This is a genomic window from Neorhizobium sp. T6_25 (assembly GCF_002968555.1).
GTDB lineage: Bacteria > Pseudomonadota > Alphaproteobacteria > Rhizobiales > Rhizobiaceae > Neorhizobium.
Genome location: NZ_PVBL01000006.1, coordinates 56832 through 287517, shown reverse-complemented (window position 1 = coordinate 287517; position 230686 = coordinate 56832). Strand labels below are relative to the sequence as shown.

Below are 230686 nucleotides of genomic sequence, written 5' to 3'. Positions count from 1 at the left end.
CGCAGGCCTCCGGTTCGATCAGGCTCATGGCGGTGCGCTTCAGGCCAAGTGCGACCGCCCGGTCGCGCGAGGCGCTGATCGCCACCGGCTCGTTGCCGGTGCCGCGGGCAAGCGCTTCCCTGGGTGCCTCGACCAGCGAGGCGGAAGCCTTGTCGCGGAAGGCCGTTGGCCAGGGGAAGGGCGTCGTGGGGTCGGCCGTATCCACATGGGTCAGCCGCACCCTGAAGCTCGCGGCCAACTGGCCGGAATGGCTGTTGTAAAGCATCAGCACCGCAAACGCCGTCGTCTCGCTGATCTCGAGGAAACCGCCGGTCATATGCAGCGACGTTCCCGCATGCGCCTCGCGATGGAAACGGATGTGATGCTCGTTATAGGCGATCGTCGTCGCCGACGTTGGCGAGAAGAGGCCGGGCAGACCGTTGAAGCCGAACAGCACCGCGAGGCCCTCGTTGGCGCGAGCGACGTAATACTGCGTATTCCAGTGAGCGTTTTCGTCCACTTCCCATTGGCGCACGCTGCCGCGCCAGATCTCGATCATCGGGGCTTCGGGCATGTCACCTTGCTGTGCACTCACGCCGGCTCCTCCTCCAGAACGATACGTCCCTTGACCGCACCTTTGGACAACCGGTTCATCGCGTCGTTGATCGATGATTTCGGGATGGCCTCATAGGGAATGGCATCGAGTTTTCCGCTTTTGGCGAGTTCCACCAGGTCGCGCAATTCCTGCAGCGAGCCGGTAATGCTGCCGATCAGGCTCAGGCCCCCTTGCGCCATGCGCATGGTGGGGATGGTGAGCTGGCCGCCGAACATGCCGACCATGATAATGCGGCCGCCGCGCGCCAGCGCCGGGAAGCAAAAGGCGGCCGTCTGACTATTGTTGACGAAATCGATGATGGTGCGCACCGGCAGGCCGACCGCATCGGCGATCCTCTTCGTCACGTCGTCGCCGGTCGAAAGCACGGTTTTGTGGGCGCCGGCATCGGTTGCGATCTTCAGCTTTTCTTCGGAAACATCGACCACGACGATGTTCTCATGCCCTAGCGCCTTGAGGATGACGATGCCGCTGAGGCCGAGCCCGCCCGCGCCGACCACGACGATCGCCTCGTCTGGGCGAACCGGCATGACCTTGCGGATGGCGGAATAGGCGGTGAGGCCGGAACAGGCATAGGTGGCGGCAAGTGCGGGGTCGAGATCTCCGGTATCGATCAGGTAACGGCTGTGCGGCGCCACCACATGGCTGCCGAAACCGCCGGGCCGGCGCATGCCGAGCGGCCGGCCCTGCATGCAGAGGTTCTCCTGGCCGGCACGGCAGGTTTCGCACTCGCCGCAACCGAGCCAGGGATAAACAAGCCTTATGTCGCCGACCTTCACATCCGTTGCGTCGGGGCCAATGGCGGTGACGGTGCCGAGGATTTCGTGACCGAGGGTGAGCGGGTATTTCATGCCGATGCTGTCGATCGACACTTGTCTGTCGCCCATGTCGAAAATGCCCTTCCAGAGGGTCAGGTCGGAATGGCAAAGCCCGCAATGAGATACCGAAACGAGGACTTCCGAGCCCACCGGCTGCGGGTTCGCCTCCTCGACCTGCCGGAGCACTTCCGATGCTTCGAATACCTGCCATGACCGCATGATCTAGCTCCTCCCAGATGTACGGAACGTATCAGGCTGCCTGTTATGTGGCAATTGGGAAATGGGTGGTCGGTTGCTGGACGACAGCGGTTAGCCCGAGAACCGCTACTCCGCCTTCTCTTGCCCCTCGATCGCCGCCTCAGCTCCGGCAATCGCCTTGTCGAGCAGTTCCAGAAACGCTTGCCGCTCCTCGACGGACAAAAACCGCAGCAGGTCGGCCTCGTGCAGCGGCAGCGAGGTTTCCACCAGCGCGGCCGCTTCGAGCCCTGCTCGGGTGAGCCGCAGTTCATAGACACGGCCGTCATCGGCGGCGCGGTCGCGTTCGACGAGTTTGTGTTTGATGAGGGGACTAAGCGTCTGGATCAGCGTCGGCGGTTCGATACGCAACCGCCTGGCGAGCGCGATCTGGCTGAGGCCGGGATAACGGCGGATCAGGAGCAGCACGCCGCCCTGGACCGGGGTGACCGCAAGCGAGCGGGCGCGGAACCAGTTCTGCCAATGGCTGCCGAACAGCGACTGCAGGCGGCGGATGCGGATGCCGACGACGCCGTCGAGAAGGACGGCGTGCCCGCCCCTCTCTGCCGGTGCATCCGGCTCCAAACTCATGTCTTGTCCCAGTTGCCGTAGACCTTCACGTCCATCGAACCGATGCCTTCGAACGTGCCATGCAGCACGTCGCCGGGAGCGATCGGAGCGACGCCTTCCGGCGTGCCGGTCATGATGATGTCGCCCGGATAAAGCGTGTAGGCCTTGCTGGCGAATTCGATCAGCTTCTGGACGTTGAAGATCAGCATGTTGGTGTTCGATTTCTGTCGGCTCTCGCCACCGATCGTCAGTTCGAAATCGAGATTGTTCGGGTTGGGTATCTCGTCTGCGGTGACCACATAAGGTCCGAGCACGCTGAACGTGTCGAGCGACTTGCGGTAGCTGCGTTCTTCGGGGCCGCGAATGGTGATGTCGTAACAGATTGCGTAACCGGCAACGTAATCCAGCGCATCGGCTTCCGACACGCGAAAACCTTTTTTGCCGATGATGACGGCAAGCTCGATCTCGTGGTCGGTTCGGCGGTCGGCCCAATCGACCACGACGCCTTCGGACGGGCCGACCAGCGAACTCACCGCCTTCAGGAATACGCCGGCCTCGGCGATCGGCTTGATCTTCATGCCGTGATGCAGTTGGTCGCTGTCCAGCACTTCGTCGAGATGGAGCCGGTAGTTGACCGGGGCGCCGACGATCTTGCCGGGATTGGCGATCGGGCTGAGAAGCGCGACCGCGGACAGCGGCTTCGAAGGCGCGGTCTTGGCCATCTCCTCCATGACGGAGCGCAGCTCGGCGAAATGGGCCATGAACTGGTCGCCATGGGGGAAGGGATAACGGTAGTTCGGCAGGCGATCGAGGACGCTCGTGACATCCTTCACCTGATCGCCGACGACCACGCCGAGACGATTATCGTCGTAGCGACAAAAACGCATGATTTTTCTCCCTGATCTCGTTCGCTCAGACGCGGGTGCGGTCTTCGCGGAAATAGCCGAGCTTCTCCTGCGCCACGCGGTCGGAGAAGCAGAACACGACAACGTCGTCGCTGGCCTTGAACGAGCGCCATGACCAGCCGGGCACGACGATCACGTCCTTGGGGCCGAAATCGAAGGTTTTGGCCCCAATGGTGATCGAGCCGGTGCCTTCGGCAATGCACATGACGATGTGATCCGTGGAGCGGATCTTCGCCGTTTCCATGCCCTTCGGGACATGGCTGAGCCATGCGGACATGGTCGGCATCGTCCAGCCGCCGTCGATCGGGTTCGAGTATCGCAGCGTCGTGCCGATATGGGCGTCGATTTCTTCGCCACGCGAGGCGCGGTAGAGAGCTTCGCGGCTGCGCTCATAGGGATAGTTGAAGATCGGCGTCGTCTGGCCATAGGGGCTCGTGCCGCCGATCGGCAGCATCCCGGAACCGAAACGGGCGAGCGAGTCGCCTTCCGGCCGAAGCAGTTCCTGTTCAGTGTCGTCGGAATCCTCGCGGAACACCGCTTCGAAAAAGGCGATCATCGGCACGTCGAGACCGTCCAGCCAGGCGGCCGGGTCCGAACCGTCATTGCCGTGATCGTGCCAAGCCCAGACGGGCGTGATGACGAAATCGCCAAACGCCATGCGGGTGCGCTCGCCGCCGACGGTCGTATAGGCGCCCGAACCTTCCAGCATGAAGCGCAGCGCCGACGGCGTGTGGCGGTGAGCCGGCGCCACTTCGCCCGGCATGATGATCTGGATGCCGGCATAAAGCGTCGAGGTGGCGCGCGACTGGGCCGGGAAGGCGGGGTTTTCGAGGATCAGCACCCGGCGCTCGGCTTCTTCGGCGGTCAGCAGGCTGCCGGATTCGAGGATCAGCGGGCGGATGTCGTCGTAACGCCAGCGATGCGCCTGCGCCTTGGAAGCCGGCTCCGGCGGCAGCATGCCCTTCATCACTTCCCAAAGGGGGGCCATGTTGTGCGGCTTCAGCCGTTCATAAAATTCTTCCCGTTTGGCAACGGTGGCGGCGTCGATCTCGTGCATGAAATCCTCCTCCTCGGCTCCTCCAGTCGAAGATCGTAAGGTATACTAATTAATGTGGTGAGGTCAATTGTATTGGAGGAGGAGGCCGCGGGCTGTACCTGATCTCCCCCTTGTGGGCCTTGTGGCGGAGATCAGCCTAGCGCACTGCTGTTCTTCGCCCGCGTCGGTTTCGGCGGCACGGGCGGCTTGACGTCGTCCTCGCCCTTCGCCCCGCGGCCGGGTGCGCCGAGCCGTTCGGAAAGCCGGTGGGCGGCCGCCATCAGGGCGTCGATCGTCGGTTTCTTGCGGGGGCCGGCGAGCTGTTTGTCGGAGCCGAGCACGGTCATGGTCGCGACGATCCGGCCGCTATAGTCGAAGACCGGTGCGGCGATGGCGGCAAAGCTCGAATTGATGCTGTTGACCGTCATCGCATAACCCTGATGGCGCACGGTCTCGATGATCTTCTGGATTTCCTTGGTCGTGGTGACGCGCGGCAAGAGCGAGGCGGTGTCGTCCGACGCACCCCGCTTGGCTGCAGCGATCTCGTCGTGCCGCACCGCCATGGTCTCGCTTTCGTTGAGATAGGTGAGGAAGACCTGGCCGGTAGCCGAGGTCAGGAGCGGCAGCACGTAGCCGAGGCGCACGGCAAGCGATCCCTGCCGCTCGCCGTCGACCTTGGAAACGATGCCCGGGCCGCGATCGCCCCAGAGCGAAAGATAGGTGGCGAAACCGGCCGTACGCTGCAGCGCCGCCAGTTCTTCACGGGCGAATTCCACCACGTCGAGCTGGCGGATCGCCGACAGGCCGAGCTGGATTGCGAAGCGGCCGAGCCCGTAATGCCCGGTGACCGGATCTTGGAAGGCGACGCCTTCCTTGACGAAGCTGACGAGGTAGAGATGCGCCTTGCTGGGCGGCATGCCGGCGGCGGCCGCGATATCGCGCAGCGGCAGCGGGCCGTTCGCCGCCTCCATGGCGCGGATGACCTGGAACCCGACCTCGATCGATTGAATGCGGCGCTGGGTCCATTCCTCCGGCGCCTTGGTCTTGTCTGACGGCATCCTCAATCCCCTGTGTTCCCAGTTGATTATATTTATATCTGCAGCAGGTCGAGCCCGCTTTAAGCGTAGTTTTCCACAGCGCGGAAGGCTGCGACCAGATCCTCGGCATCGAGCACCCGTTCCTGGTTGACCAGGAACGGGCTTTTCGCGCAGGCCGCGGCAAGATTTTCGATCGCCGCATCCCCGACATCCGGCAGGCCAAGCGCCGAAAGCCGGCGCGGCATACCGATCTCGTCGTAAAAGCCGAACAGCGTTGTCAGCTCTTCGTCGGCGCGGCCCTCTGCAACGGCCTGCACCAGCGTTCCATAGGCGGCATGTTCGCCATGCAGCGAGTGTCTTCGCACCGGCTCGATCGCCCCAAGCTCGGTCGCCACCGCGTGGGCGATGGAAAGACCGGTATTTTCAAAGGCGACGGCGCTGAGCCAGAGGATCGCCTCGATGACGGCTTCGAAATCCGGCGTCACCTCGCCGGTTCCGGCCACCCGCATGGCACCCGGACCGTGCTCGAGCAGCATCCGGTAACAAACATCGCCGAGCATGACACCCGTCTTCAGCGGCCGGGTGCCCTGTTTGGAAAGGCCGGTGCCCTTCCAGGCGCCTTCCGTCTCGAACTTTGCCGTCAGCGCATCGCCGATGCCACCGCGCAGCAGCCGGGCAGGGGCCCTGGCGATGATCACGGTGTCGACGATCACGAAGGCCGGGTTCTGGTCCATCTGCTCGACGGCGATCATCCTGTGATGGTCGTCATAGATGACGATGCCGCGGGTCGAGGGCCCATCGGTGGAAGCGACCGTCGGTACGCTGACGAAGGGCAGGCCGGTGCGGCGCGAGACGCCCTTGGCGACATCGAGCGTGCGACCGCCACCGATGCCGACCACCACCTCGCCGCCCTTTGTCCGCACCAGTTCGGCCAGACGGTCCATTTCCCGATGGGTCACGTCCGCATCGAAGGGGATGATGGTAGGCGTGATATCCTGGCGGGCAAGCGTCTCGGTCAGATCCGCCTCGATATGGGGAAGCACCACGGCGTCGCAGATCGCCACGACCGAACGGCCAAGCGTCGCCGCCTTTTCGCCAAGCAGGTTTAGGGACCCCGGACCCTGGATATAAAAAGCCGGCGCCCGGAATATACGTGTCATGCCTCCCCCGGAATGCTGTAACGCCGAATGCTATACAACATTATCAAAGGAAATGGGAGCTTCGCAGTATTCCGGTGGCTCGCGACTCAAACGAGATCGGCGAGATAGGTGTTTTCCGCCCGCGACTGCGCGTAGGCCGCCGGATCGACCTCGGCGATGATCAGGGCCTCGCCCTTGGCGGGTGCCTCGGCGATCAGCTTGCCGTCCGGTGCCGCAATCCGCGAAAGGCCGGCATAGGTGAACAGATCGTCGGAGCCGCAATGGTTGATATAGGCGACAAAAACCTGGTTCTCGAAGGCGCGGACCTGGATCATGTGCTCGGCGATGAACTGACCGGACCAGCCGATCGGCAGCGCCGTCGGCACGACGACGAGATCGGCGCCGCCCTTTGCCAGTTGCCGGACGTTTTCGGGAAACTCGACATCGTAGCAGATCAGGAAACCGAGCCTGAGGCCGCAGAGCGTCACCAGAACCTGGCGGCGGTCCTCTTGGGCGAACCACTTGCGCTCATAGGGGCCATAGAGGTTGCATTTGCGGTAAACGGCCGTCTGGCCCTTGCCGTCGGTGAAGAAAGCGCTGTTGAAGGTGTTTTCGAAGGTCTTTTCGGCAAAGCCCGCGACAATCGCCAAACCGTGTTTCGCCGCGATCTCCGACAGCCGGCCGGTCACCAGGCCGTGTGCGGGCGTGGCGAGATCGGGAAATTTCTCCGCCGCCCCATAACCGGTCAGCGCCAGTTCCGGAGTGATCAGCAGTGCGACGCCCTTTGCGGCCGCCTCTTCGGCAGCGGTCTCGATCCTGGCGAGGTTCGCCTCGATGTCGCCGACGACGGGCTGCATCTGGAAACCGGCGATCTTCATGGGCTTGTTCCTTTAGCGTTCGTCCGACATGGCGCCGAGCAATTTGGGCAGGTCGCCGAACCGTGCCACTAGACCGAAGACGACTGCGGCGATCACCAGGAACAGCACCGTCACGGCGGCCATGGTCGGCGTATAGCCGTAGCGCAGCGCATTGAAGATCTTGATCGGCAGGGTTTCCATGGTGAAACCGACAGTCATGTAGGCGACGATATATTCGTTCAGCGACAGAACGAAGGCGAAGGCGTAACCGGAGACGAGATAGGGCAGGATCAACGGCAGCACGACGGTGCGGAAAATCTTGCGGTCGTCGGCGCCCATGGTGGCGGCCGCTTCCACCAGCGAACGGTCGATGGCCGAAAAGCCGAGCGACAGCGTGACCAGCGGCAGGGTGACGAAGAAGATGCCGTGGCTGATCACCGCCGTCCAGGCCTGGCCGTAGAAGCCGGTGGTCGCCCAGAAGGTGAGCAGCCCGAGCGCGGTAATGACCGGCGGCAGGGTGAAGGGCGCGACGCCCAGAAGCTGGAAGATGTTGGCCCAGGGGGCAATCCGACGCCACAGGAACCAGGCAAGCGGCAGGGCGATCAGCAGGGCCAGAAGCGCGGAGGAGGCAGCCAGGGTCAGTGAGGCGACCAGCGCATTGCGCCATTCGGGATTGGTGAAGATCTGGCCGTACCAGGAGAGCGAAAAGCCCTGCGGAGGAAAGGCGAGCGTCTGGCGGGCATTGATCGAGACGCCGGCGACGACGATCAGCGGCAGGGCCAGGAACAGGCCGACGACGAAGAAGAAAAGGCGGGGGAGAGCGGTCATTTCGCTTGCCTCTGCTGTCCGGCGTAAAGCGCGAGGCCGACCAGCGCCAGCGACACGAGCACGAGGAAAACGGCCATGGCGGCGGCAAACGGCATGTTCGACTGGTAGATCGCCTGGTCGGTGATCAACACCGACAGCGTCCAGTGCTGCGGCCTTCCGAGAAGCTGCGGCAGCAGATAGGAGCCGAGCGCGAAGATGAAGACCATGATCAGCGTCGCCAGAATGGTGTTGCGCAGCGCCGGTACGACAACGGTGAAGAAGGCCTTGACCGGCGAGGCGCCAAGCGTGCGCGCCGCTTCCGTGAGCGTCGGGTCGAGGCGCACCAGCGCCGGATAGAGGACCAGGACCGTATAGGGGAAGGCCTGGTAGGTCATGGCGGTCATAACCGCTCCGAAACTCGGGGTCAGTGCCTGGGCCTGGGCCATCAAACCTAGCCAGACAAAAAGGTTGGTGATGCCGGCGGTGCGCGAAAACAGCGTCGACCAGGCAAAGCCGATCATCACTTCCGACAGCGACAGGATGGAGAGCAGCGCCACCAGCCAGACGATCTGGATTCTTCGAGGCGAGCGGGAGAGGAGATAGGTGAAGGGAATGCCGATCACGACGCAGGCCGCCGCGACGGCGATCGCCAGGAACAGCGAAAAACCGAGGACCTTGCCGAAGAACAGGCTGAGGAAGCGGGCGTAGTTGTCGAATACGAAGGCGGGCGTATAGAAACCGCCTTGTTCACGCTGAAAGACGGACACCGCGATCATCGTGGCGAACGGCACCACGAAGAAGACGATCAGCATGCCCGCCGGGAAAAAGAGCGGCCCGTAATCGGCAAGACGCTGCGGCGGTTCGCGTCTCATCGGGCGAGCACCACGCTGGTGGCCGGATCGAGCCTTATACCGACGCTCTGGCCGACCGAGACGTCCGGCCGGTTGCGCGGCGAAGACACCGCGATCACCTGGGTGCCGCTCGCTTCCACGAAGGTTTCGATGGCGCCGCCGAGATCGCGGATGAAGGTGACGGTGCCGGCAATCGCGCCATGGCCGGGCGCGGTGAGCTGCACGTCTTCCGGCCGCACCGACAGCAAGCCTTTTGCCGCGCCAGTGGGGAGCGCGATGCCCTCGACCACCTCGCCGAGCACACTGGCGCGGCCGGCGCTGTCGGCTTCCACGGGCAGGAGGTTGGTCTGGCCGATGAAATCGGCGACGAAACTGTCGGCCGGGCGGCGGTAGATATCGACCGGGGCGGCCGCCTGGCGGATCTCGCCGCCGTTCATGACGACGACCGTATCGGCCATGGTCATCGCCTCGCGCTGGTCATGGGTGACGACGATAGTGGTGATGCCGAGACGCTGCTGCAGCTGGCGCAGTTCCACCTGCATTGCCTCGCGCAGCTTCGCATCGAGCGCCGACAGCGGTTCGTCGAGCAGGAAAAGCTTTGGCGAGATGGCGAGCGCCCTGGCGATCGCCACGCGCTGCCTTTGGCCGCCGGAGAGTTTTGCCACTGAACGATCGGCAAAGCCCGGCAGATGGATCATCGCCAGCAGTTCGTCGACGCGTTTCTTCTGCACGTCCTTGGGCGTACCGCGGATGCGCAGCGAATAGGCGATGTTCTCGCCGACCGTCAGGTGCGGAAACAGCGCCAGCGACTGGAAGACCATGCCGAGGTCGCGCTTGTGGGTGGGTACTGCCGTGATATCGGCGCCGCCGAGCTCGATCGAGCCGCCGGTCGGAAGATCGAGGCCGGCGATCATTCGCATCAGCGTGGTCTTGCCGCAGCCGGACGGCCCGAGCAGGCAGACAAACGTCCCGTCCGGTACCGACAGGCTCACGTCGCTGACGGCCGTGAAGTTGCCGAACTGCTTCGTCACATGGTTGAGATTCAATCCGGACATTCGGTCTCCGTCCATCTTGGCAGGGCTAGTGCCCTCATCCGGCTGCCGCCCCCGCTCGCGGGGAGAAGGAATATGCCGCACCGTCTCGGCTATCGCAAACGTGAGCGTTGGGCAGGTCCCCTCTCCCCGCAGGCGGGGAGAGGGCTAGGGTGACGGGCGGTCTACGCGAGGCTGTGATCAACCTGCGATCATCTCCGTCCACTTCTGGTTCAGGAAGTCGGACTTGGTCTGGTAGAGATCGTAACGCGGGATGATCGGCTCGATATCGGAGGAGACCGAGGCGAATTCGGCGGCGGTGAGGTCGAGCAGGTCGCGCTTGACGGTCGGCGAGGTGCCGACTTTGCGCGATAGCGTCGCCTGGATGGCCGGCTGGCACATGTAGTTGATGAACGTATGGGCTTCCTCGGTCTTCTTGGAGGCGCGCGACAGCGCCCAGCAGCCGGAATCCTGAATGCCGCCTTCCTTGGGGAAGGTCGAGCGGACGGGGCTCCCTTGCGAGGCGGCAAGCCCTGTGACGTCGTGGTAATACTGGCCCATCGGAATTTCGCCCGACTTCAGTGCCTGTTCGAACTGCGCTTCGTCGCGATACCAGAGGCGGACATTCGGCTTCACTTCGGAGAGCTTTTCGAGTGCCTTGAGGATGCCCTCGTCGGTATCGAGCGCCTTGGTGCCGCCCATGAAGGTCTTTGCCGTCACTTCGAGCAGGAAGGAGTTGGAGACGAGCGCCAGGAGGCCAAGCTTGTCGGCATTCGCCTTGTCCCACAGGGCTGCCCAGGAGGTCGGGGCCTCCTTGTAGGTCTGCGTATTGGTCACCAGCGTGATGTACCAGGAAACGGCGCCGATGCCGGCGATCTTGCCGTCGGGATATTTGTTGACGAAGTGATCGATGAGGTTCTTGGAATTCGGCAGCTTGGCGGCGTCGAGCGGCGCCCAGAGCTTGGTCGTCTGGCCCTTCAGCATGGCGACCTGCGACATCATCGAGACGTCAGCCGGAGCAGCACCCGCCTTGGCGGCCTGTTCGAGTTGAACCAGCCAGGCTTCGCCGGTCGGTTCGGCGACGGATTCGATGGCGATGCCGGTCGCCTTGGTGAAGTCCGGAAAGATGTTCTTGTCGAACGAATCCTTGAAGAAGCCGCCATAGACGCCGACCTTCAGCGACTTGTCCTGGGCGCGCAGCACCGAAGGCATGGCCAGCATGGAGGCGCCGGCGAGACCGGCACCGAGCACGCCGCGCCGACTGATCTTCGCCTTGAGCCCGAGTTTGGCGTTCGGAATGTCACGCATGATGTTCTCCTTTGTTTTTAGGCCTGCCGGTGCTTCGCCGGCCGGCGAGTTCCCTTATTATCTGTAGTTTATGTCAGGCGGGGCCCTTCACGGAAGGGCTGAAGACCATGAGGCTCAGAATTTCGAACAATATCTGGGCGCCCGCATGGGCCGTGTTGTTGGTCGCGTCATATTGCGGCGCCACTTCGACCACGTCGCCGCCGACGATGTTGATGCCCTTGAGGCCGCGGATCAGTTCAAGCACTTCGCGGGTGGTGAGCCCGCCGATCTCCGGCGTGCCGGTGCCGGGCGCAAAGCTCGGGTCGAGACTGTCGATATCGAAGGAGACATAGGTCGGGCCGTCGCCGACGATCTTTTTCGCCTTCTCGATGATCGCCGGAAGCCCCATGCCGGTCACTTCCTCTGCGTGGATGACGGTCATGCCGGACTCGTAGGAGAACTCCCACAGATATTCGGCAGCGCCGCGGATGCCGATCTGGATCGTCCGGGTCGGATCGAGCACGCCGTCGAGCACCGCGTTGCGGAAGGGGCCGCCGTGGTGGAACTTGGTCTCGTCGAAAAAGCCGCTCGTATCGCAATGGGCGTCGATATGGATCATGCCAACCGGCGCCTTTTTTCCGACCGCTTTCAGGATCGGATGGGTGATCGAATGGTCGCCGCCGACCGAGAGCGGCAGCACGCCGGCATCGACGATCTGACCGACGCGCTTTTCGATGTCGTCATGGCTCATTTCCAGCCGGTAGCGGCTGCGGAAGGCCACGTCGCCGATATCCGCGACATTCAGTTCGTAGATCGGCGCGCATTCCATCACATGGTTGTAGGGTCCCACACGCTCGATCGTGCGCAGTGCCCTCGGTCCGAAGCGCGAGCCCGGCCGGTTGGTGACGCCGAGATCCATGGGCATGCCGACCATCGCCACCTGCAGGTCGCCGAAATCCGGATTCTCCGCATCGAGCGGCCTGTAGGGCGCATCGAGAAGCGTGGGAATGCCCGCATAGGGCGCGACGCGGGTGCCGGCCTTGTCGAAGATCTTCTCGCCGACCTTTTTGAATTTCGGGTCAAAAATCTCGCCACCCCGGCTATCGAGGTATTTTGCGCGCAATGCGTCGAGCTTCTTCGCGTCGAATGTCATGATCGCCTCGCCTGTCTGCAAGGCCGCTTGTGGGCAGCCTAATTTTTGTTCCACTAGGCTTGCCGCCCTTGTTTTCATCATTATCCGTCAGGTGCGGGTGGAAAAGCAATTGAGATTGTTCTAGCAGTGACTGTGAGAAAAACTAACGCTTAAGATCAATTCGAGGATCAGTCCGGGATCAAGATGAGCAACCGCCTGCCGCCCCTCAATCCGCTGCGCGCCTTCGAGGCCACGGCCCGCCGCGGCTCAGTTTCTGCAGCGGCCCGGGAGCTCAACGTCACCCACGGCGCGGTCAGCCACCAAATCAAGGCGCTGGAGAGCTCGCTGCAGGTCTCGCTGTTCGAACGCGGCGCAAAGCGACTTAAGCTCACCTCGGAGGGCGCACTGTTGTTGCCGGCGGTCAGCCAGGCGTTCGGCGAGATCGCCGCCGCGACCGCGCAGATGAAGCGGCCGGCGACATCAGGCGAACTGTCGATCACCTGTGTTCCGGCGCTGCTGTCCTTCTGGATCGTGCCGCGCCTCAATTCCTTCACCGAGCAGTTTCCGGGCGTCAGGTTGAAGCTTGCCGCCTCCAACGATCCGGCCGTGCTGCATTCCTCGGATGTAGACGTCGCCGTCCTTTATGGCGACGGCAACTGGCCGGATGCCTGGACGCGGCTGTGGAGCAACCTGCAGCTTTTCCCGGTCGCCAGCCCGACCCTGCTCAACAGCCGGCCGCTGCGTTCAATGCGCGATCTCGAAGATCATGTCCTGCTGCATGGCGACGCGGACGGGCGCGAGTGGAACACCTGGCTTTCCGCCGCCGACGCCGTCGACCTGCCGCGCCGGCAGCAATATTTCATGGGCGACGCGCGGTTTTCGACAGAGGCCGCGCTGCACGGCCAGGGGATCGCGCTCGGCGACACGATCACCGCCAGCAAGCTGATCGCCCGCGGCGAGCTGGTCGTGCCTTTCGACCTGAGCGTTCCAGCCAACGATGCCTTCTACGTCGCCTGCCGGCCGGCCATGCGTTCGACGCCGATCGTGCGGGTCTTCATCGACTGGCTGTTCGCCTCGCTGGAGGCAGATCAGCTCGCCGAACCGCATACCTCGGCCCGTATCCTGTTGCGCGGCCGCCGCGCCTGATATCTATCCTGTATCCATTGTCGGGGCGACCAGGAGAGCGGAGGTTTACCTCGCCGGCGAACCCGGCTAAGCGGGGTTTGAAAACTTGCCGCTGCTGCTCATCTATTGATTTCATAGAGTGTCCGATGCTTCGTCGCTTCTTTGCCTATTACCGGCCATACCGCGGCCTTTTCATCCTGGATTTCGGCTGCGCGATCATTTCGGGCGTGCTGGAACTCGGCTTCCCGATGGCCGTGAAGCTGTTCGTCGACCGGCTTCTCCTCAGCCACGAATGGCTGCTGATCCTGCTCGCATCGGCGGCGCTGCTGGTGATCTATGCAATCAATACCGGTCTGATGGCGATCGTTACCTATTGGGGCCATATGCTCGGCATCAATATCGAGACGGACATGCGCCGGGCCGCCTTCAACCATCTCCAAAAGCTCTCGTTCAGCTATTTCGACAATCAGAAGACCGGTCATATCGTCGGGCGCCTTACCAAGGACCTGGAGGAGATCGGCGAAGTCGCCCATCACGGACCGGAAGACCTGTTCATCGCCATCATGACGTTTGCCGGGGCTCTTGCGCTGATGTTCTCGGTCAACCCGCAACTGGCGATGATCACCGCCGTCGTCGTGCCGCTGACCGCCTGGGTGACGAGCCATTTCGGCGGCCGAATGACCGATAATTTCCGCCGTCTCTTCGGTCGCGTCGGTGATTTCAATGCCCGCATCGAGGAAAATGTCGGCGGCATCCGGGTGGTCCAGGCTTTCGCCAACGAACAACATGAGCGCGCGCTGTTCGAACAGGACAACCAGAACTACCGGCGCGTCAAGCTCGATGCCTACAAGCTGATGGCGGCAAGCAGCTCGCTCAGCTACATGAGCATGCGGCTGACCCAGATGGTGGTGATGATCGCCGGTGCCTATTTCGTGCTGTCGGGCGAGCTGACCGCCGGCGGCTTCATCGGTTTCCTGCTGCTGGTCGGCGTGTTCTTCCGCCCGGTCGAGAAGATCAATTCCGTGATCGAGACCTATCCGAAAGGCATTGCCGGCTTCCGCCGCTTCACCGAGCTGATCGATACCGAGCCGGATATCGCCGATGCTCCCGATGCGGTCGACGTCGATCACCTCAAGGGCGAAATCGCCTATCAGAACGTCTCCTTCGGTTACAGCCCGGACAAGCCGGTGCTCGAGAACGTCAACCTCTCGATCCGCGCCGGCGAAACGATCGCCTTCGTCGGTCCCTCGGGCGCCGGCAAGACCACGATCTGCTCGCTGCTGCCGCGCTTCTACGAGATCGGCGCCGGCAGCATCACCATCGACGGCATCGATATCCGCGCCATGACCAAGGTGTCGCTGCGCCAGCAGATCGGCATCGTCCAGCAGGACGTCTTCCTGTTCGGCGGGTCGATCCGTGAGAACATAGCCTATGGCCGCCTCGGCGCCAGCGAGGTGGATATTGTCGAGGCGGCGCGCCAAGCTCGGCTCGAAGAAATGCTCGCCGGCCTGCCCCAGGGGCTCGACACGGTGATCGGCGAGCGCGGCGTTAAACTCTCCGGCGGCCAGAAACAGCGAGTCGCGATCGCCCGCATGTTCCTGAAAAACCCGCCGATCCTGATCCTTGACGAGGCGACCTCGGCGCTCGACACGGAGACGGAACGCGCCATCCAGCGCTCGCTTGCCGAACTCTCGCAAGGCCGCACGACGCTGGTCATCGCCCACCGCCTCGCCACCATCCAGGGCGCCGACCGCATCGTCGTCATCGACGGCAATGGCATCCTCGAGCAGGGCACCCACCAGGACCTGATCGCCAAACGCGGTGCCTATACCAGGCTCCACGCGGCACAGGTTGGGTGATGTGATAGTCTCCACCCACTGATTCACCGCCGCCGGACCACATGGAAACCTCGCTTTATCTTCCCGTCAAAACCTTCCTCGAAAGCTTCGGATACGAGGTGAAGGGGGAGGTGAGCGGCTGCGATCTGGTGGGGTTGAGCGAGACGGATCCGCCGGTCGTGGTGATCTGCGAGCTGAAGCTCACCTTCAATCTCGAACTGATCCTGCAGGCGGTCGACCGGGCCGGGGTTTCGGACGAGGTGTGGATCGCTGCGCGGGTTTCCGCCAAGGGCAGGGGACGCGAGGCGGACAAGCGGTATCGCGATCTCTGCCGCCGGCTCGGGATCGGCATGCTTTGCGTTTCGGACCAGGGTGAGGTCAGCGTGCTGGTCAGTTCGGTCTCGCCGATGCCGCGCACCAACCCGAAACGGCGCACGCGGCTGGTCAAGGAACATCGCAAGCGCAAAGGCGATCCGGCCGTCGGCGGCAGCACCAAGGTACCGGTCATGACCGCCTATCGTCAGCAGGCGCTCGCCTGTGCCTCGGCGCTGAGCGGCGGTCCGCTTCGGCCGCGCGACATGAGGCAGGCGGCGCCTACCGCCGGCACGATCCTGCGCGCCAATTATTACGGCTGGTTCGAGCGCATCGACAAGGGCGTCTATGGGCTCACCGAGGTCGGGCGGCAGGCGCTGCAGCGCTGGCCGCAGCCGGCGCCGGGCGAGATCGAGCTTTGATCGCACCAACAGAAAAGCCGCCCGCTTCGAAAGCGGGCGGCTTAGTTGATCTCTCGAGCGCGAGGCTTACGGCTGCGTGCCGGTGCCGCCAGTCGCGCCGCCAGCCGGCGGAGTTGCCGGAGTGGCATTGTTAGCCGGCGGAGCTGCCGGGGTCATCGGAGCCGGTGCGGGTGACGACGTGGAGTTGTCGGTTACCGGCGGGTTGGTCGAAGACGTAGTCTGCGGGTCGGTCGAAGAACCGCCCATCTGCGACCACACGAAAGCGCCGACCAGGATGACCGCGATCACGGCTACCCACGGTACCCACGAAGAGGTGCTACTCCGGACTTCAGTGGCCCGGAGGTCCGGATCACGGGTCTCGAACTTTCTGTCATTGGGATCAAAAGTCATGATTGCTTCCTCCTTCTGCAGCCGGATAATGCCTCGGTCCGCGTTTGGTTCCCGAATTCGTGAACGACGCAAGCAGGTCGTGCCGAATTAACGTGCAAATCTTTTGGCGCCTGCCACGCAGGCAACCACCGCAAGCGTTGCAGCGAACATGCCGACACTGACCTTTTCGCCGAGAAGCGCGGCGGCCAGAACTAGGCCGAAAAAGGGCTGAAGAAGCTGCAACTGGCTTACCCCGGCAATGCCGCCGAGTGCCAGGCCGCGATACCAGAAGATGAATCCGATCAGCATGCTGAACAGCGAGACATAGCCAAGACCGAACCAGGACGTGCTGTCGAGATCGGGCAAGGAGACAGGCATCGCGGCGATCGACAGGGCCAGCATCACAGGCAGGGAAAGTGCCAGCGCCCAGGAGATGACCTGCCATCCGCCGAGTTTGCGCGACAGGCTGGCGCCTTCCGCATAACCGAGCCCGCAGGCGATGATCGCCCCCAGCATCAGCAGATCGCCGACCGAGGAAGCGGCCTCTTCCTGGAACAGCGCGAAGCCGGCGACGATGGCGCTGCCGAGGCAGGAGAACAACCAGAAGACGGCCTTCGGGCGTTCGCCGCCCCTCAGCACCCCGAAGATCGCCGTCGACAACGGCAGCAGGCCGACGAACACGATGGAGTGAGCCGAGGTGATATGTTTCAGTGCCAGCGCCGTCAGCAGCGGAAAACCGATGACGACGCCGAGCGAGACGATGGCGAGCGGCAGGAGATCGGCCGGGGACGGGCGTTTTTCGCGGAAGGCCAACAGCAGGCCTATGGCGAGCAGCCCGGCGATCGTGGCCCGCGCCACGGTCAGGAACAGCGGATCGAAATCCGCAACGGCAATGCGGGTAGCGGGAAGCGACCCGCTGAAGATCAAAACGCCAACGAAACCGCTGATCCAGCCGCTTGTCGTGTTGTTCATCGAAAGTCTCCTCATTCCCAAGCTTGCCCTTGAACGCCTCCCTTGGACGTTAACGCCTCCCTTGGACGTTCATCGCCGGCATTTCTCGGGTATTTTCCCGCTATCGGCCGGAAGCGATGGCGGCACCAGAGACAATGCGATACAATCTCGAGAAACTGTTATGGTTTGTGGAGCAGTACAGTGGATGCAAGGGCGCAACAGAAGGGCGGCGGCCAGCGTATCGGGGCCGTCATGGCTGAGATCCGCAGTCGCATCGCCGGCCGCGGACTGGTGCCCGGGGCACGGCTTCCTTCGGTGCGTGCGTTCGCCAAGGCGATGCATGTCTCCGCCTCGACCGTAGTGGAGGCCTATGAGCGACTGGCCGCGGAAGGGTTGATCCGCTCCCGGCCGGGGTCGGGTTTCTACGTCTCGAGCCCGCTGGCACCGCTGTCGCTCTCCCAGATCGGCCCAAAGCTCGACCGGGCAATCGATCCGTTCTGGGTGTCGCGCCAGGCGCTGGAGGATGGCGACCTGTTGAAGCCCGGCTGCGGTTGGCTGCCGTCCTCCTGGATGCCGGAGGCGGCGATCCGAAGGGCCTTGCGCAGCATGTCGCGCAGCGAGGACCGGGTCCTGTCGGACTACGGCACGCCGCTTGGCTCGCCGCAGCTGCGGCAACTTCTCTCCCGCCGGATGGGGGAGCACGGTATACCAGCGGCTCCGGACCAGATTATCCTCACCGAATCCGGCACTCACGCGATCGACCTTCTCTGCCGTTTTCTGATCGAGCCGGGCGATGCGGTCCTGGTCGACGATCCCTGTTACTTCAATTTCCACGCACTACTGCGTGCGCATCGCGCAAAAGTCGTCGGCGTGCCGATGACACCGGCCGGGCCGGATGTCGAGGCGTTCGGAAAGGCGATCGAGGAGCACAAGCCGCGGCTCTACATCACCAATTCGGCGATCCACAATCCGACCGGCGCGACGCTTTCGCCGGTTGTGGCGCATCGGCTCCTGAAACTGGCCGACCGGGCCGGGCTGACGGTCATCGAGGACGACATCTTCGCCGATCTGGAGCACGAGCCGGCGCCGCGTCTGGCTGCCTTCGACGGTCTCGACCGGGTGGTGCATATCGGCAGCTTTTCGAAGACGCTGTCGGCTTCGGTACGCTGCGGCTTCATCGCCGCCAAGCGGGAATGGATCGAGGGTCTGGTCGACCTGAAGATCGCCACGAGCTTCGCCGCGGGCCGGCTGTCCTCCGAGCTCGTATTGCTGCTGTTGACCGATGGCAGCTACCGGAAACATCTGGAAGAACTGCGCGTCAGGCTGTCCCGGGCAATGGAGGCGACGACGGGGCGTCTTGCAACGCTCGGCATCACGCCCTGGCTGCAGCCGCGCGCCGGCCTGTTTCTCTGGTGCAGGCTTCCGCACGGGATAGAGGCGGCGGATGTGGCGCGCGCCTGCCTTGCCGACAATATCGTGCTGGCGCCCGGCAACGCATTCAGTCTTTCCCAGAGCGCCGGCAGCTTCCTGCGCTTCAACGTGGCGCAGTCGGAGGATGAGAGGATATTCCGCAGCCTCGGACGGGCGCTCGACGCCCTGGGTCAATGACGGCCTGGGTCATATTGGGTTGATTGCTGCCGGCCGGGTTCAGTGGTCAGGTATTCTTGTCCGTGCGCGCAAACTCCGGAATTTGGAAACGCCGCCGGTAGCCGCCGGGTGCCAGGCCCGTGACGCGCTTGAACAGACGGCGAAAGAAGGCGGGCTCTTCATAACCGACCTGCCAGCTGATCTCGTCGATCGAAGCTTCCGTCCCCTCCAGCCGGCGCTTGGCCTCCTCGATCCTCAGGCGCTGCACGTAGGCGATCGGGCTGACGCCTGCTGCGGCCGTGAACCGCCGCTTGAAGGTGCGTTCGGTAAGACCAGCCCGCAGGATCATCTCCTCGAGCGGGTTTGCCACGGAAAAGTGGGTTGCGACCCAATCCTGTGCCGCTTGGATCGCCGTGTCGCCATGGTCCTTGCGGCCTTCGAAGACGATATAAGGGGCGAGCCCGTCCTGATGCCATTGCAGCGCGAAGAAGCGCGCAATCGATCGGGCGGCCGCGGCGCCCATATGGCGCGCGATGAGGTAGAGAACGAGATCATGCCAGGTCATCGAGGCGCCCGAACTGATCAGCTCTTCGCGCCGTCCGGAAACCACCAGCACCCGTTCGGGATGGATCGGCACCTGCGGAAAGGCGGCCGCGAAGGCATTTGCATAACCGAAATGCACGGTCGCATCGGCGCCGTCGAAGAGGCCGGTCTCGGCCAGCAGGAAAATGCCCGAACAGGCCGAACATATCAGCGCGCCGCCCGCATGCATCCGGCTTACCCAGTCGACCAGCTCCGGGTAGCGACCTTTCCGCCAGCCGTCGGGCCTCAGCAGGATCGACGGAACGATGACGATATCGGTTGTCTCAAGCGTGGCGATGCTGCGCTGGACGGTGACCGGCACAAGGCTCGCGAGCGTCAGCGGCCCGGCCTCTATGCCCACGATCTGCACGTCGAACGGGCGGGTTATCGCAACGTCCGGCGGCGGCAGGACGGAAAAGGCGTTCATCACGTCGAAGACGCCGCTCAGCGTCGAGACCACGGCATCGGGAATGGCCACCAGGCTCACATGCAGCGGCTTCAAACTTGTCCCGGTCGTCTTGCGCGGCATAACGGTCCCCCATGATCAAATCCGTACCCCGAGCCTGAGAATGGCGCAAACGGCCCGATTGTGGATTTTCCCGCTCTGCCCGAACCGGGTCGGACCTGCGATCCTTTGCCATCATCAACTTCCGATGAAGGAACAGGAGAGAGCAATATGGACTACGTCAAGACAAACGAGATCGATCCGGCCAAGCTGGACGCGATCGTTTCCCGCGCCATCGGCGATCTATCGGCGGGGTACGGAGGCGTCATGGTCAGTATAGGCCACCGTCTCGGCCTTTATAAGGCGATGGCCGGGGCCGGACCGCTCAGTGCCCACGAGCTGGCGACCCGTACCGGCTGCGCCGAACGTTATATCCGCGAGTGGCTGAATTCGCAGGTTGCCGGCGGTTATGTTCTGTTTCATGCCGTCAGCGACAGTTTCGAACTTACCCCGGAACAGGCGCTGGTGCTTGCCAACGAGGATAGCCCGGTCTTCCTCGCCGCCGCCTGGGGCGTGCCGGCTTCCATGTGGTCGGACGAGGAAAAGGCGCTGGAGGCCTTTCGCAAGGGTTCCGGCATTGCTTGGGGCGACCATGACGGCCGGCTTTATTGCGGCGTCGCCTCGCTCTATCGCAATGCCTACAAGGCAAGCCTGGTCCCGGAATGGCTGCCGGCGCTCGATGGTGTGGTCGACAAGCTGAAGGCCGGCGCCTCGGTGGCGGATGTCGGCTGCGGCCATGGTCACTCCACGGTGCTGATGGCGCAGGCTTTCCCGGCTTCGCGTTTCCGTGGCTTCGATACGCATCGGGTATCCCTCGACGAAGGCCGCAAGATCGCCGCAGAAGCGGGCGTCAGCGGACGGGTCGCGTTCGAGACGGCGCGCGCCGAAAACTATCCCGGCAAAGGCTATGACCTGATCTGCTTCTTCGATTGCCTGCATGACATGGGCGACCCGTTGGCCGCAGCCCGGCATGCGGCGAGAACGCTTGCGCCGGATGGTACGGTGATGCTCGTCGAGCCCTTCGCCAACGACTGCGTCGACGACAACATCTCGCCCGTCGCCCGTATGTATTACGCGGCATCGACGACAATCTGCTGCGCCCATGCGATTTCCGACGGCGGCCACATGGTGCTCGGCGCGCAAGCCGGCGAAGCACGGCTGCGGGAGATTTTCTACAAGGCCGGCTTCACCCGCTTCCGACGGGCGATGGCAACGCCGTTCAACCTCGTCCTCGAGGCGCGGCTGTAATCCGGCCGCATTGACCTAACCTCCAAGGGAGTGCGCGGGGCCGGTTTCACAGGCCCTGCGCGCTTGTTCTTTCGCCGGCCTCGTTGTCGGCGTTCAGTTCTGTGCGATCGTCGTGCGCGGCGAGGCCCAGTTATGCCACTGCTCTTCCGAGCCGTGGAAGACGTTGAGGTCGATCTTGCCGGCGACGCCGTGCGACAAGCCGGAGCCGGAATATTGCCAGAACAGCCACCGGCGGCCCGGATAGACCTTGGAAGGATGCTGGGCGACGGCGCGCAGCCAGAACGGATAGTTGAGCAGTTCGCCCGACAGGTTGTCCTCGTAGAAATCCGGCGCCGTGTAGATGATCGGCCGTTGGCCGTAATAGCGCTCCAGCTTGTCCATGAAGACCTGCATCTTTTCGAGCACCCGGGCGCGGGAGAGTTTCGCCTTGCAACTCGACTCCCCGTTCCATTCGACGTCGATCACCGGCGGCAGCGCGTCCGGATCGCGGGGCACGTTGCGGATGAACCAGTCGGCCTGTTCGCCGGCAGTGCGGCACCAGTAGAAGAAATGGTAGGCGCCGCGCCGGATGCCCGCCTCCTTGGCTCTTCGCCAATTGGTCCTGAACATCGGATCGAGATGGTCGCCGCCATCGGTGGCCTTGATATAGGCGAAGTTGGCGCCCTGGGTGCGAAGCTTCGCCCAGTCGATGTCGCCCTGCCAGCGCGACACGTCGACCCCGTGCACCGGGTAACTTCTCGGCGAAACCCTGCCGAAATTGATCGGCTTGGCATCGCGGAACTGGCGGCTGTAGATCTGCAGGCGCCCCCTGCGGGGCACGGTTTCCAGCGCCGGCTGGTCGGGCACCAGCATGGCGACCGGCCGCTCGGCCGGAAGCGGCATGCCGACCGTCGTTTCCCGCACGAAGGCCTGCGGTGCCGGCATCGCGCCGTTCCAGGTGATATCCTGCTGCTGCGGCAAGGTCTGCTGCTGGGGTGCTTGCGGCGTGCCGATCCGCGCGGTCTTGCCGACACCGACCGACGGGACGGGGGCGGTGGGTAGATCGACCGAGCCTGTTTTTTCTTGGGTTGCGACGCCGGCGACCAGCTCGTCCGGACCGGATGCCGAGGCGCAGCCCGCCAAGGCAAGGCAGGTGACGAGGAGTGCTGGCACAGCCATAAAACGCATTTTGAAACCCATACGCAAGACAACAAAGACGGCCGCCCCCGCCGTCGATAAACCCCGACAGGAATTGCTAACGGAAAATTACCAAAAAATGCTGAATCCAATCTTTACGCGCGGAGATGTTCTGAAATCAGTCGCGGCGCGTGATCGACCGCGCCGGATTTCCCACGACCGTGGCGCCCGGCGGCACGTCCCGCGTGACGACGGAACCCGCCCCGACGATCGCCCCGTCGCCGACCGTGATGCCACCTAAAATGATGGCGCCGCCGCCAATCCAGACGTCGTCGCCAATGCTGATCGGGCGCCCGATCTCAAGACCTTTGGCGCGCAGGGCGGGGTCGCGGTGGTGATCGGCGCAATAGAGCTGGACGCCCGGCCCCAGCATCGAACGGGCACCGATTGTGACGGGTGCGGTGTCGAGGATCGTGCAGCCGGCATTCAGATAGACGCCTTGCCCAAGGACGACGTTGAAGCCGTAGGCGCAGTGAAAGGGCGCTTCCAGAAACGCGTCGGGCGCTGCGCCAAATAGCACCCGCAGGGCAGGCGCCATCGCACCCCGCTCGGCGGGCGACATGGTATTATGCGCATGCACGGCCCTCCGCGCCTTCTCCCGCAGCGCGTCGAGTTCCGGATCGAGGCAGCAATACCACTCCCCGGCCGCCATCTTTTCGCGTTCGCTCGCCATCCCGTCTCGTGACCCTTCGCGCTTCAGCGTTCCGCCTCGGCCTTGACCCGGGCGGCCTCTCGCCGTGCGAGGCTTTCGGGCGGCCACATCCTCTTCGTACTATAATATTCTTCGAAGACGTTAGCGCCTTCCGGCAGGCCCACCCAGCCGACCTTCGAGCGGGTGAATATATGCACGTCCGGCGAGAATTCGGAGCGCCTTTCGAGTGTCTGGACCCGGACGAACAGCATCCATCGGCGCCGGCCGTAATCGCTCCAGACCGCTGTCTGGCATTGCGGGCAGCGGTAGATATCGTGGGGAAGGCCGCTATCGGTCTTCATAGCCACTGCGACCGGCTGGCTCTGCGTGATTTCCACCCGGTCGGCTTCGATCAGCGCATTGATCGCCAAGGCGCCGCCCGTCTGCTGCTGGCAGTCGGTGCAATGGCAGCAATGGATGAACATCGGCCGCCCATGCATGCGATACCGCACTTTGCCGCAGAAGCAGCCGCCCTCGAATATTTCGCTCATCTTCCGTCCGGGCTCCCTCGGTTTACGCATGTCGAATATGAAATATTCCTCAACCCTCCCGCAATGCAAAATGAAGAAGACGAGGCCGGCATGTTCTGCTTTAACTCCGGCAGCAACGATATGAGCAGGATCAGCGCATGACGAAAGAACGGGTTGGCATCGTCGGCCTCGGCCGGATGGGCAGCGCCATGGCCAAGCGCCTTGCGGCGCAAGGATTTGCGGTGGCCGGGTGGACGCGCAGCGGTCTTACGCCCGAGACGGCCACGGCGCTTGGGATCGCCGCCTCAGTCGACCTGGCTGAACTTCTTCATGTTTCGGATATCGTCATCCTGGCACTGCTCGACGATGCAGCGGTGCACGCGATGCTCGGTGAGCTCACCGCCGCCGATCTTACCGGCAAAATGATCGTTGATACCAGCACCGTCAGTCCGGAGACGCTGCGCGCCCACCACGATGCGATGGGCAAGGCGGGTGCGGCGCTTCTCGACGCGCCGATCTCCGGCGGACCGGAAATGCTGCTGGCGGGCACGGTCGGCCTTTATATCGGGGGCGCGGAAAAGGATTTTCAGCGTTTCCTGCCGGTCGCCGAAGTTCTTTCCAACCGTATTCACCACGTCGGCAAGCTGGGCGATGGCGCGTCCGCCAAGCTCGTCAACAACATGATGCTGATGGGGCTGTGGCAAATCATGAAGGAAGCCGTCGAGCTTGGTGGCAAGGCGGGGCTCGGGCGCGACAAGATGATCGAGATCCTGTCAGGCAGCCCGGCCGCGAGCCCGGCCATGCGGTCCCGGCTTCCGGTTATACTGGGCGAGACCGAGGCGGTCGGCTTTCCGGTCTCCGGCGTGCTGAAGGACATGGGGGTGGTTCTCGATCTTGCCCGCGGCCTTGGCGTCGCAACGCCGGCCATTAAGGCGGCACGCGCCAGCTTCGAAAATACAGCGGCGCTTGGGTTTGCCGAGGCCGATCTCGGCACAGTCGTGCGGCTGGCGCTCGAAGGAAAAGGCTGAGCCCCCGGGGAGAGGCTCAGCCCTATTTGCGAGGTCAGAACGTCCGGCCGAGGCGGGCGTCGACCGATTGACTATTGCCGCCGCGCAGGGCGAAGAACAGGAAGATCGCTGCCCACAGAATGGATTTTTCCGCACCGGCGAGACCCTGGTTCTGTGCGATGCCGTGGAAATAGACGGTGACCAGAAGCACGATCATCGCCGCAAAGGAGGCCGGGCGGGTGAAAAGGCCGATGGTAACGAGGATGCCGCCGAAAAATTCCGTGGCGGCGAGCAGCGGCGACCAGAAGACGCCAGGATAGAAGCCGAGGCTTTCCACCATGCCGGCTGCGCCGAACGGGTTGGTGATCTTGCCGAAACCGTGGGTGACCAGCAGCACGCCGGCCGTCACGCGCAGGATCGTCTCGACGATCTCATGGGCGGAGGTGTAAACGGGGGCGAGCGCGGGAATGATCAGGCGGGAGCGGGTGGTGGATTGAAGAGCCATGGGACCTCTTTTTATGAAAACGACGCGACTGTCGTTGGTGTTGCCCAAATTGACGTTCGCGCCCTTTCTGTCGAGATGCGTGCGTTCAAAAACTTGACCATTCCAGTTGACATTATTGTGAGACCGAATTGACTAGGGTAGAAGGCGAAACATGATGGAAAAACCGCGCATCACGATTCTCTATTGCACGCAGTGCAATTGGCTGCTCAGGGCCGGCTGGATGGCCCAGGAGCTGTTGCAGACCTTTGGCGACGCGCTCGGCGAAGTGGCGCTGATCCCGGGCACCGGCGGCAATTTCGAGATTCAGGTGAATGGCGAACTCATCTGGGAACGCAAGCGGGACGGCGGGTTTCCCGCGCCCAAGGAGCTGAAGCAGCGGGTGCGCGACATGATCGACCCGGACCGCGACCTTGGCCATCTGGACCGCAAGGCGAAGGAAGACGGCGAGAGCTGAGGCCGTCCGTGACAGAACCGTGAAGGTTTTTCGGCGACGGGCGCGGAAACTTCAAAAAGCCAGTTGACAGGGGAAGGTCACACCCGTACATGGCTCTCCGTCGCCCAGATGGCGGAATTGGTAGACGCGCCAGCTTCAGGTGCTGGTACCCGAAAGGGTGTGGAGGTTCGAGTCCTCTTCTGGGCACCATTCCATTTTCGAGCATTGATTTTGCTCGGTTTTTTGCCTGTTTGCCCCAGGTTCTCCAACTCAGTTTGGTGTGGGCAAATGTCATCGGTGGTTTGTTCCGATCTCAATGTATGGATGGCCCTGCCGTGAGCTTTTGGGCTCCGGTCAACGCTTGGAAACCCGCGCGGGCTGCATCTTCCTGGACGGCGTCTTGCTGGAACAGTGGCCGCTCGAAAGGCGGATCGGACTCCCCAGCAACCGGGCTATTCATCGACCCTCACTTACGCTCGCGGCCAATTCATCGATCAACGCGATTGCCCGTTCCAGGCAAATTGCAGCGCCTTCGCCGGCGGTGGAGCGCGGCCAGTAGATCCCGAAGTCCATTGCGGCGTGGCCTCCGGGTGCTGTAATCACTGCGTGATGATCATTTCGGCTGCAGATCGCGACGCGGTACCCGCGGTATTCCTTGACGTGTATGGGCATCCGTCGTTTCTCTCGCTTCGATTGGCCTTGATGATCTACTTCTGGCGGATTTTGCTGCCTCAGCGGCGGCTTGGTATGATCCACCGTTTGCTACGGTACTGCCGGCGCACCCACATGCCTTTTGCTGCGCCCCGGCACGGTCCTGTGACCTTTCCCCACGGTCTGCAGGCCCCGAATCCTGCCCGCATGTCGCGCCATCAAAAGACCCGCGCAGGGGTTTCCCTGCGCGGGTATCATCCTAAAGCTAAGGTTGGGACCAGGCATTTAGGATTTCCGAGCCTGCTCAGCCTCGACCAGACCGCAATTTCTCAACTTTCATCTCAGCGACATCAGAGTGCTCAGCAGGCGAGTATCAACCTCGAATTCCGGGCCTGAATGGATCAGAGACCTGTCAATGCCGGCGTCCTTCAGCTGATCATCGCTCAGTGTCCGAAAGCGTGTCCGACATCGATGGTCTCCCGAAAGTTCTTTGCACTGGAGCGATGCTAAGCGATCCGCTGGTGTTGTTGCGTCATCGGAACCAACGATGCGGGCACAGATTTTTGGGCGGCACGGCTATCACGGTGCCGAGAGACGCCAATTTTGCAGTGCGCCCTGCGGGTGAGACCAGATCAGGCTGGTTTTCGGCCGAATGCTGAGAGCGGCGGCGATTTGCCCGCGAGCTCTGATGAAGGAGAACGGCATTGGCATCCTGTCCTATGAACATCCGCTTGACGGGTTTCTAGCGCTTAGCCGATGCCACAGGTCGGAGATCGAGAATGCTGTCGTAGAGCGCCTGCGCCTCGCGGATGCGCCCCTCCGAGCAAACCGAACGCGCGCGCAGTTGCATCAATGCGGCCTTGTGCAGCCGATCCGCAGGCAGGTCCGCGGCCGCCCCATGATCCTCGATCAGGGTGATGACAGTGATATCCTTAAGCGCACACTCGCGGGCAAAGTGCCCCGTCTGCATTTGCGTCTTTGCATCGATCGTCGATGCGAGGTAGGCGCCTGCGAGCAAAAAGCTGCAGAAAAGCGCTCGCGCCCCTTTTTCTCGAATGCCTGGCCGATCAAAGATACTTCGTTTCATCGCTAATCTCCTTGTCCTGGTTGGCGTGACCCGTTCAGCATTGAAATGAGCCACCCCTCGATCGCCGTTCGGGCAGTTGCGGATTTTAGCCAGGTTGCTGGTACCCGCATCATCGGAACCAACGATGCGGGGTGCCAATTCTTACGTCTCGGCCATCAAGGGCCGGCTTGATGGGATGGCCGGTGGACACGTGGTGGTGGCTGAGCGGTTTTCGAGCTGAAGCGTCGCTATCGTCGTTGATGGCGGACAGGCGAATAACGGCCCGCGAACACAAGACGGCGCGAGCGATGCAGTCTGGACGGTTGGAGACGTACGTCCTCGGAATTTAACAAACGGCATGTTGCGAAGCCCGGATCGGTGGCGTCGAGTTGTGCAGCAACTGCAGGAGCTCAGCCTGCCGGGACGTGCTTGTCTTGGAGAAGATATGCTTGAGATGGGTGCGCACGGTCGCCTCTCTGATGCCGAGCAGGTCAGCCGCCTCTTTCCCACCCAATCCCTGGGCTAATGCCAGCAGCACGCGAAGCTCGCTGCCGGTCAGCCGGTGAAGTCTCGCAAAGGCTTCACCGGGCATGAGCGGTGCCTGGACAGGATCCTGCATGAACACGGCACACGATGCTGCAAACTGCCCAACGGTGTTGCGGCGCTGACCGCTCTTGACCGGAAGAAAGGTCGCAACATAACCGGTGCCCTGGGCATCCGGGATGGCCAGGGAGTATGCCGTCATGTCGATATCGACGTCGTCACGTCCGGCCTGTTCAATCGCCCTAGACAGTACTGCACGGGCCGTCTGATCAATAGGATAAAGTCGGTTGTTGACGATGCGAATGGATTTGCCCATTCGCGTCTGACGCTCGGCGGCATCGTTCATATAAACGACGCGGCCATCGCGTGCTGTGAGGTAAACACCTGCGACGAGTGAATCGAGCGTCCGTTCGAGCATCTCTGAATTCAGCGTTTTAATATCGAGCGCGTCAGAGATTGCGAGGGCGCGGCAGACATGCGGTGAGAGAAGCTTGAATAGATCGATATCGCGCTTTTGATAGTGCTCGGCCTCCCCGCTTCGGGAGACGTGCATGGAGGCAATCCGACTCTCGGTCCGCAAAGCAGGGAACCAGATGATATCCCGGATTCCAAAAGGCTTCAGTACGTCGCAAAAGAACCTGGTTTCGAGCAATTCAAAGGGGGCCATCGAGAGTGTGCTGACGTCGCCAATGGTGGACACGATATCCGCCGCTGCCATCGGGCTCTGTGCGTAGTGCGATCTCATTTTCTCCAGGAACTCCGGCCGATATCCGAAAACAAACAGCTGGTCGTTCTGTGTGTGTTTGAGGTCGTGGACACAAATCCCGCCCGCCGAGCTTTCACAGAGATTGGATATACTCCGGCACGCACCCGGCCATTGGTGCGGATCAAGAGCGCAATCGTAGATCGCTCCGATCGTATCCGATAGCGACTGCGCCAAGATCCCATCTAAGGTAACCGCGTTATGAGAGGGGATGGGATTGTATTGCAGCATTATTTATGTAGCCTCTGAAGGGAATTTCGTTAAGAAGAATAGCTCTGGTTGAATACTGTATATCCAAGACGGCGGCGATGACGATTGTGGTGGCGACTGGGTTTAGTCGCCGAGTTTGTCCGCACGTTGCCGATTCTGTCTAAGTTGGCGGGCAATCCACACGGATGGCGAGGGGAGTTAGTGATATGGCAGCCTCTTTCATGAATCCCGCGCTGCTAAGGATGTTTGATGTCGTCCGTGCGAGTGATCCCGACGATCTCAGCGGCACGATGCGCGTGACCGAACGGGTTGTGCGGTCGAGCCGCGTCTACACTTACCAACTGCGGGATCGTGCGCTTTGGCGCATGCGGTTCGACCGGCCGATCTTCACACTCGCTACGCGAGGCGCCGGCTCTCTTCTGGCAAGTTACGCCGATAGCAGTTTTGCGACCGACGTCTCCGTCGATGGTGACGAAGGAGATCTATTTTGTTTCACGACAATGCTCGCAGGCCATATGAGACTGGTACGAGAGGGAAAATCTACGACGGCCAGTAACCATGTCGGACTCGCCTGGAGACCCGATCCGAGCACTCGGCTATTGATTGGCGAGGACAACGCGCGAACGAACGTCTTCTTCAAGGTGACGGATTTGGAGAGTGCTCTCGAACACATGCTCGATGACAACTTGCGCCAGCCACTTGTCTTTGAAACTCATCTCGATTGGAGCACCGGGCTGGCAGCAAGCCTGAAACGTCAGCTTGATTTTGTTATCCAGGAGTTTCAGCAGGAGGACGGCGTGGCAAGCAGCCCGGTCGCGCTTGCATCCGTCACAGACCTGCTTGTCTCGTTGGTCCTTCGCGGCGCCACTCACAACTATACTGATCGGCTGGCTACTGCAGCCGGGAGCGCAGTTCCGGCCTATGTTCGGCGAGCGGAGGACTTCATGCGCGCTCATAGTGCACAGCCTATTCGCATGTCGCATGTCGCCGCGGCGGCTGGATGCAGTTTGCGAACGTTGACCACCGTGTTCCACCATTTCCGTGGTACAACGCCCTTGGGGATGTTGCACTCTATCCGGCTTGATCTGGCGCGTGCTGAGCTCGCGTCCGGTGCATCCGGCGCTTCGGTCAGCACGATCGCCCGCCGATACGGTTTCACCAACACGGCACGGTTCGCCACCTCTTTTCGACGCCGGTTCGGCACGACACCCACCGAAATGGCGCGGCGTGCGTCCATCCGGGGCACGCTTACTCTGCCGATCGCCTAGTGCGGGTTTTCACGTGTGGCGGGACTGTCGGATGCAATTGCCGCAAGACCAGACATTCGCGAACGAACATGCGAAGCGCTGACCAGAGCATCCCTTCGCTTACGTCCTTGATCCTATCGAGCAGGGCGTGAAAGTGAAGTAGTGGGCGAAGTATCCTGACCGGATGCTAACGAATATATGGATTGCGACCCATAGGGGCCGTTGGTTCCAATCCTTTCAATAGCTTCTTTCCAGCGGTTTTTCCAAGCCTTCCACTCCGGTCTCCCTCCGCTGGGTCTCCTGCTTACCCCAGAACCGATGACAGAAATTCGCGCGTCCTCTCCATTCGCGGCGCGCCGAATATCTCTTCAGGTGCACCCTGTTCGCAGATCCGTCCCTTATCGAAAAAGCAGACCCGATCGGACACCTCTCGGGCAAAACGCATCTCATGGGTAACCATCAGCATGGTGAGATCATGTTCATGCGCCAGGGCGCGGATGACCGAAAGCACTTCGCCCACCAGTTGCGGATCAAGCGCAGATGTCGGTTCATCGAAAAGCAGAACCCGTGGGCGCATCGCAAGCGCACGGGCAATAGCTACACGCTGCTGCTGCCCGCCGGAAAGCTGGACCGGATAGTGGTCCTTCTTGTCCGCGAGCCCCACCATCTGCAGCAGGTCCAGCGCACGCGCTTCGGCTTCCGCGCGCGCCATTCCCAATACCCGCACCGGCGCTTCGACAACATTGCGAAGCACCGTCATATGGGGAAAGAGATTGAAGCTCTGGAAGACCATGCCGACATGATTGCGGATCTGGCGCAGGTGTCTTTCCGATGCCTGGAACCGGCCCTTGCCGCCCTGCTCGTGGTAGGACGTGCCAGCAAGCGTCAGCTTGCCTTCCTGGAACGGTTCCAGTGTCATAAGAATGCGCAGGACCGTCGATTTGCCGGAGCCTGACGGTCCGATGAGCGTGACTTTTTCGCCTTTCGCGACGCAGAAATTGAAGTGGTCGAGCACTGTCAGAATCCCGAAGCGTTTGGTGACATCGGAAAATTCGATGATGGGCGGCGGATCGATATTGTCGGTCATCGCAAGGGTATTCCTGCCTTTGGAAGAGCTTTGTGCAAACGGTGGAGGCCTGCTGAGCAGATCAGGGTCAGCAGAAGGAAGATCAGACCGACAAGCGTCAGCGGCACGAGATATTCGAAGGTGCGTTCGCCGATCATGTTGGCAAGCCCCATCATCTCAAGAACGGTGACCACCGAAAGAACCGGGGTTTCCTTGATCATGGCCACGAGATAGTTGCCCATCGCAGGGACTATTCGCGGAACGGCCTGGGGCAGGATGATATCGCGATAGGCCTGCATGCGTGTCATATTGAGCGCGGTTGCCGCTTCCCATTGCCCGTGATGCACCGCTTCGATGCCGCCGCGATAGACCTCCGACGTGTAGGCCGCGTATTGCAGACCAAGCGCCAGTGCACCGGTCAGAAAGGCGGGGAGCACGATACCGAAATCGGGCAGCACGTAGTAGAGGAAGAACAGCTGCACCAAAAGCGGCGTATCGCGCAGGAACTCAACGACAACGGCGGTCGTCCACGAGATCACCTTGACGCGGCTTCGGCGCAAGAGGGCAAACACCAGGCCGAGCACCAGTGCAATCGCGAACCCAGCGGCTGCAGCCTTCAACGTGACGGTCAAACCAATCAGAATGATTGGCAGGATCGAGGCCGTGTAGGTAACCCAGGTTGTCGTGTCCCATTCGTAACCATACATCACGGCGGTAAGATCCTCACGAATGAGCCGAGCGAGAGAAGACATCGCCGCGCCGCACGAAATGCTCGATCACACGCACGGCTGCCATCAGGACGAGCGACATGGCGAAGTAGCATACGAGCGTGATCGAATAGATGCTTGCGCTGTCGAGCGTGATGTTGCGAATGGATTGGGCCGCGAAGGTGAGATCGGCGATCGAGATCAACGACACCAGCGAGGACAGCTTCAGCGTTTCGATGGCGAGGTTTCCGAAGGCCGGCATCATTTCGACGATGGCTTGTGGCAGCGAAATGCGAAAGAGGGTCTGGGCACGGTTGAAATTCAATGCCCGGGCGGCCTCCAGCTGCTGCACGGAGACCGATGCGAGGGCCCCTCGAACGATTTCGGCCCCATAGCCGCCGACATGGGCGGCCAATACCAGAATGCCGGTGGTGATCGGATCGAAGCTCAGACCGACCAGTGGCAGCGCGTAATAGAACCAGAACAGCTGAACGAACAGCGAGGTCCCACGAAATACCTCCGTGTAACAGAGCGCGACGGCCGACAAAATCGGTCCTCCCTCGACGCGCAAGATGCCGAAAACGAAGGCGAGCACCGCGCCGCAGACGATCGCTGCCAAAGTGATCGTCATCGTCACGGTAGCGCCTTGCCAAAGCATCGGCAGGTAGGCTGTCCAGCTCATCTGGCAATCTCTCCGAATGAAAGCGGGTAGCGCCCGGTCCGGGACCGGGCGCTTTTTGTTACTTCCCGGAGCAGAGATCGGCGACTTTCTTCTCCGCTGCTGCCGCAATGCTCTGTTCCGACAGGCCATACTTCATCAGGGTCTTCTTGTAGCCATCCGTCTTTCGGAACGCGATGAGCGCAGTGTTGAACGCGTCGCGCAATTCCTTGTCTTCCGGGCGGAAGGCAAAGCCGCCATAGTTGCGGACGGGTGCGCCCTTGACGATCGGGTCCTTGAACGGCGCAACCTGCTCGACATTGGCCTGTCCCTTGGCGAGTTCGGAAACGGTCAACTCGGTCGCCGCATAGGCATCGACCCGGCTCTGCACGGTGGGGATCGCATCGGCATTCGCCGGAATGAAGACGATCTGTTCGTCCTTGACGCCGACGGCGCGCAGGAAGTCGACATTGTTTGCACCGGAAACCACGGCAACTTTCAAGGATGGGTCTTTTGCAATGTCGCCATAGGTCGTCAGGCGCTTCGGATTGCCCTTCTTGACCAGCAGTCCCTCACCGTAGGACGAGTTGGGCTCGGTAAAGGCGACCTGCTTGCAGCGCTCGGGGGATATGTTCTGCTCTGCGGCGGCAAAATCGAAGCGACGAGCCTTGAGACCTGGAATGAGCGTGCCGAAGGGCGTTACGGTCCAGTTGACCTCCTCAATGCCCATGGACTTTAAAACGGCATTGGCGACGTCGGGGCCGATACCGGCAGAAGTGCCGTCCGGCTGCATATACGAGTAGGGTACCTCGTTGGCCGTCGCGGCACGGATAAATCCCTGTTTTTTGGCTTCTTCGACGGTCAGTGCGGTCGCCGACGTGACGCCGATGCAGAGCGCAAGGGCGGAAAGGCAAATGGTTTTCGAGATGCGCATTCGAATTCTCCTCTGGTTAAGGTTCTTCTGGTCCGTTTTCGGATCTCAGATGGTTGCGTTTATTTGATCTTCTCCGTGATCGTCGCGATGACGGAAAGGCAGTCGCCGGCCTTGATGAGGCCGGGCACGTGGCGAGCCGCCAGAACGCCATTGATGGCAGCGCGGCAGTGGATCGGCGCAACACCGGTCTTTCCAACCGGGTAGATGCTGGCGATGATATCGCCGGTAATGATCGGATCGCCGAGATCGTGCGCGAACGCTACCAGTCCGTCATCTTCAGCGAATGTGAAGCAATCGCTTGACGGCATATCGAGCCAGCGGGTCGGCTGGGTACATGGCGCACCCTCCAGGATACCGACGTGGCGCAGGAGGTTGAGACTGCCCTTTCGTGCGATCTCGATCGTTCTTGCGCTGGCAGTGCCCGCACCGCCGAGCTCGGTGGTGACGAAGACCTTGCCCAGTTCCTCGACCGTCGTATCCAGCATGCCGACCGCATCGATCTCCAGCATCTTCATCGAGTAGGGCGCAGCGAAAGCCGCAACGGCATCAAAACAACGCGCCTCCTGATCCTTGTCAGGCAGCTCGTGTGCTGCTGCATAGGGAAGAAAGTCGAGCGTCTTGCCGCCCGAATGGAAGTCGAGCACGATGTCGGCGAGCGGTACCAGATTGCGTGTGACATAGTCCGCGATCTTTTCCGTCACCGTTCCATCCGGGCGACCCGGAAAACTACGGTTCAGATTTCCGCGATCGATCGGCGACGTGCGGGTTCCGGCGCGAAATGCGGGATAATTGAGCGCCGGCACGATGATGATGCGCCCACTCACCTGCGAGGGATCCAGCGTCCGTGCCAGTTCAAAGAGGGCCGCCGGACCTTCATACTCGTCGCCATGATTGGCACCGGTGAGGAGGGCGGTCGGGCCTTCGCCGTTGGAGATGACACAGACCGGGATCATAACCGAACCCCAGGCGCTGTCGTCACGGCTGTGAGGCAGTCGCAGATGCCCGTGCTGCACGCCCTTCCCGTCGAAATCGACGGTCGGCGTTATCGGCGAGGGGCGGGGCGCACTCGTCAGCATGGCCTCAGCCTTTCACGAACAGCTGGCGCGGCACATTCGACAAGCATTCGACGCCCGTTTCGGTAATCGCGATGCTTTCGGTGATTTCCAGCCCCATGTCTTCGAGCCAGAGACCGGTCATAAAATGGAATGTCATGCCGGGCTTCAACTCCGTGCGGTCGCCTGGGCGCAGGCTCATGGTGCGTTCACCCCAGTCCGGCGGATAGGACAGGCCGATCGGATAGCCAGTCCGGTTGTCCTTGATGATCCCGTATTTTTTCAACACGGCGAAGAAGGCGTTGGCGATGTCCTCGCACGTATTGCCGGGCCTTGCCGCGGCAAGGCCTGCCTCCATGCCTTCGAGTGTCGCCTTTTCAGCGTCGAGAAAGGCCTGCGTCGGCTTGCCCAGGAATACGGTCCGCGACAGTGGGCAATGATAACGCTTATAGGCGCCGGCGATTTCGAAGAACGTCCCTTCGCCCGAACGCATCGGCTTGTCATCCCAGGTCAGGTGCGGCGCGGAAGCGTCTGCGCCCGACGGCAGGAGCGGCACGATCGCCGGATAATCGCCGCCGAATTCCGGCGTACCGCGAATGCCTGCATCATAGATCTCGGCGACGAGATCGCATTTGCGCATGCCGGGTTCGACAACTTCGACAATGCGCTTGTGCATCAGTTCGACGATCGTACCTGCCTTGCGCATATAGTCGAGTTCGGTCGTGCTCTTGACCGCGCGCTGCCAGTTGACGAGGCCAGCAGCATCCTTGAAACGGGCATTTGGGAGATGCTTTTGCAGAGAGGCGAAGGCTGCTGCCGAGAAATAATAATTGTCCATCTCGACGCCTGTCGCGAGGCTGGACCATGCGCGCTCCCCGATGATCTGCGCCAGAAGATCCATCGGGTGGCGTTCGCTCGACTGGACGTAGTGATCCGGGTAGCCGATGATATTGTCATGGTCCAGATAAGCGGTGCGCTTGGCGCCGTTGCAATCCTGCTTGCGGCCATACCAGATCGGCTCGCCGCTCGGCGGTACCAGCACGCATTGATGCACATAGAAGGACCAGCCGTCATAGCCGGTGAGCCAGTGCATGTTGGATGGATCGGTGACGATCAGGAGATCGACGCCCGCCTTTTCCATCGCGTGACGGGTTTTGGAAAGGCGAGCGGCATATTCCTCGCGGGTAAAGTTCAGCGTCACACTCACGCTGCATCTCCCATTTTGATGTCGTTTTCGATCGTCTGGCCGCGTCCGGCATCTGTCGCGCGGGCAAGCGCCAGATTGGCGATGGCTGTGTCCTGCACGCCGGTACCTGTCAGGTCGGCAAAGGTTATTTCGTCCGCACTCGACCGGCCCATTGCCTTGCCGACGATGACGGATCCGAGCTCCGCAAACTGCTGGTCCGGCATCACTGCGCCAGCCTCGATGGCATAGTGTAACTCGCCGAGAATGCGGGTCTGCGATATTCGATCCGGGACGTAGGTCGCGCGAGCAAAGACGGCCGGATCGATCTCGTTCTTGTGGTCTGCGTCCGATCCCATCGCGGTCAGATGCTGACCGGGTTCGAGCCATTCCGCCATCAGGATCGGCCTTTCAGCCGGCGTCGTTGTGACGACGATATCTGCTCCGCGCACGGCCTCGCGCGGATCGGCAATCGCGGCGGTCTCTATTCCGTGGCTGCGCGCGAAATCGACAGCAAGCGTCTGCGCCTTTGCGTGGTCGCGTGCCCAGATGCGCGCCGATTTGATCGGGCGCACAAGCAAGAGAGCCGCGAGTTGCAGCTGTGCCTGAATACCTGCGCCCAGGATCGTCGCGACGCAGGCGTCTTCACGCGACAGATGTCGTGCCGCGACGGCACCCGCCGCTGCGGTGCGCACGTCCGTGAGATAGCCGTTGTCAAGAAGAAGGGCTTCCACCAATCCGGTCTTCGCGCTGAGCAAGATCATCAACCCGTTCAGGCTTGGCAGACCGATCTTGGGGTTGTCGAAAAACCCGGGGCTGACCTTGATGGCGAAGCCGTCAAGGCCTGGCACATGAGCTGTCTTGACGTCCACTTCACCCCGAAATTCCGGGATGTCGAGGCGCAGGATCGGCGGCATCGCAACGGCTTTGGTGGCGAGCGCCGCAAACGCCTGTTCGATGCAATCGACGGCGGAGACGTCGAGCTTGACGATGGCGCGAAGGTCCTTTTCCATCAAAATAGTGATGCGGCTCATAAGGTGGTCCCCTCGACGATTTTCTGGTGCATCTTCGGGTCGATGTTGCCGCCTGAGACGATGACGGCGGTGGGACCGGACAGCTCGGCCTTGTCTGCGAGGATAGCGGCAATGCCGACCGCGCCGGCGCCCTCGACGGTTACGCTCTCGTTGCGCGCCGCATGGCGGATGCCTTCGGCGATCTCGTCCTCGCTGAGAAGGATGATGTCGTCGAGAAGATCGCGGCAGAGCGCAAAGGTGACATGGTTTTGGAGACCGATGCCACCCCCAAGCGAATCCGCCAGCGTTTCCTCTTCGCGGATTGCGATGGGCTTGCCGACGGCAATCGCTGCATGCATGGCGGCCCCGCGCTTCATCGATATGCCGATGACACGGGTCTGTGGTTTCAAGGCCTTAACGGCAACGGCAATGCCACCGGCCAGACCCCCGCCGGAAAGGGGAACAAGCACGGTCGCAAGTTCAGGCAGGCTTTTCACAATCTCGAGGCCGATCGTGCCTTGACCGGCAACGACGTCCGCATGGTCGAAAGGCGGGATCGGCGTGAGGCCGCGGCTCCTGGTCAGGCGATCGACTTCCTCCTGTGCATCGTCTTGCGACAGGCCGACAATGCGGATTTCGGCTCCGAGCAAGCGGATCGCTTCGACCTTGTTGGCCGGAACGAGCGATGACATGCAGATGATGGCGGGAACGCCAAGCTCGCGTGCGGCGTAAGCCACGGCGCGACCATGATTGCCTGTCGAGGCGGTGACGAGACCGCGCTTGCGTGCCGCATCATCCAGCAACAGGATAGCGTTCATAGCGCCGCGCAGCTTGAAGGCGCCGATGGGCTGGCATGTTTCGAGCTTCAGGTGGACGGACTGGCCGGTCTGTTCGGAGAGCGTGCTCGAGCGAACGAGCGGCGTGCGCGCCACCCTGCCGACAATGCGGGCCGCAGCCTGCTCAATGTCCGCCAGCATGACTGGCTGGACGGTTTCTTCGGTCAATCCGGACTGGACGTCGCTCTTCATGATTGTCATGTTGTGAGCGAAGTAAAATCATGTCAATTATTATATTGTAATGATTCAATGATTGTTCGCGAGGTCGCTCTAGCCGATCGAGCCGACATCATAGACCGGCGGCAGTTGCTCAAAGGCCTGCCGCACGGTCGTCAGCGCCTTGGCCAGGCTTGCATGGTTCAGGCGCCCGCCCAAACAGATACGAATGCCGCCACCATGACCCGGTCCGGCAATGAAGGGTTCGGACGGCGTGACGGCGACTTTCTGGTTGGTGAGCGAACGGACCAGACCTTCCTCGGACCAGTGCGGCGGGACCTTGAGCCAGGCGCAGAGCGAGAGCGGATGACTGGAGGCGATATGGTCCCCGAGGATTTCCGTCGCGATGTTTTGGCGTGCCTTTGCTTCGTCACGCTGGATTTCGAGCAGGCGCTGCGCCGTGCCGTTCTCGACCCATCGTGTTGCGATCTCGCCGGTCAGATAGGTGCCGCTCCAGCTCGATACGCGCAGGATTGAGGCGGCGCGAATGGAATAGGCGGGTGGAACAACGAGATAGCCAACGCGCAACCCCGTCAGCACCACCTTGGTGAAGCTCGTGACGAAGAAACCGAGATCAGGCAGCATTTCCGTGATCGAAGGCAGATCCTCTTCGATCAGTGGTCGATAGACCTCATCTTCGATGACGAACACGCCATGACGTGCCGCAATCGCGGCTATCTGACGCCTGCGTTCTGCACCCGCGACGTGACCTGTCGGATTATTGAGGGTTGGAATGAGCACCAATGCCCGGACACCGCCTGCTGCGCACGCGGCTTCCAGTGCATCGGGCAAAATGCCCTCATTGTCGGTAGGTAGGCCCTTGAGGCTGAAGCCAAGTATATTGGAAAGCCCGATGATGCCGTGATCGGTGAGATTTTCGCTTAAGACGACATCGCCGGAGCGGACAATGCAGCTCAGGGCGAGAAAAATGCCGTGGGCGGCGCCGTTGGTGAGGAGAACGCGTTCTACCCCGGCCGCGACGCCGAGCGTGCGTAACCAGATGCGCGCCGTCTCCCGATGACGATCAAGGCCGGCGATCGGGCGGCATGGACGCATGAAGCTTGCATTGTCGCCTTCGGAAAGCTCACGAAGGATCTCGCGAGATGCGGCCTCATGCGCATCGAGATAGACGCCGCGAATAATCGAAAGATCGTGGACTTCGTTGGCACTATGGTCAAGCATCATGCGGCCGGCGCGGTCGGTCACGCGTGTCTTGACGAAGGTGCCGCGACCGATCTCGCCGCTTAGATAGCCGAGCCGCTCAGCCTCCTTGTAAGAGAGGCTGACCGTCTGGACCGAAAGGCCGAGTTCGCGCGCCAGATCGCGATGCGTCGGCATGCGATCCATTGGCTTGAGAACGCCCGCATCAATATCGGCGATGATGCGCTCGGTGAGCGCCGCATGTTTCGTCTCACCCCTTTGCTTGGAAAGATGCGGCCGCCATGCCACCGGCTTGGTCGCCGTAATCGGAACAAGGTTGAGGGGATTGGCTTGACGTCGCATGAAATTGGCTCGTTTTGAGGACGGCTATTTCATGACATTATGCACGCTTCGTCTCAAAGATGAAGCATTATGCAGCCTGGGCCTTGATTGCATCCGGAATAATCGCGATCGCCGCGATTTTGCTCGGTGACAAGCCCGGCCGAGCGAGACGTGTCCCGCCCGGCAGTCATGCTGGTATCAAATCGTCTCGCCAGCCTGGATCAAATCGTCCATGACCGATCGCACAGCCGATTCGGCGATGGCGATGATCTCGTCGACCTCTTCCTTCGTCGTGACGAGGGGCGGCGCAAAACCCAGAATATCGCCATGCGGCATGGCACGGGCAATCAGCCCACGATGGCGCGCGGCCTTCGAGATACGTGCACCGACGGAAAGGCCGGGCGCAAAGCGCGTCTTCTTTTCCCGATCCGCCACAAATTCGATGGCGCCCATCAAGCCGACGCCCCGCACTTCACCGACGATGGGAAGCTGAGCGAACTTTTCCTTCAGCTGTGCTTGGAAATAGGTGCCAACCGTGCGCGCATTTCCCGGCAGATCCTCGTTCTCGACGATGTCGAGAACGGCGTTGGCTGCTGCAGCGCCGATCGGGTGGCCGGAATAGGTGTAGCCATGCGAGAAAGCGCCGACGCGGTCGGCACCGTCTTCCATCACCTTGTAGACCTTTTCGCCGACGATGGCGGCCGACAGCGGGAAGTAGGCCGAGGTGAGGCCCTTGGCGACCGTGATCAGATCAGGTTCGATGCCGTAATGCTGCGACCCGAACATCGAGCCGGTGCGTCCGAAACCGGTGATGACTTCGTCGGCGATGAGCAGGATGTCGTATTTCTTGAGGACCTTTTGCACTTCGTCCCAATAGCCCTGCGGCGGTGGAGTGATGCCGCCGGTGCCAAGTACGGGCTCGGCGATAAAGGCGCCGATGGTGTCGGGGTCTTCGCGCAGGATCAGCGCTTCAAGTTCGTCGGCACGTCGCTTGGAGAATTCGAGTTCCGTTTCGCCTGCGTCGGCGCCCCAATAATGATGCGGCGCGCCGGTGTGAAGAATGCCGGCACGCGGCAGGTCCATGTGGTCGTGGTAAAAACTCATGCCGGTCATCGAGCCGGAGACGACGCTGCAACCATGATAACCCCGTTCGCGGGAGATGATCTTCTTCTTGTTCGGCGTGCCGCGCAGGTTGCTGTAGTACCAGACGAGCTTGGCCTGGGTTTCGTTGGCGTCGGAACCCGACATGCCATAGAAAACCTTGCTCATCCTGCCTGGCGCCATTTTCACTAGGCGGTCGGAGAGGATTGCCAGTTCATCCGTCGTGTGGGCGGCATAGGTATGGTAATAGGCAAGGCGATAGGCCTGGCGGGAGATGGCCTCGGCAACCTCGGTGCGGCCATAGCCGACATTGACGCAGTAAAGACCGGCGAAGCCGTCGATCAGCTGGTTCCCCTGGGCATCCTGAATGCGGATGCCTTTGCCGGTTTCGACGATCGTCGGATCGCCCAATTTGCCGCTGGCGAAATCTTTGATCTGGGTAAAGGGATGCAGGACCGATTTGCGGTCCATCTCGGCGATCTGATCGAGGTTGGTGGTCATGGCAGCGGATCCTTTCATGCAGCGAGATTGCCGAAGCAGACATATTTTGCTTCGAGATATTCCAGGAGGCCGTGGCGCGAGCCTTCGCGACCAAGGCCGGATTGCTTCCAGCCACCAAAGGGTATCGAGGCGCCGGTGAATTTCGGCGTGTTGACGGCGATCATGCCGTATTCTAGCCGGTCGGTAAGGCGCATCGCGCGACCAAGATCATTGGTGTAGACGTAGGCTGCCAGCCCCATTTCGGTGGCATTGGCACGGGCGAGCACGTCCTGCTCGTCATTGAACGGCAGTATTGCGGCGACCGGGCCGAAGGTCTCTTCGCGCGCAATCAGCATGTCATCGGTGACATCGGCAAGTACGGTCGGCGTGACGAAATTTCCGCCAAGCGGGCTGTCCTGTCCGCCGCAGACGAGACGTGCGCCGGCGGCGAGTGCCTGTGCAATCTGCTGGCGGCATTTTTCGGCTACCGAAGGGCGAGTCATCGGCCCGATATCGGTGTGGGGTTCGAGGCCGTGGCCGACTTTAAGCTCCAGCGTCGCCTTGGCGAAGGCGTCGACGAACTGATCGTAGTGCCCACGTTGGACGTAAATCCTGTTGGCGGCGAGGCAATCCTGCCCTGACGTGGCAAATTTTGCGCCGATACAGCCCTTTACGGCGTCGGAAAGCTTAGCGTCGTCGAACAGGATGAAAGGTGCATGGCCGCCAAGTTCCAGCGAGGCCTTCTTCACCGTGGCGGCCGACTGCGTGAGCAGGATGCGCCCGACTTCAGTGGAGCCGGTAAAGGAAAATGCGCGCACATCCGTGTGTTCCAGCAGACGGCGTGCAAGCGGTGCAGCTTCGCCGGTGAGAACCTGGAATACGCCGGCGGGCATCCCGGCCTCCTGCGCGAGCTTTGCCAGAGCAAGCGCCGATAGCGGTGTTTCCGGGGCAGGCTTGACGATCATGGTGCAGCCGGCCGCGAGAGCCGCGCCCGCCTTGCGGGTAATCATGGCGGACGGAAAGTTCCACGGCGTGATCGCAACGGTGACGCCAAGCGGCTGCATCTGTACCGAAAGGCGGCTGCCTGGCAGGTGGCTCGGGATCGTTTCGCCATAGGCACGCTCGCCTTCGGCGGCAAACCACTCGAGAAAATTCGCGGCATAGGCAATCTCGCCAAGTGACTCTGCCAGCGGCTTGCCCTGTTCGGCCGTCATGATGACAGCGAGGTCTTGCGCGTTATCGCGCATCAGCTTGCCCCAGAGGCGAAGGATCTGGCCACGTTCGACGGGAAGCTTGTCACGCCAAGCGAGAAAGGCATTCTTCGCGGCGTCGACGGCAGCATCGGCATCTTCAAGCGAGCAGGCCGCCACATCGACGAGGTGTTCGCCGGTCGCCGGATCGACGACGCCAAGCGTCTCTCCGCGCGCAACCCATGTGCCGCTCAGGAACGCACGGCGCTCGATCAGATCGGGTCGTTGCAGGTTTTTCAGCGCAGCGCTGGCGATACCTTTCATGCGGGGCTCCAAATTAGGTTTACAAAGAGACTAGTCATAGGACATGATCGCCTGGCTGCATTGATTTGATTGTTCGTGCAGGAATTGTGCTCAATTTTGGCTCGTGGCGCAGGATTTCTGCATGACTACTCTCGATAGAGCGGACAGGGCGCTGCTTGAGGCTGTTCAAAAGAACAATCGCCTGACGTCAGAAGAGCTGGCGCAAATTGTCAATCTCTCACCGACGGCTTGTCAGCGACGCCTGAAGCGGCTGCGTGAAGAAGGGGTGATCGAGGCAGATGTGTCGATCGTCTCGCCCAAGGCCGGGGGGCGCGGTATCACCATGATCGTACTTGTCTCGCTAGAGCGCGAACGCGCGGACATCGTTGATCGGTTCAAGGCAGCGATCCGCGCCACTCGGGAAGTTATGATCGGTTACTACGTGACGGGCGATGCCGATTTCATTCTAGTTATTACCGCGAAGGACATGGAGGACTACGAAGCCTTCACACGTCGGTTTTTCTATGAGAACCACGATATTAGAGGTTTCAAAACCATGGTGGTAATGGATCGAGTGAAAGCTGGCTTTGCTTTCCCGATCGAGGAGTGATCACTGTGCGCGCACAGCATTGCTCTGCGACAAGATATTTTCCGTGCCGACGATGTAGTTGAGAACCGCCCGCATGTAGCCGCTCGCCGCTCCATTGATCAAGCCGGCGGCGGCGCAACGAGGGCTCGCTAGATGGCTGTTTAGTCGAGTTTTGCGCAACGTCCAGCGCTTATAACCACCCATTGAATTGAAACCACAATCCCGGCTATCCGAGACTGCGGATCGGAAGTTCGGTTGGTTCAAGAGCCACGATCACGCCCATCTCTCGCTAAAATATTCGGCCTGTGCATATTACTGTAGAGGTAGCCCCAAAACTCACCTCTTTGTGCCCGGATCGCTTTCAGAGATATTGTTATGATGCGCCGCCTCCTCATCACCGCCGCCTTTCTCCTCTCCGCGGAAGCCGCATTTGCCGCCGAAGGCGGATGCGGAACAAGGGCGGCCGCAATCATCGCCCAGGCCTATCCGACTGCCGAGAAGACGTCCGAAACGGAGTTCGTCGCCGACGGGGCAACGATCCTCGTGCCTGATGAGGAGAAGGATTCGGGTGACGGGCGACACCCTGTCACCTGCCGGGTATGGCCATCCTATCCGGAGCGATTGCTGGTTGCCGTTCCGCTCATCACGGAAGTGTCGGAAACATTGACGACGGGCGACCTTGAACTTCTCGTGCTGGATGCCTCAACCCTCAAGGTGCAACAGCGCCTGCGTCTTAAAGAACGGATCGTCGACGACGCGATTGCGATCAAGTCGATCACGTTTGATACGGCGCGATATCAGTTGGCACCCGGACAGATCGCGTTTGGCGTACGGCTGGCCAAGGAAGGAGCGTCACGTGTCAATCCCTTTGAAGAGGTAAGCCTGTCGCTCTACGCAGTCGGCAGTGGTCAGCTGAAGCCGGTGCTGGACGGCATCGTCGTGATCCGCAGCAGCGGCGAGTGGGACGGCAATTGTGCCGGAACCTTCGAGCGCACGACGAGAACTCTTGCGATGGGGAAAATTGGCGGCAACGGCTATGCTGACATCATGGTGACGGAGAAAACCTCCTCGAGCACCGCCGCACTCGACAAGAAGGGAGACTGCGGCGAACGGAGCCGCAACGATGAAACCGCACTAACGCGTCTGGCCTATGACGGCAAACGCTATCCGGTCCCTGAGGCATTGAGGCCGTTTTAAACCTTTCAGGGACCATGCCTCATAAGACTCGACAGCAAGCTGGCTTTAAGCGGTTTGTCGTCTACGGATTGCTACATCCTATTTCAACGATTGAAACAGATGCCTCGCTGCCATAGCCGGGCCAGAGCTTTTGTTTATGATCCGTGACCGACCGGGACAAGAAGCTAAAGCGCCGCCCTGGGCCTTGAGGGAGGAGAAACAATGCGCAAGATACTGACATCGATCGGTATTGCCTTGCTGGCGTTCACGAGTGTGGGCGCGACGAGCAGTGCAAGCTTCGCAGGAGAATGGCCAAGGGACAAGCCAATCACCTTGGTGCACGCCTTCGCGGCCGGCAGCGATTACCTGGCGCGCCTTGTCGCCTCGGCGCTGGAAAAAGGCGTCGGGCAGACAGTGATCGTCGAAAACAAACCGGGCGCCGGCGGCGCCATCGGCACCGGTTATGTCGCGCGTCAAAAGCCGGATGGTTATACGCTGGTAACCGCCTATCCGGGACCTGCGGCAAACTTCACCAACACAATGCCGGGCCTGGCCTACAAGCCTGTCCAGGATTTCGAGCACATCATCCAGTTTTCCGTGAGCGACATGGTGCTGGTGGCCCGCAAGGACTTCCCGGCCAACAATCTCAGCGAGTTGATCGCCTATGTGAAAGACCACCCTTCGCAGGTGAGCGCCGGCAATAACGGCATCGGCTCCTATGGTCATATGATCGAGACCGCGATCATGGACATGGCGGGCATCGACATCAAGCTTGTCAGTTACAAGGGCAGTCCGGCGATCGTGACCGACATGCTGTCGGCGAGCCTGGACCTCTCCGTGGACTATCTCGGCGACGCTTATATCAAGCATATCGAGGCCGGCAGCCTCAAGCCGATCGCGGTCATTTCCGGCAAGCGAGCCAAAATCCTGCCGAACACGCCGACGCTTAAGGAAGCGGGGCTAGATCTCGTCGCGGTGCCGTGGGGAGGCATCATGGCCCCGAAGGGCACGCCCCCGGCAGTGGTCAAGAAGATCAACGAAGTGCTGACGGAATATCTGAAGTCGGAAGACGCGATCCGGAAATTCGCAGTGGCGGGGCATATCGCCACGCCGACCACTCCGGAAGAGTTCCACAAGGTCGTCGTCGACGAAGAGGCGCTATGGCGGAATATCATCGCCAAATACAAGATCCGGAGCGAATAGGGCCGCGCTCTCGCAGAGTGGGCAAGACCTGAGCCACGCTTCCGGCTGGCTACCGGTTCAAGCCCGCTTTCGGCCGCCCTGGATTGCGCTGGCAGTTTACTCAAGCGGACGGGCGGAGAGCAAAACCCGTGGGCCAGTGACTGGCCCTTTGCCGCCTAGGAAAACAGCGTCATCTACGGCGACACCATCGCGGCGCTTTCCCAATGGGGCCTGATTGTGCCTTGCTGCGGCGCATTGGCCGCATGCCCTCGCGCTCTACCCTATGTAACATCTGGAATTGCAATGGATGCACTCGCGGAATTGACTGCCAAGGCCGAAATCCTGTCCCTTGTCACCGGATACTGGAACGAGGTCGATACCAATTGGGGTGAGTGTGCCCACATGATGTTTGCCGAGGACGGCGTCTTCGGGGCAGGCCCATCCGCCTTCCTCGGCCGCGAACAGATCAAGGCCTTCTACGATTGGCGTCGCAGCCGCGGCGATCGGGTCGCCCGTCATCTCATCAACAATCCGATAATTTCGATGGAGAGCCCGGACCTGGCAACGATCAAATACATCATGACCATCTATGCGGTGGATGGCCTGCCCGTCCTGCCGATCGGCGCGCCGAACAGCATTTCGGAGGTTATCGAAGTCGTCGTGCGCGATGGGGCAGGCGGCTGGAAGATCCAGTCGAAGGCCTTCAACCACCTGTTCAAGGGGGAGGAGCCGACGACAACGATGCCGGCGCATCTGCGCGAGACCCTGTTGCCGGAGACCACTCGACAGGATCAAAGCTAGTGTCAGTGCTATACCGATCGAGATGCCGTTGAGGAGGAAGACAGCATGACAATCGAGACGAGAAGGCCCAATCAGCACTCGCTCAGCCGCCGGAATATTACTTTCGCATCTATTTTCGTATGTTTCAGCGTGGCGACCGGCATTTATGCCTATCGCACATTGAAGATCGGCACCGCGGCCGAGATGGGATCAGGGTTCTTCCCTGTCATGCTGTCGATCGTGCTGGCATTGCTTGCCTTGGGCGTTGCCTTTACGCCGCTGTCGGCGAATGCCGCTCCGCTTCGGTTCGCCTCTATCAAATCCTCGGTTCTGGTGATGGGCTCCCCTCTTATCTTCGCAGCGACGGTTCAGACGCTCGGACTGGTCCTGGCGGTTGCTCTGACGATCTTCTTTTCCAGCCTTGCCAGCCGTTTCGCCACCTTGCGGCAGTCTCTGCTGTTATCTGCCGGTTTCACCGTCTTCTGCGTTGCGGTGTTCCATTTTCTCCTGAACCTGCCAATTCCCCTCTGGGGCGACCTGATCACGGGCTAGAAAACGCCATGGATATCTTTGCCAATCTCGCGCTCGGTTTCGGGGCGGTTCTTGAACCTTCCAACCTGATGTTCTGCTTCATCGGCTGCCTGCTCGGCACCGCCGTCGGAGTATTGCCGGGCATCGGACCGCTCGGAACGATCGCCATCCTGCTGCCGGTGACCTTCGGTTTCGAGCCGGAAGCCTCGATGATCATGTTGGCGGGCATCTATTACGGCGCCCAATATGGCGGCTCCACCACCGCGATCCTGATCAACCTGCCTGGCGAAGCGGCCTCCGCGGTCACCGCTATCGACGGTTATCAGATGGCGCGTCAGGGCAGGGCGGGAGCAGCGCTCGCGATTGCCGCGCTCGGCTCCTTTTTTGCCGGCTGTGTCGCAACGCTCGTCATCGCGCTGTTCGCCGTTCCGCTGACGTCACTTGCCCTCAGTTTCGGCCCGTCGGATTATTTTGCTCTGATGGTGCTGGGCATCGTGGCGTCGATCGCGTTGGCGCATGGTTCTGTCTTGAAGGGCCTTGTGATGATCGTGCTGGGTATCTTGCTCGGATGCGTGGGAACGGATGTCTATACCGGCAGCATGCGCCTGACGCTTGGTACACTGGATCTCGCGGACGGCATCCCGATCATCGCCTTCGGCTCTGGGGTCTATGCGATTGCAGAGATCCTTCGCGGTCTTGAGGACGAGAAGGAGCAGGAGCGGGATGTCCTGACCCCGCCTGTGACCGGCCTCATGCCGACTTGGGTGGATATCAAGGAATCGGCCGGGCCGATCGTGCGCGGCACAGGGCTTGGTTCCATCCTCGGCATCCTGCCGGGCGGCGGGGCGATGCTGTCGTCGTTCACATCCTATGCACTGGAAAAGAAGATTTCTCGCCATCCGGAACGCTTTGGTCATGGGGCGATCGCCGGCGTTGCCGGCCCGGAATCGGCCAACAATGCTGGCGCTCAGAGCTCCTTCATCCCCATGCTGACGCTCGGTATCCCCTCGAACGCGATCATGGCGCTGATGATCGGCGCGTTGATGCTGCAAGGAGTGGCGCCAGGCCCCAATCTCGTCAACGAGAAGCCGGTTCTGTTCTGGGGCGTGATCGTCTCGATGTGGATCGGCAATCTGATGCTGGTCATCCTCAACCTGCCGCTTGTCGGGCTGTGGGTAAAGCTGCTGTCGGTGCGCAACCACTATCTGTTCCCGGCAATCATCGGCTTCTCGGCGATTGGCGTCTACAGCGTCGGCAACAATCCGTTCGATCTGGTCGTGATGGCGGTTTTCGGGGTGGTCGGCTACGGTCTTACCAAACTTGATTGCGAGCCTGCGCCGCTGCTGCTCGGCTTTGTTCTCGGGCCGATGCTGGAAGAATATCTGCGGCGTGCAATGCTGCTGGCGGACGGGAATCCGCTGGTGTTTTTCCAACGGCCGCTCACCGCCGGGCTGTTGCTTGTCGCGGCACTGACACTCTTTGCGGTGCTGTTTCCCGCGATCCGCAACCGCCGCAAGGTCGTTTTTGCGGAAGAGGATTGAGAGCTCCTCCATTCGTTGCCGGCCGGATTTTATCATGTGGTGTCGCCGCGAGTTTGTTTCATGCCATGAAATCACCGAGCGGCGGAGGTGAACCCCTCCGCCGTCGGACGTTCTAAATCATCGGATTGGATCAGGCATTCCGGCGTCGGCGGCGCCCATCATCCACTCCGACGGCTACAGGTGAAACTTGCAAGACGCACTGAGTCTCGATTTCTACCGGCTTTACCCATGAGCGCTGCCAAGGTCGGGCGCTATAATCCGCTGCTTGCGTTGAAGGACCTGCATTATCGCCGCTTTGCCATCGGCAGCATCGTCTCCGTCCTTGGCATGTGGATGCAGAAGATCGGCGTTGCCTGGCTCGCCTGGGAGCTCAGCAAATCACCGTTCTGGCTGGGGTTGATTGCCGCCGCCGACATGCTGCCGTCGATTTTTCTCAGCAGTTTCGCCGGTTCGCTCGCCGATGCGCATGACAAGATCAAGGTACTGCGGGCCGCACAATCAGTCGCCATCGTGCAGTCGATGGCGCTTGCAGCTTTGTCCTGGGCGGATCTGGCAAGTGTCGAAGTCTTATTCGGCCTCACCCTGATCCTCGGCATATCCAGCAGCCTGGAGCAGCCGGCGCGGCTTTCGTTGATCCGGGAAATCGTGCCGCCTGATTATCTGCATGCCGCCGTTGCCGTGAATGCGCTGAGTTTCAATCTTGCCCGGTTCGTTGGTCCGATCATCGCCGGCGTACTGATCAGCGAAGTCAACGTGGGCGTCACCTTTGCAGCCAGCGCCCTAGCGATCGCATTATTCTCCTATGCGCTGGCGGTAATCCGGGTCCAGAAGGGGATCGATGGTCCTTCCGGGGCCCCTCAGGCTTCGGGTACGGCGGACGGTTTCCGGTATGTAATGAGCCAAAAAAGCTTGCTGGCAACACTCGGCCTGCTCGGCGCCTCCGGTATCAGCGTCAACGGGATCTTGCAGATGCTGCCGGCGGTCTCCGAAACGCTTTTTGCCAAAGGCATAGACGGTTTCGTCTCGCTGATGGCCGCTTCGGCCCTTGGTTCGGTGGTCTCCGGTATCGTAACCCTGTCGCGGCCGCCCAGTGTGCGCGGCGCGATCCCCATATCCATTGCCGTGCTCTGCGCCACGGGTTCTCTCGGGGCGCTGGCATTGACGCCGAGCTTTCACCTCGCGCTCGTGGCGATCTTCTGCATGTCGATGGCCAATATGTATGTGGGGATTGCCGGGCAGGCGCTGCTTCAACTGGAAAGCGAACCCGGCAAGCTGGGGCGGGTGATGGGGATCTACAGCATGATCATCCGCGGCGGACCGGCGATCGGCAGCTTTCTGATCGGCACCGCCGCCACATTCGTGGGCATGGTCATCCCGATTGTTGCCGTGGCGGTGTTTGCGGCCTGCTACGGCGGCCTCATCGCGCTCGCCTTTCGCCCTCGTCGATCCTGACTGTTCTCATTTCATTGACTGAAATGGAAAAAGACGTCTCTGGCGTTGCCGGTGGGTCGGGACTAGGCTTCATCCGTGCATGGGTTGGGAGACCGATGCGAATGAATTCTGGGAGGAGTTCTGAATGCTGGAAAGCGAGCTCAAGGAGAGACCGGCCAAATCTCCGCAGCTGCCGAAATATAACGATCTTCATTGTAGGGCGAATTCATTGCGGGGCAGTATCGACGAACACAAGGCGTCTTATGCGCCTGTCGAATCCGCGCGCCGGGTTCTCCTGCTTCTGCAGGCGCTCAATGCGCAACGCATCGCAACCATTGGCTCGCTGCATCAGGTAACGGGCCTTTCCAAGTCGACGATCGTCAGGATGCTCGAAACCCTGATCAGCGAAGGTTACGTCGTGCGCGACAATTTCGTCGGGGGTTATAGCGTCACTTCCAAGGTCGTCTCGCTTGCCTCCGGTTTCAGCGGCGCGCCATTGCTGATCGAGGCTGCGCGGTCGCGGTCGGTGGCGCTGACCAACAAGATCAAGTGGCCGGTGAGCCTCGGGACTTTGCGCGATTCCCATATTTTCGTCAGTTTCACGACGGCCCCGATCAGTCCCTGGGCCTACCCGTTTCCCGTTCTGCACCGATTCCTCGACCTGGAACTCACGGCTATGGGGCAGTGTTACCTGGCCTTTTGCGACGACCAGGAGAGGGCGCTGCTTCTCAGCGCGCTGACCCAGCAGCGCCGCGGCCAGGGTCGGCCGTTCGATGCCGCGCGCGTGCTGCGGGATCTCCGGACAACCCGCAAACGCGGCTATGCGCGGGTCGGCGGGCCGCGGCGGGCCTTCGATTTCGTCGCTGTTCCGATCCTTGACGGGCAGCGGTGCTCGGCCTGCATGGGGGTCGGCTTCTACCGGACGGCGGTTCCGCCGGATCGCATCCTGGAAACCGTGGTCCAGCCAATGATCGAGGCCGCCTCCGCCATCCAGGTCGATATGCGCAGCCTGAACAATACCGGCTACTAAGCGACATCACACCGATATCTGCCGACCAATGCTCGTTCAGGGCAGGCGCGGCTATGGCAATTGTGCTTCCAACCCGAGGAGAAACCCATGAAACGTAGGGTCATACTGACGTGTGCCGTGACCGGCGGCAGCGCCTTGTCCAAGAACAGCCAATATGTGCCGATCACACCGGAGCAGATCGCCAACGAGGCCATTGCCGCTGCCAAGGCCGGCGCGGCATCGGTGCATATCCATGTGCGTGATCCGCAGACCGGTGCTCCGTCGATGCAGTTCGAACTTTATGAGGATGTGATGCACCGCCTTCGCCGCTCCGGGGCGGATGTGATCATCAACCTGACCGCCGGTCCGGGCGCCGGTTATGCGCCGACACTGGATGAGACGGCGGTGCCACCTGTCCGTTCGCCCGGTGTTCGCACCGACCATGTCTCGCGTCTGCGTCCCGATATCTGCACGCTGGATGTGGCGACCATGAATTTCGGGGATCGCGCAATCGTCAACACGCCGCCGCATCTGATCGCCATGGCGAAACTCATCCAGGCCGCTGGCGTCAAACCGGAGCTTGAGGTTTTCGACATCGGCCATGTGGGTGTCGCTGTCCGTCTCCTGCAGGAAGGCCATCTCCCGAAACAGCCGTTTTTCCAGTTCTGCCTCGGCATTCCGGGTGGGGCTCCTGCCACGACCGAGGCGATGCTGCTGATGCGCTCGCTCGTTCCGCCGGGTGCTCTCTGGTCGGCATTCGGCATTTCTCGGTTCCAGATGCCAATGGTGGCCCAGTCCGTCATTCTAGGCGGGCATTGCCGCGTCGGACTGGAGGACAATCTGTATTTGGAACACGGCGTTTTGTCGGAAGGCAATATGCCGCTGGTCAAACGGGCAGTCGAGATCATCAGGGCGCTCGGAGCGGAGCCGGCAACGCCGGCCGAAGCCCGCGAAATCCTGTCGCTGGAACAGGCGAGATCGGCAGCCTGATGATGAATGAACTCGATCCGGTTTCCGAAAAGGTCTTCGATCCTGCTGAAGCGGGTTGGAGGAGGCGTCTTTCCAATCCCTTCTGCGAGCTGATCGGGCCATTCTGGCAGAAATATGAGGGCGATCAGTTTTTGCTTGGGCTGCTGTGTACGCCGAATACGCTCAACAATGCCAACGTGATGCATGGAGGCTGCCTGGCGACCTTCTGCGATCAGGCGCTGGGCGGCACGCTTTTCGAGACATTGTCGCGGGCGCAAAGCCCCGATGCACCGCCGGTGCGATCGGTGACCGTTCAGCTCAACGTCCAGTTTCTGGCGGCTGTGCGGCCGTTCGATTTCGTCATCGGCCGCTGCCGCATCACCCGGCAGACACGAACGCTGGTGTTTCTCGACGGTCTTGCGGAGGTGGGCAACGAAGCCGTGGCATCGCTGCAGGCCGTGTTCAAGCTGGTCAAGCCGGCGCCCTGAGCATGTATTTCAGCCGTTGAAACGAACCGACGCCGACCCTCCCCTGCCGCCGCCAAACGCCGCAGAGTGATTAAACAAAGCGGTATCGGGGAGAACAAAATGCCACGGACGGAGTTTACGGCGCGCTTAAAGGCGCGTCAGCAACTGCTTGGCACCTTCGTCAAGACGCCCACCAGCCATGCCTCGGAAATTCTCGGCGGCGCGGGTTTCGACTTCGTCGTCATTGATGAAGAGCATGCGCCGATCGATCGGGTCTCGACCGATCAGATCCTTTTGGGATGCCGCGCGAATGATATCGCCGGCTTGGTGCGGGTGCCGTCCTCGGCTCCGAGCGCCATCCAGTCGGTGCTGGATTGTGGTGCCAGCGGTGTGCTGGTTCCGCATGTGGCTTCCGTCGAAGTCGCCCGCGCGGTGGTGGCCGCCAGCCGGTATCGCGGCGGCATCCGCGGGTTTTCCAATTCGCCAAGGGCCGGCGGTTACGGCACCACCGGCATGTGGGCGCATATCGAGGCGCAGGATCGCGATATCGCGGTTCTGGCAATGATCGAAGACCGCGAGGCGATCGACGTCATCGCGGACATTCTGGCGGTCGAGGGGCTAGATGGGATCTTTATCGGCCGCGGCGACCTGACTGTTTCCCTCCGGGCCAAGTCCGCCGGCGAGCCGCTGGTCATGGATGCAGTCGCCCGCATCATGGCGGCTGCCCGCAATGTCGGCAAACCCGTCTGCGTCATGGTCGGCGCGGTCGATGAGATCGGACCTTTCCGGGCGGACGGGGCGAGTGCGTTCATCGTCTCGTCCGATCAGGCCCTGCTGCGCGCCAGCGCCAACCGGATCCGCGCCGAGTTCAGCGCGGCGGCAAACTGAAACAATACAGGACATCGACATGTACGCAGCAACCGATCCAAGAGCGGCCCTCAACACTGCAGCCGCCCGCGCCAATCCTGTTCCCACGGCCTATAAGGGCGCGGAATATGCCCACTTCTACGATGCTCCTCCGCAGGAAGTGGTGGATGGTAGCCAGACCTATTACGCGCGGGGCCAAAATCTGATCGTCGCACATACGAGAGGCAAGGCGGGGCTGGTGCTTTCGCGGACCAACCAGCTCGATGAATATGTCGTTCTTTTGCCCAATCGAAACACGCCGGTTGAGGTGCGCTGGAATGGTCAGAACATGGCGGTCGATGGATATTGCATCGTGGTCGTGCCGCCGGGCGACAGCGAGGTGCACCTGAAGGGCGATGGCGAGGTGATCCGGCTGATCACCACCCGCGCGGACGATCTCGTCGCCAAATGCTCAAATGCGGGTTCTTATATCGATCCCGATCCGAACGTGCCGCCCTTCCAGGCCTGGCCCGCTCCGGCCGGCGGTCACAAACTGCGCCAATACAGCCTGGATGTTCCCCCTGAACCTGGACGGTTTGGTGTCATCTTCCGCTGCTCGACAATCATGGTGAACTTCCTTCCCGGCAGCGGGCCGCGGGACATCACCAAGATGTCGCCGCACTTCCACGAGGATTTCGAGCAGTATTCGCTCTGCGTCGCCGGTTCCTACATCCACTATTTGCGCTGGCCTTGGATCAGCGATCTCAATATCTGGAGGCCGGACGACGCCGAGTTCTGTGCGGCACCTTCCGTCGCCGTCATCCCGCCGCCGGCCATTCATACTTCCCGATCGATGGACCCGGTGAAGAACGTTCTGGTCGATATTTTCAGCCCGCCACGCGCCGATTTTTCCGCCAAGCCCGGCTGGGTGCTGAATGCCGACGAATATCCCGCACCTGACAACACCACGCGTTGAACCCGACTATCAGCCCTTAGGGAGTGCTCCCAAATGAACGACGCTTCTGCCGCCACCCTCGACCGAAACGCGGAGATCGCTGACCTGCTGGTCGGTGCCGTAGACCTGCATTGCCACAGCGGCCCAGCGGTATTTCCTCGCCTGCTCGACCATTACGAAGCCATGGTGGAAGCATCCGCGGCGGGTTTTTCCGCTCTCGTCTACAAGGACCATTTCTACCCCGGCATGGCGCATGCGAAGCTGCTGGAAACGCTTTATCCGGAGACTGGCGTTCGTCTTTATTCGGGCGTCGCGCTCAACAATGCCAGCGGCGGAATCAATCCGCATGCGGTTGACCACGCCATCAAACTCGGGGGTAAGATCGTCTGGATGCCGACATTCGCGGCTGCAAACCATATCGACAAGAGTGCCAACGAGACGAAGAACTATCCGAAGAGCGTCAATCCGATGCTGCCGCCCATTCCGCTCACGGTGCTGGACGAAAACGGCAAGCTGACGAAGGAAACCAACGAGGTGCTTGATGTCATAGCGGCCGGCGACATCATTCTTTCAAGTGGGCATCTGTCGGTGGATGAGTTGAAAGTGCTTTATCCCGAGGCAAAGCAGCGCGGGGTAAGGAAGATGATGATCAATCATCCCACCTATGTGATCGGCTGCTCGGACGACGATATTGGCGAACTGAGCCGGCTCGGCGTCTATATGGAACATTCCATCTGCATGTTCATCCCTAATGAACGTGGCCCGGCACGGTGGAACGCTCGTGAATTGCGCCGGCTCGTCGATTTGGCCGGCGTGGAGATGACGATATTCGGCTCCGACCTCGGCCTCGTGAAAATGCCGCGTCCGGTCGAAGGGTATCGCGCCATCGTCAAGGACCTGCTCGACCTTGATATGCCCAAGTCCGACATTCGAAAACTCGTAGGTGCCAACGCGGCAAGCCTGCTCTGACCCGATGCGGTCCGTTCGACCGGACCTCATATCACTCATAGCAGATTGATCACGGAAGCCTGCTCAGCTAGCAGGGTTGCCGTTCATCACGGCGATGACCTTCCGATCGAGCCTGTCGTTGACGGGAAGGCTTCGGATGCCCGTCGCACAAGGACTTTTCGACGCGCGGTCGATCCAGACCTGCTGGCCATGGATCCCCATGCCGGTAAGGGAGCCGGTGCCGGTCTCGTACCAGAAGTATCGATAGCTGCCGCCCGGAAAAGCAGGCGCTGCTCGCCCGACGCCCAGATGTCGCGATTGCCGCCCTTCCGGAGTTCATTGACCAGCCGCCTCGGCCGCCGGTTCGGAGCAATTCGCCAAGGCGTGCGGGATCGCGGGCGATCATCGCAAGGCCGCCCAATGATCGGGCATTGTCGACACGGTCTACCGTGTTGAACGCGGAATATACGCCCATCGCTTCCAGATGGTGTCTTCCAGCAGTTCGGCATACCGATGCCCACTGGCGGCCTCGACAACGAGTGCGGCCATGTCGGCATTTGGGGAGCGATAGGCATGGTGGGTTCCGGGATCGTGCCGACGCGCGGCAGCGAACACAGAAGCTCGCGCGGGGTCGGCGTAGGCCCGTCGGGATTCCAGAGCATGGCGCGCCGATAGCGGTGGTTGTCGCCACTCCTGCCAAGATAGGCTTCGCTGAAGTCGACCGCGACGGTCATGGTCAGAAGCTCTCTTATCTCGACTTCGCCATAGGCCGAGCCAAGAGCATCCGGAACATAGGCGGAAATCAGTTCGTCGGGGGAAAGGGAGCCGCGGTCGATGTGGATCCCGGCCAGTAGGCCGGTGACCGATTTGGAGATTGAAAAGATGATATGCGGTCTGTCGGGATCGAGATGATCGGCCTGATGCAGGATCTGTTGCCTCGGGCCCGAAGCCCATCTCGGCGTGGTGGCTACGGACGCAGTCCGCGGAGCCTTGGCCGGCAACAGACGGATTGCTGACCTTGTGGCGAAGCTTGTCGCGACGGGTGAGCTTGACGTGCAGCTGGTAGCGCCAACGCAAGACTCACGACGCGGCGGCGTAGCGGCTGCGGCCGGTCTTTTTCGCCTCATAAAGAGCAAGATCGGCCCGGCGCATCAACGCGTCTGTCGACTTCGCGTCGTGAGGGTACCTGGCCAGACCGATAGAAATTCTGATCTCCAGCATTTGGCCGTCAACGACAATTGGATCGACCATTGCCTTCAGCAGGCTGTCAGCGGCGCTGGCGGGATCGCTTTGTCTTGATGCGTGCTTGAACAGAACGACAAACTCATCTCCACCGACACGCGCAAGCAGATGCCGTTCGTCCAGAACCGAACGGAAGCGTTGCGCCACCGCGTGGAGAAGAGCATCTCCGATCGCATGCCCATGCGTGTCATTAACTTCCTTGAAACGATCGAGATCGATCCACAGTAGCCCAAACTCCTGATTGGACAGCGCCTCTTTTCGCAGCTCAGCATGCAACAACCTTCGATTTGGGAGTCCCGTCAACTCGTCATGGTTCGCGAGGTAGTCCAAGCGATCACGAGCACGTTTATGATCGCCAATGTCGCGAACCTCGACGAGATGTCGCACCGTGCCGCCGGACAGGATCGGTGTTGTGTTGAGCGCTACGTCCACCCGCGCCCCGTTGGCCGTCTTTAGGTGTCCTTCAGTCTCGTAAAGGCGAGGTGCGTGACGATTGGCGCCTGCCGGGAGTTCAAAAAAATCGGCAACGGCACGACCTTCGATACTCGACCCTTCACAGCCCACTAACCGCTCGAATGCCTTGTTTGCCGAGATGACCTCATCATCCTGACAAACAAGGATGCCGATCTTTGCGGCCTCGAGAATGCATCGCATCTGTTGGGCGTCAGCGGTCGCGTCATGAGCACGTCGATCAAACATAACCGTCACCAGGCTGAAGACCACGATCAATGTTGTGACCGCCGCAACGGAGAGCCCGAGGAGAAATTCCGACAGGTTCCCATCCACAACTAGAAGAGACAGGTCTGTCCTGAGAAGGGCGGCACTCATCGCGGTGAAATGCAGTATGCAGATAGCCGCACCGAATAAGGTTCCCCCGGCAAGGCGAGATCCGACCGAAGCACGTCGACGCCCAGCGAATGTCGCCGCGATCACCAGAAAGCTGCCCGCGCACAGCGAAAACGCAACGAGAGGCAAATGCCATTCGAAAGTGCCCGCAAATAGCAAAGCCCTCATGCCGATGAAGTGCATGACGCCAATTGCAGCGCTGAGAAGAAGACCGCCCGCGAGGGTGTTGACAAGGCCAGGCGACAGTAACAGGGGCGTCGCAGTTGCGGCAAAGGCAATTGCAAAAAAGGCCGACATTGCTGTGAGACCTACGTCGTAGCTCACGAACCCAGCAGGTTGAAAACCCAGCATGGCGATGAAGTGCGTCGACCAAATTCCGCCACCCGCCGCGAAGGCAGCCACAAATACCCAAACAATCTTCATACGCCCAGATCGCGCTCTTGCATGGTCGAGGATGGTGAACAGTGCAAAGCCCGAAAAGAGCGCGACAACAATCGCCAGGATAACAAGGGTCGGATTATGATCGGTGCTGATGCAATCGAGTACACGAATGAACATGTGGAACTCCGCTACTGGCTAAAATCGACTTGCTGAGCGGGAGCCATGTCTCACTCGAGATAAGGGCACTCACGATCAGGGATTATGGCTGTGCGGCGCAAACACTGTCGATCCAACGATCGGCGCGGCCCTTAATATTGTTTTAAGTTTATAGAAAGGTTTCTATCCATCTGGACGTAACAGGCTGAAAAAATGGAGACGCTCCTGCTCCCAACAGATCAGTATATTCTGTGGAGAAAGCCGTCCGCTTGCTGGGGTTGAGTTTCGGCGTTGCGTGACGCTTTTCCGTTTGCAGCGACCCAGTTTCACTTTCGTCCAGGGCGCTCCCACAGCTTGATTGATCGACACTGCACGTTGTTGTCCTGCCGCGGGGCAGGGGCGTCGGATTGTGCATAGACTGGGCAGAAAAGCCGGAGTATGGCGGGCGCAGGAGCCTTGTGAGGTGAGAGAAAAAGACCGAAACAGACTTCAATCAAGTCTTGCCTGACCGGAAAATACGGATTCGCAAGACGGGGGTATGGCCGGGTGTGTTTTCCTATCTCGGGGGCCTGATGATCCTGGCGGTGGCGGGGTTCATCGGGGTGTGGCAGGCCCCGGGCGTGGTCAATGACTGGCTGGTGGCGAGCGATCCTGTGGCGGTGCCCGACGCGACGATCACCGATGGGGAATGCCGTGCGCGGCGGGTGGTGTTCGTAGTGTGCTCAGCCCATATTGCCTATGAAATCAAGGGCGAGACCCTGGAACACGATATCGAATTGATGTTCGTGGATTTCAACATCGGCGACTATGAAGTCGACGTGGTGCGTTCGGCATCACAGCCCAACCGAGCGGCGCTGTCGCTGGGGCTGGACATGCTGTGGAACCGCACGCTCGTGGATAGTGCGCTCGTGCTGGGGATCTCGGCAGGGGGGATCGCTCTCTTCGCGGGGGGCGTCAAGAGCGATCGCAGTCGCCGGTTAGCGCGGCGGGAATCGAAGCTGGATCTTCGGGAAGTTAAAGTGGCTCAAATCAGCCCTGTCTTGGGCGGCAAGTATGTTCAGTTCCAATATGGCGTTGACCGCAAGGGCAAGCTGCTACTGGCGCTGTCGCGCTTTGGTGGGAAGGAAGAGCCCTATTGGATCGACGGGCAGCGCGGGATGGCGCTGGCGGCGCTGCCGGAAGGGGCGAGCGTGCCCGTACTGCTCGACGCGGAGCTCAAGCGGCTCGACGCCTCGCCGCCGGAGATTGAGACGATTGCGGCACGGTTGAAACGAATGATGGCCGGGGCTTGAGGAGCCAGTCTTCTGCGTGCGCATCACGTCCGGTTCGAGATGTTGAGCCGATGCCCAAGGGTTTTGACCTCGACCAGGCCCGCTGGGATTACGGGTGAGATGCGTCCTGATTGGCGACGCTCCTGCCCATCGAGACCGACGCGCGAAGAAGCTCGATGAATTCTTCCGCTTTGACACTCATAATTTTCGTCTTTCCATCCGTGTGATGAATCTCGATAATTTCCGACGCAATGCCCTTCTTTGAGCCGATGCTGTGGATCCGAGCAAGGGGTATGCTCCACTCCGCCGGTTTGCCGGTTTTGATCAAGCCCTTCCTCGCGAAATGAACGTCGCTCGATCGGATGGAGAATTCGCCGCCGACCCATTGACCACCATTCCGATGCAGCATCCACGCAGACGCTGGCAGCAGGATCCACCTCCAGAATGGGATTTTGTAGTCGGCCGGCAATGGGGTCAACCATGCCGCGGGGATCGTATATGTCTTTGGTTCGGTCAACGCATCGTCCTCATCCAGGCACTGAGGTTGGCGAATAGCCAATTTAACCAGGGCGGCCAAGTGAAAAGCGAGGGGATCCGGAGGCCCCAGCTCCGGCGCGACTGCCCACCAACCGGGAAGACGGATATCCGCTCGCCTCTGAACGTGAGACGTGCCGGTAGCGCGAGTGGCGAGGGTAGCCCAAAACAGTGCCTTGGTGCAGTGATTACTCGGTGGCTGAGACGAGGCCCACCGCCAAGGAATATAGCGGAACAATCCAGAGCAAGGTGGCAAAAAAACCGGAGAACCAAAACCGCCTTGGTATATCATCGTCCGCCAGTCGCCGCATCCGCCGTGGCGGCGTGCGCGCCTCCGACCTCCTCCATAACAGGCCGGTGAAAAACAACCAGCTTGCAATCCCGCCAATCAATGTCACGGCGCAGAACAACACTATACCGACACCGATCGCCAATGATGCGAGGAGCCCGCTGAATTCGTAGTTCAGGAAAGCGACGACGGCAGCGGCGATCGCCAGTCCGATTGCCAAAAAGGCCCAGTGGCCCCGAGCGGTGACTATCGCTTCTCTGGCTTCAGATGGCACGGCGCGTATCGCAGCCGAAATGTTGGCGTTCAACTCATCCTCCCGATGGCATCACCGTCCGCCGTTTGTGCGGATCAACATTCCAATCTGGATGAGTGGCAAAAGGTTCCGGATGAAGGCCAGGTTTCCGTCGTGGGTCGTATCAACGCCCTATCAAGCGTTTCTACGCAGCCGCAGCCCTGGGCGTTTTGAGGCCGAGAATCCTTACCGCGTTATCATGGAAGATCTTCTGCTTGGTGGTGGCGCTCATCTCGATCTCGTCGAGAAGCTTCAGGCAGACGGCCGGATCCCAGCAGGGATAATCCGTACCGTACATGACGTTGTCGACGCCGAAATAGTCGATCGCGAACTTCTGGCCGGCGGAATGCGGCGAAACCGTATCGGTAAACATCCGGTGCAGGTAATGGCTGACCGGCTTGGCCAGGCCGGCGGTCTTTGAATTCTTGTCCATCCGGCCGGATTGGTATGGCAGCGCGCCGCCCGTATGCGACATGACAATCTTCAAGGCAGGATGGCGGTCCATGATGCCGGAAAGGATAAGCCGCGACGCGGCCGCGCTCACTTCGACCACGCGGCCGAGGCTCAGGTGCAGGGCATCATTATAGCCCTGCATCACATCGGCGAAAACCGCATCGGTCGGATGCAGGAACATCGGCAGGCCGAGTTCCGCAACCCGCTCGTAGAAAGGCTCCAGCCGGATATCGTCGATCATGCCGTCCTTGCCGACACTGCCGGGCAGGTTGACCCCCATCAGGCCAAGCCGGTTGACCGCGTCGTCGAGCACTTCGATCGCAACTCGCGTATCGACCAGGGGAATTGCGGCCGAGGCCCAGACACGGCCGGGATAACGCTTCTGCGCCCAGGCCATTTCCTCGTTCCAGGCAAGAGCTGCGTCGCGGCCTTCCTCGACTGGCAGTTCCGAGAAGTAGATCGACAGCGGGCCGATGGAACAAACCACCGAAATATCGTGGCCGAGACTGTCCATATAGGCGAGCTGGTCGTCGAGATCGAACCACTCCTTCCAGCTCGCCACCGTGCCGCGGCGTCCGTTGGCGCCGTGATAGGTATAGCCGCCACGCGCGTTCACGACAGCCTTCGGGAAACCTTCGCGCTTCAGAAGCGGTTCGAAAATCGAGCGCGGCCACCAATGGAAATGGGAATCGATGATCTTCATCAGACGTGTCCTTAGATGTTTTTCAGCGATTGCTATCGACGCGCCAGGAATCGGTCCTTGTTTCCAGGAAGGACAGAATCTGGGTGAGCAGCACGCCGAGCACCACGACGATGACGATCGACACCATCATCTTGGTGGTCTGCATCAGCTGGCCGTAATAGGTGATCGCGTAACCGAGACCGGCATTGGCGCCGAAGAGTTCGGCAACCACGACACCCGTCAGCGCCCGGCCAACGCCGAGGCGAAGGCCGGCCATCATCACCGGCACGGATCCCGGCAGAGCGACGCGCAGGAAGATATCGAGCGGCCTGGCCCCGAAGGAACGCGCAGCGCGGGCCAGATCACGATCGATATTCTTGATGCCTGACAGCGTGTTGGCATAAATCGGCGTCAGGGCGAAAAGGAAGGCGATCGCAATGATCGTCGGCGTGCCATAGCCGAGCCCGGCGACGAACAGCGGATAGAAGGCGACAGTCGGCGCCGAATATTTGAACCAGATGAACGGTTCCAGCGCCGATTCCACATCCGCAAACCAGCCGGCCAGCATGCCGAGGATAATGCCCACTACGGCAGCAAGGCCAAGCGACCAGACGAAACAATAAAGTGTCGCAGCAACGTTGGTGGCGACCGAACCGTCTTCGAACTGAACCATGAACTCCGCGGCGACCTGGCTCGGCGTCGAGATGAAGAACGGATTGATGAAGCCGGTGTCGACGGCGATCTGCCAGAAAACCACGATGCCGATCATCGACAGGGTGCCGAGCACCAGCGCCTGGCGGCGATAGAAAAGTTCAGCGATCATTTCGACCTCCAGTCGCGGACCCTGTTCTCAACCGATCGGACCATGACGGTCAGCGTGTAGCCGAAAGCGCTGACGATCAGAGCGTAAACAAGCAGGCGGTCGATGCGCATGGCGGAGCCATAAAGATTGAGCTGATAGCCAATGCCTGCCTGCGACACGAAGAGCTCGCCGACGATGACGCCGAGCACGGCGCGGCCGATGGCGAGCCTCAATCCCGTGAGCAGCGCCGGCAGCGAACCGGGTACGAGGACGCGCGTAAAGATATCGAACCTGGTCGCCCCGAACGAACGCGCCATGCGGAGAAACTTCGGGTCCGCCTCGCTCATGCCGGCCATGGTATTGAGAACGATCGGGAAGACAGCGCCCAGGAAAACGACGGCGATCTTCGGCGCCATGTCGATGCCGAGCCAGATCACCATGATCGGCAGCAGCACCAGCGTCGGGGCGATATAGAGCGCCATCAGCGGCGGATCGATCAGGTGACGGGCGATCTTCGACGTGCCGAGCAGCACACCGAGCGGAATGGATACCACGATCGCCAGTGCGAAACCGGCCACGAATTCCGTCAGGCTGATGCGGGCGTGATAGAGGAAATCATCATTCCGGAAGATATCGATTGCTGCGAGGAAAACCTCGGACGGGCGGCTGGTGAAACGGCCATTCACCCAGCCCATGGTCGGGGCGACCTGCCACAGGACCAGAAATGCAAGGACGGCAAGCGTCCCGATTGCCGCCGAGCGCGACGGACGCAGGAAGGAAAGGGACAGCTGCCGGGCCTCCGCCGGTTCGGCGGTCATCTCTGCCGATCTCATGCAACCTCCTGCACCAGCTGCATGCTGGACATGTCTTCGGCCAGATGAGCGCGCAGACGCTTGCGCAATTCGTGAAAGGCGTCGCTGTCGAGGATTGCCTCATTGCGCGGGCGCGGTAGGTCGACCTTGATCACTTCCTTGATATGACCCGGATTGCGACCCATGACGACGATCTTGTCGGCAAGGAATATCGCTTCGTCGATATCGTGAGTGACGAACAAAGCCGTCTTCTTGGCCCGCTCCCAGATGCGCAAAAGTTCGGTGCCCATGATCTCGCGGGTCTGAGCGTCGAGCGCCCCGAACGGCTCATCCATGAGCAGCACTTCGGGGTCGACGGCAAGCGCACGGGCGATATTGACCCGTTGGCGCATACCGCCGGAAAGCTGGTGGGGATGATAGTCCGAGAAACGGCCGAGGCCGACGAGGCGGATCATCTGCATGGCTCGCTCGTTAAGGTCGCCGCCGCTCCAGCGCTGCATTTCGAGCCCGAACTTGACGTTGCCACGGACCGAACGCCAGGGAAGCAGAGAGGCTTCCTGAAACACCACCGCGCGGTCGGGCCCCGGTCCGTCAACCCGCTTGCCGTCGATCTCAATCGACCCACGCGTGAGGCCGACGAGCCCTGCGACCGCCATCAGCAGCGTGCTCTTGCCGCAACCGCTGGAGCCGACAATGGTGACGAATTCGCCCTTTTCGACCGACAGGTCGACACTGTCGACGGCAGAGAACACCTCGTTGCTCTTCGGTTTGCGATAATCGATCCCGAGATCGCGGATTTCAATCTGCGCCACTGCTTTCTCCTCCTGGAGCGGGCCTTCGCCCGCTCTCGTTATATTACCAAACCAAATGGAAGGCTCACTTCGGCTTCCACTCGTTGTAGGTATCGTGGAACGTGCCGATCCAATACTTGTCCACCGGCATAGGCTGCTTATAGGTGCCGTTCATGATGCCGACGTCCCAGAAGGCCTTCATGCCTGCTTCGCTCGCCAGACGGCCGTCTTCGAAGATCTCATCGATGAAGTCGTCATAACCGCGGTTGAGATAGGTCTCCTCCAGGCCGAGCTTGGCGGCCAGGAGCTTGACCGATTCTTCCTTGTGGGCCTTGGACCACCGGACGGCCTTGGCAAAGCCGCGCAGCACGGCCTTGATGGCATTCGGATCGTTCTTGATGAAATCCTCACGCGCATAGAAGCAATGGAACGGGAAATCCGGCGCAATCGACTTCTGCTGCAGGATCAGGTTGAAGCCACGATCGGCCGCCATGAACTTTTCCGGCGTCGCGAAGATATTGACTTCGAGCTGGCCGGCTTCCATCGCAGCAAGACGCGGCACGGAGCCGCCGCCCTGGACGATCTGCACTTCGCTCTTCGGATCGATGCCCTTGGTCTTCAGCGCATAACGCGTCAGGAAGTCGGTCGACGAACCAAAGGTCGAGACACCGAAACGCTTGCCCTTGGCTTCTTCGAGCGTCTTGATCGACGGCACCGAATACCAGTCGAAGACGGCCATGTTGAAGCCGCCATAGAAAATCTTCACGCCCTGGCCGGTTTCGACCCCGACAAGTGCTTCCGAGAACGCGCCAACGCCGATATCCACGGCGCCGGCGACCATGCCGCGCACCAGATCCGTGCCGCCCTTGAAGGCGACGATCTTCACGTTGATACCTTCTTCCTTGAAGAAGCCCTGGGCATCGGCAACATAGATCGGCAACAGGGTCGAGGTATTGAGCGGCAGGCCGATCGTGATGTCCTTCTTCTCGATCGCCTGGGCGCTCGCCGCCTGCCAGGACAGCGCGGCAAGTGCCGCCGCTGTCGCCATAGTTTTCAGAAATTTCAACATTCTCTCCTCCTTGTGATGCCGGCACTCCCTGCGGCATCTGCTTTCGTGAATTCCAGTGTCCCTTCAGGCCGCCTCGCTCCTCGGGAAAGAGGCATCCGTAAACGTCAGCAGCAGGCTGCGGGCCTCCTGAACCGCAGCCGCGCCGGCTTCGGCAAGCGCGGCCTGCAGTCGCTGCAATCGCTGCGCTGTCTTAGCGGGAAGGCTGTCGATCTTGCGGTCGAGCATTACCTGCGCGCCCTCACCGGAAGTCTGCGGCCAAACGGCCTCGCGTGTCTGTCCCTTTGCCGAGACGACAACCCGCGCTGGCCAACCTTCGCCGGCAGGCGTGTCATCGGCCGTGATCGTCACGCGCTTGGCAAAGACCACGACATCCGCATTGAAGGGAAGGGCGCGGTCGACATCCATCAGCCGTGCGGGCTCGAAAGCGGCGATCCCGAGCTGCAGGCCGAGATGGGCGATGGTCGACAAGCGATCTTCGGCAACAAGCGGCCGGCTGACGACGGGGGCCGCGACCAGGGGCAGAAAAACTTCGATACTCTCGATCGTATTGGGATCAACACCCTTCTCCAGCAGATGACGGAAAGCCTGGATCGCGTTGATGCCCTGGCGGGCGGAGACGAATGGCTTCATGCCCATCTGCGCAATCGCCAGCGGATTGACATGGTTAGGCTCCAGGGCAACAGCTGCCGCCGCCTGTCCCTTCATCCAGCTTGGAGAAAGGAGCTCGAGATCCCCCATGATGCCCGCCTTGGCGGCAAGCGCCGCACGAATGCCCTTCAGCGTGGCTTCGCCGATCACCAGCCAGCGCGCCGACGGGATGCCGGAAGGGCGACCATTGCGGCCCGAACTGCCGGCCATGGAAAGCACCAGCGCCTGGGCAATCTGCTCCTCGGCAAGGCCAAGCGCGATCGCCGCACTCGCAGCCGCCACGGCAGGCGCCGCAAACAGACCCGGCCAGGTTTCCGGCAAGGCCGAAACACCGCCGACGGCTTCCGAGAGCGCCACGCCGATGGCATGGCCAGCGGCAACCGCGCTGACATAGGCCCCATAGTCCTGCGCGAAGATCAGCGCCACCGGCACAGCCATGGCACCGGGTGTTGCGCAGGAAGGCACGTGGATCGGGTCCCATTCGGTAAAACGGATAACCGCCGACGCGCCGGCAGCAGAGGAAATAGCGTTGCCCGCGCCGGTCTCGCGATAGAAGGCGAGGAGTGAGGAGCCTTCGGTCGCACCGGCACCGGCCGCCAGACATGCCAGCGCGTCGACGGTATGGAGGTTGACGAGATCGCGGAGTTTCTGATCTCCGCCATCGATCGTCTTAAGAATGGAAACGAGATCGCGTGCGTTCATTGTGCCGCCTCCCGCATCGAATTTTCGTCAAGCCCGACCGGACGCGATGCGACGATCGTCTCGCCATCGAGTGTGAAGGCCGTCGTCAGGATGCCGTAGGGGGCCGGCGCGGCAAGCGGCGTTTGCGCATCGGCTACGACCTTCAGCGGCCGGGTGCCGTGCGGCGCTTCGAGATGCCAGTCGATCAGCTCGGCGCCATCCGGCAGACGGAAAGCCGAAATCGAGCCATTGGCCGGAAAGGCGGGAGAAGTCCGGTCCAGCTCCGCGCTCACAGAGGCAAGGCGCGCGGCGATTTCGGAAACCGCTGAGAAGGTTTCGATCCGGCGAACCCAGACGCCGTTATAGGCAATCGACAGCCGCACCGCGAAAGTGCGGCCGAGTTCTTGCCTGCCGGTGCGGATGAAACGACGATCCTTGGAAAGATCGGCCGCCACGGCAACATAACATTCCTCGGCGCCGGCAAGCCGCACGGCCCGCTCGACCGGACCCGTGAAATCGCCGGCATATCTGCCGTTGATGTCACCCGCCTTGAATGCCGCGCGAGCAATATTGTCGGTGCAACGCACGAGATCGAGCTCGGCGCGATCCGCCTGGCCGCGAACCGCAGTGAAAAGCTCCGTCGCATCGAAGAGTTCGACCGGCAGGACGGACAGGATCTCGTCCACAACGCCACCGGGCATGCGGTCGAGTTCGACCACGCCGAGACGCCTGGCGCCGACCTTGGCGAGCCGCTCGCCGGCGAGCTTGCCCGGGAACGGCGAGTGAGCGACTTCAAAAGTCGGTGCCACGGATTTGACCCACTCGCCGACGCGCTTCGACAGCGCCGTCAGGAAGATCGGGGCGCCCTCACGCAACACCAGCAACAGGCCATCCGACCAGTAGGGCGTGAAGCCGGAGACCCAGGTGACGCCGGCCGAACGCACATGGTTGGTATAGATCAGGACGCCATCCAGCCCGGCGGCGGCGATCGCCTGCTGCAGGCGGCCCTGCCGGGCCTTGACGTCGGTGAGGGAGAGTTCGTCCTCGCGCCACAGGATCAGACCGTGTCTCATGCCGCTATCCTCCGGGCGCCGACCGAGAACAGCTCGCGCGGCGTCGTCGTCAGGATTTCCGGACCGTCGGCGCGAACGATCAGCGAGTCGCCGTGCACGAAATAACCGATCTCGGGATTATAGGTGTTCGGGTGCACGATCATCGACATGCCTTCTTCGATCACCGTGTTCACATCTTCGAGAATATGCGGCTTGGTATCCGGGAAGAGACCAAGGCCGTGGCCGCGCACACGCGTGTATTCGCTGGTCACATAGTCGCCCAAGCCATGGGCGCGAAAAATGTCGTTCTCGGCGCGAGCGATATCGGCGGCCGTAACGCCCGGCCTGACCACCGCAAGGCCGGCTTCCAGCGCTTCATTGTAGATGCCGAACACCTTGCGCTGCGCCTCGTTCGGTTCGCCGATGACCAGCGTACGGCAGATCTGGACGTAGTAGCCGTTGACGCAAGGGGTAAGCTCGGTCGTCACCAGATCGCCGGGCTTCAGGATCTTCCCGAGCGGCGGCGCCATGCCGCGCACTTCCGGACCGCCGACGCCGATGATCATGAAATTGTCGTCGACGCCTTGGTTGCGGAAGAAGGATTCGATCTCGGCGATCAGCTCGTAATCCTTCTTGCCGGCGGCAGCGGCATTGCGGAAGACTGCATAACCTTCGTCCGCCAGACGTGCGGCGCTGCGCACCGCATTCAGCTCGTCGGCGGATTTTACCATCAGCAGGCGATCGACCAGCGCCGTTGCGTCCTCAAAACGCAGGTCGCCACGCCGGGCGGCAAGCCCGTAGGGCAGGTGACGCTTCGGGCCGGCGGCGATGCGGCTGTTGCCGAGCCGGGCGATGGCGCCGGACACCGTTCCGATCAGGTCGTCCGCAACGACGGTCTTCACCTCGGGGCATTCGACCGCAGCGCGTTCGCCCTCCAGCTCGTCATCGAGATAAAGGGTCACGTTGCCGTCGCGGGTGACGACCGCCAGACCCTCGCCTTCCAGAATCCCGAAATCGGCGGCATAACGCAGGTAGTCGTTCTGCCAGGCATTGCCGTAGAGCACGAGGCCGTCGAGCCCAGTTTCCAGCATTGCCTCGATCAACCGTTTCTTGCGGATTTCGCCGATCATCGCCATCTCCTCAGCCGTTCACTGCGATGCGGCGCGGCATCTGTGTCTCGGCATAGCCGTAGTCGCGGACCGCCGCTTCTCTGGAGACCAGACCGTTGGCGATATCCTCGTCCAGATCGGCGCGCGAGCGCCTAGCCGGATCGCCGTAACCGCCGCCGCCAGCGGTGAGGAAGGTAATACGGTCGCCCGGCGTGAACTGCACGTCGGTCGCCTTGTTGACCCGCAGCTGCGTGCCGTCGGCGCGATCGATGATTGCCACGCTGACCTCACCGGTATGCCCGCCATGCAGGCCCCAGGGCGGTGTAACGGTGCGGTCGAAATTGATGTTGCCGCGGCAGACGCGCAGGCAGCGATAGGTGAGCTCGATGCCAAGGCCGCCACGATGTTCGCCGGCGCCACCGGAGTCCGGGCGCAGCGCATGCCGTTCAACGATGAACGGATATTTGATCTCCTGAAGCTCGACCGGCGTGTTGCGCACGTCGCCCTGGCAGACCGAGACGGCCGCGGATTCCCCGTCCTCATGCGGACGGCCGCCCCAGCCGCCGCCAAAGATATTCATCAGCAGGAAGCGCGAGCCGTCGTCGTAGAATCCGAAGAAGGAACAACCACCCATGTCGCCCTTGTGGGCGGCCGGGATCAGTTCCGGCACGGCCGGTGCCAGCGCCTTGAGGATCGTGTCGATGACGGTCGGCAGCGCGATGCTCCACTGGCCGAGCGCGGCGGGCGGACGGGCCGAGAGGATCGTGCCGTCCGGCAGGTCGACGTTGAGAGCGCGGAAGCAGCCTTCGTTGACGTCGAGTTCCGGCGAGGTCAGCGCCTTGAAGGCGACGCGGGCAGCAGCGATGCCCCCAGAACGGCCGGAATTCAAGGGGCCGTTCACCTGCGGATGCATGCCATGGAAATCGACAGTGATGGTCGAGCCCGACACAATCACCTTGACGGCGATACGCAGCGGCGTCGCGAGGTCGCGGCCGTCATTGTCGAGGAAGCTTTCGGCCGAATAGATGCCGTCCGGAATGCGTTCGATCACCTGGCGGGCGGCCTTGTCGGTCTGGTCCCAGATGGTCTCGACGCAGGTTTCTACTACGCCGCGGCCGTAACGGGCGACGAGCTCGGCATAACGCTTGGCGCCGATCTGGCAGGACGCGACCTGGGCTCGAAGGTCGCCGAGGCTGGCGTCCGGATAACGGATATTGTCCTGGATGATCTGGTAGAGCGTGTCGTTGAGTTCGCCCGCCTTGTAGATCTTCAGGGACCGCATCTGCAGGCCTTCGGAGTAGATGTCGGTCGTCGCGTTGGAGCCGAAACCCTGTCGGCCGCCGCCGATATCCACCCAATGGGCGCGGTTGGCCGCAAAGCCGATCAGTTCGCCGTCATGGAAGCAGGGCGCGTAGACGACGACGTTGTTCAGGTGCTGGCCGCAGATATGGCCATGGTTCATGACGAGGACGTCGCCCTCTGCGAAACCCTTCAACCCGTATTTCTTGATCCCGTCCTCGACGGCGATGCCGAGGTCGGCGAGGAAAATCGGCAGGCCGCCCCGGTTCTGCGAGATCATCCGGCCGGTCGTGTCGATCAGGCCGCAGCAATAGTCGCGGACTTCGTAGATCATCATGTTGTAGGCGGACTTGCAAAGCGCCTCGGCCATTTCATCGGCATAGGCGACGATGGCATTGCGGACGACTTCAACGGTGATCGGATCGTTCTTGATCGGGGTCATGTTCTTATTCCTCGCTCTGCTTGGCGAGCGTCACCAGCAGATGGCCTGCCTCGTGGACGACCACTTCGTCGCCGGGATGGATCAGGATGGTGGAATTCGGTTCTTCGATGACGGCTGGGCCGATGAGCCTGAAGCCAGCCGGCAGCGCCGGGCGCCAGTAGATCGCCGTCTTCAGCGGCCTTGCCGGATCGTCGAACACCACGGCACGGCTGCCGACCTCGGATTCCGCTTCCGGCTCCCACGGACGGGACAGCCATTCCTCAGCAATGTTGTCGGTGCGGGCGGCGGTCAGGACCAGGCGCAGGCTGACGATTTCGAGCGCCTCCGTCGGCGCCGATTGGCTGTAGCGGCGGTCGTGCTCGGCATCGAAACGGCGGCGGACCTCGCTGGTGTCGCCGGAGAGCATGCCGGTATTCTCGATCGGGATCGAGATCGCATGTTCCTGGCCGACATAACGCAGGTCGGCGAAGACGCGGTGATCCGCCTCGTTCTCGGCGATGCCGTCACGCTTCATCTGCTCGCGGCCGCTCGCGACGAGTTCGGCATAAACCTTCTCGACGCCGGCCTCGGAAAGTTCGCCGACGCGGCCGATGAAAGTCTGCACGAAATCCTGCCGCCAGGAAGCCATCAGCATGCCGAGGGCCGAGAACGTGCCGGGCAGTTTCGGGATGATCACCAGCGGAATGTAGATTTCGCGGGCGATGGCGATCGCATGCAGCGGGCCGGCGCCGCCGAAGGCGATCATTGCCGTGTCGCGCGGGTCGATACCTTTGTTGATCGAGACCGCACGCACCGACAGCGACATCGAGCTATCGGCGATCTTCGCCACGCCGAGCGCTGCCTCGACCGGATTGAGCTTCAGCGGGTTGCCGACCTTGCTCAGCATCGCCTGTTCGGAGGCCGCCTTGTCGAGCGGCATGCCGCCGTTGAGGAACCGTTGCGGATTGATACGGCCAAGGATCAGGTCGGCGTCGGTGACGACGGGAAGGTCCGCTCCCTTGCCATAGCAGGCAGGGCCCGGATCGGCACCGACGCTCTGGGGACCCACGTGCAGGCCGCCGGCATTGTCGACCCAGGCGATCGAACCGCCGCCGGCACCGACTTCGACGATATTGACGACCGGCAGCTGCATCGGCTGGCCGTCAGCCTCTTCGCCGATCACGTAACCGGTTTCGATAGCAGGCGCTCCATCGGTGATCAGGCTCGACTTGGCGGTCGTGCCGCCCATGTCGAAACCGATGCAGCGCTTGAGGCCGAGCAGTTTGGCGAGACGACCTGCGCCGATCATGCCGGCTACCGGGCCGGATTCCATCATCGAGACCGGCTGTTCCTGTGCTTGGCCGATCGACATGACGCCGCCGTTCGATCGCATGATATGAATCTTGCCGCCGAAGGCGCCGGAACGGAGATAGGTTTCGAGGCGCTTCAGGTAACCTTCGACGCGGGGGCCGACAAAGGCATTGAGCGCAGTCGTAGAGGAACGCTCGTATTCGCGATATTCACGTAAGATTTCGTGCGACAGCGTCACGAAGATATCCGGCAGCGTCTTGCGTAGCATGTCACCGACGCGGCGCTCATGAGCCGGATTGGCCCAGGAATGCAGCAGGCAGATGGCAACGGATTCGACGCCCGCGGCTTCGATCTCGGCGATGACCGCGGCGACGGTCTTTTCGTCGAGCGCTTCCAGAACTTCGCCGGAAGCAAGGATGCGCTCCGGAATTTCGAAGGTCAGACTGCGCGGCACCAGCGGCTGCGGACGCTTGAAGAAAAGGTTGAAAGCCTGGATGCGGTTCGAACGGCCGATCGCATAGACGTCGCGGAAACCACTCGTGGTGATCAGCGCGGTGCGGGCGCCCTTGCGCTCCAGCACTGTGTTGATGGCGATCGTCGAGCCGTGGAGAATTTCATTGAGCTGGTTGGGATCGCAGTTCGCAAGCTCGAGGCTGCGGGCGATGCCCTGGGTCGGATCGGCCGGCACGGTCGACGTCTTCGACGTCACGATCTTGCCGTCGACATAACCGACGAGATCGGTGAACGTGCCGCCAATATCAATTCCGACAATATTCATGCGTCCTCCTGTCCGCATGGAACCATGCGGAATGCTTTAATCTTTGCGGATTGGACCGAAACCTCGGCAGCGGTGACAGGAATACTCGGGCTGACGTTAAAGCATCAGGCTCCCAGTGGGATCGTTCATGTCATTCCTCATCCTCGAACAGCATTTGATCCATTCGAACGCTAACTAGCAACGGGTTTGGGGGCTTTAGGTTTGATAGCCTATAGGCTATAGGTTATCACCATGTTCAATATCACGCTCCGGCGCATGGAAGTCCTGGTTGCAGTGGTCGAGGAGGGCAGCTTTGCGGCCGCCGCCGACCGTTTCGGCATCGCACAGCCATCGGTCAGCGCCCATATCATGGCGATCGAGAAGGAAATCGGCGGGCAGATTTTCGTGCGGCGCCGGGGCCGCAAACCGCTGCTAACCGAGATCGGTCAAAGCGTGCTGCAACATGCGCGCGAGTTCCTGGCCGAGGCCGACGACATGCGCGCGGATGTCGTGAAAATCCGAGGCGAGACCGGTCAGCAGGTGGTTTTATCTTGCCAGCGAAGCCTCGCCAATTTTGTTCTGCGAAAAGATCTGACGGATTTTGCGATAGCGCGGCCGGATATCCAGCTCGTTCTGAGGATCGGCAAACAGGAGGATGTTTTTTCCGAGGTTCGCGATGGCGTGGCCGATGTCGGCTGCTTTCTGGGCAATGAAGACCTCCGAGGCGTCCGGGCTGAAACTATCGGCCGGGAGAAGCTGGTTCTCATTGCCTCGCCGAACCACCCCCTGGCCCACCGCAAGCGCGTCAAGCCGCAGGATGTTGCACGTTATGACTTCGTTGGTCCGCCGCCCTCTTCGCTGTTTGGGCGGGGTGTCTCGAAGCTTCTGGCGAATGCCGGTATCAGCCACGTAAAGGTCGCGGCGCAGGCGACCGAGTACCAGTTCCTGCGCGAGTTCGTTGCTGCTGGTGTGGGCATTGCCTGTTCGCTGGAACGAAGCGTAGCGGCTGATCTCGAGCGCGGTGAGCTGGTTAAGATCGATTTCGCCGGAGTTGAATTGGGTTTCGATGTACGGCAGATAGCCTCAATCCGCCGCCCTTTGTCCAAGCCTGCCAGCGACTTGATGAATTTCCTCCGCTCCAGGCACCAGATTCCAAGTTAATCGGACAGGTTTTGTGAGATCTGCCGGATTGCCAGATCGACATCGCCTTGACGCAATTGCTCTGAGAATTCGCCTCGCGGAGGGCGGAAACATAGGCTTGTTTGGCTTCCATGGAGCAGCGATCCCGCAGTGCGTTCATGTCGTTCAAGATGTTCTGCCGCTTGCAGGAGATCCCCTGACAGGCGCGCTATATCAGTTTCGCAGTTCTAGTATAGCCTGTTTTGCCGTTCTGCGATTGGGAGGAGGCAATGCCGTGTGCTTGCTTCGAGGGGTTGTCCAGATCAGAATTTCTAGCAACAAACCGGGGATCGGAAGAGTACTCGGACGAACCGGCTTCTATGCCTGCGCTCGGCGGCGCGGCAGCTGAACCGCTGAGATTTTTAGATTTCCTGATCCGTGATCCGGTGCGCTCGATTCTGCTGCACAACGCCGGCGTCTCGGTCGTCGTGCCGGACCCCGCGCGGTATGCGGTCCATAAACTCATGGTCGCCGGCCGTCGGCAAAACGATGCTGGTGGCAAAGCGAAATCTGAGAAGGATTTAAGGCAAGCTGCAATACTCTTCGAAGTTCTCCCGAAGACGGGCGGCGGGAATGGTCTGGCTGCGGCTCTTGAAGAGGGATGGGAACGCGGACCAGCTTGGAAGAATGCTGTTGCCGAAGGTGTCGAGGCCATGCCGAAAGAATATTTCGGCGCGGTGAACCGTATGTTCGAGGGCATCAACCGCTGAAAAAAAGCGCCTTCTCAGGGCGAAGACTGGGGCGGCAGGTCCGTCGGTCATGCATTTCGGCGTGACTAACCACTCCCACACTTCTTCGGGAGATGAAAAGAATGACGAAATGATGTCGAGACCCTCAACCGGTTTTGCGCCGAACGCACAACCTGATCGCTCCCCACACGGGCTTTGAATAACGCCTTTCCAAAACGTGCGCAGGGCCCGCCGGCTCCCTCCAGGGGTTGCTTCGCTGCGGCCTCAAGGCCGGATGGCATGCTGTCTGCGCATGGTGTCGGCCGACCCGCGCACCACCTCGGAAATCTGCAGGAGCTGGGTGACCAGGGGCGTCGAATTGCGCCAGATCATTCCGATGGTGCGTGAGGGCCGCGGCGTCTGGAAGCGGGAGATCGAAACCCGCGCCGAGCGTGTTTCCACCGGCACAGCCATTTCCGGGATCAGCGTGATGCCGATACCGGCGCTGACCATCTGCACGAGCGTCGACAGGGAACTGCCCTCCATGACTTCCCGCAGGCGCGTCGTGCCGATTTTGCAGAACGACAGGGCCTGATCGCGAAAACAGTGGCCTTCCTCCAGCAGAAGCAGGCGCATCTCGCGTAGCGCCTCGCGTTCGGGTACCGGCTTGCCTTCGTCCTCCGGTCTCCGGACCAGCACGAACTCCTCGTCGAACAATTTGAGCTCGGTCAGGAACGGTTCCGACACGGGCAGGGCGACGATGGCCAGATCCAGCTCGCCCTGTGCCAGCTCCTGGACCAGCTTTGCCGTCTGCGTCTCGCGCACCTGTATTTCAATCCCGTCGAAAGTCCTGTTCAGGTCGTTGATGATCGCCGGCAGCAGATAGGGCGCGATCGTCGGGATGATACCGATGCGCAATCGCGCCAGGAACGGATCGCGCGACGCACGGGCAAGGTCCGCCAGCTCGTCCACCGCCCGCAGGATGCCGCGAACCCGAAGCGCGAAGGTCTGGCCGAAGGCGGTCAGTTTCACTTCGCGCGCATTCCGCTCGAAGAGATCGCCGCCCACTTCCTGTTCGAGTTCCTTGATCTGCATCGACAAGGCCGGCTGGGAAATCGCGCAGGCATCGGCCGCGCGGCGGAAGCGGCCATCGCGTGCCAGGGCTTCGAAATAGCGGAGTTGTTTGAGAGTAAGGTTCTTCATAACCCTAGCTTATCGTCGCGATCAGTAAATCCAACTTAAATTTATGAGGCGCTTCCGATAAGAAGGGAGACGAGGGAGGGCGCGCGCTTGGCTTGCTCCGGTTAAACAGGTGGGTCTACAGTCGGAAATAGCGCGGCCGCACCCAGGCGGTTCGGGAAAAATTGCCCTCTTTTGCACGGCAGATAATTAAAGTAATCAAGGAGATAGTCATGGATGCGAAATCTAGCGAAAGCGCCGGCAAATGTCCGGTCGCCCATACGCCTCGCGGCAGATCGAACCGCGACTGGTGGCCTAACCAGCTGAACGTCCAGGTCCTTCATGGGCACTCGGTGCGCTCCGACCCCATGGGTGAGGCGTTCAATTATGCCGAAGAGTTCAAGACGCTCGATCTCGAGGGCCTGAAGAAGGACCTTCATGCCCTGATGACCGATAGCCAGGAGTGGTGGCCGGCCGACTTCGGTCACTACGGCGGCCTGTTCATCCGCATGGCCTGGCACAGCGCCGGCACATACCGCATCACCGACGGCCGCGGCGGCGCCGGCCAGGGGCAACAGCGTTTCGCGCCGCTCAACAGCTGGCCGGACAACGTCAACCTCGACAAGGCCCGTCGCCTGCTCTGGCCGATCAAGCAGAAATACGGCAACAAGGTTTCCTGGGCGGATCTGATGATCCTCACCGGCAACGTCGCGCTCGAATCGATGGGCTTCAAGACGTTCGGTTTCGCCGGCGGCCGCGCCGACGTCTGGGAGCCGGAAGAGCTCTACTGGGGTCCGGAAGGAACCTGGCTCGGGGATGAGCGCTACAGCGGTGAACGCCAGCTCGCAGAACCGCTTGGCGCCGTGCAGATGGGCCTCATCTACGTCAACCCGGAAGGCCCGAATGGTACCCCGGATCCGCTGGCATCCGCCCGCGACATCCGCGAGACCTTCGCCCGCATGGCCATGAATGACGAAGAGACCGTGGCGCTGATCGCCGGCGGCCACACGTTCGGCAAGACCCACGGGGCCGGTGATCCTTCGTTTGTCGGTATCGACCCGGAAGGCGGCGAACTCGAAGCCCAGGGGCTCGGCTGGTCGAGCAAGTTCAACACCGGTATCGGTCGCGATGCTATCGGCAGCGGCCTGGAAGTGACCTGGACCCAGACCCCGACCCAGTGGAGCAACTACTTCTTCGAAAACCTGTTCGGCTTCGAATGGGAACTGACCACGAGCCCGGCCGGTGCAAAGCAGTGGGTGGCGAAGAATGCCGACGCCTCCATTCCGGACGCTTTCGACCCGTCGAAGAAGCAGCTTCCGACCATGCTGACCAGCGATCTGGCGCTGCGTTTCGACCCGGCCTACGAGAAGATCTCGCGCCGTTTCCTCGAAAATCCCGACCAGTTCGCGGATGCCTTTGCCCGCGCCTGGTTCAAGCTGACCCATCGCGACATGGGACCGAAGGTTCGTTATCTCGGCCCGGAAGTTCCGGCCGAAGACCTGATCTGGCAGGACGTAATCCCGCCGGTCAATCATGATCTGGTCGATGACCACGATATCGCCGACCTGAAGTCCAGGATCCTGGCATCCGGCCTCACGGTCCAGGAACTGGTTTCGACCGCCTGGGCTTCCGCATCGACCTTCCGCGGTTCCGACAAGCGCGGCGGCGCCAATGGCGCTCGCATCCGGCTTTCGCCGCAGAAGGACTGGGAGGCCAACCAGCCGGCGCAGCTCGCAAAGGTCTTGAGCGTTCTCGAAGGAATCCAAAAGGATTTCTCCGATACCCATACCGGAAGCAAGAAGATCTCGCTGGCTGATCTGATCGTGCTTGCGGGCGCCGCCGGTGTCGAAAAGGCTGCCAAGGCCGGCGGCCAGGATATCGTCGTGCCGTTCACGCCGGGCCGTATGGACGCCTCGCAGGAACAGACGGATGCCGTTTCCTTCGCTCCGCTGGAACCCCGTGCCGATGCCTTCCGCAACTATGTCAACAGCAGCAAGACGCAGTTCATGAAGGCTGAAGAGGCCCTGGTGGACCGCGCTCAGCTGCTGACGCTGACGGCACCGGAAATGACGGTTCTCCTCGGTGGCCTGCGCGTGTTGAAGGCGGGCGAGCCCGAACACGGCGTCTTCACAACCCAACCGGAAACGCTGACGAACGATTTCTTCGTCAACCTGCTCGACATGGGCACCGAATGGTCGCCTGTTGCCGGTAAGGATGGCGTCTACGAAGGCCGTGACCGCAAGACCAAGGCACCCAGGTGGACCGGCACCCGCGTCGACCTGATCTTCGGCTCCCATTCGCAGCTTCGTGCGATCGCGGAAGTCTATGCCCAGTCCGACGCCAAGGCGAAGTTCGTCAAGGACTTCGTCGCGGCCTGGACCAAGGTCATGAACGCCGACCGTTTCGATCTCGTCTGATCGATAAAAATCGCCCGGACGCGGCTCAGCTACGTCCGGGCATCTTTTTCAATGCTGATGCCACGCCGGCCTCAGGTCGGCACGAAAGCCGAGGCGATCGACAGCACGAAGCCAAGGATCGTGGCGCAGACCGACAGCGCTTCGCGGGTCTTTTCGGAGCTGACGCCCCATCCCTCGCTGGTGAGATACCGTGCGATCAGGCCGAGCGAAAGCAGGCCGACGCAGCCGAGGAAGGCGAAGAAATAAATTCCGTACTGCATGTTGGAGATCGTCTTGGTCAGCACCTCGGTGATCCCGACCAATGTCGAGAGGGACAGAAGCAGGCTGCCGACGATCAGGTATTCGGCATGTTGCGATCGGGCGGTCGAGTAGAGCGACAGGACCGTGAACAGGAACGCGACCAGGACGATGGCGATGTAACTGCCGCTGACATGCCCGGTCGCGGAAATCGACATGAAGATCGACGTCAGGATGAACAGCGCTGCCGCCAGGATGATCTTGTATTTCGAGTTGAAGAACTGGCGCATATCATGATCCGCTCTAAACTGGCCGCCTGCGGCGCTGGCAAATGCCGTTTCTCGGACTATGGGAAATTCGGAGTGCGATGAACAGGTTGCCGGCCTGCTATTCGGTAGAAATCCACGCCCGAGTTCAGGCCAGCCGCTTCCGCTGGATGGCGTAGGCGCCGCCGGCGCTCATCACTGCCAGAAGATACCAGGTCACGGCATAAACGAGATGGGTGTTGCGGAAGCGGATCACCGTCAATCCTCCGACGGGAAGGCCGCCCGGAATCGGCGTCGCGTCGGCATCGATGAAATAGGGCGCCACCTTTTCGAGGCCGTTTGTTGCCGCGATCGCGGCCACGTCGCGCGAGTACCAGCGGCCGCCGGCGGGATCGTTGGAGCGCAGGAAAGCGCCCTCCGGCTCGCTGACGCGGATGAGGCCGGTGATCTTCATTGGTCCGGAGAGTTGCCCATCCGGCCGCAAAGCCGGGTCGCGGCGGTTGGCGGGCACGAAGCCGCGATTGACAAGGACGGTGCTCCCGTCCTTCTGTTCCAGAGGCGTCAGAACCCAGAAGCCCGGCCCGAGATCGGTGACCGCCTGAACCAGTGTTTCCGCGTCATGGTGAAAGAACCCGGTGGCTGTGACGCGGCGATATTCGTCGTTTTCGGCGTTGATCGCAGGCCAGGCTGGCGATGAGGGGGCAGGCGCCGGGGTTGCCGTGACCCGGGCGTCGACGCGGGCGATCAGATCGAGTTTCCAGAAGAGCCGCTGCACCTGCCAGGTGCCGAGCCCGAGAAAGACGACGGTCAGCGACAGCATCGCAGCTGCGAAGACGAACCTGGAACGAGCCGGTGCCGCATCCGCTGTTTCTCCCGTTAAAGGATGGTCGAGAGCCACGCGTCTATCCCTTCCCAGCTTGCCCCCGAAGGGTCACGGCATGTTCTTCATCATCTCCGGCGACATCGGCATCATGTTGGTGTTGAGATGATGCATGACCCAGAGCGACCCGGCAAGCGTGATGCCGACCAGAACCAGGGTAAATAGCAGCGCCATCATCGTCCATCCGCCTTCCGATCGTGGGTTCATGTGCAGGAAATAGACCATGTGCACGACGATCTGAATCACGCCCAGGCCCATGACGAGGAAGGCGGTGAACAGCTTGCTGTCGATGGCACCGCTCATCACCAGCCAGAACGGAATGGCCGTCAGGATCACCGACAGGCTGAAGCCGATCAGGTAGCTCCTCAGCGTGCCGTGGCCGGCCTGGTGGCCGTTGCTATGGCCATGATGGGCCTGGGAGGCGCTTTCGTGAGCGGGAGCGTGCGGTGTTTGGCCATGCGAACTCATCCAAGGACTCCCATGAGATAAACGAAGGAGAAGACGCCGATCCAGACGACGTCGAGGAAGTGCCAGAACATCGAAAGGCACATCAGGCGGCGCTTGTTTTCCGGGATCAGGCCGTATTTGCCGACCTGCACCATCAGCGTGATCAGCCAGATGATGCCGAAGGTGACGTGCAGGCCGTGGGTGCCGACCAGCGTGAAGAAGGAGGAAAGGAAAGCCGAACGGGTCGGTCCTGCGCCCTCGTGGATCAGGTGGTTGAACTCGTAAAGCTCGAGGCCGAGGAAGGCCGCGCCGAACACGCCGGTTACACCGAGCCAGAACAGGGTCTCGGTCTTTGCGCCTCTTTCCATCTGCAGCATGGCAAAGCCGTAGGTGATCGACGAGAACAGCAGCATTGCCGTGTTGATGGCGACGAGCGGCAGGTCGAACAGGTCGGCGGGCGAGGGGCCGGCTGCATAATTGCGGCCGAGCACGCCATGGGTGGCAAAGAGCACCGCAAAGATCAGGCAATCACTCATCAGGTAGAGCCAGAAGCCCAGCATCGTGCTGCCTTCCGGATGATGGTCTTCCGTGAGGTAGAATTGCGGCTTTACGGTTTCGTCATTGCCCGAGGGGCCGTTCGATTGAACTTGCGTCTGGCTCATGGTCTCAGGTCCGCTCCGCGAGCAGCTTCGAGCGCGCGTCCTCTGTTGCGGTCACGGTTTCGGCGGCAATGTAGAAATCTCTTGCGTAGTTGAAGGTATGGCCGATCGCCACGGCTAGCATGGCGACGAAGGAGACGATCGCCAGCCACCAGATGTACCAGATCATCGCGAAGGCGAAGACGACGCTGATCGCGCCGAGGATGACGCCGGTGCCGGTATTCTTCGGCATGTGGATCGGCTTGAAGCCGCCGAGCGGGCGTTCATAGCCGCGGCTCTTCATGTCGTACCAGCTGTCATGGTCGTACACGACCGGCGTGAAGGCGAAGTTGTAGTCCGGCGGCGGAGACGAGGTGGACCATTCCAGCGTGCGGCCGTCCCAGGGGTCCCCGGTCGTCTCGCGCAGCTGGTCGCGTTTCAGGAAAGAGACCACCAACTGGATGATGAAGGAGCCGATGCCGCAGGCGATCAGCACCGCACCGAATGCGGCGATCACGAACCAGATCTGCAGCGACGGATCCTCGAACTGAGACACGCGGCGGGTCACGCCCATCAGGCCGAGCACGTAGAGCGGCATGAAGGCGACATAGAAGCCGATGAACCAGAACCAGAAGCTCATCTTGCCCCAGAACGGATCGAGCTTGTAGCCGAAGGCCTTCGGCCACCAGTAGACGACGCCCGCCATCAGCCCGAACACCACGCCGCCGATGATGACGTTGTGAAAATGGGCGATCAGGAACAGCGAATTGTGGAGCACGAAGTCGGCCGGCGGAACCGCCAACATCACGCCGGTCATGCCGCCGATGACGAAGGTGACCATGAAGCCGACCGTCCACATCATCGGCACCTCGTAGCGGATGCGGCCGCGATACATGGTGAACAGCCAGTTGAACATCTTGGCGCCTGTCGGGATCGAGATGATCATCGTGGTGATGCCGAAGAAGGCGTTGACCGAGGCGCCAGACCCCATGGTGAAGAAATGGTGCAACCACACGATGTACGAGAGGATCATGATCACGCAGGTGGCATAGACCATCGAGGCGTAACCGAAGAGCCGCTTGCCGCAGAAGGTGGCGACGACTTCGGAAAAGATGCCGAAGGCCGGCAGGACGAGGATGTAGACTTCCGGATGACCCCAGATCCAGATGAGGTTGATGTACATCATCGGGTTGCCGCCGAGGTCGTTGGTGAAGAAGTTCGTGCCGGCATAGCGGTCGAGCGACAGAAGAACGAGGGTGGCGGTGAGGATCGGGAAGGAGGCGACGATCAGCACGTTGGTGCAGAGCGAGGTCCAGGTGAAGATCGGCATCTTCATGAAGGTCATGCCCGGCGCGCGCATCTTGACGATGGTGGCAATCAGGTTGATGCCCGAGAGCGTCGTGCCGATGCCGGCCACCTGCAGACCCCAGATGTAATAATCGACGCCGACGCCCGGACTGTAGTCGGCACCCGAGAGCGGCGGATAGGCGAGCCAGCCGGTGCGGGCGAACTCGCCGACGAATAGCGACAGCATGATGATGATCGCGCCGGCCGTCGTCATCCAGAACGAGAAATTGTTGAGGAAGGGGAAGGAGACGTCGCGCGCACCGATTTGCAGCGGTACGACATAGTTCATCAGCCCGGTGACGAAGGGCATGGCCATGAAGAAGATCATGATCACGCCGTGGGCGGTGAAGACCTGGTCGAAGTGGTGCGGCGGCAGGTAACCTTCCGAGTTGAAGGCGATTGCCTGCTGGATGCGCATCATGATCGCGTCGGCAAAGCCGCGCAAAAGCATGACGAGCGCCAGCACCACATACATGATGCCGATCTTCTTGTGGTCCACGCTGGTGAACCACTCGTTCCAGAGATAACCCCAGAGCCGAAACCTGGTGATCACCCCCAGAAGGGCGAGGCCGCCGAGCGCCACGACCACGAAGGTCGCGACGAGAATGGGCTCGTGATAGGGAATGGCTTCAAGCGTAAGCCGCCCGAAAAGGAATTCCGTCAGAGTGCTGTTGCCGAACATGGGTCTGTCCAAAATCTCTTGAATGCAGCCTCAGGGCTGAGTTGCAGGCTGCGCCGGAGCATTGTTGTTGAGTTGAGCCGGCGCAGGGCCGCCCTGGTTGCCTTGGGGCGCGGCGTTGCTTTCCGGCATGTTGTGCATGTCGTGGTTGGTCGGCTGCGGCGGGTCCACGCTCTTTCTCGGTTCGGGCATGTGGGAGGGTTCGCCGCTGGCCGGCACGGTCGCACCCGGTCTTTCTTCTATCGCATGACGATTGTCGTGCTCCAGGCGCGCGCGGTTTTCGTGGCTTTCGGTTCCGCCGCCGCCCGCCATGTCGACATGCATCATTTCGTCCATGCACATCTTGCCAGGTATGGCGCACATGTTGAGCACGGCTCTGTAGAGCCCGTCCTCGACGCTCGAGAAATAACGGACCGGCTCCTTGACGCTCGGCTTTTCGAGCTTCAGGTAGGCGTCGCGGTTGAGCGCGGTGCCGTTCTGCTTCACCCGGGCGATCCATTGGTCGAAGCCGGCCTGATCGACGCCGTGGAACTTGAAGCGCATGTGGGAAAAACCGTCACCGCTGTAGTTTGCCGACAAGCCGTCGAATTCGCCCGGCTTGTTGATGACGGCATGCAGCTTCGTCTCCATGCCGGGCATGGCATAGATCATTCCGGCCAGTGCCGGCACATAGAAGGAATTCATCACCGACGAGGCGGTGATCCTGAAGTTGATCGGCACGTCCACCGGCGCCGCCATCTCGTTGACGGTGGCGACGCCGTAGTCCGGGTAGAAGAACAGCCATTTCCAGTCGAGCGCCACGACCTCGACCGTGATCGGCTTTGTCTCCGCGGGGACGGCGCGCTGGGCGTCCAGCCGTTCGAGCGGCCGGTAGGGATCGAGCTTGTGGGTGCTGATCCAGGTGACGGCACCAAGCGCGATGATGATGGCGAGCGGCGCGGACCAGATGATGACTTCGAGCCCCGTCGAATGGTGCCATTCTGGATCGTAGGGCGCATTGGTGTTGGAGCCCCGATAACGCCAGGCGAAAAACAGCGTGAGGAAGATCACCGGTACGATGATGATCAGCATCAGCACCGTGGCGACGATGATCAGGTTGGCCTGCTGCTTGGCGATATCGCCGGAAGGCGACATGACGACCAGATTGCATCCGGAAAGGCCTACAAGGACCAGGAGAGCGAACAACCGTGCTACGATTTTCAACTGAGGGGTCATCTCGGGCTCAAAGTTGCGTTTTGTCTGGTTCGGAATAGGCTTGTTCCGGTGCAGGCTGAAATGAGGTGGTTCGTCGCAGTGCAGCAATCTGTCGCAGTGCAGCAAAAAACCGCATGGTCTTCGACACCGTTTTACGGCACCACCAGCACACTCGGCATTTGCCTTCGCCAACCGGAAATCTAGGACAACCTACCGGGCTGACCAGAGGGTGTGATGAGAAGACGGTGCGGTTCGCCGTAATCATCAGGTTTTTTTAGCCTTGTTCCTTGATCTCGGGGGCATGTTGATCAACATTTCGGGGGCGAGGCGAACTATCGCCAGGAGGAATTCATGACCACGGTCGCCAATCCCGCGTCAACAGGCCCGACATCGTCCGGCCTCGAAAGGGACGCCCGCCGCATTCATGACGACAAGCCGATTTCACCGGGCAGCATCGCGCTCGGTGTGATCATCGGCCGCATGTCTGAATTCTTCGACTTCTTCGTCTATGGGCTCGGCTCCGTCCTCGTCTTTCCAAAGCTGATCTTTCCGTTTGCGCCGACCCCGGTCGCCGCAACGATGATGTCGTTCGCGATCTTCCCGCTCGCCTTCATGGCGCGGCCCGTCGGTTCGTTCGTCTTCATGTGGATCGACCGCAATTATGGACGCGGCACCAAGCTGACGATCGCGCTGTTCCTGCTCGGCGGATCGACGGCTTCGATCGCCTTCCTGCCGGGTTACGACACGATCGGCTACTGGGCGGTGGCATTGCTGGCACTGTTCCGCATGGGGCAGGGGTTCGCGCTCGGCGGCGCCTGGGACGGGCTCGCCTCGCTCTTGAACCTCAACGCGCCGCCCAACCGGCGCGGCTGGTATGCGATGATCCCGCAGCTCGGCGCACCGATCGGTTTTGCGCTGGCGAGCATCCTGTTCGGTTATTTCGTCGCCAATCTCTCGGAAGCGGATTTCATTGCCTGGGGGTGGCGTTACCCGTTCTTCGTGGCGTTTGCGATCAACGTCGTGGCGCTGTTCGCACGCCTGCGCATCGTCGCCAGCAAGGAGTTCGGCTCGGCGCTCGAAGCCAACGAGCTGCAGGCCCGGCCGATCTTCGAGATGCTGAGCAAGCATGCCCATGACGTCGTGCTCGGCGCGTTCGTGCCGCTCGCCAGTTTCGCCATGTTCCATCTGGTGACGATCTTCCCGTTGAGCTGGGTGACGCTCTATGGCGGGCAGTCGGCGGCGGAATTCCTGTTCGTGCAGGTGCTCGGCGCCGCCGTCGGCATCGTCGGCATCATCCTGTCCGGCCTGATCGCCGACCGCATCGGCCGCCGCAGCCAGCTGATGATCGGCGCCGTGATCATCGCTATCTTCTCGTTCTCGGCGCCTTTCCTCCTCGATGCCGGCGGAAAGGGGCAGGATGCCTTCATCATCATCGGCTTCGGCATCCTCGGCCTCTCGTTCGGCCAGGCCTCAGGTGCCGTCTCCTCGCGCTTCGGGCAATATTACCGCTATACGGGCGCGGCGCTCACCTCCGACCTCGCCTGGCTGGTCGGCGCCGGTTTCGCGCCGCTGGTGGCGCTCGGACTCGCCAGCAGTTTCGGCATCATCTTCATCGGCGGATATCTGATCTCCGGCGCGATCTGCACGATCGCGGCGCTCAGCCTCAGCCGGGTTCTGGACCAGAGCGGCGAGCCTGGCGGTCAGCGGTAAAAGAGAAACGAAAAAAGCCGGGCGCAAGCCCGGCTTTTTTGAACGCGAATATTGAGGGTCCCATCCCGGTATCAAGCAGCCTTCTTGGCAAACGTCGGCCGCGTCGCGGCGGCCTTTTCCACCATCGCGGTCACTTCAGCACGGCGCGCACCCGTCAGCGGCATGCGCGGCATGCGCACGCGCTCGGAGCCGCGGCCCATGATCTGCTCGGCGAGCTTGATCGACTGGACGAGGTCGTGCTCGGCATCGAGATGCAATAGCGGCATGAACCAGCGATAGATGGCACGGGCCTCGACCCAGTCGCCGCGATTGGCTGCGGCCACCAGGGCGACGGATTCCTGCGGGAAGGCGCTGGTGAGGCCGGAGACCCAGCCCTTGGCGCCGAGCATCAGGCCTTCGAGCGCCACGTCGTCGAGGCCGGCGAAGATGTCGAAGCGGTCACCGAAAGCATTGATCAGGTCGGTGAAGCGGCGCGGATCCGGCGCGCTTTCCTTGACGGCCTTGATGTTCGGCACGTCTTCGAGCTGGCGCAGTACGTCGGCGCCGATGTTGACGCGATAGGCAGGCGGGTTGTTGTAGAGCATGATCGGCAGCGAGGTGGCTGCGGCGACGGTCTTGAAATGGGCGACCAGCTCTTCCGGCTTCGGCACATAGACCATGGCCGGCAGCAGCATCAGGCCATCGGCGCCGAGCTTTTCGGCATCGCGGGCATAGGCGACGGCGCGGCGGGTGTCGAATTCGGACACGCCGGTCACGACCGGTACGCGGCCGTTCACCACTTCGACGGCGGCCTTGAGGATGGCGCGCTTTTCTTCCGGGTCGAGCGAGTTGTTCTCGCCGCAGGTACCCATGACGATCAGGCCGTTGACGCCGTCGTTGACGAGCGCGTCCTGCACGCCCTGGGTGGCCTTGAGGTCGATCGAGAAGTCTTCGTTGAATTGTGTCGTCACTGCGGGGAAAACGCCGCTCCAGCCTGTGGTCATGAAATGCACTCCTCTGGTTGATGGGTGATAATATGCGCGGTCGTGCCGATATCCGTCACGCGAAGGGCTCAGCCGGGCCCTTCGCCGGCTCCGTGAACCATTGCGGCCCGGTTTCGGTCATGTGGATATGGTCTTCGAGGCGGATCCCGAAACGGTCCGGGAAAACGATCATCGGTTCGTTGGAGAAACACATGCCCGGTTCGAGCGCGGTCGCATTGCCGCGCAGGATATAGGGTTCCTCGTGGATCTCCAGACCGAGCCCGTGGCCGGTGCGATGCGGCAGGCCCGGCAGGATATAGTCAGGGCCGAGGCCATGCTTTGCGAGCACCTTGCGGGCCGCATCGTCGAGACTGCCGCAGGTGGCGCCGAGGCGGGCGGCCTCGAAGACGGCTTGTTCCGCTTCGCGCTCGATCGCCCAGGCCCTGGCGAATTCCGGAGTCGGTTCTTCCAGCACATAGGTGCGGGTGAGATCCGAATGATAACCGTCGAGCCGGCAGCCGGTATCGACCAGGACCGCGTCGCCGGGCGCATAGACCTGGTCGCCGTCGGCGCCATGGGGAAGGGAGGTCGCGACCCCGAAGGAGACGATGCAGAAGCTTGAACCTCCGGCTGCCCCGAGCGCGCGATGCTGTTCGTCGATATGGCGCACCACGTCTGAAGCAAGCACGCCCGGTTTGATGAAGGCATGCGCGCGGCGATGGACTTCCAGGGTCAGGTTCATCGCATGCTGGATAAGGTCGATCTCGGCCTTCGACTTCCGGAGCCTGAGATCGCGGATCAGTCGGCCGCCATCGACGAGCCGCTGGGTGCCGAAGACGGCGGCAAGCTGGTGGTAGACCAACAGCGGCAGCGCGCCGTCGAGCGCAAGCTTCACATTGGCAGGCAGAAGCGAGGCGACCAGTGCGGCGCTCGCCTCATCCTCCTGCCAGACGACGATCTCGCCCGGCAGATGCGGCAGGCTTTCAACCCGGCTCCGCTCGAACCCCGGCACGATGTAGGTGACCGACTGGGGCGTCACCAGCGCCCCGAGCAGGCGTTCGCTCTGGTGCCAGACGAGGCCGGTGAAATAACGCAGGCTTTCGCTGGCGCCGAGCAGGATGCCGCCCAGCCCCTGTTTGTCCAGCGACGCCTGAAGCCGGACAAGACGCTGCCGCCGCTCGTCGTCGGTGATCTTCGGGACGGGATGCGACCAGGCCATGTCCGGTTCCTTTCGATTTCGCTGACGTTATATCCTGCTGTAGTCAGTTTGTCGACAGAGATATTCGGCACATGTAGCCGGCCGACGTTCCGCCGTCGCGACTGTCAGCGAAACCGGCGGATGCTGTAAGGTTCGACATCGAGAGCAGGCTTTCGGCGTGCGGCGATATCCGCGACCAGCCGGCCGGTCGCAGCTGACTGCGTGAGCCCAAGATGCCCGTGGCCGAAGGCATAGATGATCGCCGCGGTCGCGGTCGAGGCACTGATCACCGGCAGGCAGTCCGGCATGGAGGGACGAAAACCCATCCACTGGCGGCCGCCCTCGGTCCTCAACTCGGGCAGGAAGCTTTTTGCCTTTTTCAGCATCGCGTCCGAGCGTTTGTAGTTCGGTGCCAGCTTCAGCCCGCCGAGCTCGACGGCGCCGCCGACGCGGATGCCGGAGGAAAGCGGCGTCACCACGAACCCATGGTCGTTGAAATAAAGCTGGCGATGCAGCGGAAAGGCGCCCTGCGGCAGCGTCGTGTTGTAACCGCGCTCGGTCTCGAGCGGGGCATGGTCGCCGAGGCCGGCTACGATCATCTTTGACCAGGCGCCGCCGGCCAGCACGACCGTCTTCGCGTCGAAGACGGCGCCATCCGTCAGAACAACCCTGGCGCCGTCGTTTATCGGCTCGATGCGGACGGCCTCACCGATCCTGAGCGACGCGCCCCGGGACATGGCGTTGCTGAAGAGGGCCTGGGTAAATTCCAGCGGATCGGAGACCTGCAGGCCGGAGGGCGTGAAAATGGCGTGCCGGAACTGCGGCGCAAGACCTGGCTGCAGGCGGTCGATCTCGCCGCGACCTACTCTCTGGAATTCGAAACCCGCGTCGCGTTTCGCCTGCCAGTCGGCAGATGCGGCATTGAGGCTTGCCTCGCTGTCGTAGAGGTCGAGCGTGCCGGTCTGCCTGATCATCGCCCGAAGGCCGGCGCGTTCGACGGTTTGCAGCATTTCGCTGCGCGCCACCGGCATCATTCTGGCATGCACGCCGACGGTGCGCTCATAGGCCGGCCGGGCGCTGGCCTGCCAGAGGCGCCACAGCCACGGCACCATGTTGAGCGCATAGGAAGGCGGCAGGCTGAGGGGGCCGAGCGGATCGAGCAGCCATTTCGGCGCTTTCCACATCATGCCGGGCGCGGCGATCGGGATAATTTCCGGAAAGGCGAGAATGCCGGCATTGCCGCTGCTTGCACCCCGAGCCACCTCGCCGCGCTCGATTATCAGCACCGAACGTCCGTCGTCCAGCAGGTATTGCGCCGACATCGTGCCGATAATGCCCGAGCCGATGACGACGGCGTCGACCGAAGAGGAATTCATGTTTTCTGTCCTGTGAAGGGGATGCGAAAGGTGAGATCAGGAAGCGGCAAGATCGATCGGTTGGCCGAGATCGCGGGCGATATAATCCTGAATCTGCCGGACGATCTGCTCCGCATGCTTGATGGCGAGCCTGTCGGAACGCTCGACGTCGCGCGCTTCGATTGCGGCGATCATCTCTTCGTGTTCATCGACATATTGGCACGGCAGCCGATCATCGAAGGTACGATAATAAAGGCGCAGGATGCGCCGCCCTTCGTCGAGCAGCCGGGCGAAGAAGGTGGTGTAATAGACATTGCCGGCGAGTTCCGCGATCGCCACGTGGAATTCCCGGTTCGCCTCGATCATCGCGAAGGCGTCGTGGGCGGCAACCGCTGCAGCGAACTCCGCCTGCCGCTGGCGGATTTCGCCCATCGCCTGCGGGGTTGCGCGCATGGCGGCACCGCGGGTGGTGACGCGGTACATCAGCGTCAGCGCATCGAAATAGGGAGGCAGCGAGGCGAAATCGATCGTCGCGACGATGGTGTTGCGGTTCGGCAGCGTCGTGACAAGGCCATCGGCGGAAAGCCTCAGCAGCGCTTCGCGAATCGGCGTGCGCGACATGCCGAAACGCTCGGACAGCCGGACTTCGTCGAGCGGGCTGCCGGGGGCCAAGGTCATGGCGAGGATTTCCCGGCGCAGGATCGTATAGACGCTCTGAGTCCCGGAGCCGCGGGTGCGGGGGATATCGGTTTCTGCAGGTTCGTTCTTCGCCATCGTTCCCCGTATCTGCCTTGCAAGCCAATGCCGCAGAACAATTGCACATATTGTCGACAGGAAACAGCCCGCGCGACATTCGGCCGGGTTTTAGGATTTCTCGGCGGATATGCGACTGTGGCCATAGATATTCACCACGATGATCCCGGCGACGATGCACACGAGTGCGATGACGTGATGCGCGTCGATCCGCTCGCCGAGCAGCAGGATGCCGGCAAGCGCCGCAAGCAGCGGGGTCAGGAAGGTGAACACCGACAGTTTCGTCGCCGAATAGCGGGCGATCAGTGCGAACCAGGCGAGAAACGAAAGTGCTGCGACAACCACTGTCTGGTAAGCGAGCGAAGACCAGGCCAGCAGAGAATGCGGAACCGGAAGCGCGCCCTCGAAGATGATGGCGGCAGCCGTCAGCAGCACGCCGGACATGGCGAGTTGATAGAGCAACGTCTGCGAGGCGGGTGCCTGAGCCAGGTCGCTGCGGCGGATCGCAAGCGTCGTCAGCCCCCAGAGGATGCCGGCCGCCAGCGCACAGGCGTCTCCGAGAAACTTGCCGCTGTCGAGAGAGACCGAAGCCTGCAGCACCAGCCCGGTGCCCACGAAGGCTATGACAATGCCGATCCAGCCCGCGAGCGACAGCCGTTCGCCCGGCATCAGGAAATGTGCGCCGATCGCCACCACGAACGGCGCCGTATAAAGAAGCAGTGCCGCCCGCGCCGCATCGGTGTACCCGAGCGACACATAGAGCAGTCCGAATTCCACCGAAAACAGCGTGCCGACCAGAAGGCCGGGCCAGAAAAGGCCGGGCGTCCACTTCAGTCCCGCATGCCGGAACCAGCCTGCGATCACGACCGTAGCGCCGATCGAACGAATGGCCGACTGCCAGAACGGCGGCACTTCCGGAATGATCGCCTTGATGGCGATCTGCTGCAGAGCCCAGAGGCTGCAGAGCACGACCATGGCCGTCACGGCGAACGTATCGAGGGATTGTTTTCTTGTCATCGGTGGATCATGTCGAGCGGTGCCGGCGAATGCCAACGAAAAAGCGAGAGCGATGGATGGGAAATGCTGATTGAAGCGTCAGCCCCCGCTGATCTTGAACTGGTCGCCCTGCAATACGCCGATGATCCGCGCCGCCGAAAGCCTGCCCGCGACGATCGCGCCTTCGACATAACCCGGATAGGACGGGGAGAGCTCCGACGACGCGAAATGGACCGGCGAAACGCCTTCGTTGATGATCTCTTCGGCAGAACGGGCGCCGAGATCGACGATGACGTCGCTATAGGCGCCGCCGCTCCACGAATCGTCGACCCAGTCCCGGACATGGATGTCGCGCGGATTGCCGCCTTCGGAGCCAAAGGCTGCGCTTAGCTGCTCGCTGATGAAGGTGGTGAGCTCCTCGCGCGGCCGACCATGCCATTGCTGCGCTTCCGGCCCGCCGATGAAGACGATGAGGCCGGCATAATCGTCGTGGCTGGCGTCACAGGCATAGAGGCCCTGGGGTTCGTGCCACATGACGGCGCCGGAAAGCCCGCGCTCTCGCCAGAACGGCTTGTCGTAACTGACCTGCAGCTTGATCGAAAGGCCGGGCGCCCAGGCGGAAAGGGCCTCCTGCAGCCGCTCGGGAAGCGCGGGCGAAAACGGAAGGCGGCGGATCATCACCGGCGGCAGCGCCAGGATGACGCGTTTCGCCAAGAACCGCTCGTCGCCGGCGATGACGGTGACGCCGGTGTCGGAATAGTCGATCGCCGTCGCCGGGGTGCCGAGGCGCAGCCGGTGCCCAAGCCTGGCCGCCAGCTGGTCGGCCAGCGCATGCAGCGTGCCGGGAAGGAACATTTCCATTTCCGAATAGGTATTGGTGATGCGCCGGTCGTTCGAGGCGAGCCAGGTGAAGGCGACTTCCTCCGGCGCGCGGCACCAGAGGCCCTTGATCAGCCGCAGGAAGCTTTTCCGCACGTCGTCCTGCACGTCGTCCTGTCGGGCCACCCAATCGGCCACCGTCAGTTTCGCCAGGTCCGGATCATCCGGATCGGTGGCGATCATCCGGTCGCGAAGCGCATCGACCCCCTGCCAGCGCGCGAAACCCTGTTGCGGCGGGACCGGCGGCCGGTAGATGGGCTCCCCGTCATAGTGGGTCATGACCGGCGTCTTGCCGTGTTGCTCGATGAGGGCCATCAGCTCGCCCATGTCGCGACAGAAGAACTGCCCGCCGGTATCGACCCGGGTGCCGTCGGGCAGGGTCTCCGACTCGACCTTGCCGCCGACCCGATCGCGCGCTTCGAGCAGCAGCACGTCGAGCCCTGCCGCGACAAGCTCCAGCGCGGCGCTCAGGCCCGTAAACCCCGCGCCGACGACGATGGCATCCCGCTCAGGCATTGTTTTCTCCGACAATCTTCCTGCCCTTGCCATTACCGCAAGCGTTCGGGCACGTCCATGAGGCTGGAAGGGAGAGGTCGGAATCATGCCGCCCTCGGGCATTGATGCCTGAGGGCGGCGGACCGGTGTCATTCGAGCGGCAGGATCAGGACGTCGCGGGCCGGCACCTCGATCTTGCCGCCGTCATGGGCGTGTCCGATCGGCCAGACCGCCTTTCCAGTAGCGAGCCGACCATGGCCTTCGACGAGCTTGACCTCGGTCGCCTGCGCCGCGCGGGTCGGGTTGACGAGCCAGAGGAAGCTGCCTTTTTCGCTCTTGTGGATACGCGCGAACAGCGCCTTGTTCGACAGGGCCGCATGCGGCGTGCAGCGGCTCCAGCGCAGCAGTTCGGCGAAGAAGGTGCCGTTCGCCTTCCCCTGCGATTTGAAATAGGCGACCGACGGATTGGTGCCGATCAGCAGCGTCCGGCCCTTGCCATAAGCGTTCTCGACCACGGCAAGCCGGCCGTCGTCGAAATTGCCGCGCGCAGTGCCGCCGGCAAGCACATAGGATTGCAGGAAACCGCCGCCATCGACCGCCGCTTCGTCCAGCTTGAAATGGATGCGGTCGCCGATATCCGGCATGAACTCGACCTGATCCTCGCGGGCGCCAAAAACCTTGTCGAGGCCCATGTTCGGCTGCACCTGGCCGACATGGCCGCGGTCGCCGAAATAACCGGGGCAGGCTTCTGCGATCAGCGTGCCGCCGTTTTCCACCCAGGCGGCAAGGCGTTTTGCCTGCTCGGCGGTGAACATGATCGGATAGGGGAAATAGAGGCGATCATAGGCGTCGATATCGTCGATATGCACCCAGTCCGGCTGGACACCGTTTTCGAGGAAGGCGCGATAGGCGCCCCACATCGCCTCCGGATAGGGCTTCTCCTTGCGGTCGTAGTTCAGCAGGTAATCCCATTCCTGCGTCTCGGGAACGACGAGGATGCCGATTTCGCCGCGCACCGGTTTTGCCTCCCAGAGGGCGGCCTGCGCCGGGTCGTTTGCCCATTTCGCCATGTCGCTCTGCATCTTTGAGCGTGGCGTGCGGGCGCCATCCATGCCGTAGGCGCCGAAGGCACCAAAGAGCGGGCCGTCGAGCAGCGGCCGCCAGCGCAGGTTCAGCACGCCGCGGGCGCCGCCCGCAAACGAGGTCATGCTCCACAGGCGGATATCCTCGGGCTCGGCCACGCGGCCGTCATCCTTGTCGCGGCCGATCACCTGCGGCTGCAGCCACAGCGGTCCGCCCTGTCGCTCGGCATGCCAGAAGGGTTTTCCACGCGCGGCGGCGCGGTTGATATCGACGCCGTACCAGTTCTTCCAGGCTTCCGACCCCTTGCGGGCCTGGATCCAGGTAAACCCGTAGATCTCGACCTTGGAGGCGGCCAGCCAGTCGTCGCAGCCGTTTGCCGCCATGTTGGGGATCGCGCCGGATATGCCGTGGGCGGCGATGGTGTTCTTCGGATCGACGGCGCGGATGGTGTCGATGCGCCATTGCATCTGGTCGTAGAAATTGTCGCGCTTGAACTGCAGCCAGTCGATGCATTCCGGATAGGGCGCCATGTGAACCGGCGGCTCCACATCCTCCCATTCCGCATAGCTGTAGCGATGCCAGGCCTTGCCGAGCACTTTCAGCGTGCCGTATTTCTTCTCCAGCCAGGTGCGGAAAGCGGACTTGGTGTAGCTGCTGTAGTCGACATCGGCGGAATAGTTGCACTCGTTCCAGACGTCGTAGCCGTAGATCGCCGGATGATCCTTGTAGCGGGTGGCGAGCGCCGTCAGGAACCTGCCGGCCGCTTCCTTCACGTCCGGGCAGTTGAGCGTCAGGGCGCCGGCGCCGCCGCCATTGTTGGAAAAGCCGCCGGTTGCGGCCGAGACGCCCATATAGGAGCCGAGCTTGGTGCCGTCGGCATTGACCTGCAGCGCGTCGGCATATGTGCGGACCGCCCAGTCGGGCACGGCATGGATGAGCTCGGCAATCACCGTCTTGATGCCGTTCTCAGCCGCGAGGTCCATCTGCCGGTCGTATTCCTCCCAGTCGTAGACGCCGGGCGCGGTTTCGATCGCACTCCACATGAACCAGTGGCGGAAGATGTTGAGGCCGTCTTCGCCCGCCGTTGCATAGTCTCGCTCCCAGTCTTCGCGGGGCGGATTGGACTTGCGGAAATAGACGGCGCCGTAGGGGAATTGGATATCGTTTCTGAGCATGGTCCTGTCCTTCTTCATCGATGTTCGGACATGGCTCCGCCCTCCGGAGAAAGGCTCCGGTCTGGAAGTGGCGTCGATGGTGTCCGGTTAGTTCCGAAAAGCGTTGATCTTAGCGGGGCCCTCCAGGGAGATGGGGCTTCATCCACGTGAGGCCGTCGCTGGTGCCGGCCTTCGGCCTGTATTCGCAGCCGACCCAGCCGTCGTAGCCGAGGCGATCAATTTCGCGCAGTATGAAATCGTAGTTGATCTCGCCGGTGCCCGGCTCGTTGCGGCCGGGATTGTCGGCGATCTGCACATGGGCGATCCTGTCCTTCAGGCGGATGAAGGTCGGGATCAGGTCGCCCTGCATGATCTGCATGTGGTAGAAATCATACTGGATGTAGAGATTGTCGGAGCCGACCCTGTCGAGGATGCGTTCCGCATGATCGGTCGTCGACAGGAAAAATCCGGGAATGTCGCGCAGGTTGATCGGCTCGATCAGCAGCTTGACGCCGGCATCGGCGCAACGCGGCGCGGCATATTTCAGGTTGTCGACCAACACCTTTTCAAGAGCATCGGCGTCGGTACCCTTCGTCACGAGGCCGGAGATGACGTTGACCTGTTGGCAGCCGAGCGCCTTGGCATAATCCAGTGCCAGGGCGATGCCGTCGCGGAATTCCTGGATGCGGTCCGGCAGGCAGGCGATGCCGCGCTCGCCGCCGGCCCAGTCGCCCGAGGGCACGTTGAAGAGCGCCTGGACCAGACCGCTCGCCTTCAGCGCATCGACGACCTTTTCCTTCGGCTCGGCATAGGGGCCGAGATATTCGAGCCCGCCGAAACCGTCCTTCGCGGCAGCGGCAAAGCGATCGAGAAAGGGCAGATCCTGGTAGAGGAAGGAGAGATTGGCGGAGAATTTCGGCACTGGCACTGTCCTTTAGGAAACGGGTGCGACGAAGCGGTGCCGGTGCAGCATGCGCTTGTCGCGGGGGTCTGGATTGGGAACGGCGGAAATCAGGCTCTTGGTATAGGCCTCCCGCGGCGCGGTGCAGATCTGCTCGGCCTCGCCGAGTTCGACGATCTTGCCGCGATGCATGACGGCGACACGATCGCAGAAATAGCGCACGACCGAAATGTCATGCGAGATGAAGATGAAGCTGAGGTTCAGCCGCTGGCGAATATCGAGCAGCAGGTCGAGGATCTGGCTGCGGATCGATACGTCGAGCGCTGACGTGGCCTCATCGGCGATAATGATTCGCGGATCGAGCGCCAGCGCCCGGGCAATACCGATGCGCTGCCGCTGGCCGCCGGAAAAGGCATGCGGATAACGTTCCATGCCCATCGGATCGAGCCCGACGAGGCGCATCAGTTCGGCGACGCGTTCCTCGAGCGCCTTGCCCTTGGCGAGACCGTTGATGATCAGCGGGTCGCCGATCACTTCCTTAACCGTCATGCGCGGGTTGAGCGAGGCGAACGGATCCTGGAAGACGAGGCGGACTTCCCGGTGGAAGCCGCGCAGCTCCTTTTTGGTCAGGCTGGTGACCTCGACTTCGCGGCCATCCTTGTTGCGGTAGACCACGCTGCCCGTCGTCGGCTCGACGGTGCGCAGGATCAACCGGCCGAGCGTCGTCTTGCCCGAGCCGCTTTCGCCGACGATACCGAGGTTTTCTCCGGGATAGAGATCGAAATTGGCGTCATCGACCGCCCGCAGCGAATTGGTTTTGCCGTGCCAGCCGAACGTCTTGCCGAGATTGCGGACCGAAAGGATCGGCCGCAGTGGCTGCGATGAGGCGGCCACCGCCGGCACCCTGCCTTCGATATGGCGGGTGAGCTTCACCGTCGAGGCGAGAAGCTGGCGCGTATAAGGATGCTGGGCGTCGTGATAGATTGCATCGACCGGACCGCGCTCGACGATATGGCCGAAGCGCATGACGGCGACGTCATCCGCCACTTCGGCGACGATGCCCATATCGTGGGTGATCAGCAGCATCGCCATGCCGCGCTCTACCTGCAGCCGCTTGATCAGATCGAGGATTTCGGCCTGGGTGGTGACGTCGAGCGCCGTGGTCGGTTCGTCGGCGATCAGGATATCGGGATTGCCGGCAAGCGCCATGGCGATCATCGCCCGCTGCCGCATGCCGCCGGAAAATTCGAACGTGTAGCGGTCGGCCATCTGTTCCGGATTGGGGATTTCCACCTGGCGCAACAATTCGACCGTTTTCGCCCGCGCGGCGCGTTTGTCGAGATTGCTGTGCAGGCGAACGGCTTCGGTGATCTGCGAGCCGATCGTATGGACCGGCGACAGCGAGCTCATCGGTTCCTGGAAGATCAAACCGATCCTGCGGCCGCGGATGGCGCGCATGGCCTGGCCATCCGGGTCGAGCCTGGCGATATCGGTGACCGCGCCGGCGCTTCGCAACAGGATGCGCCCGCCGACGATGCTGCCGGGCCTATCGACGATCTGCAGCAGCGAACGGGCAGTGACGCTCTTGCCCGAGCCGCTTTCGCCGACGAGGCAGAGCGTCTGGCCGCGCCTCAGCTCGAAGCTGACGTTCTCGACTGCATGCAGGATATGGGTCCGCAACCGGAAATCGATCGAGAGGTTTTCGACGGAGAGGACGGTGTCTTCGGCAGGATCGGTCATGGTTTCCTCCTCAATTGTCATAGGGGTCGGCGGCATCGCGCAGGCCGTCGCCGAAGAAATTGAAGGAAAGCACGGCGACGATCACCGCAAGCGAAGGCCAGATCAGCAGCCATGGCGCGGTCGCCACCGTGCGGATGTTCTGGGCGTCCTGCAGCAGTACGCCCCAGCTGACGACCGGCGGTTTCAGGCCGATGCCGAGGAAGGAAAGCGAGGTTTCGGCAACAATCATGGTCGGCACGGCAAGCGTCACGACGGCGAGAATATGGCTCGTCAGCGACGGCAGGATATGGCGGAAGATCAGCCGCTTCTCGCTCGATCCGTCGAGGACCGCGGCGGTGACGAAGTCTTCGCTGCGAAGGGCGAGGAAACGGCCGCGCACCTCGCGCGCAAGACTGGTCCAGCCAAGCAACGAGACGATGATGGTGATGACGAAATAGACGTTGACGGGTGACCATGTGAGCGGGATCGCCGCCGCAAGGCCGAGCCATAACGGGATCGTCGGCATGGCGCTGACGACCTCGATGACGCGCTGGATCACCGTATCGATCCAGCCGCCGTAAAAACCCGATATCGAGCCGAGTACGACGCCGAGGACGAGAGACATGACGACGCCAACGAGACCGATCGACATGGAAATCCGGGTGCCATAGACCAGCCGCGAGAAGACGTCGCGCCCGAGGCGGTCGGCGCCGAGCAGATACATTGGATCGCTCGGATTGATCGGGCCGATCAGGTGGCGGTCCATCGGGATGAGGCCCCAGAGTTCGTAGCGCGGGCCTTTGACGAACAGGCCGACCGGCACGACCTTGGTGTCGTCGACGACGAAGGTACGGCGCAACGCCACCTTTTCGATCTCGACCTTGTAGCCCTTCACATGGAAATTGAACTCGGAACTGCCGTCCGGCTTTTTGACGAAGAAGCTCAGGCCCTGCGGCGGCGCATAGGTATATTGCGGCCGCGACGTGGCGGGCAGGCTGGGTGCCAGGAATTCGGCGAACAGGCCGATCAGATAGAGGATCACGATGACCGCGCCGGCAAACATGGCCACCTTCTGGCGGAGAAGCTTTCCGGCGATCAGCCTCCAGGGGCCGACCGTTGCGGTCGAGACGGTCTTTCCGGGTTTGAGCGGACTGATCGAGGGGCCGTCGGCGACGGTGTGAGCGGGGCCGGAATAGGTTCCGAATGTTTCGTGCGTGCTCATGCGGCCTTCCTCAATTGAACCGGATGCGCGGATCGAGCAGCGCCAGCAGCAGATCCGATAGCAGCATGCCGACAAGGGTGAGGGCGCTGAGGAGCAGGATGAAACTGCCGGCGAGATACATGTCCTGCGATACCAGCGCCCTGAACAATAGCGGCCCGGCGGTCGGCAGGTTGAGGACGATGGCGGTGATCGTCACGCCGGAGACCAGATGCGGCAGCACCCAGCCGATCGCCGAGACGAACGGATTGAGGGCGATGCGCACCGGATATTTGAGGATGACCTTGTATTCCGGCAGACCCTTGGCGCGGGCGGTGATCACATAGGGCTTGTGCAGTTCGTCGGTGAGGTTGGCGCGCAGGACGCGGATCAGCGCTGCCGTTCCCGAAGCGCCGATGATGATGATCGGGATCCACAGATGGGCGAGGAAATCGCCGACCTTGGCGAGGCTCCAGGGGGCCTCGGCATATTCGGGCGAGTTGAGGCCGCCGACGCTCTGGCCGAGATAGCGGTAGGCGACATACATCAGCACCAGCGCCAGGATGAAGTTCGGCACGGCAAGGCCGATGAAGCCGAGGAAGGTGAAGACGTGGTCGCTGATCGAATGGCGACGGACGGCGGAATAGATGCCGATCGGCAGCGCGACGATCCACACGAACAGCAGGCTTAAGAGCGAGATGACCAGGGTCGAGCCCATCCGGCCCCAGATCAGGCCGGAAACGGGCTGGTTCCATTCGAACGAATGACCGAAGTCGCCACGACTGACGATGCCCCAGATCCATTTGAGATACTGGATGTAGAAGGGGTCGTCGAAGCCGTAGATTTCCTTCAGCCGCTCGATCTGGGCCGGATCGACGGCCTGGCCGCTGTCGCTCATCGTGGCGATCATCGACGTCAGGTAGTCACCCGGCGGCAGCTGGATGATCAGGAACGATATCAGCGACATGCCGAACAGGGTCGGGATCATGTAGAGCACGCGCTTGAAGATATAGCCAAGCATCGGATTAGTTCTCCTCCCGTTGAAGACGCCGCTCCGGCGCCACCTTCGGATCTCCATCCGCTCCCGGCCCCTCCAGGCCGAAAACGTTCCTCCATTTTAGTCTCCCACCCTATTTCCAGGTGAGATGCAGCACTTCCAGCCGCTCTATTCCCGGCACATCCACTTCCGCGCGTCCGTCCTTCATGCTGAAGCTTGCTGCCCGGTCTGCAACGACCAGCCAGGCCTTCGCAACTGATTTGCCGCTCGGAACTTCCACCGAAACGGTCTGGGCCGCCAGTGGATAATTTTCCCGTATCGGGCCTTTCATCATCATCGGGTTGGTGAGGTTGAAGAGGCTGAGGGCGATACCCTCGGCGTTTTCCCTGAGCGCGAGGTCGATGACGCCCGGGCCTTTGACGGTGACGCGCGGGGTCTTGCCGAGCGCCCAATGGACGGCGTTGGACAGCAGGCGGGCGTGATCGACGGCAAAGACTTCCCAGAATATTTCGCCAATATTCCAGGGGATATAGACAGTGCGGCCACCCCTGCCGGTTTCGCGGACGATGACGGCCGCCCCCTCCGGGTCTTTACGCGGATAGACTTCCTCCATCGGAAGATCCGGGAAATCGGGAACGTAGAGGACGGGCGTTTCAGCGCCCGCAGCCGGCTCGACATGGATCAGCCTTGTGCCGCCCATGATCCGCTCGGCGCCGTCGAAGCCCTTGTTGACCGGATGGTCGCCGGATAGTGCCACATAGGTGTTCTTGACGATGCCGCGCGGGCCAGAGACGAATTTCGCACCAAGCACGTCCGACAGGCCGAATTCGGACCGCGTCTTGCCGAATTCGTCGCGAAGCGAGGTCTCGTAGGAGGCGACGACGCTGCCTCCGCGCGCCACATAGGTACGGATCGCCTCGTTCTGCGCATCCGAAAGGCAGGAGGCATTGGCGAGGATGATCACCTTGAAGCGGTCGAGATTGTCCCGGGTGAGCACCTGATCGGACAGAAGTTCGAAGGGCAGGCGTGCCTCGACCAGGGCATGGTAGATGCCGAGGTCGTGTTTCTCCGCCGCGTGGCGTTCTTCCGGCGCCCAGTGGCGCAGGGTCGTCGACGGGTCGATCACTGCGATCTCCGCCGTCGGAGTCATGCTTTCGAGCACCGGCTCGACGGCCGATTGCAGCACAAAAGCCTCGGCGACCGGATCGACCCAGCGCTTGTCGGGCACCACGCCGTTGAATTTCGTGAACCAGGCGAAAAGCCCGTGGGCCGTGCCGTTGTTGATCCAGAGCTGCATCTCCTCGCCCGAGGTCACCGCATCCTTCCAGCGGTATTCCTCCTCCGGGCCGATCGAGGTGATCAGCACCACCGGACGATCGGCAAACGTGGCGCGGATGCGCTTGCCGTTGCGCCCCGCCGACCAGCCGAGCTCCAGCCCCTTGCGGCCCTGATGGTCGACGACGAGGAAGGGGCAATGTTTGGTGATGACGGAGAGGTCGAACTCCATCAGCGACGCGCCGCTCATGTTCGGGATGAAGCTCGCATGCGGCCGGATGGCTTTGACTGCGTCGTCCCACTGGGCGATCATATCGGTCAGCACGCGGCGGCGCCATTGCAGCCAGGCCTGCCAGGCGGGGTCCTCGGCATCCGCCTTGCTGGGCAGGGCATGGCCGGTCATGTCCTTGAAACGGCGGGCGCTGTCCTGGCTGTAATCGACGCCGTGACCTTGCCAGCGATTGGCGAAGATCGCGTCGATATCGTATTCGCGGACGATCTCTTTCACCACCTCCGGCATGAATACCGAGTTGTAGTCGCCATAGGCATTGGTGACCCAGACATCCGGATAGGCCCAGTGGCGGCGCGGTGTGCCGTCGGCATTGATCATCACCCATTCCGGATGAGCCCTGGCCGCATCGTCATGAATGGCATGCGGATCGACGCGGGCCATGACATGCATGTCGAGCTTGCGGGCGGCACCGACCAGCGCGCCGAAAATATCCCTGTCGCCCAGATACTGGCTGACGTAGTGATAGGGAACCTTACTTGGATAGTAGGCGATGTAACCGCCGGCGCTGAGGCATACGGCGTTGGACTTCGTGCGCTTGAAGACATCGATCCAGAAGGCCGGATCGTATTTTTCCGGGTCATCCTCCACGAAGGTCAGCTGGGTCCAGCGCGTTGCGGTCCTGTACCAGTCGGGAGTCCGCAAGGTGTCGGTGTTCTGTCGTCTCGACTCGAGCATGATAGCATCCAGTTATCGGATAAAGGGGCCCCATGGCGCCGGCCGGCTTACGCCGGCGCCCGGAAAAACGTCGCAATTGGCGAGGCCTTCAGACCTTGTAGAACTGCTCCGGCATGGTCGGGGCAGGGGTCGGCCAGCCGAACGAGTTCGGCATGGTCTTGGTGATGTTCCTCATGTTGTTCTTGACGATGCCGTAGCCGTCCGGCGGCTGCGAAATCCCGAAGACATAGAAGTTCTCGGCGGCCCCCTGGAGGATCTGTTTCATGATCTCGCGCTGGCCGGCCTGGTCCGATGTCGCCTTCAGCTTGTCGTAGAGCGCGAGCAGCTTCTTGGTCTCTTCCGGCGGCTCCTCGGCATTGGCGTTCTTGGGATCGAGATACCAGAGCTGCCAAGCCGGGGCATACATCGCGTTGCTGTCGGTCGGCACGTAGTAGCGCGGATCGAGCATTGCCGCGACGCCGCCATTGGCGCCGAACTGGTGCGCGGTCGCGTCGAAGTCGCGACCCTGGCGAACGCGTGTCTCCCAAAGCGAGCGGTCCATGGTGCGCATTTGCGCATCGATGCCGACCGCCTGGAACATCGGAATCGCCAGCTGGAAGAGATCGAGGAAGATCGGGCGGGCCTGGTCGATCTCGAAGATGATCGTCAGCCGCCGGCCCTTCTCGTCGAGACGGAAATTCTGGCTGTCGCGCTTCGGGACCAGCTCGTCGAGCATGGCATTCGCCTTGTCGACGCTGTACTCGGTGAACTGCTTGGCGAGCTGCTCGCTATAGAGCGGATCGCCTTCCTTGATCGACGGCTGGGCGGCCGCGCCCTGGCCGACCAGCACCGCGTCGATCAGCGTCTGCCGATCGAGCGCCGTCGACAGGGCCGCGCGGAACGTCTTGTTGCGGAAGAGCTTTCGCTTCGTCTCGTCATTGTGGTTCAGGTTGAAGATGAAGTTCATGACGTTGGCCTCGGTCGAGGTCAGCGTGTAGAAATCATAGTCGCCCTGCTTGCGCGCGTCGTAGAGAACCGACTTGTTGTTCGGTGTGGCGATATACTGGTCCATCAGGTCGATTTCGCCCTGCATGCATTTCAAGAGCAGTACCTGCGGATCGGCGACCATCTGGTAGACGATGCGGTCCATATAGGGCAACTGATTGCCCTCGGTGTCGACCTTCCAATAATAAGGGTTGCGTTCGGCCACCACGCGCTCGGTGTTTTCGCCCGGCGCGATCGTGAAATACCAGGCGTTGAGGCAAGGCTTCTTCGACGAATTGAGGAAGAAGGCGTTGTCGTCCTGGAAGCCGGAGGCCGATTGGAATGCGGCGATCCAGCTCTGGAAGCCGCGCTGCTTGGCCAGCTCGTCCGCTTTCGGGTTGTAGTCGATATGGAACTGTTCGAGATAGTGCTTGGGGCAGCGCGTGGTGTGATCCCAGTTGGACCAGGCGACCTGCAGCGGGAACATACCGTTAGGCTTTTCAAAGATGACTTTGAAGGTCTGTTCGTCGACCACTTCCAGTCTGGCGGGCTTGCCGGCGGTTTTCCAGTGGCCCTGGCTGGTGACGGCAACGCGTTTGTCGGTTAGCACGGTATCGTACCAGAACTTGACGTCGGCGGTGGTGTAGGGATGTCCATCGGACCACTTCATGCCCTTGCGCAGGCGGATAGTGTAGACGGTGGAATCCGCGTTACCTTCAAAGGCTTCCGCGACATTGAGCGTCACCCCCGACCAATCGGGCGTGTAACGCAGGAGAGGCTCATAGGCCTGGTAGCGGAACAGCATAGAGAGCGAACCGCCGCCGACCAGCGCCAGCTTCCAATCGCCTCCGTATTTCCCGACGCTTTCAAGGGGTTTGATGACAAGGGGGTTGGCGGGCAGCCGATCCTTGAGGGGAGGGAGGGCGCCACCGGCGACCTTGTCCTTCAAGAGACTTGCTTCCTTGTAGTCGACGGCTAAAGCCGGCAGGGCCGGCAAAATCAAAACGGCCGAAGTCCCGGCCAGAAACGCGCGACGTTTCAGCTTGATCATGAGTGTCTCCTCCACACGCAGTCCCCGCCGTGACCTATTATTTCCCTTGGGCGTGGATAACGGAAAGTTTACATTCGAATACTGTTAGGTAAAGTGTTATGTAGGCTTGTTTGAAAAATTGCGTTTTGCAATGCGGCAATGTCGCCAGGCGGCAGTTGCAGAGAGGGCTGGAATGAAAAACAGGGGGCGGGTCACCTTGCAGACAATCGCGCGCGAGGTCGGCCTTTCGAAATATGCGGTGTCCAGATCGTTATCGGGCAAGAGCGGCGTCAGCGAGGAAACCCGCGAGCGGATTCGCGAAACAGCCCTGCGTCTCGGCTATAGCAAGCCCCCCAGCCAGACCGCGCCGGGCGATATCGCGGTGGTGTTTCACGACCTCGACCCGGTCAACAGCGAGCTGCACATGCAGATCCAGAACGGGGTCCAGGCAGAGGCGCACAGGCTCGGCATGGCTCTCAGGATGTTATGGACCCACAGCCAGGGGCAGCTCGAAGAACTGGCGCGCACCTGCGCCGGGCTGCTGCTGGTCGGACCGCACGATCGCGAGGCGATCCGCGCCGCGATGGCGACCGGCACTCCGATCATCCGGTTCGGCTGGGTCGATCCGCTGGAGGATGCCGATCAGGTCTCGGGCACAGACCACGAGGCAGGACAGGCCGTGATCCAATACCTGGTAGACCTCGGTCACCGTTCCATCGCCTATGTCCATGGCACACCCGGCTATCGCGGCCGCCGCGAGCGCTTTTATGGCGCGCGTGAAATCGCCGAAGGTCACCCGGATGTCACGTTGCATGTCCTGCAGTTCGAGGAGGAGAACGGTTTTGCCGAAACCTATCGCGCACTGAAGGAAAAAGGCGCTCGGCCGACCGCCTTCTTCTGCGCGCATGACGGCCTGGCGCTTACGGTCGTTTCCGAACTCCTGGGCCAGGGCTATCGCATTCCCGATGATGTCTCGGTGGTCGGTTTCGGCGATTTTTCACCGGCAAAGCAGATTTCGCCGGCGCTGACGACGGTGCGGATGGAAGGCCAGGAATGTGGAGCCGTCGGCCTGCGGCTCCTGCTCGAGCGGATCGAGAGCCCGCGCCAGCCGGGAACGCCCGCCCGCAGGGTCCAGGTCGCGTCGAGGATCATCGAGCGCCGCTCCACCGGGCCATGCAAGGACCCGGCGCATCCAAGCGATCGCACGGCACCTCGGCAGGAACCGCGTATAGTGCCCGTCTGACGGTTCCCGCCGCCGCCAGTCCGAGCATCGCTGCTCCGCTGGCGAATGGATTTCGATGGCCTATTTGAGGCTCTTCATATCGACCATGTCCATGTCGGTGAAGGACTGGTTGTCACCGGCCATGCTCCAGATGAAGGCGTAGGCACCGGTGCCGGCGCCGCAATGGATCGACCAGGGCGGCGAGAGCACGGCCTGTTCATTGCGGATGATCAGATGGTTGGTCGCCGCCGGCCGGCCCATCAGGTGAACGACGAAGGCGTTTTCCGGGATCTCGAAATAGAGATAGGCTTCCATCCGCCGGTCATGCAGATGCGCCGGCATGGTGTTCCAGACGCTGCCGGTCTCCAGCCGGGTCAACCCCATCAGCAGCTGGCAGGTCGGCAGCACTTTCGGATGCAGGTACTGGTAAAGCTTACGCTTGTTCGACGTGGCACTTTCGCCGAGATTGTTCTCGATCGCATCTGCGCTGCCGACGAACCGCGAGGGAAAGGTGGCGTGCGCCGGCGCACTGTTGATATAAAATTTCGCGGGTGCCGACGGGTTGTCGCTCTCGAAGAAGATCTCCTTCGTTCCCATGCCGAGATAGAGCCCGTCCATCGGCTGGAGCGCATAAGCCTTGCCGTCGGCGATGACGCGGCCCGGTCCGCCAATATTGATGAGACCAAGCTCGCGGCGTTCCAGCAGATACTCCGCACCGACCAGTTTCGCCAGCCCGCTGCCGACGCCGAGGCTTGCCTGCGTCGGCGCCACCCCCGCCACCAGCATGCGGTCGTAGTGAGTATAGACGGCCTGCAGCGTCCCCGCGACAAACAGATTCTCGATCACGAAATTCTCGCGCAAGTCCGCGCTCGTCATGCGCTCCGACTGGCTATAGTGGACGGCATGGCGCGTCCGGACATCGATCGTCATGGTCTGTCTTCTCCTGTTTCTTGGCGCGAGCGCGCCTTATAGTGTCTCAGTCTGAACTTCGGCTTTCGACCCGCACCGGAAGTCAAGTCTGCCCGGCCTTGGTGTCCATCAGGACCTAAAACTCTGTGCGTCACGCCCGGCTCGCGCGAACGCTCAGCCACCAATCATTGGGGCTCCCGACGCACCGACGTATCTCGCTGACAATCCAGCCGGCCTCTGTGAGCGCGGTTCGCAGGGCAGGCTCGCGCCAGTACGTTTCGACGTAGCGCCGTGGCGCTGACGCGCTGCCGCGTGTGGACACATCCTCGCCATCACCCTCTCTAACCGAGGCGTGCAGCCGGCCACCGGCCCGGGTCGCCTCGGCAAGTCGCCCAAGCACCACGGGCAAATCTTTGCGCGCGACGTGGATCAGGCAGGCACAGGTCCAGATCCCGTCATACGGCGTGCCGGGACGCTGCGGGTCGGCCAGGTCCTCGGTCAGCGGGTCCAGCAGGTCGGCCTTAAAGCCATTCTCGCGAAGCAGGTCGACGAAACCCTTCGAAATGTCGGTGCGCCGTACGCTAATCCCCCGCTTCTCAAGCTCAAGCGCATCTCGTCCGCCGCCGCTTCCGATCTCCAGCACCCTCCCCGAGCCGCCCAGCCCGGTCACGAAGGCATCGATCTCTGTTGCCACCCATTCCGGCATCACCGCGGCTTCAGCAGCGTATTCTGCCGCGACCGTATCATAGGATTTCACGGTGTCCCTGTCGGTGCTCATCTTAGCGCTCCTCCCTCAAGACAAAGATCCCCAACGAGCAAGAGGCCCACCTCCCGACCATAGCAGAAGTTCGGTCTGAGACACGACCGAGCGCTGCTATCGCTTGACGGCGGCGCTGAGTTCGCCCTGGTCTCCCAGCGGCCCAGACTGGGACATCATCGATTGCGTGTCCAGCAGCGTTTCCGCATAGGCCATCATCAGCGGCCCGACACCCTTGATGTCGTCGGGGCGGATTTCCTCGGAGAGATAATAGCCGACGGTGCCGTCACGATAACGGCCGTTGAACCCCCCGAGGCCCGCGACGCAACAGATGTTGTGAAGCCTCAGCCGTCCATCCGCATCCCGCCGCAGCTCTTGTCCGGCCAGCGATTGCAGGCTCGCTCGACCGGCCTCGGAAACGCCGGGCGGGCCACCGAGCCGCGCGAGCTTCTGGAGAAAATAGGAGAACATCGCCGTGGCCGAGCTTTCGGGATAGTTTTGCGCTTCGTCCGGCCGGTCGATCACCTGCAGCCAGCGGTGATCCGCGCTGCGAAGGGCAATGATCCGGGATGCCAGCGCCGCGGCGCGGTCGGTCAGCTCGCGCCGCGCTACGCCGGCGGGCAGGATTTCGATGATGTCGACGAAGGCCATCGCCAGCCAGCCGATCGATCTTGCCCAATGGGCCGGCGAAAGGCCGCTTTCCGCATCCGCCCAAGCCTGTTGCCGGGTCTCGTCGTAACCGTGGCGATAAAGATCCGCCTGCCGGTCATAGGTGAGGTCGAGCGCCGTCGTGAACTGGCGGAGCGCGTCCTCGACGGCCTGGGGTTTTGAGACCGCTTGGGCGTATTCCACCTTGAACGGCAGCGCCATATAGAGCCCGTCCAGCCAGATCTGATGCGGGTAACGCAGCTTGTGCCAATAGACGTCGCTGCCGGTGCGCGGATGCGTTTCGAGCTGTCGCGCCAGCGCTGCGGCGGCATCAAGCCAGCGGCTCTCGCCGGTCAGCCGGTGGAGAAAGACGAGCGCCCGGCCGGGCAGGATGTTGTCGATGTTGAATTCGTCGATCGCGTAGCCGACAAGCCGGCCTTGCGCGTCGATCTGGCCGCTCACCAGACGCAGGAGATGATCCAGCCACAGGCGCTCGCCGGTCGCTTCGTAAAGCGCGATCAGGCCGCGGTAAAGGCAACCGTCCTCGTAACACCAGGCGCCGCCTTTGTAATATTCATAATCGCGCGCGTAATTCTCGAAATAGTCCTGAAGCATTGGATTTCAGTCTTGAGCTGGATGAATGGAAACCGGAAAAAGCCGCGTAAGGCGGCTGAAAACGGCGTTTTCCGCAACGATCCCGGCATGCCGGAGCGGCAGGAGTAGAGAGGCCATTTCCGGCACTTCGGCCTCGGCATCCGGCGCGAAGGAGACGGTGTAGTTTTCGAAGGCAATGTCGCGGATTGCGGCTTCCGGCAGACCGTAAAAGACGGCGGCGGCCGTTCGTGCGCCGAAAACGGTGACGTTCTCGACGGAGATCGAGCTTATGCTCGGCGTCTCCAGGGAGACCGGCAGCGGCGAACGGGACTGGACGTAATCGGACCGGCCGTCGGCATCGCAGAAATAGAAGGAATTGACGGCGACCGGGGTTGCGACGTCCTCCATCAGGCTGTCGGCAAGGCGGATATTGGCGACCGTGCCGCCGCGTCCCCGGCGCGTCTTGATGCGCAGCCCTCGATCAGTTCCCTTGAAGTGGCAGTTTCGGATGGCGATGTCGCTGATGCCGGCGCTCATCTCGCTGCCGATGACCACCGCGCCATGGCCGCGCTCCATCAGGCAGTTCTCGATCCGCACATGCTCGGTCGGCCGGTCGGGCCCACCGAGAAGACTGCGTTTGCCGGCCTTGAGGGCGATGCAATCGTCGCCGACGGAAATGTGCAGGCCGACAAGATGGATATCGGAGCTGCTTTCCGGGTTGAAACCGTCGGTATTCGGTGAATCCGGATCGTTCTCGATCATGAGATCGGCGGCGATAAGCCGTGTGCAGAAAACCGGGTGGACCGTCCAGGACGGCGAATTGCGGATGGTGAGGCCGGAAAGCGTGACGTCCTCGCAAGCCGACAGGAAGATGGTGCGGGGGCGCCTGGCGCCCTGGCGTGTTTCCTTCGGCCAAGACCACCAGTCGCCGCGGTCGCCGCCGCCGTCGATGATGCCTGTGCCGGCAAGATGAACATTGCGGCAGTCGATCGCGTTGATCAGGCTCGCGTAACAGGCCTCCGCCACGCCTTCCCAGGTGCCAAGAATGCGGCCATCCGCATGGCGCGCCGGCAGGATGGGAAAGTCTTGCCTGTTGGCGATCGCCGCGAGCTCGGCGCCGTCTTCGAGGAACAGGGTCATGTCGGTCTTGAGGAAGATCGGACCGCTCAGCCAGCGCCCGGCCGGTATTCTCAGCGTGCCTCCGGGAGTGAGCACCGCGATGGCCCGCTGGATCGCCGGCGCATTGTCCTGTGCGTCCGTCGAGGCGCCGAAAGCGCCGATGTCGATCAGGGCAGTTTCCCGCCGTGTGGTAAATTCGAGCCGGGCATCACCTGCATGGAAAAGGTAGGTTGTGCCCGGCTCAAGGGAAGCGACCGAGAAGACGACGGTCCGTGTCCTCCCCTCGGCGACCAACGCGCCGCCGATCTCCCGAACCTGCCAGGCAAGCGCGTCATCGCGTGTGTGAAGATGCTTTTCGGCATCGACGCGGAAGGTCGCGGTGCGAGGGCCGGCAATCAGGAGTTCGATGGCGACGTCCGTCACGTCCTCAGATCCCCGTCAGCGCTTGGTTGATGCCGGCGATGATCTCGGTTGCGGCATCCTTGGAGGATTGCTGGCCATAGGCGAAGGCTTCGAAATTGGTGTCGAAGACTTCGGTGACGCGCGGATGCTCGTTGAGCGGCGAGACGCCGGGGCTGGTCGGCTCCATCACCCGCTTGTAGGCTTCCAGCTGCACCGGCTTGATCTTGCCTTCCTTCGTCAGCGTATCGAGTGCTATCTTGCTGGACGGAATGCCGCGCGTCGCCCCCATGATCTTCACCGCTTCCGGGTCGTTGAGCAGGCAATTGAGCACCTGGGCCGCGGCCTTCGGATCCTTGCTGTTCCGGGAGATCGAAAACAGCATGGAGGGCTTGCGGTAGACGCCGTCGGTCTTGGCGCCTTCGATCGTCAACAGCTTGACGGGCACGAGCTCCTGGCCCTTTTCCATCGGCGTTGCGATCTTGCCGTAGGTGCTGTCCCACTGATAGGTGCCGGCGACTTGGCCCTTGGCCCATTTCTGGTTTTCATGCAGCGGCGTATTGCCGCCGGCGGCGACCTGTTTCCAGCTCTCGATGACGCCCTTGTCGACCAGTGTCTTGTAGAATTCCAGGCCTTCGGCGAGTTCGGCTTCGCTCCAGGCGACCTTGTTGGTGGCCGGGTCGATCAGGTCCTTGCCAGTCTTCTGAGTGGTGCGCAGGATCACCATCAGGCGGGCGTCGAGAGCCGCACCCTCGAACGGATAATACTCCTTGCCAAGCTTTTCCTTCATCTTCGGGGCTGCGGCGATCAGCTCTTCCCAGGTTTTCGGGATCGGGACACCGGCCTTGTCGTAGGTCGTCTTGTTGAACATGAAGACGCGACCGGTCGTGGAGACGGAAATGCCGTTCAGCTTGCCCTTGACGGTGCCGCTGTCGAGATCCGACTTCGACCACTGGCTGAGGTCGATGATGTCCTTGTACTGGTTCAGGTCGGCAAAGCCGTCGCCGTTCTTGGTGAACAGCGGCAGCCATGGCCAGTTCACCTGCATGATGTCGGCCTCGGTGCGGCCGGCGAGCTGGGTGGCGATCTTTTCCTGATGGCCCTGGAAACCGGTGAATTCGGGCGCGATCGTGTGGCCGAATTTCGCGCCGCAGACCTTCAGGGCCTGCTGGGTCGCGACATGGCGGTCGTCGCTGCCCCACCAGGACATGCGCAGATCCGAAGCAAATGCGGTCGAAAGGCTGGTGGCGGCAAACAAAGCCGCCGTCATGAACATGGTTCTCATTTTGGCTCCTCCCAAGTTGGAACGATGAAGTTTCAAATCGCCAGGCTGATGTTCTCCCCGGACTGGCGGTCGAACAGATGCACTCCCTTCGGGTCCGGGCTCAGCCAGACCCAGTCGTCGCGAAGCGCGCCGCGGTCGTAGGACGCGGACGGCACCACGGCGATGAGGCGTTTCGGGCCGATGTCGACATAGAGGTAGACTTCGTGGCCCATGAACTCGATATGGGTAAGCTTGCCCTTGATGGTGCCGGGCGTTTCGGCCGCGACGATGTGCAGGTGCTGCGGCCGGATGCCGAGCGTGACGTGCTCGCTGCGTCCGGAAATCCGCTTGGTGAACTCGTCGCCGAGCACGATCACCTGGTCCGCTGCCCGCACGCTGTTCTCTCCCTCGAACGTGCCGTCTAGGAAATTCATTTCCGGGCTGCCGATGAAGCCTGCAACGAATGTATTGGCCGGGCGGCTGTAGAGCGTCACCGGGTCGGCGACCTGCATGATGTGGCCGTCCCTCATGACGCAGATGCGGTCGCCCATGGTCATGGCTTCGGTCTGGTCGTGGGTAACGTAGATGACGGTCGCCTGCTGGCCGTCCGCCTTCAGCCGCTTGTGCAGGTCGGTGATGCGCACGCGCATCGAGGCGCGCAGCTTGGCGTCGAGGTTGGAGAGCGGCTCGTCGAACAGGAAGACCTGCGGTTTCTTGATCAGCGCCCGGCCCACGGCGACGCGCTGCGCCTGGCCGCCGGAGAGCTGTTTTGGGAGCCGGTCGAGCAAGGGGTCGATCTCGAGAAGACTGGAGACGTGGCTTGTGGCCTGTTCGATCTCGGCGGCCGGACGGCGCTTCAGCCGCATGCTGAAGGAGAGGTTCTTGTGGACCTTCATATGCGGATAGAGCGCATAGTTCTGGAAGACCATGGATATGCCGCGGTCGCCCGGCGTCTTGTCGTTGACCAGCTCGCCGCCGATGCGGATCTCGCCCCCGGTCACCCGCTCCAGCCCGGCGATCATCCGAAGCGTGGTCGACTTGGCGCAGCCGGACGGGCCGACCAGCACCATGAACTCGCCGTCTTCGACATCGAGGTTGATGCCATGCACGGCGCGGAACGAACCGTAATCCTTTTCGAGGTTTCTCAGTTGAAGACGCGCCATATGACTATCCTTTGATCCCGCCGGAGGAGATCCCGTCGATGAAATATTTCTGGGCGAGGAAGAAGACCGCGAGTGCCGGTGCCAGCGACAGGACCGACATCGCCAGGACCCGGTTCCATTCGAAGGCTTCGGTCGTGTCGATCGACAGTTTCAGCGCCAGCGAGATCGGGTATTTGTCGACCGAAGAGATGTAGATCAGAGGCCCGAGGAAGTCGTTCATCGTCCACATGAACTGGAACAGGCAGACCGAGATCAGTGCCGGCATCAGAAGCGGCACGACGATGAAGATCAGCGTCTGCCAGGTGGTGGCTCCGTCGACGCGGGCTGCTTCCTCCATGTCGCGCGGAATGGCGCGCAGGAACTGCACCAGCATGAAGACGAAGAAGGCATCGCCCGCCAGCGCCGAAGGCACCCAGAGCGGCAGGTAGCTGTCGAGCCAGCCGAGATCGCGGAAGATCAGGTATTGCGGAATGCGGGTGACGACGTTCGGCAGGAGCAGCGTCGCGATCAGCGCGGAAAACAGCACCTTCTTGAACGGGAAATCGAAGCGGGCAAAGCCATAGGCGACCGCCGTGCAGGAAATCGCCGTGCCGATCACCTTCGGAATGACGATCCACAGCGTGTTGATGAAGAACGTGCCGAAGGAATAGGGCGTCGAGGTTTTCCAGCCCTTGATATAGCCGTCGAGCGTCGGGTTCTCCGGCCAGAAGCCGGGATTGGAGAAGATCTCCGAATTGGTCTTGAACGATGCCCCGATCAGCCAGATTAGCGGATAGAGCATCAAGAGCCCGACCACCGTCAGCAGGGCGTAACGCAGCACGGCATTGAAGCGGTGGCGGCGCGTTTCGCGGCTGCGGACGATGTCGATGTCGCGGGCGGCTGGGGAATTCTGGGAGAGGATGTGATCGGTCATGGTCAGCTCCTCTTGTCGCCGGCGTAATAGACCCAGTGGCGCGAAGACCAGAAGGCGATGAGGGTGAGGGCCATGATGATGAGGAACAGGACCCAGGCGATGGCCGAGGCATAACCCATGTCGAAGCGCTTGAAGGCCTCGTCATAGATGTAGATCGGCAGGAGATAGGTGGATTTCAAAGGCCCCCCTTGGGTGATGATGTAGGGTCCGTTGAACTCCTGGAAGGCCTGGACCATCTGCATGATCAGGTTGAAGAAGATGACAGGCGTGATCAGCGGCAGGGTGATGTAGACGAAGCTCGTCCATTTGCCGGCGCCGTCGATCGAGGCTGCCTCGTAGAGCGTCTTGTCGATGCTCTGGAGGGCTGCGAGGAAGATCACCATGGCCGAACCGAACTGCCAGAGGCGTAGGAGCGTGATGGTGAACAGCGCATTGGTCGGGTCGCCGAACCAGTTGACCGGCTCGAAGCCTATGAGGGCGAGGCCCATGTTGACGAGGCCGACATCGGCGAAGATGTAGCGCCACAGAACCGCGATGGCGATCGAACCGCCGAGGATCGAGGGCACGTAATAGGCCGTCCTGAAGACGTTGATGAACCTCAGCTTGTAGTTGAGGATCACCGCCATGAAGAGCGCGAAAGCGAGCTTCAACGGCACCGTCGTGAATACGTAGACCAGCGTCACCCAGAGCGATTTGCGGAACGTCCGGTCGTTGGTGAACAGCCGGATATAGTTCTGCAGGCCCGTGAAGACCGGCTCGTTCATCAGGTTGTAGTTGGTGAAGCTCAGATAGAGCGACGCAAGGAAGGGCAGGGCGGTGAAAACCAGGAGCCCGATGATGAAGGGCGACAGATAGATAAGCCCAAGGAACTTGTTGTCGCCGCTCATGCCGCCTGCCCCAGTCTGGCCAGCGCTTCCGGCAGGCGGTGCATCCGACCGGCATGTGCGGTGACGGCTCGGTCACAGGCAAGGTCGCCCGTGAGGTTCGTCGCGTAGTTGAGCGAACCACCGCCGATAGAGGCGATGTTGAACGAAGAGACACTTGCTTTATTGTGCATCGCGACTTCTGGCCCTTCGATTTGCGCACACACCTGATCCGTCAGGCTCCCGCAATTGAAGCGCCATTTCCTCCCATTAATGTCTCAGGCGTGTTGAGTTCTTAGCTCCCGGGCTGATATTCTCACTTTGCCAGTCAGATCAAATCGACGAATTCGGGGAAAAGGATGGAGAAAATCGAAGGTAGCGTTCTGTCTGCCATTCCGATGAACGCGATGGCGTTGACGCTGACGCGCTCAACCATAAGGATGCAGCACTCGCATACCTGGGGCGTCGACAAATCGAACAGCGTGCATGACCTGATCATCTGCCTGACGGGCTCGGCACGTTATGAAGTCGGGGGCGAGACGATCGACATGGCGCCGGGCAGGGCGATGCTCCTGCCTGCGAATACGTGGTTTTCCGGCCGTTCGACCTCGCGCGAGGCCTATACCGGCATCGCCCAGCATTTCACGCTCGACCTCTTCGGGCGGCTCGACCTGATCGCCCAGATGAACCTGAAGCACGCCGTCACGCTCGCCCGCTGGGAGATGATGGAGCCGCTGACGCGTTATTACCACGACAATTCGCCGCCCTATTCGACGACGCTGCTTCAGCATCACCTCTTCATGTTCCTGTTGATCGAATTCATCGAACAGGCTCATACCGGCTGGAGGGAGCAGTCGGTCGGCAACGTCAACAATCCGGATGCCTTGTCGTTTTCGGTCATGGTGGCGGCGAGCCAGATCGCGGCCGATCCGCTGGGTGAGGAGATCGTCGGAAGAACGATCGATTCGGTGCCCTACAATCCAGATTACTTCAAGCGGGAGTTCCGCAAGCGCGTTGGCTGGACGCCCGACAAGTTCCAGGAATTCAAGCGGATGGAGCGGGCCATGGGCCTGATGGCCGGCGGGTGTACGGTAAAGCGCGCCGCCGAGCTTTCCGGTTATACGGACGCCTACTACTTCTCCCGCATGTTCAAGCGCTATATCGGCATCAGCCCGCAGGGCTATCAGCAATCGGAAAAGCGCAGTCGCGAGGGCGCCTTCCCGAGAGGCGAGGAGGATGGCCAGCTCATCTATCCGCTGACCCGCTGAATAGGTCGAAGTCTCTGGGCCGGGTTTAATGGCTGGTTCCCGTGGGTTCCAGGCCGACCTTGCAGCAGACTGGCAGGCCCGGCGCCGGAATTTCTCCCGGCGCCGGGCGATTGTTTACGCGAGCTATTTGCCTGCCTGATTGGCGGCCCGTTCGATGACGTCGGCGACCTTCTCCGGCTGGGAGGCGAAGACGGCATGGCTTGCCTTGATCTCGGTGATGTCGCTGCCGGCTCGCCGGGCCATATCCCGTTCCAGTTCCGGATTGATGGAGCGGTCCTCGGTGGCGACGATCGACCAGCTTTTCCTGGTCTGCCAGGCGGGATTGCCGACCTTGGCCGAAAAAGCCTCCTTGGCGGCAAACACCTGCGACCGGGCGAGAAAACGGGCCTCGTCCTTCGGCAGGTCCGCCGCGAAATCGCCCGGGAATGCGGCCGGGTCGATATAGAGATATTTGCCGTCTTTTGTCTCGCGGATGTTCATGCCGCCTGCCGGTTTCGAGCTTGCGAGGCTGAGCAGGCTTTCGCCCTTGTCGGGCTGGAATGCCGCCACGTAGACGAGACCGGCGACATGCGGGTTGTGTCCGGCTTCGGTAATCACCATGCCGCCATAACTGTGTCCGACGAGCAGGGTCGGGCCGTCCTGGAGGTCCAACACCCGGTGGGTGGCGGCGATGTCGTCGGCAAGCGAGGTGATCGGCTGCTGAACGATCGTCACGTTGAAGCCGCGCCTTTCGAGGATTTCGGTTGCCTTGCGCCAGCTGGAGCCATCGGCCAATGCGCCGTGGACGATGACGATGTTCTTGACGTCTGTGGCCTGCGCCGCAAACGCGATGACGCTGGTGGCAAAGGCAAGTGCGAAGGTGGAAATACGTTTTTTCATGAGTTTAACTCCTGTTAGTTGATGTAGGATTGGGTTTGGGATGGGGCCTAGCCGAAGGTGAAGGCGTAGGCTTCGACACCCGGATCGAAGAAGCGGATCTCGAAGCTGCGGGCCTCGACATCGCCGGCCTGACGAACGAGCTGGTAGAGCTTTGTCACCGTCACCGTGCCGTTGCCGTCTGCGTCGATATCGGCGCCGTGGTTCATTCCGGGAGCCTTGCCGTCGATTGTCACCTGGAAGCGGACCGGTTTGCCGGCGGCGCCGGGACCGAGAACGAGATGCAGATCGCGGGCACTGAACCGGTAGGCGATGCCGCCGCCCGGCTGGCCGAGCGTTGCCTGTTCCGCGCCGACGGTCCAGGTCCCGGAGAGGCCCCATTCGTTGAGGCCGGGTTCCTCGATCGAATAGTCGCGGGCGGCGTCGGCGCGCAGGGTTTCGCGGGAGGCGAAGTTGGTGGCGCGCTTGTAGCCGAGATAGGTTTCGCCGGAGCGGACGTTGCGCAGATCCGGGCTTGTCTCCGCGCCCCTGGCGTCGGGCACAACCGGTGCCGAAGCCGACATCTCGCTTCCGGCCTCGCGCAGCAGATCCTGGATCGCCTGCTCGGACTGTTTGTAGTTACCCTCGCCGAAGTGGTGATAGCGGATCTGGCCCTTGGCATCGATCAGGTACTGGGCGGGCCAATAGCTGTTCTCGAAGGCGCGCCAGATCTTGTAGTCGTTGTCGATTGCGACCGGATAGCCGATCTTGAAGTCACCGACGGCCTTTTTGACATTGTCGATCTTCTTCTCGAAGGCGAATTCCGGAGCGTGCACGCCGATCACCACGAGGCCCTGATCCTTGTACTTTTCGGCCCAGGCGCGGACGTAAGGCACGGCGCGGATGCAGTTGATGCAGGAATAGGTCCAGAAATCCACCAGTACGACCTTGCCGCGGAGCTGCTCCGAGGTCAGCGGCGGCGAGTTCAGCCACGCGACCGCGCCATTGAGCGAAGGTGCACGACCCTCGACCGGCAGGGTGCTGCGGAACGGCCGGGTGGTATCGGCTGCGGCGCTCGTCAGGCCATTGCCGGCGATTTCCGAAGACGAGCCGGTTGCAGGCTTGGAATGCAGCCTGTCGAGCACCGCCTGTTCGAAGGAGGCGGTGCTGGCATAGGACAGGCGGGCGAGCAGGCCGGTATCGAGGCCAAGCGTTATGACCGCGACGCCGGCAAGCACGGCGGCACCCAGGACCTGGCGGATCCGTTCGCTGACACCGAGCGAACGCTTCATTCCGGCAAAGATCTTTCCGCCGACGATGAGCGCAACGGCGAGGGAAGTTGCCGCGCCGGCGGCATAGGCGACGAGCAGGAATGTCGTTTCGAGGTTCGCGCCCTGCAATGCGGCACCGGTGAGGACCAGGCCGAGAATGGGACCGGCGCAGGGAGCCCAGAGCAGGCCGGTCGCGACGCCGAGGACCAGCGAGCTCGTCGCCGTGGGCACCGTACCAGGTGTGCCCGAGGCATTCAGGAGCCGGTTGCCGAAATCAACGACCGGACGGGTGACGAAGCTTGCGACACGCGGCGAAAGGAGGCTGACGCCGAAGATTGCGAGCAGGAGGATGGCGGCGAGCCGGCCGTATTCGTTGGCGTGGATCGCCCAGCTGCCGCCGACAGCTGCAAGCGTTGCGACGAGCGCAAAGGTGGCGGCCATGCCGATCAGCATCGGCAAGGTGCTGCGGACGAACGGTTGCCCGGCGCGCGCAAAGACGAAGGGAAGGATGGGGAGAATACACGGGCTGAGGATCGTCAGCGCGCCTCCGAGATAGGCAATGATAAGAAGCGTCATCATCGTTTCCTTTGACACCGGATGTTCGGGTTCTGGGCGGCGGTGCGGCTCGACCAGCAACGGAGCCAATCTGGTCGGCGCGACGTATCCCGGATGTGTCCGGGTTCGAGGGGAAATGTACCGAAGTGTAGGAAACCGCCGATGCGCTACAGAGCGACACAAATCGCCAGGCGCGGCGGAAGGCGGCCGGATCGGCGGTGCCTGAATTGTATCAGAACGTATCTCGGCGGCCGGATGCTACATCCGCATGCAAAACCCGCGGCTCGGGACACATCGGGGATACATGGCCCCGGCTTCCTTCCGATCGTGATCAACACGAATTGGAGAGATCGATGTCCGACCCGATCAACCACCAGCGTCGCCGCTTCTTCGGCGTTGCCGCCATGACCGTTGCAGCGGTCGAATTCGGAATGACCGGCACTGCCGGTGCCCAGTCTTCGTCGCCTGCCGCGACGCCATTGACCGCCGTCAAGGCCCGCACCAACACGTCCTTCGAAAGGCTGAAGCAGGTCAGGGCCGGCGTGCTCGATGTGGGTTATGCCGAGGCCGGTCCGGCAGATGGTCCCGTCGTCCTGCTGCTGCATGGCTGGCCCTACGACATCTATAGCTTCGTGGATGTCGCGCCGCTGCTCGCGTCTGCCGGTTACCGGGTCATCGTGCCCTATCTGAGGGGCTACGGCACGACACGCTTTCTGTCGAAGGATACGCCACGCAATGGCCAGCAGTCGGCCATTGCGGCCGATATGATCGCGCTCCTCGATGCGCTGGAGATCGATAAAGCAATCATCGCCGCCTTCGATTGGGGCGCCAGGACCGCCAACATCATGGCGGCGCTTTGGCCGGAACGCTGCAAGGCGATGGTATCGGTGAGCGGCTACCTGATCGGCAGCCCGGAAATCAACGAAAAACCTCTGCCGCCGAAAGCCGAACTTGCATGGTGGTACCAGTTCTATTTCGCTACCGAGCGCGGCCGGTTGGGCTACGAGCAGAACCGGCGCGATTTCAACAGGCTTATCTGGCAGACGGCGTCGCCCACCTGGAAATTCGACGACGCGACGTTTGAAAGATCGGCCGTCGCATTCGACAATCCCGACCACGTCGAGATCGTTGTCCATAACTACCGCTGGCGGCTGGGCCTTGTCGAAGGCGAGGCCCAGTTCGATGCACTCGAAAAGCAGCTCGCCATGGGGCCGATGATCTCGGTGCCGACGATCACCATGGAAGGCGATGCCAACGGCGCGCCGCATGCCGATCCTTCTGCCTATGCGGGCAAGTTCTCCGGAAAATACGCGCATCGCACCATCACCGCCGGTATCGGTCACAACCTGCCGCAGGAGGCACCGCAGGCCTTTGCGCAGGCTGTTCTGGACGTCGACCGGTTTTGAGCCCCAATGGGCTGCCGCGGAAATAATTCTTGGCTTCGCGGCAGCCATCCTGCGGTTTAAAGAAGGAAGGGCGGTGCGATACCGTTCTCATCGGACAAGGATTTGAAGCCCGAAAATGGATCATATCGACCATATCCTGATCGTCGATGACGACCGCGAAATCCGCGAACTGGTGTCGAGCTACCTGAAGAAGAACGGCCTCCGGGCGACGGTGGCAGCGGATGGCCGCCAGATGCGCAGTTTTCTCGAGGCCAATACGGTCGACCTGATCGTGCTCGACGTGATGATGCCGGGCGACGACGGGCTCGTGCTTTGCCGCGAGCTCAGGGCTGGCAAGCACAAGGCGACGCCGATCCTGATGCTGACTGCCCGCAGCGACGAGATGGACCGGATCATCGGGCTCGAAATGGGTGCCGACGACTATTTGCCGAAACCGTTTGCCGCGCGTGAATTGCTGGCGCGCATCAAGGCCGTCCTGCGCCGGACGCGCATGCTGCCGCCCAACCTGCAGATCAGCGAGGCAGGCCAGCTGCTGAGCTTCGGCGACTGGCGGCTGGATACGGTCGGCCGCCATCTGCTCGACAGACAGGGCACGGAAATCGCGCTGAGCGGTGCAGAATACCGGCTGCTGCGCGTCTTCATCGACCATCCGCAGCGTGTGCTCAACCGCGACCAGATCCTCAACCTCACGCAAGGCCGTGATGCGGACCTGTTCGATCGGTCGATCGACCTTCTGGTGAGCCGGCTTCGCCAGCGGCTCGGCGACGATGCGCGCGAGCCGACCTATATCAAGACCGTGCGCAGCGAAGGTTACGTCTTCTCGGTTCCCGTCGAGATCTCGGAGCCGAAGCCGTGAGCGCCAGCGTCTCCCGTTTTTTAGGAAACTTATGGCCGAGCACCCTGCGTGCCCGGCTTTTCCTCATCCTGTTCGCCGGCCTCGCCATCGCCTACGGGCTCTCCTTCAGCATCCTCTTTATCGAACGTTACATGTCGGCAAAGGCCGTCATGCTCGGCACGCTTGAAAACGATCTTGCGACGTCGATCGCCATCCTCGATCGGCTGCCGGCCGGCGAGCGGGCCGATTGGCTGGATCGGTTGAGCCGCGGCAATTACCGGCTGGTGCTCGGCCCGGGGATTGCCGGTGTGCCGGAAGTGCCGGGCCGGGGCGCCGAGATTACCGGCAAGATCCAGGAGGCGGTGGGGCATCGGTTCCCGCTGCGGGTGGAGTCCATCCCCGGTGACGTCAGGCGGCTGCAGGGTCATCTCACTCTTTCCGACGGCTCTCCACTCACCATCGACGTCACGCCGAGGGGTGTCATGCCGATCGCCGAATGGCTTCCTTACGTGTTCGCTGTCCAGATGGCGCTTCTGGTGATCTGCACCTGGTTTGCGGTCCGGCAGGCGATCCGCCCGCTCGGAGACCTTGCGGCTGCAGCCGATGCGCTCGATCCCAACAGAAAAGGCCCGCCCTTGAGCGAGGCCGGTCCGAGCGAAGTCGCCCATGCTGCACGGGCCTTCAACGCCATGCGCGACAGGATCGCCCATTATCTCGAGGAACGGGTGCAGATTCTCGCCGCCATCTCCCACGATCTCCAGACGCCGATCACCCGCATGCGGCTGCGCGCCGACATGGCGGACGATTCGCCCGAGAGGGACAAGCTGGTGCATGACCTCGGCGAGATCGAGCGGCTGGTGCAGGACGGCATAGCCTATGCGCGCAGCGCGCATGGCAATGGCGAGAAACTTTCCCGCATCGATCTTGCCTCGTTCATCGACAGCATTGCCTATGATTATCAGGACACCGGCAAGGCGGTGACCGTCGCCGGCGTGGTACAGGGCACCGCGTCCACCAAACCGCACGCGCTGCGTCGCATCCTCTCGAACTTCATCGACAATGCGGTGAAATTTGCCGGCGCGGCCGAGATCAGCGTCGAGCGAAGCGGCAAGGGCGACATCGTCATCACCGTCCTCGATCGCGGGCCGGGGATCCCCGAAGAGATGCTGGAGGCGGCCATGCAGCCTTTCTTCAGGCTGGAGCAATCCCGCAACCGCGAAACCGGCGGCACGGGGCTTGGTCTTGCCATCGCCCACCAGCTTGCCGCAGCACTCGGCGGCTCGGTGAGGCTCTACAACCGCGCCGGTGGCGGGCTGGCTGCCGAAGTCACCATCCGTTGATACCGGAATTGGCGGATTTTCCGAAGCCTTTTGTATGAAAGGATGTCCGGCGAGCTCCGCGCTACGGTTCGATACATTTCCGGCGATTCCGGAAACATGCCGGATACCTCGGCCCGTCAAACCACTCCCCGTCAACGGATGTCGCAACCGGCGACACCAACAAAGGAGTGTTCCATGACCAGGATCGACAAGGTTCTCTATACCGGCAAGACCCACACGACCGGCGGGCGCGATGGGGTCTCGCGCAGCGACGACGCCCAGCTCGACGTCAAGCTTTCACCTCCCGGCAGCGCGCATGCCGGCACCAATCCCGAACAACTTTTCGCAGCCGGATGGTCGGCGTGTTTCATCGGTGCCATGGGTCTTGCCGCAGCTAAGCGGAAGATCAAGTTGCCCACCGAGACGGCGGTCGATGCCGAGGTCGACCTCGGGACGACCGAGGGCGCATACTTCCTGCAGGCCCGCCTCAACATCAGCCTGCCGGGCATCGATCCGCAACTTGCCAAGGAGCTTGTCGAAGAAGCTCACCAGACCTGCCCCTATTCGAAGGCGACCCGCGGTAACATCAATGTCGAGCTGATCCTCGCCTGAGAAAACCCGATTTGCGCGTCGCGCCGGATCGGCCGCGGCGAGAGGCAAGAACGGATAACGGGACGAGGCAGGCGCCTCGTCCCTGGAGAACCCCATGAGATTGATGATCATCTGCATCCTGGGAGCGGCCGTCTTCGCGGCGCCCTGCATCTACGACGTAACCTCACTGGAGCCTTCGGCCTTGGCCGGTCTGCTGGCCGCAGGTTCCTCATTCTGAAATCCTATTCGGAAAAGCGGCGACCGGAGGCACGACCCCGGTCGCCGTCGTTACATGCTTCGCGATCCCGACCCCTACTCGACCATGCGGCTGTAGTGGTCTACTCCTCGGAGTGGGCGTGTCCGCCATGCCGGTGAAACGAATATCGCCATGCTGTGGCCCTGTCGTTTCAAGCAAACTGCAACGGGCGCGCGTTAGGCAATGTGGAATATCGCGCTCGCAGGAATGCGGGCGACTTTTGGAGGGAGCTTGGGCATGAGCCAGCCAATTCTGATCTGGGGCGCCGGTGCGATCGGCGGGACGCTGGGTGCGGCTTTCATCCGCGCCGGCGAGGATGTGATCTTCGTCGACAACGTCAAGGACCATGTCGATGCGATCAACGAGAAGGGACTGAAGATAGTTGGCCCGATCTTCGAGGATACCGTCCAGGCCAGGGCTTATCTGCCGGAAGAACTGGAAGGCCAGTATCAGCGGACTTTCCTCTGCGTCAAAGCCCATCATACGGAGGCGGCGGCAAGGTCTCTCGTCCAGCATCTCCCCGCCGACGGATATGTGGTCTCCGTCCAGAACGGGCTCAACGAACGCGTGATTGCCCGCATCGTCGGAGAACATCGCGTCATCGGCTGCTTCGTCAATTTCGGGGCGGATTATCTGGAGCCGGGCGTCGTGCAGTATAGCGGCCATGGCGCCGCGGTGATCGGCGAACTCGACGGGCGTTTCACCGATCGGGCCGAGGATATCTATCAGCTGATGCGGCATGTCGAGCCGAAGGCCCTGATCACCAACAATATCTGGGGCTTCTTGTGGGGCAAGCTCATCTACGGTGCGCTGCTGTTCGGCACGGCTCTCACCAATGACAGCATCGCCGATGTACTCGAAAATCCGGTCGCCCGCCCGGTTCTGCGCCGGCTCGCGCTGGAAGTGGCGACGGTGGCGGCTATCAACAACATCCGGCCGGAAGCCTTCGACGGGTTCGATCCGGCCGCCTTCGGGCCGCTGGCCTCGCCGGAGCAGACCGAGACGTCGTTCGACGACATGGTGGCGCATAACCGTAGGTCGGCAAAATCGCATTCCGGCATCTGGCGCGATCTCGCCGTTCGCAAGCGCAAGACCGAGGTGGACGCGCAGGTGATGCCGGTCGTCGAGATCGGCAGGGAATCGCGCGTTCCGACGCCGCTTGCCGCCCGCCTGATCACCATGATCCACGAGATCGAGGACGGCAAACGTCCGCTCGACATGGCCAATCTCGAAGAACTGGCGACGGTGACGGGATGAACATTTCGTTCGACGGCAAGGTGGTGATTGTCACGGGTGCTGCACACGGTTTCGGCCGGACGATCGCGCAAGGGTTCGCGAGCCGCGGCGCAGCGGTGCATGCCTGCGACATCGATGCGGCGGGGCTCGATGAAACGGTCAGGCTCTGCGGGCCGAAGGCCGAGGCACATGTACTGGATGTCGGCAATCGCAACGCCGTGCAGGAGACCGTCCGGGCGATCGAGGCAGCCTCCGGCGCGCCGGACGTGGTGGTCAACAATGCGGGCGGCGTGCGCGGGCAGGTGGGCCGGCCGATCGAGGAAATATCCGAAAGCGACTGGCAGACGATCTTCGACGTCAACCTGTCCGGCGCCTTTTTCATGGCCCAGGCGGTCGCGCCGGGCATGAAGAGGAAAAACGCCGGGCGCATCATCAATATCTCCAGCGGCGCCGGTCTTGGAATTTCGCTGACGGGAATCCAGGCCTATGCCAGCGCCAAGGCCGGCCAGATCGGACTGACGCGCCAACTCGCCCACGAACTGGGGCCGTGGGGCATCACCGTCAACAATGTCGCGCCCGGCTTCGTGCGCTCCAACCCGGCGACCGAGCGACAATGGGAGGCGATGGGCGAGGAAGGGCAGGCGCGGCTCCTGCAGAATATCGCCCTCAAACGCCTTGGTACACCTGACGACATCGCGGCCATGGTGATGTTCTTCGCATCCGACTTCGCCGGCTGGATTTCCGGGCAGATCATCAGCGTGGATGGCGGCAAGTGAGCTCAGAACGGCTTGGATATCCCACCTTCGGGAGCCAGCTCTATCAGGGAAACCTCCGATTCGCCGGAGAGAACTAGGTCGCCCACCGCTTCGGCGCCGAAGGTCAGGCAATCCAGTGGCTCGAGGTCAAATTTCTCAGAACCGAACGCAATCGCGTGTTTTCCTGTGGCAAGAACGAATCTCAAAAATGCCGACGGCGGCAGTGACACGGGCGTCGGCTGCCTGATGACGCGGTGAGAAAACCGGCCGCGCCGCGTCATCACGTTGAGGTCCGTTGTCGCGCCATTGACTAACGTGGCAAAAACTGGCCTGTCGGCAGGAAACGGATAGGGCTCGGAATCGAGCTCGAGAGTGACGGGCGGGCCGCTATCGATCGTCAGCTCCATGCCTGCGCCGGAGAGGATCGACAGGGTTCGGTCCACGTCCGCAAAGATCGAGAACGGTCCGTCGGAGGCGACGGTCGCCATACTGATGCGCCAGTCGAAGTCCTCGATCGATGCGCCGGCGGGATAGACGGCGATCTCCACCGTCTCGCCGCCTCCGTTCTTCCACGGCATTCGCTTGTAGTCGGATGCGCGCAGGATTTTCATGGGTTCAGTTCCCGAGAATGCCGGGCAGGCGAAGTCGGTTTTCCTGGGCGCAATCCACGGCGATCTCGTAACCCGCATCCGCATGACGCATGACGCCGGTGGCGGGGTCGTTCCACAGCACCCGTTCGATGCGGCGGTCGGCGTCCTCGCTGCCGTCGCAGCAGATGACCATGCCGGAATGCTGCGAATAACCCATGCCGACGCCGCCGCCGTGATGCAGAGATACCCAGGTGGCTCCGGATGCCGTGTTGAGGAGCGCATTCAGCAGCGGCCAGTCGGACACCGCATCCGAGCCGTCCTTCATCGCTTCCGTCTCCCGGTTGGGAGAGGCGACCGATCCGGAGTCGAGATGGTCGCGGCCGATCACGATCGGCGCTTTCAGCTCGCCATTGCGGACCATCTCGTTGAAGGCGAGGCCGAGCTTGTGGCGGACGCCGAGGCCCACCCAGCAGATGCGCGCCGGCAGGCCCTGGAAGGAAATCCGTTCGCGCGCCATGTCGAGCCAGTTGTGGAGATGCGCGTTGTCCGGCAGCAGTTCCTTCACCTTGGCATCGGTGCGGTAGATGTCTTCCGGATCGCCTGAAAGGGCGGCCCAGCGGAAGGGGCCGATGCCGCGGCAGAACAGCGGGCGGATATAGGCCGGCACGAAGCCCGGGAAGGCGAAGGCGTTTTCCAGCCCCTCGTCCTTGGCGACCTGGCGTATGTTGTTGCCGTAGTCGAGCGTCGGGATGCCGGCGTTCCAGAAGGCGATCATCGCCTCAACATGTTCGCGCATCGACGCGCGGGCGGCTTTTTCTACCGCCTTCGGGTCGGTCTCGCGCCTGGTTTTCCATTCGGCGATCGTCCAGCCCTTGGGCAGGTAGCCGTTGATCGGATCATGGGCCGACGTCTGGTCGGTCACCATGTCCGGACGGATGCCACGACGGACCATTTCGGGCAGAATTTCGGCGGCATTGCCGAGCAGGCCGACGGATTTTGCCTCGCCGGCGGCTGTCCAGCGGGTGATCATCTCCATGGCTTCATCGAGCGTTTCCGCCTTGGCGTCGACATAGCGGGTGCGCAGGCGAAAATCGATGCTGTCGGGGTTGCATTCGACCGCAAGGCAGCAGGCGCCGGCCATGACGGCGGCGAGCGGCTGGGCGCCACCCATGCCGCCAAGCCCACCGGTCAGGATCCATTTTCCCTTGAGATTGCCGCCATAATGCTGGCGTCCGGCTTCCACGAACGTCTCATAGGTGCCCTGCACGATGCCCTGGGTGCCGATATAGATCCACGAACCGGCGGTCATCTGGCCATACATGGCCAGTCCCTTCTTATCGAGCTCGTTGAAATGGTCCCAGGTCGCCCAATGGGGCACGAGGTTCGAGTTGGCGATCAGCACCCGCGGCGCGTCCTTGTGGGTGCGGAACACGCCGACCGGCTTGCCCGATTGAACCAGCAGCGTTTCCTCCTCCGTGAGCGTCTTCAGCGTCGCGACGATCCGGTCGAAATCGTCCCAGGTGCGGGCGGCGCGTCCGATGCCGCCATAAACGACCAGTTCGTTGGGGTTTTCCGCCACGTCCGGATCGAGATTGTTCATCAGCATGCGCAGGGGCGCTTCCGTCATCCAGCTTTTGGCGTTGAGCTGATTGCCGCGGGGGGCGCGAATTTCGCGGATGTTGTGGCGGGGATTGGTCATCGGAACGTTCCCTTTATCGGTTGTTGTTTTTCTGCGACGCGAGGCCGAGGGCGACCCGCTCGATCCGCGTCAGGATATCTTTCAGATGGACACGCAGTCGCTCTGCCTTGGCCGGATGATAGGCGAAGGGCAGGGCCTCCGCGGCGAGATGGGTGGACTGGGCCAGCTCCATCTGGATCGCGTGGACGCCGGTTTCCGGCCTGCCGTAAAACCGTGTCGTCCAGCCGCCCTTGAAGCGGCCGTTCAAGATGCTGGTGTAGCCCGAAGCCGCAGTTGCCATATCCAGCCCCCCCTGTTCGATTGCCGGGGCGCAGGTCCTGCCCATGTCGGTGCCGATGTTGAAATCGGGCAAGGTGCCCTCGAACAGGAACGGGAGGTGCGAGCGGATCGAGTGGCAGTCGTAGAGCACGGCAATGCCGTGGATGGATTTGACCCGTTCGATTTCGGCTGCAAGCGCCGCGTGATAGGGCGCATGGAAATCGCGCAGCCGCGCAGCGATGTCGGCATCGGTCGGCCCGGCGCCCTGTTTCCAGATGCTCCTGCCGTCGAAGTCCGTCTCCGGGATCAGGCCGGTGGCGTTCTGGCCGGGATAGAGGCTCACACCCTGTGGATCGCGGTTGGCGTCGATCACGTAGCGGTGGAACGTGGCGCGCACCGTCGTCGCATCGCCCAGAAGACCGTCATAGAGCTCATGGATGTGCCAGTCCGTGTCGGCAAGCAGGAGGCCGTTGTCATTCAGCCGCTCCCAGATCGGCTGGGGCACGTCGGTTCCCGTATGCGGAAAGCCGAGAATGACGGGGGAGGTGCCTTGTCTGGTTTCGACAATCGCCATTCACGCCTCCAGGACCGGCAGGATATCTGCGGAAACGGAGGCGGCGAGCGCGCCCGAAGCGACGAGATCTGTCGCCGCCTTGAGGTCGTTTGCCATATAGCGATCCTCTTCCAGGCTTGGGACAACGGAGCGGATGGTGGCGATCACCTTCTGGAGTTCGGGACTGGTGGTCAGCGGTTTGCGCAGTTCCACGCCCTGCGCTGCCGTTAGCGCCTCGATGCCGATGATGGTCGCAAGATTGTCGGTCATCTGCAGAAGCCGGCGCGCGCCATGGCAGGCCATCGAAACGTGGTCTTCCTGGTTGGCGGAGGTCGGCGTCGAATCGACCGAGGCGGGATGCGACATCTGCTTGTTTTCCGACATCAGGGCGGCGGACGTGACTTCCGCGATCATCAGCCCGGAATTGAGCCCCGGCTTCTTGGCGAGAAAGGCCGGCAGTCCGTAGGAGAGGGCCGGGTCGACGAGCAGAGCAATGCGGCGCTGGGAGATCGCACCGATTTCGCAGACGGCAAGGGCGATCTGGTCGGCGGCAAAGGCCACCGGCTCGGCGTGGAAATTACCGCCCGAAACGACGGTATCGTCCGATAGCACCAGCGGATTGTCGGTCACCGCATTGGCTTCGATCTCGAGCGTGCGGGCGACCGAGCGCAGAAGATCGAGGCAGGCGCCGTCGACCTGCGGCTGGCAGCGGATGCAATAGGGGTCCTGAACCCGTTCGTCGCCCTGAAGATGACTTTCGCGAATGACCGAGCCTGATAATAACGCGCGCAGCGCCGCGGCCGCATCGATCTGGCCCTTGTGGCCGCGAAGCGTGTGGATATCCGGATGGAAAGGTGCGGAGGAGCCCATGGCGGCATCCGTCGACATGGCGCCGGTCACCAGTGCTGTCTGGGCGGCGCGATGGGCACGGAACAAGCCGGCCAGTGCCAGGGCCGTAGAAGTCTGGGTGCCGTTGATCAGGGCAAGGCCTTCCTTGGCGGCAAGCACGACCGGTATCAATCCGGCCCTTGCAAGAGCCTCGGCGGCGGGCAGCAGATTGCCTTGATAGAAGGCTTCGCCTTCGCCCATCATCACTGCCGCCATATGCGCGAGCGGTGCGAGATCGCCAGACGCGCCGACCGAGCCTTTTTCCGGGATGAGCGGAATCACGCCTTTTTCCAGCATCGCCTCGATCAGGCGCACCAGCGCGAGCCGCACGCCGGACGCGCCGCGCCCGAGTGACACGAGTTTCAGCGCCATGATCAGGCGAACGATATTTTCGGCAAGCGGGGCGCCGACACCGCAGCAATGCGACAGGATCAGGTTGCGCTGGAGTGTCGCGACATCGGCACTGTCGATCTTGATCGATGCCAGTTTTCCGAAGCCCGTGTTGATGCCGTAGACCGGCTCGTTGCCGGCGGCGATCTGGGCGATCCGCGCCGCAGCCTTCTCTATCCCTGCGTCGAACGAAGGATCGATCCGGGCCGGCGTGCCGTTCCAGTAGATGTCCTGGAGTTCGCGAAGGCTCACCGAGCCGGGTGTCAGAACAATGCTCATGCGGAAACCCTCTCGCCCTTGAAGATCCGTGCCGTCAGCGGATTGAAGCCGATGCGATAGATAAGTTCCGCCGGCCGCTCGATATCCCAGATTGCGAAGTCGGCGGATTTGCCGACTTCGAGCGTGCCGGTTTCGGCCTGAAGGCCGAGGGCGCGCGCCGCTTCCCGCGTGACGCCGGCGAGGCATTCCTCGACCGTCAGGCCGAACAGCGTCGCGCCCATGTTCATGGTCATGAGCAGCGAGGTCAGCGGCGAGGTGCCGGGATTGCTGTCGGTCGCCAACGCAATACGGGTGCCGGCGTCGCGCAGCGCCTGGACAGGCGGTGCCTGCTTTTCGCGAAGCGTATAGAATGCGCCCGGCAGCAGCACCGCGACGGTATCTGCGTGCGCCATCGCCCCGGCATCCGCCGCGGAAAGGTATTCGAGATGGTCGGCCGACAATGCGCCATAGGAGGCGGCGAGGCGCGCGCCGCCGAGATCGGAGAGCTGTTCCGCATGCAGCTTGACGGGAAGGCCAAGCGCTTTCGCCCTGTCGAAAACCCGGGCGATTTCGGCCGGCGAGAAGGCGATGCCTTCGCAGAAACCGTCCACCGCATCGACCAGCCCTTGCGAATGCGCAGCCTCGAGACCCGGCAGGACCACGTCAGTGATGTAATCGCCGTTGCGGCCCTTGTAGTCAGGCGGTGTCGCATGCGCGGCAAGCCAGCTCGTGACGATCCGGACCGGCCTGACTTCGCCCAGCCTGCGGGCGACACGCAGCATTTTCAGCTCGCCCGCGATGTTCAGCGCATAGCCGGATTTGATCTCGACCGTGCTGATACCCTCGGCCAGAAGCGTGTCCAGCCTGCGAAGCGCTTGCCCAAGGAGCTCGTCTTCCGAGAGTGCATTGGTTGTCTTCACCGACGAGATGATGCCGCCGCCGGCCCGTGCGATCTCCTCGTAGGTCGATCCCGCCAGGCGCATTTCGAATTCCATCGCGCGGTCGCCGCCGAATACCAGATGGGTATGGCAGTCGATCAGGGCCGGGGTGATCCAGCGCCCGCCGCAATTGGTTTTGTGTTCGGATTTCTCAAGTTCGGCAGGCAGGTCGGCCAGTGCGCCGACGAACGCTATCCGCCGGTCGCGCACGGCGATCGCACCGGCTTCGATAATGCCGAGGCCGGATGCCGAGGGAGCAAAAGTGGCGATCCGCGCATTGTGCCAAAGCGAAGCGGAGCCTGCTGCAGATTTAGAAGAATCTTCCCCATCCATAAGCTTTTCGCCTTTCCTTATGGACGGACATGTATATACATAATAATCCGAGTGACAAGAAGAATTTTGGTCTCCGCGAGGAAAAGGGAAGGGCGTCCATGGCCACGCTTCATGCGCAATTGGCTCTTCTGCCGGAAGGCTGGCAGCAGAATGTAAGGTTGACGGTCAACGCGGACCGGCTTGACGGAGTGGAGGTCGGCATTGAGGCGGCGACGGAAGACGAGCGTCACAAGGTGCTGGTGCCTGCGATGCCGAACCTGCACAGCCATGCCTTCCAGCGCGCCATGGCAGGTCTCACGGAGATTCGCGGTCCCGGCGACGACAGCTTCTGGAGCTGGCGGACGCTGATGTACAAGTTTGCGCTGTCGATCACGCCGCAACAGGTCGAGGCCGTCGCTTCGCAGCTCTATATGGAAATGCTGGAGGCCGGCTTTTCGCGGGTGGGCGAATTCCACTATCTCCACCACGACAGAGACGGCAGCCACTACGCCAATATCGCCGAGATGGCCGAACGCATCGGGGCAGCGAGTGCGGAGGCGGGAATCGGCCTGACGCTGCTGCCGGTCTTCTATGCGCATTCCGGCTTCGGCGGCGCTTCACCGATCGAGGGACAGCGCCGTTTCATCCACTCGATCGACGATTTCGCCAGGACCATGGAAGGTTGCCGTCGCCTGACCGCGGCGATGCCCGGCGCTAAACTTGGCGTCGCGCCCCATAGCCTCCGCGCCGTAACCCCGCGGGAACTCGATGAGGTCGTGCCGATGGCGGGCGACGGGCCTGTGCATATCCATATCGCCGAACAGGTGAAGGAGGTCGAGGAGTGCCTCGCCTGGTCCGGCGCCCGGCCTGTCGACTGGCTGCTTGCAAACATGCCGGTGACCGAACGCTGGTGTCTCATCCACGCGACGCATATGACAGAGGATGAAACCCGCCGCATGGCGGACAGCGGCGCGATCGCCGGGCTTTGCCCGATCACCGAAGCCAATCTCGGCGACGGCAGTTTTCCCGGCGAGCTTTTCCTCGGGCAGAACGGCCGCTTCGGTATAGGCTCTGATTCGAACATACTGATTTCCGTGGCGCAGGAGCTGCGTCAGCTCGAATATTCCCAGCGCCTTGGCCTGAAGAGGCGCAACGTCCTGGCAAAACCGGAAGGTTCGACGGGTCGGCGGCTATTCGAGACGGCGCTTTCGGGTGGCGGAATGGCGCTCGACGCCGCCGCCGGCTTGGCCCAGGGCAATTACGCCGATATCGTTTCGCTCGACGTCGAGCACGTTCCCTATCTTGCCGACGATCAGATTCTCGACCATTGGATATTTGCGGGCGGCATTGCCGTGGATTGTGTCTGGGCGCTTGGCCGCAAGCAGGTCGAGGGCGGAAAGCACATCCGGCGGGATGCGATCGGCCGGCGGTTCAGGACGGTAATGCAGGAATTGCTGACACTATGACCAATGGCGGCAAGGAAGCCACCCTCCACCAGCGCATTTTAAGCGACATAGAGGGACGGATCGTCTCCGGCGAATGGCCTCCGGGGTATCGCCTGCTTTTCGAGGTCGATCTTGCGGCACAATACGGCTGCTCGCGGATGACCGCCAATAAGGTGCTGACGCACCTGGCGAGGACCGGGCTGATCGAGCGCCGCAAGAAGTCCGGCAGTTTTGTGGCGCAACCGGTGACGCAGGCCGCGGTGCTCGAAATCCATAGTATTGAGGCGGAGGTTCGCTCCCTCAAGCTTCCCTATTCCTACCGGCTGGAGAGGCGGGTTCGACGCGAGGCGAGCCCCGTCGATCGGCAGCACCTGGAGCTTTCGGAAACGGCTCCGGTTCTCGATCTTCTCTGCCTTCACCATGCCGGCGAGCGGCCGTTCTGCCTTGAAGAGCGGCTGATCAACCTGACGACGGTGCCCGAAGCGGAAGGTGAGGATTTTTTGGAGTCGGCGCCGGGAACCTGGCTCATCAGCCAGATCCCATGGAGCACTGCGGAACATCGGATCTATGCCCAGTCGGCCAGCGCGGAGGTCGCAAAGGCGCTCGATATTTCCAGGAACGCAGCCTGTCTGGTCATAGAACGGCGGACCTGGGGCAGCACCGGCCCGGTAACATTCGTGCGTTTCACCTATCCCGGCGACCGGCACGCACTGGTCGCCCGGTTTACACCCGGCGGAGAGAGCTAGGCGACGCTACTGCGCTATCAATACCCCTCGCCGTCAGGGCGTCAGAGGCACAATGATCTCGAAGTCAGTCCCTGCGCCGGTCGCCTGCCGCAGGTGAATCGTGCCGCCGTATGAGCCCAGCATGGTGCGGACGATGTCGAGGCCCATGCCGGTGCCGCCCTGTTCGCGACGGGTCGAAAAGAAGGGTTGAAAGACGTGCTCCCGGTTTCCCTCGGAAATGCCGCGGCCGTTGTCGCGCACCAGAATGGTAGCGGTTCGCGCGTCGGCCGCCACGACCAGCTCCAAGCGCATGGCGCCGTGCTGAACCGCGTTTTCTGCAAGATTGGCAAAGACGATGTCGGCTGCTTCGAACGGCAGGGCGACGGTATTTTGCGTGTCTCCCAACCCGAAAATTTCAAGGCCGGGAAAGCGTTTGCGCAGCACGGGCAGGACATCTTCGATGCTCGTTTCGCCCTGAGCCATGGGAAGCTCCGCCTGAGCCAGCTCCCTCAACCTCGACAGCAAGGCGTCGAGCCTTTCCGCATCGGCGATGATATTGTCGAGAAAACGCAGGCGTTGCGCTGTCGTCATCGGCAGGTCGGTCTGGTCGTCGCGCAGCAGTTCGGCAGCGCCCCGGATCGCGGTCAACGGCGATTTGAGTTCGTGGGAGACATGCGCGGCAAAGGAGCGGACATATTCGGTGCGGTCGACCAGCCTGCCCGCGAGGTCGAGGAAGCTTTGCGACAGTGTCGCGATCTCGCGCGTTCCATAACGGTCCAGCGGCCGGATCGCCGCCTTGCCACCACGGGCGATCTCCTCGGTACGGGCGATCAGCGCGTTGATGGGGCGGGTTATGGTGCGGGCGAGCACGTAAGCGACCGCGAGCGTCAGTGTGAGGACGACGACCAGTGCTCCCGTTTCGGCGGGCGTCATCCGGATCGAGGTCGTTTCCGTGGCACGAAACCAGATGATGATCAGGACCGGCAGTGCCATCACGGCCAGAAGCACCGCATACACGATCAGCGCCAGCGGCGGCCGCCATTTGGTCCGCACCCTTGGCGCCGTCATCACGCCTTCCTCCCGAGATCGCTGCCCAGCCTGAAACCGACACCGTGAACGGTAGCGACAATGCCGACCGCGCCTGCCGCCGAAAACTTGGCCCGGATGTTGCGGATATGGCTGTCGATCGTGCGATCCGCCACATGGATGCCGGGGCCATAAGCCGCCGCCATCAGCTGCTCGCGGCTGAACACCATCTCGGGGCGGGAAAGCAGCGCATCCAGAATGGAAAATTCGAGCGCGGTGGTCGTGACTACGGTACCGCCGAAGCTCACGGTCCTGCCGGCCCGATCGAGGCTGACCTCTCCGGCGACGAGGATATTCCCGCGGCTGTCGAAACCGCCGCCATTGCCGCTGCGCTTCAGGATCGCCTTGACGCGGGCGACCAGTTCGCGCGGGCTGAAGGGCTTGGTGACATAGTCGTCACCGCCGATCTCAAGCCCCAGCACCCTGTCGATCTCCTCGTCCCGGGCCGATAGGAACAGGATCGGAAGTCCGGAGGTCTTGCGGATCTGGCGGCAGACCTCCAGGCCATCCATTTCCGGCATGCCGATATCGAGAACGACGAGATCGATGTTTCCCCGACGGAAGGCCATCATCGCTTCGGTGCCGTTGCGCGCGGTCGTCGACACCATGCCGGCGCGCTCCAGGGCAAAGCAGATCACGTCGCGGATATGGGGTTCGTCATCGACGACGAGGATGCGATGCGCCATGGTGGGTCCTGCAGAAATTTACCGCCGCTGTTGTTATCGTTCTTTCCCTATCTTGCAATGGTTGCAGGTGAACCAAGATGGGCTTCGATCCGCTCCGCGCGGAAACTCCAGCTCCGCCAGTTCCGCGGCCGGCACGCAAAATCATAGCCAAGCGACTGCCTGACCGACAGGGCCCTGTACTTCTTGTCGATCGCCTCGTCGGGCAGGGCGGAAAGATAAAGATCAAGCGCCGGAATGGCGGAGGGGCCGAGCGACGACAGGTAGTCGATATCAAGCGGAACGCCCTCATGGCTCAGTTCCAGGCTGTGCGTGACGTTGAAACGGGCGATGAAGGCCGAAAAATCGATGAAGGCACTGAGATAGAGCACGGCTGCCAGTACGGCGATATTCGTGGCGATCAGCCATTGGTTGGATTGGCGCAACACGATCCGCAGCAGGATCAGGACAAGTCCGACGGCGACCAGGCCCATCCATATTCCGGCGGCAACGCGCAGTTCCGTCAGCGAATACACCTCGACATAAAGGTCGAGCCGCAGGATCGACGACAGGCAGAGAAGCACGTTCTGGCCGATCCAGGCATGGACGAGGCCGCGGATCAGAGGGCTGTTGTCGCCGGGGCCGCCGCGACGCATGGCGATCAGGACGAAGCCTGCGGCAAGCAGAGCGGTGGCAATCAGCGGGTAGGCGCCGCGATGGGCATATTCCGCATGGGTCATGCCGTCCGGGAGATCGACGCCGCCCCAGAGATAGACGAGATCCAAGAGCGTCTGCATGGCAAAGAGCGCGTTGAAGAGGAGCAGCGACCGCAGCAGCGAGGCATGGGTGAGAAATGGAATTTCGGCGGGATGCGCGGCCGTGTCGTCTGCCCGGCGTCGAACGATCCTGCACTTGAGGCGCGGCCGCAGCACGGCCCAGACGAAAGCGGCCATCGCCAGCCAGAAGCCGATCCGCCACAGATCCATGAATTGCAGCAGGAATGCGAGATCGATACTGCGCAGCGCGTCTTCGATCAGCGGATTGGCGATGGCGAAGAGAAGCAGGAAAACCGAAGCGAGAATGAGCGGCACCATCCAGATGCCGAGGTTCCGCCAGATTGCGGCAAAGGACGAGCGTTCGGCCCGCAAGGCAAGATGTTTTCGGCAATCCTGCAGAAGTCGTAGCGGGACAACCAGGATAAAACGAAAAAGAACCGCGGGAAGACCGCTCAGCCGCTGCGGCACGAGCCCGGTGCTCGCCAGCGCAACACACATGATCGTGCCAAGTGAAACCGCGATGCCCATTGGTGATGCAGTTTCGATGAGCGGCGCCGCGGCGAAAGCCGAAAGGCCGAACAGGAGGGCTGCCGTCAAGGGCTGCAAGCGCCGCCTTCCCGACAAGAGAATCGCAGCGGTTACCAAAATCGCAAACAGGAAAAGGTTGAGCCCAGGCGCCTGATCGAAGATCAGGAAATCCGAAATCGCCACGACCGCCAGAAGTGCGGCGATCCGATTGGCGCCGCGTGCCCTGGGCATCGGTGGCGTCAGTTTGTCAGTCATTCGCACTGCTGGTCCTCTCTCTGACGCCGCCCTCGATCACGATGAGCATGATCGCCGGACGCCGGTCAGGAGGAATTCCTTCAGGCTGGCGATCGTCCACCAGCCACCATCCGTCATTGCGGAGGCGATCTGGCAGTGTGGAGGGAGTGATGCGGGGCGGGGTGCTGCTCTTGTTCATGACAAGAGAATGTCGGACCGGATTGCAGAATCTGTGCAGACGGCAAGGAGTAATTCAGGAGAGTAGCGAGGCCGCGGCCCGCGCGTCGAAGTGCGGCCATCCAGCGAAGAAGCATGGTTCATCGCTGGATGGTCCTGTCCGAAACAAGCTGTGTGATCTGCGATTATACCGCTTGCGCGGCAGGGGCCGGTTCCTCGATCGCCTGGATCGCATCATAGGCGGAAAGCACGGTCTCCATCTGCGCCGTGTGGCCCTGGATGAAGGCCGGGCCATAGATGGTTTCGTCCGGATATTCGGTGATCAGCGTCAGCGGAACCGTGTGCCGGTCGTCTATCGAGATCAGGCAAGGGAAACCGTTGATGATGCGGAAGCCGGTCTCGCCGGCATGGGTTTCGAAAAGCTTGATCTGTGCGGCGTTATAGGCGACGAGGCCGGGAATGGCGGCGAGGTGGCGGCTGACGCGGTCGATCAGGATTTCCGCCTGCGCCGTCCATTCGGCGTGATGGCGCATGATGAGGAAAAAGCCCTTCGGCACCGTCCACATCGCAAACGTGCGGGGCACGTAGCCGGAAAGTGGCCGCGTCCATTCATGCGAAGGATAGCCGTGCAGGTTGACGTGCAGCTTCGCACCGCTCAGCCTTTCCGCTTCAAGGCGGATCGCCTTTTCGAACAGCTCCTTGCCCGAGCGGTATTCGAGATCGTCACCGAGCGCGGTGTAGCGCGCCGCATGGTGCATGTGCAGCGGGTTGTCGGTGCGAAGCCGCCAATGCACCTGGTAGCCGTCGGGATTTTCGAGCGGCGATATGACGAAATGCGAATTTGGCCTTGAGTGAAGCGTCTGCGCGGCGCGCAACGCACCGACGATACCGGTCGTCTCGTTTGCATGCTGGCCACCGCTGATGATGACCGGTTTATCGGTGCCGGCGTGATAACGGGCCTCCACGGCACGGCCGGTCCGCGAGTGGGCTTCGAAGGCGACGCCGTCGATTGCTGCGAGTTCCCGACGGATCTGGGCCACAGAGACCGGAGACACGGCGGAGGCGAGGCGCTGCGGCTCTGTCACGGCCTCGGAGGTCCACAGTGCCCGCGTTTCGATGCGGACGGAGACGGTTTCTCCGTGACGAATCTCCGGGATGATCTGCCCCGGCTGCAGGCCCCGGTCGCCGATCGGCCGGCCGGACTTTTTCTGAAAGATTTCCAGAAGCGTGAAATAGAAATCCTCGTGCAGCGCCTCGCGCAGGCTGACGACCTCTTCGCCGACGGCCAAACGCCGGTCTTCGGCCGGCAGGGTGACGGCGATATTGAGCTCGTCGAAATAAGGCTCGGTCACCCCCCAATCCTGGACCGTGACGGCTTCGACGGCCGAGGAGAACAGGAGTTCGTAGTCGGTCTCCAGCCGTTCGCCGGCTCCGCCGTCGAGGCACAGCCAGCCGGTCGGCGACAGCAGCGTTTCGCCGATGAAATCCGTATGGAGCCGGTTCGGCGCGAAGACTTTATGGGTCTCGGTGCTGCCATCCCTTGCGGTCAGCGTCACCACGTAGAAGGCATCTTCGGACCCGGCTTCGAAGGTCAGCCGTGCCGCGCCGACAAGACCGGCGAGCGGATAGGCTTCCAGCAGGAAACGGTTTTTAGGGCAAGCCCGATGCACGGGGTAGACGACATGCAGAGCCGAAAGGTTCTCGAGATCGACCTCTTCGAGAAAGAAATGCAGCAACGGCTTGTAGGCGCTGCGGAACTTCGCCTCGACGCCTGCGGCGGCGAGTATCGCCTCGGCTTTCCTGCGGCTCTTTTCGTCGTCGAACACCCAGGCTTCGATCTTCGTGCCCGTGGCGCCGGAAAACCGCGCGACGAGGGTGTCGAGCGTGCGATCGACCTTCTGTTCGTGGATCAGTGTCATGCGGATGTTCTGCCTGTGGGATCGAGACTGTCGCGCAGCCAGTCGCCGAGGAGGTTGAGGCCAAGGACGGTGAGGAGGATGGCAAGGCCGGGGAAAACGCTGACCCACCAGGCCGTCTGCAGGTAGGTGCGGCCTTCGGCGAGCATGCCGCCCCAGCTCGGGATGGTCGGGTCGATGCCGAGGCCGAGGAAGGTGAGGCTGCTTTCCAGCAGGATGTTGGTGGCGACGTTGAGCGTCATGAGCACGATGACCGGGCCGATGAGGTTGGGCAGCAGGTGCTGGACGATGATGCGCCAGTTCTTGACCCCGATCGCACGGGCCGAAAGGATGAACTCGCGCTCGCGCAGCGTCAGCACCGAACCGCGCACCAGGCGGGCATATTGCACCCATTGCGAGACGATCAGCAGGATGATCGTGTTGGCAAGCCCACCACCGACGATGGCGATGAAGGTGATGGCAAGCAGGATGAAAGGGAGCGCCAGCTGGATATCGGCAAAACGCATCACCAGCATGTCCCAGATGCCGCGGTAATACCCGGCGATCAGCCCCATGACGACGCCGATGGTGACGCCGCCGGCAACCGAGACGAAGCCGACCAGCAACGAGATCTTGCCGCCGGCCATGACGCGGGCGAGCACGTCGCGCCCGAGCGGATCGGTGCCGAAGACATGCGCCGGCCTGACGAATGGCGGTACGAGGCGCGACATCAGGTCGATCTTTTCGGCGCCGCCGGGAAAGATCATGCCGGAGAAGATGACGGCGATGCCGATGACGCCGACGAGGAAAGCGCCGAGGACGAATTCGAGCTTCAGGAAATTCGAGGAAGCAGTGCGCGAGGCCATGGCTCTCACTCCGTCCGGATGCGGGGATCGACGAGGCCGTAGGCGATGTCGACCAGAAGGTTGATGCCGATGATCATCAGCGACAGGACTGTGATGACCGCCTGCAGCACCGGGTAATCGCGGGCGCCGACGGCGTCGAAGGCGAGCGTGCCGAGGCCCGGCCAGTTGAAGACCCGCTCGACGACGACGATGCCGCCCAGCAGGCCGCCGAACTGCAGGCCGAAATAGGTGATCAGCGGAATGGCGCAGTTTCGAAGCGCGTGCTTGTAGAGCACCGCGTTTTCGCTCAAGCCCTTGGCGCGGGCGACCATGATATATTGCGAGCGCAGCGTCTCCAGCATGGTGGTGCGCACCAGGCGGACATTGGTCGCCGTCAGGATGATGCCCATGGTGACGGCCGGCAGGATGAAGCTTTCAAATCCGTCCATGCCGCTCGGCGGCAGCAGCGGCAAAGCGATCGCGAAGAGCAGCACGAGCATGGTGGCCAGCCAGAAATTCGGGAATGACAGGCCGACGAGCGACAGGATGCGGATCATCTGGTCGGCCCACTTGCCGCGCGCGGTGGCGGCCTTGATTCCGAGCGGAATGGAAATGACGATCGAGACGATCAGCGAGGTGAAGGCGAGCGCCAGCGTCGCCGGCAGCGCCTTGCCGATCAGCAGCGACACCGGCGTGCCGCCGAGGAAGCTGTTGCCGAAATCGAGCGTGAAAATGCCTTTCAGAAAATTCAGGTATTGAACGAAGAACGGCTCGTTGAGCCCCAGCCCCTCGCGGATGCGCACGAGATCGGCCTCGGTGACGCTGCCGGCGCCTTGCGTCAGCATCAGCGCCGGGTCACCGGTCAGGCGGATCGCGAAGGCAACTGTCAGCGTCACGGCGATCACGACGAAAATCGCCTGCAAAAGGCGTTTTACCAGGAATACGGCCAATCTCTCGTTCCCTTGTTTTATCGTCGGACCCGCCGCCTCCAATCGAAGGCGGCGGCTCCGCGAAGTCTTAGTCGACGGTGACGTCGGTGAACTTCAGACGGCTGTCCGGCACCGGCGTAAAGTTCTTCACGCGCTTGTTGATGCCGAAGATGGCGTTCAAGTTGTAGAGCGGCATTTCCAGCGCCCGGTCTGCTGCGTAATGGGCGATTTCCTGCAGAACCTTCTCGCGCTCGGCGACATTGGTGATGGTGCGCTGCTTGGCAAGCAGTTCGTCCATCTTCGGGTCGCTGTCGTAGGGGTTCCACTTTTCGCCGGTGTGGTACATGGCGACGGCCGTGTTGTCGTAGTCGAGCGTCCAGCCGCCCCAGGACTGCTGGAACATCGCGCCGGTCTTGCCGCCCGGAATGATGTCGTTCAGCAGGACGTTGGTCTCATAGGGCTTGATCGTCGCGGTGATGCCGATCGTCTGCAGATAGGCGGAGATCGCCTGGGCGACTTCGATGAAGGTCGCTTCGTTGCCGCGAAGGTCGATTTGTACGGCAGCGCCCGGCGCGACGCCGGCTTCTTTCAGCAGAGCCTGTGCCTTGACCGGATCGTAGGGAAGCGGCTTCATGGCCTTGTCGAAGCCGAAGGACAGCGGCCCCTGGAAGCTGGCGATCGGCTGTGCCTGGCCGCCGAGGATCGACTTGATGATCGCGTCGCGATCGACGCCCATGATCAGCGCCTGGCGAACCTTCGGATCCTTGGTGATGCCGTCGCGCGTGTTGAAGCGCAGCGCGTAGACCGTCGGGCCCGGCGAGGTGACCACGGCAAGCTTGGCATTGCCCTGGATGGTCGGGATCATGCCGATCGGAATGGTCGGGGGGATGACCACATCGACGCGGCCGGCCTGGAGTTCGGCAACCGCTGTCGCCGGCTCGGAGATGAACTTGTATTCCAGATCCGAAATTTTTGGCGCGCCGCCAAAGTAGTCCGGGTTAGCGGCGAGGATGATGTTCACCTTCGGCTCGTAGGAAACGAACTTGAAGGCGCCGGTGCCGACCGGATGGGCGTTGAAATAGGCGTCGCCCTTTTCGGCGATGTATTTCGGCGGAACGATCATGCCGCCGTAACCGGCGAGCTTGGTGAGGATGACCGGATCGGCCACCTTCAGCTTCATGTCGATCGTGGTGGCATCGACAACGTCGACGCTGCCGATCGAATTGTAGTTGGATTGCTGCGGCCCCTTGGCGCCTTCCGGGCCGAGCAGGCGGTCGAAGGTGAACTTCACCGCTTCGGCATTGAAGGCCTCGCCGTTGTGGAATTTTACGCCTTCACGCAGCTTGAAGCGGATGCGCATGCCGTTGTCGAGCACCTCCCAGGAGGTCGCAAGACCCGGGACGAGCTTCAGGTCGGGGCCGCGATAGGTGAGGCCGTCGAAGATGTTGGTCGCGACCGAGGCCCAGTTGACCAGGAATGTGTCGATCGGATCCCAGCTGCCCGGATCCTGCGGCGAGGACACCGTCAGCTTACCGGCCGCGAGAGCCGAGACCGGCGCGAACGCGACACCTGCGAGCGCCATCGCCGCGAATGCCGTCCGCAAACCCCTCTGCATTTTCATCATCGTTTTTGCTCCTGTTGAAAAACCGAATGTCAAATCGTCACGCGCTGCGCGCCACGTAGTGTCCTGGCGCGATCTCCTCCCGGGCGAGAAGCACCGGTTCGTTGCCGACAGCCCGGACCGGGCTTGGAATATCACCCTCGATCATCGCCAGCGGCTTGCGCCGGCGCGGATCGGCGACCGGCACGGCCGAGAGAAGCCGGCGCGTATAGTCGTGCGATGGCGTTTCGAAAATCTGGCGGCGATTGCCGAATTCCATGATCTGGCCGAGATAGAGCACCGCCACCCGGTGGCTCATCTTCTCGACCACCGCCATGTCATGGCTGATGAAGAGGTAGGCGAGGCCGCGCTCTTCCTGCAAGTCCATGAACAGGTTGATGATCTGCGCCTGGATCGAGACGTCGAGTGCGGAAAGCGCCTCGTCGGCGATGATCAGCTTCGGTTTCGAGGCGAGTGCGCGGGCAATACAGACGCGCTGTCGCTGACCGCCGGAGAACTCGTGCGGATACCGGCGGGCATGCGCGGAGGTGAGGCCGACCCTTTCGAGCAGGGCATCGACGGTTTTTGCGATCTCCTTCTCGCTGTCGAGTAGGCCGTGGGTGCGGATCGGCTCGGCGATCGAGAAGCCGACCGTCTTGCGCGGATCGAGCGAGGCGAACGGGTCCTGGAAGATATATTGCACGTCCCGGCGCAGGTTGTGTCGCTCGGCCATGCTCATCGCCGACAGCGGCTTGCCCGAAAAGGTGATATTGCCGGCCGTTGCCTTTTGAAGTTGCTGGATGGTGCGGCCGATTGTCGACTTGCCCGATCCAGATTCGCCGACCAGCGCCAGCGTCTCACCCGGATGAATGTCGAAAGAGACCTTTTCCACGGCATGGACGCGGTGGGTGACCTTGCCGAGCAGGCCCTTCTTGATGTCGAAGCGCACCACGAGATCGCGTACCGACAAGAGCGGAGCGGCATCGTAGCGGGCGGTATTCTGGATGCGCTCGACACCCGAGAGCTTCGGCTCGCCGTCTTCGAGCACGGTCAGCGGCAGGCGCTTGGGAAATTCTTCGCCGGTCATGCTGCCGAGCTTCGGCACGGCTGCGAGCAGCGTGCGGGTATAGGCATTGGTCGGCCGTTCGAAAATATCGAGAGCCTTGCCCTTTTCCACCGCCTTGCCCTTCCACATCACCACCACGTCGTCGGCCATCTCGGCGACGACGCCCATGTCATGGGTGATGAAGATGACAGCGGCGCCCAGTTCCTTCTGCAGGTCGCGCAGGATATCGAGGATTTGCGCCTGGATGGTGACGTCGAGCGCCGTCGTCGGCTCGTCAGCGATCAACAGCCGCGGCCGGCAGGCGAGTGCCATGGCGATCATCACCCGCTGGCGCATGCCGCCGGAGAGCTGGTGCGGATAACGGGTCAGCAGTTCCGCGGCATCGGGCAGGCGGACCATGTCGAGGAGCCGCTTCGCTTCGGCGAGCGCCGCGCTGTTCGACTTGCCCTCATGCAGTTTCAGGATCTCGGCCACCTGGTCGCCGATCGTGAAGACCGGGTTCAGCGAGGTCATCGGCTCCTGGAAGATCATCGAGATCTCCTTTCCGCGAATGCCGCGCATCCTCTTCTGGTCGAGTTTTAGCAGATCGATCTCGCCGCCTGCGGTCTGGAACAGGATGCGTCCGGTCGGATAGCTGGCGCCGAGCATGTCGGCAAGCCGCATGATCGACAGCGACGTCACCGACTTGCCCGAGCCGGACTCGCCGACGATCGCGACCGTCTGGCCGGCTGAGACGGAGAAGCTCAGGTTCTCGATGACGCGAGAGGCGCCGAACTCGACCGACAGGTCGTCCACGGCCAGAAGAGGGGTGGAGGCGGTTGGCGTCACGCGGGGAACTCCCTACCGATTGCGGCGGCGCAGGGCGCCGGATTGAAGGCATCGGCAGCGGAATTCACGAGTTGCTCGCGACGTCTGGCGCGGCGGCTGCCGGCAGTCACCGCCATCGGTACCCGCTTGCTTTCCCGTTTATGGCGGCTCCGAATTTCTTTCGGTCTTTCCGTCAACTGCCTCATCCCTGCCTTGATAAGAATATGTCATCACTTTGTCGACAATTTGTCAACGGCGCAACGGGCTGATATTCCCGACGGTCGAATGGCGAAGGTTCAGATGGTCTCTATTCGGGAAGTTTACTTGTTTCCGCGCCGTTGACGGTCCCGGGCCTAGCGGAAATGCAGGACAACCGGCGTGTCGTCGAACGTCTCCACCCGCATCTCGAAACCGAAGATGGCTCGCAGGGTTCTGGGCGTCAGCAAGTCGGAAGGCGTGCCGTCGGCGACAATCCGGCCGGATTTCATTGCCAGGATCCGGTCGGCATGGGCACCCGCCTGGTTGATGTCGTGCAGCACGATGACGATGGTCTTTCCGTTTTCGTCGGCGATCTTGCGGAGCGAACGCATCAGTTCCCGGGCGAAATACATGTCGAGATTGTTGAGCGGTTCGTCGAGCAGCAGATAGTCCGTGCCCTGGGCAAAGGCCATCGCCACCAGGGCTCGCTGCCGCTGGCCACCGGAAAGGGTTTCGATGAAGCGGTCGGAAAGATCCGTCAGGTCGAACTGCTGCAGCGACTGCTCGATGATCGCGTAGTCAGCAGCCGTCAGGCGTCCACGTCCATGCGGAAAACGGCCGAAGCCCACGAGTTCGCGCACGCGCAGCCGGCTGGTGACGATCGACTCCTGCCGCAGGATGGCGAGAATCCGCGCGAGATCTCGGTTCGGTGTCGTGTCGACGGGGAAACCGTCGACACTGATCCTCCCGGCCTGCAACGGCTGCAGCCGGGCGATGAGCGACAGGAGCGAGGACTTGCCCGCGCCGTTCGGACCGACCAGAGCGGTGATGCCGCCCTTCGGGATCGTCAGCGAAATGTCGTGGAGGATCTGCGCCTGGCCGTGCCGCAGCGAGACGTTTTCTATCTGGATCATTTGCGGCTCCCGAAAACGAGCAGAACAAGAAAGGCGAAGCCGCCGACGAATTCGATGACGACGCCGAGCGTCGAACTGCTGCCCAGAGCATGCTGAAACAGCGTCTGTCCGCCGACGAGGATGATGACGGCCGTCAACATGGCGGCCGGCATCAGCGCCGCGTGGCTGCGTGTGTCGACGATGCGTTCGGCAAGCGCCACGACCAGGAGGCCGAAAAATGCGGCAGGCCCCACCAGCGCCGTCGAAACGGCGACAAGCGCCGAGACGAGCAGCAGCAGCCCGGTGACGGTGCGCGCCCAACTGATCCCGAGCCCGGTCGCCGTATCTGCGCCGAGTGCCATGACATCGAGCACATGTCGGGCCCTCCAGGCGATCACGATGCCGGCGATTGTGAGGATGGCGGCGAAGGCGAGAAGGTCGGTGCGGACGCCGTTGAAGTCGGCGAAACTCGCGCCCTGGACGACGGCGAAGTCATTGGGATCGATCAGGCGTGCCAGCAGGGAATGCAGGCTGCGGAACAGGATGCCGAAGATGATGCCGGCGAGTAGCATCAGACCCATGTCGGTGCGGCGGCGCAGCATCGGCAGGAGGAGGCCCGTTGCCAGTGCCATCAGGACGATAATCTCGCCGCCGAACTTGAGCTGCGCATCGAGCGCCGCATAACCGAGCCCGCCGAGCAGGAAGACGAGCAGCATCTGGCCGAACAGGTAAAGCGCGTCGAGACCCATGATCGACGGCGTCAGGATACGGTTGTTGGTGACCGTCTGGAAGATCACCGTCGAGACCGCGATCGACACGCTCACCTGCAGAAGGGCGGCAAGCTTCATGGCGCGCAGGGCGAGCACGAAGCCGATATTGCCGCGCAGCCCGATCGTCATGAAGGCAACGATGCAGAGGACGGCTGCCCCGGCAAGACAGAGAAGCCGGCGATCGGGCACGTGCCGGCGCTCAGACATGGGAAGGCCGCCGGAACAGAAGCCAGAGGAAGATCAGCCCGCCGACGCAACCCATCATCGTCCCGACCGGAATTTCGTAAGGATAGCGGAGCAGCCGTCCGAGAATGTCGCAGCCGAGCACCAGGATCGCGCCGCTGGCGGCCACGAAAGGCAGCGTACCGCGCATATTGTCGCCCATCAGCCGGGAGACGATGTTCGGCACCACGAGGCCGACGAAAGGGATCATGCCGACGACCACGACGCTCAAGGCTGAGATAACAGAAACGATGATCAGCCCGAGCTGCAGCATGCGCGCATAGTCAAGGCCGAGCCCGATGCTGGCATCGCGGCCGAGCGCCAGGATCGTCAGCCGGTCGGCGACGATCCAGGCGATCACCACCATCAGTGCCCCGAGCCATAGGAGTTCGTAGCGGCCGCGCAGGACGCCGGAAAAGTCGCCATTGGTCCAGACCGAGAGATATTGCAGAAGGTCGGCCTGCCAGGCGACAAAGGTGACTGCCGCGCCGAGTACGCCGCCATAGACGAGCCCGAAGAGCGGCACGAGAAAAGGCTGCGTCGGCGGAAGCCGGTGCGCCGTCATCAGGAAGAGCGAGGTCCCGAGAAGAGCGGCGGCACTCGCCGCCAGGCTTTTGAACAGAAGGCTGGCGGAGGGAAGGAGTAAGGTGACAAGTAGGATCCCCAGTTCGGCGCTCTGCGCGGTTCCGGCGGTGGAGGGCTCCACATAGCGGTTGCGGGCAAGCGTCTGCATGATGAGCCCGGCGATCGCCAGGCCGGCGCCGGCGAGGATCGCCGCGAGTGTGCGGGGCAGGCGGCTGACGAGCAGGAGTTCCAGCGCCCGCCCGTCCGAGAACAGGCGGGTGATCGGCATATCGCCGACCCCGACGCAAAGGCTGAAAACAAAAAGGATCGCAAGCGTCAGGCCGGCGATCCACCCCGTTTTCGACGATTGCTTGGCGGTGGCGATGCTCATCTGGCGGCGGTGAACGCCTCAGCGACAGTCGCGACAACCCGCTGTATCGACTGCACCCCGCCGGCGGCGATGTAGAATTCTGCGGCCGGCAGATAGATCACCTGGTTCTTCTTCCAGGCTGTCGTCTTGGCGACCAGTTCGTTGTCGAGCGTCGTCTTGGCGCCCTGTTCCCCGGAACCGATCGCGGCGGCGCGGTCGAGCACCAGAAGCCAGTCGGGATTTGCCTTGGCGATGAACTCGAAGGAGATCGCTTCGCCATGATTGGCGGCTTCGATGTCGGGCACCGCCGCCGGCAGGTTCAGCGCGGCATGCACCCAGCCGAAGCGCGAGCCGGGGCCATAGGCGGTGACCTTCGGCCCGTTGGTCATGATGATCAGGCCTTTGCCCTTGCCGGCAACCGCTGCCTTGGCAGCCTCTATCCGGGCATCCAGTTCCTTCACGGCGGAAGCGGCTTCGTCCGTCTTGCCGAAGAGCGCGCCATAGGCAGCCAACCGTTCCTTGGCCTGGGCAACGAGGTCGTCGCCATCCATGGTCATGTCGATGGTCTGCGCAACCTGCGCGGTCGCCGAAGCCTTTGTCGAGGAGCGGCCGCCGACGATGATCAGGTCCGGACCGAGTGCGCTGAGGGCCTCGAGATCGGGCTCGAAGAGATCGCCGACGATTTCCGCGGCCTGTTTCAGAGTCTCCAGTTGCGGGAGGTATAGCTTCTGCGGAACGCCGGCCGGCTTGATGCCGAGGCGATCGAGCGTATCGAGCGCCGCGATATCCAGGACCGCGATCTTGGCGGGTGAGGCGGCAACCTGCACCGGGCCTCTGGCAGTCAGGATATCCACCGCGTGCGCGGGGAGGGCTGAAAAAGCAAAAGCGGCAAAAGCCGCGATCGTCCTTAAGTTCATTCTCTCACCATGTCTTGACCGTGGGCCGAAGGCTCGACCCTGCCTCAGGCGGCCCGATCCGGTCTTTGCCATTGCAGGGCTTCCAGATTTTCACGGAAGGCGAAGCGCACCAGATGCCTCTCGATCACCGATTCCGTTTCCGTCAGCTGTTCCTTGTCGGCTGCCGTCGCGAGGATCCTGAGGCCGCCGTCATCCGCATCGAGAATGGCGGTGCCGCAGGCAAAACGGCACTCCCCATGGGTCTCGGAATAGGAGACGTCGATCTTGTGAGCGAAATGCTTGCACAACTGGACGAGGTATTTTCCGCCGTGTTCGGTGCGCCATTCCGCAGTCGCCTGTAACAAAGCCCTCTCCTTAAGATGACTGTTGCTCTCCACTTATCTCACTCCTGCTGCGGCGGCAACCGGGAACGCGGTCGCCGCACGGTCATGTGAACGCATGATCATGTTCTTCAGAACGTCGCCTTGGCGGTCAGAAGGAAGCTGCGGCCCGGTTCGTAAAGCGGGGTCACGTTGCCAAATTCTTGACCATAGGTGGCGCGGTCGGAATAGGTCTTGTCGAGCAGATTTTGCACCTCGGCGCGGAATGTGAAGTTGGGCAGAGCGTCCGGCTTCCATTCTGCAAAGATATTGACGACTTCATAGGCCCTGAAGGGCGGAGAGCCTGATGTGATATGGTCGTATTCTGGGGCGATCTCGATGTCGCCGCCGATGATCAGCCCCCAGTCCGCGAATGTGTGTGCGGCGGTAACGGTGATGATGTCACCCACAGGCGTCGCGAGGTAGTTCCCCGTTTCGGAATCCGCTGGTCGGCCGTTGATGTCGACGTCGATATGGGCGTATTTCACCTTCACATAACCGCTCGACCACTCATAACCGGTACCGATCTCGAAACCCTTGGATTTCAGATCGTGATTGAGGAGCGCTCCGGCCGCAGCCGGACTGTAGCGGGCAACACGGGCATCGTTGATATCTGTGCGGAACAAGCTGGCTTCAGCGGTGAAGCCCTCATATTTGGCTTCGAGCCCGATCATGTAATTGTCCGCCGTGACGACTTCCGGGCCATCGGGGCCGTAGCTCCAGAGCGGATTGATGTTGAAGGTCTCTGCCATCGGAACGCCGGCCCAAACATGCGAGAAGCCGGCTTTGGCAGTCAGGAAATCGGTGAGATCGTATTCGCCCGAAATGTTGGCGCTCAAGCCGCTATTGTCGAAATCCGCACCGTTGACGCCTGTGAACCATTGATGATCACCGCGGGCGCCGAAGGAAAGCCGGGTTCTTTCCCACGGCTCAAGCCTTGCCTGCGCATAAATCCCGATATTGCTCGCCTTTTCCCTTCCGGAATCCGTAGTCGCTTCAAGCTCGGTCCGGTCGTTATAAAAGTCCACGCCGGCGGTAATGCTGCCGATCTCGAAAGAGAACTTGTTCTCGAACTTGCCGTTGAAACTCGTGGTCTCGCCGGTCGCGGTATAGAGGAAGCCCGGAGAACCATAAACGGGCACGCTGACTTCCGTCCCGCTATAGGCCAGCATGATAGTCGGGTCCCACCAGCCTTCCGGGCTGGTGTCCGTGTAGGTGAGGACTGTATTCTGCCGTTCGAGACGATAGTCGCGAATGCGCGGCTCCCAGGGTCGGCCCGTATCGACGAAGCCGGCGTTTGCACGGAACGGGCGGGGCGCATCGTCGACCACGCGGTCGTGGCTGATCTCGATGCGGTCACCGCTCTCGAATTCATAGGCAAGCTTGCCAAGGCCACTGATGATATCTGTGCTTGTCCCGGAAACCTCGCTTCCGGCGCCGCCGACAAAATCGTCGCCCTTGCCGAAGGTCAGGTAGCCGAGGAACTCGAAGCCCTCGCGCTTGCCGTAAGCGGAAAGCCCGGTCGTCACCGTATCGCTGTTGAAGTTGTAGGTCGACGTGACGAAGCCGCCGAAGGATTTGCCCGGCGCCAGAAGGTCGATCGCATCCTTGGTCTCGTAGTTGATCGAGCCGGCGAGAGCGCCGGGACCGGCGTCGGCGGGCGCGATGCCGGCGTCCACGTCCACTGCCTTCAAGAGGCTCGGGTCGATCAGGTTGGTCGCGTTGTGATGGAAGACCTTGTTGTTCTGGCGTGCGCCGTCGATGCTGATGGCGAGATTGGTTTCCTCGACCCCATGGACATAGACCTTCTGCGACATGGGAAGCGAGCTGCCCACCTGTATGCCGGCCTGTTCCCGGAACACGTCAGCGAGGTCGGTCGGGTTGATGCGCTCGAGCTGCTCGGGTCCGATGACCGTTTCGCCGACATCGCCCTCGGCACCCGGTTGGCCTTGTAGGACGATCGGCCTCAGCGTCGTGGCTCCTTCGGCCGGCACATCGCCGGACGCATTTGCGGGAGTGCCGATGACGGCTGTGCCGTTGGCGATCCTGTAGTTCACGCCCGTTCCTGCGAGCATGCGGGCGAGCGCCTGATCCGGCGTGAGATTGCCGCTGACGGCCTGCGCGGCGACGCCGCGGGAGGTCGAGGCAGCCAGCGTCACCTGAAGGCCGGACTGGCGGCCGAAGGCATTGAGAGCCGAAGCAAGCGGCTGAGCCGGGATATTGAAGCTGCGTGTCGCCGTCTGGGCGAGGGCCGGGGACGCAAAGATCGCGCTTCCGCCAATCGCGGCTGCTGCGACCGTTGTGATCAATCTCACTGCAAAAGCGTTCCGCTTGCCCTTTGCCCCCACGCTACGCACTACTCCACTCACCGGCAAAATCATCCGCCCCGTCTCCTGCTACACTGTGTTCGCCAAGGCCCCCCGGCCTGCGCTTCAGGGTAAAGACGACTGCGCCCGGCGCTTTTTTCACCGCATCGCAAAAATTTTCAGGAAATTTTAACGGCCTAGAAAAGTGCAAGCACCCTGAGATAGGGCGAGATGTAGTGCACCCTGCCGCCATAAGGCTGGACCAGCGCCTCGAGCGCCCGATCAGGATCAGAGAGATCGTAGAGGCCGGTGACGCGCCGATTGGCGAGATCGCCGCTCGGGATGCTGATCCACGCGGAATGATAGCGCTGCAGTTCCTCGACGACCGAGGCGACGGTCACGTCGTTGACGAACAGCCGCCCGTTCCGCCAGCCCGCCATGTCTTCCGGCGCCAGTCTTGCTCGCGACACCTGGCCATCGGTGCGGCTGACGGTCACGGAATCGCCGGGAGAAAGCTCGAAGGTGCGCGCCGCGCCGTCGATCGTGAGGCCGACCAGCCCGCGAACCAGTTCCACGGTGGTATTTTCGGGCTTGATATGGACGTCGAACGCGGTGCCGAGCACAGTGACCTTCACGCCGGCTGCGGTGACGGTAAAGGGCCGAGCCGAATCATGTTTGACGTCGAAGAAGGCTTCGCCGGAAAGCAGCGTCACATGCCGCGCGCCGTTGGCGAAATCCGCATCGATCGCGCTTTCTGCGCCGAGTTCGACTGCGCTGCCGTCCTCGAGCGTGATCTTGCGCAGCTCGGCCGTTACGGTCCTGAAATCTGCCCGGTAGCGAATGAAGAGGGAGGGGCCGGCCAATGCCAGCACAAGACAGGCCGCCAGCGCCAGCGCCGTGCCCACACTCCAGACGCGCCGTCGGTGGCGAGCGGCAAGCATTTTCGCCTGGCCGGCCGGCCTCCAGAGGTCTTCGTGGATGGGCGTCGTCTCGCCCATCAGCTCCCAGGTCTTGCAGGCTTTCGTCCAGGCATCGCGATTTGCAGGCGACCGGTTGAACCAGAGGCTGAAGTCGCGCTCGTCGGCGGCTGTACGATGTGGTTCGCGCAGGCGCAGGAACCAGTCCATCGCCTCCTCCAGAATGCTCTCGTCCGTTTTGTCGTGCCCTGCCAAGTCTCAACCTGCTTCGGATGTCTTGCGATCTCTATCCGAAATTCCCCTTCTTGCGTAGGAACGATTGGCTGGTCCGGATTTTTCGCATGTGTGGAGATATTCAGGCGTTTTTCCTGTCGAGGGCGGTGGCGATCTTGACCATGGCGGTCCGCACGTGGCGATGGGCGGTGGCGACGGAGATGCCCAGGTGGTCGGCTACGCCTTCGAGCGTATGGCCACCGAACCGGTACATTTCCACAGCAATCCGGATCTCGCTTGGAAGCGCATCGAGTGCCGCCGCCGCCACACGCACCTCGTCGCCGAACATCACCGTCTGTTCCGGATTGTCGGCGGCTTGTGGAATGGTCCAGAAGGGCGGGTCTTCGGCATGGCCACGATATTCGATCTTGCGGCGCTTCAGGACGTCGAAGGAGAGATTGCGGACGATGCGATAGAGATAGGCAAGTCCCTGGCGCGCTGATTCGCCGGGCGTCTTCCCCGGCGCGAAACGCAGGTAGGCCTCCTGCACGATATCCTCGGCCGCCTCCCGGGAACCCAGGATTCGAGCGGCATAGTCGACCAGCGCCGAGCGGTGGGCGAGATAGAGGCTGTGACGACTTTCAGCTTCCAAGGTCATGGGGTCAGAGTATCTGAGCTCGTCTAATATGCTGACCCAGCGCTCGCCACGAGTTGCAACGGATGGGTCGATGATATGAATGACATGGTTGGACTACCTATCATGCGACGCATATCTACCATCAAAAACTTGAATGCAATAGTCATATTATGATGACGGCAGCAAAGGCCGGGCTGCCTTTGCTGCCGTCATCAGTCCCTCCCACCCGTCGCGACACTCTGGGAGAAGCGAAGCGGCGAGATATATGTACGTTTCAGCCCTATCCGGCCGCTCTTCTCAGTCTCGGGGCGGTGAGCGGTAGATTTTGGTCGCACCAATCGGAAAAGACCTCGCCAAGCCTGTTCTTCAGGTTGCGTTCCAGCCGGTCGGCCTCGTCAAGGCGCTCGAAGACTGCACCGGCCTGGTTCCGGTCGCCAGTCTGGCCGAGCTTCATGCAGGCGTAATGCAGATTCTTTAGCGATTGGACGAGCGCTTCGATCTCCTCGCACCAGGTTTCGAATTCGGCGGATGGCAGTTTCAGGGCGCGCCAGAAGAAAGCGAAACCGTGCTCATAGGCATATTTGCGGATGGTGATCACCGGCAGTTCACGAACCGCCGATGCCAGGTTCGCCAGCTGCAGTCCATTGCGGCCCTCGATATGGGCCGTGACGATGTCGCGTACGGCATCGGACAGCGGATTGCGGTCAGCAACGAAGCAGGCCTCGAAATAATCCCTGAGATCTTCCGGCGCCGGATTGCGTGCCTGTGCGTTGTCGAAGACATAACCGCCACCCACCGTCGGTTGCATGATCGCATGGATCACCTTTTGCCGCTCGATCTCGCCTTCCCATCGGTAATCGGGATCGTGCACGAACCATTTGTCCGGGTCGGCGGTCTTCTGCAGCATCAGGTAGTGCGGGAAGGGGTTCTGGTTGAATTTGTTCTCGCGCTCGGGAAGGTGGAACATGTCGAGCATGACCATGACCGAGCCGGTCTCCGGGCGGCTGGCGACGAGGTCGAAAAGCGTGTCGAGGTTGTCGCTCTTCGATTTTGCGGGGTCGTACCACTCCCGGACCTGGACCCGGTAAAGCCGCTGGAACCAGTCGCGGAAGAAGTCCTGGGTTATCTCCGGCGAATGATAGAGGAGCTGGAAGTTTTCGCTGACGGTGAACCGCGCATCCCACACCCCGAAATAGAAGGGCCGCTGGTCGAGCCCCTGCCGTTTCAGGCCGTCGCAGACGCAGCTGACAAAGCAATGCACCTTGATGTCGTAATAGGCCTCACCGTGGACCCCCTCATCTGCGGTCCCGCCCGTCATCGGGAATGACGGAATGATGGCCTTCGGCACATAGAGCGCCACGAGGTCCGCAACCGTGTCGAGTTCCTGCCGCGCGATCGCCTCTTCCGGCATGGCAAGGCCGTATTCCAGCTCGAGATTGAGGAAGATCTGCAGGATCAGAACGGAATCGAGATAAAGATCCTCGTTGAGGCGGGCTTCCGGTGCGAAGCCACGCATATGCGGATGGGCCATGTGCTCGGAAAGCACGGCCCGGACGGCTTCGAGAATATCTTCACGGGTCATGAGGCAACTCCTGCTTCGGGGCCTGCGAACTCGCCGGCCGCATGACGGACAGCGACCTCGCGGCGGCTGATCTTGCCGTTCGCCTGGCGGGGGACTTCTGCGACCTGGATCATTTCCATCGGCAATTGGTGGCTGGCGAGATGGCGGCTGCACCATGCGCGGATATCCTGCGGTGCCATGGGCTGGTTGGCGCTGTAGAGCAGGGCCACGCGTTCACCGGCAAAACGGTCGCTCCTGCGGAAGGCGACGGCGTCGGTAACGCCGGGCATCGCCATCACCGCGTCCTCCACGTCACCGGGATAGACGTTGAGCCCCGACACGTTGATCATGTCGTCCATGCGCGACACGAAGACCAGCATGCCGTCTGTGCGGCGGTAGCCGAGGTCGCGGGTGTGGATTGCCGCGCCGCCATCGCTCCGGACGACGATCTCGCCGGTATCGTCGGAGCCCGTTCCGGTCTCGGCCGTCAGATGCGGCAGGACGAAACCCATGTCGCCTGCGGCTCGCATGTCAGGGTTGATGGCGATGCAGCCGGATTCCGAGCAGCCATATTGCTGGAAGAGATGCTCGCTCCTTGCGCGGATCTGCACGAACCACGGATCGGGAAGCAGTGTGCCGGAGGTCATCGCCGCATGAAGCTTTTCCCCCTCGGGCAAAAGCCGCGAGAGCGTATGGAGGATCGCCGGGGAGGAATAGAGGAGCGGCCGCCCGGTTTCGCGCAGCACTTTCAGGAGATATTTCGGATTGGCGGTCTCGACGATGACGGGGACCTGGCCGCGCTTGAGGGCCACGAGAATCCCGCAGATCAGCCCGTAGGAATGGGTGGTCGGGCAGGCGATGACCGGCGTCATGCCTTCGGGTTCGCGGAAGGTCGCGACATAGCTTTCGACCTCCCGGTCGATTTCGGCCCACGGCCGGGCGATGCATTTTGCTGCCCCGGTCGTTCCCGAACTCATGTGCAGCAGCCGACCCGGCTTTGGCGCCTCTTGCTTCGCGTCGAGCACTTCGGCCGTCAGGCTGTTGTAGAAAAGCCGGTCGCAATTGGCCGTGATCGCCAGTTTTCGGGCAGCGGCGTAGGGCGTGCCGGGATGGATCGGCAGGACGCTGGCGCCCGCCTTGCGGATGGCGAAGAACAGGGACAGCCATTGGGTCGTCTCGCTGAAGCAGACCGCGTAGCGTCCGCTGTCGTTTTCAGCAAGGCCGATCTGCGCGGCGATGCGTCGCGATGTTTCATCGAAATAGGCGTGATCGTAGAGCCGTCCATCGATCTGGATCATGGTTTTCTCCTTCGTTCAGACGTCCTGGCAGCCAGGGCATTCGGCACCTCGTGGTGATATTCCGGCTTCAGCGCGAGGAGCTTTCGGGTGATCAGGGATTCGGTGAGGATGAGCGCGCGGTCATGTCCCAGCAGCGATTGCCGGTGCTGCATATCCTGCTCTTGCGCATAGGACGTGAGCAGGCTTTCGACCCGCTGCCAGAAGCGGAATTCCGGAAGTCCGTAACAGACGTCGAGAAGATGCGAGATCTCCGCCAGGTTGAACACGAACAGCGTGTCCATCGCGAGTTCCCGCAGGGAATCGAGATTGTCCGTCCAGTAATACTGATCCGGTTCCGCACGGCGGTAGAGCGGGTTCAGCGAAGCGAAATCCGGAGCTCTCTTCGGCTCGCGCAGGAAATCGGGCGCAAATTCTATGCTCTCGTGGAAATCGCGCAGGATAAGCCGCACCGGCCAGCCGTCCAGGTGGACGAGCAGCATATTCTGGCCGTGGGCTTCAACGGCGATCCCGTGGGCGACAAGGAGGTGCCAGACAGGCAGGACGGTGACCTCCAGCAGCCGGTTCATCCATGGCATGAGGCCGAAACGCTCGATCCATTCATCCGCAAACGGCCTTCCGTCCGCTTCGACCATCATCAGGGCGTTGAACGGGATGATTGCCTCGCCGGGCGACAGCGTCGCCTCGGCGTTCTCCCGCCAGATCGCACCCAGCTGGCCGGCCAACGACCCTCCGGCGTCGGCGATGACCCCGGCATATTCTTGCAGGATGGTGAGGGGAAATTCCCGGCCAAACAACGGATCGTCGCGGACGATGCCGGCGATCCAGGCAGACAGCACCGGCGCCGTGCAGACCGAATGCGGCTCCAGCGTCCTGCGAGACGAGGTGTTGACGATGTTGAGCGGCAGCTTGATGCTCGCTGCGAGCGGCCGGTCGACATTGAACAGGGACCGGACCGATTGGCTCGCCAGGTAACGATCTCCCGCAGGGCCGAGGCAATGCGCCTCTCCCGCGGCGATCCACCCCGCGCGCATGGTTTCGCCAAGGTCTTTCCATTGCCACGGATGGAGAGGCACCAGCCCGAAATCTTCGGCTGCCAAGCCAAGCTGTTTCCGCTTCGCCTCCAGTACTGTCCACGTCTCGTTGCCGAGTTCGGCACGCCAGAACGCGTCCCTGCTGCCCGGAAGCGCCTCGGCGAGATGTTTTTGCGCGACGAGCAGCCAGACGAGCTGGAATACCTGCCCGGCTTCCGGTCCGTAGGCGGCATGATCGGCAAACGAAAATCCGGTTCGGGCTCTGTAACAGGGATGGTACGGGTGCCCTTCGTCGACGGCACCTTCCAGTTCGACAAAGGAGAGGGCGCGGCGGTTCTTCAGGGGCAGATTCTGGTGGTTCCATTCGGAAAAGGCGATCGTCTGCTCCAGCTCGCCGAGCAGCTTGCCGCGTGTGATCCCGGTGCCGGGCAATGACGGGATGATCGCGCCGAGCGAGGCGCTTTCCCAACGGGCATCTACTGCCCGCATCTCCACCGAGCCCTTCGCGATGCGGGCGCGTCCGAACGGGCCGATCGTGCCGCGACACCGGAATTCCCGGCCACCGAGCATCCATTGAAATTGCGTCGCACCGCCACAGGCGCTTTCGCGCACCTCTATGACGCCCTCGAACAGCAGTGCCGCCACGAGCTGGCGGATGACGCGGTCGCGAGGTTCTCCCGTGGCTTCAAGAGGCAATGGCATGGCCGGTCCTCGGGGCTGCAAGCGCGATCGGAACCCTCAGCGGGTTCGGGATGGGCCGATAAAGGGAATGCACGCCGCTCGACTGCAGTTCGTCGACATCGAAAAGGCGGGTCGTGAGATTGGCCTTCGACGTGATCGTCGGCAGATCGAGAACGTGCCTTGCAAAATCCCGGCCGGCGCCGGACATTGTTTCGGCGCAGTGTTCCAGATGCGCCCGCAGGGCAAATAGAAGAACACCCTCGTCGCAAAGTCCGTCATGGCCCATGCGGCTGATGACGGAAAAGACCTGGTTTACGATCAGGTAATAGGCGAACCGGTCACGGATTTCGGCATCCGCGAAATAGAGCGAGGCGATCGTTTCCGTTTCCGGCGCATGCCCGGCAAGCAGGCTGCGATAACGCTCCGAAAGATAAAAGCCCTGGTTGTCGCGATAGTAGCTGGCGGCCGGATAACCCATGCCGATATCGAGGAGGGTGTTCTGCTGGTGGGCTTCGAGCGCCACCCCGTAATCGTCGTAGAGCCGGATCAGTGGCTTCACGGCACAGCCGAGATAACGCCGGAACCATGCAAGCGCAGTGTTTGAAATACCGTCGCCGCCCTTGGCTGCGAGCTTGCGGATGGTCCGCGCCAGTCTCGACAGATCGCCTGGAAGCGGGTCGGCGGTGAGGGCGGCGACCGTCACGACGCCCTGTGCCCTCGCGCCCTTGAATGGATTTTCGCGCAGGATGATTTCGAAACCGCTCTCCTCGCGACCCGGTATATCGAGGGTGATGTAGGCGGGATCCTGGATGATGTGGAAATTTTTTGAACGCGCGGCAAAGCCGATGCCCTCTATCAGTTTTGCCATCGCTACCCCGGCTTCAAGCTCCGGCCGGCGATTGATGCGCACGGAATTGGTGATGCGCACGGGAAGCGAGAACTTCAGCATCCAATCGGAATGGGGGCTGTAGACGGTGCGTACCGACGACGTCGCGGTGAACAGAGATCCCGCGGGACCGAGATGACGCAGGCGGCCGTCGCGCTGCATCGCCTGGACGCCCGGATCGAGAAGCAGCGCTTCGGCCTGCAGCGGATGCATGGGTATGAGGCATTCGTCCGGTTCGATGCCGAGCTCGGCTCCGGATGCGCCAAGCTCGGAGCGGATGATTTCGTGCGCCTGTATCGTCCGCGCTGAAGCCTCGCGGACATGTTCTGTCCTGGCGGCAAAATACTGCAGCTGGAATTCTCCGCGCAGTTCCGGGGCGTATCGCTCCTGCTGCCAGAACGTCATGCCCTGCCGGCTCTTCGGTGTCGGATGCTGCCAGTGGCCAAAGACGAGCGATTGTTCCGCCTCGATGAAATGTCCCTCGTCCGGCGGCGCGGGAGAGGCTTTTTCGAGGTAGAGCGTCATCTGCTGGTAGCTGTCGAGAACACGCACCAGCAGCTCCAGTTCAAAGCTGCGCAGGGCATCGGTCCGGTCGTCCTCCATTTGCCGGTAGGCTTCCTGGAGGAGGAGATGCAGCGCCGACATCGGCTCGACCGCCCGCCAGGACATGTCGGACGCGGCGCGCGTCCACAACCTGCCGAAATGCTGCGGTCCGCAGACGGACGCGGAGACGATCTCTGCGCGCAAGAGGATCTGCTGCCGCGGCAGTGGCCATTCGATGGCATCGACCGCCCCGCTCACGCTGCGGTGGACGATCCGGCTGCCGGAACTGACCTCCCGCAGATAGCAGTTCGCAAAACTTTGGAATGTCGCCGCTTCCGCGGTCTGTCTTGACGATTGCATATGTCTCCATCCCCATTGCGCAAGCCGACGACCACGCAATGGCTTTCCAGTCAGCGTCAGGCGGCCGGAGCCGACAGCCTGTGCCGGTCTTCAGCTGGGCCTCCGCCGACAGTGATCTGGCTGCTTTCTCTGGATTGCCGGCTGCGGCGCCGGGGCAGGGGATTGTTTGAGTTTTGGCCCGGCAGGAAGAGCAGGAGCCGAGCGTCCCGTTTTGCCGCGATGCAACGGGCTCGTTTCGGCCTGCGGTGCCTGAAGCTGTGATCTCATGGCGGCGAACCCGTTCCTGTCATCCGTGTTTGCGTGGCTTGCTCTTGCTCTGCAGGCGCTCGGCAACAAGGACGATCTGCCCACTCCTTTTTTTCATCGCTTTCAGAATTTTTGATCCGCGCCGGCAGGTCTGCTTTGATGATTATCCTGTGGGCGACAAAATCGCGGGTCTTGCCTTACCAAAGGCCAAGGCCTGTGGTTGAATTCGCAAGGGAGGCAACATGAAGATCACCAAGCTTGAAACTGTGCGCGTTGCAGAGCGTGCGAACCTGTTGTGGGTACTGGTCCACACCGACGAAGGAATTACCGGCCTCGGCGAAACCTTTTTCGGGGCCGAGACCGTGGAGAGCTATATCCACGAATACGTGGCCCCACGGGTCATCGGCCGCGACCCGTTGCAGATCGACCTCCTGGCGCAGGAACTGGTCGGTTATATCGGTTTTCGTTCCTCAGGCGCGGAAGTTCGGGGCAATTCGGCCTTCGATATCGCCCTTTGGGACATTTTCGGAAAGGTCACGGACCAGCCGATCGCCCAGCTGCTCGGAGGCTTCAGCCGTAGGGAAATCCGCACCTACAATACCTGCGCGGGGACCGAATATATCAAGAAGGCGACCGGCCAGGCGACCGCCAACTATGGTCTGACCGGTGGCACCACCTATGACGATCTGAACGGCTTTCTGCATCGTGCCGACGAACTGGCCGAATCGCTGCTCGAAGAGGGCATCACCGCGATGAAGATCTGGCCGTTCGATGCGGCCGCGGAAAAAACCAAAGGCCAGTATATCTCGATGCCGGACCTGAAACTTGCGCTTCAGCCTTTCGAGAAGATCCGCAAGGCCGTCGGCGACAGGATGGATATCATGGTCGAGTTCCACTCCATGTGGCAACTCCTGCCGGCCATGCAGATCGCCAAGGCCCTGACACCGTACCAGACCTTCTGGCATGAAGACCCGATCAAGATGGACAGCCTGTCGAGCCTCAAGCGGTATGCGGAAGTGTCGCCGGCGCCGATCTCAGCCTCCGAGACGCTCGCGACCCGCTGGGGTTTTCGCGATTACCTGGAAACCGGCGTTGCCGGCATCGTCATGCTCGACATTTCCTGGTGCGGCGGCCTTTCGGAGGCCCGCAAGATCGCGTCCATGGCGGAAGCCTGGCACCTGCCGGTCGCCCCACACGACTGCACCGGCCCGGTCGTTCTTTGCGCATCGACCCATCTGTCACTCAACGCGCCGAACGCGCTGGTGCAGGAAAGCGTGCGCGCATTCTACAAGACGTGGTACCGGGACCTGGTGACGGCGCTGCCGGAGGTGAGAAACGGCATGATCACCGTGCCGCCAGGCCCGGGTCTCGGGATGGAGCTCAATCCCGAGCTCGATCGAGCCTTCACCGTCAGCCGGCGGACGTCCGACGCCTCCATTCTCTAAGGTGCAATTGAAATGACTATATCCTCGGCGACCGTGCTCAAGACCGCGAGCATGACCGGCCCGATGCTGATGCTTCTCGGCATGCTGATGTTTGCCCTCAACGACGCCATGGGCAAGTGGCTCGTTGCAAACTACGGGCTTGGTCAGGTTGTCCTGATCCGCAGCCTTGCAGCACTGATCATCCTCGTGCCGATGGTCTGGAAGGCCGGTTTTGGCAATCTGCTGACCGTCGAAAGGCCTGGCATGCAGTTCTTCCGCGTGGCGTTTTCGACGGCTGAAGTGCTCTGCTTCTATTATGCGGTCATGTACCTGCCGCTCGCCGACGTCATGACCTACTGGCTGGCGGCGCCGATCTATGTTGCGGCGTGCTCGCCCTTCCTGCTCGGTGAAAAGGTCGGCTGGCGGCGCTGGACGGCGATCGCCGTCGGCTTCGTCGGCGTCATCATCACGCTCGAACCTTCGAGCGCCATGTTCAGCCTGCCGGCCGTCATTTCGATCCTCGGCAGTGCCGCCTTTGCCTTCATGCTGATCTCCGGGCGCTTCCTGCGTGGTACGCCGGATAGTGCGCTGGTCTTTTTCCAGGTCGTGGGCGCCGGTATCGCCGGCCTTGCCTTCGCGCCCATGGACTGGTCACCGATTGGATCGAGCCGCGATCTTCTTCTGCTCGGGCTGCTCGGTATCGTCGCGATGGCCGCGCATATGCTGGTCAACCGCGCCCTCAAGATCTCCGATGCCGCGACCGTGGCACCGCTCCAATATACGCTGCTGCTTTGGGCGGTGATCTTCGGCTGGATGTTTTTCGGCGACATCCCACGGTTCGGCATGATGGTCGGGGCGGCCTTGATCGTCGCTTCCGGCCTCTTCATCTTCATCCGCGAGCAGATGCTCAAGAAGCGCCAGAGCGTGCTTCCGGCTGTTCCGGAATGACGTAACCCGCGGCGCTTTGGGGCACCGCGGGTGTTCATTCCTCAGACGGCTACATCCGGGATACCGGCGTGTTCCGTTACTTGCGGACTTCCTTGAGCTCAGCGACGATGCCGTCGACCACGTCGGCGCCGATCGTCGCTTTGTGCTTTTCATAGACGATCGCCGACTTTTCGCGGATGCGCTGCTGCTCTTCCGGCGAAAGCGTGTTGACCTGCAGGCCGGCCGCCTTGATCTTTTCAAGCGACTTCTTGTTGAGATCGCCGATCACCTGGCGTTCCACATCCCGGCCGACGACTGCGCAGGCGCGGAGGGCAGCCTGCTCGTCCGGGGCATAGGTGTTGAAGATTGCCTTGGAGAACAAGAAGAGGAACGGCGTGTAGGCGTGGTTGGTCTCGGTGACGTATTTCTGGACCTCGAAGAACTTCGAGGTATCGATCGTCACATAGGGATTTTCCTGTGCGTCGATCGCCTTGGTTTCGAGCGCCGAGAAGACCTCGCCGAAGGCCATCGGGGTGGCGTTGGCACCGAGGTTCTGGAAGGTGTCGAGGAAGATGTTGTTCTGCATGACGCGAACCTTCATCCCCGAGAAATCTTCCCATTTGGTGACCGGGCGAACCGAGTTGGACAGGTTACGGAAGCCGTTTTCCCAATAGGCGAGATTGACGAGGCCTGCAGCGTCGAGCTTCTGGTTCATCATGTCGCCGAACTTGCCGTCGAGCACCTTGTAGGCTTCCTGAGCATTGCCGAACAGGAAGGGCAGGTCGAAGACGCCGAGTGCCGGAACGATGCCGACCAGAGGCGACGACGACGTCACCACGGCTTCCTGGACGCCGGAGCGCAGGGCCTGGGTGGCCTGCAGGTCGCCACCGAGCGCGCCGCCCCAGAAGGCTGTCAGCTTCATCTTGCCGCCGGACTTCTCGTCCAGGCACTTCTGCATGGCGGCGATGCCGTTGCCGACCGGATGGTCGGCGTTGATGCCGTTCGAAACGCGGATGTTGCGCGCCTTGAATTCGGCAAAGGCCGGTGCGGCCGATGCGCAAGCGATGGCAAGTGCGGTGGTAGCCAGTAGCAGTTTTCTCATATTATCCTCCCATGGATGAGCTTGAGACAGGTTTAATGGAGCCAGCGTGCAGGCACGAGCACGAGGTCCGGGAACAGGACCAGCAGGAACAGCACAATCGCCTCCGCAATCAGGAACGGCCACACCCCGGCCGTCACCTTGCCAAGCGGAATGCGCGCGACGCCGCTGACGACGTTCAATACCACGCCGACCGGCGGAGTGATGAGGCCGATGGAATTGTTCATGATGAAGAGCACGCCGAAATAGACCGGGTCGATGCCAGCCTGCTTGACGATCGGCATCAGGACCGGCGTCAGGATCAGGATGGTCGGCGTCAGGTCGAGCGCAGTGCCGACGACGAGCACCAGGATCATGATGGCGAACATCAGCAGCATCGGACGGTCGATCAGTGGCTCGATGTAACCGACGATCTCCGCCGGGATGTTGGCCGCGGTGATCAGCCACGAGGAGACCAGCGCCGCCGCGACCAGGAACATGATGACCGAGGTGGTCTTGGCGGCCTGCAGGATGACGTGCGGCAGGTGGCTTGGCTTCAGCTCCCGATAGATCACCATGCCGACGAAGAGCGCGTAGGCGGCGGCGACGACGGCGGCCTCGGTCGGCGTCATGATGCCGGCCTTGATGCCGCCGAGGATGATCACCGGCATGCCGAGCGCCCAGGCGGCACGGCCGGTGACGCGCAGGCGTTCGCTTGTCGACGCCTTCGGCAGCGGCTGGACATTGTCCTTCCGCACGACGATGAGCCAGGCGATGATCAGTGACAGACCCATCAGGATGCCGGGGAAAATGCCGGCCAGGAAAAGCTGGGTGATCGAGACGTTGCCGGCGACGCCGAAGACGATGAAGGCCATCGATGGCGGGATGACCGGCGCAATGATGCCGCCTGCGGCGATCAGGCCGCCGGAACGCGGAACGTTATAGCCAGCCTTGGCCATCATCGGGATGAGGATGGCGGCAAGTGCTGCCGTATCGGCCGCGGCCGAACCCGAGATGCTCGCCATGATGATTGCCGCCATGATCGCGACGATGCCGAGGCCGCCGCGGATATGGCCGACACAGGAAATTGCGAAATCGATGATCCGGCGCGACAGGCCGCCGGAGTTCATCAGTTCGCCGGCCAGGATGAAGAATGGAATGGCGAGCAGGGTGAAGGTATCGACACCTGCGATCATGTTCTGGGCGATGATCTGGGTGTTGAACATGTCCATGTACCACATGAGCACGACACCGCAGAACATCAGCGAAAATGCGACCGGCACGCCGATCGCCATGGCGCCAAGAAGCGATACGATGAAGACGATCAGGGTCATCAGGTACGCTCCGCCATCTGCTCGATCGTCAGGTTTTCACCGGCAAAGATGCTGATCTCCTCCGCTGTCGCCCGGCCGGTGACATAGCGGAACAGCCGCTCCAGCGCGATCAGCGACAAGCCGGCACCGGTAAACAGGCCGATGCCGTAGACCCAGATCATCGAAATGCCGGTCACCGGCGCGCTCATGCTGGCGTTGATCTCGAACTGTTGCCAAGTCCCCCAGAAAAAGATCATCGAGCAAGCGAGGATGACGAGGTTAGAAAGGATCATGCAGACGAGCCGGCCCTTGCGGCCGAAAAGTGCCACGACGCTTTCGACGCCGAGGTGACCATGTTCGCGAAATGCGACGACTGCGCCGACAAAGCTCAGCCAGACGAAGAAGTAGCGGGAAAGTTCCTCCGAGACGGACATGCCGGAATTGAAGGCGTAGCGAAGAACCACATTGGCAAACACCATGATCGCCATTGCTGAAAGCAGCAGGATCAATAGGACTTCCAACGCCTTGAAAAAAAGATCGATTGCCTTTTGCATGTTCCCCTCCCGAATTCTTACAAGAGCTCGCGCCAAGCGGAGGTCTTCGTCACCGTCGACAACCCCAAATTCCGCTCCGGGTGTTTGCTCCCATGATCCGCTTCATCGACCAGCGGCTCAAGCGGCAGGCTGGACGTCACGATGCGGTTTCCTATGTGGTATGCGATCAGCCTCTCCTCCATCGCAAAGATCTCTCCCGCGCTCCCTCAATTGTCAGGATGTCTGACAACCTCCACCTGCGGTATCTCTAAAGCCAGTTTTCCTCGCTGTCCAGCGCCCCTGACCGCTTTAAGGAAATCTCCTGGATCGATCTAACGGGGCGGCCGGCTGGAAGCTTAGTAAACTTTCAATTGAAGGTCGAGACGGCTTGCCGCACCGTGAAGGTGATGGCGCATCGCCTCCCGGGCGCGGATGGGATCGCGGCTTGCGAGCGCATCACGGATTGCGACATGTTCCGCGATCGTCACTTCGACGATCTCGGTCAACACGGCTGCCTCCCTGGCCGTATTGATGGCCAGATGAATTCGCTCCGCGATAAAACCGAGGAATAGCAGGAAGTATTCGTTATGCGTGGAGGCCGCGATCTGGCGATGGAAGGCGAGATCGGCGAGGACGCCTTTCTCGGTCCACTTCTCTCCGCCCGTCATCTGCCCGAGCGCTTCGTCGAGTTTCAAAAGGTCTTGGGCGGTGTGATTGGTGGCTGCGAGACCGGCCGCCTCGATCTCGAGGGGCAGCCGGAGCTGAAACAGGCTCTGAAAACTTGCGTGGTCGGCAAGATTGCCCTGTTCGATGCGAATCGACTGCCTATGCTCAAAATCGGTGGCGAACGCTCCCACACCTTGCCGGGTCTCGACCAGACCCTCGTTGCGAAGCTGCGCGATCGCTTCGCGCACGACCGACCGGCTGACGCCAAAGGTCTTTGCCAGAATATGTTCCGTCGGCAGCTTTTCGCCGGGCGCAATCCGGCCATCACTGATCTCGCGTCCGATCTGCGACGCGATCCGCGCAGGCAGATGCTCGTTTCGTCTGATCTGGCTGAAGTCGATTACCACGGCGCCGCCCCTCCCTTGTGACGCTCTTCTACGACTTCCCGGTAAAATTCAACTGGCAGCCCGGGTTCATCACCATGTCTGGATCGATGGCATTCTTGATGGCCGTCAACAGCCGGCGTTTGGTTTCGGGAAGGCGCGCATCGAAATCCGCCCGCTTCAGGCGACCAATGCCATGCTCGGCGCTGAGGCTTCCCTGGAAGCGGTCGAGCACCTGGTTCAGGATGGTCTTGGACCGATAGATCCTTTCGAGCCGCTGCTCATGCGGTAGTTCCACGGACGGCAGAACGTTGAGATGGACGTTCCCGTCGCCGACATGACCGTAGGAGACGCAAACGCAGTCGGGCAACGCGTCGTGGATCGCCTGTTCGGCTTCGGCGACAAAGGCGGGCACCTTGGAGAGCGGAACCGAAACGTCGCTGCGCATGTGGACACCACGTTTCGCCTGGCCTTCGTTCATCCCTTCGCGGATCAGCCACAGGCTTCGCGCCTGCGCCTGTGACGAGGCGATCGCGCCGTCGAGAACGATCCCGTCCTCCATGACGCCTTCGAGGAACCGCTGCGTCAGGTCGCCGATATCGACGAGGCCCGAACCGGAAACCTCCATCAGAACATAGCAAGGGTAGTCGGTGGCCATCGGGATCGGCAGGTCCGGGATGGCTTCCCGGGCGAGCGTGAAGGCAAGGGGCGGCATGAATTCGAACGCGGACATCAAATCGCTGCAGTCGCGCCGGGCGCGGCGATAGAGGGTGATGGCGTCCTCCAAGGAGGCAAGGCCGACAAGGGCGGTCGCCACCTGATCGGGATTGGGCGTCAGCTTGATCGACACGGCGGTGACGATGCCGAGCGTGCCTTCGGCGCCGATGAAGAGCTGCTTCAGGTCTATGCCGCGATTGTCCTTCCTGAGCGTCGAGAGGCCGTCGAAGATCGTACCGTCCGGCAGCACGACCTCCAGGCCCAGCACCAGTTCGCGTGTCATGCCGTATCGAAGCACGTTGATGCCACCGGCATTGGTCGAGACGTTGCCGCCGATCCGGCAGCTTCCCTGCGCGCCGAGCGCCAGCGGGAAGAACATCCCCTCTGCGGCGATCGCTTCCTTCAGCTCCCACAGGATGCAGCCCGCCTCGACAACGGCCGAGAAGTCGTCGACATCGATTCCGCGGATACGGTTCATGCGTTCCAGGCTCAGAACGATCTGACGCTCCGGCGCATCGGGAATGCCGCCCAGCACCAGGCCTGTATTGCCGCCCTGCGGGACAATCGTGAGGCCAAGGTCGCGGCAGGTTTTCACGCAAGCCACCACGTCATCCGTTGATCGCGGCCTCAGGACGGCAACCGCAGCACTGGTCACGTCGCCGTGCCAATCGCGACAGTATCGCGCCATCGCATCCGTATCGGTCAGGACAAGGTCCTCGCCAAGCATCGATCGCAGGAGGAGGCGAGGCTCTCCGGCCGGGTCAGTTTGCAGGCTCGTCATTCTGCGTGGTTCCTTCGGATGATCCGTCCCCTGGCTGGATAGTTTCGTTTGCCCCGCGCCTTGTCCCGGCGCACAACTATCCTGTTTGCAACGGAAGCATATAAGGTTATCAGACAACCGTACAATATAAATTTGGCGTATCCGGGCAGTCATGTGCTTCGGTCGAAATGGGAGGAAGCATGCATATTCTGATCATAGGCGCGGCCGGGATGGTAGGCCGCAAACTGACGGCGCGTCTCATCGCCGAGGGTGGCGTTCTCGGCAAGCCGATCGACAAGCTGACCCTCGTCGACGTCGTGAAGCCCGATCATCCGGAGGGGCTTTCCGGTTCCGTGATGGCGAGCGACGCCGACCTCTCGATGCCGGGCGAGGCTGAAAAGCTCATCGGGTCCCGCCCCGACGTGATCTTTCACCTTGCCGCGATCGTCTCGGCGGAGGCGGAGCTCGATTTCGAAAAGGGCTACCGGGTCAATCTCGATGGCACCCGCTACCTGTTCGATGCGATTCGTCTCGCAAACGGCGGGGATGGCTACAAACCACGGGTCATCTTTACGTCATCCATCGCAGTCGCAGGTGCCCCGCTTCCGTTCCCCATTCCCGATGATTTTCATCTGACGCCGCTTACCAGCTATGGCACCCAGAAGGCGATTTCGGAGCTTCTCCTTTCGGACTACACCCGCCGGGGTTTCTTCGACGGCATCGGAATCCGGTTGCCGACCGTGTGCATCAGGCCCGGCAAACCCAACAAGGCCGCATCCGGGTTCTTCTCGAACATTCTGCGGGAGCCGCTGATCGGGCAGGAGGCGATCCTGCCGGTATCGGATGACGTGCGTCACTGGCATACGTCGCCTCGCTCGGCTGTCGGATACCTCGTCCACGCGGCGAATATGGATCTCGAGCGGGTCGGTCCACACCGCAATCTTTCCATGCCGGGCGTCAGCGCAACCGTCGGCGAGCAGATCGATGCGCTTCGCCGCGTGGCGGGCGAAAGGGCGGTAAATCTCATTCGTCGCGTCCCGGACGAGATGATCATGAGGATGGTGGCAGGCTGGGCACCTGGTTTCGAGGCAAAACGCGCGACCGCCCTCGGCTTTACCGCGGAGAAAAACTTCGACGAGATCATCCGGGTCCATATCGAGGATGAGCTTGGAGGCCGCCTGTGATGAGAAATCCACGCGCAAACTAAGAGGTTTAGCCTCAAAAACGAGCGGCGGTCCTCGCTCAGGTGCCGGAATGCCTCGGAGCGAGACCGCGTCATTTACATGTGGTGTTGGAACTTTAGCGATTTATTTCATTCTTGCCGCTTATCCTCCATCCGTAGATTTTTCCGGGCAGATCGGCGGTGCTTGAAGGGCTATGCTTGGTGCGGAAGTGATGATCCTACTGGAATCCTGTCCGCTCGCCGCGCTCATTGTGAACGCAGCGGGCGTCGTCACCTTTGCGAATGCCGAGGCAAGAGCACTCTTTGGCGCAACCGGCACTTTGCATGGCACAGCCATAACCGATCTCCTGCCTGGGTGGCCGATGGACAATCCCGCGGATTCCTCGGTTCTCTTGAACAGCAGGGCAGGGGAAGCCCGGACCTGCAATGTCAGAGTTTCGCCATGTCCCGGCTCGGACGAGCCGCTCACCATGGTCTGGATCGATGCCGGCGGCCAGGAGAAATCCGCGGGGCTCGCCGCTCGGGAAGCCAATCTTCGGCTGCGATATGTCATCGAGATGTTGCCGCAGGCGGTCTGTGTCTTCGACGCCAAGGACCGTTACGTCCTTTGGAACCAGAAATACGCGGATCTTTTTGCCGATATCGCCGAACACCTGACGCCCGGAATTCCATTCGAGGAGATTTTGAAGATCAGCCTTGCAGGCGGCAGCATCCAGGAGGTGGTGCCGGACCACGACGTCTGGCTCAGCGAGCGCATGGCGAAGTTTCGACAGCCCGCGTCCCAGGAGGAGCGGCAAATGAACGACGGGCGATGGTTGCGATATGACGACCGCCGCACGCCGGACGGCGGCGCCATCGGAATGCGCATCGACATTAGCAGCCTCAAGCAACGGGAGGAGTGGCTTCGGCAACTGTTCGACGCCAACCCGATGCCGATGCTGCTCTGCGACGGGGACAGTCTTGCGATCCTTGAAGCCAATCACGCGGCGCTTCAGTTCTACGGGTACGAGAGATCGGCCCTTCTTGCCAAAGCCGTCTTCGACATGCACGCCGAAGGCCAGGGTGAAGAGTTCGCCGCGAGGCTCGGCGATCTCGACGGCGACTGCGAGGCCCGCACCGTCTGGCGCCAGCGAACGGCGCAGGGCCGGGAACACCACGTCCTCATTTATGTCCGGGTGCTCTACGAAGGCGGCGATCGACGGCTGCTGCTGACGATCGCGGATGTCAGCGACCGGGTGCTGGCGGAGGCGGAGGCCAACAGGTTGGCGCATCATGATATTCTGACGGGCCTGCCGAACCGTATGCAATTCTACAAAGCGCTCGATGAAGCATTCAAGATTGGAGCGACCGAGGGCGTCGTCATCGTCTACTGCCTCGATCTCGACGGATTCAAGCCGGTCAATGACACGTTCGGCCATGCCGCCGGCGACGAGGTCCTGCAGCTTGCCGGCGAGCGACTGCGTTCGGCCGCAGGCGGACATCTGGTGGCCCGCCTCGGCGGCGACGAATTCGCAATCCTCGTGAAAACCGAAGACCAGGCGGATATCGGCCTTGCCGATCGGTGCATATCGGCCTTGAACGCACCCTTCCGGATCAAGGGGCTATCGATCAGCATCGGGGTCAGCATCGGTATAGCCGCTGCAAGCGTTGCCGCCGGCGACCGGGAAACGCTTGTCCAGGCCGCGGATCGTGCGCTTTATCGGGCAAAGTCGGCCGGCCGCAACACCTGGCGGTTGGCCGAGGACGAGATTATGCCGTTGGCTGTCACGGTTGGCTGAGGCCACGGGCAGAACCATCGTCGCTTGGCATCTGATCCTGAGAACGCAGCGGTTCCGGCGGGTTTGAACGTCATTCTCAGGATTGGCTGCCGTGGGACATCTCATGTTCGTAAAGCTGTTCCATGCTCAAGGATGCAACCTCGGCAAAGGGCGTCTGATTGCGGACGCGGCCGGCACCGAGAATGACGACCTCGTCGCAGAAGGAAATGGTGCTGTGGTGATGGCTGACGACGATTGTGGTGCGGCGCCCGGCTCTTAATTTCAACGTCTCCACGATCGATGCCTCGGACAGGCCGTCCATGGCATTGGTGGCCTCGTCCAGGATCAGGATTTCCGGATCGCGGACCAGAGCTCTTGCCAGTGCGATCCGCTGTCGTTGACCGGCCGACAGGCTCGCTCCCCGGTAGCCGACGACAGTTTCATATCCGTCAGGCAGCTTCTCGATAAATTCATGCGCTTCGGCAAGTCTTGCCGCGCTTTCCGCCGCGGGGAGGGACGTATCGTGGCCGTAGACAATGTTCTCGAAAATGGTGCCATCCACCAGTTCAAGATCCTGGCTGGCAAGCGCGATCTGTCGGCGCCATGCAGCAGGATCGATTTGGTCGAGTGGAATGCCGTCGACAAGAATATTGCCCTGATCCGGCTCCACAAACCGGCATAGGAGATTGACGATCGTGCTCTTGCCGGCGCCCGACCGCCCGACAATTGCGGTCGAGCGGCCCTGGCGAATGTCGAAGCTTACCGAACGCAGGACCACGGGCCGCGTGCTGGAGCCCGGATACCTGAAGGTCACCTGGTCGAACTTGATTTGCTGGCGGAGCCCCTGGATCGGGTGGCTACCCTGGGGCGCCGCTGGTTTGTCGGAGGAATCCAGTAGCCATCCGACCTCTTCCAGCGATCCGCTCCATCCCTGGATCTGGCTCCAGGCCATCTGCAGCGCGCGGACATGCGGTTGCAGCCGATAAAGCAGGACGACGAAAGCGACGATGACCGGGAACCCGACCCCGACCTGCCATGCGCTGACAACCACGCCCAGAAACAGGGCGGAATGCAGCACTTCGGTTAGTGGCGGGAGAGCTGCCTGACGGCTGTTAAGAACGAAGCCCGCCTTCCGCACCGCATTTGAAGCCGCGTCGAAGATCGTTCTTTCACGCAGTTCCTGTCCGAATGCGCGGATCAGGCGCCCGGCGTGAACGAGGTGAAGCATTCTCGCGGCAAGTTCGCTGTTGAACGACGTGACGTTGCGGCTCGGGCCCTTCAGGCCTGCCGACAGCAAGGCATGGATGGCCTGGATCAGGACAAGCCCAAGCGTGACGCACAGCGACATCTGCCACGAAAGAAGCAGCAGAAATGCGAGCAGGATAACGGCCGCCGATGCATTCACGATCGCGGCAAGGATGGTCTGGACCGCGTCCGAAGCCCGCCAGGACTCGTTGGAGACGATGTTCAGCAGCCGCCCCGGGCTTTGCTGCAGGAAGAACGGGTAGCCGATCGTCAAAAGCTGGTCGGCGAGACGGTGCCGGATCGAATGACCGGCCTTGCCATAAATGAAATTGGCAAGCACCGCGTTGGCAAAGGCCAGCACGTTCTTGACGGTGATCAATCCGAGAATGGCGGCCGCGATGACGATTAGCCGCGTCTGGTCGTCCAATCCGGTTCCCACCCGTTGAAAAACGGCGGAAAGGCCCGCCATTCCCGAAACATCGTTCTCACCGGCAATGATGCTGAGCATCGGGATGACAAGACCGATGCCGGTGCCTTCGAGCACGGCGCTGCTCAGTCCCAGGACAACCACGACAGCCAACAGGCCGGTGTTTTTCCCCAGAGCCTCGCGCAGGAGGTGAGAACTCGATGTCAGGAAATCTAGCATGGCGGCGTTCCCCGTTGCGGGCGGGGCAGACGGCTGGTCGTGTCGGTATCCGCCTGTCTTGGCCACCGGACGGCGAGCAAGGCAAATTTGGCTGCTCCGACCAGGTTCATGGCCACGATCGTCAGGTGGGACAGGGAAATCTCCGGATCGAAACGGTAGCCGCCGAACAGTTCCCGCCAGGCCGATCGGGTCGTCCAGCAGAAATGGCGAAGCAGCCAGGGGGCCTTGAACGCATGCTTGACGCAAAGGCCGCCGTTTCCAAAGCTGTAATCCCGGTGAAGCCGTTCGATGGCATCGCGCGTGGTTCGCCCGTGAAAATGTTGGACCGTCATGTCGGGAACATATTCGATTGGAATGCCGAGCTGATGGGCACGAACGAGGTAATCCGTATCTTCTGCGGACCGCAGCGGGCCGCCGGCCCCGAACCGCTCGTCAAAGCGCCCGATGCGGGCCGCCGCTTCACGATCCATAGTCATGTTGCAGCCGAGCACGAACCCGCCCGGATGAACATCCGGCGTGAAACGGGCCCGGAATCGCGACCGCTTGATTGTGAAAGGCAGATCGCGCGGGCTGCCGAGATCGACGCGGCCGCCCCGGACGATACACCGCTCGCCTGCCGAATAATGCCGGTTCAGATCCTGGAGGTAGGAGCGCTCGACGATGCAGTCATCATCGATAAAGATCAGGAGCCTGCCTCGCGCCCGCTCCATTCCCGTATTGCGCGCGGCTGCCAGGCCAGGCCGCAGCTCCACCATCCACCTGACGGCAACAGCGGATTTCGCCGCGATACGGGATAAACGCGCGGCCGTATCGTCGGTGGATCCATTGTCGACCACCACCAGCTCGCAGCTTAGGGAACAGGCTTCGCAGGCGGCTTCGATCGAGCTGATGCATGCCTCGAGCGCGGCCGCTCTGTTGCGGGTGCAGACGATAAAGCTTGCGTCGACAGGGTGATGCGCGTCGGGGGGCAAGCGGGGGCTGGCGCGTACGGGTTGCTCGTGCTCCCTGGACATCAGGCAAGCCCCCGAAGCGGTAACACCGTCTTGGCCGGCACCGATTGATAGTACCGTGCCACCCCATCGAGCCTCCGGATCGCCTCTTCCGACATGCGGCTCAACCAGGGCGCAGCGACGGCGGCTCGAAGACCGTAGCGCTCCCGCCGCCGGATGACATCCCATTTTCCCGTTCGCATAAGAAATGCGTGGGTCAACGCCGGACGCTGCTCGTCAGCAATGAATTGGTAGAGAAAATAGAAGAAGCACAGGGCTCCTTCTGCGTAGCTGCTGGCGCTCGCACCAACTTGCTTGGCGACCCTTTCTTCGATCGCGAGCATGCAATCGGCGGCTCGGCGCACCGTATCCGGCGTAACGGCTGCGCCGATATCAAGAAGAGCGCCGGGATCGTCGGTAAGAGCCTGCCGTTCGAGGTTCTCGGCGACGATCTTCAGGTGGGTTCGGCGCATTTGCCGCCTGTGCTTGTTGGTAACGCTGTCGCTGTGGATACGGTAGGCGATCAGGCTCTCATCGATCATCGCTGCCGGAAACTCGCGGGTAATGCGCCTGAAGAGATCGAAATCCTCCGCGTGGACATAGCTTGCGTCATAGACCAGCATATCCTGGGGAATGATCTTGCGATTATACATCACCGTCGAATGCAGGAAGATCGTGAAGAACAGCGACAATATGTGCCAATCCCCCGACTGATAAATGGGATTTGGCGTGCTGCGCACGACGCGGCTGCCGAGAAGCCGATCGACTTCCGTTCCGCAGATCGCAAGCTGAGGCTGCTGCTCAAAGAGCGCGATTTGACGGGAAAAGCGGGTTGGATAGGAGATATCGTCCGCGTCCATTCGGGCGATCAGGTCACCTCTAGCCAGGGCTATGCCCTCGTTCAAGCTCGCGATCAGTCCGCGGTTCTCGCGCGAGACGATGCGAAGGCGATCGTCAAGCTTCTGATATCGGTGCAGAATATCCAGCGAGAGATCGTTCGAGCCGTCATCGATGGCGACGATCTCAAGGCGCCTGTGGTCCTGGCGCAGGATGCTCTCGACCGCGGCAGCGAGATAAGCCTCACCGTTGTAGACGGGCAATACGACGGAGATCAGCGGGGAGGACATCGTTCGACTCGCAATGGCGTGGCAATTTGAAGTTCCTGCATTTGCGCAGCCTTCGAAAGGGCTGTGGCAGACGGCGCGTCATACGTCGGGTCAAGCCTTCTTGGGGGGACGTATGGGAAATAGCGCTTGAGCCGGTTGAGTGGTTTTTCGAACGCCAGCCATGAGATCGCGGCCAATGCCAACGTTCCAGCGGTTCCTAAGATGAGGCGTCCGAAACCCTGTTCCGAGACGTTCAACGGAATCCACGGCTGTGCGCTTACGACGAAAGAGAGGACGATCGGATGGAACAGGTAGACCCCGTAGCTGATACGTCCGACAGCGGTGATCGGGCGCAATTCCAATAGACGGCCGGGAGCTCCCCGCAGACCCGACGAACAGTATCCGACCAAGGCTGTGAGCGGTATAAGAGGAAGAACCTCCAACCCGATCCAATTCATCCAGGCAAGCGTCGGTGACAGGGGGAGCGGTTTCAGCCACATCAAAATGGCTGTTGCAACAAGCAAGGGTGCCGAACTCAGCCGCATCCAGTGCGGCAATGTCCGTGACCGCGTGCGATGGAGCGCAAGGAGCGCGCCGGCCACCAGCGCGTCCATCGACGCCGGAGGCAGAAGGTCCCGCGCAAGTGACGGCGTCCCCGTGAATGGCCAATAGAATCGATAGGCAAGCGAGCATGCGATGAGAGCGATGCAGATCGGCTCAAGCCAGCGGCGCGAGGCGAGCAGGATGACGAGCGGCCACACGATATAGAACTGCTCTTCGATGCTCAGGCTCCAGGTGTGACAAAGCACCCAGGGCGTCCATTCATCGCGAAGGGCGTACCAGAAATTCGAGAGGTAAAGGGCGTGCCATTTGATGCTTCCGCGGGCCTGCTCGAGGTTGACCAGCCAGACGAAGCTGAGCACTGCAAAGTACGGCGGGAATATACGCAGCGCCCGGCGAATATAGAATGATCTTATCGCGGTGCCTGGTTCGTACTGGGTGGCAGAGCGCGCTTCCAGCAAAAGCCGGGTTATCAGGAAACCGCTGAGAACGAAGAACAGGCGAACGCCGATATGGCCCCAGTGCGACCCATCGGCCGCGAAAAAATGCGCGTACAGAACCATCGAGACGGCAAGGGTTCTAAGGCCATCCAATTGTCGGTCGCGTGCATGAAGCATGGAGCCCCCCAGTTGCGCAGAACTTGTGATAACTCCCGCCTCGCTCGAATTTTGCCGCCGTGCTTTTGTTTGGAACCCCAAAAACTACTTTTGCACTGCGAAAAGTTCAGGTGGAATCCGACCAAACTGTGGCCGCCACTGCAGTTCAGACTTTAGCCCCGCAGCAGGGCGGCCTTTAGTCCTATCCGCAGGCGCAGAGTTTTCGACTGCACGTTGTGCAGGCCGGTGTGGGACCATTACCAGTGCGCCGCCAGATTGCCGGTGCGGCTTGATCGACAAGATCGCACGCTCAGCAACCGTGTCTGATGGCCGCATCAGCCGTTTCAGGAGCGCGTGCAGCGATACACTTTTATACAAATTCGGACGCCCGCGGCACATCTGTGCGACAAATCTCCGGTAGGTCTTCCATGTGATCGATGGTGCCGGCGCAATGAGGTGCTGGCGCCGGTGACAACTCAACATGGGAGAGGTTTCATGGCTCGGCTTTCTATAAACGATATCATCCGTGACGTTGACGTCGAGCCTGACACACCGCTGCTATGGGTCATCCGCGAACAGGTCGGGCTGACCGGTACCAAATACGGCTGCGGCATTGCGCAATGCGGTGCCTGCACGGTTCATATCGACGGCGTTGCGACGCGTTCCTGCGCCATTCCGGTCTCCAGCGTGACCGAGCAGCAGAAGATCGTCACCATTGAAGGCCTTTCGCCGGACCTGACGCACCCTGTTCAAAAGGCTTGGCTGGAACTTGACGTGCCGCAATGTGGCTACTGTCAGTCCGGCCAGATCATGGCGGCGACAGCCTTGCTGAGCGCCAATCCCCGGCCAACCGAGCAGCAGATCCGTGACGAGATGACCAACATCTGCCGCTGCGGCACCTACAATCGGATCAAGGCCGCGATCGAGCTTGCATCCAACACGATGGCCGGCTGAGGAGGACACCATGAACACGATCACTGTTTCCCGCCGCGGCTTCCTTGCCAGCGGCGCTGCGGCCGCCGCGGGCCTCACGCTCGGCTTTCACGTACCCTTTGCCGGTGACGCTTCTGCCCAGTCCGTCACACCCGAGGTCAATGCCTGGGTGGTTATCAAGCCCGACGACACGGTGGTGGTGCGCGTCGCACGTGTCGAAATGGGGCAGGGCACGCTGACAGGTCTCGCGCAACTCGTTGCCGAAGAGCTTGAGTGCGACTGGGACAAGGTCACCTGGGAGTATCCGACGCCTGGCGAGAATGTCAGACGCGGCAGGGTCTGGCAGAACTTCGGCACTGCCGGCAGCCAGGGCATACGCCAGTCCAACGAATATGTGCGCAAGGGCGGCGCGGCGGCGCGCATGATGCTGATACAGGCCGCGGCGAATGAATGGAAGGTGCCGGTCGGCGAATGCACCGTCGCCAAGGGCGTCATCACGCATGCGGGCACGGGCCGCTCGACCAGTTATGGCAAGGTTGCAGCGGCGGCTTCCTCATTGACGCCGCCAGCGGCTGACAGCATCACGCTGAAAGATCCGAAAACCTGGACGATCGCCGGCCGGCCGTTGAAGCGTCTGGACACGGCGGAGAAATTGAACGGCCGTCAAGTCTACAGCATCGATATGAAGCTGCCGGGCATGCTGAATGCCGCGCTGAAGGTCTGTCCGGTATTCGGCGGCAAGATCAAGAGTTTCGATGTCACCCAAATCGAGAGGATGCCTGGCTTCAAGAAAGCCGTAAGGCTTGGCGATACGGGCGTCGCTGTGATCGCCGACACCTGGTGGCGCGCCAAGACCGCACTCGACGCCCTGCCGATCGAATGGGATGAAGGCCCGAACGCCAACGTGCAGCAGGCGGATATTCTTGCGGCACAGCAAGAAGGACTGACGGCCCGTGAAGCCATTCTTGGCAGCAAGAACGGCGATGTGCCGGCGGCTCTCGGGAGCGCCAGGCGGACCGTCGAGGCCGTCTATGCCGTACCGCACCAGCACCACGTCACAATGGAGCCGATGAACGCGACGGCGCTTTGGACGGCTGAGAAATGCGAGGTCTGGACGGCCACCCAGAACGCCGAGGCAGCTCTCGCAACCGCCGCGGAGGTTTCCGGCCTGCCGATCGACAAGAACGAGGTCTACCGGCTGCATCTGGGCGGCGGATTTGGCCGGCGCTCGTCGAGCCACGATTTCGTGCGCTACGCCGTGTTGATCGCGAAGGAGATGCCGGGCACGCCGATCAAGACGATCTGGTCGCGTGAAGAAGACATGACCCATGGCTGGTATCATCCCGCCACGCAGTGCCGCCTGGTCGCAGGATTTGACGACCAGGACAATCTGAGCGCGTTGCACATGAGGATTTCCGGCCAATCCATCCTCGCAACCCTCAATCCTGACCGTCTGCAAAATGGTCGCGATGCGGCGACATTCCAGGGTCTCAACCCCCAAGGGCCGGAAAGCCAGTTGGGTTATACCGTTCCGAACCTGCTGATCGAGCACGCGATGCGCAATCCGCACGTACCCGCAGGCTTCTGGCGCGGCGTCAACAATAACCAGAACGCCATCTATCTGGAATGCTTCCTGGATGAACTCGCGCATTCGTCGAAACAGGATCCGCTGGAGTTCCGCCGCAAGTTGATGGCGAACCATCCGAAACATCGGGCGGTGCTCGACGCTGTCGCAGAGAAGGTAGGATGGGGCACGCCCGCGCCTGCCGGTGTCTACCGCGGCATCGCACAGCAGATGGGCTTTGGCAGCTACGTCGCGGCCTGCGCCGAAGTTTCGGTAAGCGATGCCGGCATCTTGAAGATCCATCGCATCGTCGCAGCGACGGATTGCGGCCATGCCGTCAATCCGCAGCAGATCGCTGCGCAGGTCGAAGGTTCATTCGTCTACGGCCTTACCGCAGCGCTTTATGGCGAGATCACCGTCGCCAACGGCCGGGTCGAGCAGGAGAATTTCGACACCTACCAGATGCTGCGCATGGACGAGATGTTCGACGTCGAGACGATCATCATGCCGTCCGGCGGCTTTTGGGGCGGTGTGGGCGAGCCGACGATTTTCGTCGCGGCACCGGCGGTGCTGAACGCCATTTTTGCTGCAACCGGGATAAGGGTGCGGCAGGTTCCGCTGTCGAAAACCAGGCTGAAGAAGGCGTAGGCACACCAACCGTCGCAAAGTGAGTGGCATCGATGAAGCGGGTGCGGCGCATGAGGGAAGTTTGGATCTCGATCGGTCTTCTAATGGCGTCATCTCCCGCGATGGGGCAGCTGGCGGTTAGTCCGGCTGCTCCACCGCCGGGCGCGTCATCCTGCTCGGGTTGCCATGCACCGTCAGCAGTCGGCCATTCGATCGGTTCGCTGCAGGGCCTTTCCGGCCCCGACATCCTTGGTGCTCTGCAAGCCTTCGGCAATGGTCAACGCGAGGCAACGGTGATGGGTCGTATCGCAAAGGGCTTTAGCGATGGCGAGATGCGGGCCATCGCGGAATGGCTGGCAAGGGGAGACGAATGACCGGAGCGTCCTTCAGTCGTCGCGCAGTGCTTCAGGCTGGTGCGGCTCTCGGCGCAGCCGCGGCACTGGTACGGCCTGCGATTGCGCAGTCGGCTGGCCGCGTCGTGGTAATCGGCGGCGGTTTTGCTGGGGCTACCTGCGCACGCGCGCTCAAGCGCGGCGGTTTCAGCGTGACACTCGTGGAGCCATCGGCCACCTACACGGCATGCCCGTTCAGCAACGGAGTACTTGCCGGCTGGCGGCCGCTGTCGCGGCAGCAGTTCACCTATGACGCACTCAAGAAGGACGGGCTGACGGTTGTCGCGCAGCGTGCGACAAAGATTGACGGGCAGCAGAAGCGCGTCTCGTTATCGGATGGTACAATACTCGGGTACGACCGCCTCGTGCTCGCGCCGGGCATCGACCTGCGCTTCGACGCATTGCCGGGCTATACGGAAGACGTCGCTCAGATCATGCCGCACGCGTGGAAAGCCGGGGAGCAGACCTCGCTGATGCGCAGCCAGCTGGAAGCGATGCCGGATGGCGGTACCGTGATAATCTCAGTTCCGGCAAATCCCTATCGGTGCCCGCCGGGACCGTATGAGCGGGCGAGCCTGATCGCGTATTATCTCAAAACCCAAAAGCCGCGCGCAAAGCTCATCATCCTCGACGCCAAGGACACATTCTCGAAGCAGGGACTGTTTCAGGCGGCGTGGAAGGCGCTTTATCCGAACCTCGAATGGGTCTCGATGTCGTCGGGCGGCAAGGTCATCGAGGTCGATGGCGGGCAAAGGGTACTCGTCACCGAGTTCGGCCGCCACAAGGCCGACGTCGCCAATGTCATTCCGCCGCAGCGCGCCGGCGAGATTGCCGCGCTTGCCGGTGCCACCGACCGCAGCGGTTGGTGTCCGATCGATCCGGTCACCTTCGAGTCGCGACAGCAGGCGGGCATTCATATCATCGGCGACGCCTGCATCGCCGGCGGCATGCCGAAATCGGCGTTCGCGGCGAATGCGCAAGCGAAAGTCTGCGCCGTGGCGATCGCAAGTCTGCTCGGTGGCCAGGCACCGCAGACGCCGAAATTGATCAACACCTGCTACAGCCTCGTTGCGCCCGATTACGGCATCACGGTCGCGGGCGTCTATCGGCCCGTCAACGGCGTGCTGACGGACGTGGAAGGGGCAGGCGGTGTCAGCCCGGCCGATAGTTCAGCCGCCTTCCGCTCGCTGGAAGCCTCGCACGCCGATGCCTGGTTCCGCACCATCACGGACGAAGTCTTTGGTTAGATGGCTGTTTCTCATTGCTGCTTTATCCGTCGCCCCACCGGCGATCGCACAATTGCGCGCTTTTGCTGTGGTCGGCGACGCCATTCCGCAATCGCTGACCGGGCAGGCCGGCGACGCGGCGCGGGGCCGCGCCGTCGTCACCGACCGCCAGAAGGGGCTTTGCCTTCTGTGCCATACCGGACCGTTCCCCGAACAGCGGTTTCAGGGCAATCTCGCGCCGGATCTTCGCGGCGCCGGCAGCCGGTGGGATGAGGGGCAGTTGCGATTGCGTCTGGTCGACAGCCGCAAACTGGACCCGTCGACGGTCATGCCGGCTTATTATCGTCTCGATGGTCTGACACGCGTCGGAGGCAGCTGGCAGGGCAAGCCCGTGTTGTCGGCTGAGGAAGTCGAGGACGTCGTGGCCTTCCTGCTGACGTTGACGGATACGCCATGACAGAGAGATCGTTCCAACCAAAGCTTTCTCGCCGCGCCGCACTTTTCGGCTGGCTAGCACTGATGGCGGCGCGGCCGGCGCGTGCCACGCCGGAGGCAATGCAGGATGCCATCCGCGACTTCATCGGAGGTGCCGCGGTCAGGGCCGGTCGTGTGAAGCTGGACATTCCGCCGCTCGTTGAGAATGGCAATTCCGTGCCGCTCGCGATCACCGTCGCAAGCCCGATGACAGAAGGTGACTTCGTCAAGACGATTGCGGTCTTCAACGAAAAGAACCCGCAGCCGAACATCGGCGTATTTCATCTGGGTCCTCGATCCGGCCGCGCGTTTGTATCGACACGCATCCGCCTCGGCGATTCCCAGAACATCACGGCGATTGCTCAGATGAGCGACGGCAGTTTTTGGTCCGGTTCGGTGGAGTTGATCGTCACCCTTCCGGCATGCGCGGAGAACTGACATGGCGCGCGTCTTGATCAATCTGCCAAAGGCGAAGCGGGGCGAGATCGTCGAGATCCGGACGTTGATCCAGCATCCGATGGAAACCGGCTATCGCCCGAAAGGCGATGGCACGTCGTTCCCCCGCGACATCATTCGGAATTTCGTCTGTAAGCTGAATGGTATCGAAGTTTTTCGCGCCGATCTATTCCCGGCAATTGCCGCAAACCCGTTCATCGCGTTCACGATCAAGGCAGAAGAGGGTGGCACCATGACCTTCTCGTGGATCGACGACCGCGGCAGGTCGCAAACAGAAACCGCAGATTTCATCGTCGAATGATGCCCTCCGTCGCCTTCACCTCGATGCTGTTCTGCGCGGTGGCGGTTTCAACCGTCATTGCCGCCGCCCAGACACGAGACCCCCGGCGGTCGGGGTTTGAAGACATGAGCCGAGAATCGCAGGCAATGCAGCGCGACGATACGGCCAATCCCGGCATGTTTGCCGTATTGGAGGGCGAGGAATTATGGAGGGCGAAAGTCGGCAGCCGGAAAACGTCTTGCGCCGATTGCCACCAGAACGCCGAGGTCAGCATGAGAGGCGCCGCCGCACGCTATCCATCCTTCAGCACGGCGTGGAATGGGCCGGTCGATCTGCAGGGACAGATCAATCTCTGCCGCGAGACCCGTCAGAACGCACCGCCGTTTCCGCTTGAGGGGCCGGAATTGCTCGCACTCTCGGCCTATGTCGGCAAGCAGTCGCGGGGTATGTCGATCGCGCCGCCGGACGACGCGCGGCTCGAGCCGTTCCGCAGGCAAGGCGAAGCACTCTACAACATGCGGCAGGGACAGCTTAATTTCTCCTGCGCCAACTGTCATGAGGATCATGCGGGGCAGCGCCTGGCCGGCTCGCTCATCCCCCAGGGGCATCCGACCGGTTATCCGCTCTATAGATTGGAGTGGCAGGGTATCGGATCGTTGCAGCGGCGGCTGCGAGGCTGCCTTATCGGGGTCCGCGCAGAGCCTTACGCCTATGGCGCGGAGGAATATATCGCGCTCGAGTTGTTTCTGATGTCTCGGGCGAGAGGTATGGCGGTCGAGACGCCCGCTATCAGGCCGTAGCTGTACCAAACGACGCGTGTTCACCTCGCGTCGAGGCAACGACGCGCCGCCCCGACAACGGCTACTGTCTTTTGCCAGATGGGTCGAATTGCTTGAGATAGGCGATCAGGTCGGTGATCTGGTCGGGATTCTTGATCCCCGCATAGATCATTTTGGTGCCCGGGATCTTTGCCCTTGGGTTGGTTACAAACTCACGAAAGCTTGCATCGGTCCAGGCGATGCCGGCATTTTTGTTTGCCGCCGTATAGGCGTAGCCCTCCACACTGCCGCTGGTGCGGCCGAAAAGCCCGTTGAGGTGAGGGCCCGTAACATTGCGCGCGGTCTCCCCGACCTGGTGACAGGCCCGACATTGCACGAAAACGCGCTCACCGGCCTCGGGACTCTGCGCCAGCGCGCTGCCCGGCTGTAGGAGAAGTCCGACAATCGCAACAACGGCCAGCCGCTGCATGCCTTCACCTGCGGTGTTTTGGCGCGCAGCGCCCGGACGTTCGGTATTCTCTCGGTGTGGGACTGCCATGTTTGCTCTCTGTTCAGTTTGGGAAGCAATGCGTCGGGGCGCGTCAGAACAAACACTCGCCCTTTCAGCTGGTCTGCCGATCGATACTTTACGCCTGTCGCACAACTGTGCCGTCAGGCAGGAAATTTGTCGCAAGATGTCGCAAAATCGGGTCGTTGGTCTTGCGCCTCTGCAACGTTCTCCGATCCGCGAAGCCGCGCATGACTGCCTAAAAGAACGATAAAGACCGAAAAGGGGCGGACGAAATCATTCCGGAACGTCCCGTAAGGTCATCGGAAGGTCAAGGGAACGTGGCGGCCGGACAGCAGGCTTGCGAAACTTTGATACACTTTTCTTGGTGCGGGATAGGGGGATATTCTTATATAGAATGCTGAACAGAGGTTACGCAAAATGCATGACTTGGCGCATGTCGTGGTCGTCGACGATCACAGCGATATCCGGGATCTCGTTCGACAATATCTCGAGCAACAAGGCTACAAGGTCAGCGTCGCCGAGAGCGGCTCTGTGCTGCGGCGGGTGCTCGAACATCATGCCGTCGATCTCATTATTCTCGACATCATGATGCCGGGTGAAGATGGGCTGTCGGTCTGTCGGCAGGTTCGCGCCACGCTAGACATTCCCATCATATTCCTGACTGCGATGGCCGAAGATACCGACCGGATCCTCGGCCTCGAACTGGGGGCGGACGATTACCTCGTGAAACCGTTTAATTTCCGCGAACTGCTGGCGCGTGTTCGGGCTGTCCTGCGCCGGGCTGCCAATCCCGCGACCCCGGCGGCAGCACGGCAGTCCAAAAAACTGCGCATCGCGGGATGGCGGGTCGATATGGGTCGTCAGGAAATTTCCGGGGAAGACGGCGTCGGCATACCTTTGAGCACGGCAGAGTTTCGCCTGCTGAAGGTCTTCATCGAACGGCCGGGCATGATCTTGAGCCGCGAACAGCTTTTGGACCTCACCACCGGAAGAAGTGCCGATATCTTCGATCGCAGCATCGACAATCAGGTGAGCCGCCTGCGCAAGAAGATCGAGGAAAATCCCAAAAACCCTTCAATCATCAAAACCCATTGGGGCGGCGGGTACAGCCTGTCGGTCGAGGTGGCATTCGAATGATCAAGCTCTGGAAAAAAAGCCTCGCGGCGCAGTTCATAGGGCTGATGCTTGCCGCCCTGATCATCTCGCAAGCGCTGGCTTTTCTGATCTCGTGGGACGAACGCACGATGGCGTTGAGAGCCGCGGCGAAAAGCGAATTCTTCAGCCGGGGCGCCTCCATAACCCGGTTGGTCGAGTTGATACCCCCGCAGATCCGCGCGCAGGCGCTTTACGCCAGCGAAACCAACTACTCGAAAATCTGGCTGACAGATCAGGAACCCGAGAAAGCCAGCGCCTGGCGCCTGCAGGCGGTGGGTCAGCTTTCCCGCCAACTCGAAAACTTCATCGATCTTTCAAAGCAGGTCGACTGGACGGCTCCCTCCAAGCCGCAATTGCCCGATCCGAGGGAAGTCGCGCGTGAAAATACAGACGAGGAATGGGCGAGCCCGCCACCGATCCTGTGGAACCTGCCGCAGCCCGCGAAATTCACCTATTTCGACCGGCGCAGAGGGTTTGGCCTTGCGGTCCAGCTTAGCGACGGACGCTGGCTGAACTTTGCTTCGTACCAGGAAAACACCGGCCGATGGTGGAATTCCAAGTCCCTGACCTCGGTCGGATTGACAGCGCTGATCCTGGCGTTGATCGGGGTCTTCATTGCAAGCCGCATTTCCCGCCCCTTGCGCAATCTCGCGCGGTCGGCAGAAGCACTCGGGCGGGGAGAAAACCTTCCGCCTATTCCCGAGGGAGGGCCGGGAGAGATCCGGCGCACGGCGGAAGCCTTCAACAGGATGCAAAGCCGCCTCCACCGGTTTGTCGAAGACCGGACCAAAATGCTTGCGGCGATCGGCCACGATTTGCGAACGCCGCTGACCTCGCTTCGTTTGAGAGCAGAATTCGTCAAGGATCAGGAAACACAACAGAAGATGCTGTCTACCATTGACGAAATCCAGGCGATGACGGAAGCCGCCATTGCGTTTGCCCGTGGGGAATCGACTGTAGAAGAAACCCGTAACATCGAACTCGATGCTCTTATCGGCAGTATCTGTGACGACCAGTCGGACCTTGGGCATCCGGTCAATTACCTGGAGGCGGAACAGACGCCTTATCGCTGCCGGCCGGATGGGCTCCGCCGTGCGGTCCGAAACGTCGTGGAGAATGCCGTCCGATATGGCAGCGAGGCCAAGGTCTTCATCCGGCACACGGCAACGACAGTCGATATCGTTGTCGAGGACCGCGGACCGGGGATACCCGAGGCCATGAGGGAAAAGGTTTTTGCTCCGTTCTTCCGTCTTGAAGCATCGCGGAACAAGGATACCGGCGGTATCGGCCTGGGGCTGTCGATCGCCCGCGCCATCGTGCGGCAACATGGCGGCGACATTTCTTTCCTCTGCGGTGAAAGGGGAATGCAGACGATCATCTCCCTTCCGCGAGAAGGAATAGTCGATCCGGTACCCCTTCACCAAGGCCGCGGCTGGAAACTGACGCGAGCGGCGGCTTCTTCGCAAACCGCGGGAATACCCGGTAAAATTGCTTCTCCGTCACGGCGGTCCGCTTAGTCCCGCACGAGACCGTTGCAGATGCAGGATCTGGTGTTCCCCAGCTCTTGGGCGGCGCTGGCGGGATTGATCCGTAACTCCGCTTGCGCCGCTGGGTGCTGCATCAAGACGGCGATGGCGGGGGCATACGAGACGTGCTTTCCCGGGCAATAAGTTCCCATTCCACAAGTGTCGTATAAGGCGTGACGTCATTGATGCGCGAGACGATCGCCTCGGCCGTCAGTTTGCCGATGCGCTCGCGGTCGGGGCGAACTGTCGTCAGCGAAGGGCTGACGCAGCTCGCCGCCTCGTTGTCGCCGAATGCGATGACACCGATGTCTTCGGGTACGCGCCGGCCGAGTTTCCTGAGCGCGCGCAGCACGCCGAACGCAACCACATCGCTGTTGCAGGCGATCGCATCGATCTCCGGATGGCTTTGCAGAAGCTCGGTCGCGAGCCGCTCTCCGAGTTCCGGATTGCCGCCCTGCTGCGCCGTATGCTTGACGACGTCGGGGAGCGAGGCCTTGGTTGCTGCGGCTTCCAGCCCGCTCAGGCGCTTCTGGGCGCGTTTATCGTTTTCGCGGACACTGCCGACGAAGGCCAAGCGCCTATATCCTTGAGCTATCAGATGGTTGGCCTGGGCCGCCCCGACGCTTGCGTGGTCGAAACCGACAGCAGTATCGATCACGTCTCCGCCCGTGTCCCACATCTCGACAATCGGGATGTCGGCTGCCTTGAGAAGCTCGACGACTTTCGGGGGATGATCGACGCCAATGATGGCAACCGCAGCCGGTCGCCAGCTCAGGATGGACCGGACGAGCCGCAGCTCCTGGTCGGCATTGTACCTGGTATTGGCGAGCATGACCTGCAAGTCGTGCTCCAGCAAAGCCAATTGCAGCGAGTCGATGATATTGGCGAATTCCGAATAGTAGAGCGAGGTTACCACGACCCCGACAATATCCGATCGCGTCCCGGAAAGTCCGCCGGCAAGCCGGTTCGGCACGTAGTTCAGCTCTTCCATGGCGGCATTGATCCGGCGGCGTAGTTCGACGCGGACCGTGTTCGGAGCGCGCAGCGCGCGCGAGACCGTGTTGACCGAAACGCCCACACGCTCGGCGATCGAAGCAAGGGTCGGGACGGTGCGCCCCGCACCCTGGGAAAGGTCAACTGTCATTCGGCTTTAAGAAATCCCGTGAGTGAGCGTTGCGTTAACGATAACTTTATGCCATCGTTTTGAAGGAGAGGCAAGCGAAAGACCGGATGCCGGCGCTTTCTTTGGATGGAAAACGACGGCACGGTGACAATCGCCGACGTGGAGGAGCAGGGCATATGGCTGAAAAGCCAAACATCATTCTGATTATGACAGACCAGCAGCGCTACGACTCGATCGCTGCGCTCGGATACCCCTATGCCGTGACGCCGAATATCGACGCGCTTGTCGAGAAGGGCGTGGCGCTCACCAATTGCCACATCACAGCGCCGAGCTGCGTCCCCTCTCGTGCGAGCCTGTTCACCGGTTATTATCCGCACACGACGGGTGTTCTGGCGAACGGCCAGGAATGGCAGCATACCTGGGTCGAGCAGCTCCGCGATGCGGGCTATCGTTGCGTCAACGTCGGCAAGATGCATACGATTCCATACAATTCGGATTCCGGTTTCCATGAGCGCTATGTCGTGGAAAACAAGGACCGCTACATGGAAGGCCGCTGGTATTTCGACGAATGGGACAAGGCGCTTGCGGCCAACGGCCTCGTCAAGCAGCAGCGCGAGGTTTACCGCGAGCTCGAGGATTACCGCGACCGGTTGGGCTGCTTTGAATGGGAACTGCCCGAGGCGCTGCATTCCGATGCCTTTGTCGGCAATATGGCGAAGTGGTGGGTCAAGACCTATCCGCCGACCGAGCCGCTGTTCCTTCAGGTCGGTTTTCCGGGTCCCCATCCGCCGTTCGATCCGCCTGCGCGCTATGTAGAGCCCTATCTCAAGCGTAACGACCTGCCGCTGCCGAAGCCGACCAGGGAAGAGCTGGATTCGCTTCACCAGGAGCTGAAGGAAAAACGCCGGCACGACGTCGAGGTTGACCATGACTCCGTCGTCTGGAGCCTTGATCCGAGAGAAGACCAGATGCAGCGGCTGTGGGCGCATTATCTCGGCAATGTCACACTGATCGATGAAAAGGTCGGTGAATTGCTCGAAGCGCTCGAAGCGCGCGGCTATCTGGAGGATGCGATCGTTATCTTCACCTCCGACCATGGCGAATGCCTCGGCGAACACGGGCTGATTCAGAAATGGTCGATGTACGACATAGTCACCCGCGTGCCGACCATCATCTGGTCGACGGCGAACCGGTTTAAGGGCGGTCGCACCGTCGATGGGCTATGCCAGCTCTTCGACCTTGGCCCGACGATCCTGGAATATGCCGGCATCACCCCGCCGATATCCTTCGAAGCGCAAAGCCTGAAGCCGGCGCTGGAGGGCGAGGACTGGAAGCCGCGCTCTCATGTGTTCTGCGAGCAGATCGGCGACGTAGCGATGGCAGGCGGTGTCGAGTTCATGACCTGCGTCAGAAGCGACCGGTGGAAACTCGTTCACTTCAAGGGCTCAAGCGACGGGCAGCTCTTCGACCTCGAAAACGATCCGAAGGAGGTGAAGAACCTCTGGGACGATCCAGGCTGTGTCGAGCAGAAGCGCGAACTTTTGGATGTGATGCGCGACTGGTTGATTGAATCGAATTTCAAGACGCGCGACATCACGGTGGGGACGCGATGAACCACCGATATCAGCAGGACCGGCAAGTTTTCGCGAGGGAGGCATGACCTTGTCAATCTCAACGGTTGAGGAAAAGCCCGAACGAGCTCCGCGGCGCTCTTTGCTGTCGCACCCGATGGGCATGCTGGCGATCAATTTCGCCGCAGTCATCTTCGGTGTTCTGGTCTGGGCCACCGTAACGGCGCAAGGCATCGTCGGCCTGCCGACACCACTTGCCGTGGCAACGCAAGCGGTGATCCAGGCAAAGAGCGGCCTCCTGTGGTCCGACGCCCTGGCCAGCCTCGGACGCGTCTTTACCGGTTTTGCGTTCGGCATTGCGGTGGCAATCCCGGTCGGTTTCCTGATGGGCTGGTACCGCATCGCCCGCGGCATCATCGAACCCTATGTCCAGTTCTTTCGGACGATCCCGCCGCTTGCCATCATCCCCCTGGCGATCGTTACCATGGGTATTGACGAAACGCCCAAGATCTTCGTCATTTTCCTGGCGTCTTTCCTGTCGAGCGTTGTCGCGACATATCAAGGTGTCATCAACGTCGACAAGACGCTGATCAATGCCGCCCGTGTGCTCGGTGCCAACGACTTCACCATCTTCCGGCGGGTCATCGTCCCGGCATCGCTGCCCTATATCATGGTCGGCGTCCGCGTCGGCCTCGGTTCGTCATGGGCGACCGTCGTTGCGGCGGAGCTGATTGCTGCGCAGTCCGGCCTCGGTTTCCGCATGCAGCAGGCGCAGCTCTATTACGATCTTCCGACAATCTTCGTCAGTCTCATCGCGATCGGCGTGCTTGGCCTCATCATGGACCGCATCGTCATCGCATTCGATGGCGTTCTGACCGCATGGCAGGAAAAGCTATGAGCATCAAGATCTCGTTCCAGAACGTCACCAAGACGTTCATCATCGCCGGGCAGACATCCTTCAACGCGCTCCAAGGTCTCAACCTGGACATCGAAGACGGAGAGTTCATCACGGTGGTCGGGCCGTCCGGCTGCGGCAAGTCTACGGCCATGAACATTGCCGCAGGCCTCACAGATCCATCTTCAGGGCAGGTTCTGGTCGACAGCGTGCCGGTCAAGGGACCAGGTCCCGAGCGCGGCGTGATCTTCCAGCAATATGCGCTTTTCCCCTGGCTGACGGTCCGCGAGAACGTCGAGTTCGGGTTGAAGATTGCCAGATACCCCAAGGCGGACCGCCGCAGGATCGCAGACCGCTTTGTGGATCTCGTCGGCCTTTCCGATTTTGCCGATTCGCTTCCGAAGACACTGTCCGGCGGCATGAAGCAACGATGCGCCATTGCCCGGGCCTATGCCGTCAATCCCAAGATCTTGCTCATGGACGAGCCATTCGGCGCACTGGACGCTTTGACCCGCGTGCAGCTTCAGGGCCAGTTGCTGGCCACCTGGAGCAAGGAGCGGCGTACGGTGATGTTCATCACCCACGATGTGGACGAGGCGGTCTATCTCGCAAGCCGCGTCGTCGTCATGGCCGCCCGGCCCGGCCGGCTTCACAGGATCATTCCGGTCGATCTGCCCTATCCGCGCACCGAGGAGATGCGCCTTTCGCCGGAATTCACGGCTTTGCGCAACGAGGTCTGGCGGTCCGTCTATCACCCGGCCGCGGCCTGAACCCCGCAATCACTATCGGCTGTTACAAGGAGGAGATGAACATGCTGACGAGACGAACCCTGGTGAGGACGACGGCGGCCTTCGCTGCCGCGAGCGTTTTTTCCATCGGAGGAAAGGCAAGAGCCCAATCTGCCGACATGAGCATCGGATATATCGCCGACTTTCCGAATGCCAGCGTGCTGGCGATTGCGCAGGACCAGAAACTCTGGGAGGCGGAAGGCATCACGCCGTCCGTCAAGGTTTTCACCAACGGCCCGATCCAGATCCAGGCGATGGGCGCCGGCAGCCTGAATTTTGGCACGATCGGGCCCGGCGCGCTCTGGCTGCCCGCCAGCGGTCGGGCCAAGGTGATCGGCGTCAACGATATCGGCTTCTCCGACCGCGTCATCGTCCAGGGCGGGATTGCCTCGATCGCGGATCTGAAGACCAGGAAGGTCGGCGTCCCGCAGGGCACGTCCGGTGACATGATACTCCGGATGGCGCTGACCAAGGCCGGCATGAGCATAAGCGACATTCAGGTCGTGCCCATGGATCCGTCCACGGTGGTTGCCGCTTTCACTTCCAAGCAAATCGACGGCGCCGGCATCTGGTATCCGCTGATCGATACGATCAAGCCGCGCGTGCCGGATATGAAGGAACTGGCTTCGAACCAGGATTTCTACCCGCAGACCTCGTTCATCAACACCTTCGTCGCCCGCAACGAGATCGTCCAGCAGAACCCGGATCTCGTGCGGAAATTCCTGCGTGTCATGAAGAAGGCAATGGACTATCGCGTCGCAAATCTCGATCGATCCATCCAGATCACCACCGCATTCCTCAATGCTCCGGTGGAGGTGACCGAGAAGGTGGCGCGCAGCCGCAAGATGCTGACGAGCAAGGAACTGGACGCCTTCACGAAAGACGGCACCGTCAACAAATGGCTGACGGAATTCAACAAGATGTTCCAGGAGTTCGGCACCATCAAGGAGCCGCTGCCACCGGCACAGTTCTATACAGGCGAACTCTTCACCAGCGCCTGATCGTTCGGCTTTTGACTTTCCGCCGGTGACGGCGGGAAGTTCTCCTCGACGAGGGTTGCGGGAAACCGTCGGGCGCGAGCAACTGGTCGCGATCGTCGATATGGTTATTCGCCGCTGGCGGAAACTAGAGCGTCCATTGGGCGGCGATTTTTTCTCGCGGACGTCGAGCCGCTTGTGACAGTTCCGGTCGCTCTATGACGGGAAGAGAGATCGAGGCTCTCAAGCCCGGATTGTTCGAGGCAAGAACGATATCTCCGCCATGGTGGCGAACGATCGCTCTTGCAATTGACAAGCCCAGACCGACACCGCCGGTTTCACGGTTGCGAGACTTCTCCAGGCGGAAGAAGGGAGAGAAGACCTTCTCGCGCATCGCCTCAGGGATGCCGGGACCGGGATCCTCCACGATGATTTCAGTCGCCGATGGCGATTGGCGCACGAAGACTCTCGCTTGCCCGCCATAGCGGATCGCGTTTTCGATGAGGTTGCGGACAGCGCGGCGTAGCCCGTCGGGGCGGCACCTGTAGGTTATCTTCCTGCTTTCGACATACTCAACCCGCTGGCCCATTTCTTCCAGATCGGCACACAGGCTCTCCACCAGCGCATTGAGATTGACCGTTTTTGTTTCCTCGACCGTCGCCTCGCCCTTTGCGAAAGCGATGGTCGCCTCGGTCATGACCTGGATCTCGTCAATCGTGACCAGCATCTTCTGCTGGAGTTCCGGATCCCCGACAAACTCGGCGCGCAAACGAAGGGATGTCAGCGGAGTACGCAGGTCATGGCCGATTGCTGCCAGCATTCGGGTCCGGTCTTCCACGAAGCGGTGAAGACTCTGCTGCATGCGGTTGAATGCCTCTGCGGTCCGCCGGATATCGTCGGGCCCTTCCTCCGGCAGGGGCGGGAGCGACTCTCCGCGGCCTAAAGCCTCCGCCGAAACGGCAAGCCGTCGAAGCGGTCTTGCGATTCGGTTTGCCGTCAAAACCCCTATGACCGAGAGGATGAGGGCCGTTATCGACAAGGTGAAGAGGGACTGTGACGTCCACCAGTTGTTGGGAATGACTTTGTAATAGGCGGAGTTCAGCCACAGTCCGTCTTGAAGCTGGACCGCAAGGCCAAACCCGTCCGACTGGCCGATATAGGCGAACTTCGCCGGCTGTGAGAGGTTCCACAAACCGGAGGCGGGCGTGACCCAGGCCTCGCCGGCGTTTTTCGCGACAATCCTCCTGCGTTCCTCGGGCCTGTCGATGGCTGCCGGCTGAACGCGCCATTCTGGCGGAAAGTTCGGGAGGTTCGGCAGGGGACGTGCAAGCTCTTCGACCGCACGTCCCCGCCAGGCATCGGCGTCGTTGGGAGCCTGCTCGCTCAGCCAGAACCGGGCATAGCTGGTTTCGCTGGCGGCGAGGGCGTCCTGCCTCAGATTGAGCGGAATCGACTCCATGAGCCTGGTGATGGTCGCCGTGCGGCTGAAGAACTCGCTTTTTGATACTGCCTTGAGCGCCTTGTCGCGTTCGTCCCAGGAGATCAGGAACGACAGTGCCTGGGAACTCGCGAGTGCGAGGAGCATGAAACCGATAAACTGCGCCGCGAGACTTCTGGTCCAAAACCTTATCATTGCAGCACCACATCGGTGGAAAGACTGTAGCCGCCGCCCCAATGGGTCTTGATGATTGTCGGGTTCTTGGGATCGGCCTCGATCTTCTTGCGCAAGCGGCTGACCTGGTGGTCGATGCTGCGGTCGAAGATCTCCGCGGCTTTGCCGGCGGTCAGATCAAGGAGTTGATCGCGCGTGAGAACGAACCCGGGATGTTCGAGAAAAGCTTTGAGCAGACGGAATTCCACGGTGCTCAGGGACACGACAACGCCGTCCTCGTCGGTCAGCTCTTGCCGGCCGACATCAAGCCGCCATTGGTCGAACTTGATGACTTTTGCCTTGATGTTGTCGCGCTGCTGCATTGGCAGGGTGGTTGCTCGGCGCAGGACGGCGCGGACGCGGGCGAGCAGTTCCCTGGGATTAAACGGCTTTACGACATAGTCGTCCGCTCCCAATTCCAGGCCTATGATGCGGTCGGTATCATCCGCCATGGCGGTCAGGAATATGATGGGCACATCCGTCGTGCTGCGTATGTGTCTGCAGACCGAGAGGCCGTCTTCACCGGGCATCATGATGTCGAGAATGATCAGATCGAGAGCGTTCCGCTCGAGGATCTTGCGCAGGGCGGCGCCGCTGTCGGCGGAACTGATGCGATAGCCTTGCTGTCCGAGATATTTCCCGACCAGATCCCGGATGTCCTGATGATCGTCGACAACTGCGATATGGGATGATGCCTGCATGAACTGCCCTCTAGACCTGAAAATTATAGCATTGCATCGGCAAGCCCTTCCATCGAATTCTGTAGCAAGTTCCCAAGCCCGGCTCCCATGACGTGCCGCAGGACCGACGTGGGATGGGATAGGGCGGGGGGTGGGACTGCAGCGAAATTGATAACTTTGGTTCCCGCTCGTCCGCCTGAATTCTGTTCAGACCGGAGAGGGGCCGCCGCGGCAATATTTGCGACCTTGCCGCGGACGGTGCCTTGAATGAACTGCGAGCTGTTAGTTCGGACGGTTGGCGCCCTCATAATAGTCGCCGCTGTCGAACGGGCGACGATCATCGCGGGTGGTCTCGCCGAACACCGACTGGCCGGACTGGTTCGGATAACCGAAGGTCCTGGTGCTGTCGGCGCGCAGAGGATTGGCAGAACGCTGCGAAGCGCCGCTCTTGGAGGCGCCTTCATAATAGTCACCCTCGGCAAGTGCCGGGACGGCGAACGTGGCCGAAGCCAGAAGAGCAGCGATAGCGGTGGATAGGAAGATCTTGGTCATGAGTTTCTCCTTCAGTTTCGATAGCGTCTCCTTGACGCATCCCAAACATAGAAGGTGTTTGTCGCACGCGTATGCCGCAAAACAGGGAAATTGTCGCAAAGTATCGCAGCGCAACATTCCATTCCTCAACGTGGAGATTGACGATTTTACGCAGGCCGGTCTTGCATCTCAGTCCAGATTGAGAGAAGTCGCTAGGCTGCCTGGTGAGGCCCCAAGACCGGTCTGTGCCGCTGCATTTGGCCGGCCGCGACCCTGAAGATCCTGACGCACGAGGGTGCCGTAACATTTCTTAATGTGACGACACAGTGCGGCTCCGCCCCATCGCTATCGTGTGACCAAACAAGCCAGGGCGCTCGGCGGCCCACTTAAAAGGTCCACGCAATGATCGCATTATCGACGGCATCATCCACGCTTCGCCGCTGCTGCGCGCTTGTCGGTAAAGCGGCGGTGCTCGCCTCCGTGTTTTCCACAGTGGCGTTTGCAGACGCTCAAATGCCGGTAACGACGATCGTCGCCAAGCGAGGCACGCTGACGGAGAGGATCGAGGTGGTTGGTTCGCTCGCGGCGCGGGAGGAGATCGAGGTCTACCCCGCCGTCCTCGGCAAGGAGGTGCGGCAGATCTTGGTAGAGGCCGGGCAACATGTTGAACGTGGCCAGGCCCTCGCGGTCCTGGACACGACCGAAGCCCTGATGATGCTGGACAAGAATGCGGTGAGTCTCCTTCGCGCGCACGCTGCCGTGGCCGTCGAGAGCAGCAAGATAGATGTGGCGATGGTCACCGAAGCCGAAGCGCGCAAGAAGCTGGAACGCAGCCGCTCGCTACAGCCAAAAGGTGCGATCGCCGACAACGTCCTCGAGGAAGACTTGAACGCTCACGCTCGAGCCGTCGCGGAGTTGCGACTGGCGCGCCAATCGTTGGAGCTCGCCAACGCAGATCAACAGTTGATCGCCAGCGAGCGACGGGAAATCGAACTGACTGTTCAGAGGAGCACCCTGCGCGCCCCCAGCTCGGGTCGGATATTGAGCCGGAAAGCACGTGTCGGCGCGATGACATCGAGTTCCGCCGGACCTCTTTTTGTCATCGCCGACGATGATGATATCGAATTCGTGGCGCAGGTGACGGAGACAAGCTTCGTTCGGCTGCGCGAAGGCATGAGCGCCGAAATCACCTTGCCAGGACGCGACCAGGCTATCGCAGGAACCCTCCGGCTGAATGCCGCACAACTCGATACCAGGACCAGAAGCGGGACGGTGCGGATCGAACTTGCAGACAAGGCGAGACTTGTCCCAGGCGTCTTTGCGCGCGGTAGCATAAGTGTCGAAGACCGGCAGAATGTTCTCCTCCCGGGAACAGCCGTCAAAAGCACGGCGGCCGGCCACAACGTTTACGTCGTTTCGGACGGGCTCGTGGATATCCGCCCGGTCCGCATCGGATCACGGCAAAGCGGCCTCGTGGAAATCCTCGACGGCATCCGGGAGGGTGAGGAGGTGGTCCTCAAATCAGGTGCCTTCCTGAAGGCACAGGAGCGGGTCAGGCCCGTATTGGCCGCGACGCCGGCAACGCGTGCCGACGCATCCGCATCTACCCAAAATCGGCTCGGAGCTCGACTTCAATGAACATATCGGCCTGGGCGATCCGCAATCCGCTTCCCTCGATCCTCCTATTCCTAATCCTTGTCAGCGCGGGTCTCTACAGCTTTTCACGGCTGCCAGTCACTTACTTCCCGACCATCGACGAGCCGGCCGTGAACGTGACTATCGACCAACCCGGCGGCGCGCCGAGCGAGTTGGAGACTGAAGTTACTCGTCTTGTCGAAGACGCGGTCGCGTCTCTTGCAGGCGTAGAAGAGATCAAGTCGACCGTCACTCAAGGCCGTTCCGTTACCGCTGTCGAATTCGAGTTGGGCGTGATTTCGCCCGACCGCGCCATGGGTGACGTCCGCGACGCAATTGCGAAAATCCGCAGCGACCTTCCCGATGGAATAGATGAGCCTGTCATCGAACGGGCCGAGGAGGAAGTGCAGGCGGTGGTGACTTATGCCGTGACAAACCAGGACATGACCGTTGCAGAGCTTTCGTGGTTTGTCGACGATGTTGTTGCCCGGCAGCTGCAAGGTCTGAAGGGTGTGGGCCGCATTGATCGTGTCGGCGGTGCTGACAGGGAAATCCATGTCGAACTCGATCCTTCGCGATTGCAGGCGCTTTCCCTGACGGCGAATGCCGTCAACGAAAGCCTTATCGCAAGCCAGTTGGATCGTTCCGGGGGGCGCAGCAACCTGAATGGCAGAGAACGAGCGTTGACGACCGCCGCGGCGGCGCAGACAATTGCAGAACTTGGTGGTTCTCGCATTCTCCTGTCGGACGACGCCAGTGTAAAATTGGAAGATGTCGGTCGCGTCCAAGATACGATCGCCGAAGCCCGCGCCTTTGCTACTTTGGATCAGAAGGACGTCGTAGGTTTCGCGGTCTATCGCTCAAAGGGTTCGAGCGAGCTAGCTGTTGCGGAGCAAGTGGCCGTCGCACTGGAGAAGCTACATCTCGAACAGCCGTCGATCCGCTTCAAGCTGGTCGACGACAATATGTCCTACACGGCGGGCAACTACAACTCCGCCATGCATACCCTCTATGAGGGCGCGGCATTGTCAATCGTCGTCGTATTCCTATTCCTGCGCGACTGGCGGGCCACGGTCGTAGCCGCAATCGCGCTTCCGCTTTCGATCATCCCGACCTTTTTTGCCATCGATCTCCTAGGCTTTTCCCTCAATATCCTCAGTCTGCTTGGGATCACCCTGGTGACGGGAATTCTCGTGGACGATGCGATCGTTGAAATTGAAAACGTGGTGCGTCACCGCGACATGGGCAAATCCGCCTACCGAGCTGCATTGGACGCCTCTGACGAGATAGGGTTTGCTGTCATAGCCATCTCCGCAACGATCATGGCTGTCTTCACACCCGTGGGTTTCATGAGCGGGGTGGTCGGGCTGTACTTTCGAGAATTCGGGCTGACTGTTGCGATAGCGGTGTTCTTTTCACTTCTGGTGGCTCGATTGATAACCCCAATCATGGCGGCATACATCATGACGAACGTTCCTCCGTCCCACATTCGCAGAGGGCGCCTGGTGTCGGCCTATGAGGGACTGCTGAAAGTCAGTCTGCGGTGGCGATGGATGACAGTCGGATCCGCATTCGCGGCTTTCGCACTGGCTTTATACGTCCTGACCTCGCTGCCGACCGCCTTTTTGCCGGAAGAGGATACGGGGCGGTTGACCGTTTCGGTGGAGCTGCCCCCTGGGGCGGCTTTGCAGGAAACACGAGCAGCGACGGACGAAATAGCCGCCCTGATCCGGCGGGATTCCGCGGTGGAAGGCGTATTCGTCAGGGCGGGGTCGAGTACGGCCGGACAGGAAGACGTACGATATGCGGTCGTCCTGATCGATCTGTTCCACAAATCCGAGCGCGACCGTTCATCGTTCTCGATACAAGCCGATCTTGAAAAGGCGCTTTCCTCCATTTCGGATGTCAGGCTGCGCTTTCTCAACACCCGCGGTGGGCGGGACATATCCTTCGCGGTCCTGTCTGCGGATGGCGCTCTGGCTCAGCGGGCCGCAGATAACATACTGCAGGAGCTCACCGCCGACGGAAACTTCGTCAACCCGAGCGCCGACAACGCGGCAACGCGACCAGAACTGCGGGTGAAAATCGACGCGGACAAGGCTTCAACGATCGGTGTATCTCCGGCAGAACTTGCTCGCACGATCCGGGTATCGACAGTGGGCGACGTCGACAGCCGACTGCCCAACTTCATCGACGGCGGCCGACAGATCCCGATCCGTGTGCTGCTCCAGACGCATGCTCGTGACGATTTGCCAACCCTTGAAATGCTGTCGGTACCGACGACGAGAGGGACGTCGGTCGCGTTGTCTTCCGTCGCCGACGTCAGCTTCGATGAGAGGGTCGCCGCCATCGAGCGATTTGATCGCCAGCGTCGCATCGAAATCTCAGCGGACATGACTGACGGCATGACGTCGGGCCAGGGTCTCGACAGGCTGGCACAGCTCGATAGCGTCAAGAGCCTGCCGGCGGGCGTGCGCATTCAAGCGACCGGGGATTCCGATACCGAGGGCGAGGTGTTCTCAAGCTTTGCGGTGGCGATGGGATCGGGTGTCATGCTTGTGCTTGTCGTTCTCGTCCTCCTCTTCGGGAGCATGCTGGCGCCTTGGACCATTCTCGCCTCCCTTCCCCTGTCGATCGGCGGTGTTGCAGCTGGCCTCATGTTAAGCGGCAACGCCGTTTCGCTCCCCGTCGTCATCGGTATCCTGATGCTGATGGGGATCGTGACGAAAAACGCCATTATGCTCCTGGACTTCGCCATTGAACGCGAAGCCCACGGGCTGTCCCGGGTCGATGCGATCGTCGAAGCCTGCTCCGAGCGAGTTCGCCCGATCATCATGACAACGTTTGCCATGATCGGGGGAATGGCCCCCTCCGCGCTCGGGGTAGGGGACGGAGGCGAATTCAGGGCGCCCATGGCAATCGCAGTGATTGGCGGTTTGCTCGTGTCTACAGTTCTATCGTTGATCGTCATCCCGTCACTCCACCTGATCGTGTCCGACTTTGGCGATCGTACCGCTCGGATCTTCAAGCCCCTCCTCCAGTCGGCCGAGATCTGAAGGTTGCAGGCGCCGCAAGGACGCTTGCACTACCAGCGGAGGGCCGGCCAACCACCTGGCCGGCCCTGCCGTATGTTGCAGAGCGGTTGCGGCGCTTATCGCCATGGCTGGGCACGTTTGGTATCACTGCGAAGAGCGACCGTAACAAAACTTAATAAAGCGAAATAATCGAGGACCAGCAGCCGGCCCATTTTAGGGTCCTCAAACAGGAAAAGATCTATGCAGCCCAATTCAGCATCCGCGAAGATATTGATCGTGGAAGACGACTTCGAAATCGGCAATCTTCTGGCATCGACAATTCAGGAAAGCGGAATGCTGGCGACTGTGGCTGAGGACGGAAACGTGATGCAGTCCCTGCTTCGCAGCAATTCCTATGATCTGATCATCCTCGATGTCATGCTGCCGGGCGAAGATGGCCTGAGCATTTGCAAACGCATCCGTTCGGAAAGAACGATCCCGATAATCCTATTGACGGCACTCGGAGAGGAAGTCGACCGGATAGTGGGACTGGAAGTCGGCGCCGATGACTACATCACAAAGCCCTTCAGCCCACGAGAAGTGATCGCTCGAATTCGCAGTCTCCTGCGTCGCGCATCCTACGGCCTGACAAGTAGCTCTGCTCAAAGGAAGCTGCGCTTCGACGGATGGGTGATTGACCCGATGCGGCGCCGGCTTCACGATCCCGGCAACGCTCGCATCGCTTTGACAACAACGGAATTTGATCTTCTGCTGGCGTTCTGCAGAAACCCGGGCAGGGTCATTACCCGCGAGGAGCTGCTATTGTTCACCCATTCCGGGCTGGCTGGGCCGATCGAGCGCAGTATTGATGTGCATATCAGCCGCCTCCGTCAAAAGATCGAGGCAGATCCGCGCGAGCCAACGCTCCTACAGACGGTCAGGCTGGGAGGATATAGTTTCACCGCGTCGGTGGAGGAAGTCTGAAACAGATGCCTCGATCCTTCTCCGGCGCCGCAGCTGCCATGCGGCCGCGGTCGCAGGGCCAGCACAAATAATCCAGCAAGATGCTTGCTGCAAGGTCGCCGCTATGATTGGGAGCCGGCGCTGGGATGCCCGCTCCCAGCTGCCGCGGCATTGCAGCTGGCAGTCAAAAATATTGCGTACGGCAGCGTGTGTCGCCTGCTGGATCGGAGCGATCCGTGCAGGCGACACACCATTATTTTCTCTCCCGGCTTCAGAACTTGTAGCCGACAAAGGCAGAAACGGAAGGCTGGATCTTCTTCTCGACGATCGGGCTATCCGCGGCGTCACCGGTAAGCACTCCGATACCTGCTTCACCACGCACCAACCAATGATCGCTCAGTGCATATGTGGCAGAGGCAGAAAAATCGACACGCTTCAGGCCCGCCTGTGCTTTATATTCAGGCAGGCCTGAACGTGCCGACTGAGCGGCATCGACGCCAAAATAGGCCTGCATGTGCTTGTCATCGGCCACGGTGGCTTCGGCGCGTGCGCCCAGAATGAGACGTTCCGTGACCGGCGCCGAGTACTCTATCCCGAACTGTCCAACCAGGCTTTCGCTGCCACCGATGGTCTGGTCGACGCTCGCATAGATTTCGACCGGACCCAAGTCATAGCCGACTTTTGCGCCGACTGTTGCGGCGAAGTTGATGTCACCGAGGCCGCGGAGGCGATCACCGTCGCCCTCATCCCGCCCTGATTCGTAGCCAACCGCAGCGGAGATGGAAAATCCGCCTTGATCGAGGACAGTGACGCTGATCCCACCTGGATCGATTTCCAACCAGTCGCCATAGGTGAACACCACGAAGGGAATGGGGCTGACTTCAAATTCGTCACTCCCTTCGTATTTGGGCTCGTAGGAACCGCCCCCACCAACGATCAGGCTCCAATTGCGCTCCGGTTGGCGTTTGTCGAATCGCTGCTTGTCGAAAGGTGGCTCCGGCGTCTGCTCCGTGGCGGCCTGGTCGGCGCCATAGGCGTTTGGAGAAAATCCCGCAACGCTGAATGCGGCGCATAAGGCGAGGGGTGAAAGACGCCGCTTGGCTTTTTTAAGATGTAGCATAAGGGCTCCAGAACAGGTTATCAGTCCCCCCAACAGAGGAGCCTGCGACGGCTTGTCTTTCATGCCGAAGCCCTCCGGTGCATGTTTTTTTGTTACGCTTTGTTGCAGCCCGCCGCGATCGGCAACGAGGCGGCCATGCCGTAACAAAACGTAATAATCGTGCAGCAGGAAACGCGGTATATTGTGTGGGAATTCGCCTATATTTCTGCTTCGCCGAGCGGGTCTCGGCTCAAGCGCGCTTCACAATACCAAAAGGGTGCTCATGTTCTTCCGCCGGCTTCCAGGCCTATCGACGATCCATAGCCAGATCACGGGCGTCATTCTTCTCGGCCTCACTATTACCGTTTTAGGCGGCTCTTTTCTGGAGCAGCGTGTCGGAAATGAGTACCCGATGGTTGACGTTGAGGAGCTCGCCGACAGTGTGTTTACGATAGGTTCCATCCTCAAAACTGCCACGCCCGAAGAGCGCGACATCGTTCTTCAGGCAGCCAATCGTGCCGGTTGGGATCTCAATCTGCGGCCTCGCGCCTTGGCGGAAACGTTCAAGAACTCATCGCCGCAGGAAAGTGTCCTGGACGCGGCGATAGACTGGCTTTTTTCCCCCGACGGGAGGCAGACGCCACTCGGTGGCTGGCAAACCTTTGTCGACGACAAGCGCGTCGTCTCAACCGAGGTTGATGATAAAACAATCCTCGTTCTGGGCGGTCTTCCAAGCACGGCGTTCTGGAGTGAGGTTCTAGTCCGGGCGCCACACTATCTATTGGCGCTCATCACCTTGATCGTGCTGTTTTCTTCGTTCGGGGTCTGGGCGATCACGCGACCGCTGCGGAAGATTGCTTCAGCGGCTGCGAATGCCGACATCACGTCCGGCCGGGTAATCTTCGAAGAGGAAGGCAGCGTGGAGATCGTCGCTGTTGCACGCTCCTTGAACGAGATGAGCGATCGCATCACCGATATGATCCACGGCAGGACGCGGATGCTGCGCGGGGTGAGCCACGATCTACGCACCCCATTGACGAGACTAAGACTTCGAGTAGAGCGGGTCGGCGACGCGCAATTGCGCGATATGTTGCTGGCGGATATCTCTCGCATCGATAGCCTTCTCAAAGAGAGCCTCAGCTATCTGCGAGACGACCATCATCGAGAGCGGGTCGAAACGATCGACCTGGCAACGACGCTGCAGACGATATGCAGCGAGTTTGACGATGTAGGTCACAAGATCGACTATATCGGCCCCAATCATCTGTCCGCCAATTGCAAACCCCTCGCGATAACGCGTGCAGTGACCAACCTTTGCGAAAACGCTGTGAAATTTGGCGATAAGGTCGCAATCGAGCTGAAGCGAAGCGGAGACAAGGTGGTGGTCGACGTATCGGACAACGGCCCCGGGATACCGAAGCAATCACGTGCGAGGGTGTTGGAGCCATTCTTCAAACTGAATGCGGCGAGGACTGATGGCAACGCCGGGTTCGGGCTGGGATTGTCCATCGTTGCGGAAATCGTGCAAGCCCACCGGGGAACGCTGGAACTGTTGGACGGGGAGCCGTCGGGGCTGTTGGCGCGGTTTACGTTTCCAGCAGATCTCCAGGCTGACGGCGTCACCGCGCAGGTTGCTTAAGCGCTTGCGCGAATGGCCTTGACCGGCCTGCGCAGGCTTTCTGGCTCGCCTATCTGCGCGGTAAGGCACCTTAGCTATGGCTATAACTCAGCGGGTTTGCCTGCTCGGGGCCGGCATTTGCCGTGGCGATATGGGTGCCCGCCTCGAAATTGTCTGCAGCATGGGCGAGGGAAGCCAGCATCGCGTCCGCCTGGTTGAAATATTGCTTGATCCATGGGACGGGCCCAACGCCAAATCGCCTTTTCGAACCCCATCGCTCGCCTTTTTCGACCATCGTATCCCAGGGCCTTGGCTTCCCGTGGAAGACGATGATTTTCGCGTTCCGCGGCTGCTTGATCCTCGGCAGGAGCAGATTGATCGGAAAGTATTTCGTGCAGCTTCGCTTGAAGCTGACGCAGAAACCTGTCGGCCAATAACTTTTTTGCCGCACCGACTGCGTCAGGTAGGACTGGTCGTTCTTGAATTGCGCGATGATCGCGTCAGTCTTGCTTACGAAGTCGTGGTAAATTCCATCGACATCTCCTGCATGAAATCCAAAGACGGATGACTGCGCACCCCTGTCCGGCCTGAAGCTATTCGGGAGCAGGCTCCAGAGATCCGGATTCCATTCCCGTTGGATCACAATATGACGGCGCTCCCGAAGCAGGCCGATCAGCGGGGCGAGTGATCGTTGGACCATGACGTCGAGATCGAGGAAAAGCACGACGTCTCCGTGGGGGAAAAGCCCCGGGGCAAAGACACCGATCTTGGGCCAGCACCCTCGTCTCCACGCCTGCTCAGGCAGGCCGAGGTTCGGGATGTGACGGGTGAGAATGCTGGAAGCAAGACCGCGACGGTCGTCCGTCAGGCAGACAAAGTCGAACGGCTCCTCCATGTTGCGCAATACGCCGGCATAAAGAGCATTGACATGGCTGGCGGTGAAAGCCGTGCCCCATTTCATGCAAACAATCGTAACCAACATGCCGCTCCATCCATGATCTGGAGACGGTTTAAGCGACTTTGGTGCGGGTGATTGTTTATAGTTGTTATATGATGTTGCCGAAGATTGTCATTGATGTCGGCGAGGCGATCTCTCGGCCGATCTGTCCAGCCTTGCCGAGCGCGACGCAGCATTCCGGCCGCCGAGCGGCCGAGGCGATGAGTTCTCCATGGCTCTCCTGGAAGTCCCGATTCGTGTGGGCGGCCGCCTCCCGGATTTCGCGCACGAGATATGTTCGTGCAGAATCTTCATATCGACACGCTGAAGATCGCCATTTCCTTCCCCATTTCCTATTTGAAGAGCTGTTCGATGTCCGCCATCGGCCGGAACAGCTTCCCGCTGAGACCACCTCATCGGCGGCAAACCTTGCAGCGGATTCAAGCATGTGTCCGCCGGAACCATGCCCCGCACCGCGTGGCCTTCGGCCTGTCGCCGGACACGGATGCCGAGGCGTATGGTGGAGATCGGACGGTCGAAACGTCAGGCCGCCTTGCTGTTCAGCGATGCCGTGCGGTAGGCGACAAGATCCTCTATGGTAATCAGGTGAAGGCCATGTCTGCCTGCAAATGCTTCGAGTTCAGGAAGGCGCGCCATGGTGCCATCATCGTTTGCAACTTCGCAGATTACGCCTGAAGGCGACAGACCGGCCAGCCGCGACAGGTCTACCGCGGCTTCCGTATGGCCGGGACGGGCAAGAACACCCTCAGGATGGGCTCGCAGAGGGAAGATATGGCCCGGCCGAGCAAAATCCTCGGGTCGGGAACCATCCGTCACCAGGGCGCGAACGGTTGCGGCCCGGTCTGCGGCAGAAATGCCGGTTGAGGTTCCGGGAATATAGTCTACCGAAACCGTGAATGCGGTTTTGAGCATCTCGGTGTTGCGGGAGACCATCAACGGAATCTCGAGTTCATCGAGGCGCCCGCCCTCCATCGGGACGCAGATCAGCCCCCGGGCGTGGTTCATCATGAACGCGATCGCCTGAGGCGTGATCTTGTCCGAAGCGATCAGAAGATCACCTTCATTTTCCCGGTCGCGATCGTCAACAACGACAACGATCTCTCCCCGAGCGATCGCGGCGATTGCATCTTCAATCTTTGAAATTGCCACTCTTCATGCCTTTCAAGGGTTAGCCGGTATGAAACGGCGTGCATGGCCTGTGAGCCACCAATATCCCTTGGGCGAACAATGCGACGATGCCGCCGCTCTTCGAGCGGCGTACCCTGCCTTGTCCTCTTCCATCCGGACTATACCGTCGGCTCCGGCATCTCACCGGATCTGCTGACCCTTCCTTTGGAGAAGGCGCTCGCGGGCTCCGGAATTGCTTCCGATACCGCCGGTGGGGAGTTTCACCCCGCCCTGAGAACCCAACCAAGATAGGAAATTCAACCGCCTGAACGCAAGCCCAAAATAGAGCACGCACTGTTCATTTTTCTGCGTCTCCTCGGACCTGACAACGGCCACGCCATCGTTTCAGCGCACACCACGGCGCTGACGCGGCCTGGCGAGCGCAATCACACGCACTTTCGGTTGCCAAAGACTCAGGACATGATCAGTCCGCCGTCGACATTGATCGTCTGCCCGGTGATGTAAGCCGCGTCGTCGCTGGCGAGGAAGGTCACGAGGCCGGCAACGTCCTCGCCGGAACCTGCCCGCTTCATGGGGATGCCTTCGACCCATTCCTTCATAAGTTCGCCAGGAGCGTAATTGCCCAGCAGTTTGCCCCAGGCCTGGTCGTTGTACGCCCACATGTCGGTCTCAATGATCCCGGGGCAGAATGCGTTGACAGTAATTTTCTCGGTCGCGACTTCCTTGGCAAGACTCTGGGTAATGCCGACAACGCCCATCTTCGAGGCAGCGTAGTGAGGTGTGTAGATAAAGCCATCGCGAGCCTGTCCGGAGGCCGTATTGATGATACGGCCTCCCTTGCCGTGCTTGCGCATGCGCAGAATGGCCTCCTGGGCGCAGAGGAAGACCCCCTTCGTGTTGACAGCCATGACTTTGTCCCACTCGCTCTCGGTCATGTCCTCGATGCGGGCAATGGTAATGACGCCGGCATTCTGGAGCGACACGTCGACCGTGCCGAACGCGTTCTCAGCCGCGTCGAAGAGTGCCCTGACGCTCGCCTTGTCGGTCACGTCGCCGACAAAGGAGATTGCATGACCTCCCGTGGCCCTGATCTTTTCAGCAACACCATGGACCGCATCCTCGTTGGCAGAAACGACGAGGTTTGCGCCCTCGCGTGCGAAGCGATAGGCGATTGCAGCACCGATACCGCGGCTGCCTCCGGTTATCACGACGGTCTTGTTCTCGAAACGATTCATGGAAGTCCTCCTATGGGTCGGGGTTGAGGCGGCCGAACGAGAGCGGCCTCATGCGGAGGCCAGAATGATCCGGGCGAAATCGGCCCCCTTCAGAGAGGCTCCGCCGACAAGGGCGCCATTCACGTTTCGCACGTCGAAGATCGACCCGGCATTGGACGCCTTTACGGATCCTCCGTAGAGGATCCGCACTTGGCGGCCGTCCGGGCCTAGTTCGTCTTCGAGAAGATTCCGGACGAACGTATGGACCTCCTCGATCTGATCCAGTGTCGGCACTATTCCTGTTCCGATCGCCCATACCGGCTCGTAGGCGATCGCGGTATTGGAGCTGGCGGCGGTCGCGGGGAGTGATCCGCGAAGCTGCCTGCGCACCACGTCGAGCGCATGGCGGTCATCCCGCTCCGCGCCGGTTTCGCCAATGCAGATGATGCTGGTCAATCCCGAAGCATGGGCGGCCGCCGCCTTTCGGGCGACGGTCATGTCGGTCTCGTGATAGCCGGCCCGACGCTCGGAGTGTCCCAGTATCACGTATCGCGCCCCCACCTCAGCGAGCATCTCTGCGGAGATGTCACTGGTATATGCGCCAGACGTCTTGGCGTGGCAGTCCTGGGCACCAATAGCAATCGGAGATCCTTGAGCCTGTGTCACGGCCTTTTCCAGCAGCGTGAAGGGCGGGCAGATCACGATGTCACACGCCGCCCGTTCGGCACTTTCCTTCACTGCCTCGATCTCGGCTAACGAGGAGGCGAGCCCATTCATCTTCCAGTTTCCAGCAATCAGTTTCCTCATGGCGCTCACCAGCAGCAGAAGCCGCCGTCGACGAGGAGATCCACACCCGTCACGAAGCTCGCAGCACCAGAAAGTAGAAATACCGCTGGGCCGACCATCTCATCGACATTGGCCATGCGCTGCATCGGGGTCTGTTCCTCGAACAGCCTTGTCTGATGGGCCATTTCCGGCCTCGTATTCATCGGGGTAGCGGTGTAGCCAGGGGAGATCGTGTTCACCCTGATCCCGCGGCCCACCCACTCCATCGCCATTGACTTCGACATGTGGATCACCCCCGCCTTGGAGGCATTGTAGTGAGCCTGGTTCAGGCCTCTGTTGACGATGACGCCGGACATGGAAGCGATGTTGACGATCGACCCGCGGCCGTTCTTGAGCATCGCTCTTGCTTCAGCCTGGCAGGATAGGAACACCCCCTTCAGGTTGATGTCCATCAGGGTTTGGTACTGATCCTCCTCCATCTCCTCAGCAGCATTGGCGTTGGCGATGCCTGCGGCGTTGACTGCAAGGGTCAGCGGCCCCAGCTCGGCCTCGGTTCGTTCGACCGCCTCGGCGAGGCAGGACTTGCTGGTGACGTCGCAGGCGATCTGGATCGACCGCCGGCCGGCGACCTGGACATGTTTCGCGGTGTCGGCAAGACCATTGTCCGAACGACGATCGAGCAGAGCGACATCGGCGCCGCATTGCGCCAGGCCGATGGCGATCCGCTGGCCGATTCCGCTACCGGCGCCGGTGACGATGGCGATCTGGCCTCCAAGATCAAAAAGCCTCGGTGCGTTGAGAGTGATGTCGGACATCGCTCTTCCTTCCCTGTCTGTTTCAGATTGTGGCTAGCTCCATGACGGAGACGTCGTTCGCCTCGTCACGATTGAGGATCCCTGCCTGCTTGCCTTGCGCGAGCACGAGAATGCGGTTCGAGATTCCAAGGACCTCTTCGAGGTCGGAGCTGACGACGATCACCGCGACGCCCGTCCGGGCAAGGGCAGCAATGATGTCGTAGATACTTGCGCGGGCTCCTACGTCGATGCCGCGCGTCGGTTCGTCCAGCACGACGACCTTCGGATCGCGCGTCAGCCACTTGGCAATCACGACCTTCTGCTGGTTGCCCCCCGAAAGATCCGAGGCGAGCTGACCAGAGCGGCCCTTGACCCCGAACTTCGCGACGGCTTCGTCAGCGAAGGTGCGTTTGGCACGGGGCAAGAGCCAGCCGCGTCCGAGCTTGTCTAGATTGGCGTAGACGATGTTCTCGCCGATGCGGTGTCCGACGACCAAGCCCTGATCCTTGCGGTCTTCCGGAACCATGACGATTCCATTGGCGATGGCGTCCGCGGGGCACCGGAGTTTCAGTTCCCGTCCCTCGAGCTTGATGGATCCTGCACTCACGGGGTCAGCTCCGGCGATGGCACGGACGAGCTCGGTGCGGCCTGCACCGATAAGTCCTGCGATTCCAAGAATCTCCCCCGCCTTGACGTCAAAGCTGACATCGCGGAATGAGCCGTTGGGAGAACCAAGACCGGAGATCTGCAGAACCGGCCGGTTCTTGGGAACAGGAAGAGGAGGAAACATCCGATCAAGCGATCGCCCCACCATGCTTTCCACGATGGTGCGCACCGGCGTGGCGCTGTCAGCGAATTCCTGGACCCGTTCGCCGTCCCGAAGAACGACGATCCGGTCGGTGATCTGCCTGATCTCCTCCATGCGGTGGGAGATATAGATGATGCCGACTCCTTCGGACCTAAGTTTCCTGACCTGCTCGAACAGAGCTTCGGTTTCCGCTCCTCCGAGCGCTGCCGTCGGCTCGTCGAGGATCAGGAGCCTCGCATCAAGAGCCAGCGCCTTCGCGATCTCGACGAGTTGCTGGTTTGCTGTAGAAAGACCTTCAACTTTGCGCGTCGCGGGCAGGTGTAGGTTCAGGCGGGCAAGCTGCTCCTGGGCGCGGCGGACCATCTGGGCGCGGTCCACGACGCCGTTCTTCATCGGCCAGCGTCCGATGAAGACGTTTTCGGCGATTGAAAGCTGCGGCAGGAGCTGCAACTCCTGATGAATGAGGACAATGCCATTGTCGATGGCTTCTCTCGGTGTGGCTGGGGCATAGGGTTGCCCCAGCCATGTCATTGTACCTTCGGAGGGCGTGCGTGATCCCGCAATGATGCCGGAGAGCGTGGATTTTCCCGCTCCGTTTTCACCGAGAAGCGCGACCACCTCGCCGGGATGGACGTCCAGGCTGACATTTTTGAGAACCTGGAGAGGTCCGTATCGCTTGGATATGCCCCTCAGTGAAAGTACCGGAACGGTCACAGCTACGCCTCCTCAAGGTCAGGTCGATCAGGGATGGTTGGCGATGAAGCCTGCCACGTTTTCCTTCGTCGTCAGCGTGGCGTCCATGAGTTGGACCGGCGGGACCTTCTCGCCTGCCACCAGCTTAACGGCGTTCTCGACAGCGTCGCGGCCCATCTTCTGTGTTTGCTGGGTCGCGGTCACATCGAACACCCCCTTGCTTAGAGCCTCCAATGCCGCGGTATCGCCGTCAAAGCCGCCGACCACGATTTTCTGGGACGGATTGGCGACCTTGATCGCTTGGGCAGCACCAAGTGCCAGGCCATCCGCTTGAGCGAAGACGATCGAAACGTCAGGGTTCGCCTGCAGCATGTTCTGCATGATCTGGAAACCCTCGTCCTGGCTCCATAGGTTGGAAAACTGCTCGGCTACGACCTTGACGCCTGGGTTCGCCTTGACGGATTCCATGCAGCCCTTCGTTCGGTCGACTTCCGGCGTCGTCCCTTTCTGGCCATGGATTATCACCATCTTGCCCTTTCCGCCGGCCTGCTTGAGGATATAGTCGCATACGGCCTTGGCCGACGTCACGGAGTCGGTCGCCAGGAATGTGTCTCCCGGTGCGCCTTCCGCATTACGGTCAACGTTGATAACGGGAATGCCGGCGTTCTTTGCAAGCTTCACCGGCACGGTTGCCGCCGCAGCGCCTGCCGGAATGTAGATCAGGGCGCCGATGTTCTGTGTGAGCAAATCCTGGATCTGGTTCACCTGGGTCGGGCCGTCACCCTTGGCGTCGACAACGACGACTGCGATGCCACGCTTCTTGGCTTCGGCCTCGACGGACTGCTTGATCTGGTTGAAGAAGTTGGCTTGAAGGTTGGCAACGGCCAAGCCGAGCTTCTTCAGTTCGGCCGCGTGCACGGGTCCGAGCGTGAGGCCGAGCAGGGCAGCGGAAGCGAGCAGGGTGCGCGCAATTTTCATTGTATTTCCTCCGTTTTAGGTGAAACCCTCGGGTAGGTCCTCCCCCTCTGGGCACTATCCGGCTCGAACCTCTCAAGCCGGAATGGGTGGGAGACCGCCATCGGCGGACTCAATCGTCAGGCGCGGCGCCGACGAACGGTCTCTGCTCCAACCGCAAGCACGATCACGATACCGATGATAACCTGCTGCAGGAACGGCGAGACGTTGAGAAGGTTGAGGCCGTTCCGCAGAACTCCGATGATGAGGACGCCGATCAGCGTGCCCCCAATGCCGCCCGCACCACCGGACAGTGAAGTTCCGCCGATAACGACCGCCGCAATGGTGTCCAGTTCATAACCGAACCCGCTCGACGGTTGAACGGAGTCGAGACGAGCGGCCAGCACAATGCCTGCAAGTCCCGCCAGGATGGCGCTCACGACGTAGACGGCCACCGTCACAAGCTGAACATTGATGCCGGCCAGCCGCGCGACCTCGGGGTTCCCGCCGACCGCGTAGATCATCCGGCCTTCGGAGCGGAAGTGAAGAAAGAGCCAGGCGATCAGCACGACTGCCAGCATGAGGAAGACGGTCGCAGTCAGGACGCCGAAGTGACGGTCGATCGCGAGCATCATGAACCAGTCCGGAAATCCTACGATCTGCTGGCCGTCGGTGATCATGTTCGCCACCCCGCGAGCCGCCGACATCATCGCGAGAGTGGCGATGAAGGCAGGAACCCTGAACACCGTCACAAGCAGCCCAACGATCAGTCCTGAAGCCGCCGAGGCAAGCAAGCCGAGAGCGATCCCCACGGGCAACGGAAGGCCTGCTACATTTGCCGTCCAGCCCATCACCATCATTGCGAGCGCGAGCACCGACCCTACCGACAGGTCAATGCCTCCAATGAGGATGACGAAGGTCATTCCCACCGCCATGATGCCGAGAACCGTGATTTGATCAAGGATGTTCAGACCGTTCCGGACCGACAGGAAGGCTTCGGTGCTGAAACTCAGAAAGATGCACAGTGCGAGCAGCCCAACGAGTGGTCCGGTCGCTCCCTTCAGCTTGCTGAGCCAACTGCCGGATGAAAGCCGCTGTTCATGGATTTCAAGCGCCACCACTTTTCCTCCCCAAGTCTAGATTATGGCCAACATAGAGGCGGGAATAAATATTCATGCCTGCTGGAAAATTCATTAACAACTTAGAAAAAGGGTGTCAACATATTTTGCGGCGGGATGCCAGGCCGGCTGAAGGGCTTTTAAGGCTTGACTATCTCCGAGCTTGTGCAAAAATATTGGCAGATGAATAATTATGCAGGCGAGGATAAAATGGATATCACTGAACTTGAGCGCGTTGCTCGCGACATTCGGCTACGCGATCTTCAGGCAGTCTACGAGGCGGGCGCCGGTCATATCGGCGGCGAGATGTCGGTCATTGATATCCTCGCTGCTCTGTATTTTCGCGTGCTCAAAGTCTGGGCCGACCAGCCGAAGCACCCAGACCGGGACCGGTTCGTTCTTTCGAAGGGCCATACGGCCTGCGCGCTCTACGTCACCCTGGCAAAGCGGGGCTTCATACCCGAAGACGAAATCTCGACGTTCCTGAAGCCCCATTCGCGCCTGAACGGCCATCCCAACTGCAACAAGGTTCCCGGCGTGGAGACAAACACCGGGCCACTCGGGCACGGCCTGCCCGTTGCAGTGGGAATGGCGAAGGCAGCAAAGTTGTCCGGGGCGGGTTACCACACCTACGTCGTCACCGGCGACGGGGAGATGCAGGAGGGCTCCAACTGGGAGGCGATCATGGCTGCCGCTCAGTTCAAGCTGGACAACCTCACGCTGATCATCGACCACAACAGGTTTCAGCAGGGCGCATCGCTCGCCGACACCAACGACCTTGCACCGCTCCGTCCGAAGCTGGAGGCCTTCGACTGGGAGGTAAGCGAGATCGATGGCAACGACATGAACCAGGTTGTGCCGGCACTCGAACACCGGACGTCGCGGCCGCACTGCATCGTGGCCCATACCAACAAGGGGCAGGGCATCTCGTTCATGCAGGACCGCGTCGACTGGCATCATAAGGTGCCGAGCAAGGAACAGTACGATATCGCGATCGCAGAACTCTCGGAGGCAATTTGATGAACGCGCTGGTAAATTCGCTCAAACTGTACGACTGCCGCGACGCCTTCGCGGCAACCCTCGAGCGCCTGGCGGCCGAAGACGAGACTGTGGTCGCTGTCTGCAATGACTCTGTAGGCTCTTCCAAACTGGGAGGCTTCAAGTCCAGGTTCCCGGAGCGGCTGGTAAACGTCGGCATTGCGGAGCAGAACATGGTCGGCGTTGGCGCAGGTCTCGCCAACGGTGGGCGCATCCCTTTCGTCTGCGGGGCTTCTCCCTTCCTGACAGGGCGTTCCCTGGAACAAATCAAGGCGGACATCTCGTACTCCAACGCGAATGTGAAGCTCGTAGGGATTTCGTCGGGAATGGCCTACGGCGAATTGGGACCTACCCACCATTCCATCGAGGACTTCGCCTGGACCCGCGTTCTTCCAAACCTTCCAGTCATCGCTCCCTGTGATCGCGTAGAGACTGCGGCAGCGATTGAGTGGGCGGCGAAGTATGAGGGGCCATGCTTCCTGCGCCTGTCGCGCGTCGGCGTTCCCGATCTGCTTCCAGAAGGCCACACGTTCGAGCTTGGCAAGGCAAATCTCCTTCGGCAAGGATCGGATGTCACTCTCATCGCCAACGGCACCCTGACCCACCGGATGGTCAAGGCGGCCGATATTTTGGCGGAGCGAAACATCAGCGCCAGGGTGCTCAACTTGGCGACTGTTCGTCCGATCGACGAAGCGGCGATCATTGAGGCTGCCAGGGAGACGGGTGCGATCGTCACAGCCGAAGAGCATTCGGTGTTTGGCGGTTTGGGGTCCGCAGTCGCCGAAGTGGTTGTCGATTATGCTCCGGTTCCGATGAAGCGCCTCGGCGTTCCAGGCATCTACGCCCCGACCGGATCCGCCGAATTCCTGCTCGATGAATTCGGAATGGCACCTTTGGCGATTGCGGACGCAGCGCAGGCGTTGATCAAGCGTAAGTAGCACGTTGCCTAGGGCAGGTCGGGACGCCCAGGTGCGCTCCGGCTTCCGATTTGGGAGGACCATATGCGGTCAATTCTGGCGATCGACCAGGGTACAACGAATTCGAAGGCTATCCTGGTCAGCGAGCAGGGGCACGTCATTTCCCGTGGCTCCGCTTCCGTCGGCATAGCGTATCCGCAGCCGGGCTGGGTAGAACAGGATCCTAGGCGGATCTACGCGTCCGTCTGCGAGGCAGTCGAAGCGTGCCTGAAGGCGTCGCCGCCTTCTGCCATCGAAGCGGTGGCAATATCAAATCAGAGGGAATCGGTGACTGCTTGGGACGCTGCAACGGGAGAACCGCTGGGCCCTGTGATCAGTTGGCAATGCAGGCGGACCGCCTCAGATTGCCGGCGGCTGATCGGGGAGGGGCGCCTCGACCAGGTCCAGGCGTTGACCGGCCTTCCACTTGATCCCATGTTTCCGGGTTTTAAGCTCCGCTGGCTTCTTGATCGCGCACCGTCCGGACGTGCAGTCCGGCTTGGCACCGTGGATAGCTGGCTTATTCATTGCCTGACTGGTGGCCGCAAGCACGTCTGCGACGCCTCGAATGCTGCAAGAAGCCAAATGTTTGACCTTGGGCGGCAAAATTGGAGTGAAGAACTTGGTGACGTCTTCGGCGTTGACATCGCGCTGCTTCCACAGGTGCTCGACAGCTCGGACAATTTTGGCGTCACGCAAGGGCTGATGGGTGTTCCTGACGGCACACCCATCAGGGCAGCGATAGGAGACAGCCACGCGGCATTGTTCGGTCACGGCGCGTATGAGCCGGGCGATGGAAAAGTGACCTTTGGAACAGGATCGTCGGTGATGACGACGCTTCCTCGGTTCATTGCTCCACGCAATGGCATCACGACCACCGTTGCGTGGCGCATCGGCGGAAGACCGTCCTTCGCCTTCGAAGGCAATATTCTCGTCTCCGCTGCAAGTCTCCCCTGGATGGCGGCAATTCTCGGTCTTCCAGATGTCGCGGCTCTTGTCGAGTTGGCCGCGACGGCGGAGCCGAATGGCCCGGGTTTCGTTCCTGCGTTCGTAGGGCTCGGTGCGCCCCATTGGAACTCCGACGCCCGCGCACTTTTCTCGCAGATCAACTTCAGCACGACCCGCGCGCAGATGGCTCGATCGGTGACAGACGCGATTGCCTTCCAGGTCCACGACGTGGTCGCCGTGATGCGCGAGCAAAGCGGTGGGGAGCTGGGCGCACTTTATGTCGACGGCGGTCCGAGCCAGAACAGCTTCCTGATGCAGAGCGTGGCGAACCTCATCGAACATCCGGTGATCCAGTGCGAGGCGCCGGAGGCTTCGGCCTTGGGCGCCGCCTACCTGGCGGGGCTTTCCCTTGGTCTCTGGTCAGACCTGGAGACGATTGGGCGCCTTCCCCGGAGCACGCGCGTCATCACCCCGGAGGCAATCGAGAGGCAACCGCTCCTGAATAACTGGAAAGACGCGATTGCACGCTCGACCTTGGCGCTTCCGCCGGATAAAGCTGAATAAAAATTCATGCTAGGATCCAACTATGGCTCGCCTGAACGAACTCCGCCTCATTTCAAGGGTCGCGCAGATGTACCACATCGAGGGGCGGCGGCAGGCCGAGATCGCTCACCACCTTCGCCTTTCCCAGGCGACGGTGTCCCGCATGCTCAAGCGCGCGGAAAGCGAGGACATTGTCCGGACGAGCGTCATACCGCCCGTTGGGACATATATAGAGATCGAGACGAACCTCCGTGAAAAATTCAACCTTCCCGAGGCCGTCGTCGTCGAATGCACGGAAGATCGGGACGGTGCGATCATGGCTCGGATCGGCGAAGCGGCCGCGCATCTTCTCGAGGTGACGCTTGCGCCCGGAGAGATAATTGGCGTGTCGAGCTGGAGCCAGACCATCTTCAAGATGGTGGAGAATATCCACCCCCAGAAGAGCGCCCAGGCGAAGTATGTCGTGCAGACGCTGGGTGGCATGGGCGATCCTTCGGTGCAGACCCATGCGACTCAGCTCACCACGCGGCTGGCCAGATTGACGGGGGCGGAGCCGAAGCTCCTTCCAGTACAGGGTGTGACCACCTCCCGAGAGGCAAAGCTGCTGATGCAGTCCGATCCCTTCGTTCGCGAGACCCTTGATTTGTTCAGCAGCATCACGCTGGCCATCGTCGGGATCGGAGCTGTGGAGCCGTCGGAACTGCTTGCCCGTTCCGGGAACATCTTCTCCACCCGTGAGCTTGCAGACTTGGCTGAGGCGGGCGCCGTCGGCGACATTTCCCTCCGCTTTTTCAACAAGGACGGGAAGGCGGTCAAGACTCCCTTGGACGAGCGCGTTATCGGGCTTCCTCTCGAGGATTTGGAGCGCGTGGATCGGGTCATAGCCCTTGCGGGAGGCTCCAAGAAAACGGCGGCCATCGCGGGCGCATTGCGGGTCGGAGTGATAGATATGCTGGTGACGGACAAGTTCACCGCCGAGCGTCTGATTGCGCTGTAGTTACAGATGCCGCGTAGGAGGGCGAGAGAGGAAGAACTCGCATTCCGCGAACCGGGAGCATGACAAGAGGGCGACATCCCGAAGACTTATGCATAAGAAGTTTTTGGTCCCCGAGTTGCATTTTCGGCTCCCTAAGACAAATTCCGTAACCTTGCACCTTCTTTCTAACTTGGCTCGTGATACGTCGGCCAGTCTTTGATGCAAGGCGAGGACGGTAGGTGTGCACCATGTGCAGGGTAAGGGCACGGCGCTTCTCGAGCGCTTCGGACGCCCGGGACGGGTTATCCCGATCCACCTTCTTTGTCTTCCGCGATCAGGAGGCTGTAACGCCGACCGACCGTCTTGAGGCGACATAACCTCTGCTGCCATCCATCAGCAAGCGGGTATAAGAATGCGCCACGGTTCCCGCGAGCAGTTGCGCCTTGGTGGCAATCTCCACGAAGCCGCCGTTCTGCATGATGGCGACGCGATCGCAAAGATGAGCGACGACCGCAAGGTCGTGGCTGACGAGGATATAGGTCAGCTTTTCCCGATCACGCAGATCCTTGAGCAGGTTGAGGATTTCCGCCTGGATGGAGACGTCGAGAGCCGAGGTGGGCTCGTCGAGCAGCAGGATCTGCGGTTCCAGGATGAGTGCCCGGGCGATCGCCACGCGCTGCCGCTGTCCGCCGGAAAGCTGGTGCGGAAAGCGATAACGGAAATTGAGGGGCAGCCCGACATCCTTGAGCGCCTTTTCGACACGCTCCTGCCGGTTGTCCTTGCCGTGGATTTCGAGGGGCTCCAGCAAGGTCCGCCCGATCGTATGGCGGGGGTGGATGGAGCCGAACGGGTCCTGGAACACCATCTGTTGCTTGGCGAGTTGCGTTATCGACCGTTTCTGGCCGATCGTCTCGCCATCGATCAGGATGGAGCCGGTCCATTGTCTGTTGTGGCCGGCCAGCGCTCCAAGCACGGTGGATTTGCCGCAACCGCTCTCGCCGACCAGTCCGAATGTCTCGCCCTTCGCGACCTCGAAGGACACATCGTTGACGACACGGATGAGGCCGTCGCCCTGGCCATAGGAAACCGCAAGATGATCGATCTTGATCATGGTCATGGTTCAGTTCTCCAACCAGGCCGGGTCCCGGCGCAGGACCTCGAGCCGATCCCGCGGATGGTCGAGGCTCGGCAGCGCGTTCAACAGGCCGCGGGTATAGGGATGCTTTGCGTCGTCCAGATCGGCGGCAGCGATCGTTTCCACGACACGACCCGCATACATGATGATGACGCGATCGCAGAAGCTGCGCACCAGATTGAGATCGTGAGAGATGAAGATCAGCCCGAGGTTCCGTTCTGTCACCAGATCGTCGAGGATCGACAGAACCTGCTGGCGTACGGTCACGTCCAGCGCCGAGGTGGGTTCATCGGCGATGATCAGCGACGGCGAGGCGATCAGCATCATGGAAATCATGATGCGCTGCCCCATTCCGCCGGAAACCTCGTGCGGATAAAGGTCGAAAACGCGTTGCGGATCGCGGATGTTGACGCGCTCCAGCATGGCCAGCGTCCGTTGCCGCGCTTCTTTCCGCGACACCCGCTCATGCAGGATGACGGTCTCGGAAATCTGCTCCCCAACGGTCATGACCGGATTGAGCGAATATTTCGGGTCCTGCAGGATCATCGAGATCCGCCGTCCGCGCACCGAAAGCATCTGCTCTTCGGGGGAGGTCAGCAGGTTGACGTCTTCGAATTGCAGCCTGTCGGCCTTGACGACCGCCTGAGGCGGCTGCAGCCGCATGATCGCCCGTCCGACCGTACTCTTGCCCGAGCCGGACTCGCCGATGATGCCGACTTTCTCGCGGCCGACGCTGAAGGAGACGTTGCGCACTGCGGTGACGACGCCGGACAGCGTCGGGAATTCCACCGACATGTTTTGAACGGTCAGGATGTTTTCAGGCGGTTTAAGCATTGCGGGGATCCAGTATATCGCGCAGGCCATCGCCGAAGAGATTGAACGCCAGGCTGACGACCAGAATTGCAAGGCCCGGGATCGTCGTAAGCCACCATGCATCGAGAAGATACTTGCGTCCGGCAGCGGCCATGGCGCCCCATTCGGCCATGGGCGGCTGGGCGCCGAGGCCGAGGAAGCCGAGACCGGCGGCGGTGAGGATGATGCTCGACATGTTGAGGGTCAGGCGGACGATGATGGACGGTGCACACAGCGGCACGATATGGCGAAGCAGGATGCGGCCCATGCGGGCTCCCTGCAGTTCTGCGGCGACGACGAAATCAGCATTGCGAAACGTCAGCGTTTCCGCCCGCGCCAGCCGGGCGATCGGCGGCCAGATGGTCAGCGCGATGGCGATCACCGCATTTTCGATGCCGGGTCCGAGGGCTGCCGAGAACGCCAGCGCCAGGACGAGGCTTGGGAAGGAGAGGAAAATGTCGGTGATGCGCATCAGCACGACATCGACCCAGCCGCCGAGATAACCGGCGCTGGCGCCGATCACGAAGCCGATTGGAGCCACGATGACCGTCACCAGGATGCTGATGTAGAGCGTCGTGCGCGCGCCGTAGACGACGCGCGTATAGACGTCGCGACCAAACTCGTCGGTACCGAACCAGTGACTTGCCGAGGGCGCCTTGAGTGCCATCGACAGGTCCTGGCTGTAGGGTTCGTAGATCGTCAGCACAGGTGCCAGCGCGGCGATGATGACGAGGGTTACGACTACGGCAAAGCCCGCAAATGCGAGCGGGTTCGCGAGCAGGCTGAGCCAGGCGACATAGGCCTTGTGCAGTCTGGCCTGCTTCGTCGAGGTGAAGTCCTCGTTGATGAGCCAGTTGTGGAGGTCGGTGAAGTAACCGGATTTGGTCATGGCGGTCCCGGGGTCCTGGGTCATCGGGTTCGGGGATCGATGAAGCGGTAGACGATATCGGACAGAAGGTTGATCGCGATCGAGATGATGCCGATCAGGAGGACGCTGCCGAGAACCGCGTTCATGTCTGCGAAGAACAAGGCGGAGGTGAGATACTGGCCGAGGCCCGGCCATGAGAATACCGTCTCGATGAGCACGGTACCGTCGAGAAGTCCGCAATAGGCGAGCGCCACGACCGTGAGCAGCTGGACCCTTATGTTGCGGAAAGCGTGGCGCCAGATGATCGGCCGTGTGCCAAGCCCCTTGGCGCGGGCCGTCAGGATATATTCCTGCCTGAGCTGTTCGAGCATGAAGCTGCGGCTCATGCGGCTGAGATAGGCCATGGCCGCATAACCGAGGATGAGTGCGGGCGCGATGACGTGGTGGAGCGCGCTTCGGAAGACGTCCCATTCCCCGGCCAGAAGCGAATCGACGATCAACGAGTTGGTCGGCCCTTCGACGAGCCCCTCGTTATATATGTCGATGCGACCACCGGCAGGAATGACACCGAAATTGGCGTAGAATATCAGGATCACCGTCGTGCCGATCCAGAAGATCGGCGTGGAATGTCCAAGCAGCCCGACGATACGGGCAACATGGTCGGCCCAGGTCCCTTTCCGCACGGCCGACAGGATGCCGAGGGGGACGCCGAACCCTGCGCCGATGATCGTCGCCAGCGTGGCGAGCTCCAGTGTCGCGGGGAATACCCGGGCGAGATCGCTCGCCACCTGGTTCTTGGTGACGTGCGACTGGCCGAAGTCCAGTCGCACGATATCGGCAAGGTAGGAGCCGAACTGCACATAGATAGGCCTGTCCAGCCCCATCTCCTTGTGGACACGATCATAGGTCGCCTGATCGGCCTGATCGCCGACCACGGCGATGACCGGGTCCGCCGGGATCATCCGGCCGACGACGAAGGTGATGATCAGAAGGCCCAGCAACGTCGTCGCGATCACCGCGAACGACGTGGCAAGTTTACGCCCGGCGGACAGCAGTTTTTTGCTGCCCGCGCGTCGCGTTTCTGTGGTCTGTGAAATGCTCAATTGTGCAGTTCCTAGAAGAGGTGATCAATTGCCCTTGTTGACCGTGTCCCAGCGGGTCAGCCAGGTCGAATGGCCGATATAGCCCTTCACCTCGTTGCGAACGGCCTTGGCGTCCGTGCGCTGGAACGAGGTGACCAGGGCCGGCGACGAAGCAAGATAGGCCTCGTTGATCTTGACATAGAGGCCGGCGCGCTTCGACTGGTCGGTCTCGTGCGCGGCGGCGGTGACCATCTCTTGGATTTCCTTGGGAACATCCCAGGCCGTCCGCCAGGCGTTCAGGCCGACGAGCTTGGCCTCGTCGGTATTGTTGGCGTTCGTCGCATAGGATTGCAGAACCGCATGCGGGTCCGGAAGGCGGTCGCCCGAGCGGGCCGAAAAAATCTCGAACTGGCGGTTGCGGAATTTGCCGATATGGTCGCCGCCCTGCAGGTCGAGCTTGACGCCGGCCTTGGCGGCATTGGCCTGAAGCGACTGGGCGACTTCGTATTCGGGGGTCACCGGCGTTGCGTAATAGACCTTGGAGAAGCCATTCGGATAACCGGCCTCGGTGAGAAGCTGCTTGGCCTTCTCGATATCGAGCTTGTACGGGTTCTTGTCGATGGCGCCCGGCAGGCCGCCCGGCACGATCGTCTGCTGCTTGATGCCGTAATATTTCATGACGGTGCCTGCGAGTCCGTCATAGTCGATCAGGTAGCGGAACGCCTCGCGCACCTTCGGCTTCGAAAGAACTTCATCCTTCTGGTTCAGGGCCAGATAGTAGAAACCGAAGCCGGGGGTCTTCTGGATTGTCACCTTGCCGCCTGTTTCGAGGGCGCCGAGATCCGTGGACGAAAGCCGCGTCGCCACATCGGCGTCGCCGGCATCGATCTGCAGGCGCTGGGCGGACGATTCAGGGATGTGCCGCAGCAGCACGCGGCGCATCTTGGGTTCGCCCTGCCAGTAATCCTTGAACGCATCGGCGATAATCAGTTCGTTGACGCGCCACGTCCGCAGCGTATAGGGGCCGGAGCCTGCGTCGGCGGTCTGCAGGAATTCCCGCCCCATGTCGCCGCCCTTGTCCTTTTCAGCAAGGAACTTGCTGTCCAGGATCGAGGTGGAGAAACTCGCGAGCGAATAGAGGATCAGGTTCGAATTCCAGACCTCCGGCGTTTCGAGAACGACGGTCGAGCCGTCCGTCGCGCGAATGAGCTTTTCGACGTTGTCAGCCGTAAACCCCCACTGGCGAAGGTCCGTCGACGGCGCAAGGCCGAGCTTCACCAGCCGGCGGAGCGACCATTCGACGTCCTTTGCCGTCAACGGGTTGCCAGAGTGGAATTTGACGCCCGAGCGGACCTTGAAGGTGAAGGTCTTGCCATCCGGCGAAACCGTCCAGCTCTCGGCGAGACCCGGCTGCGGCTTGGAAATGTTGTCGGCGGGCAGGACGATCAGTCGCTCGTAAAGATTGGCGACGATCTCCGCGGCTTCCAGCTGATTGATCTCGTTGGGGTCAAGTCCGCGCAGGGACGAGGTGTCCATGGCAACGACCAGCTGATCCTTTGGCGTTGCCGCCAAAACGAGGTTCGGCGCGGCCGATGACAGGGCCGCAATGCTGGAAAGCAGAATGGCGTGGCGTCTGAGCATGAAAAATCCTCCTCCGGGCTTCTCAAATCGTGTCGACGACAGATTTTCGTATCGACATAGATCTGAAGTCTGGTATATCAGATCCCACACTCTCACCGCCCCGTCAACGGATTTCGCGAAAAATGATTCCTGAGCCAACTGGAAGCCCACGGTCCGAAGCGTTTGCGAAGATCGATCCGAAATTTCAGATGACGGTGCGCGATCACGTTCATCGCACCTTGCGGGCGGCCATCCTCGCAGGACGTTTCGCGACGGGAGAGAAGGTCAACGAGCGCAGCCTCGCCGAACAATTCGGCGTTAGCACCACGCCCATCAAGGAGGCGCTGCGCCAACTCGAAACGGAAGGCCTGGTCGAGGCTCTGCCCCGGCGCGGCGTCATCATTCGGTTCGATATGGGCTGGGCGGAGGAGATGATCCTTGCCCGCGCGGCGCTCGAGTCGATGATCGCGCACCTGGCGGCAAAGCGTATCGGCAAGCCCGCCGGCGCTGAGCTAACGGCAATAGCCGACCTGATGGCCAAGGCGACGTTCTCTGCGGACGCGGACAGCCTGATTTCCCTCAACGAGCAATTCCACGAACACATTCACCGCAGCTCCCGCTGCGGTTATCTGGCGAAACTGATCGAGCGGCAGCAATTTTATGACGCCAGCATCCGCCGCGTCATCCACATGGATCCCGCCGAGCGTCAGAAAGCCCTCGAAGAGCATACCGCCATCGCCAAGGCCATCGTCACCGGTGATGCGGATCTCGCCGAGCGGCAGATGCGCAACCATGTCGTGCGCTCCGGCGAAACCTATTTGAACATCGTTTTCGGCAACAAAAAGGATATTGGACGTGGATGACAGGCTGCAGACTGTAAGAAAGGCGCTGACCGGCATTTCCGGTGTTCCGGTGACGCCTTATCGGCAAGACGGGACTGTTGACGTTGAAAAGCTCGGCGCGCTGATCAAGCGCCTCACGGTCGCCAGGGTGCACAATCTGATGGCGGCCGGCAATACCGGCGAGTTCTTCACGCTCACCATGGAAGAAGTCCGCGTCGTGCATGCCGCCACCATCAAGGCGGCCGACGGCATGTCGTTGGTCAGCGCCGCTGTCGGTCGCTCGCTGACCGAAGCAAAGGCGCTTGCCAGGGACGCGATTGCCGAAGGTGCGGATGCGATCATGGGCCACCATCCGATGGACCCATTTGCCGGGCCGTCCTATCAGGCCTCATACTTCCTGGAACTGGCAGATTTCTGCACCGTCCCCGTCATCGCCTATGTGCGCAGCGACGGCTTCGCGGTCGAGGATTTTCGCAAGCTCGCCCTGCATCCGAACATTGCCGGTATCAAGTTTGCCTCGTCGAACCTGATGCTGTTGGCGGACGTCATTCGCGCCACCCGTGATGCTCCAGCGATTTGGGTTTGCGGTCTGGCCGAAGGCTGGGCGCCGGCATTCTACGCCATGGGCGCCAGGGGGTTCACGTCCGGCCTTGTCAACGTGTTCCCCGAGCGCTCGCACGCGATCCATCGGGCGCTGGAGGCCGGTAGCTATGCGGCAGCGCGCGATCTGATCGACGGCATTGCCGGCTTCGAACTGCTGCGTACCAAATACAATAACGGCGCCAACGTGACGGTTGTGAAGGAAGCGCTGGGCATGCTCGGCACCGACGTCGGACCGGTGCGCGTTCCAGGCGTCGTCAACCTCGACGACGATGAGCGGCGGATTTTGCGCGGCATCGTCGATCGCGTCAAAAACGAAGTGTTCGCCGCCTGACGGAGAAAGCCAAAGTGCGTATTACCGGAATAAAAACATACATGCAGCGCGTGGACGACCGTCCTCGCCTGTTGCTCAAGATCGAGACCAGCGAAGGCATCTCCGGCTGGGGCGAATGCTACAATCATGGTCCCGACTGGGCGCTTCCGCCGCTTCTCGACTACCTTTTCCATCAGATCGAAGGCGAAGACCCGCGCCGCGTGGAATTCCTCGTCCTCAAGCTCAACCAACAGTGCCGGTTTCCTCCCGGGGCGCTCGGCCTTGCCGCGATTTCCGCCATCGACCATGCGTTATGGGATATCGCCGGCAAGGCGGCGGGTTTGCCTGTCTACATGCTGCTGGGCGGCAATGTGCGTGATCGCGTCCGGGTCTATTGCGGCGTCTATACCGCGCCCGATCCGCAGGACGCGCTCGATCAGACGCTCAAGCTCAATGCAGACTACGGTTATACCGCGTTCAAGCTGAGCCCCTATCGCCGCGATCTTCACAACAGCCGGTGGGGCGAACTGGTGAAGGAGACCGGCGACTATTTCGGCAAGATCCGCGAGATCACTCCTTCGCATTTTGAGTTCGCCTTCGATGCGCATGCGAAGATCTACGAACCTTACCAGGCCGTCCAACTGGCTGCGGCGATCGCACCCTATGATCCGCTTTTCTATGAAGAACCGATTCGGCCTGAACATATTCCCGCTTGGACGGAGCTGAAGTCGAAGGTAACGGTGCCATTGGCGACCGGCGAATCTCTCTACAACCGCTTCGAGTTCCTGTCGCTGCTGACTGCGCGCGGCGCCGACATCATCCAGCCGGACATCTGTGTCGTCGGCGGCGTCACCGAAATGCGCCGCATCGCGGCGATCGCCGAAGCGCATTACGTGACGATCGCGCCGCATAACCCGATGGGTCCGCTGGCAACGGCCGTGAACATCCATTTCTGCGCGGCTCAACCGAACTTCAAGATCCTCGAGTTCAAGCCGCATGTGCATGCGCCCTGGGCGCTCGACCCGTATATGCCGGTGGACGGATATATGAACCTGCGCCCGGATCGCCCGGGCTGGGGTCTCGAGATCGACGAAAAAGTGCTGGCCAAGGACGATTACATTCACTGGGAGCGGAAAGTCACCCGCAAGCCAGATGGCTCGACCGTCTATCCGTGAGGCCAAGTGCCTGGTCACGATATAGCACGGCGCCGTGTTTCCGGCCGGTGAGGAGCAAGTCCTCCTGACCGGCCGGACGGCCACGCAAGTTAAGGCACGAGTTTTCGGAACCCACTCTTGTGACCGTGTCGGGATTCCAGTCCGGCGACATAGGCATCATGGGAAGCCAAGCCTGCAAAATCCGCGATGTGAGGAGCAAGCGATGCACATCTGACAAGATGTCGCGCCGCGTGTTTGTAGCGGCTGGATCGCGCGTTCTCGAGCGTTAAGTCAATCATGGATCGCAGCACGATCGTTGCCGCGAGCGGATGTTTCTCGGCCAGCGCTTCTGCCGCCGGCGTCATCAGGTCGTAGAGATCGCCATTGAGTTCTCCCTGTCGCTTCAGCACGAGCTTGGCGGCCTCGGCCAGTGCTGGCCAGCGCAGGAAAAACGCGAGCGCTCGATGCACCTCCGGAAATGCCTGGGCAAAAGCGAACGCCTTTTCCTCGGCCTCCAAGTCGTCGAAGTCCGGTAGCCGGCGGATAAAGGCACGCAGGTGCAGGTCGTTCAGCGACTGCTCGAACCACTTCCATCGATCGGCCTGAGCGTCGTCCGCGCGCCCCAGGGCTTCGAGCACCTCGACGCGGGCGAGTTGCCACTCGATCGGAGCGTCATCACGGCCTCGCGTATCGACCGCGCTCAGCGTTTCGAGTGCCTCGCCGGCTCGTCCTGCGGAAAGAAGCCGGCGCGCGATGTCAGTCGTCACCAGGGGCGCCTTGCGGGTCTTTTCCGGCTGCTGGGCGATATACGCATCCACATCGCCCTGGGCATCGGCGATTTCCTGCAACGCAATGCGCACCGTCCGTTCCCGGTGACTTCCGTAGACCTGGTCTTCGTAGATTGGGCCTTTGCTGCTCCAGCCGATGACCTGACGGTGGCTCTGAGAGGCCTTGTCCTCAGGTTCCCTCGACCACTGCACGAATAGGGCCTTGAGCCGTTCAAGACCGTCATTGCCAAGAACGGGCGCCATAGCCGCAATCAGTGGATCGTACTGGCCATAATCATTGTTCTGCACCGCAGCGAAGATCTTGTCGGCAAGGGCGTCCTTCTCGACACCGGCCGACTTGGCGATCGCGCCGGCATCCGCGCACGCCTGGTGGAAGCTTTCGATGACCGAGCTGCTTTCGTTGGCGGACCTCTCGAAGACCGGATCTGCGAGGGCCAGGAATTGCCAGGCGAGCTCCAGGGCTTCCTTCGGATCGTCGGGGGCAACGACGTCGACGATCGTCTTGCGCTGCGTCTCCAGGTCCGCCGTAACCGCCTTCACCTTGCGCCAGTTTATGACGGTTCGCGAACGGGCAATGCTCGCGAACCGCTTGCGCACTTCGCGTGCAATCTCGGCCCCGCTGTGATTGCCGGCAAGCTCCATGCGAAGCCGTCGTTTGTTTGCGGCGCTGCCGGTGCTGATCTCGATGAGCAGTTCGGCCAGACGGGGCGCGCCAAGCCCTTCCAGATTTTTCGCGTTGAGTGTCGTCTTGGCTGCCATCGATTTCCGCTGTCGTTTGCATGGGACAATAGTCTCACGGCGGGGTGGCACAAGGTGGTTATCGCGCCGCTGACAGATTTTGACACCTGCGGCCTATCTCGACAGCGTTCTAGCGGCAGCGGGTGCACTCCCCGAGAAATTATTTTGGGAACTCGCTTCCCAACAAAGATGATATTCATCTAACTGCCTGGAGTCCGACTTCCACCAAGACCGCCGAAGAGGAAGTGCCCGAAAATCGCTCGGAAGTCCTACTCAGCGCCGCGGAGGGTCCAGCGTTGGAAGAGACTTCGCGTGAGCGGCCGCTTCGCCGGAGTAGGGGAAATCCTCACCGAGCTGGCGGTCGCCGTCATAAACTTTGAAGGTCGGTCCCTCCAGCTCAACAATCCTATAGCCGTTGACGTACTCGACCTTTGGCGTTTTCCATCCCATTGTCAGCTTCCCTCTTAGAATCTCTACGGCCGTAGCTCGCGCTCGCCGGCACACTACAGCATTCTTTGTCCCGGAAGCACTAATACGACTTGCATCTGCACCTGTTTATCAGGAGCTTGGTCACGCATGCGTAGGAGGCGGCGGAATTGGCTGCTATTCTGGCCATTGGTTCATACCTTTTCAACACGCTTTAATTCGGGCGCACGCCGCCTAGATTTTGCACTGCTACCTCGCGGATGTCCTGCAGCAAGCGATTGCGATTGTCCGGTCGCCAGATGGCGTGGAGTTCGGCGATGCATTCTTCGCGGAGATCGATCGGGCGAAACACGACACTATCGAAGCAAGCGGTCCGGGTCTCGCCTGGCACGATTGCCAAACCTATGCCAGCGCTCACCAGTGACAGAATGGCCTGTGAATGCGTCATCTGCTGCACGATGCGGGGGGTGATGCGGGCTTCGGCTACTAGCCTGGCCAGCTTTTCGTGCAAATATCGCGCCTGGGCGGAAAACATGATGAACGGCTCGCCATCGAGCATGTTCAGCGCGGGACGGCGATTGGCGGCTAGGGGATGAGCCCGAGGTATCGCAAGCATCATAGGTTCGCGCGCCACGCAGACGCTTTCGAGATAATGCGAACCTATTAATGGGCGCGACAGGCCCAGATCGATACGGCTGGCGTTGATTGACTCGAGTTGTTCCGCCGTCTCCATCTGCACCAATTCCAGCTCGATCTGGGGGGTGGTGGTGCGTGCGGCACTGATGAACTTTGGCAAAAAACTGTAGGTTGCTGCTCCCACAAATGCGATCCTCACCGATCCCGCGCTGCCGCGTGCCGCTCGCCGCGCCGCTGTTGTGGCCGCATTGCCCTGCTCGATCAACTTTTGGGCTTCCACCAAGAATACCGTGCCGGCCGGGGTTAGAACGACCCGCCGGCTGGTCCTTTCCAGCAGAGTGACGTCCAGTTCCTGCTCCAAGAGCTTGATCTGCCGGCTGAGGGGCGGCTGCGTGATATTCAAGCGCCGGGCGGCACGGCTGAAATTCAACTCTGACGCCAGCACGACAAACGATCTGACCTGCGTCATATCCAGCATCTATCCAACTCCGGTATAGATTCTCCACAATAATCAATCTGGACTTAAATGGGTGAGATCGGTAACGGTCAAGACCAGACGCGAAACCTTTATGGGCATGAGACGAATGGATACGCACTCGACAACGGGCTCAACCCAGCAAATCGGTGGTGGAGACAGCATTGCCTGGATCAAGCTTTCCTCGATCTTCCTGCCGCTGAAAACGCCGATCAGCGATGCAAAGGTGCTGACCGGCCGGCAGAAGCCGCTGACCGAGGTCGCGTTCCTGTTCGCAGAGATTGAGACCCGGAAGGGGCATAGCGGCATCGGGTTCAGTTATTCCAAGCGGGCAGGCGGTCCCGGCCAGTACGAACATGCAAAGGAGATCGCCGAGGTTTTAATCGGTGAAGATCCGAACGATATCGGCAAGCTCTGGAACAAACTCTGCTGGGCCGGTGCCTCCGTCGGTCGCAGCGGTCTTGCCATCCAAGCGATCGCCGCTTTCGACGTGGCGTTGTGGGATCTCAAAGCCAAGCGCGCGGGTCTGCCGCTCGCAAAGCTGCTGGGCGCACACCGCGATTCCGTCAGATGCTACAACACGTCCGGCGGATTCCTTTCTTCTCCGATCGAAGAGGTTCTCGAAAACGTCGAACAGTCGATCGCGGCCGGTATCGGCGGCATCAAGATCAAGGTCGGTCAGCCGGACATGAATATCGACCTGAAGCGCGTGGCGGCTGTTCACGACCGCATCGGTGGCCGGGCAGCCATGATGGTCGACGCAAACCAGCAATGGGACCGGCCAAGCGCCATGCGTTTCGGCCGCCTGATGGAGCCTTATAACCTTACCTGGATCGAGGAGCCGCTCGACGCTTATGATGTCGAAGGGCATGCGGCGCTTGCGGCGCAGCTGGACACGCCGATCGCGACCGGCGAAATGCTGGCAAGCGTTCTTGAGCATGCATCTCTTATCCAGAACAATTCCGTTGATTTCATCCAGCCGGACGCGCCGCGGGTAGGCGGCGTTACCCAATTCCTGAAGATCTGTGCGCTGGCGGAGGCGAAAAAGCTGCAGCTGGCGCCGCATTTTGCCATGGAAATTCATTTGCACCTGGCGGCAGCTTACGAACTTGAATCTTGGGTCGAACATTTCGATTGGCTCGATCCGCTGTTCAACGAGCGGCTGGAGATCAATGACGGCCGCATGGCGGTGCCGACCCGTCCGGGACTGGGGATCACGCTTTCCGAGCAGTCGCATCATTGGACAAGGGGAACGGCGGAGTTCGGCAAGCGACCTTGATGTCGCATGTCAGGCAGTTCCCCGCGCGACAATGTGGAAATCGACATTGATCATGGCGCCCACATCCTCGCTGCCGGCGATTTTTTTCAAGATCGATTGCGCCGCCTTGGTGCCGATGTCGCGGCGATCGATGCGGACGGTCGTTAGCGGAGGATGCGTGTGCGGAGCAAAATCGAAATCACCAAAGCCGATGATCGCCAGGTCCGCAGGGATTCTGCAGCCTTGGAAATGGGCTTCGGCCAGTGCCCCGTGGGCTACCACGTCCGACGAGCAGAAGACACCGAGTGTGCCGTGTCCCCGGTCCAAAAGCTGCGCCATCGCGGCCCGTCCGTCGCTAAACGTCGATGGCGAGTTCATATCGAGCGCCGGCAATTCCACCTCCGCAATTCCCGCCAGACGATTGACGAAGCCGTCGCGGCGTTGGACTGCGCGCGGGTCATTCGCGCCGATCTGGGCATAGCGGTCATATCCCGTCGCCAAAAGATGCTCGGCGACCAGGGCGCCCACGGCCAAGTGCGAAAAACCGACGGCCGTATCAAGCGGCGACGGCGTCGAGTCCCAGATCTCGACGATCGGCAATCCTGCCCCGGTCAGCATCGCGCGCGTCTCTTTCAGATGAGAGATTCCAGTCAGGATAATGCCGTCGGGACGGCGGGCAAGGATCGCCCGGGTCAGTTCGAGCTCTCGTTGGGCATCGTAGCCGGACAATCCAAGCAAGAGTTGGTAGCCGGCGGAAACAAGCTCCGCATTAAGACCCTCTATGGTCTCTGCGAAGATCGTGCTGGCGACCGACGGCACGATCGCTGCAATCAACCTCGTTCTTCGTGAGGCGAGCCCCCCGGCCAGAAGATTGGGCACGTATCCGGTCCTTGCGATGACGCGGCCGATTGCTTCCAGCGTTTGCGGCTTGACCAGATTTGGCGTGTTGATGGCTCGTGAGACGGTGACAGGAGATACGTCGGCAAGCCTTGCGACATCGGCAAGCGTCACCGGCCCATTCGTGGGATTTCTTCTGTTTTTGTCGTGACCTGTCATATTCGCCATCCCTGCTAAATGAGTTACGCTTTCATTGGACTCACAGGCAAGTGCCTAAACTGCATAATCTTCAAGGAAGCCAGCTAACATACGGAATTAAAGCGGTATAAATTTTGCCACTCATGCTTGCGGAGCAGGATTTTGCGGCTACAATGAAAGCGCTTCCATTGCTCTCCGGGAGGTGTGGAGAGAGTGGGTTTATGAGGCTGGCTGGAGGCCAGGCAAGGAGGAAGTTCTATGCACTTCAAGCGTTTCACGACGTTTGCGGCCGTTGTGGCTGCAATATGCGCGACAGGACCACAGTCGAGCCGCGCCGATGACTATCCATCCAGGACCGTGACGGTGGTCGTGCCGTTCGCCGCGGGGGGGAATACCGACACATTCGGCCGCCTCGTGGCCGAACAATTGGACAAGCGGCTGGGGCAGCGATTCATCGTCGAGAACAAGCCCGGTGCGGGCGGCAATGTGGGTCTTGGCGATCTCGCGCGGTCGAAGCCGGATGGCTACACGATCGGCATGGGCACGGTAAGTTCAAACGCCATCAACCAGACGCTTTACAAGAGCTTGCCCTACGACAAGGAGAAAGGTTTTGCGCCGATCTCGCTCATCGCGACCTTGCCGAACGTTCTGGTGGTCAATCCGGACAAGATCAAGGCGAGCTCCGTCGAGGAGCTTATCGAGCTCCTCAAGAAGGAGCCAGGCAAGCACACTTATGCTTCGTCGGGCGTCGGCACGTCCATACATCTAGCCGGCGAGCTTTTGGCCACCAAGGCAGGCATCAAGATGACCCACATTCCCTACAAGGGGAGCAGTCAGGCCATTCTCGATGTGGTTGCGGGCCATGTTGACATGATGTTCGACAATATTCCGACGGCAGCGCAGCAGGTGAAGGCCGGCAAGGTACGCGCACTCGCGGTAACCAGTCTCGAAAAAGCGGCCCTTCTGCCGGAAGTGCCGACAATGGCGAGCATCATTCCCGGGTTCGAAGCAACGTCGTGGCACGGCATCTTTGCGCCTCCCGGTACGCCACCGGAAATCGTCGAGAAGCTCAGCAAAGAGGTTCAGGCTATTCTTGCGGAGCCGGCCATGAAGGCAAAGCTGGACGGCATGGGTGCGACCCCGGTTGGCAACACGTCGGCCGAGTTCAAGGCCTTCATCGCCACGGAAACGGCAAAATGGGCCGAGGTGATCAAGGCCGCCAACGTTCCGCCTCAGTGAGTACGCGCCGGTCGGGCTGACGCCCGACCGGCTCATCTTTCCACGTGAGTGTCATTGCATGTTGAAGATAAGGAATGGCCGCGACTTCGTCGGCGGCGCAACAATGATCTTTGCCGGTCTGCTATTTATCTGGTTCGGTCGCAACCTGGAGGTCGGGAACTCTTTCCAGATGGGGCCGGGCTATTTCCCCACCGCACTCAGCCTGGTTCTGATGGCGATAGGGGCGCTCATCATCCTTCAGTCCCTGGTGGTCGAGGCTGAGAGAGTGGAGCCCCAGACGCCGAATTGGAAAGCTTATTTTCTGGTCATCCTCGCGCCGGTAGGATTCGGTGTGCTGCTCTCCGGACTGGGGTTGGCGCCGACAATCTTTCTCCTGATCGTCGGCGTCGCAACCGCTAGCCGATACGCCAACTGGCGCCATTCCATCCTCCTCGGCCTGTTCCTGGCGGTCTGCTCGGTCTTGCTGTTCACGCGGCTTTTGTCGCTCCCCGTCAGCGCGTTCGGACCGTGGGTCCCTTTTCTCGGCGACCTTTCATAACCCTCCCAGCGAGGCCGACGAAACCGGATTGGATTGCTTATGGATATCTTCTCGAACCTCTGGCTCGGCGCCTCGACCGCATTCCTGCCGATGAATCTGCTCTACGGTTTCGTCGGGTGCCTGCTCGGGACAGCGATCGGCGTGTTGCCGGGGCTCGGGCCGACGGCGACGATTGCCATGCTGCTGCCGATCACGTTCGGGCTGCCGCCGGAATCAGCGCTCATCATGCTTGCGGGCATTTTCTACGGTGCGCAGTACGGCGGTTCGACAACAGCCATCCTCATCAATCTTCCGGGCGAGAGCTCGTCCGTCGTGACCGCGATAGACGGCTATCAGATGGCGCGAAACGGGCGTGCCGGCGCTGCTCTGGCGACGGCCGCACTTGGCTCCTTCTTCGCCGGAACGGTGGCGACGATCCTGCTCGCGATGGCAGCTCCCCCCCTGGCTGCGGTTGCGCTGAATTTCGGGCCCGCCGAGTATTTTTCGCTGATGGTTCTGGGGCTGGTTGCCTCTGTGGCGCTCGCCAGCGGGTCGTTGCTCAAGGCGATGGCTATGATCGTTTTTGGGCTGATGCTTGGCACCGTCGGCACCGATGTCGAGAGCGGTACCCCACGTTATGTCTTCGACATCCCCGAACTTTATGACGGGCTCAACTTCGTCGCGGTCAGCATGGGCATATTCGGGATCTGCGAGATCCTTCGCAATCTCGAAAGCGAGCAGGAACGTTCGGTTGGCGTCAAGCGCGTGACCGGGCTGATGCTGACGATGAGCGATTTTAAACGCATTATCGCTCCGGTTCTGCGCGGCACGGCGCTCGGATCCTTTCTTGGTGTTCTGCCTGGGGGCGGCGCGATGCTCGCATCCTTCGCGTCCTATGCAATGGAAAAGCGGATATCCCCGAACCGGGCTGAGTTCGGCAAGGGGGCGATCGAGGGGGTCGCGGCACCCGAATCCGCCAACAATGCTGGTGCGCAGACTTCGTTCATTCCGATGCTGACGCTCGGAATTCCCGGCAACCCAGTCATGGCCCTGATGGTGGGGGCCATGATCCTGCAGGGCATCACGCCCGGTCCTAACGTGATCTCGGACGAACCGGAATTGTTCTGGGGCATGATCGTTTCGATGTGGTCGGGCAATCTCATGCTTGTCATCCTTAATCTGCCGCTTATCGGGCTATGGGTACGGATGCTGACGGTGCCTTACCACCTGCTGTTTCCCGCGATTATCGGCTTTTGCTGCATCGGCGCCTACAGCATCAACAACAGCGTCTTCGACGTGTTCGTCATGGCAGGTTTCAGCGTCATTGGATTTGTGCTCAGCAAGATGCGATTCGAGCCGGCGCCGCTGCTCCTCGGCTTCATTCTCGGGCCGATGCTGGAGGAGAACCTGCGGCGTGCCATGCTCATCAGCCAAGGAGATCCGTCGATCTTCTTGCGCAGCCCGCTCAGCCTTTCGCTGTTGGTCTTCGCCGTCGTTGTCCTTGCGCTGGTGCTGTCGCCGAGCATCAGCCGTAAACGGGAAGAGGCCTTTACGGAATAGAGCTCGGACGGGCGGTGGAGATACCAGAGGGACCCGACACCGGCCGTGCCTGACTCCTGCGGCAGGCGACGGGCAGGGGGATGGGAGAGTATCCGCGATGCGCCGCGGCATCCGTGAGCAAAAGCTGATGGAGGGAGTGTGGCGGCTTGGCCCGTTTTTGCGCACTGGCCATGCTTCAGGACGAATTTGTCGGCGTATCGCCGCCCACGCGGCTATGGTCGCGCAGAACGGACCACAAAATGAAAGAGACAATTCTGTCTGCCCGAGCAGTTATTTCCCCCGTTTGCGCAAGGTGGACCATTCTTGGATCCGCCACAACGGCCATGAGGTCGAACATGGTTCTCGCCCAAATGAGGACATCAAAGTCGCGGAAATCACCTGCCTTTTGGCCTTCGGCGAGAATTGTCTCCAGCTTCTCGAGGATGAACGCCCGCAAATTGACTATTGCTCGTCTCCTGCGCCCGGCAGCACCTGTCAGCACTGAAGCCATGCCGGGGCGGCCCTCGATGGTCTTAATCCAGTGCAGTGACGGGCTCGCCAGCAAAAACGCCAACTTTTGCTCCGGCGACCCTGTCGCAAGGCCGTCGGCGAAGGCTTTCATCAAGCTCGCGATGTGGCGTACCGCCAACGCGTCAGCTATTTCGATCTTAGTTCGAAAAAGTCGGAAGATGTGACGCGGAGATGTCTGGAGTTCTCGGGCGACCTGGGCGATCGAAATCTGTTCAAGCGTAAGGCTGCTTAGATGCAGATCGATGTGGTCCAGGATCTGCTCCTTGTCTAGTTTTGTCACAGATGACCCTGGCCCATTGGATCTTAAATACCATTCCACCACTTTAACTACGCGACCTGCGCCGTATGTCCACTGAGTATAAACGCCACGCCGCTGTTCGCCCCATTCAGATACGAGTCCCAGATACCGGGGAAGACCAGCTATGGCGGCCGCCGAGCCCATCGGTCAGCGATCGCCCAATGAGGCTTGGTCGGCGTACTGGTGCTTGAGGCTATATCATCGTCTGCAATCGATGTTAGCTCGCAAGCGGTCACCGGAAAACTCGCTCTCACTAAATCAAAAATCTTGATATAGATGAGGGGCAACGGCATGATCTGAAGTATGAAGCCGAATTTCCTCACAATATCCGCCAACACCGGGAGCCAGGTTCTCAAAGGCCTGGCGTCCCCAATCCGGGTCAACATCCTTCAACTTCTCCATGATCGGGGAAAGCTCAATGTCAACGAGATCAGCGCGGCGCTCTCGCTGCCGCAGTCGACGGTCGCGGTGAACATTCTGACCCTTGAAGAGGCCGGTCTCATCGAGACCTCTTCCGTCAAGGCGACCAAAGGCAATCAAAAGGTTTGCAGCGCCAAATACGACGAGATCATCGTTCGGTTCGACACCGCTGAAAAAGCAACCAGAAACAACCAGATCGAGGTCGCGATGCCTCTCGGGCTCTACACGAGCTGCGAAGTTTCTGCACCATGCGGGCTTTGCTCACCGGAAGGTGTCATCGGGTTGCTGGATGTTCCCGATTTCTTTCTCGATCCCGGCCGGGTACAGGCAGCGTTGATCTGGTTTGGCCGTGGCAATGTCGAATACAAATTTCCGAACAATGCCAAACTTGTTAAGTCGGCGGTCGAGGCGATCGAATTTTCGATGGAACTTTCGTCGGAAGTACCCGGCACGAACGTCAACTGGCCTTCCGACATAACCCTGTGGATCAACGAACATCGCATCGGGACCTGGACGTCACCCGGTGACTACGGCGACAAGCGCGGGGTCTATACGCCGCAGTGGTGGAAGCTTGAAGGCTCTCAATACGGCAAGCTGAAGACTTGGCGCGTCACCAAGCAGGGATCATTTATCGACGGCGTATCGATCTCCAACGTCACAATCGACGACATCGGCTTGGCCGAGCATCATTCGATCAGGATGAAGATCGGCATAGAAGAAAATGCCCCCCATCCGGGGGGCATCAACGTCTTCGGTCGCGGCTTCGGCAACTACGACCAGGACATCATCATGCGGCTCTATCTTGCCTGACGGCAGATAGGGCAGATACGATTCACAGGGAAGCGCCAAACCGGACGACGCTCCATGACGCCGGAGGAACGGTGACCATGACACTACCACTCTCCACGTCTACGTCC

Annotated in this window: 208 protein-coding genes, 1 tRNA gene, 2 pseudogenes and 1 riboswitch (2 of these 212 only partly in view); of the genes and pseudogenes, 73 read left to right on the top strand and 138 right to left on the bottom strand. The window is 61.4% G+C overall.

The annotated features are described in order from the left end of the window. The 13 genes from C5L10_RS11155 to speB form a co-directional block, all read right to left on the bottom strand. On the bottom strand, positions 1-574 hold the 5' portion of the coding sequence (locus C5L10_RS11155; RefSeq protein ID WP_172716994.1) for a thioesterase family protein. It extends 389 nt beyond the left edge of the window; only the first 574 of its 963 coding nucleotides appear in the window; its start codon is at positions 572-574; its stop codon lies off the left edge, out of view. Then, a complete protein-coding gene (locus tag C5L10_RS11150; protein WP_105429723.1) occupies positions 571-1629 on the bottom strand; it encodes an alcohol dehydrogenase in 1059 nt (352 codons plus the stop codon). Before C5L10_RS11150 ends, C5L10_RS11155 begins: the two co-directional genes overlap by 4 nt. Before the next feature lie 105 nt (positions 1630-1734). Next, positions 1735-2235 carry a MarR family winged helix-turn-helix transcriptional regulator gene (locus C5L10_RS11145; protein ID WP_105429722.1) on the bottom strand — a complete coding sequence of 167 codons (501 nt, stop codon included), beginning with the start codon at positions 2233-2235 and terminating at the stop codon, positions 1735-1737. Next, the gene (locus C5L10_RS11140; RefSeq protein ID WP_105429721.1) at positions 2232-3101 is read right to left on the bottom strand and encodes a fumarylacetoacetate hydrolase family protein; all 870 of its coding nucleotides are present in this window, start codon (positions 3099-3101) and stop codon (positions 2232-2234) included. The genes C5L10_RS11145 and C5L10_RS11140 overlap by 4 nt, the downstream gene beginning before the upstream one ends. 25 nt (positions 3102-3126) lie before the next feature. Further along, positions 3127-4176, bottom strand: coding sequence for a gentisate 1,2-dioxygenase (gtdA, locus tag C5L10_RS11135; RefSeq protein WP_105429720.1), 1050 nt, complete (start codon positions 4174-4176; stop codon positions 3127-3129). Positions 4177-4307: 131 nt separating this feature from the next. Beyond that, positions 4308-5213 carry an IclR family transcriptional regulator gene (locus C5L10_RS11130; RefSeq protein WP_105429719.1) on the bottom strand — a complete coding sequence of 302 codons (906 nt, stop codon included), beginning with the start codon at positions 5211-5213 and terminating at the stop codon, positions 4308-4310. Positions 5214-5272: 59 nt separating this feature from the next. Then, positions 5273-6352, bottom strand: a complete 1080-nt coding sequence (locus C5L10_RS11125) for an iron-containing alcohol dehydrogenase (protein ID WP_105429718.1) — start codon at positions 6350-6352, stop codon at positions 5273-5275. A gap of 86 nt (positions 6353-6438) precedes the next feature. Next, positions 6439-7209, bottom strand: coding sequence for a carbon-nitrogen hydrolase family protein (locus C5L10_RS11120; protein WP_105429717.1), 771 nt, complete (start codon positions 7207-7209; stop codon positions 6439-6441). Positions 7210-7221: 12 nt separating this feature from the next. After that, positions 7222-8016, bottom strand: a complete 795-nt coding sequence (locus C5L10_RS11115; protein WP_105429716.1) for an ABC transporter permease — start codon at positions 8014-8016, stop codon at positions 7222-7224. Further along, positions 8013-8867, bottom strand: a complete 855-nt coding sequence (locus C5L10_RS11110) for an ABC transporter permease (RefSeq protein WP_105429715.1) — start codon at positions 8865-8867, stop codon at positions 8013-8015. Before C5L10_RS11110 ends, C5L10_RS11115 begins: the two co-directional genes overlap by 4 nt. Continuing rightward, positions 8864-9901: an ABC transporter ATP-binding protein gene (locus tag C5L10_RS11105; RefSeq protein WP_105429745.1), complete on the bottom strand. Its 1038-nt coding sequence runs from the start codon at positions 9899-9901 to the stop codon at positions 8864-8866. Before C5L10_RS11105 ends, C5L10_RS11110 begins: the two co-directional genes overlap by 4 nt. Positions 9902-10078: 177 nt before the next feature. Beyond that, positions 10079-11185 (bottom strand): PotD/PotF family extracellular solute-binding protein, encoded by a 1107-nt coding sequence (locus C5L10_RS11100; protein ID WP_105429714.1) that lies wholly within the window; start codon positions 11183-11185, stop codon positions 10079-10081. 73 nt (positions 11186-11258) lie between these two features. Beyond that, positions 11259-12317: an agmatinase gene (gene speB / locus C5L10_RS11095; RefSeq protein ID WP_105429744.1), complete on the bottom strand. Its 1059-nt coding sequence runs from the start codon at positions 12315-12317 to the stop codon at positions 11259-11261. A 183-nt stretch (positions 12318-12500) separates the two neighbouring features. Between speB and gcvA the strand changes: the two genes are divergently transcribed. The 3 genes from gcvA to C5L10_RS11080 all read left to right on the top strand — a co-directional run bounded on the left by gcvA (position 12501) and on the right by C5L10_RS11080 (position 15993). Next, the gene (gcvA, locus tag C5L10_RS11090; RefSeq protein WP_105429713.1) at positions 12501-13442 is read left to right on the top strand and encodes a transcriptional regulator GcvA; all 942 of its coding nucleotides are present in this window, start codon (positions 12501-12503) and stop codon (positions 13440-13442) included. Between the two features lie 125 nt (positions 13443-13567). After that, positions 13568-15280: an ABC transporter ATP-binding protein gene (locus C5L10_RS11085; protein ID WP_105429712.1), complete on the top strand. Its 1713-nt coding sequence runs from the start codon at positions 13568-13570 to the stop codon at positions 15278-15280. A gap of 41 nt (positions 15281-15321) precedes the next feature. Continuing rightward, entirely contained in the window at positions 15322-15993 is a 672-nt protein-coding gene (locus tag C5L10_RS11080; protein WP_105429711.1) for a DUF2161 domain-containing phosphodiesterase, read from the top strand. Between the two features lie 66 nt (positions 15994-16059). Here the strand turns inward: C5L10_RS11080 and C5L10_RS11075 are convergent, their stop codons facing one another. Together C5L10_RS11075 and C5L10_RS11070 are read right to left on the bottom strand one after the other, a co-directional pair. Further along, entirely contained in the window at positions 16060-16383 is a 324-nt protein-coding gene (locus C5L10_RS11075; RefSeq protein WP_105420733.1) for a hypothetical protein, read from the bottom strand. Between the two features lie 87 nt (positions 16384-16470). Then, the gene (locus C5L10_RS11070; RefSeq protein ID WP_105429710.1) at positions 16471-17334 is read right to left on the bottom strand and encodes a DMT family transporter; all 864 of its coding nucleotides are present in this window, start codon (positions 17332-17334) and stop codon (positions 16471-16473) included. Positions 17335-17565: 231 nt separating this feature from the next. Between C5L10_RS11070 and C5L10_RS11065 the strand changes: the two genes are divergently transcribed. Then, complete coding sequence (locus C5L10_RS11065) at positions 17566-18921, top strand: PLP-dependent aminotransferase family protein (RefSeq protein ID WP_105429743.1); 1356 nt, start codon at positions 17566-17568, stop codon at positions 18919-18921. A 46-nt stretch (positions 18922-18967) separates the two neighbouring features. Here the strand turns inward: C5L10_RS11065 and C5L10_RS11060 are convergent, their stop codons facing one another. After that, positions 18968-20011, bottom strand: coding sequence for a GlxA family transcriptional regulator (locus C5L10_RS11060; RefSeq protein WP_105429709.1), 1044 nt, complete (start codon positions 20009-20011; stop codon positions 18968-18970). A 147-nt stretch (positions 20012-20158) separates the two neighbouring features. Here C5L10_RS11060 and C5L10_RS11055 point away from each other — a divergent pair, with 147 nt between their 5' ends. Then, positions 20159-21235: a class I SAM-dependent methyltransferase gene (locus C5L10_RS11055; protein ID WP_105429708.1), complete on the top strand. Its 1077-nt coding sequence runs from the start codon at positions 20159-20161 to the stop codon at positions 21233-21235. Between the two features lie 93 nt (positions 21236-21328). Here C5L10_RS11055 and C5L10_RS11050 read toward each other — a convergent pair whose 3' ends face one another. The 3 genes from C5L10_RS11050 to C5L10_RS11040 form a co-directional block, all read right to left on the bottom strand. After that, positions 21329-22402: a GH25 family lysozyme gene (locus C5L10_RS11050; RefSeq protein WP_105429742.1), complete on the bottom strand. Its 1074-nt coding sequence runs from the start codon at positions 22400-22402 to the stop codon at positions 21329-21331. Positions 22403-22529: 127 nt separating this feature from the next. Further along, positions 22530-23084, bottom strand: a complete 555-nt coding sequence (locus C5L10_RS11045; RefSeq protein WP_105429707.1) for a sugar O-acetyltransferase — start codon at positions 23082-23084, stop codon at positions 22530-22532. 23 nt (positions 23085-23107) lie between these two features. Then, entirely contained in the window at positions 23108-23593 is a 486-nt protein-coding gene (locus C5L10_RS11040; RefSeq protein WP_105429706.1) for a GFA family protein, read from the bottom strand. Between the two features lie 137 nt (positions 23594-23730). Here C5L10_RS11040 and C5L10_RS11035 point away from each other — a divergent pair, with 137 nt between their 5' ends. Further along, a complete protein-coding gene (locus C5L10_RS11035) occupies positions 23731-24600 on the top strand; it encodes an NAD(P)-dependent oxidoreductase (RefSeq protein WP_105429705.1) in 870 nt (289 codons plus the stop codon). A gap of 34 nt (positions 24601-24634) precedes the next feature. Here C5L10_RS11035 and C5L10_RS11030 read toward each other — a convergent pair whose 3' ends face one another. Further along, positions 24635-25084 (bottom strand): DoxX family protein, encoded by a 450-nt coding sequence (locus tag C5L10_RS11030; RefSeq protein ID WP_105429704.1) that lies wholly within the window; start codon positions 25082-25084, stop codon positions 24635-24637. Positions 25085-25235: 151 nt separating this feature from the next. Here C5L10_RS11030 and C5L10_RS11025 point away from each other — a divergent pair, with 151 nt between their 5' ends. Together C5L10_RS11025 and C5L10_RS11020 are read left to right on the top strand one after the other, a co-directional pair. Further along, positions 25236-25538: a SelT/SelW/SelH family protein gene (locus C5L10_RS11025; RefSeq protein WP_105429703.1), complete on the top strand. Its 303-nt coding sequence runs from the start codon at positions 25236-25238 to the stop codon at positions 25536-25538. Positions 25539-25640: 102 nt separating this feature from the next. After that, positions 25641-25727: transfer RNA gene (locus C5L10_RS11020), tRNA-Leu, on the top strand. Between the two features lie 1183 nt (positions 25728-26910). Here the strand turns inward: C5L10_RS11020 and C5L10_RS11010 are convergent. After that, a complete protein-coding gene (locus C5L10_RS11010; protein ID WP_105429701.1) occupies positions 26911-27255 on the bottom strand; it encodes a hypothetical protein in 345 nt (114 codons plus the stop codon). Positions 27256-27580: 325 nt separating this feature from the next. Further along, positions 27581-28771 carry a LuxR C-terminal-related transcriptional regulator gene (locus tag C5L10_RS11005; RefSeq protein ID WP_105429700.1) on the bottom strand — a complete coding sequence of 397 codons (1191 nt, stop codon included), beginning with the start codon at positions 28769-28771 and terminating at the stop codon, positions 27581-27583. A 185-nt stretch (positions 28772-28956) separates the two neighbouring features. Between C5L10_RS11005 and C5L10_RS11000 the strand changes: the two genes are divergently transcribed. Then, positions 28957-30018, top strand: a complete 1062-nt coding sequence (locus C5L10_RS11000; RefSeq protein WP_172716993.1) for a helix-turn-helix domain-containing protein — start codon at positions 28957-28959, stop codon at positions 30016-30018. Between the two features lie 283 nt (positions 30019-30301). On the opposite strand, the gene ehuA is transcribed toward C5L10_RS11000, so the two are convergent. The 11 genes from ehuA to C5L10_RS10945 form a co-directional block, all read right to left on the bottom strand. Then, positions 30302-31084, bottom strand: coding sequence for an ectoine/hydroxyectoine ABC transporter ATP-binding protein EhuA (gene ehuA / locus C5L10_RS10995; RefSeq protein WP_105429698.1), 783 nt, complete (start codon positions 31082-31084; stop codon positions 30302-30304). Further along, positions 31081-31773, bottom strand: a complete 693-nt coding sequence (ehuD, locus tag C5L10_RS10990; RefSeq protein ID WP_105429697.1) for an ectoine/hydroxyectoine ABC transporter permease subunit EhuD — start codon at positions 31771-31773, stop codon at positions 31081-31083. Before ehuD ends, ehuA begins: the two co-directional genes overlap by 4 nt. A 13-nt stretch (positions 31774-31786) precedes the next feature. Next, positions 31787-32452, bottom strand: a complete 666-nt coding sequence (ehuC, locus tag C5L10_RS10985; RefSeq protein WP_105429696.1) for an ectoine/hydroxyectoine ABC transporter permease subunit EhuC — start codon at positions 32450-32452, stop codon at positions 31787-31789. 58 nt (positions 32453-32510) lie between these two features. Continuing rightward, on the bottom strand, positions 32511-33362 hold the full coding sequence (gene ehuB, locus C5L10_RS10980) for an ectoine/hydroxyectoine ABC transporter substrate-binding protein EhuB (RefSeq protein WP_105429695.1): 852 nt from the start codon (positions 33360-33362) through the stop codon (positions 32511-32513). Positions 33363-33421: 59 nt separating this feature from the next. After that, positions 33422-34438: a N(2)-acetyl-L-2,4-diaminobutanoate deacetylase DoeB gene (gene doeB / locus C5L10_RS10975; protein WP_105429694.1), complete on the bottom strand. Its 1017-nt coding sequence runs from the start codon at positions 34436-34438 to the stop codon at positions 33422-33424. Positions 34439-34442: 4 nt separating this feature from the next. Then, on the bottom strand, positions 34443-35621 hold the full coding sequence (gene doeA / locus C5L10_RS10970) for an ectoine hydrolase DoeA (protein ID WP_105429693.1): 1179 nt from the start codon (positions 35619-35621) through the stop codon (positions 34443-34445). Then, on the bottom strand, positions 35618-36631 hold the full coding sequence (gene eutC / locus C5L10_RS10965; protein WP_105429692.1) for an ectoine utilization protein EutC: 1014 nt from the start codon (positions 36629-36631) through the stop codon (positions 35618-35620). The genes doeA and eutC overlap by 4 nt, the downstream gene beginning before the upstream one ends. Next, positions 36628-37647, bottom strand: a complete 1020-nt coding sequence (eutB, locus tag C5L10_RS10960) for a hydroxyectoine utilization dehydratase EutB (protein ID WP_105429691.1) — start codon at positions 37645-37647, stop codon at positions 36628-36630. The genes eutC and eutB overlap by 4 nt, the downstream gene beginning before the upstream one ends. 69 nt (positions 37648-37716) lie before the next feature. Beyond that, positions 37717-39165 (bottom strand): PLP-dependent aminotransferase family protein, encoded by a 1449-nt coding sequence (locus C5L10_RS10955; RefSeq protein ID WP_105429690.1) that lies wholly within the window; start codon positions 39163-39165, stop codon positions 37717-37719. Between the two features lie 177 nt (positions 39166-39342). Further along, positions 39343-40746 carry an aspartate aminotransferase family protein gene (locus C5L10_RS10950; RefSeq protein ID WP_105429741.1) on the bottom strand — a complete coding sequence of 468 codons (1404 nt, stop codon included), beginning with the start codon at positions 40744-40746 and terminating at the stop codon, positions 39343-39345. Between the two features lie 14 nt (positions 40747-40760). Then, positions 40761-42239 (bottom strand): NAD-dependent succinate-semialdehyde dehydrogenase, encoded by a 1479-nt coding sequence (locus tag C5L10_RS10945; protein ID WP_105429689.1) that lies wholly within the window; start codon positions 42237-42239, stop codon positions 40761-40763. A gap of 121 nt (positions 42240-42360) precedes the next feature. On the opposite strand from C5L10_RS10945, the gene C5L10_RS10940 reads away from it, so the two are divergent. From C5L10_RS10940 to C5L10_RS10880, 13 genes are all read left to right on the top strand, one after another. After that, complete coding sequence (locus tag C5L10_RS10940) at positions 42361-42828, top strand: Lrp/AsnC family transcriptional regulator (protein WP_105429688.1); 468 nt, start codon at positions 42361-42363, stop codon at positions 42826-42828. Positions 42829-43182: 354 nt separating this feature from the next. Beyond that, positions 43183-44004: a hypothetical protein gene (locus C5L10_RS10935; protein WP_105429687.1), complete on the top strand. Its 822-nt coding sequence runs from the start codon at positions 43183-43185 to the stop codon at positions 44002-44004. Positions 44005-44205: 201 nt separating this feature from the next. Continuing rightward, positions 44206-45186, top strand: coding sequence for a tripartite tricarboxylate transporter substrate binding protein (locus tag C5L10_RS10930; RefSeq protein ID WP_105429686.1), 981 nt, complete (start codon positions 44206-44208; stop codon positions 45184-45186). Between the two features lie 282 nt (positions 45187-45468). Beyond that, entirely contained in the window at positions 45469-45966 is a 498-nt protein-coding gene (locus C5L10_RS10925) for a nuclear transport factor 2 family protein (RefSeq protein ID WP_105429685.1), read from the top strand. Between the two features lie 45 nt (positions 45967-46011). Continuing rightward, positions 46012-46497: a tripartite tricarboxylate transporter TctB family protein gene (locus tag C5L10_RS10920; protein WP_105429684.1), complete on the top strand. Its 486-nt coding sequence runs from the start codon at positions 46012-46014 to the stop codon at positions 46495-46497. Positions 46498-46505: 8 nt separating this feature from the next. After that, complete coding sequence (locus tag C5L10_RS10915; RefSeq protein ID WP_105429683.1) at positions 46506-48017, top strand: tripartite tricarboxylate transporter permease; 1512 nt, start codon at positions 46506-46508, stop codon at positions 48015-48017. 228 nt (positions 48018-48245) lie between these two features. Next, positions 48246-49469 (top strand): MFS transporter, encoded by a 1224-nt coding sequence (locus C5L10_RS10910; protein ID WP_105429682.1) that lies wholly within the window; start codon positions 48246-48248, stop codon positions 49467-49469. A gap of 124 nt (positions 49470-49593) precedes the next feature. Beyond that, positions 49594-50478: a helix-turn-helix domain-containing protein gene (locus tag C5L10_RS10905; RefSeq protein WP_105429681.1), complete on the top strand. Its 885-nt coding sequence runs from the start codon at positions 49594-49596 to the stop codon at positions 50476-50478. Between the two features lie 87 nt (positions 50479-50565). Next, positions 50566-51447: a 3-keto-5-aminohexanoate cleavage protein gene (locus C5L10_RS10900; RefSeq protein WP_105429680.1), complete on the top strand. Its 882-nt coding sequence runs from the start codon at positions 50566-50568 to the stop codon at positions 51445-51447. Next, the gene (locus tag C5L10_RS10895; RefSeq protein WP_105429679.1) at positions 51447-51914 is read left to right on the top strand and encodes a PaaI family thioesterase; all 468 of its coding nucleotides are present in this window, start codon (positions 51447-51449) and stop codon (positions 51912-51914) included. Before C5L10_RS10900 ends, C5L10_RS10895 begins: the two co-directional genes overlap by 1 nt. A 99-nt stretch (positions 51915-52013) precedes the next feature. Continuing rightward, complete coding sequence (locus tag C5L10_RS10890; protein WP_105429678.1) at positions 52014-52781, top strand: HpcH/HpaI aldolase/citrate lyase family protein; 768 nt, start codon at positions 52014-52016, stop codon at positions 52779-52781. Between the two features lie 19 nt (positions 52782-52800). Continuing rightward, positions 52801-53715, top strand: coding sequence for a hypothetical protein (locus C5L10_RS10885; protein ID WP_105429677.1), 915 nt, complete (start codon positions 52801-52803; stop codon positions 53713-53715). A 33-nt stretch (positions 53716-53748) separates the two neighbouring features. Next, on the top strand, positions 53749-54663 hold the full coding sequence (locus C5L10_RS10880) for a DUF6282 family protein (protein ID WP_105429676.1): 915 nt from the start codon (positions 53749-53751) through the stop codon (positions 54661-54663). Positions 54664-55086: 423 nt separating this feature from the next. On the opposite strand, the gene C5L10_RS34885 is transcribed toward C5L10_RS10880, so the two are convergent. From C5L10_RS34885 to C5L10_RS10870, 3 genes and pseudogenes are all read right to left on the bottom strand, one after another. Then, positions 55087-55299, bottom strand: a complete 213-nt coding sequence (locus C5L10_RS34885) for a serine hydrolase (RefSeq protein ID WP_371411934.1) — start codon at positions 55297-55299, stop codon at positions 55087-55089. A gap of 122 nt (positions 55300-55421) precedes the next feature. Then, a pseudogene (locus C5L10_RS34880) lies at positions 55422-55769 on the bottom strand (hypothetical protein); the annotation flags it as partial. Continuing rightward, positions 55723-57288, bottom strand: coding sequence for a diguanylate cyclase domain-containing protein (locus C5L10_RS10870; RefSeq protein WP_105429674.1), 1566 nt, complete (start codon positions 57286-57288; stop codon positions 55723-55725). The pseudogene C5L10_RS34880 and the gene C5L10_RS10870, both read right to left, overlap by 47 nt. A 551-nt stretch (positions 57289-57839) precedes the next feature. On the opposite strand from C5L10_RS10870, the gene C5L10_RS10865 reads away from it, so the two are divergent. Next, positions 57840-58559, top strand: a complete 720-nt coding sequence (locus tag C5L10_RS10865; protein ID WP_172716991.1) for a hypothetical protein — start codon at positions 57840-57842, stop codon at positions 58557-58559. Positions 58560-58647: 88 nt separating this feature from the next. Here the strand turns inward: C5L10_RS10865 and C5L10_RS10860 are convergent, their stop codons facing one another. The 12 genes from C5L10_RS10860 to C5L10_RS10805 form a co-directional block, all read right to left on the bottom strand. Further along, a complete protein-coding gene (locus C5L10_RS10860; protein ID WP_172716990.1) occupies positions 58648-59055 on the bottom strand; it encodes a hypothetical protein in 408 nt (135 codons plus the stop codon). Positions 59056-59260: 205 nt separating this feature from the next. Continuing rightward, positions 59261-59668, bottom strand: coding sequence for a hypothetical protein (locus C5L10_RS10855; RefSeq protein WP_105429671.1), 408 nt, complete (start codon positions 59666-59668; stop codon positions 59261-59263). 130 nt (positions 59669-59798) lie between these two features. Then, positions 59799-60809, bottom strand: a complete 1011-nt coding sequence (locus C5L10_RS10850; protein ID WP_105429670.1) for an amidohydrolase family protein — start codon at positions 60807-60809, stop codon at positions 59799-59801. A 22-nt stretch (positions 60810-60831) separates the two neighbouring features. Then, positions 60832-61611 (bottom strand): ABC transporter permease, encoded by a 780-nt coding sequence (locus tag C5L10_RS10845; RefSeq protein WP_105429669.1) that lies wholly within the window; start codon positions 61609-61611, stop codon positions 60832-60834. Beyond that, complete coding sequence (locus C5L10_RS10840; protein WP_105429668.1) at positions 61608-62423, bottom strand: ABC transporter permease; 816 nt, start codon at positions 62421-62423, stop codon at positions 61608-61610. Before C5L10_RS10840 ends, C5L10_RS10845 begins: the two co-directional genes overlap by 4 nt. Further along, positions 62420-63214: an ABC transporter ATP-binding protein gene (locus tag C5L10_RS10835; protein ID WP_105429667.1), complete on the bottom strand. Its 795-nt coding sequence runs from the start codon at positions 63212-63214 to the stop codon at positions 62420-62422. The genes C5L10_RS10840 and C5L10_RS10835 overlap by 4 nt, the downstream gene beginning before the upstream one ends. A 64-nt stretch (positions 63215-63278) precedes the next feature. Beyond that, positions 63279-64262: an ABC transporter substrate-binding protein gene (locus tag C5L10_RS10830; RefSeq protein ID WP_105429666.1), complete on the bottom strand. Its 984-nt coding sequence runs from the start codon at positions 64260-64262 to the stop codon at positions 63279-63281. Between the two features lie 63 nt (positions 64263-64325). Then, positions 64326-65612, bottom strand: coding sequence for an MmgE/PrpD family protein (locus C5L10_RS10825; protein ID WP_105429665.1), 1287 nt, complete (start codon positions 65610-65612; stop codon positions 64326-64328). Further along, positions 65609-66664 carry an aminopeptidase P family N-terminal domain-containing protein gene (locus C5L10_RS10820; RefSeq protein WP_105429664.1) on the bottom strand — a complete coding sequence of 352 codons (1056 nt, stop codon included), beginning with the start codon at positions 66662-66664 and terminating at the stop codon, positions 65609-65611. The genes C5L10_RS10825 and C5L10_RS10820 overlap by 4 nt, the downstream gene beginning before the upstream one ends. After that, entirely contained in the window at positions 66661-67773 is a 1113-nt protein-coding gene (locus C5L10_RS10815; protein ID WP_172716989.1) for a Xaa-Pro peptidase family protein, read from the bottom strand. The genes C5L10_RS10820 and C5L10_RS10815 overlap by 4 nt, the downstream gene beginning before the upstream one ends. Positions 67774-67783: 10 nt before the next feature. Continuing rightward, positions 67784-69493 carry a hydantoinase B/oxoprolinase family protein gene (locus C5L10_RS10810; RefSeq protein ID WP_105429662.1) on the bottom strand — a complete coding sequence of 570 codons (1710 nt, stop codon included), beginning with the start codon at positions 69491-69493 and terminating at the stop codon, positions 67784-67786. 4 nt (positions 69494-69497) lie between these two features. Beyond that, positions 69498-71561 carry a hydantoinase/oxoprolinase family protein gene (locus C5L10_RS10805; protein ID WP_172716988.1) on the bottom strand — a complete coding sequence of 688 codons (2064 nt, stop codon included), beginning with the start codon at positions 71559-71561 and terminating at the stop codon, positions 69498-69500. Positions 71562-71792: 231 nt separating this feature from the next. On the opposite strand from C5L10_RS10805, the gene C5L10_RS10800 reads away from it, so the two are divergent. Both C5L10_RS10800 and C5L10_RS10795 read left to right on the top strand, forming a co-directional pair. Further along, positions 71793-72701, top strand: coding sequence for a LysR family transcriptional regulator (locus C5L10_RS10800; RefSeq protein ID WP_105429660.1), 909 nt, complete (start codon positions 71793-71795; stop codon positions 72699-72701). Between the two features lie 248 nt (positions 72702-72949). Beyond that, positions 72950-73429 (top strand): GSU2403 family nucleotidyltransferase fold protein, encoded by a 480-nt coding sequence (locus C5L10_RS10795; RefSeq protein ID WP_105429659.1) that lies wholly within the window; start codon positions 72950-72952, stop codon positions 73427-73429. Positions 73430-73672: 243 nt separating this feature from the next. Here C5L10_RS10795 and C5L10_RS10790 read toward each other — a convergent pair whose 3' ends face one another. Then, on the bottom strand, positions 73673-74590 hold the full coding sequence (locus tag C5L10_RS10790; RefSeq protein ID WP_105429658.1) for a hydrogen peroxide-inducible genes activator: 918 nt from the start codon (positions 74588-74590) through the stop codon (positions 73673-73675). Between the two features lie 209 nt (positions 74591-74799). On the opposite strand from C5L10_RS10790, the gene katG reads away from it, so the two are divergent. Next, positions 74800-76983 (top strand): catalase/peroxidase HPI, encoded by a 2184-nt coding sequence (gene katG / locus C5L10_RS10785; RefSeq protein WP_105429657.1) that lies wholly within the window; start codon positions 74800-74802, stop codon positions 76981-76983. A 71-nt stretch (positions 76984-77054) separates the two neighbouring features. On the opposite strand, the gene C5L10_RS10780 is transcribed toward katG, so the two are convergent. The 6 genes from C5L10_RS10780 to cyoA all read right to left on the bottom strand — a co-directional run bounded on the left by C5L10_RS10780 (position 77055) and on the right by cyoA (position 82692). Next, entirely contained in the window at positions 77055-77510 is a 456-nt protein-coding gene (locus tag C5L10_RS10780) for a hypothetical protein (RefSeq protein WP_105429656.1), read from the bottom strand. A 124-nt stretch (positions 77511-77634) separates the two neighbouring features. Continuing rightward, positions 77635-78384, bottom strand: coding sequence for an SURF1 family protein (locus C5L10_RS10775; protein WP_105429655.1), 750 nt, complete (start codon positions 78382-78384; stop codon positions 77635-77637). Positions 78385-78417: 33 nt separating this feature from the next. Then, on the bottom strand, positions 78418-78834 hold the full coding sequence (cyoD, locus tag C5L10_RS10770) for a cytochrome o ubiquinol oxidase subunit IV (protein WP_037082809.1): 417 nt from the start codon (positions 78832-78834) through the stop codon (positions 78418-78420). Beyond that, positions 78831-79475: a cytochrome o ubiquinol oxidase subunit III gene (gene cyoC / locus C5L10_RS10765; RefSeq protein WP_105429654.1), complete on the bottom strand. Its 645-nt coding sequence runs from the start codon at positions 79473-79475 to the stop codon at positions 78831-78833. Before cyoC ends, cyoD begins: the two co-directional genes overlap by 4 nt. A gap of 4 nt (positions 79476-79479) precedes the next feature. Continuing rightward, the gene (gene cyoB / locus C5L10_RS10760; protein ID WP_105429653.1) at positions 79480-81480 is read right to left on the bottom strand and encodes a cytochrome o ubiquinol oxidase subunit I; all 2001 of its coding nucleotides are present in this window, start codon (positions 81478-81480) and stop codon (positions 79480-79482) included. Positions 81481-81510: 30 nt separating this feature from the next. Next, a complete protein-coding gene (gene cyoA / locus C5L10_RS10755; RefSeq protein ID WP_105429652.1) occupies positions 81511-82692 on the bottom strand; it encodes a ubiquinol oxidase subunit II in 1182 nt (393 codons plus the stop codon). Between the two features lie 330 nt (positions 82693-83022). Between cyoA and C5L10_RS10750 the strand changes: the two genes are divergently transcribed. Next, positions 83023-84381, top strand: a complete 1359-nt coding sequence (locus tag C5L10_RS10750; RefSeq protein ID WP_105429651.1) for an MFS transporter — start codon at positions 83023-83025, stop codon at positions 84379-84381. Positions 84382-84452: 71 nt separating this feature from the next. On the opposite strand, the gene C5L10_RS10745 is transcribed toward C5L10_RS10750, so the two are convergent. From C5L10_RS10745 to C5L10_RS10685, 13 genes are all read right to left on the bottom strand, one after another. Further along, on the bottom strand, positions 84453-85364 hold the full coding sequence (locus tag C5L10_RS10745; protein WP_105429650.1) for a dihydrodipicolinate synthase family protein: 912 nt from the start codon (positions 85362-85364) through the stop codon (positions 84453-84455). Between the two features lie 55 nt (positions 85365-85419). Further along, entirely contained in the window at positions 85420-86562 is a 1143-nt protein-coding gene (locus C5L10_RS10740) for a Xaa-Pro peptidase family protein (RefSeq protein WP_105429649.1), read from the bottom strand. Between the two features lie 104 nt (positions 86563-86666). Beyond that, positions 86667-87917, bottom strand: a complete 1251-nt coding sequence (locus tag C5L10_RS10735) for an FAD-binding oxidoreductase (RefSeq protein WP_105429648.1) — start codon at positions 87915-87917, stop codon at positions 86667-86669. A 36-nt stretch (positions 87918-87953) separates the two neighbouring features. Beyond that, complete coding sequence (locus C5L10_RS10730) at positions 87954-88670, bottom strand: GntR family transcriptional regulator (RefSeq protein WP_105429647.1); 717 nt, start codon at positions 88668-88670, stop codon at positions 87954-87956. A 90-nt stretch (positions 88671-88760) separates the two neighbouring features. Beyond that, entirely contained in the window at positions 88761-89666 is a 906-nt protein-coding gene (locus C5L10_RS10725; protein WP_105429646.1) for a DMT family transporter, read from the bottom strand. Positions 89667-89744: 78 nt separating this feature from the next. Further along, positions 89745-91073, bottom strand: coding sequence for an FAD-dependent oxidoreductase (locus C5L10_RS10720; RefSeq protein ID WP_105429645.1), 1329 nt, complete (start codon positions 91071-91073; stop codon positions 89745-89747). A 95-nt stretch (positions 91074-91168) separates the two neighbouring features. Next, on the bottom strand, positions 91169-93277 hold the full coding sequence (locus tag C5L10_RS10715; protein ID WP_105429740.1) for a beta-galactosidase: 2109 nt from the start codon (positions 93275-93277) through the stop codon (positions 91169-91171). A 109-nt stretch (positions 93278-93386) separates the two neighbouring features. Continuing rightward, a complete protein-coding gene (gene otnI / locus C5L10_RS10710; protein WP_105429644.1) occupies positions 93387-94178 on the bottom strand; it encodes a 2-oxo-tetronate isomerase in 792 nt (263 codons plus the stop codon). 12 nt (positions 94179-94190) lie between these two features. Next, positions 94191-95897: an ABC transporter ATP-binding protein gene (locus C5L10_RS10705; RefSeq protein ID WP_105429643.1), complete on the bottom strand. Its 1707-nt coding sequence runs from the start codon at positions 95895-95897 to the stop codon at positions 94191-94193. Between the two features lie 10 nt (positions 95898-95907). Then, complete coding sequence (locus C5L10_RS10700; protein ID WP_105429642.1) at positions 95908-97098, bottom strand: ABC transporter permease; 1191 nt, start codon at positions 97096-97098, stop codon at positions 95908-95910. Between the two features lie 10 nt (positions 97099-97108). After that, the gene (locus C5L10_RS10695) at positions 97109-98095 is read right to left on the bottom strand and encodes an ABC transporter permease (protein ID WP_105429641.1); all 987 of its coding nucleotides are present in this window, start codon (positions 98093-98095) and stop codon (positions 97109-97111) included. Positions 98096-98204: 109 nt separating this feature from the next. Further along, positions 98205-100313, bottom strand: coding sequence for an alpha-amylase family protein (locus C5L10_RS10690; RefSeq protein ID WP_105429640.1), 2109 nt, complete (start codon positions 100311-100313; stop codon positions 98205-98207). 88 nt (positions 100314-100401) lie between these two features. Then, entirely contained in the window at positions 100402-102327 is a 1926-nt protein-coding gene (locus C5L10_RS10685; RefSeq protein WP_105429639.1) for an ABC transporter substrate-binding protein, read from the bottom strand. Between the two features lie 172 nt (positions 102328-102499). Here C5L10_RS10685 and C5L10_RS10680 point away from each other — a divergent pair, with 172 nt between their 5' ends. After that, on the top strand, positions 102500-103549 hold the full coding sequence (locus tag C5L10_RS10680) for a LacI family DNA-binding transcriptional regulator (protein WP_105429638.1): 1050 nt from the start codon (positions 102500-102502) through the stop codon (positions 103547-103549). Positions 103550-103609: 60 nt separating this feature from the next. On the opposite strand, the gene kduI is transcribed toward C5L10_RS10680, so the two are convergent. The 9 genes from kduI to C5L10_RS33610 form a co-directional block, all read right to left on the bottom strand. Continuing rightward, on the bottom strand, positions 103610-104458 hold the full coding sequence (gene kduI, locus C5L10_RS10675) for a 5-dehydro-4-deoxy-D-glucuronate isomerase (RefSeq protein WP_105429637.1): 849 nt from the start codon (positions 104456-104458) through the stop codon (positions 103610-103612). 130 nt (positions 104459-104588) lie between these two features. After that, positions 104589-105215, bottom strand: coding sequence for a bifunctional 2-polyprenyl-6-hydroxyphenol methylase/3-demethylubiquinol 3-O-methyltransferase UbiG (locus C5L10_RS10670; protein ID WP_105429636.1), 627 nt, complete (start codon positions 105213-105215; stop codon positions 104589-104591). Positions 105216-105311: 96 nt separating this feature from the next. Beyond that, positions 105312-106457 carry a glycoside hydrolase family 105 protein gene (locus tag C5L10_RS10665; protein WP_105429635.1) on the bottom strand — a complete coding sequence of 382 codons (1146 nt, stop codon included), beginning with the start codon at positions 106455-106457 and terminating at the stop codon, positions 105312-105314. Between the two features lie 6 nt (positions 106458-106463). Next, a complete protein-coding gene (locus C5L10_RS10660) occupies positions 106464-107978 on the bottom strand; it encodes a glycoside hydrolase family 28 protein (protein WP_105429634.1) in 1515 nt (504 codons plus the stop codon). A gap of 4 nt (positions 107979-107982) precedes the next feature. Further along, complete coding sequence (locus tag C5L10_RS10655; RefSeq protein ID WP_105429633.1) at positions 107983-109239, bottom strand: ABC transporter substrate-binding protein; 1257 nt, start codon at positions 109237-109239, stop codon at positions 107983-107985. Positions 109240-109271: 32 nt separating this feature from the next. Further along, positions 109272-110381, bottom strand: a complete 1110-nt coding sequence (locus C5L10_RS10650) for an ABC transporter ATP-binding protein (RefSeq protein ID WP_105429632.1) — start codon at positions 110379-110381, stop codon at positions 109272-109274. 4 nt (positions 110382-110385) lie between these two features. Beyond that, positions 110386-111294 carry a carbohydrate ABC transporter permease gene (locus C5L10_RS10645; protein WP_105429631.1) on the bottom strand — a complete coding sequence of 303 codons (909 nt, stop codon included), beginning with the start codon at positions 111292-111294 and terminating at the stop codon, positions 110386-110388. 2 nt (positions 111295-111296) lie between these two features. Beyond that, a complete protein-coding gene (locus tag C5L10_RS10640) occupies positions 111297-112181 on the bottom strand; it encodes a carbohydrate ABC transporter permease (RefSeq protein WP_046666067.1) in 885 nt (294 codons plus the stop codon). Continuing rightward, positions 112178-112351, bottom strand: coding sequence for a hypothetical protein (locus tag C5L10_RS33610; RefSeq protein WP_172716987.1), 174 nt, complete (start codon positions 112349-112351; stop codon positions 112178-112180). The genes C5L10_RS10640 and C5L10_RS33610 overlap by 4 nt, the downstream gene beginning before the upstream one ends. Before the next feature lie 165 nt (positions 112352-112516). Between C5L10_RS33610 and C5L10_RS10635 the strand changes: the two genes are divergently transcribed. After that, a complete protein-coding gene (locus C5L10_RS10635) occupies positions 112517-113425 on the top strand; it encodes a helix-turn-helix domain-containing protein (protein ID WP_105429630.1) in 909 nt (302 codons plus the stop codon). Between the two features lie 123 nt (positions 113426-113548). Here C5L10_RS10635 and C5L10_RS10630 read toward each other — a convergent pair whose 3' ends face one another. Both C5L10_RS10630 and C5L10_RS10625 read right to left on the bottom strand, forming a co-directional pair. Further along, positions 113549-114304, bottom strand: coding sequence for an alpha/beta fold hydrolase (locus C5L10_RS10630; RefSeq protein ID WP_105429629.1), 756 nt, complete (start codon positions 114302-114304; stop codon positions 113549-113551). A gap of 47 nt (positions 114305-114351) precedes the next feature. Beyond that, positions 114352-116127 (bottom strand): cytochrome c biogenesis protein DipZ, encoded by a 1776-nt coding sequence (locus C5L10_RS10625; RefSeq protein ID WP_172716986.1) that lies wholly within the window; start codon positions 116125-116127, stop codon positions 114352-114354. A 332-nt stretch (positions 116128-116459) separates the two neighbouring features. On the opposite strand from C5L10_RS10625, the gene C5L10_RS10620 reads away from it, so the two are divergent. From C5L10_RS10620 to C5L10_RS10595, 7 genes are all read left to right on the top strand, one after another. Further along, the gene (locus C5L10_RS10620) at positions 116460-117512 is read left to right on the top strand and encodes an alpha/beta fold hydrolase (protein WP_105429628.1); all 1053 of its coding nucleotides are present in this window, start codon (positions 116460-116462) and stop codon (positions 117510-117512) included. 115 nt (positions 117513-117627) lie between these two features. Then, the gene (locus tag C5L10_RS10615) at positions 117628-118368 is read left to right on the top strand and encodes a response regulator (RefSeq protein ID WP_105429627.1); all 741 of its coding nucleotides are present in this window, start codon (positions 117628-117630) and stop codon (positions 118366-118368) included. Continuing rightward, positions 118365-119687, top strand: a complete 1323-nt coding sequence (locus C5L10_RS10610; protein WP_105429626.1) for a HAMP domain-containing sensor histidine kinase — start codon at positions 118365-118367, stop codon at positions 119685-119687. The genes C5L10_RS10615 and C5L10_RS10610 overlap by 4 nt, the downstream gene beginning before the upstream one ends. 174 nt (positions 119688-119861) lie before the next feature. Next, the gene (locus C5L10_RS10605; protein WP_105429625.1) at positions 119862-120278 is read left to right on the top strand and encodes an organic hydroperoxide resistance protein; all 417 of its coding nucleotides are present in this window, start codon (positions 119862-119864) and stop codon (positions 120276-120278) included. A 94-nt stretch (positions 120279-120372) separates the two neighbouring features. Next, a complete protein-coding gene (locus C5L10_RS34730) occupies positions 120373-120495 on the top strand; it encodes a hypothetical protein (RefSeq protein ID WP_046637080.1) in 123 nt (40 codons plus the stop codon). A gap of 255 nt (positions 120496-120750) precedes the next feature. Beyond that, complete coding sequence (locus C5L10_RS10600) at positions 120751-121770, top strand: ketopantoate reductase family protein (protein ID WP_105429624.1); 1020 nt, start codon at positions 120751-120753, stop codon at positions 121768-121770. Then, complete coding sequence (locus C5L10_RS10595) at positions 121767-122525, top strand: SDR family NAD(P)-dependent oxidoreductase (protein WP_105429623.1); 759 nt, start codon at positions 121767-121769, stop codon at positions 122523-122525. The genes C5L10_RS10600 and C5L10_RS10595 overlap by 4 nt, the downstream gene beginning before the upstream one ends. Positions 122526-122527: 2 nt before the next feature. Here C5L10_RS10595 and C5L10_RS10590 read toward each other — a convergent pair whose 3' ends face one another. From C5L10_RS10590 to hutI, 5 genes are read right to left on the bottom strand one after another with little or no spacing between them, the layout of a single operon-like run. Next, positions 122528-123115, bottom strand: coding sequence for a HutD family protein (locus C5L10_RS10590; protein WP_105429622.1), 588 nt, complete (start codon positions 123113-123115; stop codon positions 122528-122530). Positions 123116-123119: 4 nt separating this feature from the next. After that, complete coding sequence (gene hutU / locus C5L10_RS10585; RefSeq protein WP_105429621.1) at positions 123120-124793, bottom strand: urocanate hydratase; 1674 nt, start codon at positions 124791-124793, stop codon at positions 123120-123122. Positions 124794-124806: 13 nt separating this feature from the next. Then, positions 124807-125625, bottom strand: a complete 819-nt coding sequence (gene hutG / locus C5L10_RS10580) for an N-formylglutamate deformylase (RefSeq protein ID WP_105429620.1) — start codon at positions 125623-125625, stop codon at positions 124807-124809. Then, a complete protein-coding gene (gene hutH / locus C5L10_RS10575) occupies positions 125626-127161 on the bottom strand; it encodes a histidine ammonia-lyase (RefSeq protein ID WP_105429619.1) in 1536 nt (511 codons plus the stop codon). Beyond that, positions 127158-128411, bottom strand: coding sequence for an imidazolonepropionase (gene hutI, locus C5L10_RS10570; protein ID WP_105429618.1), 1254 nt, complete (start codon positions 128409-128411; stop codon positions 127158-127160). Before hutI ends, hutH begins: the two co-directional genes overlap by 4 nt. A 98-nt stretch (positions 128412-128509) precedes the next feature. Between hutI and C5L10_RS10565 the strand changes: the two genes are divergently transcribed. Then, positions 128510-129856: a formimidoylglutamate deiminase gene (locus tag C5L10_RS10565; RefSeq protein WP_105429617.1), complete on the top strand. Its 1347-nt coding sequence runs from the start codon at positions 128510-128512 to the stop codon at positions 129854-129856. Next, positions 129853-130581 carry a histidine utilization repressor gene (gene hutC, locus C5L10_RS10560; RefSeq protein WP_105429616.1) on the top strand — a complete coding sequence of 243 codons (729 nt, stop codon included), beginning with the start codon at positions 129853-129855 and terminating at the stop codon, positions 130579-130581. The genes C5L10_RS10565 and hutC overlap by 4 nt, the downstream gene beginning before the upstream one ends. 33 nt (positions 130582-130614) lie before the next feature. Here the strand turns inward: hutC and C5L10_RS10555 are convergent, their stop codons facing one another. The 20 genes from C5L10_RS10555 to C5L10_RS10460 form a co-directional block, all read right to left on the bottom strand. Next, positions 130615-131628: a HAMP domain-containing sensor histidine kinase gene (locus C5L10_RS10555; protein ID WP_105429615.1), complete on the bottom strand. Its 1014-nt coding sequence runs from the start codon at positions 131626-131628 to the stop codon at positions 130615-130617. After that, positions 131628-132332, bottom strand: a complete 705-nt coding sequence (locus tag C5L10_RS10550; RefSeq protein WP_105429614.1) for a response regulator transcription factor — start codon at positions 132330-132332, stop codon at positions 131628-131630. Before C5L10_RS10550 ends, C5L10_RS10555 begins: the two co-directional genes overlap by 1 nt. A gap of 47 nt (positions 132333-132379) precedes the next feature. Beyond that, positions 132380-133873 carry a DUF4173 domain-containing protein gene (locus C5L10_RS10545; protein WP_105429613.1) on the bottom strand — a complete coding sequence of 498 codons (1494 nt, stop codon included), beginning with the start codon at positions 133871-133873 and terminating at the stop codon, positions 132380-132382. Positions 133874-134208: 335 nt separating this feature from the next. Further along, entirely contained in the window at positions 134209-135942 is a 1734-nt protein-coding gene (locus tag C5L10_RS10535; RefSeq protein ID WP_105429612.1) for a peptidase M14, read from the bottom strand. Further along, positions 135939-136784, bottom strand: coding sequence for an ABC transporter permease (locus C5L10_RS10530; RefSeq protein ID WP_046666086.1), 846 nt, complete (start codon positions 136782-136784; stop codon positions 135939-135941). The genes C5L10_RS10535 and C5L10_RS10530 overlap by 4 nt, the downstream gene beginning before the upstream one ends. A 5-nt stretch (positions 136785-136789) precedes the next feature. Further along, a complete protein-coding gene (locus C5L10_RS10525) occupies positions 136790-137713 on the bottom strand; it encodes an ABC transporter permease (protein WP_105429611.1) in 924 nt (307 codons plus the stop codon). A gap of 67 nt (positions 137714-137780) precedes the next feature. Then, a complete protein-coding gene (locus C5L10_RS10520) occupies positions 137781-139316 on the bottom strand; it encodes an ABC transporter substrate-binding protein (protein ID WP_105429610.1) in 1536 nt (511 codons plus the stop codon). Positions 139317-139353: 37 nt separating this feature from the next. Then, positions 139354-141186 carry an ABC transporter ATP-binding protein gene (locus C5L10_RS10515; protein ID WP_105429609.1) on the bottom strand — a complete coding sequence of 611 codons (1833 nt, stop codon included), beginning with the start codon at positions 141184-141186 and terminating at the stop codon, positions 139354-139356. Positions 141187-141518: 332 nt separating this feature from the next. After that, complete coding sequence (locus C5L10_RS10510; RefSeq protein ID WP_105429608.1) at positions 141519-142277, bottom strand: ABC transporter ATP-binding protein; 759 nt, start codon at positions 142275-142277, stop codon at positions 141519-141521. Further along, positions 142274-143215 (bottom strand): iron chelate uptake ABC transporter family permease subunit, encoded by a 942-nt coding sequence (locus C5L10_RS10505; protein WP_105429738.1) that lies wholly within the window; start codon positions 143213-143215, stop codon positions 142274-142276. Before C5L10_RS10505 ends, C5L10_RS10510 begins: the two co-directional genes overlap by 4 nt. Positions 143216-143225: 10 nt before the next feature. Continuing rightward, entirely contained in the window at positions 143226-144203 is a 978-nt protein-coding gene (locus C5L10_RS10500; protein WP_105429607.1) for an ABC transporter permease, read from the bottom strand. Beyond that, positions 144200-145099 (bottom strand): siderophore ABC transporter substrate-binding protein, encoded by a 900-nt coding sequence (locus C5L10_RS10495; RefSeq protein ID WP_105429606.1) that lies wholly within the window; start codon positions 145097-145099, stop codon positions 144200-144202. Before C5L10_RS10495 ends, C5L10_RS10500 begins: the two co-directional genes overlap by 4 nt. Positions 145100-145143: 44 nt before the next feature. After that, complete coding sequence (locus tag C5L10_RS10490) at positions 145144-145443, bottom strand: DUF2218 domain-containing protein (RefSeq protein ID WP_105429605.1); 300 nt, start codon at positions 145441-145443, stop codon at positions 145144-145146. 107 nt (positions 145444-145550) lie between these two features. Then, positions 145551-147773 (bottom strand): TonB-dependent receptor, encoded by a 2223-nt coding sequence (locus C5L10_RS10485; protein ID WP_245447975.1) that lies wholly within the window; start codon positions 147771-147773, stop codon positions 145551-145553. Positions 147774-147961: 188 nt separating this feature from the next. Continuing rightward, positions 147962-148936 carry a FecR family protein gene (locus C5L10_RS10480; protein WP_172716985.1) on the bottom strand — a complete coding sequence of 325 codons (975 nt, stop codon included), beginning with the start codon at positions 148934-148936 and terminating at the stop codon, positions 147962-147964. A gap of 100 nt (positions 148937-149036) precedes the next feature. Further along, positions 149037-149552 carry a sigma-70 family RNA polymerase sigma factor gene (locus C5L10_RS10475; protein WP_046634306.1) on the bottom strand — a complete coding sequence of 172 codons (516 nt, stop codon included), beginning with the start codon at positions 149550-149552 and terminating at the stop codon, positions 149037-149039. A gap of 259 nt (positions 149553-149811) precedes the next feature. Continuing rightward, entirely contained in the window at positions 149812-151113 is a 1302-nt protein-coding gene (locus C5L10_RS10470; RefSeq protein WP_105429603.1) for a DUF6005 family protein, read from the bottom strand. Next, the gene (locus C5L10_RS33605; protein ID WP_172716984.1) at positions 151110-152390 is read right to left on the bottom strand and encodes an AMP-binding protein; all 1281 of its coding nucleotides are present in this window, start codon (positions 152388-152390) and stop codon (positions 151110-151112) included. The genes C5L10_RS10470 and C5L10_RS33605 overlap by 4 nt, the downstream gene beginning before the upstream one ends. After that, positions 152387-154123, bottom strand: coding sequence for an IucA/IucC family siderophore biosynthesis protein (locus C5L10_RS33600; protein ID WP_172716983.1), 1737 nt, complete (start codon positions 154121-154123; stop codon positions 152387-152389). Before C5L10_RS33600 ends, C5L10_RS33605 begins: the two co-directional genes overlap by 4 nt. Beyond that, a complete protein-coding gene (locus C5L10_RS10460; protein ID WP_105429602.1) occupies positions 154107-155891 on the bottom strand; it encodes an IucA/IucC family siderophore biosynthesis protein in 1785 nt (594 codons plus the stop codon). Before C5L10_RS10460 ends, C5L10_RS33600 begins: the two co-directional genes overlap by 17 nt. Positions 155892-156379: 488 nt before the next feature. On the opposite strand from C5L10_RS10460, the gene C5L10_RS10455 reads away from it, so the two are divergent. Together C5L10_RS10455 and C5L10_RS10450 are read left to right on the top strand one after the other, a co-directional pair. Next, complete coding sequence (locus C5L10_RS10455) at positions 156380-157582, top strand: mandelate racemase/muconate lactonizing enzyme family protein (protein WP_105425161.1); 1203 nt, start codon at positions 156380-156382, stop codon at positions 157580-157582. A 12-nt stretch (positions 157583-157594) separates the two neighbouring features. After that, positions 157595-158509, top strand: a complete 915-nt coding sequence (locus C5L10_RS10450) for a DMT family transporter (RefSeq protein WP_245447974.1) — start codon at positions 157595-157597, stop codon at positions 158507-158509. A 76-nt stretch (positions 158510-158585) separates the two neighbouring features. Here C5L10_RS10450 and C5L10_RS10445 read toward each other — a convergent pair whose 3' ends face one another. From C5L10_RS10445 to C5L10_RS10425, 5 genes are all read right to left on the bottom strand, one after another. Then, positions 158586-159590 carry a TRAP transporter substrate-binding protein gene (locus tag C5L10_RS10445; protein WP_105429601.1) on the bottom strand — a complete coding sequence of 335 codons (1005 nt, stop codon included), beginning with the start codon at positions 159588-159590 and terminating at the stop codon, positions 158586-158588. Positions 159591-159622: 32 nt separating this feature from the next. Next, positions 159623-160900, bottom strand: coding sequence for a TRAP transporter large permease (locus tag C5L10_RS10440; RefSeq protein WP_105429600.1), 1278 nt, complete (start codon positions 160898-160900; stop codon positions 159623-159625). Beyond that, entirely contained in the window at positions 160900-161433 is a 534-nt protein-coding gene (locus C5L10_RS10435) for a TRAP transporter small permease (protein WP_046666103.1), read from the bottom strand. The genes C5L10_RS10440 and C5L10_RS10435 overlap by 1 nt, the downstream gene beginning before the upstream one ends. Positions 161434-161768: 335 nt before the next feature. After that, entirely contained in the window at positions 161769-162485 is a 717-nt protein-coding gene (locus tag C5L10_RS10430) for a FadR/GntR family transcriptional regulator (RefSeq protein ID WP_105429599.1), read from the bottom strand. A 28-nt stretch (positions 162486-162513) separates the two neighbouring features. Beyond that, positions 162514-163959, bottom strand: a complete 1446-nt coding sequence (locus C5L10_RS10425; RefSeq protein ID WP_105429598.1) for an FAD-binding oxidoreductase — start codon at positions 163957-163959, stop codon at positions 162514-162516. A gap of 179 nt (positions 163960-164138) precedes the next feature. Here C5L10_RS10425 and denD point away from each other — a divergent pair, with 179 nt between their 5' ends. Next, positions 164139-165122 carry a D-erythronate dehydrogenase gene (gene denD, locus C5L10_RS10420; RefSeq protein WP_105429597.1) on the top strand — a complete coding sequence of 328 codons (984 nt, stop codon included), beginning with the start codon at positions 164139-164141 and terminating at the stop codon, positions 165120-165122. Positions 165123-165333: 211 nt separating this feature from the next. Then, positions 165334-166899 (top strand): diguanylate cyclase domain-containing protein, encoded by a 1566-nt coding sequence (locus tag C5L10_RS10415; protein WP_245447973.1) that lies wholly within the window; start codon positions 165334-165336, stop codon positions 166897-166899. Between the two features lie 76 nt (positions 166900-166975). Here the strand turns inward: C5L10_RS10415 and C5L10_RS10410 are convergent, their stop codons facing one another. The 4 genes from C5L10_RS10410 to C5L10_RS10395 are packed head-to-tail and all read right to left on the bottom strand — an operon-like array spanning position 166976 to position 172042. Then, entirely contained in the window at positions 166976-168769 is a 1794-nt protein-coding gene (locus C5L10_RS10410; protein ID WP_105403277.1) for an ABC transporter ATP-binding protein, read from the bottom strand. Continuing rightward, a complete protein-coding gene (locus C5L10_RS10405) occupies positions 168763-169782 on the bottom strand; it encodes a glycosyltransferase family 2 protein (protein ID WP_105425157.1) in 1020 nt (339 codons plus the stop codon). The genes C5L10_RS10410 and C5L10_RS10405 overlap by 7 nt, the downstream gene beginning before the upstream one ends. Further along, on the bottom strand, positions 169782-170885 hold the full coding sequence (locus tag C5L10_RS10400; protein ID WP_105425156.1) for a glycosyltransferase family 2 protein: 1104 nt from the start codon (positions 170883-170885) through the stop codon (positions 169782-169784). Before C5L10_RS10400 ends, C5L10_RS10405 begins: the two co-directional genes overlap by 1 nt. Beyond that, positions 170870-172042 carry an acyltransferase gene (locus tag C5L10_RS10395; protein WP_105429595.1) on the bottom strand — a complete coding sequence of 391 codons (1173 nt, stop codon included), beginning with the start codon at positions 172040-172042 and terminating at the stop codon, positions 170870-170872. Before C5L10_RS10395 ends, C5L10_RS10400 begins: the two co-directional genes overlap by 16 nt. Positions 172043-172516: 474 nt before the next feature. Here C5L10_RS10395 and C5L10_RS10390 point away from each other — a divergent pair, with 474 nt between their 5' ends. The 8 genes from C5L10_RS10390 to soxA are packed head-to-tail and all read left to right on the top strand — an operon-like array spanning position 172517 to position 178773. Then, positions 172517-172975: a (2Fe-2S)-binding protein gene (locus tag C5L10_RS10390; protein WP_046637041.1), complete on the top strand. Its 459-nt coding sequence runs from the start codon at positions 172517-172519 to the stop codon at positions 172973-172975. Between the two features lie 10 nt (positions 172976-172985). Next, on the top strand, positions 172986-175166 hold the full coding sequence (locus C5L10_RS10385) for a molybdopterin cofactor-binding domain-containing protein (RefSeq protein ID WP_105429594.1): 2181 nt from the start codon (positions 172986-172988) through the stop codon (positions 175164-175166). Between the two features lie 50 nt (positions 175167-175216). Then, positions 175217-175519: a cytochrome C gene (locus C5L10_RS10380; protein ID WP_245447972.1), complete on the top strand. Its 303-nt coding sequence runs from the start codon at positions 175217-175219 to the stop codon at positions 175517-175519. Beyond that, complete coding sequence (locus tag C5L10_RS10375; protein ID WP_105429593.1) at positions 175516-176784, top strand: NAD(P)/FAD-dependent oxidoreductase; 1269 nt, start codon at positions 175516-175518, stop codon at positions 176782-176784. The genes C5L10_RS10380 and C5L10_RS10375 overlap by 4 nt, the downstream gene beginning before the upstream one ends. Further along, a complete protein-coding gene (gene soxX / locus C5L10_RS10370; RefSeq protein ID WP_105429592.1) occupies positions 176744-177220 on the top strand; it encodes a sulfur oxidation c-type cytochrome SoxX in 477 nt (158 codons plus the stop codon). Before C5L10_RS10375 ends, soxX begins: the two co-directional genes overlap by 41 nt. Next, positions 177217-177675: a SoxY-related AACIE arm protein gene (locus C5L10_RS10365; RefSeq protein WP_105429591.1), complete on the top strand. Its 459-nt coding sequence runs from the start codon at positions 177217-177219 to the stop codon at positions 177673-177675. Before soxX ends, C5L10_RS10365 begins: the two co-directional genes overlap by 4 nt. 1 nt (position 177676) lies before the next feature. After that, the gene (soxZ, locus tag C5L10_RS10360) at positions 177677-177994 is read left to right on the top strand and encodes a thiosulfate oxidation carrier complex protein SoxZ (RefSeq protein WP_105403287.1); all 318 of its coding nucleotides are present in this window, start codon (positions 177677-177679) and stop codon (positions 177992-177994) included. Continuing rightward, complete coding sequence (gene soxA / locus C5L10_RS10355; protein ID WP_371411933.1) at positions 177994-178773, top strand: sulfur oxidation c-type cytochrome SoxA; 780 nt, start codon at positions 177994-177996, stop codon at positions 178771-178773. Before soxZ ends, soxA begins: the two co-directional genes overlap by 1 nt. Before the next feature lie 61 nt (positions 178774-178834). On the opposite strand, the gene C5L10_RS10350 is transcribed toward soxA, so the two are convergent. After that, positions 178835-179290, bottom strand: coding sequence for a cytochrome c family protein (locus C5L10_RS10350; protein WP_371411931.1), 456 nt, complete (start codon positions 179288-179290; stop codon positions 178835-178837). A gap of 390 nt (positions 179291-179680) precedes the next feature. Between C5L10_RS10350 and C5L10_RS10345 the strand changes: the two genes are divergently transcribed. Together C5L10_RS10345 and C5L10_RS10340 are read left to right on the top strand one after the other, a co-directional pair. Next, complete coding sequence (locus C5L10_RS10345; RefSeq protein WP_105429588.1) at positions 179681-180400, top strand: response regulator; 720 nt, start codon at positions 179681-179683, stop codon at positions 180398-180400. Then, positions 180397-181935 carry an ATP-binding protein gene (locus C5L10_RS10340; protein ID WP_105429587.1) on the top strand — a complete coding sequence of 513 codons (1539 nt, stop codon included), beginning with the start codon at positions 180397-180399 and terminating at the stop codon, positions 181933-181935. Before C5L10_RS10345 ends, C5L10_RS10340 begins: the two co-directional genes overlap by 4 nt. A gap of 103 nt (positions 181936-182038) precedes the next feature. On the opposite strand, the gene C5L10_RS10335 is transcribed toward C5L10_RS10340, so the two are convergent. Continuing rightward, positions 182039-183088, bottom strand: a complete 1050-nt coding sequence (locus C5L10_RS10335) for a LacI family DNA-binding transcriptional regulator (protein WP_105429586.1) — start codon at positions 183086-183088, stop codon at positions 182039-182041. Positions 183089-183243: 155 nt separating this feature from the next. Between C5L10_RS10335 and C5L10_RS10330 the strand changes: the two genes are divergently transcribed. The 4 genes from C5L10_RS10330 (at position 183244) to C5L10_RS10315 (ending at position 187322) form a co-directional block, all read left to right on the top strand. After that, complete coding sequence (locus C5L10_RS10330) at positions 183244-184680, top strand: sulfatase (RefSeq protein WP_105429585.1); 1437 nt, start codon at positions 183244-183246, stop codon at positions 184678-184680. A 115-nt stretch (positions 184681-184795) separates the two neighbouring features. Further along, the gene (locus C5L10_RS10325; protein WP_205837041.1) at positions 184796-185536 is read left to right on the top strand and encodes an ABC transporter permease; all 741 of its coding nucleotides are present in this window, start codon (positions 184796-184798) and stop codon (positions 185534-185536) included. Continuing rightward, the gene (locus tag C5L10_RS10320) at positions 185533-186303 is read left to right on the top strand and encodes an ABC transporter ATP-binding protein (protein WP_105429583.1); all 771 of its coding nucleotides are present in this window, start codon (positions 185533-185535) and stop codon (positions 186301-186303) included. Before C5L10_RS10325 ends, C5L10_RS10320 begins: the two co-directional genes overlap by 4 nt. Before the next feature lie 41 nt (positions 186304-186344). Then, complete coding sequence (locus C5L10_RS10315) at positions 186345-187322, top strand: aliphatic sulfonate ABC transporter substrate-binding protein (RefSeq protein WP_105429734.1); 978 nt, start codon at positions 186345-186347, stop codon at positions 187320-187322. Positions 187323-187446: 124 nt separating this feature from the next. Here C5L10_RS10315 and C5L10_RS10310 read toward each other — a convergent pair whose 3' ends face one another. The 3 genes from C5L10_RS10310 to C5L10_RS10300 form a co-directional block, all read right to left on the bottom strand. Continuing rightward, on the bottom strand, positions 187447-188931 hold the full coding sequence (locus tag C5L10_RS10310) for an ATP-binding protein (protein ID WP_105429582.1): 1485 nt from the start codon (positions 188929-188931) through the stop codon (positions 187447-187449). Then, on the bottom strand, positions 188928-189650 hold the full coding sequence (locus C5L10_RS10305) for a response regulator (protein WP_105429581.1): 723 nt from the start codon (positions 189648-189650) through the stop codon (positions 188928-188930). The genes C5L10_RS10310 and C5L10_RS10305 overlap by 4 nt, the downstream gene beginning before the upstream one ends. Before the next feature lie 261 nt (positions 189651-189911). Further along, the gene (locus tag C5L10_RS10300; RefSeq protein WP_105429580.1) at positions 189912-190181 is read right to left on the bottom strand and encodes a hypothetical protein; all 270 of its coding nucleotides are present in this window, start codon (positions 190179-190181) and stop codon (positions 189912-189914) included. Positions 190182-190562: 381 nt separating this feature from the next. Between C5L10_RS10300 and C5L10_RS10295 the strand changes: the two genes are divergently transcribed. From C5L10_RS10295 to C5L10_RS10285, 3 genes are all read left to right on the top strand, one after another. Next, positions 190563-191798 (top strand): efflux RND transporter periplasmic adaptor subunit, encoded by a 1236-nt coding sequence (locus tag C5L10_RS10295; protein ID WP_245447971.1) that lies wholly within the window; start codon positions 190563-190565, stop codon positions 191796-191798. After that, positions 191795-194851: an efflux RND transporter permease subunit gene (locus tag C5L10_RS10290; protein ID WP_105429578.1), complete on the top strand. Its 3057-nt coding sequence runs from the start codon at positions 191795-191797 to the stop codon at positions 194849-194851. Before C5L10_RS10295 ends, C5L10_RS10290 begins: the two co-directional genes overlap by 4 nt. A gap of 219 nt (positions 194852-195070) precedes the next feature. Further along, entirely contained in the window at positions 195071-195793 is a 723-nt protein-coding gene (locus C5L10_RS10285; RefSeq protein ID WP_105429577.1) for a response regulator transcription factor, read from the top strand. Between the two features lie 250 nt (positions 195794-196043). Here the strand turns inward: C5L10_RS10285 and C5L10_RS10280 are convergent, their stop codons facing one another. Beyond that, positions 196044-196892, bottom strand: coding sequence for a MipA/OmpV family protein (locus tag C5L10_RS10280; RefSeq protein ID WP_105429576.1), 849 nt, complete (start codon positions 196890-196892; stop codon positions 196044-196046). Between the two features lie 262 nt (positions 196893-197154). Between C5L10_RS10280 and C5L10_RS10275 the strand changes: the two genes are divergently transcribed. After that, positions 197155-198510 carry an ATP-binding protein gene (locus C5L10_RS10275; RefSeq protein ID WP_105429575.1) on the top strand — a complete coding sequence of 452 codons (1356 nt, stop codon included), beginning with the start codon at positions 197155-197157 and terminating at the stop codon, positions 198508-198510. Between the two features lie 70 nt (positions 198511-198580). On the opposite strand, the gene C5L10_RS10270 is transcribed toward C5L10_RS10275, so the two are convergent. After that, a complete protein-coding gene (locus tag C5L10_RS10270; protein WP_105429574.1) occupies positions 198581-199450 on the bottom strand; it encodes a glycosyltransferase in 870 nt (289 codons plus the stop codon). A gap of 127 nt (positions 199451-199577) precedes the next feature. On the opposite strand from C5L10_RS10270, the pseudogene C5L10_RS34280 reads away from it, so the two are divergent. Then, positions 199578-199759 (top strand): annotated as a pseudogene (locus tag C5L10_RS34280) (hypothetical protein); the annotation flags it as partial. A gap of 210 nt (positions 199760-199969) precedes the next feature. On the opposite strand, the gene ribB reads toward C5L10_RS34280, so the two are convergent. From ribB to C5L10_RS10230, 7 genes are all read right to left on the bottom strand, one after another. Further along, positions 199970-200596, bottom strand: a complete 627-nt coding sequence (ribB, locus tag C5L10_RS10260; RefSeq protein WP_105429573.1) for a 3,4-dihydroxy-2-butanone-4-phosphate synthase — start codon at positions 200594-200596, stop codon at positions 199970-199972. 116 nt (positions 200597-200712) lie between these two features. After that, positions 200713-200857, bottom strand: a riboswitch (FMN riboswitch). A gap of 170 nt (positions 200858-201027) precedes the next feature. Next, positions 201028-201810 carry a glucose 1-dehydrogenase gene (locus C5L10_RS10255; protein WP_105429572.1) on the bottom strand — a complete coding sequence of 261 codons (783 nt, stop codon included), beginning with the start codon at positions 201808-201810 and terminating at the stop codon, positions 201028-201030. Positions 201811-201858: 48 nt separating this feature from the next. Next, positions 201859-202608: a triose-phosphate isomerase gene (gene tpiA, locus C5L10_RS10250; RefSeq protein WP_205837040.1), complete on the bottom strand. Its 750-nt coding sequence runs from the start codon at positions 202606-202608 to the stop codon at positions 201859-201861. Further along, entirely contained in the window at positions 202602-203390 is a 789-nt protein-coding gene (locus tag C5L10_RS10245) for an SDR family oxidoreductase (protein WP_105429570.1), read from the bottom strand. Before C5L10_RS10245 ends, tpiA begins: the two co-directional genes overlap by 7 nt. 22 nt (positions 203391-203412) lie before the next feature. After that, positions 203413-204891 (bottom strand): sugar ABC transporter ATP-binding protein, encoded by a 1479-nt coding sequence (locus C5L10_RS10240; RefSeq protein ID WP_105429569.1) that lies wholly within the window; start codon positions 204889-204891, stop codon positions 203413-203415. Positions 204892-204918: 27 nt separating this feature from the next. Beyond that, entirely contained in the window at positions 204919-205848 is a 930-nt protein-coding gene (locus C5L10_RS10235; protein WP_105429568.1) for a sugar ABC transporter substrate-binding protein, read from the bottom strand. A 116-nt stretch (positions 205849-205964) separates the two neighbouring features. Then, the gene (locus tag C5L10_RS10230; RefSeq protein WP_105429567.1) at positions 205965-206945 is read right to left on the bottom strand and encodes an ABC transporter permease; all 981 of its coding nucleotides are present in this window, start codon (positions 206943-206945) and stop codon (positions 205965-205967) included. Between the two features lie 207 nt (positions 206946-207152). Between C5L10_RS10230 and C5L10_RS10225 the strand changes: the two genes are divergently transcribed. The 4 genes from C5L10_RS10225 (at position 207153) to C5L10_RS10210 (ending at position 211424) form a co-directional block, all read left to right on the top strand. Next, a complete protein-coding gene (locus C5L10_RS10225; RefSeq protein WP_105429566.1) occupies positions 207153-207962 on the top strand; it encodes a transketolase in 810 nt (269 codons plus the stop codon). Beyond that, positions 207962-208918 carry a transketolase family protein gene (locus C5L10_RS10220; RefSeq protein ID WP_105429565.1) on the top strand — a complete coding sequence of 319 codons (957 nt, stop codon included), beginning with the start codon at positions 207962-207964 and terminating at the stop codon, positions 208916-208918. Before C5L10_RS10225 ends, C5L10_RS10220 begins: the two co-directional genes overlap by 1 nt. Positions 208919-208981: 63 nt before the next feature. Further along, positions 208982-210448 carry an FGGY family carbohydrate kinase gene (locus tag C5L10_RS10215; RefSeq protein ID WP_105429564.1) on the top strand — a complete coding sequence of 489 codons (1467 nt, stop codon included), beginning with the start codon at positions 208982-208984 and terminating at the stop codon, positions 210446-210448. A gap of 22 nt (positions 210449-210470) precedes the next feature. Beyond that, positions 210471-211424 (top strand): sugar-binding transcriptional regulator, encoded by a 954-nt coding sequence (locus C5L10_RS10210; RefSeq protein ID WP_046666136.1) that lies wholly within the window; start codon positions 210471-210473, stop codon positions 211422-211424. 313 nt (positions 211425-211737) lie between these two features. Here the strand turns inward: C5L10_RS10210 and C5L10_RS10205 are convergent, their stop codons facing one another. From C5L10_RS10205 to C5L10_RS10185, 5 genes are read right to left on the bottom strand one after another with little or no spacing between them, the layout of a single operon-like run. After that, positions 211738-212514, bottom strand: coding sequence for an ABC transporter ATP-binding protein (locus tag C5L10_RS10205; protein ID WP_205837039.1), 777 nt, complete (start codon positions 212512-212514; stop codon positions 211738-211740). 9 nt (positions 212515-212523) lie between these two features. Continuing rightward, the gene (locus C5L10_RS10200; protein ID WP_105429562.1) at positions 212524-213372 is read right to left on the bottom strand and encodes an ABC transporter ATP-binding protein; all 849 of its coding nucleotides are present in this window, start codon (positions 213370-213372) and stop codon (positions 212524-212526) included. Then, positions 213365-214279: an ABC transporter permease gene (locus C5L10_RS10195; protein WP_105429733.1), complete on the bottom strand. Its 915-nt coding sequence runs from the start codon at positions 214277-214279 to the stop codon at positions 213365-213367. Before C5L10_RS10195 ends, C5L10_RS10200 begins: the two co-directional genes overlap by 8 nt. Before the next feature lie 20 nt (positions 214280-214299). Beyond that, entirely contained in the window at positions 214300-215361 is a 1062-nt protein-coding gene (locus C5L10_RS10190) for an ABC transporter permease (protein WP_245447969.1), read from the bottom strand. 24 nt (positions 215362-215385) lie between these two features. Next, positions 215386-216981, bottom strand: a complete 1596-nt coding sequence (locus C5L10_RS10185) for an ABC transporter substrate-binding protein (RefSeq protein WP_105429561.1) — start codon at positions 216979-216981, stop codon at positions 215386-215388. A gap of 122 nt (positions 216982-217103) precedes the next feature. On the opposite strand from C5L10_RS10185, the gene C5L10_RS10180 reads away from it, so the two are divergent. Genes C5L10_RS10180 through C5L10_RS10170 form a run of 3 tightly spaced genes read left to right on the top strand, consistent with a single transcriptional unit; the run spans position 217104 to position 219890 of the window. Then, positions 217104-217823, top strand: a complete 720-nt coding sequence (locus C5L10_RS10180) for a GntR family transcriptional regulator (protein WP_105429560.1) — start codon at positions 217104-217106, stop codon at positions 217821-217823. After that, on the top strand, positions 217816-218736 hold the full coding sequence (locus C5L10_RS10175) for a dihydrodipicolinate synthase family protein (protein ID WP_245447968.1): 921 nt from the start codon (positions 217816-217818) through the stop codon (positions 218734-218736). Before C5L10_RS10180 ends, C5L10_RS10175 begins: the two co-directional genes overlap by 8 nt. Positions 218737-218750: 14 nt before the next feature. Then, positions 218751-219890, top strand: coding sequence for a mandelate racemase/muconate lactonizing enzyme family protein (locus C5L10_RS10170; RefSeq protein ID WP_105429559.1), 1140 nt, complete (start codon positions 218751-218753; stop codon positions 219888-219890). An 89-nt stretch (positions 219891-219979) separates the two neighbouring features. On the opposite strand, the gene C5L10_RS10165 is transcribed toward C5L10_RS10170, so the two are convergent. The 3 genes from C5L10_RS10165 to C5L10_RS10160 form a co-directional block, all read right to left on the bottom strand. Next, complete coding sequence (locus tag C5L10_RS10165; RefSeq protein ID WP_105429558.1) at positions 219980-221416, bottom strand: DUF6880 family protein; 1437 nt, start codon at positions 221414-221416, stop codon at positions 219980-219982. Between the two features lie 252 nt (positions 221417-221668). Next, positions 221669-221845 carry a hypothetical protein gene (locus tag C5L10_RS33595; protein WP_172716982.1) on the bottom strand — a complete coding sequence of 59 codons (177 nt, stop codon included), beginning with the start codon at positions 221843-221845 and terminating at the stop codon, positions 221669-221671. Positions 221846-222035: 190 nt separating this feature from the next. Further along, positions 222036-222935 (bottom strand): LysR family transcriptional regulator, encoded by a 900-nt coding sequence (locus tag C5L10_RS10160; protein WP_105429557.1) that lies wholly within the window; start codon positions 222933-222935, stop codon positions 222036-222038. 106 nt (positions 222936-223041) lie between these two features. Here C5L10_RS10160 and C5L10_RS10155 point away from each other — a divergent pair, with 106 nt between their 5' ends. Beyond that, positions 223042-224211: a mandelate racemase/muconate lactonizing enzyme family protein gene (locus C5L10_RS10155; RefSeq protein WP_105429556.1), complete on the top strand. Its 1170-nt coding sequence runs from the start codon at positions 223042-223044 to the stop codon at positions 224209-224211. Between the two features lie 9 nt (positions 224212-224220). Here C5L10_RS10155 and C5L10_RS10150 read toward each other — a convergent pair whose 3' ends face one another. After that, the gene (locus C5L10_RS10150) at positions 224221-225201 is read right to left on the bottom strand and encodes a LacI family DNA-binding transcriptional regulator (RefSeq protein WP_245447967.1); all 981 of its coding nucleotides are present in this window, start codon (positions 225199-225201) and stop codon (positions 224221-224223) included. A 282-nt stretch (positions 225202-225483) separates the two neighbouring features. Between C5L10_RS10150 and C5L10_RS10145 the strand changes: the two genes are divergently transcribed. From C5L10_RS10145 to C5L10_RS10135, 3 genes are all read left to right on the top strand, one after another. After that, positions 225484-226464, top strand: coding sequence for a tripartite tricarboxylate transporter substrate binding protein (locus tag C5L10_RS10145; RefSeq protein ID WP_105429555.1), 981 nt, complete (start codon positions 225484-225486; stop codon positions 226462-226464). 103 nt (positions 226465-226567) lie between these two features. Next, positions 226568-227002, top strand: a complete 435-nt coding sequence (locus tag C5L10_RS10140; RefSeq protein ID WP_245447966.1) for a tripartite tricarboxylate transporter TctB family protein — start codon at positions 226568-226570, stop codon at positions 227000-227002. 39 nt (positions 227003-227041) lie between these two features. Beyond that, a complete protein-coding gene (locus C5L10_RS10135; RefSeq protein WP_172716981.1) occupies positions 227042-228541 on the top strand; it encodes a tripartite tricarboxylate transporter permease in 1500 nt (499 codons plus the stop codon). Positions 228542-228716: 175 nt separating this feature from the next. Here C5L10_RS10135 and C5L10_RS10130 read toward each other — a convergent pair whose 3' ends face one another. Then, the gene (locus tag C5L10_RS10130) at positions 228717-229331 is read right to left on the bottom strand and encodes a TetR/AcrR family transcriptional regulator (protein WP_105429552.1); all 615 of its coding nucleotides are present in this window, start codon (positions 229329-229331) and stop codon (positions 228717-228719) included. 321 nt (positions 229332-229652) lie between these two features. Between C5L10_RS10130 and C5L10_RS10125 the strand changes: the two genes are divergently transcribed. Further along, positions 229653-230579 (top strand): transcriptional regulator, encoded by a 927-nt coding sequence (locus C5L10_RS10125; protein WP_105429551.1) that lies wholly within the window; start codon positions 229653-229655, stop codon positions 230577-230579. Positions 230580-230601: 22 nt separating this feature from the next. On the opposite strand, the gene C5L10_RS10120 is transcribed toward C5L10_RS10125, so the two are convergent. Beyond that, positions 230602-230686, bottom strand: partial view of an alpha-N-arabinofuranosidase gene (locus C5L10_RS10120; protein ID WP_371411932.1) — the final stretch only. It continues 1463 nt past the right edge of the window; only the last 85 of its 1548 coding nucleotides appear in the window; its start codon lies beyond the right edge, outside the window; its stop codon occupies positions 230602-230604.

Excerpts from the sequence above, each read along its gene's own strand:
- C5L10_RS10665 (WP_105429635.1), bottom strand. The coding sequence starts at position 106,457 with ATGCTTCAGGACTATTTCGAGAATTACGCGCGCGATTATGAATATTAC.
- C5L10_RS10820 (WP_105429664.1), bottom strand. The coding sequence starts at position 66,664 with ATGAGACACGGTCTGATCCTGTGGCGCGAGGACGAACTCTCCCTCACC.
- C5L10_RS10625 (WP_172716986.1), bottom strand. The coding sequence starts at position 116,127 with ATGACGCTTCTTATCATTGCCTATCTCGGAGGCGCGCTGACGATCCTC.
- C5L10_RS10245 (WP_105429570.1), bottom strand. The coding sequence starts at position 203,390 with ATGTCCGACATCACTCTCAACGCACCGAGGCTTTTTGATCTTGGAGGC.
- C5L10_RS11045 (WP_105429707.1), bottom strand. The coding sequence starts at position 23,084 with ATGGCGAGCGAACGCGAAAAGATGGCGGCCGGGGAGTGGTATTGCTGC.
- kduI (WP_105429637.1), bottom strand. The coding sequence starts at position 104,458 with ATGACGATCGATGTCCGGACGCGCCATGCCGTCCACTATAGCCAGTCG.
- C5L10_RS10410 (WP_105403277.1), bottom strand. The coding sequence starts at position 168,769 with ATGCTAGATTTCCTGACATCGAGTTCTCACCTCCTGCGCGAGGCTCTG.
- C5L10_RS11150 (WP_105429723.1), bottom strand. The coding sequence starts at position 1,629 with ATGCGGTCATGGCAGGTATTCGAAGCATCGGAAGTGCTCCGGCAGGTC.
- C5L10_RS11010 (WP_105429701.1), bottom strand. The coding sequence starts at position 27,255 with ATGAAACGAAGTATCTTTGATCGGCCAGGCATTCGAGAAAAAGGGGCG.
- ehuA (WP_105429698.1), bottom strand. The coding sequence starts at position 31,084 with ATGACCGACAATATCGATCCGCCGCCCATCATCGAATTTTCCGATGTC.
- C5L10_RS10455 (WP_105425161.1), top strand. The coding sequence starts at position 156,380 with ATGAAGATCACCAAGCTTGAAACTGTGCGCGTTGCAGAGCGTGCGAAC.
- C5L10_RS10425 (WP_105429598.1), bottom strand. The coding sequence starts at position 163,959 with ATGACGAGCCTGCAAACTGACCCGGCCGGAGAGCCTCGCCTCCTCCTG.
- C5L10_RS10615 (WP_105429627.1), top strand. The coding sequence starts at position 117,628 with ATGGATCATATCGACCATATCCTGATCGTCGATGACGACCGCGAAATC.
- C5L10_RS10325 (WP_205837041.1), top strand. The coding sequence starts at position 184,796 with ATGGGCATGCTGGCGATCAATTTCGCCGCAGTCATCTTCGGTGTTCTG.
- C5L10_RS33600 (WP_172716983.1), bottom strand. The coding sequence starts at position 154,123 with ATGCCATTGCCTCTTGAAGCCACGGGAGAACCTCGCGACCGCGTCATC.
- C5L10_RS10550 (WP_105429614.1), bottom strand. The coding sequence starts at position 132,332 with ATGGCGCATCGCATCCTCGTCGTCGATGACGAACCCCATATCCGCGAC.
- C5L10_RS10735 (WP_105429648.1), bottom strand. The coding sequence starts at position 87,917 with ATGAATTCCTCTTCGGTCGACGCCGTCGTCATCGGCTCGGGCATTATC.
- C5L10_RS10600 (WP_105429624.1), top strand. The coding sequence starts at position 120,751 with ATGAGCCAGCCAATTCTGATCTGGGGCGCCGGTGCGATCGGCGGGACG.
- C5L10_RS10595 (WP_105429623.1), top strand. The coding sequence starts at position 121,767 with ATGAACATTTCGTTCGACGGCAAGGTGGTGATTGTCACGGGTGCTGCA.
- C5L10_RS10535 (WP_105429612.1), bottom strand. The coding sequence starts at position 135,942 with ATGACACTGATCCACGAACAGAAGGTCGATCGCACGCTCGACACCCTC.
- C5L10_RS11005 (WP_105429700.1), bottom strand. The coding sequence starts at position 28,771 with ATGCTGCAATACAATCCCATCCCCTCTCATAACGCGGTTACCTTAGAT.
- cyoB (WP_105429653.1), bottom strand. The coding sequence starts at position 81,480 with ATGTTCGGCAACAGCACTCTGACGGAATTCCTTTTCGGGCGGCTTACG.
- eutB (WP_105429691.1), bottom strand. The coding sequence starts at position 37,647 with ATGACAATCATGAAGAGCGACGTCCAGTCCGGATTGACCGAAGAAACC.
- C5L10_RS10435 (WP_046666103.1), bottom strand. The coding sequence starts at position 161,433 with ATGCAAAAGGCAATCGATCTTTTTTTCAAGGCGTTGGAAGTCCTATTG.
- C5L10_RS10285 (WP_105429577.1), top strand. The coding sequence starts at position 195,071 with ATGCAGCCCAATTCAGCATCCGCGAAGATATTGATCGTGGAAGACGAC.
- C5L10_RS10330 (WP_105429585.1), top strand. The coding sequence starts at position 183,244 with ATGGCTGAAAAGCCAAACATCATTCTGATTATGACAGACCAGCAGCGC.
- C5L10_RS11145 (WP_105429722.1), bottom strand. The coding sequence starts at position 2,235 with ATGAGTTTGGAGCCGGATGCACCGGCAGAGAGGGGCGGGCACGCCGTC.
- C5L10_RS10680 (WP_105429638.1), top strand. The coding sequence starts at position 102,500 with ATGAAAAACAGGGGGCGGGTCACCTTGCAGACAATCGCGCGCGAGGTC.
- C5L10_RS10165 (WP_105429558.1), bottom strand. The coding sequence starts at position 221,416 with ATGGCAGCCAAGACGACACTCAACGCGAAAAATCTGGAAGGGCTTGGC.
- C5L10_RS11025 (WP_105429703.1), top strand. The coding sequence starts at position 25,236 with ATGATGGAAAAACCGCGCATCACGATTCTCTATTGCACGCAGTGCAAT.
- C5L10_RS11035 (WP_105429705.1), top strand. The coding sequence starts at position 23,731 with ATGACGAAAGAACGGGTTGGCATCGTCGGCCTCGGCCGGATGGGCAGC.
- C5L10_RS10335 (WP_105429586.1), bottom strand. The coding sequence starts at position 183,088 with ATGACAGTTGACCTTTCCCAGGGTGCGGGGCGCACCGTCCCGACCCTT.
- C5L10_RS10450 (WP_245447974.1), top strand. The coding sequence starts at position 157,595 with ATGACTATATCCTCGGCGACCGTGCTCAAGACCGCGAGCATGACCGGC.
- C5L10_RS11115 (WP_105429716.1), bottom strand. The coding sequence starts at position 8,016 with ATGACCGCTCTCCCCCGCCTTTTCTTCTTCGTCGTCGGCCTGTTCCTG.
- C5L10_RS11055 (WP_105429708.1), top strand. The coding sequence starts at position 20,159 with ATGGACTACGTCAAGACAAACGAGATCGATCCGGCCAAGCTGGACGCG.
- C5L10_RS10790 (WP_105429658.1), bottom strand. The coding sequence starts at position 74,590 with ATGAAGAACCTTACTCTCAAACAACTCCGCTATTTCGAAGCCCTGGCA.
- C5L10_RS10305 (WP_105429581.1), bottom strand. The coding sequence starts at position 189,650 with ATGCAGGCATCATCCCATATCGCAGTTGTCGACGATCATCAGGACATC.
- C5L10_RS10945 (WP_105429689.1), bottom strand. The coding sequence starts at position 42,239 with ATGAAAGGTATCGCCAGCGCTGCGCTGAAAAACCTGCAACGACCCGAT.
- C5L10_RS10220 (WP_105429565.1), top strand. The coding sequence starts at position 207,962 with ATGAACGCGCTGGTAAATTCGCTCAAACTGTACGACTGCCGCGACGCC.
- C5L10_RS10925 (WP_105429685.1), top strand. The coding sequence starts at position 45,469 with ATGGATGCACTCGCGGAATTGACTGCCAAGGCCGAAATCCTGTCCCTT.
- C5L10_RS10390 (WP_046637041.1), top strand. The coding sequence starts at position 172,517 with ATGGCTCGGCTTTCTATAAACGATATCATCCGTGACGTTGACGTCGAG.
- C5L10_RS10890 (WP_105429678.1), top strand. The coding sequence starts at position 52,014 with ATGCCACGGACGGAGTTTACGGCGCGCTTAAAGGCGCGTCAGCAACTG.
- C5L10_RS10685 (WP_105429639.1), bottom strand. The coding sequence starts at position 102,327 with ATGATCAAGCTGAAACGTCGCGCGTTTCTGGCCGGGACTTCGGCCGTT.
- C5L10_RS10405 (WP_105425157.1), bottom strand. The coding sequence starts at position 169,782 with ATGTCCAGGGAGCACGAGCAACCCGTACGCGCCAGCCCCCGCTTGCCC.
- C5L10_RS10950 (WP_105429741.1), bottom strand. The coding sequence starts at position 40,746 with ATGACCACCAACCTCGATCAGATCGCCGAGATGGACCGCAAATCGGTC.
- gcvA (WP_105429713.1), top strand. The coding sequence starts at position 12,501 with ATGAGCAACCGCCTGCCGCCCCTCAATCCGCTGCGCGCCTTCGAGGCC.
- C5L10_RS10825 (WP_105429665.1), bottom strand. The coding sequence starts at position 65,612 with ATGAACGCACGCGATCTCGTTTCCATTCTTAAGACGATCGATGGCGGA.
- C5L10_RS11125 (WP_105429718.1), bottom strand. The coding sequence starts at position 6,352 with ATGACACGTATATTCCGGGCGCCGGCTTTTTATATCCAGGGTCCGGGG.
- C5L10_RS10565 (WP_105429617.1), top strand. The coding sequence starts at position 128,510 with ATGGCCACGCTTCATGCGCAATTGGCTCTTCTGCCGGAAGGCTGGCAG.
- eutC (WP_105429692.1), bottom strand. The coding sequence starts at position 36,631 with ATGAGCCGCATCACTATTTTGATGGAAAAGGACCTTCGCGCCATCGTC.
- C5L10_RS10345 (WP_105429588.1), top strand. The coding sequence starts at position 179,681 with ATGCATGACTTGGCGCATGTCGTGGTCGTCGACGATCACAGCGATATC.
- C5L10_RS10910 (WP_105429682.1), top strand. The coding sequence starts at position 48,246 with ATGAGCGCTGCCAAGGTCGGGCGCTATAATCCGCTGCTTGCGTTGAAG.
- C5L10_RS10885 (WP_105429677.1), top strand. The coding sequence starts at position 52,801 with ATGTACGCAGCAACCGATCCAAGAGCGGCCCTCAACACTGCAGCCGCC.
- C5L10_RS10605 (WP_105429625.1), top strand. The coding sequence starts at position 119,862 with ATGACCAGGATCGACAAGGTTCTCTATACCGGCAAGACCCACACGACC.
- C5L10_RS11130 (WP_105429719.1), bottom strand. The coding sequence starts at position 5,213 with ATGCCGTCAGACAAGACCAAGGCGCCGGAGGAATGGACCCAGCGCCGC.
- C5L10_RS10385 (WP_105429594.1), top strand. The coding sequence starts at position 172,986 with ATGAACACGATCACTGTTTCCCGCCGCGGCTTCCTTGCCAGCGGCGCT.
- C5L10_RS10805 (WP_172716988.1), bottom strand. The coding sequence starts at position 71,561 with ATGAATATTGTCGGAATTGATATTGGCGGCACGTTCACCGATCTCGTC.
- C5L10_RS10470 (WP_105429603.1), bottom strand. The coding sequence starts at position 151,113 with ATGACCCGTGAAGATATTCTCGAAGCCGTCCGGGCCGTGCTTTCCGAG.
- C5L10_RS10745 (WP_105429650.1), bottom strand. The coding sequence starts at position 85,364 with ATGACCACAGGCTGGAGCGGCGTTTTCCCCGCAGTGACGACACAATTC.
- C5L10_RS10205 (WP_205837039.1), bottom strand. The coding sequence starts at position 212,514 with ATGATCAAGATCGATCATCTTGCGGTTTCCTATGGCCAGGGCGACGGC.
- C5L10_RS10460 (WP_105429602.1), bottom strand. The coding sequence starts at position 155,891 with ATGCAATCGTCAAGACAGACCGCGGAAGCGGCGACATTCCAAAGTTTT.
- C5L10_RS33610 (WP_172716987.1), bottom strand. The coding sequence starts at position 112,351 with ATGCACAATAAAGCAAGTGTCTCTTCGTTCAACATCGCCTCTATCGGC.
- C5L10_RS10215 (WP_105429564.1), top strand. The coding sequence starts at position 208,982 with ATGCGGTCAATTCTGGCGATCGACCAGGGTACAACGAATTCGAAGGCT.
- C5L10_RS10295 (WP_245447971.1), top strand. The coding sequence starts at position 190,563 with ATGATCGCATTATCGACGGCATCATCCACGCTTCGCCGCTGCTGCGCG.
- gtdA (WP_105429720.1), bottom strand. The coding sequence starts at position 4,176 with ATGCACGAGATCGACGCCGCCACCGTTGCCAAACGGGAAGAATTTTAT.
- C5L10_RS10895 (WP_105429679.1), top strand. The coding sequence starts at position 51,447 with ATGATGAATGAACTCGATCCGGTTTCCGAAAAGGTCTTCGATCCTGCT.
- C5L10_RS11030 (WP_105429704.1), bottom strand. The coding sequence starts at position 25,084 with ATGGCTCTTCAATCCACCACCCGCTCCCGCCTGATCATTCCCGCGCTC.
- ehuB (WP_105429695.1), bottom strand. The coding sequence starts at position 33,362 with ATGCGCATCTCGAAAACCATTTGCCTTTCCGCCCTTGCGCTCTGCATC.
- C5L10_RS10865 (WP_172716991.1), top strand. The coding sequence starts at position 57,840 with ATGATCCTGGCGGTGGCGGGGTTCATCGGGGTGTGGCAGGCCCCGGGC.
- C5L10_RS10380 (WP_245447972.1), top strand. The coding sequence starts at position 175,217 with ATGAGGGAAGTTTGGATCTCGATCGGTCTTCTAATGGCGTCATCTCCC.
- C5L10_RS10310 (WP_105429582.1), bottom strand. The coding sequence starts at position 188,931 with ATGATAAGGTTTTGGACCAGAAGTCTCGCGGCGCAGTTTATCGGTTTC.
- cyoC (WP_105429654.1), bottom strand. The coding sequence starts at position 79,475 with ATGAGCCAGACGCAAGTTCAATCGAACGGCCCCTCGGGCAATGACGAA.
- C5L10_RS11110 (WP_105429715.1), bottom strand. The coding sequence starts at position 8,867 with ATGAGACGCGAACCGCCGCAGCGTCTTGCCGATTACGGGCCGCTCTTT.
- C5L10_RS10845 (WP_105429669.1), bottom strand. The coding sequence starts at position 61,611 with ATGATCGCTGAACTTTTCTATCGCCGCCAGGCGCTGGTGCTCGGCACC.
- C5L10_RS11000 (WP_172716993.1), top strand. The coding sequence starts at position 28,957 with ATGGCAGCCTCTTTCATGAATCCCGCGCTGCTAAGGATGTTTGATGTC.
- C5L10_RS11040 (WP_105429706.1), bottom strand. The coding sequence starts at position 23,593 with ATGAGCGAAATATTCGAGGGCGGCTGCTTCTGCGGCAAAGTGCGGTAT.
- C5L10_RS10280 (WP_105429576.1), bottom strand. The coding sequence starts at position 196,892 with ATGCTACATCTTAAAAAAGCCAAGCGGCGTCTTTCACCCCTCGCCTTA.
- hutU (WP_105429621.1), bottom strand. The coding sequence starts at position 124,793 with ATGACCAATCCCCGCCACAACATCCGCGAAATTCGCGCCCCCCGCGGC.
- C5L10_RS10140 (WP_245447966.1), top strand. The coding sequence starts at position 226,568 with ATGATCTTTGCCGGTCTGCTATTTATCTGGTTCGGTCGCAACCTGGAG.
- C5L10_RS10255 (WP_105429572.1), bottom strand. The coding sequence starts at position 201,810 with ATGAATCGTTTCGAGAACAAGACCGTCGTGATAACCGGAGGCAGCCGC.
- C5L10_RS10210 (WP_046666136.1), top strand. The coding sequence starts at position 210,471 with ATGGCTCGCCTGAACGAACTCCGCCTCATTTCAAGGGTCGCGCAGATG.
- cyoA (WP_105429652.1), bottom strand. The coding sequence starts at position 82,692 with ATGACCCCTCAGTTGAAAATCGTAGCACGGTTGTTCGCTCTCCTGGTC.
- C5L10_RS10395 (WP_105429595.1), bottom strand. The coding sequence starts at position 172,042 with ATGCTTCATGCACGCGACCGACAATTGGATGGCCTTAGAACCCTTGCC.
- C5L10_RS10160 (WP_105429557.1), bottom strand. The coding sequence starts at position 222,935 with ATGCTGGATATGACGCAGGTCAGATCGTTTGTCGTGCTGGCGTCAGAG.
- C5L10_RS10720 (WP_105429645.1), bottom strand. The coding sequence starts at position 91,073 with ATGGCAAGGGCAGGAAGATTGTCGGAGAAAACAATGCCTGAGCGGGAT.
- C5L10_RS10350 (WP_371411931.1), bottom strand. The coding sequence starts at position 179,290 with ATGGCAGTCCCACACCGAGAGAATACCGAACGTCCGGGCGCTGCGCGC.
- C5L10_RS10940 (WP_105429688.1), top strand. The coding sequence starts at position 42,361 with ATGACTACTCTCGATAGAGCGGACAGGGCGCTGCTTGAGGCTGTTCAA.
- C5L10_RS10850 (WP_105429670.1), bottom strand. The coding sequence starts at position 60,809 with ATGAAGATCATCGATTCCCATTTCCATTGGTGGCCGCGCTCGATTTTC.
- C5L10_RS10415 (WP_245447973.1), top strand. The coding sequence starts at position 165,334 with ATGATCCTACTGGAATCCTGTCCGCTCGCCGCGCTCATTGTGAACGCA.
- hutH (WP_105429619.1), bottom strand. The coding sequence starts at position 127,161 with ATGAGCATTGTTCTGACACCCGGCTCGGTGAGCCTTCGCGAACTCCAG.
- C5L10_RS10300 (WP_105429580.1), bottom strand. The coding sequence starts at position 190,181 with ATGACCAAGATCTTCCTATCCACCGCTATCGCTGCTCTTCTGGCTTCG.
- soxX (WP_105429592.1), top strand. The coding sequence starts at position 176,744 with ATGCCTGGTTCCGCACCATCACGGACGAAGTCTTTGGTTAGATGGCTG.
- C5L10_RS10640 (WP_046666067.1), bottom strand. The coding sequence starts at position 112,181 with ATGAGCGGCGACAACAAGTTCCTTGGGCTTATCTATCTGTCGCCCTTC.
- C5L10_RS10935 (WP_105429687.1), top strand. The coding sequence starts at position 43,183 with ATGATGCGCCGCCTCCTCATCACCGCCGCCTTTCTCCTCTCCGCGGAA.
- speB (WP_105429744.1), bottom strand. The coding sequence starts at position 12,317 with ATGACATTCGACGCGAAGAAGCTCGACGCATTGCGCGCAAAATACCTC.
- hutI (WP_105429618.1), bottom strand. The coding sequence starts at position 128,411 with ATGGATGGGGAAGATTCTTCTAAATCTGCAGCAGGCTCCGCTTCGCTT.
- C5L10_RS11080 (WP_105429711.1), top strand. The coding sequence starts at position 15,322 with ATGGAAACCTCGCTTTATCTTCCCGTCAAAACCTTCCTCGAAAGCTTC.
- C5L10_RS11140 (WP_105429721.1), bottom strand. The coding sequence starts at position 3,101 with ATGCGTTTTTGTCGCTACGACGATAATCGTCTCGGCGTGGTCGTCGGC.
- C5L10_RS10830 (WP_105429666.1), bottom strand. The coding sequence starts at position 64,262 with ATGTTGAAATTTCTGAAAACTATGGCGACAGCGGCGGCACTTGCCGCG.
- C5L10_RS10235 (WP_105429568.1), bottom strand. The coding sequence starts at position 205,848 with ATGAAAATTGCGCGCACCCTGCTCGCTTCCGCTGCCCTGCTCGGCCTC.
- C5L10_RS10400 (WP_105425156.1), bottom strand. The coding sequence starts at position 170,885 with ATGTCCTCCCCGCTGATCTCCGTCGTATTGCCCGTCTACAACGGTGAG.
- ehuC (WP_105429696.1), bottom strand. The coding sequence starts at position 32,452 with ATGAGCTGGACAGCCTACCTGCCGATGCTTTGGCAAGGCGCTACCGTG.
- C5L10_RS10440 (WP_105429600.1), bottom strand. The coding sequence starts at position 160,900 with ATGACCCTGATCGTCTTCATCGTATCGCTTCTTGGCGCCATGGCGATC.
- C5L10_RS10695 (WP_105429641.1), bottom strand. The coding sequence starts at position 98,095 with ATGCTTGGCTATATCTTCAAGCGCGTGCTCTACATGATCCCGACCCTG.
- C5L10_RS11050 (WP_105429742.1), bottom strand. The coding sequence starts at position 22,402 with ATGCGTTTTATGGCTGTGCCAGCACTCCTCGTCACCTGCCTTGCCTTG.
- C5L10_RS10690 (WP_105429640.1), bottom strand. The coding sequence starts at position 100,313 with ATGCTCGAGTCGAGACGACAGAACACCGACACCTTGCGGACTCCCGAC.
- C5L10_RS10510 (WP_105429608.1), bottom strand. The coding sequence starts at position 142,277 with ATGATCCAGATAGAAAACGTCTCGCTGCGGCACGGCCAGGCGCAGATC.
- C5L10_RS10555 (WP_105429615.1), bottom strand. The coding sequence starts at position 131,628 with ATGACGGCGCCAAGGGTGCGGACCAAATGGCGGCCGCCGCTGGCGCTG.
- C5L10_RS10740 (WP_105429649.1), bottom strand. The coding sequence starts at position 86,562 with ATGGCCTGGTCGCATCCCGTCCCGAAGATCACCGACGACGAGCGGCGG.
- C5L10_RS10705 (WP_105429643.1), bottom strand. The coding sequence starts at position 95,897 with ATGACCGATCCTGCCGAAGACACCGTCCTCTCCGTCGAAAACCTCTCG.
- C5L10_RS10185 (WP_105429561.1), bottom strand. The coding sequence starts at position 216,981 with ATGCTCAGACGCCACGCCATTCTGCTTTCCAGCATTGCGGCCCTGTCA.
- C5L10_RS10905 (WP_105429681.1), top strand. The coding sequence starts at position 49,594 with ATGCTGGAAAGCGAGCTCAAGGAGAGACCGGCCAAATCTCCGCAGCTG.
- C5L10_RS10225 (WP_105429566.1), top strand. The coding sequence starts at position 207,153 with ATGGATATCACTGAACTTGAGCGCGTTGCTCGCGACATTCGGCTACGC.
- C5L10_RS10880 (WP_105429676.1), top strand. The coding sequence starts at position 53,749 with ATGAACGACGCTTCTGCCGCCACCCTCGACCGAAACGCGGAGATCGCT.
- C5L10_RS10365 (WP_105429591.1), top strand. The coding sequence starts at position 177,217 with ATGACAGAGAGATCGTTCCAACCAAAGCTTTCTCGCCGCGCCGCACTT.
- katG (WP_105429657.1), top strand. The coding sequence starts at position 74,800 with ATGGATGCGAAATCTAGCGAAAGCGCCGGCAAATGTCCGGTCGCCCAT.
- C5L10_RS10145 (WP_105429555.1), top strand. The coding sequence starts at position 225,484 with ATGCACTTCAAGCGTTTCACGACGTTTGCGGCCGTTGTGGCTGCAATA.
- C5L10_RS10650 (WP_105429632.1), bottom strand. The coding sequence starts at position 110,381 with ATGGCGCGTCTTCAACTGAGAAACCTCGAAAAGGATTACGGTTCGTTC.
- soxA (WP_371411933.1), top strand. The coding sequence starts at position 177,994 with ATGCCCTCCGTCGCCTTCACCTCGATGCTGTTCTGCGCGGTGGCGGTT.
- C5L10_RS10200 (WP_105429562.1), bottom strand. The coding sequence starts at position 213,372 with ATGCTTAAACCGCCTGAAAACATCCTGACCGTTCAAAACATGTCGGTG.
- C5L10_RS10530 (WP_046666086.1), bottom strand. The coding sequence starts at position 136,784 with ATGGCCTCGCGCACTGCTTCCTCGAATTTCCTGAAGCTCGAATTCGTC.
- C5L10_RS11060 (WP_105429709.1), bottom strand. The coding sequence starts at position 20,011 with ATGCCGCGCAAGACGACCGGGACAAGTTTGAAGCCGCTGCATGTGAGC.
- C5L10_RS10840 (WP_105429668.1), bottom strand. The coding sequence starts at position 62,423 with ATGAGATCGGCAGAGATGACCGCCGAACCGGCGGAGGCCCGGCAGCTG.
- C5L10_RS10725 (WP_105429646.1), bottom strand. The coding sequence starts at position 89,666 with ATGACAAGAAAACAATCCCTCGATACGTTCGCCGTGACGGCCATGGTC.
- C5L10_RS11120 (WP_105429717.1), bottom strand. The coding sequence starts at position 7,209 with ATGAAGATCGCCGGTTTCCAGATGCAGCCCGTCGTCGGCGACATCGAG.
- C5L10_RS34730 (WP_046637080.1), top strand. The coding sequence starts at position 120,373 with ATGAGATTGATGATCATCTGCATCCTGGGAGCGGCCGTCTTCGCGGCG.
- C5L10_RS10750 (WP_105429651.1), top strand. The coding sequence starts at position 83,023 with ATGACCACGGTCGCCAATCCCGCGTCAACAGGCCCGACATCGTCCGGC.
- C5L10_RS10155 (WP_105429556.1), top strand. The coding sequence starts at position 223,042 with ATGGATACGCACTCGACAACGGGCTCAACCCAGCAAATCGGTGGTGGA.
- C5L10_RS10730 (WP_105429647.1), bottom strand. The coding sequence starts at position 88,670 with ATGGCGAAGAACGAACCTGCAGAAACCGATATCCCCCGCACCCGCGGC.
- C5L10_RS10290 (WP_105429578.1), top strand. The coding sequence starts at position 191,795 with ATGAACATATCGGCCTGGGCGATCCGCAATCCGCTTCCCTCGATCCTC.
- C5L10_RS10715 (WP_105429740.1), bottom strand. The coding sequence starts at position 93,277 with ATGCTCAGAAACGATATCCAATTCCCCTACGGCGCCGTCTATTTCCGC.
- C5L10_RS10810 (WP_105429662.1), bottom strand. The coding sequence starts at position 69,493 with ATGACCCCGATCAAGAACGATCCGATCACCGTTGAAGTCGTCCGCAAT.
- C5L10_RS10520 (WP_105429610.1), bottom strand. The coding sequence starts at position 139,316 with ATGATGAAAATGCAGAGGGGTTTGCGGACGGCATTCGCGGCGATGGCG.
- C5L10_RS10800 (WP_105429660.1), top strand. The coding sequence starts at position 71,793 with ATGTTCAATATCACGCTCCGGCGCATGGAAGTCCTGGTTGCAGTGGTC.
- C5L10_RS11100 (WP_105429714.1), bottom strand. The coding sequence starts at position 11,185 with ATGCGTGACATTCCGAACGCCAAACTCGGGCTCAAGGCGAAGATCAGT.
- C5L10_RS10590 (WP_105429622.1), bottom strand. The coding sequence starts at position 123,115 with ATGAAAATCCTGCGCGCATCCGACTACAAGCGAATGCCGTGGAAGAAC.
- cyoD (WP_037082809.1), bottom strand. The coding sequence starts at position 78,834 with ATGAGTTCGCATGGCCAAACACCGCACGCTCCCGCTCACGAAAGCGCC.
- C5L10_RS10270 (WP_105429574.1), bottom strand. The coding sequence starts at position 199,450 with ATGAAATGGGGCACGGCTTTCACCGCCAGCCATGTCAATGCTCTTTAT.
- C5L10_RS10445 (WP_105429601.1), bottom strand. The coding sequence starts at position 159,590 with ATGAGAAAACTGCTACTGGCTACCACCGCACTTGCCATCGCTTGCGCA.
- C5L10_RS10870 (WP_105429674.1), bottom strand. The coding sequence starts at position 57,288 with ATGTTCATTCGTGTACTCGATTGCATCAGCACCGATCATAATCCGACC.
- C5L10_RS10340 (WP_105429587.1), top strand. The coding sequence starts at position 180,397 with ATGATCAAGCTCTGGAAAAAAAGCCTCGCGGCGCAGTTCATAGGGCTG.
- C5L10_RS10320 (WP_105429583.1), top strand. The coding sequence starts at position 185,533 with ATGAGCATCAAGATCTCGTTCCAGAACGTCACCAAGACGTTCATCATC.
- doeB (WP_105429694.1), bottom strand. The coding sequence starts at position 34,438 with ATGCTGACGAGTGCGCCCCGCCCCTCGCCGATAACGCCGACCGTCGAT.
- C5L10_RS10500 (WP_105429607.1), bottom strand. The coding sequence starts at position 144,203 with ATGAGCATCGCCACCGCCAAGCAATCGTCGAAAACGGGGTGGATCGCC.
- C5L10_RS11075 (WP_105420733.1), bottom strand. The coding sequence starts at position 16,383 with ATGACTTTTGATCCCAATGACAGAAAGTTCGAGACCCGTGATCCGGAC.
- C5L10_RS11065 (WP_105429743.1), top strand. The coding sequence starts at position 17,566 with ATGGCTGAGATCCGCAGTCGCATCGCCGGCCGCGGACTGGTGCCCGGG.
- C5L10_RS33595 (WP_172716982.1), bottom strand. The coding sequence starts at position 221,845 with ATGGGATGGAAAACGCCAAAGGTCGAGTACGTCAACGGCTATAGGATT.
- C5L10_RS10655 (WP_105429633.1), bottom strand. The coding sequence starts at position 109,239 with ATGAGAACCATGTTCATGACGGCGGCTTTGTTTGCCGCCACCAGCCTT.
- C5L10_RS10630 (WP_105429629.1), bottom strand. The coding sequence starts at position 114,304 with ATGAAAAAACGTATTTCCACCTTCGCACTTGCCTTTGCCACCAGCGTC.
- C5L10_RS11070 (WP_105429710.1), bottom strand. The coding sequence starts at position 17,334 with ATGAACAACACGACAAGCGGCTGGATCAGCGGTTTCGTTGGCGTTTTG.
- C5L10_RS10135 (WP_172716981.1), top strand. The coding sequence starts at position 227,042 with ATGGATATCTTCTCGAACCTCTGGCTCGGCGCCTCGACCGCATTCCTG.
- C5L10_RS10620 (WP_105429628.1), top strand. The coding sequence starts at position 116,460 with ATGTCCGACCCGATCAACCACCAGCGTCGCCGCTTCTTCGGCGTTGCC.
- C5L10_RS10315 (WP_105429734.1), top strand. The coding sequence starts at position 186,345 with ATGCTGACGAGACGAACCCTGGTGAGGACGACGGCGGCCTTCGCTGCC.
- C5L10_RS10795 (WP_105429659.1), top strand. The coding sequence starts at position 72,950 with ATGCCGTGTGCTTGCTTCGAGGGGTTGTCCAGATCAGAATTTCTAGCA.
- C5L10_RS10635 (WP_105429630.1), top strand. The coding sequence starts at position 112,517 with ATGGAGAAAATCGAAGGTAGCGTTCTGTCTGCCATTCCGATGAACGCG.
- C5L10_RS10180 (WP_105429560.1), top strand. The coding sequence starts at position 217,104 with ATGATTCCTGAGCCAACTGGAAGCCCACGGTCCGAAGCGTTTGCGAAG.
- C5L10_RS10195 (WP_105429733.1), bottom strand. The coding sequence starts at position 214,279 with ATGACCAAATCCGGTTACTTCACCGACCTCCACAACTGGCTCATCAAC.
- C5L10_RS10700 (WP_105429642.1), bottom strand. The coding sequence starts at position 97,098 with ATGAGCACGCACGAAACATTCGGAACCTATTCCGGCCCCGCTCACACC.
- C5L10_RS11105 (WP_105429745.1), bottom strand. The coding sequence starts at position 9,901 with ATGTCCGGATTGAATCTCAACCATGTGACGAAGCAGTTCGGCAACTTC.
- C5L10_RS10780 (WP_105429656.1), bottom strand. The coding sequence starts at position 77,510 with ATGCGCCAGTTCTTCAACTCGAAATACAAGATCATCCTGGCGGCAGCG.
- C5L10_RS10375 (WP_105429593.1), top strand. The coding sequence starts at position 175,516 with ATGACCGGAGCGTCCTTCAGTCGTCGCGCAGTGCTTCAGGCTGGTGCG.
- C5L10_RS11085 (WP_105429712.1), top strand. The coding sequence starts at position 13,568 with ATGCTTCGTCGCTTCTTTGCCTATTACCGGCCATACCGCGGCCTTTTC.
- C5L10_RS10275 (WP_105429575.1), top strand. The coding sequence starts at position 197,155 with ATGTTCTTCCGCCGGCTTCCAGGCCTATCGACGATCCATAGCCAGATC.
- C5L10_RS10920 (WP_105429684.1), top strand. The coding sequence starts at position 46,012 with ATGACAATCGAGACGAGAAGGCCCAATCAGCACTCGCTCAGCCGCCGG.
- C5L10_RS10670 (WP_105429636.1), bottom strand. The coding sequence starts at position 105,215 with ATGAGCACCGACAGGGACACCGTGAAATCCTATGATACGGTCGCGGCA.
- C5L10_RS10815 (WP_172716989.1), bottom strand. The coding sequence starts at position 67,773 with ATGATCGGCGAAATCCGCAAGAAACGGTTGATCGAGGCAATGCTGGAA.
- soxZ (WP_105403287.1), top strand. The coding sequence starts at position 177,677 with ATGGCGCGCGTCTTGATCAATCTGCCAAAGGCGAAGCGGGGCGAGATC.
- C5L10_RS33605 (WP_172716984.1), bottom strand. The coding sequence starts at position 152,390 with ATGATCCAGATCGATGGACGGCTCTACGATCACGCCTATTTCGATGAA.
- C5L10_RS10955 (WP_105429690.1), bottom strand. The coding sequence starts at position 39,165 with ATGCGACGTCAAGCCAATCCCCTCAACCTTGTTCCGATTACGGCGACC.
- hutC (WP_105429616.1), top strand. The coding sequence starts at position 129,853 with ATGACCAATGGCGGCAAGGAAGCCACCCTCCACCAGCGCATTTTAAGC.
- C5L10_RS10915 (WP_105429683.1), top strand. The coding sequence starts at position 46,506 with ATGGATATCTTTGCCAATCTCGCGCTCGGTTTCGGGGCGGTTCTTGAA.
- C5L10_RS10495 (WP_105429606.1), bottom strand. The coding sequence starts at position 145,099 with ATGAACTTAAGGACGATCGCGGCTTTTGCCGCTTTTGCTTTTTCAGCC.
- denD (WP_105429597.1), top strand. The coding sequence starts at position 164,139 with ATGCATATTCTGATCATAGGCGCGGCCGGGATGGTAGGCCGCAAACTG.
- C5L10_RS10900 (WP_105429680.1), top strand. The coding sequence starts at position 50,566 with ATGAAACGTAGGGTCATACTGACGTGTGCCGTGACCGGCGGCAGCGCC.
- hutG (WP_105429620.1), bottom strand. The coding sequence starts at position 125,625 with ATGGCGATTGTCGAAACCAGACAAGGCACCTCCCCCGTCATTCTCGGC.
- C5L10_RS10930 (WP_105429686.1), top strand. The coding sequence starts at position 44,206 with ATGCGCAAGATACTGACATCGATCGGTATTGCCTTGCTGGCGTTCACG.
- C5L10_RS10645 (WP_105429631.1), bottom strand. The coding sequence starts at position 111,294 with ATGACCGATCACATCCTCTCCCAGAATTCCCCAGCCGCCCGCGACATC.
- C5L10_RS10125 (WP_105429551.1), top strand. The coding sequence starts at position 229,653 with ATGAAGCCGAATTTCCTCACAATATCCGCCAACACCGGGAGCCAGGTT.
- C5L10_RS10475 (WP_046634306.1), bottom strand. The coding sequence starts at position 149,552 with ATGACCTTGGAAGCTGAAAGTCGTCACAGCCTCTATCTCGCCCACCGC.